The sequence below is a fragment of the Stenotrophomonas hibiscicola ATCC 19867 genome (genome assembly GCF_000382065.1).
Lineage (GTDB): Bacteria > Pseudomonadota > Gammaproteobacteria > Xanthomonadales > Xanthomonadaceae > Stenotrophomonas > Stenotrophomonas hibiscicola.
This window is the reverse complement of record NZ_KB907498.1, coordinates 462,542-688,183: the sequence shown is the minus strand read 5'-3', so window position 1 is coordinate 688,183 and position 225,642 is coordinate 462,542. Positions and strand designations below refer to the sequence as shown.

The following is a 225,642-nucleotide window of genomic DNA, read 5'->3' as shown; positions in this document are numbered from 1 at the left end:
GCTGGTGCTGCTGGGCGGACTGTCCCTGGCCCACGCACTGTCCTTCGGCCTGCTGTTCTTCGAACGCTACCAGTCCACCCGCAGCATGATGCTGCGCAACCTCGACGAGGATGTGGCAGTGAGCGTCGCGCTGCTGGAACATTTGCCTGCGGAGCAGCGTGAGGCCTGGGTGCCGCGGCTGGAGCGGCGCACCTACCGCTATCTGCTGCGCCCGGCCGCGGCCGGACCAGGGCTGCAGACCGATCGTGCACGCCAGGTCACGGCGATCATCGACGACAGCCTGCAGCACCGCTATCCGTTGCAGGCGCGCCAGGTGGCTCGCCTGCCGGAGCGGTTCGAGGTGGAACTGCGCCTGCACGACGGCACACCCTTGACCATTGAAGTCACCCCGTCGGGCCTGCCGCTGGCACGTTGGCTGCCCGCCGTGCTGCTGCTGCAGCTGGCGCTGCTGCTGGTGTGCGCGTGGCTGGCAGTGCGTCTGGCCATGCGCCCGCTGCAGCAGTTGTCGCATGCGGTGGAGCATCTGCAGCCGGGCAAGGACGGGCCTGCACTGCCTGAAGATGGCCCTGCGGAAGTAGGCGGCGCAGCAGCCGCACTCAATGCCCTGCAGGCACGCATTCGTGGCCATGTCAGTGAACGCCTGCAGATCCTGGCCGCGATCTCGCATGACCTGCAGACCCCCATCACGCGCATGAAGCTTCGGGTGGAGACCCTGCCTGAAGACAGCACCCAGCAGCGCCTGCTGGCCGACCTCGATCACCTTGGGCAGCTGGTGCGTGAGGGCGTGGCCTATGCGCGCAGCAGCCACGTTGCCGCTGGCGCGCCGGTGTCGATGGACCTGGGCGCGTTCCTCGCCAGTGTGGTCGGCGACTACGAGGACATGGGCAAGCCGGTCACTGGCGGTGCGCCCGCTGGACTGGTCGTGCAGACCTGGCCGCAGCCGCTGCGCCGCGTGGTCGGCAATCTGGTCGACAACGCATTGCGCTACGCCGGCGCCGCCGAGATCGAGGCGGGCCGCGATACGGCCGGAAGGGTGTGGATCAGCATTTCCGACCGTGGCCCCGGCATTCCCGAGGACCAGCTGCAGGCAGTGCTGGCACCGTTCCACCGGCTGGAGAGCTCGCGCAACCGCGATACCGGAGGGACCGGTCTGGGACTGGCCATCGCGGTGCAGCTGGCGCAGTCGCTGGGTGGTTCGCTGAGGTTGCACAACCGCGAGGGTGGCGGGCTGCGGGCGGAACTGCAGCTGCCGGGCTGAGTTGCCCGGCCTTGTGTTCCAGCAAGGATGCTTCTGCTTCGGCCTTGGCGGTGAGCGCTTCACCGGTCATGAAACCCAGTGCATGCACGCAGTCGACAGCCGATGACCGGCATTTCACCCCGTCCATGCCACGCTGCGCGGAACCTGCCCAACCGGGACCGAGGCTGTTGAAGGCGAACACGCAATGACTGCGGCGCGGCAGCGCTCGATGTGGGTGGCGGGCCTGTCCACGGTGGTGGAGTGGTACGACTTCACCCTGTACCTGTACTTCGCCACGGTGCTGTCGCGGGTGTTCTTCGGCGGTGGCGAGCAGGCGTTGCTGGTGACCTTGGCTGGCTTCGCGGTGTCCTACCTGATGCGTCCGCTGGGCGCGCTGTGCTTCGGCCACCTGGGCGACCGCCTGGGCCGGCGCTGGATGCTGCTGGCTTCGATGGCGTTGATGGCAGCGGCGATGCTGGCCACTGCACTGCTGCCGACAGCGGCCACGGCCGGTACGACGGCCGGCGTGCTGCTGCTGATCCTGCGCTGCGTGATGGCGTTTTCGGTGGGCGGTGAGTACACCGGGGTGGTGGCGTACCTGCTGGAAAGCGCACCGGCGCGACGACGTGGCCTGGTGACCTCGCTGGCCTCGGCCGCCAGCGAAGTGGGCGCCCTGCTGGCGGTAGCGATCTCTGCACTTACCGTCGCGCTGCTGCCCACACCGCAGCTGGACAGCTGGGGCTGGCGGATTCCGTTCTTCGTTGGGGCTGCGCTCGCGCTGGTGATCCTGGTTGCGCGTTCGGGCATGCACGAGTCGCCGGAGTTCGAGCGCCAGCGGCGCGAGGGCAGCATCCCGGCCACGCCACTTCGGCACGTGCTGCGCCACCACCCGCTGGCGGTGGCGCGCACCTTTGCGATCTCCGCCTTGGGCTCGATCACCTACTACGTGGGCATCACCTATGTACCGGCGTTCCTGCACGCACGGGGGCATGATGAAGGCGATGCGCTGTGGTTGTCGACGATCGCGGCGGTGGCGGTCATTGCGATCACGCCGCTGTGCGGCGCGTTGTCCGACCGCTTCGGACGACGGCCGATGCTGTTGGGTTTGACCGTGCTGGCAGCGCTGCTGCCGCTGTCCCTGTTCGCGTGGATGGCGCAGGCGACCGCACTGGGCATCGCGCTGGCGGCGGTAGTGCTGGCCTGCGTGGCCGGTGGCATCAGCGCGGTGGCGGCGCCGGCCACGGCCGAGCAGTTCCCCGGCGAAGGCAGGGTCAGCGGGCTGGCACTGGGGGTAACCATGGCCACTGCATTCTTCGGTGGCGCAACGCCGTGGCTGGCGCAATGGTGGGTGGAGCGCAGCGGCTGGGCAGCGGCGCCGGGCGCGATGATCGCGTTGGTGGCGGTGCTGGTGCTGCCGGTGCTGTGGACCCTGCCCGAGACGGTCCCGGGCAGGGCCAAGCGCTAGCGGGTCAGACCTTCAGGGTCTGCTCGATGTCAGCCAGCACCGCGGCCGCATCCACGCCGATGGCAATCGACTGCACCACGTGGCCGTCCCACACGCTCGGGCCGAAGGCCAGGCCTTCCAGCTTGGGAATGGTCATGCCGCGGGCAACGCCGTCGGTGGCCACGCGCACGCTGGCGCGCTCGAACTGGAACAGCTCCGGGCGGGTCAGCGCGATGCACGCGCAGCAGTCGTGCACGACCATGCCCTTGTGGCCGGCCTGCAGGTAGAAGTCGACGTAGTCCTGTGACAGTGCACGGACCAGCTCGGCGTCGGCACCGCCGATGGCGGCCAGCGTGTCCAGGCCGTCATGGTCCATTTCCACGCGGGTGGTGACGTCCAGGCCGATGGCGGTCACCGGCCAGCTGGCGGTGAACACCACGTCGGCCGCTTCGGCATCGCCCCAGATATTGGCCTCCGCAGCCGGGGTGATGTTGCCGTTGACGTGGAAGGCGCCACCCATGATCACCACGCCGCGTACCAGGCCGGCGATATCCGGCGCCTGCTGCAGGGCCAGCGCGAGGTTGGTCATGCGGCCGACCGCGACCAGGGTCACTTCGCCCGGATGGGCGCGGACCAGGTCGATGATCAGCTGGTGGGCGGGGCGGGTGTCGGCGGCCACGTCCAGTTCGGCCGGCACCGGGTAGTTGCCCAGTCCGTTGTGGCCATGGATGTGGACCGGCCAGGCTTCCGGGGTGGCTTCCGGCTGCAGCGGGCCACCGGCGCCGCGCGCGACCGGGGCGGCAAAGCCCCAGGCCTGCTTCAGGTACAGCGCGTTGTGCGTGGTTGAGTCCACCGAGGCATTGCCGAAGGTGGTGGTGACGCCGATCAGATCGATCTGGGCGTGCCTGTGCAGGTACAGCAGGGCCAAGGCGTCGTCGACGCCCGGGTCGGTATCGAAAATGACTTTCAGCATGTTCTTGTTCTTCTTCTTCCGTGTGGTGCGAGGGGCGCCGGCGGCCTGGAAGCAGGCCGGCGCGCCCCACATTGTCCCATCTTCATGACAGGCAGGGCCATTGCCGGGGCAGCAGGCCATAATGCCCCCAATCCGAGCACGGAGTCGCCGAATGCTGATCGCCGCCCTTCTGCTGGTCCTGCTGGTGCTGGGCCTGAACGCCGTGGCTACCGTGGTGATCGCCAAGCGTGATGGCCTGTCGACGGGAGGCCGGACGGTGCAGCTGCTGATGGTCTGGCTGCTTCCCCTGGTCGGGGCCATCGTGTGCCTGGCGGTCGCCACGGCCGACGGCTCCGGGATCCGGGGCGACAACAGTCTCGGCAGTGGCTACGATCATCCGGGCGGCCATTCCGGCGACAGCTACAGCCATCACAGCCACAGCAGCTTCGACTGCAGCAGCGACGGTGGCAGCGGTGACGGTGGCAGCTGCAGCGATTGAGGTCCCTGTAGCGTCGAGCCATGCTCGACTGCACTTCGCTCCAACGCCGCGACGCCTGATCGAAAAGCAGTCGAGCATGGCTCGACGCTACAGAACAGCGGTTGGCTGCGGCCGGTAGTGCCGGCCGCTGGCCGGCAACCTCATCCGCTCAACCGCCGCCTTCGGTCGGCAAGGGCGCTGGCACGTTCAACAGCCCGCCCGCTGCCACATAGGCGGCCAATGCCTGGCCCTGGCTGAGCAGATGGCGCTCCATGGTGCGTTCGGCAGCCTGCGCATCGCGGCGGCGGAAGCACTCCATCAACTCGCGGTGTTCGGCCAGCGACTGCGCCGTGCGGCCCGGGGTCAGCAGCTGGCGGCCGCGATGCATCTTCAGGATGCGGTGCAGGTCGTGGGTGATGCGGATCAGCCACGGATTGCCCGCGTAATGCTGCACGGTTTCGTGGATCAGGTAGTTGTTGCGGTAGTACTCGGCAATGTTGCCCTCGGACGCCGCCGCTTCCATCGCCGCATGCAGGGCCTCCAGTTGTTGCACGCCGGCATCGTCGATGTGCTTCACCGCCTCATGCGCGCAACGGCCTTCCAGCATGGCCATTACCGGGAACAGCTGGTTGAGGTCTTCCAGCGTCAACCGGGTGACCCGGCTGCCACGACCTGCGTCGATCTGTACCAGGCCTTCGGCGGCCAGCAGCTTCAACGCCTCGCGCAGCGGCGTGCGGCTGATGCCCAGTTCTTCGCACAGCGCGGGCTCGTCGATCCACTCGCCCGGCGGCAGCCGGTAGTCGTAGATGCGCTCGCGCACGTGGTCGGCCACCTCTTCATACAGAGGTGCGCGCTTCTTCGGTGACCGCGGGGCAGGGGCAATGGCCATGGAGGAAGTGTACCGCCAGGTTGTGCCGGCCGCTGGCCGGCAACCCATGATCGCTGGATGGCTTCATGGGATTGCCGGCCAGCGGCCGGCACTACCGTTGGGTGGTTACATCCAGCCCGGCACCACGAATACCAGCCAGGCCAGCAGCGGTCCAAGCGCCACCACCAGTCCGCTGTAGACCAGGAAGCGGCGGAACAGGGTCTCGCGTTCCTCCTTGGCTGCCGAGGCCACCACCAGTGCGCCATTGGTGGAGAACGGGCTGACATCGACGATGGTGGACGACACCGCCAGCGCGCAGATCACGCCGGCGGCGCTGAGGTGACCCTGCATCAGGAACGGCACCGCCAGCGGAATCGTGGCGCCCAGCACTGCGGCCGACGAGGCGAACGCGGAGACGATGCCGCCGACGTAGCAGACCAGCAGCGCGCCGAGCAGCGGAATGCCGATGTCGGACACGCCATTGCCGATGAAGTCCACCGCGCCGGCATGTTCCAGCACGCCGATGTAGGTCACCACGCCACAGATCAGCAGCACGGTGGACCAGCTGATGCCATCGACCGCGCCCTTCTGGCTTTGTGGCGACAGCAGCGCCAGCGCCACCGCGACGGTGATCGAGACCAGGCCGACGTTGAGGTTGTAGATCAGCGCGGCCACGCCCAGGCCGAGCAGGCCGATCAGGGTGAACAACCGTTCGCGGGTCAGGCCCACCGCATCCAGTGCCGCCGGATCATTGCTGAGCGTGCCGCCGCCTGCTGCGACCAGCGCGCCATGGCCTTCGATCGCGAACTGGCGCGACGACGCCTGCGGGCCACCGGCCATCGCCAGTTCGGCATTGCCGATCGTTCCTGCCGCGGTGATCGAGCCGCGACGCAGCAGGGCGATGCCACCGAAGGCGAAGAAGCAGATCGTCGCCATCATGAAGTTGAAGCCCAGGCTGGTCAGGAACACTGCCATCTCGGTCACTTCCAGCCCAGCCTTCTGCACCACGCCGTTGGTGATGCTGCCGTACACGCTGATGGGCGAGAAGCCGCCGGCCTGCGCACCATGGATGACCAGCAGGCCCATCATCAGCGGGTTGATGTTGTACTGCTTGGCAAAGCGCAGCGCGACCGGGCCGATGATCGCGACCGCCGCCGGGCCCAGCGCACCGAACGCGGTGAGCACCGCGGTGATCACGAACATCACCCACGGAATGGCCACGAGATGGCCACGCACCACTTTCACCGCCCAGTGCACCAGCAGGTCGATGGTGCCGTTCTTCTGCGCGATGGCGAACAGGTAGGTGATGCCGACCAGGGTCAGGAACAGATCGCCGGGAAAGCCGGCCAAAACCTCCTTGCCGCCCATGTCGACCCACAGCCCGCCGATGATGAAGGCCAGCGCAAAGGCGACCGCGCCCATGTTGATCGGCATCGCCGTGGCGACGATGAACATGATCACCAGGCCGATGATCGTTGCGATTTGTGGACTCATGCGCCCTCCCAGACACGTGGCTCACGTACAGCGCGGATGGAGACCCGCCATCCCGGGGTAAGGCGACGTACTGCGTGATGCGTGATACGTACTGCTGGAACCCGTTACTGCAGCCGCTCCAGCGCACTGCGGACCCACGCCGCGGCGCCTTCCAGGCTCTGGAACTCTTCCACCGCGCGCACTTCGCAGCACGGATAGGACGGCGCGACCATGCGCGCCAGTGCGTTGCCCGGGCCCAGCTGCAGGAACACCCGCGCGCCGCGCTCGAAGGCCTGGCGCATCACCTGCGCCCATTCGATGGTCTGCGCCAGCTGCAACGACAGCGTGTGGACCGCCGTTGCGCGATCCCGCACCGGACGCGCATCGATACCGGCCAGCAGCGGCAGGCGTGGGCCCTGCAGCGCCGAGGCATCGAGTGCGGCGGCGAACGGTGCGACAGCAGAGCGGAGCAGCGGCGTATGCGCGGGCACATGCACCGGCAGCGGGCGGATCTCCGCACCCTGCGCTCGAGCGTCATCGGCCAGCGCCTGCAGAGCGGTCTGCGTGCCGCCGACGATGAAGTGATCGCGGCCGTTGGCGATGGCCACATGTGCGCCGTGTGCATCACACAGCGGCTGCAGGGTATGGCGCTCCAGCCCCAGCACGGCCTGCATGCCTGCATCGGCAGGGCTGGCGGCATCCATCAGCCGCGCGCGCTGCGCGGCCAGGCTCAGGCAGGTGCTCGCATCAACGCTGCCGGCAACCACATGCGCCGCCAGTTCACCGATGCTGTAGCCGGCCACCAGCACCGGTGCTGGCACTGCTTCGCGAAGTCCCTGCCAGTGCGCGAGGCTGGCTGCACACAGCAGGGGCTGCGCGAGTGCATTGCCGAAGCGCGATTCGTCAGCGGCTGCCGCGAACACATCGCGTCCAAGCACTGCGCTGGCGGTCTCCAGTACGTCGCGCGCGGCCTGCAGATCGCGCACGCGGTCGAACATCGCCGTATGCTGCGCACCTTGGCCGGGGCAGAGCAGGGCAAGGCTCATGCGCCCTCCTGCAGCAGCAGGAACCAGCTGCAGGCCAGCAGGTCGGCGCTGCCACCCGGGCTCAGGCGGCGCGCGACGAAGCCCTCGCCGATGTCGTGCAGGCGTGCCTGCCAGCCAGGCGCGAAGGCACCGCCCGCCTCGATGAAGCGGCGCGCCTGCTGCTGCGCCCAGGCCAGGCCCTCTGCGCCGCCACGGTGCAGCAGGTTGAGATCGTCCACCTGCGCGACCAGCTGCATCAGGGTCTGGCACATCGCTGCATCACGCGGCAATCCACTGTGCAGGGCATGACGCAGGGTCGGTATGGCCAGCTCGCGCAGCATGGGGTAACCGGCGGCGGCCTGTTCGCGCACGCCCGGTACGCCATGCCGCAGGCGCGCGCGCTGGCCGGGGCTGGAGGCATCCAGCGGCGCCACGGCGAACGCATCCGCCCAGTGCTGTACGGCCAGGCACACCTGCGCAGCGGGCGCGGCGTGGCCCTGCTGGCGACGGCAGCGTGCGGCAGCGGCCACCAGCAGGCCCAGGCTGAAGATGGCACCGCGATGGGTATTGATGCCGGCAGTGGCACGCAGCATCGCGTGCTCGGCAGCAATGCCTTGCGCGCGCAGGATGGCGAACGGCGCGTCAGCGGCACCGGCGTCGGCAATCGCGGTGAAGAAGTGGCGCAGCGCGAACAGGCTGCGCAGGAACGTACCGGCGTCCATGTCGTCATGGCTGCCGGTATCGAAGGGGGTGACCAGCCCTGGCTTGGGCGCGCAGGCCAGTTCGGCATGCAGGCTGGTGATGGCCAAGCGGCCCAGACGCGCGCTGTCGATCGCGTTTGCATCCTGCAGCCGGGACTGGAAGACCGCGCTCACGCCGCCGCTCCGGCAGTCTCGAACAGGCGCTCGCGGACGTCCAGTGCAGCACCCTCCAGGCGCTTCACCAGCACCTGGCGGCTGTCACCGGCAAACTCGCGCCAGTTCACCGCGCCGCCATCAGGCAGGCACAGTTCACCATCGACCCGGCGGGCATGCGCGTGCTCCCAGGCGTTCAGGCGTGCGGCAAGCGCATCGGCCTGCGTACGGCTCTCAACCTGCCACAGCAGGTCGATGTCCGAGCATGCGTGCACATAGGGCAGGCCGCTGAGGTGCTGCCAGGCGAAGGCGCCGAACACGCGTGCCGGTGCAACGCTCGCCAGTGCGTGCAGGGCCCTCTGCCAGTCGGTTGGCACGCCCCGGGTGAGTACCGCGTCCAGTGCGGGCGGCAATTGCAGGCGCTGCACATCCTTCTGCGGCACGCGCAGCGCAAGGCGCAGCTTGCCTTCGCCCGGTGGCAGCGGCACGCCCAAGCGCAGGCGCGGGTCGGGGTCATCCGCGGCGCGGCGCGCCACCATGGCCGGCAGACCCTGCGCGAACCACGCTGCCAGGCGCGGTTCCTGCGCAGCCACGTCGGCCCGCCAGTCGGCGTGGGCCGACAGCCAGACCAGCATGTGGCGTGCGGGCTGATCAGGCATCGCTGCGGGCCACCGCATCTGCAACATCCGCCGCCATTGCACGACCGCCGCGCTGTGCAGCCAGCGCCGCGCGTGCATCGCCGTCGCTGGGTGTGCGCAGGGCCCGCAGCAGGTGCTGGGCAAGATCGCCATCCCACAGCGATTCCACCGCACCCATCGCCACGTAGTTGGCCACGCCCGGCGCGAACACCGGCGAGCTCTGGCTGAGTGCCTGCAGCTTCTCCAGCGGTTGCTTGGTTACCCGGGCCATCGCGCGCAGGTCCATCACCCGTACCTGTGCATCGGGCAGGGCATGGATGTGGTCGGCCATCAGGCCGAAGGACAGGAATCCGCCGCTCACCGATTCGCCGTAGACCAGGGTGACCAGGCGCGCGCCACGGCGGCGGGCCAGATCGAGAGCCTGCGCGAGATGCGCGAAGTAGCCGTTGATGCCCAGCAGCTCATCGCGGCGCGCCAGGCGCTGGCCGGCAGTGTCCGCCAGCATCACGATCGACCGCTGCGGGTGTGCGGCTGTGCTGGCAAGCACGGTCCCGGCCAGCGCCAATGCATGGTCGACGCCAACCTCGATGCGATCGGTGGTGCCGATCACGGTCACCTCGCCATCGTCGGTGGTGGCCGTACCGGTCAGTACCGAATCCTGGATGTCGATACGATGGCCACGCGGGAACAAGGCATCGAGCAGAGACTGCAGCGGTGCGCTCATGGCAGCCTCCGGGCGGCGGTGGCGGCAAGGAAGGCGTCGGTGTCCAGCAACGGCAGTCGTTCGGGTTCGGCGATGCCTTGGCGGGCCCAGATTTCCAGCCCATCGCGGCAGTCGCCCCAGGCCTGCATTCGGGCTTTCAACGCCGCATGGCGTTCCTGCAGCGCGGCCAGCGCAGCATCGGTATCCGTGCTGGTGGCATCGGGTTGCAGCGCATTGCTTGCGGCCTGCGCGAAGGCTTCGATGGCGTCGGGTACCAGCACCTGTGCCTGGTCGATCAGATAGCGGTGCTTGCCGCCGGTCACGCGCCAGACCAGTGCACGGTCGCGCGAGTCGAACTCTTCGACGCCGCGTACCGTCTCGATCACTTCCGGTCCGGACAACGACAGCCGGCCTTCCTCGGACATGATCACCGTGGTGCAGCAGCGGGCGACGATGCCCATGCCTCCGAACGCACCGTTGCCGCTGCCGATCAGCGCGATGACCGGCACGCCCGCTGCACGCGCGTCCAGGGTGGCGCGCATGATTTCGGAGATCGCAATCAGGCCCGCATTGGCTTCGTGAAGCCGCACGCCGCCGGTATCGAGCAGCAGCAGCACGCCGTCAGGGCGGGTGTGCGCCGCACGGCGCAGCAGTCCGGTCAGCTTGGCGCCATGCACTTCGCCCACGCCACCGCCCATGAACTGCCCCTGCTGCGCGGCCAGCAGTACGTGCTTGCCGCGCAGCGTGGCCTCGCCGACGACGATGCCATCGTCGAACGCGGCCGGCTGGTCCAGCTGGGCCAGGTGCGGGCTCATCATCCGCCGCGCCGGGCCAAGGAACTCGCGGAACGAGCCGGCGTCAACCAGCCCGGCGATGCGTTCGCGCGCATCGGCTTCGTAGTAGCTGTGGCGCTGTACGTGGCTCATGGCGTGCCTCCGGCCAGCAGGGTTTCGACGGCCTGGTCGAGGCGCAGGCTGACCACGGCCGGGGTCGCACCGGCGTCGTTGATCGAGACGCGCACATCGCGCAGCGGATGACGCTTTGCGAAGTCGTTGATCACCGCCTGCCAGATGCTGCCGAAGCCCTGCGCGGCGGTGATGACGCGCACCGTCATCGCGCCCTGCTGCGCCACCGGTTCCAGCAGGATTTCCAGGTTGCCCGAGGCCAGTACGCCGACCAGCACCGCATCGCGCGGAAACTGCACCGCAGTGTGTCCTTCGAATCGATAGTCGAGGGTTTCCATGCTCTGTCCTTACCAGTTGCGGAAGCGCTTGGGCGGGTCGTAGAGGCCACCGGACCAGCGCACCAGGTCCTTCACCGAGCGTGCGGCCAGCAGATCGCGGCTGGCGTCGCGCGGCGAAATACCCAGGTCGTCCGGGCGACGGATCACGCCACGGTCGCGCAGGTTCTCCACCATCGCGCGGTCGCGGCCAAGACCGACGGCGGTGTAGCCGGATACGCCGCGGATCGCCTGTTCGCGTTCCTCCGGCGTGCGGCACAGCAGCAGGTTGGCGATGCCTTCCTCGGTCAGCACATGGCTGACGTCATCGCCGTAGATCATCACCGGCGGCAAAGGCATCTGTGCGCGCTCGGCCAGGTCCCAGGCATCGAGGCGCTCGACGAAGGCCGGGGCCATGTGCTCGCGGAAGGTTTCCACCATCTGCACCACCAGCTTGCGCCCGCGTGGCATCTCGCCCGGGCGTGCGGCCTGCTGGCCGGCCTTGATCCAGGCCTCGCTGGCATGGCGGCGGCCGCGCGCGTCCGAGCCCATGTTCGGTGCGCCGCCAAAGCCGGCGATGCGGTCGCGGGTGGCAGTGGAACTGTTGCCCTGCAGGTCGATCTGCAGGGTGGAACCGATGAACATGTCGCAGGCATACAGGCCTGCGGTCTGCGAGAACGCGCGGTTGGAACGCATCGAGCCGTCGGCGCCGGTGAAAAACACGTCGCCCCGCGCGGCAATGTATTTCTCCATGCCCAGTTCCGAACCGAACGAATGCACCGATCTGACGAAGCCCGATTCGATCGCCGGAATCAGTGCCGGGTGTGGGTTCAACGCCCAGTGCTGGCAGATCTTTCCCTTCAGCCCGAGCGATTCGGCGTAGGTGGGGAGCAGCAGTTCGATGGCGGCGGTATCGAAGCCGATGCCGTGATTCAAACGATTCACGCCGTACTCGGCGTAGATGCCCTTGATGGCCATCATTGCCATCAGCACCTGGATCTCGGAGATCTGCGCAGGGTCGCGGGTGAAGAGCGGCTCGATATGGTTCGGCTTCGGCGCCTGCACCACGAAGTTGACCCAGTCCGCAGGAATATCGACGCGGGGGAGGCTGTCGACGATCTCGTTGACCTGGGCGATGACGATCCCGCCCCGGAACGCAGTGGCTTCGACGATCACCGGCGTGTCTTCGGTGTTCGGGCCAGTGTAGAGGTTGCCGTGGCGGTCGGCGGCCTGCGCGGTGACCAGCGCCACCCGTGGGGTCAGGTCGATGAAGTAGCGGCCGAACAGTTCCAGGTAGGTGTGGATGGCACCGATCTGGATGCGGCCCTCGGCGACCAGGTTGGCCAGCCGCACCGACTGGGGGCCGGAGAAGGAGAAGTCGAGCCGGGAGGCGATGCCGCGCTCGAACACATCCAGATGCGAGGGCAGTGACAGCACCGACTGCACCATGTGCAGGTCGTGCACTCGTGCCGGATCGAGGCCGGCCAGCACCTGTGCCAGGAAGTCGGCCTGCTTCTGGTTGTTGCCTTCCAGGCAGACCTTGTCGCCGGGCTCCAGCAGCGCGTGCAGCAGTTCACCCACGTCCCCGGCGGCGACCTGGTGGCCGCGCGCCCACGGCGCGGCCCGCTCCAGGCGCGCCTGGCGGCTGCGCTCCAACGTATCCCAACTCGGGTTCATCGACGGGCTTCCGACTGGCGTTGGAATAATTACGACATAATTACGGAGCGGAGTGCAACCCGCAGTGCAGCAAAAAAGGCCCGCGCGGAGGCGGGCCCATTCAGGTAGGCCACGACGGTGGGTCGTGGCGGAGGGCGTGCCGACCAACGGTCGGCACCCACCAGGCACCCACCGGTTCGCGGGTGGCTCAGAACTTCCAGCGCAGGCTGGCCGACACGAAGCGCGGTTCGCCGTAGTTGTTGTAGTCCAGATTCGCCCAGTAGGTCTTGTCCAGTGCGTTGCGCACGCTCAGCGTCGCCGTCCAGTTGTCGCTGATGCGGTAGTTGGCGTTGAACTGCACCAGCATGTAGGCCGGCTGGTTCACCGTGACCGCGCCGCCCAGCGGGTAGGCAATGTTGTAGCCCTGCACCTTGCTCTGCCACTGCAGGCCGCCGCCAACGCTCAGGCGTTCCAGCGTGCCGCGCAGCTGCAGTTGGGTGTTGAGCTGCAACAGATCCTTCGGCGGGTTGGCGTACAGCAGGTCAGTGGCCGCGCGGGTGACCTTGACGTGGGTGTAGCCGGCATTGACCGTCCAGCCCGGCAGAATCTCGCCGTTGACGTCCATCTCCCAGCCGCGCGCCTTGGTGCCGTTGACGCCGATGTAGGCCGAGGTGCCATCGCTGAGCGAACCCTCCGGCACGCCCATGTCGCGCACCGCGTAGTTGTCCTGCTTGGCCTCGAACACCGCCGCATTGGCGGTCAGGCGGCCATCGAACCACTGCGTCTTGATGCCCGCTTCCAGGTTGGAGCCCTGTACCGGCGCCAGCAGGTTCTCGTTGCGGTCCTTGTAGTTCTGTGGATTGAAGATCTCGGTGTAGCTGGCATAGGCCGACACGTTCGGGGTGATCTCGTAGACCAGGCCCACGTACGGAGTGACTTCATCGCTCACCTTGTACGCACCGCTGGTGCCGGTATAGGCGCCGGCAGCGTTGTACGAGCGGCTGAGCGTTTCCCACCGGCTCAGGCGTGCACCGGCGATCAGCGACAGCGGATCGGCCAGGTGCACGCGGGTAGCCAGATAGACGCCGCTCTGCGTGGTCTTCGCTACACGGCGTGCGCCGGTGCGGGTGTAGGTCACCTCGGAAATGTCGCCGTTCCAGGAGTACACATTGGGGATGTAGTAGCAGCGCTCACGCCCGCAGGTGGCCCAGTCGCCCGGGAAGTTCAGCGCAACGGTGTTCGTGGTCCCTTCCAGATCCGACCACTGGGCGCCGACCGTGAGGTCGTGGTCGCGGCCGAACAGCGGGAAGCTGCCGGTCAGGTAAGCATCGACATTGCGGCGGGTGTCTTTCGAATCACCGGCGGCGGCACGCAGGTAGATGCCCGATCCGGTCACCGGGTCCGGGTTGCCGGTGCCGTACAGGCGCACGTTCTGCACGTTGCCACGGGTGTAGGCGGTGTTGATCTTCAGCAGCCAGTTGTCACCGAAGCGCTGTTCCAGGTTGGCGAACGCGGTGTTGCTCTCGCGCTTCCAGTAGCTCCACTTCGGCGACAGGTTGGTCGAACGCGGCAGGTGGGCGAAGTTGCCCTGGTTGTCGAAGAACGGCACCGTGCCCCAGGTTGAACCGGTCGGGTTGTTGTCCTGGCTCTGGTAACCGAGGGTGAGGGTGGTGCTGTCGGTGACGTCGCCTTCCAGCACCGCCATGCCGGCCATCTTGTTCTCGTCGTAACGGTCGTAATACAGCCCGCGGTCGGTGTAGGCGGCGACCACGCGGCTGCGGAAACGGCCATCATCGGTCAGCGGCGCGGTCACGTCGGCTTCCATGCGGCGGAAGTCCCAGCTGCCGGCGCTGACCGCGAATGACGCGTCGAATTCCTTGCCGGGGCGCTTGCGCAGCAGGTTGACCGTGGCCGACGGCACGCCAGCGCCACTGAGCAGGCCGTTGGCGCCGCGGATCACTTCGATGCGGTCGTAGAAGGCGGTGTCGTATTCCTGGTTGGTGGACCCGCTGTAGGTGGGGATGCCGTCGACCTGGAAGTCGGTGATGGCGAAGCCACGCGCGTAGTACAGCGGACGCTGCGTGTCATAGAAGGACACGCTGACGCCGGTCACGTTGCGCATCACATCGTTGATGCTGAACAGTGATTCGTCCTGCAGGCGCTGCAGGCTGATGGCGGTGGCGGACTGCGGGGTTTCCTGCAGGGTGATCGGCAGGCGCGTAGTGCTGGCCGGCGGAGCGGACTGCTCGGCACGCACGCTGACCCGATCAAGGGTCTTGGCGTCGGCGGCGCCTTCGGCGGCGGCGAACGCGCTGGGCGCGCCCAGCACGGTCAGCGACGAAAGCAGGGCGGCCGGCAGCAGCGCGCGGCGGGGCTGGCGATTGGGGAAATTCGGGGACATGGGCGGCTCGGAGCGTGGAGGCGGGGAAGGGCGGCAGCAGTCGTCCAGTACCCGGGGCGGCGGCTTCGGGCACATCAGGTCCATCTGGGAGGGGCGCGGTCACTGCGTAGGACGCAAATGTAAATAATTCTTAACAACATTACAATTCGCGTCATCGTGCATCGGCTTTCCGGCACCAGGCATCGCCTTCTGTAGAGCCGAGCCCATGCTCGGCTGCTTTTTGCTGGAGCCGAGCATGGGCTCGGCTCTACAGCAGGGAGCCGCCCCAAAAACGAACGGCCACCCGAAGGTGGCCGTCCGTCTGCATCGAAAGGAACGTGCGGGCTTACAGCGCCTGCAGTTCCTCATTGGCGTTGCGCTTTTCCTTGGCCTGCGCAGGCACCGTGGCCGCAGCGGGCGATGCCGCGTTCGCATCCACCGGCACCTCCAGATACGGCAGGTGCAGGGTCTGGCTGGTCAGCGTACGGATCTCGTTGACCAGCGCCGGGCTGTCGTTGAGCTTGCGCCCATACGACGGCACGATCTCGCGCAGGCGGGTTTCCCAGCCGGCCTTCATCTGCTCCGGGAAGGCCTTGGCCATCAGGTCCAGCATGATCGGCGGCGAGGTCGATGCACCCGGCGAGGCGCCGAGCAGGGCCGCAATGGTGTGGTCCTTGTCGGTCACGATCTCGGTACCGAACTGCAGCACCGCGCCCTTCAGCGGATCGCGCTTGATGATCTGCACGCGCTGGCCGGCGGTGATCAGCTTCCAGTCACCCGGCTTGGCACTGGGGAAGTACTTGACCAGCTCGGCCTGGCGGTCGGCATCGTTCAGGCGTGCCTGGCCCATCAGGTACTGCACCAGGTCCAGGTTGTCCTTGCCCACTTCCAGCATCGGGCCGACGTTGTTGTGGGTGACCGAGGAATACAGGTCCCACCACGAGCCGTGCTTGAGGAACTTGGTGCTGTACAGCGCGAACGGCCCGAACAGGACCACCGGCTTGCCGTCCAGCTTGCGTGCATCCAGGTGCGGCACCGACATCGGCGGCGAACCGGTCTCGGCCATGCCGTAGGCCTTCACCCCATGGCGCGAGGTCACGTCCTGGCCCTGGAAGGCGAGGAACTGGCCACCGACCGGGAAGCCGGCATAGTCCTTCGATTCCGGAATGCCGGACATCTGCAGCAGCTTGAGCGCGGCGCCACCGGCGCCGATGAACACGAACCGGGCGTGGGTGGTGGTCTCGGTGCCGGCCTTGAGATCCTTCACCGTCACGTTCCAGCTCTTGTCAGCGTTCTGCCGCAGCGCGGTCACTTCATGGTTCAGGTGCAGGCTGAAGTTCGGGCTGCGCTGCAGGCCGGCGGTCAGCTGGCGGGTGATCACGCCGAAGTTGACGTCGGTGCCCAGCGGCATCCACGTCGCGGCGACCTTCTGCTTCGGGTCACGGCCTTCCATCAGCAGCGGGGCCCACTGTTTGATCTGCGCCGGATCCTCGGAGTACTGCATGCCGTAGAACAGCGGATTCTTGACCAGGGCCTGCTGGCGCTTGTGCAGGTAGGCGATGTTGTCATCGCCCCAGACGAAGCTCATGTGCGGCGTCGGGTTGATGAAGTCGCTGGGCTGGCTCAGCCGGCCTTCCTTCACCTGGTGCGACCAGAACTGGCGCGAGACTTCGAACGACTCGGCGATGCCGACTGCGCGCTTGGTCTCGATGCTGCCGTCGGGCAGTTCCGGGGTGTAGTTCAGTTCGGCGAAGGCCGAGTGGCCGGTGCCGGCGTTGTTCCAGCCGTCGGAGCTTTCACCGGCGACGCCGTCGAGGCGTTCGTAGACCTGGATGTTCCAGTCCGGCTGCAGTTCCTGCAGGTAGGTGGCCAGGGTGATGCTCATGATGCCGGCGCCGACCAGCACAACATCGACGGGCTTGTCGTTGCTGGCGGCGGGCACCGAGCGCTGGGTCAGCGGCCAGTACAGGAACAGCGCGGCGGCCAGCAACAGCAGCACGAGCAGGGCGAGAAGAGCCTTGCCAAATTTCTTCATGGGGGCGGGATCGTTGGCGGAGGGGAAGGGGTCAGGATGCGCGTGGGGCAGGGAAAGGGCGTGAAGAAACAACGCCTTGCAGCATCCATCCGCGATTCTAACCGGATCCGGTCCTTTTTTGATGCAACGCAGCATCCGACGTTTCGCGGCGCTGTCACATGGACGGCAGGCGACGCCCGGCGACGGTGGGATCAGACCAGCTCAAGGATCTCGTCGCCGGCCTCATCGACCCCGCCGGTCGGGCGCCAGCCCAGGCGGCGGTAGAAGCCATGCGAGCGCGAACGCGGGTCGGCGGAGCAGGCCAGGAACAGCCGCTGGTGGCCGGCATCGCGGGTCAGGCTGACCACGTCCTGCAGCAGCTGGCGGCCAATGCCGCGGCCCTCGTAGTCCGGCAGCAGGGCCAGCACCAGCACCTCGCCGCTGTCACGGTCGGCGAAGCAGTAGCCGGCCATGCGCTCGCCGTCCCAGGCGATGCGGCCGATCGAATCGCCCTGGGCGATGCCGGCCGCCCAGCTGTCCACCGTGATGCCCCGTTCCGCAAGCTGGGCCGCGCTGAAGGCGTTCTCGCGGGTGCGCCCGCGCAGGTCGATGCAGGCGGCGGCATCTTCGGGGCGGGCGTCGCGGACGAATACAGGCATGCAGGGCATCCTTGCGGTGATCGGCCGCTCAGTATCTGCATGGCGCATGGAATCGATGTGTAGGGTTGATGGAGATTGGATGGAGGCCCCGCAGCAGCAGGGGATAGGGGGGATCGGTGCCGCTGATGCCGATGTCGCCCGGCGGCGTGGCAGTGAAAGGCTTTCAGCAGGTGCTTGCACCCCGGTCAGTCACTGCCGACGGTGAAGTACTCCACGGCGAAGTAGCCGATCTGGTAAGCCAGCGTTGCCAGCACCAGGCGCAGCTGTGTGCGTTGGCTGCGCAGCCGCCAGCCGAGCACCGCCACCGCCAGCATCAGCGCGGCATGCAACGGGTATGCGGTTCCCAGCAGTTTCCAGCGGCTGCTGCCCTTGATGGCGGTATCGACCAGGTCGAGCAGGGTCAGTGCGGCAATTACGCTGAAGATCCAGCGCCGGCGCTGCATGAGATAGTTCCCGTAGTTGCCGTATTCACGCAGGTCGTCGGGAAACAGCAGCGCGCACAGCAGGAACCAGGTCGCGCAGTACACGATCACGAACAGGTAGGTTTCAAACGTCCAGCGGTGCACCTCGATGAGGCGGAACTCCCACCACCAGAAGGTCACCAGCGATATCAGCGTCCACGCCACCCAGCCCAGGTGCAGGGCCGAGCAGCCGCGGCGCTGCGGATGCTCGATGATCTGCGCCAGGCCCTTGAGCACGGTGGTGATCGACAGGCCGAGGATGATGCCCATCACCACCCGGATGTGCAGGAACAGCGGATCGGTCTGCATCGCGGCGCTCCGTGTCGGGTGCTGCGATGCTGGCACAACCGGGCGCCCCGGAACGGACCCCGGTCACGCACAGAAGAGCGGAGAAAAAAGGGACGGAGGGGATCAAGTCGTCTTTGCCCGATATGTCGTTTGGGTCTTGAACGACTTAATCCCCTCCGTCCTCTTTTCAGCGCTTGCGCCGGATCAGCGCGGAGGAGGCATCCAGCACCGCGCGGGTCAGCAGGGCCATGGTCTGCACGTCGCCCTTCCAATGCTGCCAGTACAGCGGCACGTCTTCCCACGCGCGCTGGCGCACGTAGACCAGGCGGCCGGCGTCCAGGTGCCGCTTGACCAGTGGCAGCGGGTTCATGGTCCAGCCCAGTCCGCCGAGGTTGGCCTGCACGAAGGCGCGCGTGGACGGGATCCACCAGGTCGGTGCGGTGCTGGGCAGGTCGTCGCCGGCCATGCGCCGGGCGAAGCGCGACTGCATGTCGTCCTTGCGGTTGAATACCAGCACCGGTGCCTGTGCCAGCGCCTGCGCGGTCACGCCCTTGGCGAAGTGGCGTTCGCGAAATTCGGGGGTGCACGTCGCTGCGTAGCGGATGCTGCCCAGCGCATGGATCTGGCAGCCCTGCACCGGCTCGTCCAGCGTGGTCACTGCGCCCAGCACCGTGCCCTGGCGCAGCAGCTCCACGGTGTGGTCCTGGTCTTCCACACGCAGGTCCAGGGTGGTGCCGGTGGTCTGCGCGAACTGGTAGGCGGCCTGCGGAAACCAGGTTTCCAGGCTGTCGTGGTTCACCGCCACCGGGATGCTGGCCTGGGGCAGATCCTCATCGGCCAGGCCCATCCGGTGCAGCGCATCGTGTTCGAGCAGGGCGGTCTGCTCGGCCAGCTGAACGAGCAGCTGCCCCTCGGCGGTGGCGGTGGCAGGCGTGCCGCGCTTGACCAGCAGGCGGCCGATCCGGTCCTCCAGTGCCTTGACCCGCTGCGAGATGGCCGAGGGCGTGACATTCAGCGACTGTGCGGCGCGGTCGAAGCTGCCTTCGCGGATCACCGCGGCCAAGGCGCGCAGCTGGGCATGATCGATACGCATCGAATTAAGCTCCGCTAATGTTGGTTTAGGAAGTTTAGCTCGTCTTTTTCATGTTGCGGCGCGACAATGGCGCCCGTTCCGGTGCTGTCCGCCTTCGCGAGGCACCGTCCCCCCAAGCAAGTTAAGGCAGTGAATCCCATGTTCTCGGTCATCTCCGCCAGCACCGGCCTCGGTGCCTGGTTCTCTGGTGCAGCTACCGGCATCGGCCTGTTCGCCGTGGTCGGCGCCCAGAGCGCCTTCATTCTGCGCCAGGGCATCCTGCGCAAGCACATCGTGCCGGTGGTTGCCACCTGTGCGGCCATCGATGCGATCTTCATTTTCGCCAGCGTTGCCGGCCTGCGCACGCTCACCTCGGCGCTGCCGTGGCTGACCAGCGCCGTGCTGTGGACCGGCGTGGCATTCCTGGCCTGGTACGCGATGAAGTCGGCACGCCGTGCGATCGCCGGTGGCGGCGGCATGGGCGAGGCTGACAGCGATGACGGCAGCCGCCGCGCGGTGCTGATGGCCGCAGTCGGCTTTTCGCTGATCAACCCGCACTTCTGGCTGGACATGATGGTGATCGGCTCGATCGCCGAGAACTTCGGCAACGCCCGCATGGCCTTCGCCGCCGGCGTGGTGACCGCCAGCTGCCTTTGGCTGACCGCGCAGGGACTGGGCGCACGCCTGCTGGCGCCGCTGTTCACCAAGCCCAGCACCTGGCGTGTGCTTGACGGCACCATCGCCGTGATCCTCAGCATCCTGGCCCTAACGTTGGCGGTGCGCGGGGTCCACTGACCCGGCGCATGCCCCCCGAACCCACGTCCTGACTCTCTCTCCAAGGTAGTGGTAACGACGGCACCGGCAACGGTGCCTTCGTTTTTTCTGCCGATGTGGCGCGGCAAACGGTCACGTGCCTAGAATCGTGCATCCGGACAGGGTGTCCGGTTTTCCATGGGGGAAGGATGCGCAGGATTGTGCTTGCTGTACTGCTGGGAGCGGTTGTGGGCGGAGCATCGGCGGCGACGCTGGACCTGGATCGCTATCTGCGGCAGGAGTCGTTTACCGACATCAAGATTTCACCGGGGGGCGAGTACATCGCCGCGACGGTTCCGCTGGAGGCCGGGACCGCATTGGCGATCTACCGCATTGCCGACATGAAGATGGTGGGCAGCTTCCGCCCGCCCCGCAACGATCACGCCCACACCTTCGACTGGGTCAGCAACGAGCGGCTTCTGGTCGGCATGGCACAGAAGTTCGGGGTGCTGGAGCGGCCGACGCCGACTGGCGAATTGTTCGGCATCAATGCCAATGGCAAGGGCGGCGAGCTGCTGGTGGGTTACCGGGTCGCCGACCAGAGCCTGGGTACCAACATCAAGGTCAAGCCGGCGGGCCTGGTGGCCGCGTACCTCAGTGATGAACTCAAGGACGACGACCGCAACGCACTGGTGACGGTAATCCCGCTGGTCGGCAGTTCGCATGCACAGGTCGAGCGCATGGACGTGATCACCGGTCGCCGCAATGCGGTGGCACGGGCTCCCATCCCCGATGCGGACTTCACGATCGATGAGCAGGGTGAGGTGCGTTTCGCGCGCGCTGTCGTTACCGATGGCACGCAGAAGCTCTACTACCGCACAGGCAGCAACAGCGACTGGATCCTGCTCAACGATGAATCCCTGAGCAAGCGCATCGAGCTGCCCCTCGGCTTCTCGGCCGACGGTCGCCTGGCGTACCTGCAGGTCGAGCAGGCAGACGGACCCGATGTCATTGTCAGCTGGGACCCCCAGAGCAATGAACGACGCACCGTGCTGCGCGATGAGAGCGCCGACCCGGCGCGCATCATCCGGCGCCCCGGCAGCCGCGTGCCGGTCGGGGCACTGTTCCTTGGCAGTGCGCCGCGAACGGCATTCTTCGATGATGCCTCGGACGAAGCCCGCCTTTACCGCAGCCTCGAAGCGGGCCTGGGCGGAGCGGTCTACATCACCTCCAGCACGCGCGATGGCAGGACGGTGCTGGTGGAAACCTGGTCAGGCAGCAACCCAGGCGATTTCTATCTCTATGACACGGTGGCCAAGAGTGCTCGGCACCTGATCAGCCGCAGCGACTGGATCGACCCTGCGCTGGCCGCGCAGGTGCGTCCGATCAGCCTGAAGGCGCGTGACGGGCGTCCGCTGCATGGTTTCCTTACCGTCCCGCATGGCCACGAGGCCCGTGCGCTGCCGATGGTAGTGGTGCCACACGGAGGCCCGATCGGCGTTGCCGACGATGGCACCTACGACACCGAGGCACAGATGCTGGCGGCGGCAGGCTATGCGGTGTTGCAGGTGAATTTCCGCGGATCTTCCGGCTATGGCCGGGCCCACATGCAGGCTGCGCGCAAGCAATGGGGGCTGTCGATGCAGGATGACGTCACCGATGCCACGCGGTGGGCGATCGACCAGGGCGTAGCCGACAAGAACCGCATCTGCATCTATGGGGCCAGTTACGGTGCCTATGCGGCAATGATGGGGGCGGTGCGCGAACCAGGCCTCTATCAGTGCGCGGCCGGCTACGTCGGCATCTACGATCTGCCGTTGATGTACGCCCGCGGAGATATCCAGAGTGATGAGTCAGGCCTGGCCTACCTGCGCAACTGGCTGGGATCGCCCAAGGATCTGGCAGAGCGTTCCCCGGTGAATCTGGCTGCGCAGGTACGGGTGCCGGTATTCCTGGCCGCAGGTGGCCAGGACCAGCGTGCGCCGATCGTGCACAGCGAACGCATGGAAGCGGCATTGAAGAAGGCGGGTTCGCCGGTGGAAACCCTGTACGTCAGGAACGAAGGGCATGGCTTCTATTCGCCTGCCAACCAACGCACGTACTACAGCAGGTTGCTGGCCTTCCTCTCGCGCAGCCTGGGGGGACAGGTGGCCGCGCAGGCCGCGCCTGCGGAAAAGAGCAGCGCGCCCTGAGCACGCCGGGAGCGGCGGATGATCGATCCGCCGCCCCGGATTTCGCCTGCACCGGGCTTACTTGACCCCGTGCATCATCTTCTTCAGCAGCGGCGCGGCAATGAAGGCGGCCAGCGCACAGCCCAAGCCGATCCACATCAGCAGCCAGAACAGGTGCGCATAGGCGCCGGCGGCGGCCACCATGTCCAGCGATTCGCCTTCCGGCACCTCGATCGCGGCCAGCTTGCCGAACAGCGCGGCCAGCGTCTCCGAGAAGGCGGTGGCGAGGAACCAGGTGCCCATCATCAGGCTCATCACCCGCGGCACGGCCAACTGGGTGACCGCCGACAGGCCGACCGGCGACAGGCACATCTCGCCACTGGCCAGCAGGAAGTAGGCCAGCACCAGCCACCACACACTGGCCATCTCGCCGGTAGCGCCGACCTGCTGTGCGGCCAGTGCCAGCGGCACGAACGACAGCGCGCCGATCACCAGACCCCAGGCCGATTTGACCGGCTTGCCCGGTTCCCAGCCGCGGCGGTCCATCCACGTCCACAGTGCGGCGAAGGCCGGTGCCAGCAGCACCAGGAACAGGCCACCCAGGTAGGTCAGCGAGCCTGCGGTCTGCGGGATCACCAGGCAGTCGCGCACCAGCAGCACCAGCATCAGCACGACGATGGCGGCGAAGAACGTGCGCGGCGCAGCCGAGCCCGGGCGCCGTTCCGACAGGCGCGCGCTGACCACGAAGCCGAGCGGTGCCAGCAGCAGCGAGAGAATCGACCACGGCAGCGGCGTGCCGCCGGTGATCACCAGCGAGGGCACGATGTCCTTGGTCAGCAGGCGGTCGGTGAAGGTCACCCACGAGCCGTAGGACTGCTCGTACATCGTGAAGAACACCAGCGCCATGAAGATCAGCACCATCAGCGCGATCATCTGCTGACGCTGCACCGGCGTGCATTTCGTGCCGGTGAACCAGGCGAACCAGACCAGCACGCCGCCCAGCACCACCAGCATCAGCATCAGCGCCAGGCTGATTTCACCGCCCAGCGCGAACGCGCCATTGCCGGCGGCCCACATCAGCCAGGCGACCGGCAGCACACCGAGCACCGCGCACAGGTAGATCAGCCATTCGCGCGGCAGGCCCAGCACCTTCTGTTTCAGCGCTGCCGGCTGCGGCGGTTCGGCGTGGCCCTGCAGGTATTTCTGGCCCCACAGGAACATTGCCAGGCCGGCCAGCATGCCGACGCCGGCCGCACCGAATCCATACTTCCAGCCGTAGGCCTCACCAAGGAAGCCGCACACCAGCGATGAGAACAGCGCACCGAGGTTGATGCCGGCGTAGAACAGCGAGAAGCCCGAATCGCGGCGCGGATCGTCCTTGGCGTACAGCTTGCCGACGATGGTGGAGATGTTCGGCTTGAGGAAGCCGACGCCCATGATGATCAGCGCCAGCGACAGGTAGGTCACCGCCAGTGCCGAGGTGTCGCGCACCACTTCGCCGTTCACCCGGTAGGCTGCATGGCCCTCGAAGGCCATGCCGAGGTGGCCGAGCACCAGCAGGATGCCGCCGAACAGCACCGCCCGGCGCATGCCCAGCCAGCGGTCGGCCAGCATGCCGCCGAACACCGGGATGCAGTACACCAGGCCGCCGTAGGCGCCGAGCAGGTCCAGGCCGGCCTTGTCGCCGAACAGGTGGTATTTGGTCAGGTACAGCAGCAGCAGCGCCTTCATGCCGTAGAAGGAGAAGCGCTCCCACATTTCAGTGAAGAAGCAGACGTAGACGCCCTTGGGGTGGCCCAGGAAATCGTCGGAAGCGATAGCGGTGGAATTCATCGCGGAATTATAGGCCTGTGGCCCGATCCGCTTTCAGTGGATCCACGCCATGCGTGGATTGCCGGACTGGTCTGGGCGATCACAGGTATCGCAACCACGGCAGATCGCGCCTTCGCGCTTTGAACCGCGCGAAGGCCCGCGTCGGTGGGTACAGCACCACCGCCAGCGCACAGGCCACCAGCAGCAGGCCGGTCACCGAATCCAGTGCGTACAGGTCACCGTGCGTCGGTCCCCAGATCGCCTGCGCGGCCAGGTACAGCCCCTTCAGCACATACAGGTGCAGCAGGTAGAAGAACATCGGCGCGGCGCCGATATCGGCCAGCGGGCGCAGCGCAAGCGCCAGGGGCGGCCATTCGTACAGGCGCAGCAACAGCAGGCCCACGCCCAGGGTCAGCAGCAGGAACTGCAATGACGGCGGGTACTTGGTGATGTTGAGGATGCTCAGCCAGGTGCGCAGCGTGGTGGTCTGGTACTGCCACGATGCATCCCCGTACTGGTTGGCGAACCGCAGCAGTGCGAACAGGGCCAGCGCGCCGATGCCTGCCCACAGCAGCCAGCGCTGGCGCTGCTCTGGCGCGCGCTCGCGACCGAACCACGGCCCCATCAGGTAGCCCAGTGCGATCACCCCGATCCACGGCAGCACCGGATAGGAGGTGCGCAGTCGCAGCACGCCGGCCTCGATCCAGTCGCGCTGATGCAGCACTTTCCACAGCACCGGCAGCAGGCCATTGCCCTGCAGCCGTACGTTGTCGAACACGTTGTGCCCGGCCACCACCGCGACCGCGGCCACCAGCAGGACGGGACGGGGCAGCCACAACAGGCCGGCCAGCGCGATCATGCTCAGGCCGATGGCCCAGATCACCTGCAGGTACAGCGTGTCCGGCGGCAGCTGGAAGGTCCAGGCGAAGTTCACCAGGGTCATTTCCAGCACGACCAGGAACAGGCCGCGCTTGAGCAGGAAGGCGGACGTGGCCCGGCGCGGATCCGCCTGGCGCTGGCCGTACAGCCAGGCCGAAAGACCGGTCAACAGGACGAACACGGGCGCGCACAGGTGCGCCAGCAGACGGCAGGTGAACAGCGCAGGGGAGACCGTCGCCGCGTCCATCGGGTCGCTCACCTGGTGCTGCAGGAAGAAGGTCTCGCGCACGTGGTCGAGCAACATCAACAGCATCACGGTGCCGCGCAGCTGGTCGATGGAGGCCAGGCGAGGGGAGGGGGAAGGGGGCATGCGATGCAGTAACAACAAGGTAGCATTAAGATATAACATATCATTTGCTGTGTGCCCAACCGGACTTTGCCGGGTCGGTCGATTGCCGGTCCACGTACTGGCCCATTGCGCTGCAGCACACGCCCCCATCCTTTGGCACGCTGGACTTGATCTGTCCTGAACGCTAGCGTGGCAGGGATTTTTTGCCAGCAGGGGCTTCCATGAACCACGACGCTGCGCCCAAGCAGCTCACCTTCCGCGCAGTGGCCCTGGCCATCGTGCTGGCGGTGGTGCTGTCGGCCGCAAACGCCTACCTCGGCCTGTTCGCAGGCCTGACCATCGCCACCGCCATTCCCGCCGCGGTGATTTCCATGGGCGTGCTGCGCCTGCTGGGCGGTGGCTCCATCCTTGAAAACAACATCGTGCAGACCGGCGCTTCGGCCGGTTCGTCGATCGCCGCCGGCGTGATCTTCACCATCCCCGCGCTGGTGATCATGGGCTACTGGCCGGACTTCAAGTACTGGTGGGTGCTGGGCATCGCCGGCCTCGGCGGCCTGCTGGGCGTGCTGTTCTCGGTGCCGCTGCGCCGTTCGATGATCGTCGAAGACCCGCTGCCGTTCCCGGAAGGCAAGGCGGCGGCCGAAGTGCTCAAGGCCGGCGAGAACCCGGGCCCGGGCCTGAAGATCCTCGGCCTGTCGGCGGTGATCGGCGCCTTCGTCAAGCTGGCCGCGGAAAGCGGCATGCGCCTGATTCCTGATGCCTGGGCCACCTCGGCCTATGTCGGCAGCTCCAAGGTCACCGCCTTCATCGGTACCAACCTGTCACCGGCGTTGCTGGGCGTGGGCTACATCGTCGGCCTCAACGTCGGCATCGTGGTGGTGTCCGGTTCGATCCTGACCTGGCACATCGCCATCCCGATCTACCAGGCGTTCTTCATGAACACCGATTTGGCGCTGGCCGCGTCGGTTGCCGCGGCTTCGTCCACCGAGGCGGCGTTCGCCATCTGGGGCGCGAAGATGCGCTACCTGGGTGTCGGCGCGATGCTGATCGGTGGCATCTGGACCCTGATCTCGCTGCGCAAGTCGCTGCTCAACGGCGTCAAGAGCGGCTTTGCCGCCGCCCGCAAGAGCGGTGGCCCGGTGCTGGCGCATACCGAGCGCGACCTGCCGATGAAGTGGATGCTGGTTGCCCTGGTGGCGTTCGTGCTGCCGCTGCTGGCCCTGTACCAGGCCATCGTCGGCCAGTGGCACGTGTCGATCCCGATGACCCTCATCATGATCGTCGCCGGCTTCCTGTTCGTGTCGGTCTCGGCCTACCTGGCCGGCCTGATCGGTTCGTCCAACAACCCGGTCTCGGGCATCACCATCTCCACCATCCTGTTCGCCTCGGCCGTGCTGGTCGTGCTGCTGGGCGCTGACGGCCTCAAGCCGGTCGGTGCCGGCGGGGCGCCGCTGGGCGCGGTGGCCGCGATCATGATCGGTGCGGTGGTGTGCTGTGCCGCTGCGGTCGGTGGTGACAACCTGCAGGACCTCAAGGCCGGTTACATCGTCGGTGCCACCCCGTGGAAGCAGCAGCTGATGCTGGGCATCGGTGCGTTCTCGTGCGCGCTGATCATGGCCCCGGTACTGAACCTGCTGGCCACTGCCTACGGCATCGGCGTGAAGTCCGAGCTGCACCCGAACGCGCTGGCTGCGCCGCAGGCCAACCTGATGGCCTCGGTGGCCAAGGGCCTGTTCGGAGGTGAACTGCCGTGGACCTTCATCGGCATCGGTGCTGTGGTCGGCGCTGCCATCATCGCCTTCGACAGCTGGCTGAAGTCCCGCAACGCGCGCTTCCGCGTGCCGGTGCTGGCCGCCGCCATCGGCATCTACCTGCCGCTGGAACTGATGGTGCCGATCTTCCTCGGCGGCCTGATCGCCCATCTGGTCGAGCGCTTCCACAGGGTGCGCGCCGATGACGAAGAAGGCCGCGACCGCGTGCACAAGCCGGGCGTGCTGTTTGCCGCCGGCCTGATCACCGGTGAGGCACTGATGGGCATCGCCATCGCGATTCCGATCGTGGTCAGCAGCCGCGCCGATGTGCTGGCCGTGCCGTTCCACCTGCCGGGCGCACAGTGGATCGGCCTGGCCGTGCTGTTCCTGGTCGGCTGGCTGATCTACCGCACCGGCAAGTACGCCAAGGCGTAAGGGACGGGTAGTGCCGGCCGCTGGCCGGCAATCCCGGAATCCCGTGATACCCCTGGTTGCCGGCCAGCGGCCGGCAGTACCGCAAACCCCGCTTCGGCGGGGTTTGCTGTTTATGGCGATTGCCCGCCTGCAGCCATGACCGATGGCCTTGGCAGCCCCGGCCATGCGGGCCTACCATCGGTTTTTTGCCGTCCTGCGGAGACCCCGATGAAACTGCGTCATGCCCTGCTGCCACTGAGCCTGCTGGCCGCCCTGCCCAGTGTTGCCGCTGCCCGTGGCCTGGAAGTCCGCGACATGGTGGCGATGGACCGCGTTTCCGCGCCGGTGCTGACCGCAGACGGTGGCACCGTGGTGTTCGCCAAGCGCAGCGTGGACGCCAACCTGAAGGCGTCCACCGCGCTGTTCGCGCGCAACCTGCGCACCCGCGACGCAGCGCCGCCGAAGCAGATCACCCCGGCCGGCTGGAACGTCAATTCCGCCTCGCTGTCGGCCGATGGCCAGACGGTGTATTTCCTGAGCGCCAAAAACGGCAGCCAGCAGCTGTACGCGCAGCCTATCAACGGCGGTACTCCGCGCCAGCTGACCGACTTCCCGGTCGACGTGGACAGCTACCACGTGTCGCCGCAGGACGACCGCGTGTTGTTCAGCGCCGGCGTGTTCCAGGCCTGCGCCTCGGACCTGGCCTGCACCGAGAAGAAGCTGAAGGAAAAGAAGGACGCCAAGGCCAGCGGCCAGGTATGGGATTCGCTGTTCGTGCGCCACTGGGACACCTGGAACGACGGCCGCCGCAACACCCTGTTCGTCGCTCCGCTGCCTGCGGCCAAGGCCGGTGCAGTCAAGGGCGCCTCGGCACTGAGCGCGACCATCGATGGTGATGCGCCGTCCAAGCCGTTCGGCGGCAATGATGACTTCGCGTGGTCGCCGGATGGCGCCAGCGTAGTGGCCAGCATCCGTGTGGCCGGCAAGCAGGAACCGTGGTCGACCAACTTCGATCTGTACCGCTTCGACGCCGCGGGCAAGCAGGCGCCGGTCAACCTGACCGCCTCCAACCCGGCCTGGGATGCCGGCCCGGTGTTCAGCGCCGACGGCAAGACGCTGTTCTATCGTGCGATGAAGCGCCCGGGCTTCGAGGCCGACCGCTTCGGCCTGATGGCGATGGACCTGGCCAGCGGCAAGACCCGCGAGATCGCGCCGCAGTGGGACCGTTCGGCGGGCGGCATCACCCTGTCCGCCGACGGCGCCAGCATCTACACCACCGCCGACGACCTCGGCGAGCATCCGCTGTTCCAGATCGACGTGGCCAGCGGCAAGGCCACCAAGCTGGTTGGCGACGGCAGCGTGACCTCGGTCGATGTGGCCGGCAACAGCGTGGCGATCACCCGCAACAGCCTGAAGAGCAACGACCAGGTGCTGGTCGGACTGCTGCCGGCCGCAGGCCAGCCGATCGGCGAACTGCGCGCGCTGACCCCGGCTGCTGGCGACGTACTCAAGGACGTGTCCTTCGGCGACTACGAACAGTTCGAGTTCAAGGGCTGGAACAACGACACCGTGCATGGCTACGTGGTCAAGCCGCACAACTATCAGGAAGGCAAGTCCTACCCGGTGGCGTTCCTGATCCATGGCGGCCCGCAGGGCAGCTTCGGCAATGGCTGGAGCTACCGCTGGAATCCGCAGACCTATGCGGGCCAGGGCTACGCGGTGGTGATGATCGACTTCCACGGCTCCACCGGCTACGGCCAGGCGTTCACCGATGCGATCAGCCAGCACTGGGGCGACCGCCCGCTGGAAGACCTGCAGAAGGGCTGGGATGCGGCGCTGAAGAAGTATTCCTTCCTCAACGGTGACAAGGCTTGTGCGCTGGGCGCCAGCTACGGCGGCTTCATGGTCAACTGGATCGCCGGCAACTGGAACAGCCCGTTCAAGTGCCTGGTCAACCACGACGGCGTGTTCGACCAGCGCATGATGGGCTACGCCACCGAAGAACTGTGGTTCACCGAGTGGGAGCAGGGCGGCACGCCGTACCAGAAGGCCGCGAACTACGAGAAGTTCAACCCGGTCAACCACGTGGCGGACTGGAAGAAGCCGATCCTGGTCATCCACGGCCAGCAGGACTTCCGCATCCCGGTCGAGCAGGGCCTGGCCGCGTTCACCGCCGCCCAGCGCCAGGGCATCGAATCGAAGTTCCTGTACTTCCCGGATGAAAACCACTGGGTGCTCAAGCCGAACAACAGCATCCTGTGGCACGACACCGTCAATGCCTGGCTGAAGCAGCACATCGGCAACTGATGGTGAAACAGAAGCGCCGCCCCGGAGGGCGGCGCCGCAACCCATCTGCTTTACCGGTGGGTGCCGACCGTTGGTCGGCACACCTTATCTGCCGCCAACAGCAGCCGGCCAGCGGCCGGCTCTACAAGAGCGCCTGCATGCCTTCGACTGCCCTGATCCAGAACGACATCGTCGTCTTCGGTTTGATCGCCGCCACGCTCGGCGCCGTTTTCTGGACCGCCTCGCGTGAGCAGGGCCTGTGGAAACGCTTCTACACCTTCGTGCCGGCGCTGCTGCTGTGCTACCTGATTCCCGGCATCTACAACACCGTCGGCCTGATCGACGGGCAGAACACCCGGCTCTACAACCCGATCGCACGCGACATCCTGCTGCCGGCGGCGCTGATCCTGCTGACCCTGGCGGTGGACATCAAGGGCATCCTGCGGCTGGGCCCGAAGCTGGTGCTGATGTACCTGGGGGCATCGGCCAGCATCATGCTCGGGGCGGTCGTGGCCTTCCTGCTGATGCGCGCCGTGCATCCGGAAACCGTGGCCGGTGACACCTGGGCCGGCATGGCTGCGTTGGCCGGCAGCTGGATCGGTGGTGGCGCCAACATGCTGGCGATGCGCGAAGTGTTCGACGTCAACGCGACCACATTCGGCCAGTTCGCCGTGGTCGACGTGGGTGTCGGCTATGTGTGGATGGCGGCGCTGATCTTCCTCGCCGGTCGTGCGGCGAAGATCGATGCACGCAGTGGCGCCGATACCTCGGCCATCGATGAACTGAAGGAGCGCATCGCGCGCTTCCAGGCCGAGCATGAGCGCATTCCCAGCCTCACCGATCTGATGCTGATCGTGGCCGTGGCCTTCGGTGGCGTCGGACTGGCACACGCGATCGGTGCGCCCTTGGCGGCGTGGTTCAAGGCAAATGTCAGCTGGGCCGCGCAGTTCAGCCTGGACGCACCGTTCGTGTGGGTGGTGGTGCTGTCGACCACGCTGGGCCTGAGCCTGAGTTTCACCCGCGCACGCAACCTGGAAGGCGCGGGTGCCTCGCGTCTGGGTTCGTTGCTGCTGTACTTCCTAATCGCCTGCATCGGCATGCAGATGGATCTGCTGGCGTTGCTGGACCGCCCGTGGCTGTTCCTGCTCGGCCTGATCTGGATCGCCGTGCACATCGTGCTGCTGTGGTGCCTGGGCAAGCTGCTGAAGGTGCCGTTCTTCTATTTCGCCATCGGTTCGCAGTCGAACATCGGTGGCCCGGCCTCGGCGCCGGTGGTGGCCGCCGCGTTCCATCCGGCGCTGGCGCCGGTGGGCGTGCTGCTGGGCACGATGGGCTATGCCACCGGCACCTACCTGGCCTACATCGTCGGTATTACCCTGCGCGCGCTGGCCGGGCAGGGCTGATGGGGTGGTGCCGGCCGCTGGCCGGCAACCTCATGAACCCGTGAAGCATCACCTGGTTGCCGGCCAGCGGCCGGCACTACCGAGCGTTACGCCACCGGCAACCCGCGTTCGATCAACCACGCCTTCGCGTCTTCGGCGTCCTGTTCGAACCATGCCTGTGTAGACCCCAGCCGATACGTGTACCCCCAGGCGTCCATGTCGGCCATCAACCGCGCGCTGCCAACACCCGGCAGCTGCCCGGCCAGCACGATCTGCAGGTAGCAGGTGGCATCTTCCTCGGCCACCGAGTCGGTGGCGTCGGTATGCACCTGCGCACGCCGCTCCGGCGGCAGCACGATCAGGTGGCAGGCTTCGTGCAGCATCGAATGCACGGGCGTGTCGTCGCGCACGTACACGTTGCTGGCGATGATGCCGGCCTCTGGCTCGCCCCAGTAACTGCCGGGAATCGGTTCGCCGGGCGCAACGTGGTGCAGCCGCAGGCCATGCGCGGCGAGCAGGCGCTGCGCGTCGGCGAAGGCGATGTCGCCCACGCAGGTGATGCCCACGGTGGTTGTCGTATCGGTCATGCAGGTCACGCAGCCCCGCCCATGCAGGCACGGGCGGGGCGGGGGATCAGGGTTTGTCCGGGCCTTCAGGCAGCGCCACGGAGATGTCCAGCACGTCGTGCTGGCCATCCTTCACCAGGTCGACCTTCACCGCATCGACGTCGATGTTCACGTACTTCTTGATCACTTCCAGCAACTCGCGCTGCAGCAGGGGCAGGTAGTCCGGGCCACCGCGGTGGCTGCGTTCCTGCGCGATGATGATCTGCAGGCGGTTCTTTGCGGTTTCGGCGGTGGTCTTCTTCGCTTTGAGGAAATCGAACAGGCCCATGCTTACCCTCCGAACAGCTTGCTGAAGAAGCCCTTCTTCTCCACGGTGGTGAAGCGCATCGGCCGCTCCTCGCCAAGGATGCGCGCAACGGCGTCCTCATAGGCCTGGCCGGCTGCGGATTCGACATCCAGGATGACCGGCTCGCCCTTGTTGGAGGCATTGAGCACGTCACCCGACTCGGGGATCACGCCGATCGCCTTCAGCCCCAGCACTTCCTCGACGTCGGCAATGCTGAGCATCTCGCCGGTTTCCACGCGCAGCGGGGTATAGCGGGTCAGCAGCAGGAACGCGGGCACGTTCTGCCCGGATTCGGCCTTGTGGGTCTTCGAATCCAGCAGCCCGATGATGCGGTCGGAGTCGCGCACGGAGGACACTTCCGGGTTCACCACCACCACGGCGCGGTCGGCGAAGTACATCGCCAGGAAGGCACCCTTTTCGATACCCGCCGGCGAGTCGCAGATGATGTAGTCGAAGCCGTCGGCGGCCAGGTCCTTCAGAACCTTGCCCACGCCTTCCTGGGTCAGTGCGTCCTTGTCGCGGGTCTGCGAGGCGGCCAGCACGTACAGGTTGTCGAAGCGCTTGTCCTTGATCAGGGCCTGTTTGAGGGTGGCTTCGCCGTGCACGACGTTGACGAAGTCGTACACCACGCGGCGTTCGCAGCCCATGATCAGGTCGAGGTTGCGCAGGCCGACGTCGAAGTCGATCACCGCCACCTTCTTGCCGCGCCTCGCCAGGCCACAGGCCAGGCTCGCGCTGGAAGTGGTCTTGCCCACGCCGCCCTTGCCGGAGGTGACTACGATGATTTCAGCCAAAGGACTTCTCCTGGTTCTGCATTAGTTTGGAGCTGCGTCAGTCCAGCGCAGCGATCTTGACCTGGTCCTGTTCCAGCCATACCTGCACGGCCTTGCCGCGCAGGTTGTCCGGGACATCGTCCAGTACCTTGTAGTGGCCTGCAATGGCCACCAGTTCCGCATGGAAATCACGGCAGAAGATGCGTGCCGCGGTGTTGCCCTGCGCCCCTGCCAGCGCGCGGCCGCGCAGGGTGCCGTAGATATGGATGCTGCCGTCGGCGATGACTTCGGCGCCGGCGCCGACGGTAGCCATCACGGTGAGGTCGCAGTTTTCAGCGTACAGCTGCTGGCCCGAGCGTACGTTGCCCAGCTGCATGCGGCCCGGCTGCGGTGCCGCAGCGCCGGCAACCCTGGCTGTCGGCGCGGCCGGCGCCGGCTTCGGTTCGGCGCGCGCTGCGCGGCGCGGTTCCGGAGCGGGCGGGGGCGGGGGCGGCTCGGCCTCGGCTCGCTCGTACTGGGCGCGGAACTTGGCCAGCAGCGGCAGTCCGAGCTGCTGCGAGAGCAGGTCGACCGCGCTGGTGCCATAGGCCAGCGCCACCGGCAGCACGCCGGCGCTGCGCAGGCCATCGACCAGCGCTTGCGCCGTGGCCACGTCCGGTACCTGGCTCAGGCCGCCGAAGTCGAGGATCACCGCGGCGCGGCCGAACAGCTTCGGCGCCCGGGTAACGCGTTCGCGCATTTCCTGCACGAGGCGTTCGACGTCAAGCGTACGGATGCGCAGGTTGGCGATGCCCACCTGGCCGATCTTCAGTTCACCGGCCTGTTCGTAATCGAAATTCACCGCCACGCTCAGGTCCCCGTCGGCCGCTGTGCCTGCGCCGGCAGCTGCCGGGCACGTGTCCATGCCACATCCGGCAGCTTGCCGCCGTAGGTCTCCTTCACCCACGGGTAGCTGCACAGTTCCTTGGCCAGCATGCTGGCGCGCACATCGACCTGCGGCATGGTGTTCTGGCCCAGCTCGCGGAAGCCGAAGCTGCCGTGGAAGAGCAGGGCGGCATCGGCGCCATGGTCGAGGAAGACCTCGCAGGTCATCTGCGGGTAGCGCAGCTCGGCGAAGCTCTGCGCATCGGCATAGAACGCGCGACCGACGCCACCACCACGGCGGCGGCTGGCAACCACGATGCGGTCGATATAGAAGAACGGGGCGTCCAGCTGCTGCTTGAACCAGGCAAAGTTGCTGCTGTCGTGCTGGCTGTCGCTGCCGAAGCCGATCAGGAAGCCGGCAAGGTTGCCGTCGCGCTCGGCGACGCGGAAATACTCAGCGGTTTCATAGAACAGGCGCAGGCGGGCCGCATCCAGGGGAAGGATGGCCAGGCCAGCGTTGTTGTTCAAAGCCAGGACGGAATCGAGCTCGTGCTCGCGCACGTCGCGGATGACAATCGACATTGTGACTCCGTGGGGTAACGCGGTTGGTCCGTCAGGGGACCCTGCGCACGATTATTGCATGCCCGGGGTGGGCTGCGGCATGAACAGGGGGGCGCGGATGCATGACTTCCGTGGGAGTGCGCGACGCAGGCCGGGCCCGTAGAGTGCTGGCATGTTGGGAGTCCTCAGCCATACCCGCGTTCTCCGTCTGGCCGGCCTGTTCACCTGGGTCATGGTCGGCCTTCCATTGGCGTATTCGCAGTTCGAGAACCTGCACAGCCGCAGCGATATGGGCGGCTGGGCGATCCTGCTGTTTGTCGCCTACCTGTCCTTCGGCGCGGCGTACTATTGGCTGACCCGCCTGCTGCGCAGCGACAGCGGCAGCCACACCAGCTGGCTGGACCGCGGCCTGCTGCTGCTGCTGACGGTCTCGGCGCTGGGCGTCAGTTTCCTCAGCGGCTCGGGCCTTGGCAGCATCCTGATGATGGTGGCTGCCGGCGTCATTCCGTGGATGCTTTCGGTACGCCTGTGCGTGCTGTGGCTGCTGGTCAGCCAGCTGGCGGTGGCGCCGGTCTATTACCTGCTGCTGCGCTTCCCGCTGTTCGAAGCGGTGATGCAGTCGTTGCTGTATGGCGGCTTTTCCATGTTCATCTTCGTGACCAGCCTTGTTGCGAGACAGCAGACCGAGGCCCGCGACGAACAGCGCAGGCTCAATTCAGAGCTGCGCGCCACCCGTGCCCTCCTGGCCGAGAGCGCCCGCGTCAACGAGCGCACCCGTATTTCGCGGGAGCTGCATGACCTTCTGGGGCATCAGCTGACCGCGCTGACCCTGAACCTGGAGGTGGCAGGCCACCTGGCCGAAGGCCAGGCGCTGGACCACGTGAAGCGCTCGCATGCCCTGGCCAAGCTGCTGCTGGGCAACGTGCGCGAGGTGGTCAGCCAGCTGCGCGAGACCGGTGCCATCGATCTGGCCGCGGCGCTGCGCCCGCTGACCGAGAACGTGCCCTCGCTGGACATCCAGCTGGACATCGAGGATCCACTGAACGTGGAGGACCCGCAGCGGGCCCACGTGCTGCTGCGGTGTACCCAGGAGATCATCACCAATGCGGTGCGCCATGCCGGTGCCCGCCACCTGTGGATCAAGGTGTACCGTGAAGCCCCCGACCAGGTGGTGGTGGAGGCCCGCGACGACGGCGTCGGCGCGGATACGGTCAATGTGGGCAATGGCTTGCGCGGCATGCGCGAGCGACTGCAACAATGTGGTGGCCAGCTGCAGGTCGAGACCCGGCCCGGTGAAGGCTTCCGGCTGCGGGCGACGGTACCGGCAACGGTGCTGGTGGCCGCCCTTACCAAGGTTCCTGAAGGAGTGCGTTGATGATTCGCGTCTGCCTGGTCGACGACCAAACCCTGGTGCGGCAGGGAATCCGCTCCCTGCTGGCGCTCGACGACGGCATCGAGGTGGTGGCCGAGGCCGGCGACGGCCGCCAGGCGGTGGAGCTGATACCGCAGGTGCGTCCCGACGTGGTGCTGATGGACATGCGCATGCCGGTGATGTCCGGGCTGGAGGCGCTGCAGGTGCTGTCGCGCCAGGAGCAGCTGCCGCCGACCATCATCCTCACCACCTTCGACGACGACCAGCTGGTGCTGGCCGGGCTCAAGGCCGGTGCCAAGGGCTACCTGCTCAAGGACGTGACCCTGGCGCAGCTGGTCGGTGCCATCCGCACCGTGGCCGAAGGCGGTTCGCTGGTGCAGCCGGCCGTGACCCAGCGCCTGCTGTCCGGCCTGGAGCACATGCGCAACGAGTTCGTCAGCCTGGACCGGCCGGACCCGTTGACCGACCGCGAGACCGAGATCCTGCGCCTGATGGCCAGTGGCTTCTCCAACAAGGAGATCGCCAATTCGCTGGGTGTGGCCGAAGGCACCATCAAGAACCACGTGTCCAACATCCTGTCCAAGCTGGGCGTGCGCGACCGTACGCGTGCCGTACTGAAGGCGTTCGAGCTTCAGCTGGTCTGAGGAAAACCTTTTCAGGACAATGACTTGAGGCCCAGGCATGGCCCTCGGGTGGGGTTGCCCCCTACTTCACGGGTATCGGTATGCGGTACGCTTCGAATTCTTTGTCCATACAAATACGCAGCCGGCAGGGAAACCGGTGCGCCAATCCCGATAAACAATGCCCGCGAAGCCTGCTAGGATTGGCGCTTCGCTTCAATCAACCCGGCCGTGGGATCGGCCCCGGAGACTCTCTGAATGACCCGTATTATCGAGTTCCTGATCGCCTTGGGGATCGTGGCTGGCCTGTTCGTCATCATTGGCGTATGTCTGCCGGGCGAGCGTCACATCACCGAAAGCATCGAGACCAACCGCAAGATGACGATCGTGTACGACACGGTCAGCAGCCTGCGCCGCTTCAAGGACTGGAACCCGCTGGTACTGCGCGATCCCGCCGTTGAACTGAAGCTGGCCGGCCCGGCCTCCGGCGTCGGTGCCACTCTCGACTTCACCTCCAAGGACCTGGGCACCGGTTCCTGGAAGATCACCGAAGCCGAAGAGAACAAGCGTGTTGCGATCGCCATCGATGACGCCACCAAGGGTCACGACAAGATCACCACCTTCACGCTGGAGCCGACCGGCAAGGGTGGCCGCAACGTCAAGATCACCCAGGACTACTCGGTGAAGTACGGCTTTGACCTGTTCGGCCGTTATGCAGGCCTGTATGTCAGCCGCCAGATCGGCGACGACATCAAGATGGGTCTGTCGCGCATGGCCAACATGCTGGCCACCGTCCCGAACGTGGACTACCGCACCCCGGAAGCCCCGCTGACCGATCTGGGCATCGTCGACGTGCCGGCTGAAGACCTGCTGGTCGTCAACGCCGGTAACGTGGACCGTGGTCAGGACACGATCACCAAGTCCATCAAGGACAACCAGGAGTGGATCAAGCGCGTGATGGAGGCCAATGGCCTTGAAGCCGCCGGTCCGTTCCGCATCATCACCACCGACTTCGGTCAGGAAAAGTACGCCTTCGACATCGCCCAGCCGGTGAAGAAGAAGGGTGCTGAAGGTGCCACCGCTGAAGAGCTGACCGTCAAGATCGACGGTGGCGCCCCGGTCAAGTACGTGCATGTGGCTCCGCACCGTTCGGCGCATGCCGCCTACACCGGCCACATGGCGGGTCTGGACGTGGCCCGCAACGGTCTGCGTGCCTGGGCCGTGACTTCCGGCAACGAAGTGATCGACCGTCCGTACGAAACCTGGAAGGACGGCATCGACAAGTCGTTCACCCCGGAAGGTACCTACGACATCTACTGGGCCGTCAAGTAAGCTTCGGCTGACCCATGTAGTGTTGGACACGAAAACGCGCCGCTCATTGCGGCGCGTTTTTTTTCATCTGGCGCCCGGCAAGGGCGCTGCGCAAGGAGCCCACATGTTCAATCTCGAACGTCGCGCACGTAAGCCTTCGCTGCTGGCCTGCCTGGGTGCGCTGCTGGCCGCCGCCTCGATCGGCCTGTCCGCCTATGCATCGCATGGCGTGGCTGATCCGCTGGCGCAGCAGCATCTGAACATGGCGGCGCTGTATGCGTTCGCGCACGGTGCGGTGCTGGTGGCGCTGGGGCCGCGCGCGCAGGGAGCGATCGCGCACCTTGCGCTGTACGTGCTGCTGCTGGGTGTGCTGTTGTTTTCCGGCAGCCTGGTGGGTGGTGCGCTGTGGCAGTGGCCGACACGGATGGCACCGATCGGTGGCACCAGCATGATGGCCGGATGGGTGTTGCTGGCGATCAATGCGTTGAGGCGGTAACTGAGTCGACGTTGTCGCTTCGATCCATGCAGATGCGATCTGCACCGTTCATGGGCGTTACTTTTCTTTTCGCGCGAAAAGAAAAGTAACCAAAAGAAACGCGCCGCCGGCCACGAGCCGGTGCTGCGCACCGGTCCCTGCGCTCCTCTGCCCGTCGAGGGGCGGTGCGGAGAGCAGCCGAGCATGGCTCGGCTCTACAGAATCGCAAGCACCTCTTCGCCCTCGCCGGACCTGCGGTGCTCGGCTCGCTTGAAGGCGGACCCAACAGCCGCGCGCTGATCCGTTGTAGAGGCTTCGAGCGAAGCGACCGGCTTTTGTCTTTGCTGTCTTGTTCCATCCCGCGGCCATGCGCTGACCGCTCCAGGCTTTCGCCACGAGGGGCTCAGCCGTTGGCCGGTCTCCAGCACCAGTGCCAGGGTTCGTAGACGATGCCGTGCGGGTTGTCGCGTGGGTAACTCAGATGGAAGCCATGCCCGCCGGCATGCACCTGCAGCCAGGCGAACGCTTCGGTGGCTTCGAACGATTCTTCGGCCGGCGCATCGCCAGGTGTGCCGATGTCCAGCGCGTAGCCGCTGTGGTGTTCGCTGAAACCCGGGGCGGCATTGACCTTCAGGATCTCTGCCACGCTCAAGCCGCGCGCCAGCTTCCGCTCGAAGATGCCCAACTGGTAGGCATGGCTGCGGAAGCCGGAGATGGCGTCCAGCGCAATTCCATCCTGTGCCGCGTGCAGTCGCATCCGCCGCCAGCCCTGCGCGGCGGCACGGTGCAGCCACAACGGGCGGGCGAAGCGGTCGCGGCCGGCGAAGTGCAGCAGGCAGGGTTCGGGTTCGAGCGGCAGCCCGCTGTCGCCGGCATAGCGCTGTGCATCCAGGCCAAGCTGCTGCAGGCGCTGCTGCAGGTCTGCCAGTGGCAACCACTGATCCTCCAGCACGGCGCCGAACGGACGCGCCGCTGCTGCATCCAGCAGCGCCAATGCGTCCTCCACCCCTGGCTCGCGTGCCAGGCGCGGCACCATGGCGTGAACCCCGCGCGCCAGTACCGCCGCGAGGTAGCGGCCATCGCGCTTGCGCCGCAGCACCCAGTGTGCCTGCGACAGCAGGCGTGCATCCAGGTTGCTGCGTGCACGCAGCAGGTGCGCGGGCCACAGCTCGATGGCCTCGGTGTTGATCAGCAGGGGGGCGCGTCGTTGCATCTCAGCAGCTTACTGCCGTGGCGCCGACGCGGCCACTTTGTGCAGCGCATCGAGCAGCGCCTGCGGCCGGTCCACGCTGAGCAGCAGCGTGCTGCCGTCACTGACCGGCAGGGCGAGGACACGCGCACGATCGGTGACCAGAGCGAAGCCCTTGCCGCCCCCGTGCAGGCGGAAGTGGCCGGAATAGAAGCCTGGCACTGAATAGCCATTGGTTTTGACACGGATGCCATAGCGGCGGTCACGCTGCAGGTCGACCACCTCGGCCTGGTCCAGCCGCAGCTGCGCCACCGGGACGCGGCGGCGGTACATCGTCGAGCGCACATCCAGCACGTTGTCGTCCAGTTCCACCCGGCGACGGAAGAATGCTGCGCCCAACCCGATGCCGAGTACCGCGATCACCAGCAGACTCCAGGCGGCACTGCCACCCATCCGGAACCAGGGCGGCGACAGCGCTACTTCGATCCAAGGGGCACTGGCCGGCGCCTTGTACAGCTGTGCGTACACGCACGCCACGAAGGCAGCCAGCAGCGGAAGCACGATCCAGAGCACGCGCAACGGCGAGCTCTCGGCCACTTCAAACGTCTTCGGGTCGCTGCCGCCCATGCGTCAGGCCTCCTTCTTGAACACCAGCATCGCCGGGCGCATCGGCGCCGGGATGATGATGTTGACCAGTTCCCAGCCCAGTTGGCCCTGGCGGCTGAGTTCGGCCTGGATGTCCTCGGCCTTGAGCAGGCCCATCATGGACGTCTTGACCTCGATGGTCTGGTAGCTCCAACGCTTGCTCATTCCTTGTCCTCCGACGATGGCGCGGGTTTCGGCAGGCGTCCCGCCTTGCGCAGGGCGTCGCGCAGCACGTATTCGATCTGCGCGTTGAGGCTGCGCAGTTCGTCATCAGCCCAGCGCTGCGCAGCAGCCAGGACGTCGGCATTGATGCGCAGCGGGTAGGCTTTCTTCTCACTCATGGGGGCTCCTGGCGGGGCGGTGGGGCACCCCGTTGCGAGTGTGGCTCAATACAGCGAGCCGGCATTGACGATCGGCTGGGTGCCGCGGTCCGAGCACAGCACGGTGAGCAGGTTGCTGACCATGTGCGCCTTGCGTTCCTCGTCCAGCTCAACCACGCCGTTCTTCTGCAGTTCGGCCAGGGCCATCTCGACCATGCCGACCGCACCGGCCACGATGCGCGTGCGTGCGGCGATCACCGCGTTGGCCTGCTGGCGCTGCAGCATGGCCTGGGCAATTTCAGCGGCGTAGGCCAGGTGGCTGATGCGCGCGTCGATCACCTGCACACCCGCATCGGCCAGGCGCTCGGCCAGCTCGTTCTTCAGGTGCTGGGAGATCTCGCTGGCGTGGCTTCGCAGGGCCAGCTGGCCGTCCTCGTGCTGGTCGTAGGGATAGCTGGTGGCCATCGCACGCAGCGCGGATTCGGACTGGATGTGCACGAAGCTCTCGTAGTCGTCCACGTTGTAGACCGCTTCGGAGGCGTCGACCACCTGCCAGACGATTACTGCGGCGATCTCGATCGGGCTGCCGTCCAGCTCGTTGACCTTCAGCTTGCCGCTCTCGAAGTTGCGCACGCGCTGGCTGACCCGGCGCTTGGCGTAGAAAGGGTTGTTCCAGCGCAGGCCGTTGTCCTTGACGGTACCGACGTACTTGCCGAACAGGCTCAGCACGGCCGCCTGGTTGGGCTGGATGGTGTACAGGCCGGCCAGGATGAAGACCGCGGCAGCGACCACCAGCACGCCGGCCAGCATCAGCAGCAGGTTGGGCGAGCCGGTGCTGGCCTTGGCCGCCACCCCCAGCACGAACAGCGCGCCGCCGGCCAGCGCGGCCAGCAGGGATCCGGCCAGGGTGCCGAGGCCGTTGAGGGAGGCAAGCGACTTCTCTTTCATGGCGGTACGTCCTTGAGGATTCGAAGTGAAGATATCAAAGTGATATCACTTTTCGACTACCGTTCGTCGGATGCCATGGCCCGGGTGCCCGGCCAGCTAGAATGCCCACCCGCCTTCACATCGCTGCTGGAACCGCCATGGCCAAGCTTGGAACTCCGTTGTCTCCCTCCGCCACCCGCGTGCTGCTGCTGGGCTCGGGCGAACTCGGCAAGGAGGTGGCCATCGAGCTGCAGCGGCTGGGTGTGGAGGTGATCGCCGCTGACCGTTACGCCGACGCCCCGGCGATGCAGGTCGCGCACCGCTCGCATGTGATCGACATGCTGGACGCGATGGCCCTGCGCGCGCTGATCGCCCAGGAGCAGCCGCACCTGGTAGTGCCGGAGATCGAGGCCATCCACACCGAAACCCTGGTCCAGCTGGAACAGGAGCAGGGCCTGCGGGTGATCCCGACCGCGCGTGCTGCACGCCTGACCATGGACCGCGAGGGCATCCGCCGCCTGGCCGCCGAAACCCTGGGCCTGCCGACCTCGCCGTACCGCTTCGTCGATACCGAGGCCGAGTACCGTGCTGCGGTGGCCGCCATCGGCCTGCCGTGCGTGGTCAAGCCGGTGATGTCGTCCTCGGGCAAGGGCCAGAGCACCCTGCGCAGCGAGGCGGACATCGCCCCGGCGTGGGACTACGCGCAGACCGGTGGCCGCGCCGGTGCGGGCCGCTGCATCGTCGAAGGTTTCATCGATTTCGATTACGAGATCACCCTGCTGACCGTGCGCCATGCCGGTGGCACCTCGTTCTGTGCGCCGATCGGCCATCTGCAGAAGGATGGCGACTACCGCGAAAGCTGGCAGCCGCAACCGATGTCGAGCGCGGCACTGGCGCGTGCCGAAGAGATCTCGCGCGCGATCACCGACGACCTCGGTGGCTGGGGCCTGTTCGGCGTGGAGCTGTTCGTGAAGGGCGACGAAGTGTGGTTCAGCGAAGTGTCGCCGCGCCCGCACGACACCGGCCTGGTGACGCTGGTATCGCAGGAGCTGAGCGAGTTCGCGCTGCACGCGCGCGCCATCCTCGGCCTGCCGATTCCGGTGATCCGCCAGAGCGGCCCGTCGGCCTCGTGCGCGCTGCTGGCGCACGGCGAGGGCGTGCCGTACTTCAACAACGTCGCCGCCGCCCTGCACGTGCCGGACACCACCGTGCGCCTGTTCGGCAAGCCGAGCGTGCACGGCCATCGCCGCGTGGGCGTGACCCTGGCGCGCGCGGAAACCATTGACGAAGCACGCGCCATCGCGCGTGATGCCGCCGACGCCATCGGCGTCGAACTGCGCCCGTAAGAAAGGAGCGACGACCAACGGTCGTCGCCTACCGAAACCCGGTGGGTACCGACCGTTGGTCGGTACAGATTTCCGTGCAGTCGACTAACAGTCGACTCTACCGCACATCCACCCACACCAGGTGGTGGTCGCTGCCGTCGGCGATCTTCGCCTCCGGGCTTTCATTGGCCGGCCAGAAGATGCCGCTGCCGATGTACTCGAAACCGGTCGAGGGCAGTACGTAGTCCAGGCGCATGGTGCCGGACTTCGGGCCGAAGTCGCCGGTGGCGTGGAACGGTGCGCCCTTGCGCTCGATGCCCTTGGCCGCATAGGCCAGGCTGGTCTGCTCACCGCCGACGCTGCGCGGGGTGGGGTAGCGCAGCACGCGGGCGTTTTCGATCAGCTCGACGATCGCCTCATGGCGGCCATCGCCGTCGACCGGGTCGTTGTTGAGGTCGCCCAGGATCACGAAGCGTGCGTCCTGCGCCAGGCCACCGCACTGGCCCTTGTCGTCACACAGCCACGGCTTGTCACCCTTGGAAAGGTACTCCTGCCACAGGCGCAGCTCGTCGTGGTTGCGCGCCGCGTTGCGCTTCTCCGGGCCGTCGAACACCGGCGGGGTCGGGTGCGAGACCAGCGCATGCACCACGCCGGCCGGGGTCTTCACCGGCACGTCCCAATGCGACTTCGACGACAGGCGCAGCTGCGACCACACATGGTCGTTGTAGAAGCTCTTGCCGGTGCGCGGATCGACCGGACGGATCGCGCCGGGCATCGCGCTCCACTTCAGCAGCTGGAAGCTGCGCACCTTGGCTTCGTCGATCGGGTAGCGCGACAGCACCAGCATGCCGTACTGGCCGGGGTGCAGGCCGTAGCCCCACGCGTCATTGCCACGGCTGCGGCCTTCGCCGCCGACCACGCCGTTGTTGTCCAGGTCCAGGCCGCTGGGCACGCCGGTGTTGACCGGGGCCAGATAGCGGTAGGCGAAGTGCAGCGGCTTGCCGCCGCCGGGCTGGGCGACTTCCAGGTAGCGCTTCTGGAACAGGTCGGCGGCGCGATGGGCGTCGTCGAAATCGAATTCGTTCAGCAGCACCAGATCCGGGCGCACCTGCTGCAGTACCGCGGCGATCTTGCGTGCGTGCTCGCTGTCGCCTTCCAGTTCCTTGATCAGGCCACCGGCGTCGTCGGAGTACAGCGAGGTGTTGTAGGTAGCCAGGCGCAGCGCAGTGGACGGCTTTTCGGTCATCGCGGGGGACGTGGCGAAGGCAGGGGCGGTGGCGCCGCAGAGCAGGGCCAGGGCGAGGATCAGGGGATGGCGGCGGGTCATGTTCATGGGCCGTATTGTGCACCTGGCCTGGTGTCAGCGGTTTGTCAGCGCCCGTCCAGTTCGTTGTCGAAATCGTGCCAGCGGCGGCCGTCGTACGCCTCCAGCGGATGGAAGCGGCGCTTGTAGTCCATCTTCTGGTGGCCGCGGATCCAGTAGCCCAGGTACACGTGTGGCAGGCCCTCGCGGCGCGCCCATTCAATCTGCTGCAGGATCGCGAAGGTGCCCAGCCCGCGCGCGGCGTGGTCCGGGTCGAAGAACGTGTAGACCGCCGACAGGCCGTGCTCGGTGACGTCGGTCACTGCCACCCCCAGCAGCTGGCTGGGCTGGCCGTCGTGGCCGGGCAGGCGCATCTCCATGAAGCGGGTGTGCGACCAGCTGCCGATCAGGAACTGCTCGAATTCGTGCGGGCCGTGGTCGTCCATGCCGCCATTGGCGTGGCGGTGGGTGAGGTAGCGGTGATACAGCGCGAACAGGTCGTCGCGGGCGGTGGCGGCGGTTATCCGTACCTCCAGGTCGGCATTGCGGGCGGCGCAGCGGCGCTGGCTGCGGTCCGGAGCGAAGCGCGCCACCGGGATCCGCACCGCCACGCAGGCCTGGCAGTGCGCGCAATGGGGCCGGTAGACCAGATCGCCGCTGCGGCGGAAGCCCCAGCTCAGTGCCAGCGGATAGAGCGCACCGAGGCGGCGGTCGTTCGGGTCCAGCACCAGGTCGCGTGCCACCCGGTCCGACCAGTACCCGCAGGGGTGCTCGCCGGTCTGGAAAAGTCGCAGTTCGTCGTCTCTGTCGCCATGTATCGCCATGGGCACAGCATAGCCCCAGCCTGTCGCAGTGGCGGCGACTGTCCGCCGGATGAATGGAATCGGCAGTGGCGTCAACCGAGGTCGCGCCCGGGCGTTGTTGTCCCCCGAGGGTGAAGTGATCACCCCGACGCTGTTCCCATCCCCAGGAGTGACCTCATGATCCGTACCCCCCTGCTGCTGGCCCTGCTGCTGGGCACCTCCGCTTCCGGAATCGCGCTGGCCGCCGACACCCCGGCCACGCCGGCGCAGCGCCCGGCCAAGCTGGACACCAATGGCGACGGCGTGATCGACCGCAGCGAGGCGGCTGCCAATCCGCGCCTGGCCGCGAAGTTCGACGAGCTGGACAAGAACAAGGACGGCAAGCTCTCGCGCGATGAGCTGCCGCGCTGGCAGCATGGCCGCCGTGGCCACGGCGGTGAGCGCTGGGCCAAGCTGGACGTCAACAATGACGGCCGCATCAGCCGCGACGAGGCCAAGGCCGATCCGCGCTTGGCTGCGCGCTTCGACCAGCTCGACCTCAACAAGGACGGTTACCTGGACAAGGCCGATCGCGAGCTGCGCATGAAGCAGCATCGTGATGCTTGGTTTGCCGCCGCCGACACCAACAAGGACGGCCAGCTGAGCAAGGCCGAGTTCGACGCGGCCAAGGGTCCGATGCACGGCGGCCCGCGCCACGGTGGCCCGCGTGATGGCAGCGCGCCGAAGCCGCAGCGCTGAGTTTCAATGCAGTGATTGACGACAACGCCGGCGCATCGCCGGCGTTGTCCGTTACAGCCGGCCGCTCCGCACCAGCGAATACAGCACAAGCGCGATGACCATCAGGTTCATGGCGATGATGCCGGTGCGGCCGTACATGGCCTCGTACTTCCAGTTGGTTCCGGTGAGCCCGCGCTGCAGCGAGTCACGCGCGATCATCGGCGCCATCAGCCGCTGCAGCGGTACCAGGCACTGGTAGTTGACTACGGCCAGGCCCGCGACCTGCACCAGCAGGACGGCCCAGAGCGGCGCCTGCAGCAGCACTGCCATCAGGATCGTCAGGCACCAGAGCATGCAGGTGCCGATGTTGAGATAGAGGAAACGGCGGACGTCGGCGCGCTCGGCCTCGCTGCGGGTGTACGACATCAGGAAGCGTCCACCGAAGTAGCTGCCGACCGTGCCGCCGACCACGCCACCGATGACCGCTCCCCAGCTTTCAGCCGGCATCATGTGCAGTTGCCCCAGTGCGGCGGTCAGCGAGCCCATCGCGGTACCGCCGGCGGCACTTGCGCCACCGAGGCTGAGCTTGCTGCCACCGATGCCGACACCGGTGCCGAGCAGGATTGCGGCACTGGCGGTGCCGGGCGCGGCCACCAGTACCATCGAAACCACCGCCGTAGCGAACGCGGCACTGGGTGCGCTGCTACGCGCGAACTCACCGAAGCGCTGCAGCAGGCCGTCGCGCACCAGCGCGCGGGCGCGCGACAGGCGCTTGCGCACCGCAGCGTCGCTGAGCCCGAGCAGGTCGGCCACCTGTTGCGAGCGCTGGCCCTCGCGGTAGTACAGCAGCAGCACTTCGCGGCTGTCTGCGGGCAGGGCAGAGATGATCTCCTCGGCGGCGATCTCCTCTTCCACCCGCTGCAGGCGGTCGGCAGCACCCGGGGCGGGGTCGGCGGCCATGCCCATCGCCACCTCGGCCGCCTCGCCAGTCAGCGGGCGCCCGCGCTGGGCGCGCAGCCAGTCGCGGGCCAGGTTGCGGGTGATCTGCCGCAGCCACGGCAGGAAGCTGGTCGAACTGCGCAGCTGGTGCAGCTGCTGCCAGCCCTTGACGAAGGCCTCCTGGGCGATGTCCTCGCTGGCTTGGCGGTCGCGGGTAATGGCCAGCGCGATGGCGGTGACCGTGTTCTGGCAGGCCAGCACGATGCGCCCGTAGGCGTGCTGGCAACCGCTTGCGGCGGCGGGCAGTTCGCGTTCCAGGGTCTGGTCGATCGATGCGGCGAACGTCGTCATGGCGGCAGCTCTCCTGCTGGGATTGTGTCCCATGACGGAGCCGCGCGCGAAGTGTGACCGCAGATGCTGATGCATCTTCAGTCCGCGCATTCCACCTCATCCCCGCGCCGTTGGCGCGCCCCCTTGAACAACAAGGGGGGGCCAATCCTGACGGGTTACGGTGAAGTCGCGGCCCTGCTGACAGGCCGCTGCGCTCGCCGGGCATGGCCCGGCGCTACCGCCTCTTACTTGGAGGGCTGGATGCGGACCCGCACTTCTTCCTCTGCCGGCGCGGCCTGCGGTGCCGGCTGTGCCTGCTGCGGCTGGGCCTGCGGGGCAGGGGCCGGCGCGACCGGTGCCGGGGCACCACGATGGCGCAGGCCGATGACCAACGCCACGCCAGCAATCACCACCAGCAGGGCGATGCGGATGCGCCAGGCCCAGCTGCGGCCGCCGCTGCCCGGTTCCGCCGTGTCGCGGAAGGCGAATTCGGCGGTGGGGTGGTCGCGGCGGGTAGTGTCGAGCAGGCGCGCCTCGCGCAGGATTTCGCGCGCGCGCGGCTGGTCGTCGGCACGCACGATCCATACCGCCGGATAGGCGTTGGCGTTGCCCAGGTCGGTATAGCTGAACTGGCCGCGGCGACGGGTCTTGTAGGAGCGCCCGTTGGTCACCTTGACCTCGATGCCATGCCCGCGCAGGAGCTCGGCCACGCCTTCGACGGTTTCCACGCGCTGGCTGCTGAAGATCTGGCGCATGGGTTTTACTCCTTGGCCGGCACGGCGGCCGCGGCAGCCTGGTCGGGAACCACGCGGATCAGGCCTTCCTGCGCGGTGCTGGCCACCAGCACGCCGTTGCGGGTGAAGAACTGGCCGCGGGCCAGGCCGCGCGAATCCTGCGCGCTGGGGCTGTCCAGCGAATACAGCAGCCAGTCGTCGGCACGGAACGGGCGGTGGAACCAGATCGCGTGGTCGAGCGAGGCCATCTGCACGTGCGGGTGGTAGTAGCTGATGCCGTGCGGGAACGTCGCCGTGCCCAGCAGGTGGAAGTCGGAGGCGTAGGCCAGCAGCGCCTGGTGCAGTTCGGGCGCATCGCCGACCGGTTCGCTCAGGCGCAGCCACACCTGGTGGTAGGGCGGGCGCTTGGGCGGGTTCAGTTCATCGCGCGGGTAGACGTGGCGGAACTCGAACGGGCCGCCACGCGACAGCCAGCGCTGCACCTTGATCGGCAGTCGCTCCAGCACCTCGGCCGGCAGCGGCCGGTTCGGTTCGATGTCTTCCGGCTGCGGCACCTCGGGCATCTTGTGCTGGTGCTCGGCGCCGGTCTCGGCCTGCTGGAAAGAGGCCGCGCAGAAGAAGATCACCTTGCCGTGCTGGATCGCGGTGACCCGTCGCACCGAGAAGCTGCCGCCATCGCGTGTGCGGTCCACGTCGTAGACGATCGGGTGGTCGATGTTGCCAGCGCGCAGGAAATAGGCGTGCAGTGAGTGCACGTGGCGGCCATTGTCGACCGTGGCCTGCGCTGCGGCCAGCGCCTGGCCCAGCACCTGCCCGCCGAACACGTACTTGGTGCCGATGTCGCGGCTCTGCCCGCGGAACAGGTTGTCCTCCAGCCGCTCCAGCGTGAGCAGGTCGATCAGCTCGGAGACGACGGGTTCGGGCATGTCGTTCAAGGGGGCGGCCACAGCAGTGAAGAGGCCCCGATTATACCGGTGCAGGCCAGCCCATCATCGGTAGCGCCGGCTACTTGCCCAGCCGCGCCACCAGCGCCTGCAGCGCGTTCTGTGCATCCGGGGCGAACCAGGCCTCGACGAAGCGGTCGAGCTGGATCAGGTCCGGGTGCAGCGCCTCGTGCAGGTCGGCGCGGGCGATGGCGCGGGTCAGCAGCATCGGCTGGCGCGGCTGCTTGAGCAGGTTCTGCAGCCAGGCCACGGCACGTGCCACCACCAGGTCACCCTCGGCCAGCTCATCGACCAGCCCGATCTGCAGCGCCTGTTCGGCGGGCACCAGCGAACCGGTGGTGAGCAGCACGCCGGCGCGGTGCACGCCCACCGCACGCCGCAGCAGGCGCTGGATGCCCTCCGGCGCGATCAGGCCGACCTGCACTTCGTTCAGGCCGATGGCGTACGGCCGCGACGGATCGGCGCTGCGCGCCATCACCCGGTAGTCGCAGCACAGCGCCAGCACGCAGCCACCGGCCGGCGCGTGGCCGGTGATCGCGGCCACCACCGGGATACGGCTCTCGGCCAGCGTGCGCACCGCGCCGAAGAAGGCGTTCCAGGTGTCCAGCAGCCTGTGCTTGTCATCGCCGTGCGAGAGCAGGTGCGGCACGTCCATGCCGCCGGTGAAGATGCGCTCGCTGCCCGACAGCACGATGCCGTGCGCGTCTTCGGCCATGGCCAGCTCGATGGCGTGGATCAACTGCCGGCACAGGTCGGTGTCCAGTGCGTTGACCGGCGGCCGCGCCAGGCGCAGCTCGCGGATGGGGCCGTGGTTGATCACCTCGATGAGCGTCGTCATGCTGCGGTCTCGTTGCGAAGAAGGAACCTGGGCGATGATAACCAAACCATTCGTTGGCGTACTGTGGGTTCTGTGTGCGGCCGCAGCATCGGCTTCAGCGGCCGAACCGGCCTGCGTCACGGTGGAGCAGGGCTGGGCGCGGTTGCCACCGAATCCGGCGATGCCGATGACCGCTGGTTACGGCGTGATCCACAACGGCTGCAGCAAGGCGGTGGCAATCACTGGCGCAGCCAGCAGCAGCTTCGATGATGTGTCACTGCACGAGACCACGAATGTCGATGGCGTCAGCCGGATGCGCGCGATCGAACGCCTGCCGCTGGCGCCGGGCGCGCGTGCCGAGCTCAAGCCCGGCGGCCTGCACCTGATGCTGATGCAGGGCAAGGGCGCGTTGAAGGAAGGCCAGGCGTTGCCGTTGCGGCTGCAGCTGGAAAGCGGCGGCGAAGCGAGTGCGACGTTGACCGTGCGCAAGGCTGCGCCGTAACGCGTCGCCCGTTCCGCCGGGCATGGCCCGGCGCTACCAGTGATGATCCGGCGGTCATGCCTGGGTAGCGCCGGGCCATGCCCGGCGGGATGCTACGTCCAATCGTACGAGAACAGCACCGTGCGGCTCACCGGCTCATACAGCATCACTATCGCGTCGGCGCCGGTGGCGCACCAGTTGTAGCCAGCGACTTCGGCCACTGCGAAGAACTTGTGGCCGCCGTGGCGGATGATCGCCAGTTCGGCATCATCTGGAGCATGCCGGTCGTTGGCGGCGTCGGTGAATTCCAGGGTGAAGGCGGCCGGAATATCGGCTGTTTCGATCCAGTTGCCACAGGAAATCCGTCCACCCAGCGTATCCAGGTAATCGCGCTCGCTGGGCTCGTCCTTGCCATAGCGCGAGTAGCAGGCCAGGCGGCCGTGCGTGGCATGGTAGTCACGCGCCTTGGCATAGCTCTCGCGCATCTGCGCGATGTGTTTCCGCGCGAGCTTGTCATCCACCTGATCGCCGATGAAATAGCCCTCGTTGCCGAGGAAGCGCATCTGGTTGCCGGCGGTCAGCTCGAAGGCGATCCAGTTGGTGCTGGTGAAGTCGTTGTGGTGTTCTTCGGTGGTCTCGCCGATGCAGCCGTCGTACGGCTCGATCGGGCACAGCATCGTTGCCACCTGGCCGGCCAGTTCAGGGCGCAGCACACCGAGGTCGATCTTCAGCAGCGGCAGCAGATGCTGGGCGAGCCACGCCTGGTCAGCGGGGAAGACATCGGTAGGGAAGGGGACCATGCCGGGCAGCAGGTCGCGCAGTTCAGTCTGGTGGATCATCTCAGTCCTTTGAATGGGATCGGTAGTGCCGGCCGCTGGCCGGCATGCGCGAAGCATCTGGAGGTTGCCGGCCAGCGGCCGGCACTACCTTCAGGTGGAAGCGCTGCGGATCGCCTCCGGCAGCGGTGCGCTCCTGCCGGTCTGCGTATCCATCCAGACCACCACCACGTTGCCATCCGAGTACAGCTTCGAGTCGTCCTGCTGGTCGACGATGCGGTGGCCGATGGTCACGCTGCTGTTGCCCAGGCGCTCGACGAACAGCTCGACCAGGATGTCGTTGGGCCACACGATCGGCAGGCGGTAGTTGACGTTGGTCGCGGCCACCACCGGTGCGATGCGGTCGGTCATCGACACGCCTTCCACGCCCAGCATCCAGCGCACGCGCGCTTCCTCCAGGTAGGAAATGTACTTGGCGTTGTTGACGTGGCCCATGCTGTCCATGTCACGCCAGCGCACGCTGATCGGGATGCGGGCCAGGATCTTGTGTTCGCTGCTCATCAGGCGTCCTTCTTCTTGCGGGTCGTCGCGGTCTTGCTGGTCTTGCCGGTGCTCCTGGCAGCCACCGCCTTCTTCGCCGGCTTCTCAGGCTTCAGCTTGCGTGGCGGACGGGCGTCGGGCTTGTTGGCCACCGCAGCCGGTTGCTCCGGGCGCGCGCTGGTGGAGGGCAGCATGCGGGCCAGGAACTGGCCGGTGTACGACTGCGGGCAGGCCGCCACATCCTCCGGCGTGCCGGTGACCAGGATGGTGCCACCGCGATGGCCGCCTTCCGGGCCCAGATCCACGATCCAGTCGGCGGTCTTGATCACGTCCAGGTTGTGCTCGATCACCACCACCGTGTTGCCTTCGTCGCGCAGCTTGTGCAGCACGCCCAGCAGCGCTTCGATGTCGTGGAAGTGCAGGCCGGTGGTCGGCTCGTCGAGGATGTACAGGGTGCGGCCGGTATCGCGGCGCGACAGTTCCTTGGACAGCTTCACGCGCTGGGCTTCACCACCGGACAGCGTGGTCGCGCTCTGGCCCAGCTTGATGTAGCTCAGGCCCACGTCCACCAGCGTTTCCAGCTTGCGCGCGATCGACGGCACCGGCTCGAACAGCTTCAGCGCATCCTCGACGGTCATTTCCAGCACGTCGTTGATGTTGAAGCCCTTGTAAAGGATCTCCAGCGTTTCGCGGTTGTAGCGCTTGCCGTGGCAGACATCGCAGGGCACGTACACGTCCGGCAGGAAGTGCATCTCCACCTTGATCAGGCCGTCGCCCTGGCAGGCCTCGCAGCGGCCGCCGCGCACGTTGAAGCTGAAACGGCCCGGCGAATAGCCGCGCGCACGCGCCTCCGGCACCTGTGCGAACAATTCGCGCAGCGGCGTGAACAGGCCGGTGTAGGTGGCCGGGTTCGATCGCGGGGTGCGGCCGATCGGCGACTGGTCGATGTCCACCACCTTGTCGAACAGATCCAGGCCATCAATCTCCCTGTACGGCGCAACCGGGTGCGAGGCACCGTTGATCTCGTTGGCAGCCAGCGAGAACAGGGTATCGTTGATCAGGGTCGACTTGCCCGAGCCGGACACGCCCGTCACGCAGGTCAGCAGGCCCGCCGGAATCGCCAGGTCCACGCCCTTGAGGTTGTTGCCGCTGGCACCGCGCAGGTGCAGCGTCATCTTCGGGTTCGGCGTGTGCCGGCGAGCAGGAATCTCGATCGCGCGCTTGCCGGACAGGTACTGGCCGGTCAGCGAGCGCGGGGCCTCCAGAATGTCCTGCAGGGTGCCCTGGCCGACGATCTCGCCGCCATGCACGCCCGCGCCCGGGCCGATGTCCAGCACGTAGTCGGCCAGGCGGATCGCGTCCTCGTCATGCTCGACCACGATCACCGTGTTGCCCAGGTCGCGCAGGCGGGTGAGGGTGCCCAACAGGCGTTCATTGTCGCGCTGGTGCAGGCCGATCGACGGTTCGTCGAGCACGTACATCACGCCCACCAGGCCGGCGCCGATCTGGCTGGCCAGGCGGATGCGCTGCGCCTCGCCACCGGACAGGGTGTCGGCCTTGCGTTCCAGGGTCAGGTAATCCAGGCCCACATCGACCAGGAAGCCGAGGCGCTCACCGATTTCCTTGACGATCTTCGCGGCGATCTCGCCACGCCAGCCCGGCAGGCTCAGCTCGCTGAAGAACTTCAGCGCCTCGTCGATCGGCAGCACCACCAGCTCCGGCAGTGGGCGGTCGGCCACGAACACGTTGCGTGCCGCCTTGTTCAGGCGCGCGCCGTTGCACTCCGGGCACGGGCGTTCGCTGATGTACTTGGACAGCTCCTCGCGTACCGCCGGCGATTCGGTCTCCTTGTAGCGGCGTTCGAGGTTGGGAATGATGCCTTCGAAGCGGTGCTTCCGCTGGGTGCGGCCGCCGGCTTCGGTGAAGTAGGTGAAGGTGATCGTTTCATCGCCGCTGCCGTACAGCACGGCCTGCTGCACCTTGGCTGACAGGGAGTTCCACGCAGCGTCCACGTCGAACCTGTAGTGCTTGGCCAGCGAGGCGATCAGCTGGAAGTAGTAGGCGTTGCGACGGTCCCAGCCGCGCACCGCACCGGCGGCCAGCGACAGCTCCGGATGCACCACCACCCGCGACGGATCGAAGAACTCGGCCATGCCCAGGCCATCGCAGCCGGGGCACGCACCCATCGGTGCATTGAACGAGAACAGGCGCGGTTCCAGCTCCGGCAGCGAGTAGTCGCAGACCGGGCAGGAGTACTTGGAGGAGAACAGCGTGGGCGAAGCATCGGCGCTGTCCAGGCTCTGCACCGAGGCCATGCCATCGCCCAGCTTGAGCGCCGTTTCAAAGCTCTCGGCCAGGCGCTGCTTGATGTCCTCGCGCGGGCGGAAGCGGTCGATCACCGCCTCGATGGTGTGTTTCTGGCGCAGCGCCAGCGGCGGCACCGCATCGATTTCGTGCAGCTCGCCGTCCACGCGCACACGCACGAAGCCCTGCGCGCGCAGCTGGTCGAAGACCTGTGCGTGTTCGCCCTTGCGGTCACGGATGACCGGGGCCAGCAGCATGTAGCGCTGCTCCGGGTCCAGGGTCAGCACCTGGTCGACCATCTGGCTGACCGTCTGCGCCTCCAGTGGGTAGCCGTGGTCCGGGCAGCGCGGGGTGCCCACGCGTGCGTACAGCAGGCGCAGGTAGTCGTAGATCTCGGTGATGGTGCCGACCGTCGAACGCGGGTTGTGCGAGGTCGACTTCTGCTCGATCGAGATGGCCGGGGACAGGCCTTCGATGTGGTCCAGGTCCGGCTTTTCCATCACGCTCAGGAACTGGCGCGCATAGGCCGACAGCGACTCGACGTAGCGGCGCTGGCCTTCTGCATAGATGGTGTCGAACGCCAGCGAGGACTTGCCCGAACCGGACAGGCCGGTGATCACGATCAGCTTGTCGCGGGGCAGGTCGAGGTCGAGGTTCTTCAGGTTGTGCGTCCGCGCGCCGCGGATGCGGATGAAATCCATCGCCATGGGGGATCCGGTTGTGGGGGCGTTGGCTGGGTGCCGGGCCAGCAGGGAACGGCAATCGGTCAGCCTACCGAGGTGACCAGATGGGGGCAATGGGCGACAATGCCACCCCGGCGTCTCACGTTGTGAGACCGGCCGACAGCTTTGTGTAGGGTCGGGCCATGTGCAGCGGCCTGGACCGCGAACCGTTCAGCCGTGCATGGCTCGGCCTGCAGGCCCGGGCCCGTGGGTCGTTCAGGGGTTGACTTGACCCGCGCCCGCTGATCTGCGTACAATCCCGCTCCTGTCCGCCCTCGATGGCGGCAGTTCAGACCACAATAACTACAGAGGAAGGCCTGGTCATGTACGCAGTACTGGTCACCGGCGGTAAGCAATACCGCGTGGCGCAGGGCGAAAAGCTCCGCATTGAAAAGCTCGAAGTCGAAGTCGGCAGCGAGATCAAGTTCGACAACATCCTGATGCTGGGTGACAGCGATGGCGTGAAGCTGGGCGATGCGCTGAAGGGCGCTGCCGTCACCGCCAAGGTCCTGTCCCAGGGTCGTGCTGACAAGGTGCGGATCATCAAGTTCCGTCGCCGCAAGCACCACATGAAGCGTCAGGGGCACCGTCAGTACTACACCGAAATCGAGATCACCGGCATCGCCGGCTAAGTATCAGGAGAAGCAGTCATGGCACATAAAAAGGGCGTAGGCTCCTCGCGCAACGGTCGCGACTCCAACCCGAAGTACCTGGGCGTCAAGATCTTCGGCGGCCAGGCCATCGAAGCCGGCAACATCATCGTGCGTCAGCGCGGCACCCAGTTCCACCCGGGCACCGGCGTTGGCCTGGGCCGTGACCACACCCTGTTCGCCCTCGTGGACGGCAAGGTGGAGTTCTCGGTCAAGGGCGCCAAGAAGCGCCGCACCGTCAGCATCGTCTCGGCCGACGCCTGATCCAGGCATCGCCGGCACCCGTGCCCCGGCATGGGAGTGCTGCATGAAGAGCCCCGCTTCGGCGGGGCTTTTCGTTAGAGTTGAAGCAAGACCGGCTTGGCCGGGTTACCGGCCCGCGGCCGGCATGACATTCAAGGTGGCGGCCAGCAGGCCGCGCCCATCGCAGGCATCGAAACAATGAAACTGGTAGACGAAGCAGAAATCGAAGTGTTCGCCGGCAACGGCGGCAACGGCTGCATTGGCTTCCGTCGCGAGAAGTTCATTCCGCTCGGCGGCCCGGACGGCGGCGACGGCGGTGCGGGCGGCAGCGTTTACATCCGCGCCGACGAAAACCTGAACACCCTGGTCGACTTCCGCCATGAGCGCATCTTCAAGGCGCAGCGTGGCGAGAACGGCATGGGCCGCCAGGCCTACGGCAAGGGCGGCGAAGACCTGACCATCACCGTGCCGGTCGGCACCGTGGTCATCAACGTTGCCACCGATGAAGTCATCGGCGACCTGACCCGGCACGGCGACCGCCTGCTGGTGGCCAAGGGCGGCCGCGGTGGCCTGGGCAACATGCACTTCAAGAGCTCGACCAATCGCTCGCCGCGCCAGGCGCTGCCGGGCGAGCCGGGTGAGGAGCGCACGCTGAAGCTGGAGCTGAAGCTGCTGGCCGACGTCGGCCTGCTGGGCTTCCCCAATGCCGGCAAGAGCACCCTGATCCGTGCCGTTTCGGCTGCAACGCCGAAGGTGGCCGATTACCCGTTCACCACGCTGTACCCGAACCTGGGCGTGGTGAAGGTGGAGAACCACCGCAGCTTCGTGATCGCCGACATTCCGGGCCTGATCGAAGGCGCTGCGGACGGCGCCGGCCTGGGTGCGCAGTTCCTGCGCCACCTGCAGCGCACCCGCCTGCTGCTGCACCTGGTGGACATCTCGCCGATGGAAGGCGGCGTGGAGGGGATTTCGCCGGTGGAGCAGGTGCGTGCGATCGAACGCGAGCTGGAGAAGCACGATCCGGAGCTGCTGAACAAGCCGCGCTGGCTGGTGCTGAACAAGGCTGACCTGATGTTCGAAGACGAGGCGCAGGCCGCGGCCGAGCAGATCGTCGCCGAGCTGGGCTGGAAGGAGCCGTGGTTCCTGGTCTCCGCGCTGGGCCGCGAAGGTACCTTCCCGATCATGAGCCGGATCATGGCGTTCTTCGATCGCCAGAAGGAAGGCGAGCTGGAAGCCCGCAACGCGCAGTAATGCCGTTGTGGTTCCATGCGAAAAACCCGGCTTCGGCCGGGTTTTTCATTTGGTAGTGCCGGCCGCGCGGCTCCGCGGATCGCCCGGAGCGCAGGCAACAAAAAACCCGGCCGGGGCCGGGCTTTTGCCTGCAGCCCAACCCCGAAGGGCAGGGCGGCAACGCCGGATCAGGCGGCCTTGAGGGCCTTGATGCGGTCGTTCAGGCGGCTCTTGTGGCGAGCAGCCTTGTTCTTGTGGATCAGGCCACGCGCGCTGAAGCGATCCAGGATCGGCTGGGCAACGGCGAAGGCGGCTTCGGCGCCGGCGGCATCGTTGGCGTCCAGCGCCTTGATCACTTTCTTGACAGCGGTGCGCAGCATCGAGCGCTGAGCCACGTTGCGCGCGTTGCGCACGACGGTCTGCTTGGCGCGCTTCTTGGCGGACTTGATATTGGCCACGGTGGTGGTTTCCTGAAAAATCGGTGTTATGGGAACAGCAAGCTAGCTAGTATGATGGCGTAAGAAATGCACGTCAAGTCGATTGTCAAGAGGGACGCTGAGTGAGTTCACCCAAGTTGTTGCGGGGCCTGCTGTCGTTCAGCAGCATGACCATGGTCTCGCGCGTTCTCGGACTTGTCCGGGACTTCGTGGTGACCACCACGTTCGGCACCAACGCCATCACTGATGCTTTCTGGGTCGCCTTCAGGGTACCCAATTTCCTGCGGCGTTTGTTCGCCGAGGGCTCGTTTGCCACCGCTTTCGTGCCCGTGTTCACGGAAGTGAAGGAAACCCGCAGCCACGCCGAACTGCGCGAACTGATGGCGCGCACCGCCGGCACCCTGGGCGGGGTGCTGATGCTGGTCACCGCACTGGCCCTGATCTTCGCGCCGCAGCTGGCCTCGGTCTTCTCCAGTGGCGTTGATACCGACCCGGTCAAGCAGGGCCTGCTGGTCGACCTGTTCCGCCTGACCTTCCCGTTCCTGCTGTTCGTCTCGCTGACCGCACTGGCCGGCGGTGCGCTGAACAGCTTCCAGCGCTTCGCGATGCCGGCGCTGACCCCGGTCATTCTCAACCTGTGCATGATCGCCGGTGCGCTGTGGCTGGCGCCGCGGCTGGGCGGCACGCCAGAAAAGCAGATCCTGGCGCTGGGCTGGGCGGTGCTGGCGGCCGGCATCCTGCAGTTGCTGTTCCAGCTGCCCTCGCTGAAGGGCATCAACCTGCTGACCCTGCCGCGCTGGGGCTGGAGCCATCCGGGCGTGCGCAAGGTGATGACGCTGATGGTGCCGACCCTGTTCGGTTCCTCTGTGGCGCAGATCAACCTGCTGCTGGACACGGTGATCGCGGCCAAGCTGACCGATGGCTCGCAGTCCTGGCTGTCGCTGGCCGACCGCTTCCTGGAGCTGCCGCTGGGCGTGTTCGGCGTGGCGCTGGGCACGGTGATCCTGCCGGCGCTGGCCCGCCATCACGTCAGTACCGACCGCGAGGGCTTCTCGCGCTCGTTGGACTGGGGCCTGCGCATGACCCTGCTGATCTCGGTGCCGGCCATGCTGGGCCTGCTGCTGCTGGCCGAGCCGCTGATCGCGACCATCTTCCAGCACGGCCAGTTCAGTGCCTTCGATACCCGCATGACCGCGTTGTCGGTGTACGGCCTGAGCTTCGGCCTGCCGGCATTCGCCCTGCTGAAGGTGGTACTGCCGGCTTTCTACGCCCGCCAGGACACCAAGACGCCGGTGCGCGCGGGTGTGGCCGCGCTGGTGGCCAACATGGTGTTCAACTTCGCCCTTCTGGCGGTGTTGTACCAGGTGATGGTGCCGGACGAGCTGAAGGCGCAGGGCGTGATGGCGGCCATCGGCAAGCAGCCGGGCCTGCACCTGGCGCTGGGCATTGCCAGTGCGCTGTCCAGTTACCTGAACCTGGGCCTGCTCTGGTACTGGCTGGGCAAGACCGATGTCTACCGCCGTCGGCCGGGCTGGGCTGGCTATCTGCTGCGGCTGCTGCTGGCCTGCGCGGCCATGGTCGGGGTGCTGCTGGCCCTGCTGCACTGGCTGCCAGGCTTCTCGGCGATGACTGTGTGGGAGCGGATCGGCGCCCTGGCGCTGCTGGTCGGTGGCGGTGGCGCGACCTACGCGGTTGCCATGGTGGCGATGGGCTTCCGCCCGCGCGACCTGCGTGGGCATTGATCGTGCGCCGTGACGGCTATACTTCAGGGTTACACCATTGAAGCGGCGGCCCCGGTCGGGCCGGAACGAGAGTTGATGAGCAGGCTGTTCAGAAGCGTGGAGGGCGGGGCGCTGTTCCCCAACGGAAGCGTGGTCTGTATCGGTGCATTTGACGGCCTCCACCTGGGCCATCGTGCGCTGGTGCGCCACGCGGTTGCCCGCGCGCGCGCCTTGGGCGTGGCCGCAGTGGCCGTGGCATTCGAGCCGCTGCCGCGTGAATTCTTTTCCCAGGGCACGCCGCCACCGCGGCTGACCCTGGCGCGCAGCAAGGTCGAGATCCTGCGCGAGCTCGGTGTGGATGCGATCGGACTGCTGCGTTTCGACGCGGCGATGGCAGCGATGCCGGCCGAGGATTTCGTCCACCGGCTGCTGGCCCACCGCCTGGGCGCACGCGAAGTGTGGATCGGCCCGGAGTTCTGCTTCGGCAACCGCCGCCGTGGCGACCTGGCCCTGCTGCAGAAGATGGGTGCTGCACTGGGCTTCACCGCGGGCGAGATCGAAGCGGTGGATCTGCATGGCGAGCGCATTTCCAGCACCCGCATCCGCCAGCTGCTGCAGCAGGGCGACTTCGCCCGTGCCAACGACCTGCTGGGCCGTCCATACGCGATCAGCGGCCGGGTGGTGCGCGGTCGACAGCTTGGCCGTACGCTGGGTTTCCCCACTGCCAACCTGCGTTTCCCGAAGACGCCGGCGCTGTCGGGTATCTACGCGACCTGGGTGCATGGTGTGTTCGACCAACCGTGGCCATCGGTGTCCAGCTTCGGCACGCGGCCGACGGTGGAGGGCGTGGAGCCGCTGCTGGAAGCCCACCTGTTCGATTTCCAGGGTGACCTGTACGGTCGCCACATCGACGTGGAATTCGTCGCCAAGCTGCGCGACGAAGAGAAGTTCAATGATCTGGCGGCGCTGACCGACCAGATGCACCGCGACGCCGAACAGGCGCGCGCCATCCTTTCCGAACATAGATTGCGAGCCACTGCGTGAGCCAGGACTACAAGACCACCCTGAACCTGCCAGCCACCGAATTCCCGATGCGCGGCGACCTGCCCAAGCGCGAGCCGGGCATTCTGGCGCGGTGGGAAGCGCAGGGGCTCTACCAGCAGCTGCGCGACAACGCCGCCGGCCGCCCGCTGTTCGTGCTGCACGACGGCCCCCCGTACGCCAACGGCCGCATCCACCTCGGCCACGCGGTCAACAAGATCCTGAAGGACATCATCGTCAAGTCGCGCTACCTGGCCGGCTTCGATGCGCCCTATGTGCCGGGCTGGGACTGCCATGGCCTGCCGATCGAGATCGCGGTCGAGAAGAAGTGGGGCAAGGTCGGCACCAAGCTCGACGCCGTCGAATTCCGCCAGAAGTGCCGCGAGTTCGCCGAAGAGCAGATCAACATCCAGCGCGTGGACTTCAAGCGCCTGGGCGTGACCGGTGACTGGGACAACCCGTACAAGACCCTGAGCTTCGACTTCGAAGCCAACGAGATCCGCGCGCTGTCCAAGGTCGTGGCCAACGGTCACCTGGTGCGCGGTGCCAAGCCGGTGTACTGGTGCTTCGACTGTGGCTCGGCGCTGGCCGAGGCCGAGATCGAGTACCAGGAAAAGGAATCGCCGGCGATCGACGTGGCCTACGCCGCACGCGATGCGCAGGCCATCGGCCAGGCGTTCGGCGTGAGCGTACCGGCCGACGTGGAAGTGGCCGTACCGATCTGGACCACCGCCCCGTGGACGCTGCCGGCCTCGCTGGCGGTGTCGCTGGGCGCGGAGATCCGCTACGTGCTGGCCGAAGGCCCGGCGCACAACGGCAAGCGCCGTTGGCTGGTGCTGGCTGCGGCGCTGGCCGAGCGCGCACTGCAGCGCTACGGCGTCGAGAACGTGGTGCTGCACGGTGAAACCACCGGCGCGGCGCTGGAGAACCAGCTGCTGGCGCACCCGTTCTACCCGGAGCGCGAGATCCTGGTACTCAACGGCGACCACGTCTCCGACGAGGACGGTACCGGTGCGGTGCACACCGCCCCCGGCCACGGCCAGGAAGACTTCGTGGTCAGCCAGAAGTACGGCCTGCTGGACAAGTACAACGCCGGCCAGGTGACCCCGATCGACGGTCGTGGCGTGTACCTGGAATCGACCCCGCCGGCCGGTGACGTGGTGCTGGCCGGCCAGCACCTGTGGAAGGCGCAGGAGGCCATCGTCGGCGTGCTGCGCGACAACGGTTCGCTGCTGGCGTTCCATCCGATCCGCCACAGCTACCCGCACTGCTGGCGCCACAAGACGCCGGTGGTGTTCCGCGCCACTCCGCAGTGGTTCATCTCGATGGACAAGGCCAACCTGCGCAACGATGCGCTGGCCGCCATCGACACCGTCGGCTGGTTCCCGACCTGGGGGAAGGCGCGCATCCAGAGCATGGTCGACGGCCGCCCGGACTGGACCATCTCGCGCCAGCGCACCTGGGGCGTGCCGATCGCACTGTTCACCCACCGGCAGACCGGCGAGATCCATCCGCGTTCGGTGGAGCTGATGCAGCAGGTCGCCGACCGCGTCGAAGCCGAGGGCATCGACGTGTGGTACTCGCTGGATGCCGCCGAACTGCTGGGCGCTGAAGCCGCCGACTACGAGAAGGTCACCGACATCCTCGACGTCTGGTTCGATTCGGGCGTGACCCATGAAGGCGTGCTCGCCGCGCGTGGCTTCGGCAAGCCGGCCGACCTGTACCTGGAAGGTTCCGACCAGCACCGCGGCTGGTTCCAGTCCTCGCTGCTGACCGGCGTGGCGATCGACAAGCGCGCCCCGTACAAGCAGTGCCTGACCCACGGCTTCACCGTGGATGAGCACGGCCGCAAGATGTCCAAGTCGCTGGGCAACGGCATCGAGCCGCAGGACATCATGAACAAGCTGGGCGCGGACATCCTGCGCCTGTGGATCGCCTCGGCCGACTACAGCAACGAGATGTCGCTGTCGCAGGAGATCCTGAAGCGCAATGCCGATGCCTACCGCCGACTGCGCAACACCGCACGCTTCCTGCTCGGCAACCTGGACGGCTTCGACCCGGCGCTGCACCTGCAGCCGCTCGAGCAGATGGTCGCGCTGGACCGCTGGATCGTGCATCGCGCGTGGGAGCTGCAGGAGAAGATCAAGGCGGCCTACGACGGCTATAACATGGCCGAGATCGTGCAGCTGCTGCTGAACTTCTGCAGCGTGGACCTGGGCTCGCTGTACCTGGACGTGACCAAGGATCGCCTGTACACGATGCCGACCGATTCGCACGGTCGCCGTTCGGCACAGAGCGCGATGTACCACATCGCCGAAGCGTTCACCCGCTGGGTCGCGCCGATCCTGACCTTCACCGCCGACGAGCTGTGGGGCTACCTGCCGGGCGAGCATGCTGGCCATGTGCTGTTCACCACGTGGTACGACGGCCTGACGCCGCTGCCGGCCGATGCCCAGCTCAACGCCGCCGACTTCGACCAGCTGCTGGCCGTGCGCGAACAGGTGGCCAAGGTGCTCGAGCCGATGCGGGCAAACGGCGCGATCGGTGCCGCACTGGAAGCGGAGATCACCATTGCCGCCAGCGAGGAGCAGGCCGCGCGCTGGCAGCCGCTGGCCGATGAACTGCGTTTCCTGTTCATCAGTGGCGACGTGCAGGTGCGCCCGGCGACCACCGACGAGGTGTTCGTCAGTGCCCAGCCGACCAGCAAGGCCAAGTGCGTGCGCTGCTGGCACCACCGCGCCGACGTCGGCAGCAACGCCGACCATCCGGAACTGTGCGGCCGCTGCGTGAGTAACGTGACCGGCGCCGGCGAAGTGCGGAGCTGGTTCTGATGGCCGCGCCCCGTCCGCATCCGAACGCTCTGGTCTGGCTGCTGCTGTCGGTGGCCATCATCGGCCTGGACCAGTGGTCCAAGGCCTGGGTGCTGTCCAGCCTCCCGGAGTTCCAGCCGGTGGTGGTCATCGACGGCTTCTGGAACTGGTACCGCACCTATAACACCGGCGCGGCATTCAGTTTCCTGAGCGACGCCGGTGGCTGGCAGAAGTACTTCTTCACTGCACTGGCTATCGCCATCAGCGGCCTGATGGCCTGGTGGCTGCGCGGCACCGCGCGCGGCAACTGGAAGGCCGCGGTGCCGTATGCGCTCATCATCGGCGGCGCCATCGGCAACGTGATCGACCGCCAGGTGCACGGCCACGTGGTCGACTTCATCCAGTGGTACGTGGGCAGCTACACCTGGCCCTCGTTCAACATCGCCGACTCGGCCATCGTGGTGGGTGCCATCGGCATCGCCCTGTTTGGCCTGTTCGACGGCAAGTCCGCCAAAAAGGCGGATAATGCCAATCCGAAACCGTAAGCCGGCCGCTGCCGGGAGATTGAACTGATGGATGTGCTGCTCGCCAACCCGCGTGGTTTCTGTGCCGGTGTCGATCGTGCGATCGAGATCGTCAAGCGCGCGATCGAAACGCTGGGCGCGCCCATCTACGTCCGCCATGAAGTGGTGCACAACCGCTTCGTGGTCGACGACCTGAAGCAGCGCGGCGCGATCTTCGTCGAGGAACTCGACGAAGTGCCGGACAACAACACGGTGATCTTCAGCGCCCATGGCGTGTCCCAGGCCGTGCGCCAGGAAGCCGAGCGCCGTGGCCTGAAGGTGTTCGACGCCACCTGCCCGCTGGTGACCAAGGTCCACTTCGAAGTCGCCCGCCACTGCCGTGCCGGCCGTGACGTGGTGTTGATCGGCCACGCCGGTCACCCGGAGGTGGAAGGCACCATGGGCCAGTGGAACCGCGAAGCCGGCACCGGCCAGATCTACCTGGTGGAAGACGTGGAGCAGGTTGCCACGCTGCAGATCAACCAGCCGGACAACTTCGCCTACACCACCCAGACCACGCTGTCGGTGGATGACACGCGCGGCATCATCGATGCGCTGCGCGAGCGCTTCCCGGCGATGCAGGGCCCGAAGAACGACGACATCTGCTACGCCACGCAGAACCGCCAGGACGCCGTACGCGATCTGGCCAAGCGCTGCGACCTGGTGCTGGTGGTCGGTTCGCCGAACAGCTCCAACTCCAACCGCCTGAGCGAGCTGGCCCGCCGTGAAGGCGTGGAGTCGTACCTGATCGATGGCGCGCACGAGATCGACCCGGCGTGGGTGGCGGGCAAGCAGCACATCGGCGTGACCGCTGGCGCCTCGGCGCCGCAGGTGCTGGTCGACGGCGTGCTGGCACGCCTGGCCGAGCTGGGTGCCAGTGGCGTGTCCGAGCTGGACGGCGAGCCGGAATCGATGGTGTTCGCGCTGCCGAAGGAACTGCGCCTGCGCCTGGTCGACTGACCGGAAAAGGCCTCATCCACGCCACGCGTGGATAAGCACATCCATGACCTTTGGCCATGGGGCCGGCCATCGCACAGGCCTAGCATCGGAGGATTCTCCGATGCTGGAAGTTGCCGATGAAGACCCGTGCCCTGGCGATGTCGTTGCTGTTCGCGCTGGCCGCCACGCCCGCGCTGGCGCAGGCCTCGCCATCGGGTGATGCCGCAGCCCCAGGCCTGCTGCGCATCGATGTGGATGCACGTGACCTTGCCCGTCGCATCTTCAAGGTGACCGCCACCGTGCCGGTCAAGCCCGGTCCGGTCACCCTGCTGTACCCGCAGTGGATTCCCGGCAACCATTCGCCCACCGGCCCGATCGACAAGCTGGCCGGCCTGCGTATCACCGCCAACGGCAAGCCGCTGGCCTGGCAGCGCGACCAGTACAACGTCTATGCGTTCAAGGTGGACGTGCCCGAGGGCGTCAGCGAGATCGTCGCCCACTTCGATTTCCTGTCCTCGCAGGGCGGCAGCCAGGGGCGGGTGGTGATGACCCCGGAAATGCTCAACCTGCAGTGGAACGCCAATTCGCTGTATCCGGCCGGCGTAGATGCGCGCAACCTGCAGGCGCAGGCCAGCGTGACCCTGCCCAAGGGCTGGTCGTTTGCCACGGCGCTGGAAACCGCGCGCCGCGACGGCGATACCGTGGTGTTCAAGCCGATCTCGTATGACCATCTGGTCGATTCGCCGTTGTTTGCCGGCGAGCACTACCAGCGCATCGATCTCGATCCGGGCGCGAAGGTGCCGGTGCACCTCAATGTGTTTGCCGACGAAGCCAAGTCGCTGAAGCCGACCGACGCGCAGATCACGATGCACCGCGCGCTGGTGCAGCAGGCCGACAAGCTCTATGGCGCGCGTCACTACAACCATTATGAATTCCTGCTGGCCTTGACCGATCGTCTTGGCGGCATCGGCCTGGAGCATCACCGCTCCAGCGAGAACAGCGCCGACCCGGGTTACTTCACCGAGTGGGACCGCAACGCGTGGATGCGCGATCTGCTGCCGCACGAGTACACCCATTCCTGGAACGGCAAGTACCGTCGCGGTGCCGACCTGGCCACTGCCAACTTCAACGTGCCCATGGGCGACAGCCTGCTGTGGGTGTACGAAGGGCAGACCCAGTTCTGGGGGCAGGTGCTGGCGGCACGCTCGGGGTTGTGGTCGGCTGCGCAGGCGCGCGACATGCTGGCCAATGTGGCCGCGACCTATGACCGTGGCCGCCCGGGCCTGGCCTGGCGTCCGCTGCAGGACACCACCAACGACCCGACCATCGCCCAGCGTCGCACGCTGCCGTATCGCAACTACCAGATGAGCGAAGACTACTACTCCGGCGGCCAGATGCTGTGGCTGGAAGTGGAAGGCAAGCTGCGCGAACTGAGTGGCAACCGCCGCAGCCTGGATGACTTCGCGCGCGCCTTCTTCGGCGTCGGCAATGGCGACTGGGACGTCAACCCGTACACCTTCGACGACGTGGTCGCGACCTTGAACGGCATCGCGCCGTACGACTGGGCGACGTTCCTGCGCGGGCGCCTGGACGGCCACGGCGCGTTGACCGGTGGCCTGGAGCTGGCGGGCTGGAAGCTGGTCTACCGCGATACGCCGAACGATGCCTACAAGGCGCAGGAGAAGCGCGCCAAGGCCGCATTGCTGGCGTACTCGCTGGGTGCGACGGTGCTCGACAACGGTACGGTCGGCGACGTGATCTGGGACAGCCCGGCCTTCAACGCCGGCCTGGCGCCTGGCATGAAGGTGATTGCCGTTGGCGGGCGTGAGTACAGCAGCCAGCGCTTGAAGGATGCGGTAGCTGCGGCGGCGAAGGACAAGGCGCCGATCGTGCTGCTGGTGAAGCAGTTCGATCGGATCGACACGATGAACATCGACTACCACGGTGGCCTGCAGTACCCGGTGCTGGAGCGCATTGCCGGCAAGCCTGACCGCCTTGCGGAGCTGTGGAAGCCACGATGAAGCCGCGCGCCGGCGATGGCGTGATCCTGCTGATGGCGATCCTGGCCATCGTCGGCACGTTCCTGCACGGTGACGGGCGCTGGCTGCACTGGCTGGCCAAGCCGACCACCACGCTGCTGATCGCTGCCATCGCCTGGCGGGTGCGTGATCCTGCGCAGCCGACCTACCGGCGCGCGGTGCTGGCCGGCATGCTGCTGTCGTGCGTGGGTGACATCGCGCTGATGCTGCCGATGGACGCGTTCGTACCGGGGCTGGTGGCGTTCCTGCTGGCGCATGTCTGCTACATCGTGGCCTTCCGCGATGGCCTGCGTGCCGGACGCGGCCTGCTCGCCGCCAGCGTCCTGCTGGCGACGTTCGCTGTACTCAATGTGCTTGGGCTGTGGCCGCACCTGCCTGCACCGATGCGTATGCCAGTGCTGGCGTACGTGGTGGTGCTGGCCTCGATGGCGGTGTTGGCACTGGCACGCCAGTGCCGCCGGCCACAGCCCGCTGCCGTGGAAGCCCGAAGCGCCCGTTGGGCCGCGGCAGGCGCAGTGCTGTTCGTGGCCAGCGATTCCCTGCTGGCCTGGGACCGCTTCGCCGGTGGCCTGCCGCTGGCGAGCGTGCTGGTGCTGTCCACCTACTACGGCGCGCAGTACGCCATCGCCCGCTCGGTGAAATAGAAAAAGGGGACGGAGGGGATTAAGTCGTTTACGCCACGGTGCTGTCTGCGACTTCATCCCCTCCGTCCCCTTTCTGGGGCGTTGACTATCGGTGGCTCACGTTGCCGGAACGGCCCTGAGCGTCGAACGAGAGTCGCACGGACTCGCGATCACCGGCGACTTCATCCGGCAGCCATGCCAGCTTGCCGCCCTTGCGCACGATCACATAGACGTGGCTGACGTCACCCGGTGTGCCCATCAATGCATTGCGCTGTACCTGCAGCGCCTGCGCCACACGCGGTACTGCCTCGAAATCAATGTTGGCCAGAGGCGTGCTGCTGCGCTGTAGGCTGATGGTGGGCGCGAACTGTTGTGGGTTCACTGGATTGCCCTTGCGCCATTGGCCACGCTCGAAGTGGTAGCTGTCGACGTGGGTCGGCTGCTGCGGGTCGACCAGGTCCAGGTTGATGCGGCCATCGTCGTAGAAGTGGATGCTGTGGAACACCGTCAACCGGTGCCCGGCCAGTGCAGGCATCTGTTCCAGTGCCTGGCGGGCGGCCAGCAGGTAGTCCGCATCGAACAACCGGTTGCTGCGTTCGGGAACCGGCATTGATCGCGGTTCGGGAATCGGGGCGAGCGAAGCGGGCCTCTCGCGCGATGGCGGCATGGTGATCGGCGCGGTCGCGCGGTCAGCCTGCACCGAATGCCCCAGTGTTTCGCCTATCGTCTGCAGCGCACCACCGGCAACGGCGGCGCCGGCCAGCACCAGCAGCACGGCGGAAAATACCACGGGTGTGGAAGGCGACCGCTTCATACAGCCTCCAGGCGCACATTGCTGCGGTCATCCGGGTCGTACAGCAGCGTGACCTGCTCGCGTGGAACGTTGGCCAGCTCGATCAGCGGGATGAAGCGGCGCACGCTCACCTGCTGTATGCCACCTTCGCGGTCGGTGTATTCCAGCTGGAACTCCACCTGCGGCTGTTCGTTGAGGTAGGTGCCGGTCTGGCGCACCTTCAATACCCGGGCCTCCACACCGATGCCGCGGTACTTCAGCGCGTCTCCGCGGGCATCGGCGTGCAGCAGGCGGCCGAGCAGGCGCAGGACCAGGGCGTAGCCGCACAACACCAGCGGGCACACCAGCAGTGGGTGGCCAAAGGTCAGGAAGGTCCAGCCCAGGCCCTCGCTCTGCAGCCGATAGGCCCACACATAGGCAGCGGCAACGGCTGCGATGCCGAGTGCTGCACCGATGCCGCGTCGCCACAGGCTGGCGACATTCAGTTCGGGCTGGGCACCGTCCAGTACCACGTTCGGGAACGCGCCCGGCACCCGGCTCAGGCGTGCATCGACGTGCCTGCCGACGCCGAAGCGCTGCAGTTGCGGCTTGCTGTCGACTACCAGCAGCTGTTCGCGGATCGGCGTGCCGGACAGGTTCTTGAAGGACAGCTGCAGTTTCCATTGCGCGAAGCCACGCACCTGCACGCCGGTCTGTTCAGCGTGTTCGATCAGCGCATCGCGTGGTTCGCCATCGGCGAGGATCGAGCGAACGCGATGCAGGGCGCGTGGTGGGCCGAGCAGCAGGAAATGCAGGAACGCGAACAGCAGAGAGAGCCATGCAGCGAGCGACAGTGCCAGCAGCAACAGTGCCAGCCACGGTGCACTGCGATCAGCCAGCGCCACCGGCCACGAGGTGCCGAAATAGAGAATGCAGGGGAAGGGCAACGCGAAGAACAGCAGGAACGCGCCCCAGAACCAGAGATAGGCCTTCATGGGGGGAGGTGGCAGACCGGTGGAACAGGCCGCGTAGGTTACTACGCTCAGCGGAACTGCAGGGTAAGCAGGTAGTAGCGGCCGAGCGGATCATCCAGCCCCGGCATCTGCCCGCCATTGCCGACCAGGTAGTTCACCGGTTGCGTGTCGAGCACGTTGTGCACGTCCAGCGCCGCGACGACGCGCGGGCCGAGGCGGCGTGCCAGGTGCAGGTTCAAGCGCAGCTGACGCGGATTCATGCAGTGGTTCTGTTCGGCCTGATCCTGCGGGCATTCGGCCCCCGGCAGCCAGGCACGGGTGCGACCAACCTGGTTGCCGCGCAGGGCGACGTCCCAGTTGCTGTTCTGCCATTGCGCGTTCAACACCGCAGCCAGTTCGGGTGTCACATGGCCGCGCAGGTCCACGGCGGCCCCGTGGTCACGGCGCCGACGCAGTTCCTGCTGCTTCAGCGCATCGAGTGAGAACAACCATTGGCCGTTGCTGCCGCTGTCGATGCGGTATTCGCCACGCAGGACCCAGTTGCGGGAGGTGGTGCGGCCGATGTTGTCGAACGACAGGCGCAGGCTGCTCAGGTAGCCGTCGTCATCCAGCTCCCAGGTGGTGCGATTCCACACCGCATCGCTTGGCTGCAGGGCGAGGATCTCGTTGCGCAGTTCCACGATGTTGTGGGTCAGCGACAACGAAAACGTGTCGTTGGGTGTCCATGTGGCGGCCAGCGAATGGCTGCGCGATCGCTCGGCCTTCAGTGCATCGTTCTCAACCACGTTGGCCGTGACGCTGCAGCCGCCACTGGCCGTGGCCATTGCACATTCAGGAAGGGCACTGGACACCGGAAGCGTGATCGACCCGAAGTAGCCCGGGGGGCGCCGTTGCTCGAACAGGCTCGGCGCACGGTAGCCGCGTCCGCTGGCCAGCAGGAACGACCAGTGAGGCGTCGGGGTCCAGCGCAGTCCGGCACGTGGCGAGAACGCCATGAAGCCGTCGTCGCGGTCCCAGCGTGCGGCCAGGTCCGCGCGCAGCGTGGGTGCCAGTGGCAGGCCCAGCTCGGTATAGACACCGCTGCTTTGCCGCGACAGGCGGCGTTGCTGCTGCGGCAAACCCAATGCAAGGTCGCCCTGGCTCAGCAGCGCATCCGGATGCGAGGTCCAGCGCTCATGGCGCAGGTCGATGCCGGTCGCCAGTTGCGCATTGCCCCCAGCCATCGCCATCAGCTCACGCTGCACGCCCCACCAGCCCTGCCACTGTGCAGTGCTGCCGCGGTTGCGGATGGATGGGAACAGCGCGTCCATATCGGCTGCCGGCGGCGCGTCGAAGCCGGGAATGAACCTGCGTGCCTGCGTTGCTTCAAGCAGCAGCGCCGTCCGCACCGTGCCTGCCGTGGACAAGGTGACTTCGCTGCGCTGCGCACTGATGCCGGCTTCCCAGCTGCGCCGGCCCTGGTCACGTCCGATGCCGAAGGTGACGTCCGTATCGGTGGCGCGGACCTTGGGACGCACGTTGCCGGCCTCACGCAGCACACTGTTGAAGGTGATGCCCCGCGACACCACCGCAACGGCGGTCGGGCCCAGGTCGAAGCGCTGGCGGTTGTGACTGGCCCGCACCTCGGCATAGGCATAGCGTCCCTCACCCCGTTCGTGCCGGTAGCGCAGGTAGGCCGACGCGGTATCCGAGGCCGGTTGCAGCGAACGCGGCCGGGCGCTGTCGAACCAGCAGCCGTCCTCGCGCCGCTCCAGGGGCGGCTCGCAGCGCCGCGCGGGCACGTACCAGTTGCCCAGGATCGCGCCGATCGGATACAGCGATGTTTCCGCATGCCAGTCACGCTGGTCACCGGCGACATGCTCGACACGGTGCAGATCGAGACCGGCAAACCAGCGGTCTCCGTTGCCACGCGCGCCGCCCGTGGCGGCCTGCAGGCGGTACTGGCCCGCGTCACCACGGCTGCTGAGTCCGGTCTGCAGCATGGCTTCGGGCCCATCGGCCTGGTCGCGCAGGATGATGTTGACCACGCCGGACATGGCATCGGCGCCATAGATGGCCGAGGCACCGCCGCGTACCAGTTCGATGCGGTCGACGAAGCTCAGCGGAATGCCGCCGAGGTCGGTCAGCCCACCCTGTTCCAGCGACACCATCGGATAGCGCGGCAGGCGCCGGCCATTGACCAGGAACAGCGTCGCCCGCGGTCCCATGCCATCGAGGCTGGTGGTGGCCGCTGCACCCACCGGCAGGTACTGCGAATCGCCGCCGCGCGAGGTGCTCATGGCAGGATGGCCGTTCATGCCGGGCAGGTGCCGCAGCAGGTCGAACAGGTTGCCGTAGCCACTGCGCAGGATGTCGTCACGATCAATGGTGGTGACCGGCAGCGTGGTCTGCACCGAAGAGCGCGGCAGCCGGCTGCCGGTGACGTGGATGGGAGCCAGTTCCACCTCGTGCGGCGTGTCGGCGGACCTGGGAGGCGGGCGCGGCAGACGCGGGGCGGTGAACGCTGCCGGCGGCTTGGCAGGCTCGGCATGGACCCGCCGCACGACAAAAGCACCCGAGGACGTGCGCAGGATGTTCACCGGCAGGCCGGCAACCAGTTGCTTCAGCGAAGCCCTGGCATCGCGCTGGCCACGGGTGCCATCGGTGCGCAGACCCTCCAGTTCACGTGCGTCGAACAGCAGGGCGGTGCCACTCTGCCGGGCCCATTGCTGCAGTGCCGGTACCAGTGGGCCGGCGCCCACGTCGATCGCCAGCGTGCCTGCGGGCGTGCCGGCATCGGCCATCGGTACTGCGGCAACGCCCAGGGCAAGGCATAGCAGGGCCCGGAGCAGCCCCCACTGCAGCGCACCCGGACCTGCCTTCACTGCCGGTCTCCTCAGTATGTGCGGCGCAGTTCCAGCGCGCCATCCGGACGCGTCTGGCCAGCCACGGACCACCCCAGTTCCAGCGCCGACAGCAGTTCCTGCGCATCGCCGGCACGGAAGGTACCGCTCACGGCCAGGCTGGCGATCTCAGGATCGGCGATCACCAGCGGCGTGCGGCCGTAACGGTTCATGCGTTCGACCACGATCGACAGGGGGGTGGCATCGAACACCAGTTGCCCCTGCAGCCAGCCTTCAGCGGCGGCAGTGGAGGAGAGGGCAGGACCTGGCTGGATACGGCCGGAAGGCAGAACCTGCAGCTGCTGGCCGGGCGCCAGCGTGTGCTGCGCTGCGCCGCTGCTGACTTCGACGGCACCTTCCAGCAGCGCGACCTCGACCAGGCCGTCGCGCAGGCGTTCCACCTGGAAGGTCGTGCCGATGTCGCGGATCGTACTGTCGCCGGCGCGCAGTTGCAGCGCCTTGTTCGACGGTGCGACCTGCAGTTGCAGCCGGCCCTGCTCCAGCACCAGCTCACGATGGCGCCAGCCGAAGCGGGCGCGGAGAGTGGTGCCAGCATCCAGCATGGCGACGCTGCCATCGGCCAGTGTCTGCTGCTGTGGCTGGTGCGAATCATTGGCGTAGACCTGTGGCGTCGGGTTGCCGTCGACGGCAGCCATCCAGCCGATGCCGATCGCCATGCAGACACCGGCAGCAGCGGCCACGCCCGGCAACCAGCGCCGGCGCGGCGGACGCGCCGCGCGTGCCGCAGCGGTCCGCAGCCAAGGGTCAGCCGCAAGCCCAGCGCCCTTCTGGAACAGGGTTTCGGCCTGCACCCAGGCTTTGACGTGGGCCGGATCTTCGGCCAGCCAGTCCTCGAACGCTTCGCGTTCGGCCGATGTGCAGTCCGGGGCTTCCAGGCGGGCTACCCAGGCGCTGGCGCGTTCAAACAGCTGTGCATCATCCCTGTGCGGGGTGCCACTCATTGGCCGTCCCTGTCGTTGTGCAGCGGATCCGATCCCAACTCCTGACGCAGGCCCTGCAGGGCGCGGGCGATATGTTTTTCCACGGTCTTGGCAGTAATTCCACAATGCCGCGCGATCTGCGTGTAGCTCATGCCGGTGATGCGGTTGAGCAGATAGACCTCGCGTGCGCGTTCGGGCAGCTTGAACAGGGCCTGCCGCAGCAGGGACAGCATCTGCCCCGACTCGGCCTGGCGCAATGGATCGGGCGAGGAACTGGACGGTTCGTCGCTGCCATCGTGTTCGGCCAGCGGCAGATGCGGCCGCGACAGCGGTGAGCGGCCGCGGTCTGCCAGGCGGTTGCGGGCGATACGATACAGCAGCAGGCGCAGTTCGTCCGGACCCTGTGCGCGGTAGCGGATCAGCCGCTCCATGCAGTCCTGCGCGATATCCTCCGCATCCTCAGGCCCAACCCCCCGCGTGCGCAGGAACGCGCACAGCGGTGCGCGCTCTTCGCGCACGAACGCGATGAAGGCATCCGCAGGTGCGGATAGCTCCGGAGCGCGATGGAGCAGGGGAGACGGGGTGGACAGGGCTGGCCTCGACGGTGGGTGGCGAATGCGTCGTCGAGTTTTACGCGACGATGACCGGATGGGGAAGAGTGTGCATCGATCGAATTCCCATTGTGAATGTATTCATTTTCCAGGATCCGTTCCACTGGGGGAGATCATCCCGCTGCGGCGTTGATCGCTCCATCCGCGTGTTGCGGGTGGAGAGAGAACACATGAAGTACTCGACGTTGAGCCTGGCCCTGGCCGGGCTGATGGGCGTTGCCGCCATAGCCGTGGTGGATGACGTCATGGCAACGAATTAATCACGTGCAGGGCGATCGCATCTTCCTGAGTGGAGATGTGACCTACGCCGACGCGGTGTCCCTGCCGGCATTGCTGGCCAAGGCACAGGCCGAAGGCCGACCGGTCCGTGAGGTGGTGCTGCGTACGTCCAATGGTGGCGCGTTGATCGCCGGGGAGTGGCTGCAGGGCATCATCCGCACCTCCGGGCTGAACACCATCGTGTCCGGCAATTGCATCTCGTCCTGCTCGATCATGCAGTCCGGCGGCGTCGAGCGCTATCTGGCCGGCGATCTGCCGCTCATCGACTCGGTGCAGATCCACGCAGCCAGCAGCGGCGGCAAGGTGATCTACACGCCGTCGCCGCGCATGACCCAGATCTATAGCGGCAACTACGGTGGTGGCATGGATGCCGGGCTGCTGCACAAGGCCATGTATGAAGTGGTGAAGCCGAACGGCCTGCTGGTGTTGCGCGTTCCGGCACGCGGCACCGGTCCCTCGGTCACCTTCGACCCCGATGGCAGTGGCAGCAAGCTGGAGTCGTTCCCCGGCCAGGACATCTACAGCAACAGGATCATCACCGCATACGGGTACCGCGATCCGGGCGACACCCTGAACGTCACCGCCAACGTGACCGGTGACATCAATCCCGGCTACCTGCGCACCGTACGCCAGCTGCAGGCGTTCGTCGATGATGATTTCGCGCGCTGGAATACCGACTGGCGATCCACCTACATCAATGTCGCACAGAGCATCTACACCGCATCCAGCCGCGGCCCGCAGGGCATCGGTGCGCTCTCGGTGCAGGGTTACCTCAGTGACCCGGACATCCAGGACCTGTTGCTGTCCAAGCTGCGGCTGGCTGATCTGAATGTCTCCACGCTGGACAACGCCAAGGCCAGCGATGGCTATGGTTTCACCGGAGATGTGCGCGCGCTGGACGTGGGCGGCTACCTCGATGCGACGTACGCGCGCGGCTATCTGTCGGCGGCCGTGCGCTACACCGATCTGCGGCATGACACCCGTCGCAGCATCGGCGGTATCGATGGCCTGCAGCAGCCCCTGCGCGCGAAGTACAGCAACGATGCGATCTCCGCACGTGTTGAACATGCGTTCTCGTTCACCACCGGCAAGGGCCTGGTGATCCAGCCGTTGCTGCCGGTGGTGGATTACGCGCGGACTTCGGCCACGCGCTTCAATGAAGGGGAGGGCGTCGGAGCACTGATCGGTCGCAGCGGCAGCCTGGAGAGCATCCGCGTGGGTGCGGGCCTGCAGCTGTTCAAGATGTTCGAAGGCAACAACGGCGAGCGCATCACCCCGCGCGCCCGGGTGGTCTGGCAGAAGGAGCCGGGTGATTCGCAGGCCCGTTACAGCACCGGTTTTGCTGCAGCACCGGACCTGGTGTTCGGCGCCAGCAGCCAGGCGGTGGGCGAGCAGGTGCTGGCCTGGAACCCGGGCGTGACCAGCCGCGCCAGCGAACGGTTGTCGATCATGGCCGACTATGTGGGCGAGCGCCGCGACGGGCAGATCCGGAGCGGCGTGATGCTGGGCCTGGGCTGCAGGTTCTAAGTGGCACCCGGCACCGGCGATGACGGCATCGCCGGTGCCATCCCAACGCGGGCGCTGCTGCGGTATGGTCGGTATGGCATTCCACCCAGGCCCATCCATGCAGATCGCCGTCTTCAGTGCCCGTCCCTACGACCGCCGCTTCCTTGGTGAGGCGAACCAGCGCGATGCGGCCGGGGACGGCTTTGCGTTCGTGTACTTCGATGTGGCGCTGGACGTGCACTCGGCGGCGCTGGCGCAGGATTGCGCAGCCGTATGCGTGTTCGTCAACGACCGCCTGGATGCGCCGGTGCTGCACACCCTGCATGCGGTGGGGGTGCGGGCCGTGCTGCTGCGATGCGCAGGTTTCAACAACGTGGATCTGGCCACCGCGAAAGCGCTGGACCTGTTCGTGGCGCGGGTGCCGGCCTATTCGCCCGAAGCCGTGGCCGAGCATGCATTGGCGCTGGTGATGACCCTCAACCGGCAGACCCATCGCGCCTACAACCGCGTGCGCGAGAGCAACTTCATGCTCGATGGCCTGCTCGGGCGAACCCTGCATGGCCGCACCGTCGGCATCGTGGGTACCGGCAAGATCGGCCTGGCCACTGCGCGCATCTTCAAGGGCATGGGTTGCATCGTGCTGGGGCACGATCCGTATCCGTCGCCGGCCTTTGCCGCGGTGGGCGACATGGTGGGGGTGGACGAACTGCTGGCGCGCGCCGACATCGTGTCGCTGCATTGCCCGCTGACGCCTGAGACCCAGCACCTGATCAACGACGCCTCGCTGGCGCGGATGAAGCCAGGCGCGATGCTGGTCAACACCTCGCGTGGGGCACTGGTCGATACCCATGCGGTGATCCGCGCGCTGAAGTCGCGGCGGCTCGGCCACCTGGCCATCGACGTCTACGAGCAGGAAAGCGCGCTGTTCTTCCAGGACCTTTCCGGCGAGATCATCGACGACGAGGCCTTCCAGCGCCTGATGACCTTCCCCAACGTGCTGGTGACCGGCCACCAGGGCTTCTTCACCGTGGAGGCGCTGCAGGAGATCTCGGCGATCACGCTGGGGAACCTGCGGGACTTTGCCGAGGGGCGGGTGTGTGCGAACCGGGTGTAGCGGGCTGAGCCGGGTGGATTGACCGCCGGGGCGCCCAGCCCGTAAAATCGCGGGCTCCGCCGGAATAGCTCAGTTGGTAGAGCGGCGCATTCGTAATGCGTAGGTCGCAGGTTCGACTCCTGTTTCCGGCACCAGTTGCATGAAAAGCCCCGGCCTTGGCCGGGGTTTTTTTGTGTCTGGTAGCGCCGGGCCATGCCCGGCGGAATGCGAGTTCCCAAGCAGTGCCAGCCCATGGTGGGCAGCCGCAATTTCCGAGTCTCGCGGCCTACTCGCCCCCTCCGGCTTCCCAGGCGCTTAGCTCCTCGCACAGTTCCTGACGTGGCAACCGCAGCCGGTCATTCTTGTGCTATGAATACCCAGCCTTGCTTCAAGGGTCTTTCAGGGATTGGAAGGATGCGCAGGTTCGGGGGAACTGCGGGCGGTGTGTCGACCCGCTTCAGGGGGGGTGAAGATCGAATTCGGAAGCTGGGGGCATTCGGCGCCTGGCTGTGCTGCGTGCTGCTGCTCGGCCTTGGGGTGTCGCCAGCCGCAATTGCCCAAGCGACGGTCACCTACATCCACACGGACGCGCTGGGCTCGGTCGTGGCCGAGAGCGATGCCAACGGCAACGTGATCAAGCGCTATGACTACGAGCCTTACGGTGCTGTGGTCGGTGGTCAGGTCACGGATGGCCCGGGGTATACCGGGCATGTGAGCGACTCGGCTACCGGGCTGAGCTACATGCAGCAGCGGTACATGGATCCGCAGTTGGGTGTGTTCCTGTCGGTGGATCCGGTCACGGCGTATGACCAGCCGGTTGGGCAGTTCAATCGGTATCGCTATGCAGCAGGAAATCCCTACCGATATATTGATCCAGATGGAAGGGCGGAAAGTCCCGCTTGGATGCGTTACACGATCCCTGGTCAAGCTACTTGGGATGCAGCCGTCACATCTGCAGAGCAAGGCAACTATGGCATGGCAGCAGCAGGTGGGGCGGTTGCCATCGCGGAAGGAGTGCTGGGGATCGTTACGCTCGGCCAGTCCCAGCGGCTCACTATCTCAAGCCAGCTCGTCTCCAAGGAGATTGCAGCGTTGAGCGCAGCTCGATCTGCATCGGCAGAAGCTCAGGCAAGCAAGGCGGCAGGTGGAGGCGTTACGGGGCTCGTGACAGAATCCGGTGAGGTTTTTGTTGGGGCAAGTTCGCGCGCCGGTGGGCCTGGCGGCGCCTCGAATGCCGCCATCCAGAAATCACTGGATGGGGTGGCCGACGGTATTAGATCTCCATTCCACGGTTGCTGTGGAGAAATTGATGCGATGAGCAAGGCGCTGAACTCAGGTGCAGATTTGAAGGGGGCGACGATGGCGACGGTCAGGGCAGTAGGTTCAAAAGCCGGGCAAGTCATGGAGCCCTGTACCAGTTGTGCTGCTGTGGCGAAGGACCAAGGTGTTCGCACCGTTCTTCCGGTGAAGACGCAGCCATTATAGGATGTTGCTATGAATAACGAGAAAGTCCCCTGCGCGCGAATTCGCCAGCTAATCGATAGTCTTGATGAGTTGCTTGATGTTGCTGGATTGGAGAAAAGCAATATCGCCAGGGCGAAATTTGCGATTTCATTGTGCGATCATCTTGGTGATCGCCTTGATGGGGAAAGGTTGGCTGCAGTGAGCGCGGCTAGAGACTATTGGCTGCGAGGTAAGTCCGTTGAGTACAGAAAGTGGTTCGATTTGTTCTCCTTGATGATGGACAATCAGCGGAATTTGCATTCAATTGATCGGCTGGTTTGGGGGGCGTTGGCCCAGTCCGGTGGGCTTGATGCATATACAGGTGAATATCTGGTCCTTGAGGCTTTCGATGCAGGCTTGGAGGTGGGTGGTATATCCGCGGCCATTGCCGAAGTTCTACCTGATTTTCCCGCTGGTTGAGCGTTTTCCTTCTCGTAGTTTTTTGAGAGATGCGTAGATCGTATGTTTGGCTCCTGTTTACGGCGCCAGTTGGATGAAAAGCACCGGCCTTGGTCGGGGCTTTTTTGTGCTCTGGTAGCGCCGGGCCATGCCTGGCGGAATGCGAGCTCCCCGGCACTGCCGACCCATGGCTGGCAGCCCCCACTTTCCGAATCTCGCAGCCTACTCGCCCGCCGGCTTCCTAGGCGCTTAGCGCGCGCCCTGTTCCTGACCTGGCAAACGCAGCGGTCATTCCTGCGCTATGAATACCCGGCCTTGCTCCAAGGCTCTTTCAGGGACTGGAAGGATGCGCAGGTTCGGGGGAACTGCAGGCGGTGTGTCGACCCGCTTCAGGGGATTTGAAGAACGATTTCGGAAGCTGGGGGCATTGGGCGCCTGGCTGTGCCGCGTGCTGCTCATTGGCCTTGGCCTGTCACCAGCCGCAGTGGCACAAACGACGGTCACCTACATTCACACGGACGCCTTGGGCTCGGTTGTCGCCGAGAGCGATGCCAACGGCAACGTGATCAAGCGCTATGACTACGAGCCGTACGGTGCCGTGGTGGATGGTCGGGTCATGGACGGGCCGGGGTATACCGGCCATGTGAGCGACTCGGCCACCGGGCTGAGCTACATGCAGCAGCGGTACATGGATCCGCAGTTGGGTGTGTTCCTGTCGGTGGATCCGGTCACGGCGTATGACCAGCCGGTTGGGCAGTTCAATCGGTATCGCTATGCAGCAGGAAATCCCTACAAGTTCACGGATCCGGATGGGCGGAATGCCTTGCTCGCTGCGCCGCTGGTGGTTGTACCGATCGTTATTGGCGTGACCTACTATGCAACCACGACAGCCGAGCAGCGAACGGATATCGGCAACAAGCTGGACGGGGCAGTAAAAGGCCTACTTCAGAAGTCTGAGGAATCGCCGAGACTGCCTGCATTGCAAGGTGATGGGTCAATTGCCAGAGACAAACAGTCCCCGAAAAGTGAATCGAGCGCCGGAGAACAGAAGGAAAGTGGCACGATCTATGTCGATTCCAAGGGGAACGCGATTCCTACACCGCCGGGTGGCAGAATTGAAGATCACCCGATGGTCGATTTGTTCAGGCAAAAGGGCCTGACGGTCAGCCAACTGGGGTTCGAATAGATGGCGGACACAAGCCATCAACTCATCCTGATCCTCGCGCCCAGCAACCGCATGGTCACGTTCCCGGTGTAAGCAATGCCGACGGAACCCCATGGCTTCCGATAAAACAATGAGTTGGAGTGACGTAAATCATGGAAACTGAAGCTGCGATCATTGAGATGACGAAGCTTGTAAGAGCGTTTGCGTTGGGCTCCGTTGATGCCCAGACTTTCATTGAGAAGTACTCGAATTTCTACTATTACGAATCGCTGGACGGACATGAAGCTTCAAGTGCGCTGCGCCCCGAGAGCATGACGAAGCTCGGACCCGCTATCGAGCTCCATCGCCGCGTTCAAGAAGATGTGGTGAACAAGATCTCGTTCGATGCGGGGTTTTCAACTGAAGCGATGAGGATGGCTGGGCGGCTCTCCCCGGCGGAGGCTCGGGAGCAAGCGTTGAGAATATGTGCAGATGTTGGGATTGAAGTCGTTCTGTCGGCGATCAATGTCGCATGAAGCCGTCCGGCGATCGGATCAACAAGGTTGACGTCGAAGAGCTGACCATTGGGATATTTGACTACGACAACCCGAGCTTCCTCAAGGAAATTTCACTGAACGAGGGTTCGCACGTTCGACTCGGAAGAATGGTCTTTGCTGCTGCCTTTCTAGGCCAAAGTTCGTAACTGGGAATTACTGTATCGGATCACTCTACAAGAGAAGTGATTCCTCCAGGGTCACGTCAGAGCGTAGGCGCGTGCACTTCTCGGATGAGTTTGATGCCGAGGGTATTCACTCGCACGGAGTGTTGAGGGGGTAGTGCCCTAAGAAGACTGCTCTTGTGCTACCTGAGCGAGTGTTCGATCCCAAGGCTCCCACCAAATCGTTGATGCTATCGAAGGCCGCTATTGCTGCGATGGTCAATGCTGGCGCAGCACCGCTTAGCGACATGGAACTCTCAGGTTTTCTGCCTACGCTGGTGCACCTGAGAAAAATGATTGATGAGGCAGTGTACCTTTCCGGAAATTTCTAGGGATGCTCTGAACAAATATCAAGCTGGTAGAGGCTTAGATGGCACTTACGGTCTTTCGGGTCGCTTCCGGTCACTTTCGGGAACTGCTTTTTGGACAGTTGGAACTCAGATCCCGCGCAGTGTGCCATTGGCGACGGTCCTTGCCGGTCCGCTCCGCGCGAGTAGTGCTTATCCCGTCGGTTGCTAGCCGCTTTGTTTGCTCGCGTGACTTATCGGCCGGGTTCGTAATGCGTAGGTCGCAGGTTCGACTCCTGTTTCCGGCACCAGTTGCAATGAAAAGCCCCGGCCTTTAACCGGGGCTTTTTGTTTGGCCGATTGGCGGCGCGACGCCATCAACGCCGCGCCATCCCCGCATCCTTCGCCAGCCACCACGCCAGCTGCTGGAGATAACCACCCGCTGCTCCCGCCAATGCGCCGATAAGCAGGCGTGCGAGCACTCTGGTCCCGCGGCTGGCCCGCTCGCGTACCCATGGCAGCACCGCGACCACCTGCGCACCCAGCAACAGCATCAGTACGTCCAGTCCCGACGCATCCACCAGCGGCAACAACGGCAGCAGATCCGGATTGCAGGCCAGCACGATCACCAGCGTAGCCCCAAGCACGGCCATCAGCCGGCGCCCGGCGGGCAGGGTGGTCCAGCGCAGCAGTCGTTCGATCATGCGCATGACGTTCCTCGGGTCATGCGCGAGAACCCTCGTCAGGCCCAACCGCCCGCACCGGTTGCCGCAGCACGGTCTTCAATCTCGCCGCGTCGGTCTTTCGCGGATCACTCAGGTAGATCTCATGGTGGGGGCCGGCAAAGGTGTAGCCCAGCGAAGGCATCAGCTCGTCGTGCAGATGAGCCAGGATCGGGCCTTCGTCATCGTAGGCGCCCACATGCAGGGTCTGCAGGCAGAGGCCTTCCTCAAGCCCCCTATGACGAAGGCCAGCCGGTGTCTCGCCCAGCTTCTTCGTCGCCTTGGCGATGGCGGTCTCCAGTTGCCCTGGGCTGATCCCATCCGGCGTACGGATCATCACCGTCCACGACCACTCGTCCTTGCGGCGTGCCACAAAGCTCGCCGGGTCGTCGGCGGTCCAAAGCGCTTCCAGCGGCGGCACTACGTAGTCCCGGCCCTCGGCCTTCAGCGCGAACTTCAGTGCATAGCTCACTGCATACAGCCACTGCACCGACTGCAGGTAAGCCGGGGCGGTATTCGGGTCGCCGCGGCCGTCGATCATCAGGTAGGGCAACGGTGGCACCTCCACTTGGACGAACCGGCCTGCCGGGGGCTGGTACAGCGCCCGGTCGCGCTTCTTGAAGTCGATCTTGTCCATGGCGTCCCTCCTGCCTGGAGCATCCCATGTTCCTGTCTGTCCGCGCACCTGAATCTGTTCAGGCGACTTTGCCGAGCGCGGCGGATCACCGGCCGATGCCATCGTGCGTGCGCGGTGCGACAACGTGTCGCAGCCAGAATCGGGCCTTTCCTGCGCTCGATCAATGTCAATGCCTTTCTTAAATGATGGGTAACGGCCTAAAATTGAAAGGCTGACTCGACCCCACCTGCCTGCCTGTCTTCCGGACCGGTGGGACCGGCTTTGGCCGGAACAGGCAGGGACGGGGAACGGCATTCCCTCGCAATTGGATCGACCGATGATTCCGTTGAAAACCCTTGGGCGCTGGTTGCGCCCGGGCCTGCTGCTGTCGTTGCTGGTGATGCTCACCGGCTGCGATGCCGTGGCCATCCTCAGTCCGAAGGGCCAGATCGGCCAGGATGAGAAGACCCTGCTGATCACGGCCACCGTGCTCATGCTGCTGGTCGTCATCCCGGTCATCATCATGACCCTGACCTTCGCGTGGAAGTATCGCGCCTCCAACACCAAGGCCCGCTACGAGCCGAAGTGGTCCCACTCGACGGCGATCGAGGTGGTGGTGTGGTCGATCCCGTGCATGATCGTGCTGGTGCTGGCGGTCCTGACCTGGCGCTCGTCGCACGCACTGGATCCGTACCGTCCGCTGGATTCGGACGTCAAGCCGGTCACCATCGAGGCGATCTCGCTGGACTGGAAGTGGCTGTTCATCTATCCGGAAGAGAAGGTGGCGGTCGTCAACGAAATCAAGTTCCCGGTCAACACGCCGCTGAACTTCAAGATCACGTCCGATTCGGTGATGAATGCGTTCTTCATCCCGCACCTGGGCAGCATGATCTACTCGATGGCTGCGATGGAGACCAAGCTCCACCTGATCGCCAACGAGACCGGTGAATTCCCGGGCATGTCTTCGCACTACAGCGGCGCGGGCTTCGCCAAGATGCACTTCACCGCCTACTCGGTCACCGATGCCGAATACCGCCAGTGGCTGGACCAGGTCCGCGCCGGCGAGCAGACCCTGGACAAGGCCTCGTTCAAGGCCCTGGGCGAAGCACGCAACGCCGAGTGGTATCCGGTCACCTACTTCGGCAAGACCGAAGAAGGCCTGTTCGACTGGGTCATCGCCAAGCACATGGGCGACAACAAGCATTACGGCATGAAGCACTCGCATGCCGGTGCCGCCGCTGCCGACGCCGCCACCCATGAAGCGCACGAGGGCCACGCCCCCAGTGATGCGCATGATTCCAAGGAATCGGGTGAAAACCTGGATGCCAACGAACACGAACACGCAGGCCATGCCGGCCACGCGGGTTCGGGAGAATGAACATGTTGGGAAAACTCTCTCTTGAGTCGATCCCCCACGATCCGATCGTGCTGACCACCCTGGTCGGCGCGGTGCTGGGTGGCCTGGGCGTCGTCGCCCTGATCACCAAGTTCAAGCTGTGGGGCTATCTGTGGAAGGAGTGGTTCACCTCGGTGGACCACAAGAAGATCGGCGTGATGTACCTCATCGTCGCCTTCGTCATGCTGCTGCGCGGCTTCTCCGACGCCATCATGATGCGCACCCAGCAGGCGCTCGCCGTCGGTGGCTCGGAGGGTTACCTGCCGCCGCACCACTACGACCAGATCTTCACCGCCCACGGCGTGATCATGATCTTCTTCGTGGCGATGCCGCTGATCACCGGCCTGATGAACCTGGCCGTGCCGCTGCAGATCGGTGCGCGTGACGTTGCGTTCCCGTTCGTCAACTCGCTCAGCTTCTGGCTGTTCGTGGCGGGCGCGGTGCTGATCATGCTGTCGCTGTGGATCGGTGAGTTCGCCGCCACCGGCTGGCTGGCGTTCCCGCCGTTGTCGGGTATCGAATACAGTCCAAGCGTCGGCATGGACTACTACATCTGGGGCCTGCAGGTGGCGGGTTTGGGTACCACGTTGAGTGGTATCAACTTCTTCATCACCATCCTGAAGATGCGTACCCCCAGCATGAAGCTGATGCAGATGCCGGTGTTCACCTGGACTGCCCTGGTGACCAACGTGCTGATCGTCGCCGCGTTCCCGGTGCTGACCATCACCCTGGTGCTGCTGACCCTGGACCGTTACCTGGGTACGCACTTCTTCACCAATGACGGCGGCGGCAACGCCATGCTGTACATCAACCTGATCTGGATCTGGGGTCACCCGGAGGTGTACATCCTGGTCCTGCCGGCGTTCGGTGTGTTCTCCGAAGTCATCGCGACCTTCTCGCGCAAGGCGCTGTTCGGTTACAAGGGCATGGTCTACGCCACCGCCTGCATCGGCGTGCTGTCGTTCATCGTGTGGCTGCACCACTTCTTCACCATGGGCTCGGGTGCCAACGTCAATGCCTTCTTCGGCATCACGACGATGATCATCTCGATCCCGACCGGCGTGAAGATCTTCAACTGGTTGTTCACCATGTTCCGCGGTCGCGTGCACTTCACCACCCCGGTGCTGTGGACGATCGGCTTCATGGTCACCTTCGTCATCGGCGGCATGACCGGCGTGATGCTGGCGATCCCGGCCATCGACTTCGTGCTGCACAACAGCCTGTTCCTGATCGCCCACTTCCACAACGTCATCATCGGCGGCGTGGTGTTCGGCATGTTCGCCGGCATCACTTACTGGTGGCCGAAGATGTTCGGCTTCCGCCTCAATGAGTTCTGGGGCAAGTGCGCGTTCTGGTGCTGGTTCATCGGCTTCTACGTGACCTTCATGCCGATGTACGTGCTGGGCTTCATGGGCATGACCCGTCGCCTGCAGAGCACCGTCAACCCGGCCTACGAGCCGCTGCTGCTGGTTGCTGCCTGCGGTGCGTTCATCGTCGGCGCCGGCATCCTGTGCCAGATCATCCAGGTGGCCGTGTCGATCCGCGACCGCAAGAAGACCGTGGACCTGACCGGTGACCCGTGGGATGCCCGTACGCTGGAGTGGGAAACCTCCTCGCCGCCGGCCTTCTACAACTTCGCGACCCTGCCGGACGTCACCGAGCTGGACGATTTCTGGGAACGCAAGCAGCGTGGTGAAGCCTGGCCGAAGCCGGCCAAGTACACCGACATCCACATGCCGCGCAACACCGGCACGGGCGTTGTCATCGGTGCCTTCAGCCTGGTGTTCGGCTTCGCGATGATCTGGCACATCTGGTGGCTGGCCATCGTCGGCTTCGTCGGCATGATCGCCACGTTCATCTACCGCACCTTCGACCAGGACGTGGACTACTGGGTCCCGGCCGCCGAGGTGGAACGCATCGAGAACGCACACCGCAAGCACCTGGAAGCCCAGGGCCTGGTGAAGTCGGAGCTGAAGGCATGAGCACCAATACCTCGACCCTGAGCCACGGGCACGCCGCACACGCGGCGGCCCATGGCCATGACGACCACGAGCACCACGACACCGGCGGCAACACCGTCTTCGGTTTCTGGGTGTACCTGATGAGCGACTGCCTCATCTTCGCCTCGCTGTTCGCCACCTACGTGGTGCTGGCAGGCGGTACCGATGGTGGCCCCACCGCGAAGGACCTGTTCGAGCTGCCGTTCGTGGCGTGGGAAACCGCGCTGCTGCTGACCTCGTCGCTGACCTTCGGCCTGGGCATGATTGCCATGCACCGCAAGCAGATGGGCCAGATGTACCTGTGGCTGGGCATCACCTGGCTGCTGGGCTTCGGCTTCATGTGCATGGAAGTGTGGGAGTTCCAGCATCTGATCCATCAGGGCTACGGTCCGGACCGCAGTGCCTTCCTGTCGGCGTTCTTCGCCCTGGTCGGTACCCACGGCCTGCACGTCAGCGCGGGCCTGCTGTGGCTGCTGGTGATGTTCGTGCAGCTGAAAAAGTACGGCCTGACCGCGACCAACAAGACCCGCATGGCGTGCCTGAGCCTGTTCTGGCACTTCCTGGACCTGATCTGGATCGGCGTGTTCTCCGTCGTCTACCTCAATGGAGCGCTGTAATGGCACATGACAACCATGTACACGACCACGGCACCGGCGGCGAAAGCCACGGCAGCGTGAAGTCGTACCTGATCGGCTTCGTGCTGGCGGTGGTGCTGACCGTCATCCCGTTCTGGATGGTGATGTCGGGCGATTTCTCGCGCACCGTCAACGGTGTGGTGATCGCGGTCACCGCGGTGCTGCAGATGCTGGTCCACCTGGTGTTCTTCCTGCACCTGGACCGCTCTTCGGAAAGCCGCTGGAACGTCAACGCGGCGGCCTTCACCGTCGTGGTGATCGGCATCATCGTGATCGGCACCCTGTGGGTCATGCACAACATGAACGTGCACATGATGCACTGACGTTCTCGCGACGTTGCCACGCAGAAAGGCCGCCCTCGGGCGGCCTTTCTGGTTTTCCGTTGTCCGGTAGTGCCGGCCGCTGGCCGGCAATCGCGGGAAGCCGGCCAGCGGCCGGCTTTACCCCGCCACCCGGCGCAGGAACTCCTCTGCCTCCATCGGCCGGCCCAGGTGGTAGCCCTGCAGCTGGTCGCAGCCCAGCTCGCTCAGGTACTCGCGCTGCGCCTGCGTTTCCACGCCTTCGGCCACCACCTGCAACTGGAGGGTGCGGCCCAGCGCAATGATCGACGACACGATGGCGGCATCTTCGTCGTTGCATTCCAGGTCACGAACGAACGCGCGGTCGATCTTCAGTTCGGTGGCCGGCATGCGCTTGAGGTACAGCAGGCTGGAATAGCCGGTGCCGAAGTCGTCGATGGCGATGTGCACGCCCATCGCGGTCAGGTCGTTGAGGATGGCCAGGCTGGCATCGACGTCCTTCATCGCGGTGGTCTCGGTGATCTCCAGGGTCAGCCGGGCCGGTTCGATCCGATGCCGCTGCAGTACTTCGCGCACGCTGTCCAGAAGCGCCGGCGAGGCGAACTGCAACGGCGACAGGTTCACCGCCATCGACCAGTCTGCGTGGCCGGCGTCATGCCAGGCGCGCAGCTGTGCACAGGCGCGGTCCAGCACCCAGTCGCCGATGGGGAGGATCAGTCCGCTGCGTTCGGCGATCGGAATGAACACATCCGGCGCCAGCAGCCCCAGCTCCGGGTGCTGCCAGCGCAGCAGCGCTTCGGCGCCGGTGGCCGGTGCGCCCGCGGCCGGGAATTTGGGCTGGTAATGCAGGATCAGTTCGTTGCGGGCGATGGCCTTGCGCAGGTCCTGCAGCAGGCGCAGCTGGCGATTGGCACTGAGCTGCATCGAGGGAGTGAAGAAGGTATAGCCGTTCCGCCCGGTTTCCTTGGTGTGGTACATCGCCGCATCGGCGTGCGCCATCAGTTCGCGCTCATTGCTGGCGTCGTCCGGGTACAGGGCGATGCCCAGGCTGGCGCTGACCTGGCCGCATCCAGCGTGAACGGCTCACCGGCGGCGGCAATGATGCGCTCGGCCACCACCACCGCATCGTCGGGAATATCGATGGCCAGCACGATCACGAACTCGTCGCCGCCGAGGCGGGCGAACGTGTCCTGCGGGCGCAGCAGGCCGCCGATGCGCTGCGCCACCGCCACCAGCAGGCGGTCGCCAAGCTGGTGGCCAAAGGCATCATTGACCGCCTTGAAGCCATCCAGGTCGCAGAACATCACCGCCACCGCATGATTGCGTCGCCGCGCCTTCTCGATGGCCTGCTCGATGCGGTCCTGCAGCAGCATGCGGTTGGGCAGCTGGGTCAACGGGTCGTGCAGTGCCGCCTGGATCAGCTTGTCGTTGGCGTGCGCCAGCGAATCGGCCAGCAGCCCGGTGCGCACGCGCATCTGCCGGTCGAACAGCGAGGCGACCAGGGCTATACCCAGCGTGGCCACGGTGGTGACGATCACCAGCACCGCCAGCCAGCGCGTGTCGATGCCGCCGCTGCCGACGGCGCCACAGATGCTGCCTTCGGGGAAGCGCGCCGCCGCCATGCCGGTGTAATGCATGCCGACGATGGCCAGGCCCATCACCAGCGATGCGAGCGCGCGCAGCAGCAGGGTGTTGCGCTGCTCGGCGCGCAGCCGGAAGGCGATCCACAACGCCGCACCTGCGGCACCGATGGCCACCGCAATGGAGGCGGCGAACCAGCCGGGGTGATAGTCGATGCCCGGCTGCATGCGCATCGCGGCCATGCCCAGGTAGTGCATGGTGGCAATGCCCAGGCCCATCAGTACCGCACCGGCCAGCAGCCGGCGCCACGGCAGGCTGGGGCGCGACACCAGCCACAGCGCATAGGCCGAAGCGCCGATCGAGACGGCCAGCGAGTACAGGGTGATGCCCAGGTCGTAGCCGACCGGAATCGGCAGGTCGAAGGCCAGCATGCCGATGAAATGCATCGACCAGATCCCCAGGCCCATGGCCGCCGCGCCACCCGCCAGCCACCAGCGTGCCACGCGCCCCTCGGCCGTGGCCAGGCGGCCGGCCATGTCCAGCGCCGTGTACGAAGCAAGAATGGCCACCAGCAGCGAGATGGCGACCAGGCTCTGACTGTAACTGCCAGTCATGTTGAATCCAGAGGGAGAGGGAGGGGCGCCCGCAAGGCGCACGCCCGCGACAGCTATCGGCGCGGGTGGACGGGACTTGAGCGGTCGCAGCACCTGCGACCCGGCTCGGCTATCCTGCCACGCCTGTTCCCATTGCTGGAAATCATCCGATGGCAAAAGCCCGCACCGCCTACGTCTGCAATGAATGCGGCGCCGAATTCAGCAAGTGGCAGGGGCAGTGCACCGAGTGCAACGCCTGGAACTCGTTGTCGGAGATCGTGCTGGAGAGCGCGGCGGCGGCCAAGGCGCCGGCCTCGCGGCGGGCCGGCTGGGCCGGGAAGATCGACCCGCCGAAGATCACCGCGCTGAAAGACGTGGAGCAGACCGAGCATCGCCGGGTCTCCACCGGCATCGGCGAGTTCGACCGCGTGCTGGGCGGCGGCCTGGTCGAAGGCGCGGTGGTGCTGGTGGGTGGCGACCCGGGCATCGGCAAGTCGACGCTACTGCTGCAGGCGGTGGCGAAGATGGCGGCCGAACTGCCGGTGCTCTACGTCACCGGTGAAGAGTCGCTGGCGCAGGTCGCCGGCCGCGCGCATCGCCTGGAGCTCCCGCTGGACGGCGTCAATGCGCTGGCCGAGACCGGCGTCGAGTCGATCCTGCAGCACGCGGCCAAGGCCGGCCCGCGGCTGATCGTGGCCGACTCGGTGCAGACCCTGTGGACCGAAACGCTGACCGCGGCGCCCGGCTCCGTAAGCCAGGTGCGCGAGAGCGCGGCACGGCTGGTGCGCTTTGCCAAGGAAACCGGCACTGCGGTGTTCCTGGTCGGCCACGTCACCAAGGAGGGCGGCATCGCCGGCCCGCGCGTGCTCGAGCACATGGTCGACGCGGTGCTGTATTTCGAAGGCGAGAGCGGCAGCCGCTTCCGCCTGTTGCGCGCCTTCAAGAACCGGTTTGGTGCGGTGAACGAACTGGGCGTGTTCGCGATGGGGGACAAGGGCCTGAAGGAAGTCTCCAACCCATCGGCGATCTTCCTGTCCGGCGGCAGCACCCATCAACCGGGCAGCTGCGTGATGGTCACCCGCGAGGGCACCCGGCCGCTGCTGGTGGAGGTGCAGGCGCTGGTCGATGCATCACCGCTGTCGAACCCGCGTCGTGTCGCGGTCGGCCTGGAGCAGAACCGCCTGGCGATGCTGCTGGCGGTGCTGCATCGGCACGGCGGCGTGCTGGTCGGCGACCAGGACGTGTTCGTCAACGTGGTCGGCGGCATCCGCGTGCAGGAGACCGCCGCCGACCTGCCGGTGCTGCTGGCGGTGCTGTCGTCGCTGCAGGATCGGCCGCTGGCGGAAAAGACGATTGCCTTTGGCGAGGTTGGCCTGTCCGGCGAGATCCGCCCGGTGCCCAATGGCGAGGACCGCCTGCGCGAGGCGGCCACCCATGGTTTCAAGCGCGCCATCGTGCCCAAGGCCAACGCGCCCAAGGGCGGCTCGGTGAAAGGCATGGAAGTGATCGCGGTGGAGCGGCTGTCCGAGGCTATCGACGCGGCATGATGCCAGCACTGTAGAGCCGAGCCCACGCCCGGCTGCTTTCTGTAGCGTCGAGCCATGGTCGACGGGTGGTCGAACAGCAGCCGAGCATGGCTCGACGCTACAAAGAGCGAACAGCAGCCGAGCATCGGCTCGGCTCTACACATTTCCAATGCAGCAACGGTCAGCTTCCCTGTGCTAGTTTTTCCCGCTCGACGAAGACGCCCTCTGGCGTCTTTCCGTGCCCAGGAGTAAACGATTACATGCAGGACACCGCGCTCACCACCCCCAACGCCGAGATCCGTCGCGCCGGGGTCGATCTCAATGGACTGATGACGGTGCTGGGCAAGCACCTGTATTCCACCCCGGTGGTGGCGCTGCGCGAACTGGTGCAGAACGCGCACGACTCGATCATCCGCCGCCGCATCGAACAGCCCGGCGTCGCAGTGCCGTCGCGCATCTCGGTGCAGGTCGATGCCGGTGCCGGCGTGCTGCGCATCTCCGATACCGGTGCCGGCCTGACCCGCCAGGAGATCCACGATTACCTGGCCACCGTCGGCGTCGGCTATACCCGTGGCCTGCGCCAGGGCGGCGAGGACGATGAGGGCCTGATCGGCATGTTCGGCCTCGGGTTCCTGTCGGCCTTCGTGCTGGCGCGCCGGGTCAGCGTGCGCACCACCTCGTACCAGACCCCGGACCTGGGCCATCTGTACGTGTCCAGCAATGCCGAGCAGTACACGGTAAGCGAAGTGCCGGCACGTGCGGTCGGCACCGAGGTGGAGCTGGAGCTGCATCCTGATTTCCTGCCGCTGGCCAACGAGGCGCGCCTGCACGAGGTGCTGGGCCGCTACTGCGCGCTGCTGTCCGAGCCGATCTTCATTGGCGCTGCGACCGAGGCGATCAATCCCGAGCCGCCACCGTGGCGCGATCAGGGGGATGTTGCCGTGCATCCGGTGCAGGCCCGCCGCCAGGCGCTGCAGTTCGCCGCGCGGTTCGAGCATGATTTCGAGCCGATCGTCACCGTGCCGTTGCGTGCCGATGGCAACAGCGATGCCACCGGCCTGCTGTGGGTGCAGGACGGCGCCACCTATGGCACCAGCGACAACCGCAACCTGTCGGTGTTCGTGCGCGGCATGCTGCTGGATGACGACGCGCGCGACCTGCTGCCGCCGTGGGCCGGTTTCATCGGCGGGGTGATCGAATCCTCGCGGTTGACGCCCACCGCCAGCCGCGAAGACCTGCAGCGCGATGACCAGTACCGCGCGGTGCAGCATGCACTGCTGGAGGCGCTGATCGACGGCCTGGCCGACGTCGCGAAACAGCAGCCGGAAGCCTGGCGGCGCGTGCTGACCCGCCACAACGAGGCCCTGCTGGGTGCGGCACTGTGCGATGAGCGCCTGTTCGAACTGCTGATGGAGCATGTGCGGGTGCCGACCTCGCAGGGCGACCTGCCGGCCAGCGCGTTGCCGGCGCGCGGTGCCGTGCATGTCATCCTCGACAACGGCGGTGGCTTTGAAGAGATGCTGTTCCGCGCGATGGGCGTACCGGTCGCGCATGGCCATCGCTACGCGGTGGTGCCGTTCCTGCGACGCTGGGCACAGGCCAAGGGCCTGCGCCTGGTCGAGCTGGGTACCGAGCAGGGCAACCGTGCGCTGTTCCGCAGTGATGACAGCCTCGACGAGGCGCAGCTGGCCTGGCTGCGCGAACAACTGGGTGACGGCGAACAGTTGCTGCCGGCACGCTTCAGCCCGGAGGCGCTGCCGGTGGTGGTGGTGCCCGACCGCGAGGCCGAGCTGAAGCAGCGCCTGGAAGACGACGAGAACGACAAGCGCGTATCGATGGCGGCGCTGCGCCTGGCGCGCCAGTTCACCGCGCGCATCGAATCACGCGCACCATCGCGGCTGTACCTCAACCTCGACAACCCGGCGGTGCAGGCGCTGTTGCGCGCCCAGCGCGAGGGCCATCCGCAGGCCGAGGCCGCAGCCCGCCTGCTGCGCTCGCTGAAAGTCATCGTCGCCGCGCAGGGCCGCCCGCTGGCACGCGCGAACGCTACGCCCGGCCCGGATCTCAACGGCGCCTTTACCGATATCGCCGGTGCCCTGCAGCAGATGCTGCGCTGAGCACCGCACCTTCTCATCCAGCCTTCGCTAGACAGGAGCAATTACCCCCATGGACATCTGGAACTGGGTCGAAAAGCTGCAGGGTGACCTGCGCCAGGCCGGCCAGGCGCAGAACGCGCACCTGCTGAACCGTCTCGCCGACGAGGTCAGTGAACTGCAAATCGACCGCGTCGATGCGCTGCTGCCCGAAGCGCGCGCATTGGGCAAGGCGTTGGACAACCCGTGGGTTGACGTCTATGTCGGCCACTGGGCGCTGCGCAACCGCGTCGGCAACCGCGTGGAAGGCGAAAGCGCACTCGGCGAAGCCGTAGCGCTGTTTGAACGCGCGCACCGCGAGGACACGCTGGAATGCCCGCAGTCGATCTGCGTGACCCAGGACCTGGCCGCCTGCTATGGCAACATCGATGGCCCGGGCTGGGTGCCCGAGCGCATCGAGGTCTGCGATGAAACACTGGGTCGCATCGACCCGAGCTGGGCCTGTTTCCAGTGCCTGAGCTGCGAGAAGGCCGATGCGCTGCTTGATGATGGCCGTGGCCAGGCGGCACTGGATTACCTGCAGGTGCAGGCCGATGCCGTGGAGGCCTGTGGCAAGGAAGTGTTCGACAGCTTCCCGGAGATGCAGATCAAGATCCTGCTGGGCATGGGCCGTGCCGATGAGGCACTGGCGCTGATCGAAAAGCGGGAGGCCGAAGTTGCTGCGTCCGGAGAGTACGAGCCGGCCAACTGCACGGTGCCGCGCCGCCTGTCCAAGGCCTGGGCGCTGGCCCAGCTGGGCCGCGACGAAGAGGCGCTGCAGCAGCTGGTGCCGTGGAGCGAACTGACTCCGAACTACTGGCGGCTGTGGGCAAACACCGCGGCAGCGCTCTGTCAGCGGGATCCTGCGCGCAACAGCTGGGACCTGGGCACGCGCTTCAACACGATCATCGAGCACTTCGCCCGGGTTGGTTCGCATCGCCTGCTGATCGAAGTGGCGGCGCTGAGCCTGGAGCTGGCGCTGCAGCGTGGCGCGCGCTGGGTCGCACTGCGGCAGCTGGAACTGGCCCGCACCCATCTGGCGCAGCTGCGCCAGGACCGTGGTGCCGCGGCCCTGGTGGCCGGCCTGGCCGCGCGCATCGAGGCATTGCCGGACGCCGCGCCGCTGCCGGTGCCGGCCGGCGAGCTGCTGGCATGGCTGGATGCGCAGGGCGAACAGAACCAGTCGCGCGATCCCGAGCGCGAAGCGCAGTGGTTGCTGCAGGCGCATGCCGAGCTGCCCGATGACGAGGCGCTGGCCGACATGGCCGCCTCGGCACTGAATGCCTGCGGCGCGCAGGCCGAGGCGCGGTCGCTGCTGTGGCGGTTCGTGCGCGGCCATGCGCAGCACGATGGCCCCGCGGCCTACACGCTGATGCGCTGGCTGGCCGAACAGGGCGACGACGACGGACTGCGCCAGCTGGCCGATCTCTATCGCGGCAGCGTGCCGGTGTTCGCGCACTGGTGCGAGGTGCAGCGTGCACGCCGCGTGTCCGACTGGCCGGCGCTGGAGCAGGCGGCCCGATCGCTTCTGGAGCTGTCTCCGGGCTCGCACGGCGCGCGCGGCACGCTGGCGCGTATGTACATGGAAACCGGCCGTTTCAGCGACGCCCAGGCCTGTTATGCACAGCTGGTGGAGCTGCTGGAGGAGCCCAATGCCGCGCATTGGGACCACATGAGCGCAGCCAGCGCGGCGCGCGACTGGGACGCCGTGCGCCGCTCGGCGGCGGCGCTTGGCATGGAATTGTCCAGCCAGCAGGGCGTAGTCGAAGAGCCGTGGGGCTGGGTGATCATCCGCAGCGAAGAAAACGGCGAGCCGATGGAGTACTACGCCCGTCGCAGCGGTCCGGTGACCGCGCGCATCGTCGAGAACGCGCCGTCCAACCGCGCCCAGCAGGTGGGCGACTGGGTGGTGTTCGATGCCGCGCTGGTGCATCCGGCACCCGAGGAGGAGGAAGCTCGCGAGCATTTCATCCCGACCTACTCGCAGGTGCATGTGCTGGAGCGCGGCGGCTTCGCCCGCAGCTGGATGATCGATGGCGCGCACCCGGGCGAAGAGGCCTGGAACGCCTTCGTCGAGGCGGCCGAAGCACAGGGCTGGAAGGTGTGGTCACACAGCCGACCGGACTACACCGTCACCGACCCCGATGTGGAGGAGGGGACGCTGCCGGGCCTGCTGTTCACGGTGGCCCAGCCGCAGGACCATGCACCGCTGGCACTGCACCGCTTCCTCCAGCAGCAGACCGCGACGTGGCCGCATCCGCATTGCTGGCTGCGGCTTGCCGAGGCCTGTGACCAGGACCGCCAGCCGCACCTGGACGTGATCGAGCGTTACGGGCTGTAAGTAGAGCCGAGCCTGCGCTCGGCTTATGCTGGAACGCAGCCGAGCATGGGCTCGGCTCTACAAGAGATCGCCATCACGACCAAAGGGATTGGACATGCGAAAGACAGGGATGTTGATGATTGCCGGCCTGCTGCTGGCGCCAGCAGCACAGGCTGCACCCGCCTGCCAGGAGCCTGCGGCTGTCGCCCGCGCTTTCTACGAGGCGACGACCGGCAACGGTGATCTGCTGGAGCCGCCGGCCGCGCTGGTCAGCGTGGCCTTCGGCAAGGCGCTGCGTGATGAGCGCGCCTGCCAACAGCGCGAGGAGGGCATCTGCACGATCGATTCCGATCCGTGGCTGGATGCGCAGGACGGCGACATCGAAACGCCGGTGCGCTACAGCTGGGAAGAGGCGTCGGCCACCGCCGGCCAGGTTGAGATGCGCTACTCGGTGTGGAAGAAGGCTTACCTGACCCGCCTGCCGATGGTGCGCCAGGGGCAGGGGTGCTGGCAGGTTGATGACATCCTCACCAACAGCGGTCGTTCGGTCCGGAAAATCCTGGCGCAGCCGATTCCCTGACCGGCGGCAGCGTCCGCGCATTGCGTGGCTGCCGGCCAGCGGCCGGCACTACCAGGGTGGGTGGGGGCGGCCGGTGGCCTGCAGTACCTGGGTTGGTGCCGACCGTTGGTCGGCACACGGCCTATCGCGTATGCCCGAACACCAGCTCGATCACGAACTGGCTGCCGAAGAACGCCAGCAGCAGCAACAGCATCGCCGCCAGCGTCCAGTGCACCGCCTTCATGCCGCGCCAGCCGTAGCGGCGGCGGCCGATCAGCAGCACGCCGAACACGATCCACGACAGCACGCTCAGCACGGTCTTGTGCACCAGCTTCTGCGCCAGCAGGTCATCGACGAACAGTACGCCGGTGACCAGGGTCAGGGTCAGCAGCGCGAAGCCGACGGTGATCACCCGGAACAGCAGCGACTCCAGGTCGGCCAGCGGTGGCAGCGCGCGTAGCCATGGCCGGAACTCGCGGCGGCGCAGCGCGCGCTCCTGCAGCCACAGCATGATCGCCAGCAGGGCGGCGATGCTCAGCGTGGCATAGGCCAGCAGGGCCAGCCAGGCGTGGCTGGCCAGGCGCCAGCCCAGCACCTTGCTCGGCTCGTGGCCGTAGCCGTGGTAGGCCAGCAGCAGCACGGCAGCCAGTGGGAACACCACCACGCCCAGCGCCGACATCCGCCCGCGCGCGCCGACCAGCGAGGTCAGCCAGGCCATGCCCAGGCCGACCAGCGACAGCGCGGCGAAGAAGTGCATGTCCGGCCCGCCGGTGGTACGCATCGCCACCATCACGTGGTAACCGCCATGCAGCAGCATCGCCGGCAGGGCGGGCCACAGCCAGGTGGGCGAGCCGGTGGTTTCATCGCGGCCGAGCGCGCGCACCAGCAGGGCACTGGCAGCCAGGTAGAGCAGGACGGCGATGAGAACGATTGTCATCGTTGCAGTTTCGCATACCCCTGTGATGCTGGCGACGGCCCTGTGGTCGCAGTCCGGGGCGACGGCCGGACCCGTTATACTGTCTGCCTTATTGTCCCCCGCTTTCAGACAGGTTGCGCCGCATGTTCGAGTCCCTGACCCAGCGCCTTTCCGGCACCATCGAGCGCCTGCGTGGCCGTGGCCGCCTGACCGAGGAGAACATCCGCGAGGCGACCCGTGAAGTGCGCATCGCACTGCTCGAAGCCGACGTTGCGCTGCCGGTGGTGCAGGCGCTGATCGAGCGCATCAAGGTACGCGCAGTCGGCCAGGAAGTGCTGAAGTCGCTGACCCCGGGCCAGGCCCTGATCAAGGTCGTGCGCGACGAGCTGACCGCCGTGATGGGCGCCGAAGCCAGCGACCTGAACCTCAACGTTCCCGCTCCGGCCATCATCCTGATGGCAGGCCTGCAGGGTGCCGGCAAGACCACCACGGTCGGCAAGCTGGCCAAGCACCTGAAGGAAAAGCGCAAGAAGAAGGTGATGGTGGTGTCGGCCGACGTCTACCGCCCGGCCGCGATCGAGCAGCTCAAGACCCTGGCCGAGCAGGTGGGCGTGCTGTTCTTCCCGTCCAGCGCCGACCAGAAGCCGGAAGCCATCGTGCGCGCGGCCATCGACGATGCGCGCAAGTCGTTCGTGGACGTGCTGCTGGTCGATACCGCCGGCCGCCTGGCCATCGACGAAGCGATGATGGCCGAGATCAAGGCCCTGCACGCGGCGGTGAATCCGGCTGAAACGCTGTTCGTGGTCGACGCCATGACCGGCCAGGACGCGGCCAACACCGCCAAGGCCTTCGGCGATGCGCTGCCGCTGACCGGCGTGGTGCTGACCAAGACTGACGGTGATGCCCGCGGCGGCGCCGCGCTGAGCGTGCGCTACATCACCGGCAAGCCGATCAAGTTCGTCGGTGTGAGCGAGAAGCCGGAAGGCCTGGACGTGTTCCATCCGGACCGTATCGCCAGCCGCATCCTCGACATGGGCGACGTGCTGTCGCTGGTCGAGCAGGTCGAGCAGCAGGTCGACAAGGACAAGGCGGCCAAGCTGGCCGAGAAGGTCGCCAAGGGCAAGAAGTTCGACCTGAACGACATGCGCGACCAGCTGGAGCAGATGCAGAACATGGGTGGCATCGGTGGCCTGATGGACAAGCTGCCGGGCCTGGGCAACATCCCCGATCATCTGAAGCAGCAGGTCAGCCAGGGCAAGGAAGTGCCGCGCATGATCGCCATCATCAACTCGATGACCAAGAAGGAACGGCGCAACCCGAACCTGCTCAACGGCTCGCGTCGCGCGCGCATTGCCAAGGGCTCGGGCGTGACACCGGCCGACGTCAACAAGCTGATGAAGCAGTACATGCAGATGGAAAAGATGATGAGCAAGATGGCCGGCGGTGGCATGAAGGGCATGTTGCGCAGCATGAAGGGCATGATGGGCGCCATGGGTGGCCGCGGCATGCCGTTCCGTTGATGACGGCCCGGTCGCAGTCTAATGTAGCGCCCGAGCCCACGCTCGAGCGGCGGCGCACAGTCGCCGCAGCAGGCCGTCAGGCAGCAGGCTCGACTCTTCCCCTGTCCTGCGCGCACCATGAGTGCCTGTCCAAAATGATGGGCCGTCATGCAGAGTTCCGCTGTAGCTTCCCGCGCCGAGGCGTTCTGCCGGCGCTTTGGCGTTTCCGTTCCAATCCTGCTGGCACCGATGGCCGGCGCCTGCCCGGTCCCGTTGTCGGCCGCGCTGGCCAACGCCGGCAGCATGGGCGCGATGGGCGCGGTGTTGTCCTCTTCGGCCGATATCGGTCGCTGGATGGACGAATTCCGCACCGCTTCGACCGGCCCGGCCCAGGTGAACCTGTGGGTGCCCGATCCCGCACCGACCCGTGATGTTGCCGCCGAAGCCGCCAGCCGCGCCTTCCTCGCGCAGTGGGGCCCGGACGTGCCCGCCAGTGCCGCCGACGCCACGCCCGCCGACTTCGAAGAACAGTTCGCCGCACTGCTGGCCGCGCGCCCGGCGGTCGCCTCGACCATCATGGGCGTGCTGTTGCCGCATCACGTGCAGCAGCTGAAGGACGCCGGCATCGCCTGGATCGCCTGTGCCACCACCTTGTCCGAAGCGCGCGCGGCACAGGACGCCGGTGCCGATGCGGTGGTGGCGCAGGGCGCGGAGGCCGGCGGCCATCGTGGCGCGTTCGATCCGGCGATGGCCGAGCGCCAGTTGGTCGGGTTGTTCGCACTGCTGCCGCGCCTGGCCGATCACCTGCAGATTCCGGTGATTGCCGCAGGCGGCATCGCCGACGGCCGTGGCGTCGCTGCCGCACTCACGCTGGGGGCCAGCGCCGTGCAGATCGGCACCGCCTTCCTGCGCACGCCCGAAGCGGCGATCGCTTCGGCGTGGGCTGATGGGCTGGCCGCCAGCGAACCGGAAGACACTTGGCCGACCCGTGCCTTCAGCGGTCGCCTGGGTCGTGGCCTGGCGACACCCTATGTGCGCGCCGCTGCCGCAGAAGGAGCCCCCGCGCCGCGTCCATACCCGGTGCAGCGTGGGCTGACCGCGCCGATGCGCAAGCAGGCCGCGCAGGAAAACCGCCTGGCGGCGATGCAGGCCTGGGCCGGGCAGTCGGCGTGGATGGCGCCGGCGCAGCCGGCCGCCGACGTGCTGCGCGGCATGTGGGAGCAGGCGCAGGCACTGTTGCCATGATGGTGAGCTGCAACGGCCGGGCGGCGCAGGTGGAGGATCTGCTGCCGGCGCTGGTGAACTACGGCCACTTCACTTCGCTGCAAGTGCGCGACAGCGCAGCGCAGGGCTTGGACCTTCATCTGGCGCGGCTGTCGCAGGCCACGCGCGAACTGTTCGGCAGCAAACTGGATACGGCGCAGGTGCGGGGCTGGATGGCGCAGGCGCTGCGGCAGGCCGGCCTGGCCGATGCCTCGCTGCGGGTGACGGTGTACTCGCGCCGCTTCGATTTCCGCAATCCGCTGGCGGCGGTGCCGGTGGACGTGCTGGTGGCGGTTTCAGCGCCGGTGACGCTGACCGCCTCCAAGCGTGTGCGCAGCGTGACCTGGCAGCGCGAGCTGCCGCAGCTCAAGCATGTGGGCACCTTCGGCCTGTTCGCCGAGCGCCGCGCGGCGATGGCCGAAGGATTCGACGACGTGCTGTTCGTGACCGCCGATGGCGAAGTGAGTGAAGGCAGTACCTGGAACCTGGCCGTGCACGATGGTGAACGGCTGCTCTGGCCGCAGGCGCCGGCCCTGCGCGGTACGGCTGAGGCGCTGCTGAAGCGGCACTGGCTCGATGCGCAGTTGACGCGGCCGTTGGCGCTGGCTGAACTAGGCAGTGTGAAGGCCGCTTTTGCCTGCAACGCCAGCGGCCTGTGGGCGCTGGAGGCCATCGACGGACATGTCCTGCCCGGCTCGCAGGCGCTGGCTGAACAGGGCAGGGCGGTGCTGGCGGCGGTGGCCTGGCAGCCGCTCTCCTGAACGAGGCGCGTGGTTGCCGATCGTTGGGCATAGCCGGACGCTACCTTGAAGCGTTGCAGCCGGTAGCGCCGGGCCATGCCCGGCGAATGCGTCCGCAGCGAACAACACTCAGGAGTTCCAATCAGATATGGGTACGGTCACCGAGCAGCATCGCGCGGTAGCGATGCACGCAATCAAGATCATGAGCGGTGAGGGGCGGCCCAAGGTCCAGGCCTTTCACGATGATCATCGCCTGCGTTCGGTCGATATCCTTACGACGTCCAACTCGCCGGAAGCAGGGCTGAAGTCCATCTCGTCCATCGGACTATCGGATTTTGCTTTACGTCATTCAGAGGGGCACGAGCTGGAAACCCGCGTCGAGCTGTGCGCGTGTGCGGAAGATGACACGCAGCACTGGGACAACGTGGTCGCCTCGACCGCCTTTGCAATCATGCGTGATCGTGCGGCGGCGTGGCCGGGTTGCGTGATTTCCGACATCCTGCAGGACTACTTCCCATCGACCCGGATGCCGCACGTCTATCTGGTGCTGCCCTTCTTCTGGAATGACGCAAGTTTTCCAGGGTTGGAGGTTCCGCCCGTGGCGATCAATTGGCTGCAGTGCATCGCCATCCACGAATCCGAGCGGCAACTTGTCGAGCGGATTGGCGGCGATGCATTTGACGACCTGCTGCAGCGGCACGAGGTAGATGTGCTGGACATGCATCGGGCGCCTGTCGCTGGAGCACGTTGACGTTATCGCCATGGGGACGTCGGCGGGGTAAGTCAGAAGTCGATCACATTGCTGAACAAAAGCCGCCGGGCATGGCCCGGCGCTACCGTGAGGGCCCGGCGTCATATGGGGTTGGCTAGGCCGGGCTCTGCCGCTATAATCGCCCGCTTACCTCGCCATCCTGGCGACTGGGCAATAGGAAAAACACCATGGTCAAGATCCGACTGACCCGCGGCGGCGCCAAGAAGCGTCCGTTCTACCACATCATCGTCACCGACGTGCGCAGCGCGCGCGACGGCCGCAACATCGAGCGCGTTGGCTTCTACAACCCGGTCGCCCAGGGCGCCGAGAAGCGCATCGAACTGGACCTGGCCCGTGTTGACCATTGGGTCAAGAACGGCGCCCAGCCGACCGACAAGGTCCGCAACCTGATCAAGGAAGCGACCAAGTCCCAGGCCGCTGCGGCCTGATCCTGACGGGCCACGCTTCGGCGTGGCCCTCTTGGTTGAAGCAGATGAAAGATATCGAGCGCCGCATCCTGCTGGGCAGGGTTGTCGGCGCTTTTGGTGTGCGCGGCGAGATCAAGCTCGAGTCCTGGACCGAGCCACGTTCCGCCATTTTCCGTTATCAGCCGTGGATCGTGCGCAGCCCGTCCGGCGTGGAAACCACGATAGAAGGTGTGCGTGGCCGTGACAGCGGCAAGCACCTGGTCGCCCGTTTCCCGGGCGTCGAGGACCGCGACGTGGTCGAAGCGATGCGCGGCACCGAAATCTACGTGGCCCGCAGTGCATTGCCGCCACCGAAGCCCGATGAGTACTACTGGGTGGACCTGGAAGGCCTGGACGTGACGACCACCGAGGGCGTCGCCCTGGGCCAGGTCTCGCACCTGTTCAGCACCGGCGCCAATGATGTGGTGGTGGTCCGTGGTGACCGCGAGCGGATGATCCCGTTCGTGCTGCCGGACTTCGTCAAATCGGTCGATTTCGAGGCCAATCTGGTCGTGGTCGACTGGGATCCCGAGTTCTGAGCAGACGCATGCGTTTCGACGTCATCACCCTGTTCCCCGAGTTCCTCGCCCAGTCCGCTGGATTGGGCGTGGTCGGGCGCGCGCGGGAGAAGGGGCTGTTCAGCCTGCATGGCTGGAACCCCCGTGATTACGCCGAAGGCAACTATCGCCGGGTGGACGACCGTCCGTTCGGCGGTGGCCCGGGCATGGTGATGCTGATCGAGCCGCTGCAGGCCTGCCTGCAGGCGATCCGCGATGCCGATCCAACCCCGGCGCGGGTGATCTACCTCAGCCCGCAGGGCGCGCGGTTGACCCAGGCCAAGGTGCGGGAGCTGGCGGCGCTGCCGCGCATGGTCCTGCTCTGTGGCCGCTACGAGGGCATCGACGAGCGTTTCCTGGAGGCCAATGTCGACGAGGAAATCTCCCTCGGCGACTACGTGCTGTCCGGGGGCGAGCTGGGCGCGGCGGTGATCATCGACGCCGTGGCCCGCCTGCAGGAGGGGGCCCTCAACGATGCGGAGTCGGCGGCGCAGGACAGCTTCGAGGGCGACCTCGGCCTGCTCGACTGCCCGCATTACAGCCAGCCGGCCCAGCACCCGCTGGGAGACGTGCCGGAGGTGCTGCGCTCGGGCAACCACGCAGCCATCGCCGCCTGGCGCCGCCAGCAGTCGCTGCTCCGGACTGCCCAGCGACGCCCGGACCTGCTGGATGAACAGGCGCTGGGCAAGGCCGACCGCAAACTGCTGGACCAGGCCCGCCAAGCACAGAAACCCAAGGCCAGCCCCTAGCGCAGGGCTGGCTTTATCGGCTATCATGGCCAATTCCCGCCAGCCCCGGTTGGCGCGCGCAGTACCCAAAACAAACGTGCAGCACAGTCCGGTGACTGCATGAGCCCACGTTGTCGATACGACACGCCCACCCGAACAAGAATCGGTGTAACCCATGAGCAAGCTGAACAAGTCCATCGTCGCGGAATTCGAATCCGCCCAGATCACCCGTGAACTGCCGAAGTTCAGCCAGGGCGACACCGTTGTCGTCAACGTGAAGGTGAAGGAAGGCAGCCGCGAGCGCGTGCAGGCCTACGAAGGCGTCGTCATCGCCACCAAGAACGCCGGCCTGAACTCCTCGTTCACCGTGCGCAAGATCTCGCACGGCTACGGCGTCGAGCGCGTTTTCCAGACCCACAGCGCCATCATCGACTCGGTCGAAGTGAAGCGTCGTGGTAAGGTCCGCGCCGGCAAGCTGTACTACCTGCGTGGCCTGGAAGGCAAGGCTGCCCGCATCAAGGAAGACCTGGCTGCCGCTGCTGCCGCCAAGGCTGCCCGTCTGGCCGAAAAGGCCTGATAAACAACTTCGGTTGTTGCCGCGACGGCCACCTTCGGGTGGCCGTTTGCGTTTCCGGCATTGCATCGGCCACGATCGGGTGATGAATGACGTCAATCCGCACTATCCCGTCGTGATCCAATCGGCGCTGCGCTTTCTTGATGACACGGGGCTGGCGCGCGCGCAGTCGGCGCCGCTGTTGCATCGACTGCTGTGGCGCGCAGGCATCGCACTGCCGCCGCCGATCCTGGCTGGTTTCGGTACCAATGCGCTGGTGCAGGGCCTGCTGTTCGGGCTGTTCTGGACCGCGCTGATGTGGCTGATGCTCTGGCAGGGCAGCGAGCGCCCGCTGGTGCTGTTGCTGGTGGCAGGCCTGTCGGCCGGAGCGCTGTTCGGCCTTGTGATGGCGGCGCTGATGCGCTCGCTGCGCCGCCACCGCCAGCTGCCGGAGTGGCGCCGGTTCCGCGCGCGGCAGGCGGACTGAGCCGATGGCGCACTGCGCCGTGACGCCCGGCACAGGCCGCGCTAGGCTGCAGCGTCATTCCGATGGTCGTACCGTGCGATGCCCGCCAAGCGAACCGCACCCACCGCTGTGCCCACGCTGCTCACCGGTGGCAACCCGCAGATCGCCAAGGGCGAGGGCGATGCTCCGGTGCAGGCGTACATCGCCGCAATGCCGGATTGGAAACGTCCGATCGGCGCACGGCTGGATGCCCTGATCGAACGGGCCGTACCCGGGGTGCACAAGGCGGTGAAGTGGAACTCGCCGATGTATGCGGTGGCTGCGGGCGCAGGCTGGTTTCTCAGCTTCCATTGCTTCACGCGCTACATCAAGGTGGCCTTTTTCCGCGGCGCTGCCTTGACGCCGGTGCCACCGGAGCCCTCCAGGAGCGCCGACACGCGCTACCTGCACATCCACGAATCCGGCCTGTTGGATGAAGCGCAGTTCCTGGACTGGGTGCGCCAGGCCGCTGCGCTGCCCGGCGAGCGCATGTAAGCCCGGCATTCCGTTTCCCTTCCCGACGAGAGTCCCTGATGGCCACGCATGCTCCCAACCCTGACGATGCCGGAACACCGGCGGCCGAACTGATCGATGCACGCATCGCCGCGCTGGGGGACTGGCGCGGCGAAACGCTGGCACGCGTGCGTGCATTGATCCATGAAGCGCTGCCGGACGTGCAGGAAGCCTGGAAGTGGCGCGGTACACCGGTGTGGGAGCACAACGGCATCCTGTGCACCGGCGAAACCTACAAGCAGGCAGTGAAACTGACCTTCGCCAACGGTGCCGCGCTGGCGGACCCGAAGGGCCTGTTCAACGCCAGCCTGGAGGGCAACACGCGGCGTGCGATCGACATCCATGAAGGTGCGATGCCCGATTCCGCGGCGTTGAAGGCACTGCTGCGCGCGGCGGCGGCGTTCAATGCGGCGAAGAAGAAGAAGCGCTGACCGTCTTCTGTAGAGCCGAGCCCATGCTCGGCTGACAGGCCTGTGCGGACCAACGGTCCGCACCCACCTCACCGTGGCGGGGCTGACTCCAGCGCGGCATCCGGGTCGGCCACCGGCGACGGTGGACAGGCCGGAATCTCCGACGGCGTGGCCAGTTCCTCAGCGTGCGAAGGCTTGCCGATCATCTTCGCCTTGCGCCAGCCGCCCCAGCGGTAATACGCCAGCGACAGCAGCATAGACACGAACGAGCTGACCGGGAAGCTCCACCAGATCGCGTCGGCGCCCCAGTACGGTTGCAGCAGTTCGGCAAACGGCACGCGCACGCCCCACAGCGAGCCGGCCAGGATCAGCAGCGGCGGAATCACCGCGCCGGTGGAGCGCACTACGCCGGAGATCACGAAGCTGACGCCGAAGAACAGGAACGAGCCGATCACTACGTGGTTGAGGTGGCGCGCGATGTCCAGTGCCTGGCTGGCCGGTGGCAGGAACAGCGCTAGCAGCTGGCGATCGAACACCACCAGTGGCACGATCAGCGCGCCGGTCAGCAGGAAATTGAACAGCACGCCCTGGCGTGCGGTGCCGCGTACGCGGTCCCAGCGCTGCGCACCGACGTTCTGTGCGGCCATCGACGAGCACGCGGCGCCGATCGCCATCGCCGGCATCTGCAGGTAGTTCCACAGCTGCAGCGCGGCGCCGTAACCCGCGCCGGTGTCGGTACCGTACTGGTTGACCATGGTCATCAGCAGGATCACCGACAGCGAGATCAGCACCATCTGCAGGCCCATCGGTACGCCCTTGACCACCAGCGCCTTGAGGATGGTCAGGTCGAGCTTGAACAGGCGCATGTCGGCGCGGCCCAGCCACAGCGTGTGGCGCTTGTGCCGCATGTACAGCAGCAGGCCGGCCAGCGACAGCGTCTGCGCGACCAGCGTGGCCCAGGCCGAGCCGGCAATGCCCAGCGCCGGGATCGGGCCCATGCCGAAGATCAGTACCGGGTTCAGCACGATGTCCAGTGCCACCGAGACCATCAGGAAACGGAACGGCGTGCGCGAGTCACCGGCACCGCGCAGCGCGGCGGTGAGGAAGGCGAACGCATACAGCGTCGGCATCGCCAGGAAGATGATCTGCAGGTAGGCCTCGGCCAGCGGCAGCGAGGCGGCCGGCGTGCCCATCGCCGCCAGCAGCGGATGGGCCATGAACCAGCCGGCGATGGCGATGATTACCGACAGGCCGATGAAGAAGGTGGCGCTGGTGCCGACCACGCGCCGCGCCTGCGCGATGTCGCGCGCGCCGATGGCCTGGCCGATCAGGATGGTCGAGGCCATGCCGAAGCCGAACACCGAGCCGATCAGGAAGAACATGATGTTGTTGGCGTTCGCGGTGGCGGTCAGTGCCGCCTCGCCGAGGAAGCGCCCGACCCAGACCGCATTCACCGAACCGTTCAGCGACTGCGCGATGTTGCCTGCCAGGATCGGCAGGGAAAACAGCAGGAGATTGCGGCCGATCGGGCCGGAGGTCAGGTCAATCGGCGCTTTGGCCATGGAGTGGTGATCGAATCCCGGGAGGCGCACACTAGCACCAAGCCGGTTTGCAGGATGTGGCAATGCATCAACGACTGCAGATGAAGCGGAGCGTGGCGCTGGCCTTGATCGGCGCCGCACTGGCCGCATGTTCGACAGGTGACCGGCTGGGCGATACCCAGGTGCGGCCAACCGACCGCCCCGAGTGCCTGGTCGGCAGCCAGCGCCAGGATCTTTCCGCCGGCGTACCCACCCTGATCGGGGGCAGCGGCTGCCGCACCGATCCCGACAACCCGCGTCCCCTGAACAAGCGAACGGAGTAGTCCCTGCCGATGACCGAGCTTTCCCCGCTGACGCCCAGTGTCCGCCTGGACATCTGGTTGTGGGCGGCCCGCTTCTTCAAGACCCGCAGCCTGGCCAAGCAGGCCATCGAAACCGGCAAGGTCAGCGTCGCGGGCCAGCGTCCGAAATCCTCGCGCGCGGTGCGTGTGGGTGAGCAGCTGCAGGTGGATCGCGGCGAGGAGCATTTCGAGATCCGGGTGCTCGGCCTGAGCGACCAGCGCGGGCCCGCACCGGCGGCGCAGCAGCTGTATGCCGAGAGCGAGGCCTCCAAGGCCCGTCGTGCCGAACAGCGTGCGCTGCGCATCGCCGCACGCGATGGGTTCCAACCGCCAGAGCACAAACCGGACAAGCGCGCGCGGCGGTTGATCCGCGCGTTGGGCGATATCGACGCGCTCTGACCGAACGGCGATTCCGGTGCATGGTTCCTATCGCGGCGCGAAAGGAGGCGTGAGTCACGGTGCATTCGGAAAGGGCGGGGCAGGCTGGAAGTCCACCTTCTGGAAGCCTGCCCATGCATCGCATGCTGTTGTGCCTGTCCCTGCTTGCCGCCGCGCCATTGCACGCGGCCGACATCACGTTCTGGGACACTCCGCAGCGCGGGGGCAACAGCATGAACATGTCGCCTCCGGACCGGAGCTACTTCGAGGCCCTGCGCGCGACCGGTGCGACCTGGGTACGGCTGGTACCGGACAAGTGGAAGGGGCAGGGCGGGCGTGACTTCCTGATTGGCAACGCCGACGACTACCGTAGCCTGGTTCCGGCCGACCTGGCCACGCTGCGGCGGGTGCTGGATGATGCCGACGCGGCTGGGCTGAAAGTGGTGCTGACCCCTTTGTCGTTGCCGTTGCTGCGCTGGAAGCAGCACAACGGCGACAAGGTCGATCCGCGCCTGTGGCAGTCCTTCGACAATCACGCGCCGGCCCGGCGCTTCTGGAGCGACCTCGCCACGGCATTGAAGGGCCATCCCGCACTGGCCGCCTACAACCTGATCAACGAGCCGGTTCCCGAGTATGGTGCTGGCCTGGCCGAGCATGCCTCGGCCGCGGCCATGCAGCAGTGGTACGCCGGTGTGGAAGACGGTCCACGCGATCTGCGCCGCTTCTATTCGGACCTGATCGCCAGCATCCGTGCGGTCGATGCGGACATGCCGTTGATGCTGGATGCCGGCTGGTACGCCGCTGCCGACGGTTTCAACTACTGGCCGGCGCCGCTGGCAGATTCGAAACTGCTGTACAGCGTGCACATGTATGAGCCGTATGCCGCAACCAGCGCGCCTAACCAGAAGCGCACCACGCCGTATCGCTACCCAGGCGTGGTGCCGTTTGGCGAACACAGCGAACGCTGGGATGCCGCGCGGATCCGCAGTTACCTGCAGCAGCCGATGGACTGGGCGAAGATGCACGGCGTGAGGGCCAACCGCATGGTGGTCGGCGAATTCGGCTGCATGCGGCGCTGGCCCGACTGCGGCCGCTACCTGCAGGACGTGCTGCAGGTGCTGGAGCAGGACAAGGTGCACTGGGCTTTCTACGCGTTCCGCGAGGATGGCTGGGATGGCATGGACTACGAGCTGGGCGACAGTCCGCTGCCGTGGTCGTACTGGCAGGCGCAGGAGAAGGGGAAGACCGTGGCGCCGCCGCGTTCGATGAAGGCACCGGTGTTTGCGCCGATCCTGGAGCGGTTGAAGGCGGGCAACCGGTAAGACGCCGGGCATTGCCCGGCGCGTCCCATGGAGATGCCGATCACGCCGGGCCACGCCCGGCGGCGGCATCGTTCAGCGCTTGCCACCCAGCAGGCTGCCGCCGATCTTGAGCAGATCGCCCACGCCGAGCTGGCCGTCACCGTCCTGGTCCAGCAGGCTGCCGAGCAGGCCACCGGCAAGACCGCCCTGTTGCTGCACCTGCTGCTTTTCCTGGCCCAGGGCCTGGCTGAGCGAGCCGGGATCGGCCTGGCCGCCACCGAGGCGCTGGGCAAGGAAGGCCATCACGATCGGCGCGAGGATCTGCAGCAGCTGGCTGGTGCGGCCGCTGTCGAGCTGGGTGGCCTGGGCCAGGCCGGTTTCCACCTTCTGCTGGCTGCCGCCGAAGATGTGGCCGAGGATGCCGGCGCCATCGCTGGCGGCACCGCCGCCGCCGCCACCCAGCACCGAGCCGAGCACGCTGCCCAGGTCCAGGCCACTGTGGTTGTTCTGCAAGGCGCCGAGCAGTGCCTGCGCGCCCTGCGGCTGCGAGGCGTTGTTGCCCAGCGCGCCCATCAGCACCGGCAGCGCGGCACTGATCGCGCCGGAAGCCTGGGTATCGCTGATGCCGAGCTGCTGCGACACCTGCTGCAGCGGGGCGCCCTGCAACTTGGCGAGAAGTTCATCGGTCAGGCTCATCTGCGGAATCCTTGATTGGGGTTGGGCGTGCAGAAGGTACGACGCGGACCGTTAAAACGGCGACGCCGCCTCGCAGGGAGGCGGCGTGCCGTTCACGGGGGAGGGCGATCAGAGCTCGATGTCTTCGGCGCCCGGGGTGGCGGTGGGGAAGTCCGCTTCCGGCTGGGCCGGCTTGAACGGATCCGACGGCTGGCTGGCCAGCGCCTTCAGCGCCGCGGCCACACCAGCACCGTAGGCCGGGTCGGCCTTGCTGCAGTTGTCGATGTGGCGCTGCTTGATGAAGTCCGGCGCATCGCCCAGGGCACGGGCGGTGTTGGCGAACAGGCGGTCCTTCTGTGCCTGGTTGTAGCTACGGAACAGCGCACCGGGCTGGCTGAAGTAGTCGGCGTCGTCCTCACGGAAGTTCCAGAAGTCGGCGTCGCCGCGGATCTTCATCGGCGGCTCGCGGTACTCCGGCTGCTCCTGCCACTGGCCGTAGCTGTTCGGCTCGTAGTGCGGCAGGCCGCCGTAGTTGCCGTCCACGCGCATCGCACCGTCGCGGTGGTTGCTGTGCACCGGGCAGCGCGCTGCGTTCACCGGAATCTGGTGGTGGTTCACGCCCAGGCGGTAGCGCTGCGCATCGGAGTAGGCGAACAGGCGCGCCTGCAGCATCTTGTCCGGCGACGGGCCGATGCCCGGCACCAGGTTGCTCGGTGCGAACGCTGACTGCTCCACGTCCTGGTACCAGTTGACCGGGTTGCGGTTCAGTTCGAACTGGCCCACTTCGATCAGCGGGTAGTCGCTCTTCGGCCACACCTTGGTCAGGTCGAACGGGTGCACGCGGTAGGTTTCCGCATCCAGTTCCGGCATGACTTGGATGAACAGCTTCCACTTCGGGAAGTCACCCTTCTCGATCGCGGCGAACAGGTCGCGGCCGTGGCTTTCGCGGTCATGGCCGACCAGGATCTGCGCCTGCGCGTCGGTCAGCGATTCGATGCCCTGCTGGCTGACGAAGTGGAACTTGACCCAGAAGCGCTCACTGTCGGCGTTGGTGAAGCTGTAGGTGTGCGAGCCGAAGCCGTGCATGTGGCGGAAGCTGCGCGGGATGCCGCGATCGCTCATCACCACGGTCACCTGCAGCAGGGCTTCGGGCAGCAGCGTCCAGAAATCCCAGTTGTTGCGCGCGCTGCGCAGGTTGGTGTGCGGGTCGCGCTTCACGGCCTTGTTGAGGTCGGCGAACTTGCGCGGGTCGCGCAGGAAGAACACCGGCGTGTTGTTGCCGACCAGGTCCCAGTTGCCTTCTTCGGTGTAGAACTTCAGCGCGAAGCCGCGGATGTCACGCTCGGCATCGGCGGCGCCACGCTCGCCGGCCACCGTGGTGAAGCGGGCGAACATCTCGGTCTGCTTGCCGACCTTCTCGAACAGCTTGGCGCGGGTGTACTTGCTGATGTCGTGAGTGACGGTGAAGGTACCGAACGCGCCCGAGCCCTTGGCGTGCATGCGACGCTCGGGAATGATCTCGCGGTTGAGGTTGGCCAGCTTTTCCAGCAGCCAGACGTCTTCCATCAGCAGCGGGCCGCGTGGGCCGGCGGTCTTGCTGTTCTGGTTGTCCACCACCGGCGCGCCGAAGGCCGTGGTCATCGGGGTCACCGGATCATCGCCCTGCTTCTGTTTCGGCGTGGTGCTCAGCTCGCGCTGTTGCTGGGCGCCTTCCGCAGGCGACGGCGCGGTGTGATACGGGCATTTGGGGCTGTTGTTATCGGACTGGCTCATGGCTGGCTCCTGCGGGTGAAGACGGGGTGGAACATCTTCACTCGACTTTAGCTAGCGCCAGATGAAATGAATAATCGAATGATTCGTTCAGGTTGATAGATTCTGTCAATTGAAACTCAGAATCAGATTTGCGAAATCTTTCGATGGGCCTCCTGCGAGGCAGGAGGCCAAGCGTTTGCGCTGCGGCTACAGCAGCGCTTTCAAGCGATACAACGCTTCCAGCGCCTGCTTCGGCGTCAGTTCGTCCGGATCGATGGCGGCCAGTGCTTCCTGTGCCTTGTTCGATGGCGCCGCGAACAGGCCGAACTGCTGCGGTGCATCCAATGCCTGTGGTGCCAGCTCGGCGGCATGGCTTTCACCACCGCGCTGTTCCAGCTCGGCCAGGCGACGGCGCGCCTGCGCTACGGTGGCGCGCGGCAGGCCTGCCAGGGCCGCCACCTGCAGGCCGAAGCTGCGGTTGGCCGGGCCGTCCTTCACCGCGTGCATGAACACCAGCGCCTCACCATGCTCGACCGCGTCCAGGTGCACATTGGCAATACCGCTGCGGCCGCCTTCGTGCTGCTCATCGGCCAGCGCGGTCAGCTCGAAGTAGTGGGTGGCGAACAGCGTGTAGCAGCGGTTCTGGTAGGCCAGGTGGCGGGCCACCGCATCGGCCAGCGCCAGGCCGTCGTAGGTGGACGTGCCGCGGCCGATCTCGTCCATCAGCACCAGCGAATGGGCGGTGGCGTGATGCAGGATGTAGCTGGTCTCGGCCATTTCGACCATGAAGGTGGACTGCCCGCGGGCCAGGTCATCGCCGGCGCCGATGCGGGTCAGGATGCGGTCGATCGGGCCGATCAATGCGCGGCTGGCCGGCACGAAGCTGCCGATGTGGGCCAGCAGCACGATCAGCGCGTTCTGCCGCATGTAGGTCGATTTACCGCCCATGTTCGGGCCGGTGATGACCAGCATCCGGCGGTCCGGATGCAGGTCCAGGTCGTTCGGTTCGAACGGCTGCTCGCGTACCGCCTCGACCACCGGGTGGCGGCCGCGTTCGATCTTCAGGCACGGCTCGGCCTGCAGTTCCGGCCGGGCCCAGTCCAGCGCCTGCGCGCGTTCGGCGAAGGCGGCCAGCACGTCCAGTTCGCTGAGTGCGGCGGCGCACTGCTTCAGCGGCTCCAGCTGCCTCCCGAGGGTATCCAGCAGCTGCTCGTACAGGTACTTCTCGCGCGACAGCGAACGGTCGCGCGCGGACAGCACCTTGTCCTCGAACGCCTTCAGTTCTTCGGTGATGTAGCGCTCGGCATTGGTCAGCGTCTGGCGGCGGGTGTAGTGCACCGGCGCGCGGTCGGACTGGCCCTTGCTGATCTCGATGTAGTAGCCGTGCACGCGGTTGTAGCCCACCTTCAGGGTGGGAATGCCGCTGCTTTCGCGTTCGCGCTGTTCCAGGTCCACCAGGAACTGGTCGGCGTGGGTGGACAGGCGGCGCAGCTCGTCCAGCTCCTCATCGAAGCCGTCAGCCAGCACGCCGCCGTCGCTCAGTTTCAGCGGCGGCATTTCGGCGATGGCACTGGCCAGCAGCTGCGCGCACGCATCGTGTTCACCAAGTGCGGCATGCAGGGCCTGCAGGCGCGGTGAGTCCAGCGGTGCCAGCACCTCGCGCACGGCCGGCAGCAGCCCCAGGCCGTCGCGCAGCGTGGAGAAGTCGCGCGGGCGCGCCGAGCGCAGCGCAACGCGGGTGAGGATGCGTTCCAGGTCGCCCAGGCGGCGGAACTGCTCGCGGATGTCGGCGTCCGCGCCGCGATCGATCAGGGTTTCCACCGCATGGTGGCGCTGGACCAGCACCTCGCGCAGGCGCAGCGGACGATGCAGCCAGCGGCGCAGCAGGCGCCCGCCCATCGGCGTGACCGTACTGTCGAGCACGCCCAGCAGGGTGTTGCGGGTATCCCCGTCCACGCGCGTATCCAGCTCCAGGTGGCGGCGGGTGGCGGCGTTCATCGCGATCGCCTCGCCGGCGGTTTCCATCGCGATCGAGGTCAGGTGCGGCAGGCGCTGCTTCTGGGTCTCCTCGACATAGCCGAGCAGGGCGCCCGCGGCCGCGGTCGCGCGCGGCTTGTCATCGATGCCGAAGCCGCTCAGGTCATGCAGCTTGAAAAACGCCAGCAGCTGGCGGCGGCCGCTGTCGGCGTCGAAGAGCCACGGTGCGCGGCGGCGCACCCCGGTGCGCTGGCGCAGGAACTCCGGCCAGTTCTCCTCGTCCGGCACCAGCAGCTCGGCCGGTTCCAGGCGGGCCAGTTCGGCTTCCAGAGCGTCGTCGGTTTCCACTTCGTTGACCAGGAAGCGGCCGCCGGCCAGGTCGGCCCAGGCCAGGCCATAGCCCTGCTTGCTGCGCGACAGGGCCATCAGCAGGGTGTCGCGGCGCTCATCCAGCAGCGCCTCGTCGGTGACCGTGCCGGGGGTGACGATACGCACCACCTTGCGCTCGACCAGGCCCTTGGCCAGCGCGGGATCGCCGATCTGCTCGCAGATCGCCACCGACTCGCCCAGCGCCACCAGCCGTGCCAGGTAGCCTTCGTACGCGTGCACCGGCACGCCGGCCATCGGGATCGGTGCGCCACCGGAACTGCCACGCTGGGTCAGGGTGATGTCGAGCAGGCGCGCGGCCTTGCGCGCGTCGTCGTAGAACAGCTCGTAGAAATCGCCCATGCGGAAGAACAGCAGCAGGTCCGGATACTCGGACTTGGCTGCGAAGAACTGCTTCATGAGGGGCGTGTGCTCTGCGCTGGACTTCGATGCAGACGGTTTCGCTTTTGAATCAGTGGTTTGCAAGAGAACTTCCTACGGGTTGTAGCGATCAATCCGGGTCACTTGCGGCAAGTAACGGGGTTCTTGGTTGCGCCGCGGTTGCGCTGGTCACTCAAAGAGGATCAAATCGATGTTGCGACGGACAGACGGCGGATCGACCATGGATACGGTTGTTGCGACGCAGGCAGAGGCCCCGCGTCGCCGAGGCACCAAGTTTAAGCTGACCTACCGCCAAATCTGCGAACTGAGCGTGGCCAAAGGCCCGGTCGAACGCAAGCAGGGAAGGGTGGTCATCGCCCCTCGACTGCCCGAAGACGCCGGGAAGCCTTACCGCGTCCTGGACGGCAATCAAGGTGCTCCGACGGGGTTCGGCTTCTACGTCGGCACCACCCGCACCACTTACGAAGTCGTGGTCCGAGGCCCGGCCGGAGTTCGTCGGTTCTCCCTGGGCAGCGTCACCGACATCGGACCGGAGCAAGCCTACGAGCTGGCGCGACGGAAGTTGGCGGTGGTTCGAGAAACGGGCGAGCATCCTTCGAAGGAAGAGGCCCGAGCCGAGCAGCTGGTGGAGCTAAAGGGGCTCACGCTGGCGGACTGCTTTGCGGCTTACGTTGAGGACCTGCAGAAGCGCGTTCGCAACAAGAAAGCCAAGCCCGCCAGCATCCGGGCCATCCAGGACAGCTTGGCGCGGTTTGCCCGACCGGAAGTTGGGCTGGCGGACAAGCCCATTCTTCAGCTTTTGGACAAGGACATCCACCGTGCGTTCGACGGCCTGCGGCGATCGTCCATGGTGCGCTCCAACCGGATCCCCACCCCGATGCGCCAAGCACTAGCCAACCAGTCGGATTGGGCCGCGCTCTCCACGCAACAGCTCGAAGCGTTGGGCGTGACCGGGAAGTACATCCAACGAGTCAAAGCGGCTGGTCTAGCGTCGACCGAACACGCGTTCACGGACGCGAAGAGGGCGGTCGACCTGGTGCTGAAGCGGGAACGCAAAGCGGCGGCTCAGCAGCAGCGGGAGCCGGTGCTGCGCTACAACCCGTTCCAGGTCATCCACGACGACGACATGTTGCGGGACTCGCAAGCGCTGCGCCGGCATTACGAGCGCGCGGAAGTGCGCAATCCGTTGGGGGACGAGACGCTGCCCACGGTACTGAAGGTGATCTTGGCGCGACGGGACGAGCAGGGCGGCTTGAACGCCACGGGCGCGGACTACTTGCTGCTGACCTTGCTCTGGGGCACCCGCCGCGGCGAGGCCGCTCCCCTGCGCTGGTTTGACCGGTGCTCCCCGGGCGAGCTGCGCCAGTCGGAGGTGTCCTGGGTCTGGTTGGCAGCACCGGATGAGGTCAACCCTTACACGAGGCGGGCAGGCTCTCAGGTCTACCTGTTTGACACCAAGAATGGCGAGGAGCGCTACCTGCCGGTGGCCTACTTTGCTGAAAAGATTTTGCAGCGGCGTTACGACGAACGCGCGGACGAAACCAAGCTCAAGCAAGACTTGGCGGACGCGGAGGAAGTGTTGGGCGCCGCTCGAGCCAGGCGTGCACGTCGGGATCTGCTGGACCGGCTGGAAAAAGAGGTGGAGAGGGCACGCCGCGCGCTGGCCAAAACGATGTTTGTGTTTCCCGCCCGATCGGACCGAAGCACGACGGGGCATTACTCGGACAGTAAGAGCATCGTGGCAAACGTGCGCCGGGACGCGGGGTTGCTCGATCTGCGGGCAGAGGTGGACATTGGTCTGACCCTGCACGATCTGCGCCGGACGCTTGGTCGCTACGCGGCCCTCCTGTTTGGCGAGAGTCGAATCGTGTCCCAGCTGCTCCACCATCGCACGTTGGGCCGCGGTGAAGATCGCATGGCCGCTGTCTCCGAACGTTACACCGAGCAGGAGTGGTCCAGGCTCCGCGAGGCCATGGGCCGGGTTGAAGAGCACATGGTCGCGACCAGTCCCCGTGTTTGGAACCGCTTGAAAGGGACGGACAAGCCTCGGCTCGACGAGGCCGGCGATGCCCCAGTGTCGATTTTCTCAGCAAGAAACCGGCGCGACGATAAGTAAGGAGCGACCCAATGGAATGCCAGCGTAAAGAAGAGGACTACCTGGAGCAGCGCTCTGCGGCACTGGATGCTGAACTGAACAAAGCTGCCGCAGGCTTGCCGCCTCCGACGATCAGCTCCAAGGCAGCGGCGCGTTACCTCGGGGTGCACTTCGACACGCTTGGCGAGTGGCGCCGTCGAACGCCTCCTGCAGGGCCGCCCTTTGTGAAAGGCGCCGGCCGCGCTGGAGGAGGGGCGAACGAGCACGTTCGTTACCCCTACACGGAACTTGTCGCTTGGCAGGCCTCACGCGTGGGGCGCAGTGTCAAAGAGCGTCGCTTGATCGACGAACTGGACGCGGCCCAGCAACGGGTCCGTGAGCTGGAAATCGAATTGGCCTTGCGGCAGGCGCGGGACGATGCAAGCCGGCTGCAGAGGAAGTTGGGGCGTATCGCAACGCTGGCCACGCTCGATGACGTTGCCGTGGTTTTCCATGAGTGGGCGTTGGTGGATGGCCGGGTGGCTGGGCATGTCCTGGTGGTGAGCGACGATGTGCTGAGCGGTGCACTTGAACGGGGCGATGTATGGGATGCCACAGTCGAGGTGGCCTTGCAGGCGCCCTGGGTCAACGGGGAGACGCGTGAGCCCTACCACGCCGCTTATGAAAAGGTGTTGCAGGTGGCGATGCATGAACTCTGCGAAGCCCAAGCCGCTCAGCGAGCCAGCGATCTGGAGGCGCGTTGGGCACCAGGGGATGCGATGGGTGTGCCAGTGCGGCCTTTTGCCCGAGACAAAGAAGTGTCGTGACGCGGCAGATGGGCCTGGGGGAGGCGACTAAGGGCACGTTTGACAGACAGCGCGCAGTTGGCCAAAGCCGTAGTCGTAGCGCGTAGCACCCACTTGGATAGGTGATGGTCCTTCAACCTTAGAGAGGAAGAGATATGAACGCACGCATTGCAGCCGCCATGGGCTTCGACGACCTGTACAGCGGAAATGAGGCCTTCCGTGAGCGCTTCGATGAGATGCTGGATGCGGTAAAGGCGCTGCCAGAAGGCCTGCAGGAGCGTGGGCGGTCACTGATGTATCCCCAACTGCACAACGCCTGCGTGATGGGGGATGTCGAACTGGTGACGGCGCTCTTAGCTACCGGCCTGGACTCCGATGCGTATACCTACACAGACGACGATGAGGATCAGCCTCCCTTGGTCTGGCTTGCCCGTGACACCGAGCTCGGTTTCGAGGTGAAGCGCCAGATCGCTGAGGCACTGATTGAGGCAGGGGCGAGCGTGGAAGAGGGGGCGCCCGAAGAGGAGGCCAAGAACATTGGTGGCGACGATTTCGCCAGTTTCTTGCATGCCCAGATTCTGCCTTCTGGCAAAGGTTGAAACGTCGTCATCAGCGCTTCCGCTCGCCGTCACTGCTCAGACTCACTGAGTCATGCAGGCGGAAAGAGGGGGATCGGATCAACCCCGAACCTAACCTCTAGGCCCTGCAGCAGATCGTAAACCGGACATGTGTCCTGAGTTGTAGTCCGCGAGTATAGGCGATCTATCTCTCGGGAGGTCCGGGCCTTGCTAAGATCGGTGCTGAAGATTCAGGCGCTTTCGAGTCTGTAATCAATATTCAAGGAGTGGAAAATGACCGCGACCACCGTATCGCGTGTTGCCGCCTCAGCGAGAGGCGTGATCGTTGTCTGTTTCACTGAGTGGGAAGGAGATCAACCGGTTGCCGCTCACCGCCAAGTAGGCGCTAGGTATCTCGTGATCGATGCTAATGGCCCGCCGACCGTCAGGTTCAGGGGGAATTCCCCGGCGGACGCTTGGCACTTTGTGGACTTGAACTGCAGCAAGTTCGTAGAGGCACCCGAAAAAGCCCTGTCTAAAGCGTTTTTGCAGATGGCATTTAAAGATCGAGCAAACGGCAACCCGGGCTCTGGAGATGCAGCAGGCCAATTGGCGATCATTGATCGGGCGGGCAAGAAGCGGAATAGGCAGTTCGTCCATTCCTGGGTTGTCGTGAGCAAAAATGGAACAACCGCTGAAGATGTGGGATTGACCATCCTGTTCGGTGCTGAGTCGCTCGAAACGGCGCTAGCGGCGGAACAAGATAGTACCCCCGTTGATGCGGCTCCTAAGCGTCGTCGTGGCCCTCGGCCGTGACGCCGTTGTTGCCAGCCGGATACATCTTCGGTACCCGATAAATGTTCTGATCTTGCCAACGGGGGGTTACCGAAGGCCCCCAAGAGTAGAGGTGTTCCTGCCAATGGGCGGTTGCGATGCGCACTGATTCGTCAGCCTCTGCTTTTGCATCAGCCGGGCCGACCCGTGTAAGCGCTGCCAAGTAAGACTGGGTCCAGAAGTCTTCGATTTTCATGTGTCAACTGGCTTGCAATGGAAGATGGGCCTTATTAGCAAAGCTTTGGCACAAGTCAAGTACATTTCCCCTTAGCGAGACATCACCCTTAATCACCTATTCGTTGGCCAGAAAGATGGGCCGCTCATCGCGGCGCAAATCGGCTCCATACTTGCGACGCATTTGTTGAGTGAGCTGTGCGTAGAGCACGAGCAGGAACACCGGCAGCCCGCTTAGGGCAACGAAGGGCTAAACGCGCCCACCAGGCTCAGCACCGTCGTGGTCCACCATTGTCACTAAGTGAACCTAGTGTCACCAGGCAGGAGCCACGCGCGCCCAAACCGGATACCGCGAAGCCGCCTTCTGGCTTGCGCGTCGGACCAAGACCGGCCCAAGGACGAGTCCGAAAGGTCCGAGGACCTTTTCGTGGGCTAGATTCTATCCAAAAGCATGCGATCCTGGTTCATGGCACGAAACGTGCCACCCCCCCCTAAAACTGGCTGCTGGGCGTCGCGGCAGTTGAGACGAGGTGATCTAATGGGGCCTCCAACCAAGTGGAGGTGTGACGATGAAAGACGGCATTTACCACGTGCGCTTCTCGTCGAACATGCAGGGCGTGGGTGAGGGTATCGCTGTATTCAAGGGGGAGGGCGTCAATGGTGGCGACTCTGGATACACGTATTCAGGATTTAAGCAGAGCAACGATGGCGGCTTCATGGCCAAGCTGACCATTAAGCGCTGGGATCCGGGCTCTGAATCTGTCTTTGGCGGGCTGGACCAGTTCGAGCTTGAGTTCCGGGGCAGCGCAACGGCGTCTGGCTTTAGCGCTAAGGGCAGCATTGTTGGGCGTCCCGAAGCTACTCTCGCAGTCGAGGGGCGTTTCTTGGCCCCCGCAGTTTAGGTGTCAGAAAGGAGAAGGCCCCCCATTTAGGGGGGCTTTTTGATTCTGCGAAGGCTTCTAGGCTCGGGTCTGTTGTCCGTGAAGCACGAAAAGGAACATCGGCAACCGGCTCAGCATGGCAAATGCCCCCAATGCCCATCAGGCTGAGTACCATCATGGCCCACCACTGCCACCAGGCAATCCATTGTCTCGCGCCTGGTCCACGCGGGGCTCGGCCGGATGCCGCGGTTCCGCCTTCCGGCTTGCGCTTCGGACCATGAGCGGCCCGACGACGAATCCGAAAGGTCCTGGGAAGGGCTGAAGCAGGTTGAAGAGGTCTACCTCAATGCCGTCGACCGGACCAGGCCGTAGACGGCCCCGCCCAGGACCGGCATCACCACGTGCGCCGGCACCAACGCCAGGGACAGCAAGCTGAATATCGCCCGGACTTGCTCAGGACGTGGCACCAGGTCGGCAAAGCCCATTCCGAGGAAAGCGGCCAAGTGGGCGGCTACCACGATGGCCCAGGTCACGAAGAACCCTTTCCAGAACCCACCCCGCTTAGGCGAGGGAGGGGCGTACGGTTGCCGCTCGGTTTCTTCCTGGCGTCGGTAGGCCCGGGCGTTGATCCAGTAGAGAAACCCCAACGAGGCCCAGGTGGCCAAGCCGCCCGCGATGGCGAGCCAGCCCAACGGGGCGCGCTGCTGCAGGTCGTCGAGGCCGCCGGCTAAGAACAACAGGCCGGGTGACCGAAATTTCAAGAAGATCGCTGGCAGCCGGGCGGCGAGCTGTATCCAATTCGCCACAGTCGCGGTGCCGCTTGCGCCCGGGCAAACTACCGCGGTTGCCTATTCGGGATGCGCTAAGAGGCGGTCAATGGCTTGCTTCCGCCTCCCCGGAGGGAGCGCGGCGAGCCCTTCGAGGGCTTGAGACAGCTTGGCCTGCTGGGCCTCGCTTTGAATGCCCAGTGCCAAAATCGCGTCGGCCATCGCCGGCGTCGTCGCCAGCAAGTAAGCCGGCGGCACGCCCAGTGCCTGCGCAAGCTCAAACAGTGCTTCCAGGCTCACCGTCATTGACTCGCTTTCATAGCGACTGATGCGAGCCGATGCGGTGTCTTTGTCCAGGCCCATCCTGACCCCCACTTCGCGCTGGCTGAAGCCTCGAAGGATCCTGGCTTGGCGCAGTCGCGCCGCCACGATCGCTCGCGGAGTTGTCGGCGTAGTCACAGGCTGAACGGATGCAGTGCAAGCATGCACCGATCATGACGCAAGGCCTACGTCCCGGGTAGACTCTACGTGCCACGTAAGTCTGTGGCAAGTCCATCCAAAGGAACGAGGGGCTGTATGAAGAACGGGGCAGTTCTGGCTGGCGCGCTCGCGCTGGCCGTATCGACGGGCGCCAGCGCCCAATCCACGACCGCATCGGGCCTGCTTCGTCAGATTGGAGGGGCCCTATCAGGAAAGTCCGGGTCACAGGCCAAGGTGTCCCACCCCCTGTACGCCGAACCTGCCGGGATGTACTGGGACCTGGACGAGGACACCCTTGAGGGTGCTCAGCACCTGCGCGAAGGGCTGTCTTCCACGGGGGCACAAGGGATCGACATGTGCGACATGGGCCTGTTGGCCATGGCCCATTCGTCCTATCAGTTGCCATCGGAAAAGCGGCAGTGGTGCTTGCGGCAGGCTTGGGTGGCCGCAAAGAGGACGACGGGCAGCAAAGAGGCAGAGCCGCCTGCGGCGGCGATCGAGAAGCGCTTCGGGCCTGGCTTCGACGCCCGCCTGGAGCGGTTCAAAGGGATTCGGCGGTATGCCGTTCGCCCGAACTTCAAAGCGCTGGGTGGGGTCAGCTACAACGCGGATCGAGAAGTCATGGAAGTGTTCGTGCCTATGCCGCAGATCTCGCTTGCTGGGTTGAGTGTCACGGGAAAGAACTTCGTCCCCTGGATTCGCAAGACGCCCACGGGCGTGTCCAGCCCGCCGAACGCGGGGCGCTACCGGTTGCTGATCCGGATGGACCCGGCCGAAGCGGCTAACCTCGCGCGTCAAGGCCGCTCGTTTCAAGACGACCGCGTGGTCTTCTCGGTCAATCGGGTTTGGATCGACGGCACGGAGCCCAAGATGGACGTGACCGTCGAGAAGGTGAGCCTGGGCTATCGGAACGAAACGATCGAAGTGGACGTCACTAAGAACCTAGGAGAAGGTGCATGAAGCGTGGAATGGTGGCCGCTGCAGTAGCCATTGTCGGCTTGGCCGCATGCAGCAAGGCGGACCAAGGGCCGTCGATGGAGCAGGTGGCGAAGGGTTATGAGCAGTATTTGAACGAAAACCTGGTGGCCGAGCTAGGGCAGCGCGTGGAAGTGCGTGGCTGGGAGGACTTGAACGCCGACTGCCATCCGAGCGGGCCCGAACGAACGACGTGCGTCACGGGCGGCACCCTCGATGTGATCGGTTTCCAGGGCGGTCGCCAGCTCAAGGAGAGTCCTGCACCCGTGCCGGCGCGAGCGGATCTGGTGTTTGAAAAGCGGGCAGGGCAGTGGCTGCTTGTTGATGCGCAGAAGAAGCCCTGATCGGCCCCTGTAACCCGCCCTCGGTTTCGCTCATTTGGAGGTTCCATGAATGTCCACGTTCGCTCTCACTCGACCGCGTCCAATATGCAGTGGGCCCTGCTCGCACCCGCAACGGTCCTTCTTGGAGGCGCTGGCCTGCTCGCCTTCGTAGGCGGTGCAGAAATTTCTGGAGAGCTTGGGCTTGCCTGGCAGGCTGTGGCGGCGTTCTCGGCTGGAGTCGGCGTGTTGGCGCTCCTCCTGCTGCTTTACGTGCTGAACTGGCGGGCGGCGCGCGTTCGGGCAGCCAGGGCGGTCAATCCCTTCTTGGAACCGAGGCGCGGGGGCTTTTGGAAGGGGGCACTGATGGGCACGCTGGTCGTGGTGGTCGTCCAGCTGGCGAGCATCGGTGTAGGGATCTTCTACCCTGGCCTGATCGAGTCGGAACGCAACTTCTTCGTGTCTGTCCCGCCGCTGGCGTTGGCTGCCCTCTACACCGTCTTCCCGATTGCGCCACTCATGGGCGGGCTGATCGGGCGCGTGTGGCGGGCCACCAGTCTGTAAGGCGTGCCGGCAGCTTCTGACAACCATCAAAGGGGGCAAATGCCCCTTTTCAGCGGTTCGCGAAAGATGCCGGCGGCGATGGCCACCTACTCCCTTCGATGCTCGATCAAAGCCGTCCGGCAGTTCTCGCAGGCGTCCCTGAGCCCCGATTGGGCCGCCGCGATCAATGCATCGGTGCCCATGACGGAAGCTTCGTTCCGTTCGACGATCAAGATTGGTATGGCCTCGGTGGCCTGCCGCCAATCGCTAGCTAAGCGTGGTTCTTTCTTGTTACCGCGAACGTTGCCCATCGTTGCTGCCTCCGTTGAAGATGGAAGCATCTAACCATGCGTCTGAAGCTTGGCAAGGTATACGGAGTAGCGGATCTGAAAATGTGTCAAGCCATTTGCGATCTGAGGCTTAACTGCTATCGAGCTCTCACTATCCCGTAAACTGATTCATCTCCCACTGCTAGTTTCCTTCTTCAAGCCGGTCTGTCATCCACGTTGAGTGTCGCAATGATCTCCCCGGCAACCTCAGCAGTTGCGCAGAGGAAGAAGACAGCATCCTTCTCCGCCGCCTGGGACAGGAAATGGTGGACGGTGATCAATGCGGCAGTCGTGTTCCTGACGAACACCTCGTGGCACTGCGAGAGCCGAACATGCGCAAGCTGGGCTGCGAGCGCCTGCCTGGTTGCGTGGACTTCGGCACGGTGATCGCTGTCACTTCGCCCGGGAAGACCCACTCCGCATCCGGTATAGACACATTTGTCCTTGAACCTGGTTTTCCAGACGAATTGAGGTGAGTTTAGTTCGAAGGGCGGAGCGTGGAGGGGATTGCTCTTGATCATGCAGTGGCGATGACTCTGGGCTGATCGCTTCCTGCGAGTTGCGCAAGAAGAGTCCGATGCCGTTCTTGACCGCTCAGCATTGAGCGGCGTCGGCGAGAATAGTTGCGCGAGCGTGAAGGTCCCGCGACTGAGTGACCTCTCGCTTTCGCCTTTGCTTCCTGCACACCCAGAGCACAAAGCGCGGCGTAGGCTGACGCCTTAACTCGAGGTTGTTAGGCATGCTCAATTGCTCGGTTGTCTTTGTAAGCTCAGCAGTAGAGGAGCTGACTGAAGTGCGGATTGCCGAGCTGATGGCAGCCGGCGCTGAGTTCAATGAGGCATGTGGTTCGCGCGCAGTTGTGTGCTTCGATGGAAGCCGCTTTTTCACCTACCTTGAGGGGACCGCCAGCGCGGTAGGTGCGACGATGGTCTATGTGGAGTCGCTGGACATCCACTCAGAGCTTGTGCAGCTCGCTAGAGGTGCTGTCCAAAAGCTTCGCTTCTCCGATCAGCCTCTGCTGTTCATGCGGGTGTCCACTCCCTGTTTGAAGACCTTGGTTCGAGCGGACTGGACCAACTTCTCACAGCGTTTGAAGGGCAGGTTTGAGCCCGTGACGGGCATGGAGCAGCTCGCCGAGCTCGTTGCCCGACACCGAGAGCCAGCCGAGGCCTAGTGCGCGCCGTGGGCACGTAGGAGGGCGCAACTGGGGTTCGTTTCAGGATGAGGGTTTGCTTTCAATGCGGGAGCGCTTGATGGCACCTGCGGCGAAGATCCCCGCGATAACGAGGGTGCGGTGCGGGATCTTGAGACGCGAGCAAGGACGACAACGCCGCGATTGGGCGCATAACAGGGGGCGGCTTGTCGAGCCGGGTGGCCCTAGAGCCGGTTGGTGCAGGTTATTCTGCACAACCCAGCTTCGAGCATAGAAATGCACGCCTTCCAGGATTGGACGTTCAGCGCCAATGGCAGAATCATAACCGCCAGAGTGGAGGTGGATGGAAACGGGGGTGGAACCATCACTCGGTTTGAGACTCGTCCTGGTCCCGCTCAAAGCGGCCTTTCGATCAAGGTCAGCTCTCAGCGGGAGGCGGCCACCAAGCTGGAGCAGATCCTTACTGATCTATTGGGCGCTGGCTGGTAGGGCCTGGGTCCATCAGGGATATCTGTTCGGTGAGCATCCGAAGAGACTGCTGAAAGGCAGCGGTGAAGATCGGGCCATCGAGGCCGGCATGAGTGTCCGCCGCTTCCACCAACATCAGGTCCCAGATCCGGCGCAATGATGGCGGATCACTGTGGGTGGCGATGGTCGCGCCGAGAGCGTACTCCATCGCTTTGAGGTATCCCGGATGCGCTTCTAAGTCGACCTCACATGCGTGCAGGCGTTCAGCAAGTTGCTCCAGGGTGTACGTCATAGCGGACTCGACTTGAGGATGAATACGAGAGATAGTCCATCTAGGTCATTAGGCAGACACAATGAGCATTCTCAACGTCTTGCTGAGCCCTAGCCAGCTCCTCGTTGCTGTTGACACCCTGGCAGAGGATGCCCGGACCGGCGCCCACTCCTCGGGCGCCAAAATGCTCCTGATTCCGCAGCACAATCTCGTGATGGCCGCACGCGGGTCTACGCAGTTTTTTCTTCGTGTCTACGAGCTGGCGCTTCAGGCGAGCTTCCGCGCAGATTTCACGATGGAACAGCTTTCTGCGGAGCTGGGCTTGGTGCTGGACCAACTGTGGCCGAACTACGTAAGGGCAGCTGCCGAAGCGCGCCTACCGATTGACCATCTCGGGACTGAGCTGGTTCTTGGGGGCTGGTCGCCCAGGAATGGTCGGATGATGGCAACTGCGTACGCCAAGAACGACAGCACCAGACCTACCATTGTTCAGTGCCTTGATGGCGGCTTGGCCTCGCCGGGAGAACCCTTGGCCGGCAGGCCTGAGAGCTTTGCCCCAGCCGATGTCCTCGCAGCCGGCAAAATCCAGGCCACTTGGCTTAACGCGCGGGTAGGGCGGCAGGTGGCTGGTGGTCGGCTTCTGGCGACGTTGCTGCGCGATGGGCAGGCGGTGATGCAAGATCTAGGTGCGATCTAGATCTTCGGGCACCAGCCCCGCTAGCGCCAGGATCCTGTCCTTTCTCATCTGCTCTCCCCAGAGAACCCACGCTTGGTCTACGGTCAAAATCCCCGTCACCGCGCATGCGGGACAGGTGAGCTCCACCCCCCCCACAGCATCGGTAAGGCCTTGGCCATGCGACATACGCGATTCGTCCCCACACGAGCCACACTTGGCCTGTAGGGATTCCACTCGCTCGATCGTTCCATTCAGGCGCAGCAAAGGGCGAATCCGAAGGATCCGGAAAGCGGTCGAGGGTGTCATGTGTCATACCTGAGAGGGGCTAGACACAGGGGCGAAGGATTTCGCGCCAGAGAGGAGCCAGTTGGGTCAACCTTACACCATGAACCGTTAAGAGTTTCACTCCGGCCGAAGCTCTGCGCCCCGGAGGAAGGCTCTAGAGCCTGCCCACCGGATCGATGCACGCGGATGCTTTGAGAGCGTGCCCCCAAGCGAAGCGCTGCGCCGTGTGCCTTTACGCCATGGCCTGGGTAATGCGCAATCAAATCCTGGTCTCGACCTCACGGGGTGTCAGGCAAGGCTCCCCGGGGAAGGGGGGGCTTCACGAACGCTGGTGTGTGGTCAGCTCCTGGCATTAGGCGGAAGCCACGGCATGGTGCCGGCGAGCTGATTAGAGCCGCACCCCGAGTGCGTCGAGCGTCGGAGTTGTCATCGTTCCTGTCGCTCGAATGCCGTGGGCCAATTGGAACATGCGCAGCGCCGATTGGGTTTCAGGGGTAAGCACCCCGTCGATGGCGCCCGGATCGTAGCCCTTGGAATAGAGCGCTGCCTGGACGCGCATGATGAGCAGCTTGAGCGCATCGGCGTCCCGTCCCTCCGTGACTGGCTTTTCGTAAGTGCCAGGTTCCAAGGTCAGGTTGTTCGTAGACCTCGAGTTTGCTCGGGTGGCTGGATCCAGATTCTGGGTCGGGTAGCTGTTCAAATGGCTGGCGCCACTCCCGGTGGTTCGGGAAGTTGCGGGCGCCGCCGGTTTCGCTGGCGTGGTGTAGCGGGTGGGCGGTGGGGTATAGGTCGCCGGTGGCGGGGTGTAGGAGCGATACGAGCTTCCCGACCCGGACGAATGGGAGCGATGGGAACTGTGTGATCGATGGGAGCTGTGGCTGCGGTGCCCTGCATACAGGTTGTGCCGGCCTGCATTCAACGAGGTGCTCAGGACGGTCGCGTATTTCCCGTCCAACTCGGAGAGCCTGGAAAGTTCGGACTGGCCCTTGGGCGGCTCCGTGCCCAGGGTTCCCAAGGTGGCGGCGCCGACGATCATCAGTGCGTTGGACATGATCAGGTTTCCAGGACAGGAGAGATGGACCGGCTGGTCCAAGCCGGTGTGACCCACGAGAAGAAGCCGCCGCACCGCTGTCGAACCGAGCAGGTTTCGCAGGCGGGTAGGTAGTCGTTCTTCCAAGGCGAAATGCTCTGCACGGCGTAGGGCCAAAGCGATCGGTCCAACGCGCACAAGGGCAGGTTGTAGAGCGAGACCGGGATTCCGCCCTCGGCCAGCAGCCCTACCGCTTCGGACAGGACGTCACCGTAGTCCGCTGGATCGGCCCAAAGCTCACGCTGATGGGCTTTGGCAAAGCCGATGGGCTCGATGCCCATCAGTGCGACGTGTTCGACGAAGGGCAGGTTGCGCCAGATGTAGCGGGCCAGCTGTATCAGCCGCTCGACCGTAGGTTTAACCAACACGACCCGTATCTCCACCCGCTGCTGGGCAGCTTCCAATGCGTAAAGCCCACGAAGGGTCTGAGCGAACGCCCCCTCGCTTTGCACGACGTAGTCGTGCAAGGCATAGCGGTCTCCGTAGAGCGGAATGCCCCAGCTCAGGTTAGGATGGAGGCCCGCAAATTTCGCGTGCAGGCCGGGCTCACGCATTCGGCCGTTGGACAGGATGTGCAGGTGGGTGTTGGGCAGCACGTGCGCGCATTTGGCCACCACGTCGACCAACCCGTCACCTAGCAGGGTCGGTTCCCCGCCGCTGATCGCCAGCGAAGGTTCCTCCGGATCGATGAGGTCGATCAGGTCCAGGAGGTGCCTCACCCGCCAATCGTCTTGAACGTCTCGGGGCGGCTGAGAGCACATCAGGCAGTAGCTGTTGCAGCGCTCGGTGGCGAACAACACATTGCCGGTGTCACCGCGCCGATATCGGATCGCCACCTTCTTCTGCAGGGGATTGAGCTCCACCACGTCCCCAGGCTTGCAAACACCCGGCGGACCTTCCAAGTGAACGAGAGGGGCCTTACCGGGTGAGCGCAACCCGCTCGAGGGCAAGACTGCACCCCAAGGCAGGTTTAGCAGCTCATTGCTGGCGTGGTCCGCTGGGACGTCCCGCAGGTCCAGAGCCAAGCGCTCGAAGGGAAGTGCTGATTGGGCAAACTCTGCCAGCGACACGACCTTGAGCAGGCTGGCCTTCGCCGACGGCGCCAGCTCGGCTCTGGTTTCAAGCGGCAGCATGGACGGCGTCCTCTACCGATGGCTTCGGATTGGCCCAAGAGCGCATCAACGCTTGGATGTTCCGGTCAGCCTTCTCGTATCGTTCCAGCAGAAAATCAAAGAGCCCCATGTTCCGTTGGCAGAAGTCGCTGCTGGGCCGATGGCCGATGGGATCCCCCTGGCGGGCGTAGTGCTCGATCGGATCGGCGCCGCACATCGGCACAAACGCGCAGTCGGAGCACGTGGGTAGGGCCTCGGCGACCCCGGCGTCCAGCAAGCGGGCCATGGCGGGCGAGGACAGCCATTGGCTGACCGGTTGGCTGACGTGGCCCAAGGCAAAGGCATCGTCCCCCATTGCGGCCAGCATGCGTGCCTCGTCCGACGGATAGACCCGCCCGTCGTGGTCGTAGATGACGGCGCCCAACCCGGCTCCGGAGGGCGATCGGAGATCGACGTAGCCGTGCCCGAAGGACGTGAAGAGCTGGGAGAGGAGGAGAGACGCGTAGGACTCTTCCATGGCGTAGCCGGCCAGGTTCACCGACAGCAAGTGGTCGAATGCGCGTCGGTAGAAGGCCAGGAAGTCTTCCGTGGGGTAGCCGGTGCGGCGGGCCGTCTTGGTGGCGAACCCGTAGGGGCTTAATGGACGCAAGGAGATGCTGTGGAAACCCAGCTTCCGGTATTCGTCGATGATGGCCTCAGGAACCTCGAGGCTCTGGCGGGTCAGCGTCGTCAGCGCCGAGACGCCATCGTCTCCGAGCCAACGGCGTGCGCGTTCAATCCCCTCCACAGTCCGCCGATAGCTGTCGCGGCCGGGCCGGGGGCGGTTGGCGTTGTGGAGCCATTCGGGACCGTCCAGCGAGGTGGAGAGCTTGAAGCGATGTTCGGTCAGAAACGCCAGCTGGTCGTCGGTGAGGTCATGCAGGGTGGATGCCAGCACGAAGCGCAGGGTGCGTCGGGCGCTCTGATTTCGCTCGACGATCCGCCGGGTGATGGCCTTCACTTGCTCAAAATTGAGCAGGGGCTCACCTCCTTGGAATTCGATCGTCAGTTCTTGGCTCGGCCATTCGAACAACCGTTCCACCGCCTGTTCGGCGTGCGTACCTTCCATGTCGAACGCAGTGGCGCTCGTCTCCTGCCGGGACACCTGGCAGTAATTGCATGTGTGGTGGCAGCGCAGCGACACCACGAAGATGTGGAGAGCGGGTCCACCCATCAGGTAGGACTTTCGGCTGCGAATTTGACTGAGCAGGGGCGCCAAGCTGCTTCGGTCGATCCCGGCGACGGCCAGGTGCCGGGCTTCCAAATCTGCAAAGAGGGCTGAGTTGGTCGGCAACTGGTGGGTCACCAGGCACTGAACGTCCTCCATCTTCATCAGGAGCCAGTCGCCTGCCATGGACGAGACAAAAGCACGGTGTTCGTCCCAGGGAAGGCGTCTGAACCGTAGAGGCAACAGTTCGTAGGCCGATGGGCCGGCGAAAGCCTCAGCGAGCCTAAACCTCGACATGGGGCACCGCCGGCTGTGCCTGGTTCAGTGCTGCACGAAGCAGCTCCTGCTGAAGTCCGCTCGTCTCCGCTCGCACGGCCGCTCGCAGGCGCTCGTCCAGCAAGTCTCGGGAAAACCGGGCCCAGAGGTCCTCTGGCAAATTAGAGCCGTCCAGAGACCACAAGAAAACGGTGAGGTTGGCGCCTTGCCCGCGTATCTCCACCCCAAACTTGTCGGTATAGCGATGCGCCGCGCGAGCGGTCACCTCGTCCGAATACAGTGTGCGATCAATAGTGAATTGCGAGCGTTCCATTGCCCATCCCCCTTTGATGCACGAACTGTGCTCCTGACCGGGCGCTGTTGCAAGTTCGGCAGTCGGAAGTCCCACTTGCTGCAGATTCCCTGTCTCCACAAAGAGCAGCGGTAGCTTGGGGCCTTCTTTCAAGCGCTGGACGCCCGCAGCCTATGCTCCGGAATGAAGCCAAACAAGCTTCTTTGCAGAGGATGGGCGGCCATGAGAGACATTGTCTTTCGGTCTTAATGGCGCCGATCGTGGAAGCGCGATATGCGGGCTTGACCGAGCCGATAGTGCTTACTCGCAACTACTTGGGGCAGCGACCTGCTCCTTGATGCGCAGGCAGTGATCTTTCAACGTTGGATTGAGCGCAAGTGCCGGCATTGCCGTCGCATCAGCGTGGAGTGCGAGCAGCTGGCTTTATCGGGCGAATCTGACACCCAAGTGCGGAGCCTGGTCGATATTAATCAACAATCTCCATGCCAGCCCAGCTGAGCGAATAGCCCGGGGCAGGAATGCCGCAGCGGCACAAAAGAAGGCGCCGCGCTCGTGACAGATAATCAAGAGCTCTCCAGCAATCGTGCTGAAGCGATAACTGAGCTTAGTTAGGTCGTTCTGTTCAGGCCTCGTCGCGTGGCAGCTTTCTATCGAACCTTTCTCGTGCGGATCGAAAGCTGCTGACGTTCTCTACAATCCAAGTCCAAAGAGGGACCATTCGAACCAGGAGCTCATATCCAGAGTCGGAGAGTGCATATTCGACATGGGGCACCACTTCATCGAACTCGCGACGCACTACCAGCCCATCGCGCTCCAAATGGCGAAGCGTACGGGTCAGCATGCGTTGCGTGATTCCGTGCATCCGACGGCCGATCTCTGCATGTCGAAGCTGACCATAAACGCCTAGTGTATGAATGACACCTAGCGACCAACGGCTGCCTGCATGGGCAAGGACCTCTCGACGAAGCCCATCGTCATCATCTCGAAGTCCATCGCAGACCGTCTGGGAGTACTGAAGGATGTCTTCTCTACGGAGATTGTCTGACGGCAGTATCACGCGTGTGCCCATCTTTCGCGCCAGTTCACGGGCTGGCAGTATACCGGAAAGACAAGCTGAAGTGAGTGCAGTGATGAATAATGTGAATTATGACGTTAAGTCGAGAAATATTCTTGTATTGGGAGCGGGTGAGCTCGGTATGCCGGTGCTGCGCAGTCTGGCGCGTCGTGCGAAGGAAGTTGATGGAGCAAAAATAAGTGTCCTGCTTCGCGAAAGTGCCGTCAAATCGGGCGATCCGTCCAAGCAGAAGGATATTTCAGATATTCGTAATGCGGGTATCGAAATTGTGCTGGGGGATTTGGTGGATGACTCGATCGATGAGTTGGCTTCTCTCTTCTCCCGCTACGATACTGTGATCGGCTGTGCTGGCTACGCTGCGGGCATCAACACGCCTATGAAGCTTGCCAAGGCCGCGCTCCAGTCTGGCATTCCGCGCTACTTCCCATGGCAGTTCGGGGTGGACTTCGAGGCGATCGGTCGTGGTGGTCCGCAGGATATCTTCGATGCGCAGCTGGACGTTCGCGAGTTGCTGCGGTCGCAAGACAGGACCGATTGGGTCATCATCTCGACAGGTATGTTCATGAGCTACTTGTTTGAGCCCGAGTTTGGCGTGGTTGATCTCGAGAACAGTGAGGTCCACGCGCTGGGTAGTCTTGATAATGCTGTTACGCTAACAACACCCGATGATATTGGCCGCCTAACTGCGGAGATCGTGTTCTTTGATCCAACTATTCGTAATGAGATTGTCTTCTTGGCTGGCGACACCGTCACCTATGGTGAAGTTGCGGATAAATTGGAGGCTGGTCTTGGTCGATCCTTCAAGCGTTCCGTCTGGACGGTGCCTTTCCTCTTGGAAGAGCTGAAGAACGATCCCAAGAACATGATGCGCAAATACCGGGCTGCATTCGCCATCGGCCGCGGCATGTCTTGGTCGAAGGCCGGGACATTTAATGAGCGCGAAGGCATTCCGGTCACGGACGTGTCAGCGCTGATCGCCGCTGAGCTGGGAGGTGTTAAATAGCTTGCCTGGGCTAGTCGTCGTCCTCGCTGGGCAACTGGCGGTAGAGAGGTAGTCCTTGCTAGATCTGCGGCGAGTTACTTGAGGTGCTGATCGCAGCGTCTGTTTAGTAATGCCAAGTGGTTCCACAGATTAGGTGGGAGTCATGTGTGTCCCTGAGGTCCGCTACTTGCGCTGATTCAGGAGCCGCTCAGCGCCGGATAGCCCACCTGCGATGAGCGAGCGATGCCGCTTGGCGGTTGATTTTGATAGGCGGTCGGCCTGAAGTTCACTTCATGTTGCCTCCAACACCGAGGTATCACGCCAACGCGGCCGCCCTCCGGGGCGGACCGCGGCTTTGATGACACCAGGAGAGAGCTTGTGCGTACCGAGCTCCAGTTGTAGACGGAGCTAGATTCTCCGCCACGGGCATCGAGGAGGCCGTCAAGTAGCTGGGAGTGCCGAAGGGCTCGTTCTGCTACTACTTCGACAGCAAGGAAGCCTACGACCTTGTCCATCTGAGCGATCAGCCCAAGGGGGCTAGACTGCCCCAGCGGCACTCAAAGGCGCTCTGGTCGAGCCAGGCATCCATGAACTCTCCAGCAAGCACGCTCAGTCAATAGTTGAGCCCAGAGAGATCGCTCTGTTCAAACCTCTTCGCGTGACAGCTTGCTGGCGAACGGCTCTCGTACGAATCGAAGGCTGTTGAGGATTCTCTCCAATCCAAGTCCAAAGAGGAAATAATTGAGCCAAGATTTCGTCTCTCGGGTCAGCAAGTGCATATTCGACTCGGGGTGCCAGCTCATCTAAGTAGTGACGCACTTACCAGCCCATCGCGCTCCAAATGGCGAAACCTACGGGTCAGCATGCGTTGTGTAATCCCGTGCATCCGACGTCCGATCTCTGCAGGACGAAGCCAACCATTGAAGCCGAGTTGGTTATGCGTGTGTATCCCTGCCTCCGTCCGGGAATATCCATTCAATGGGAGATGGTCAGGGGCAATGTGGACCTCTCCCCTGACAGGAGGCGCCGCCTGCCTCGAGGGGGGCATGTCCTTGCCTTCGCTGGCAACTATGGACAAGTCATGGACAAACGAAAGATACATGTTCCTGCTGATTTCGATGGCGCGCAGCTGTAAACGGGCAGGACCGACTCTTTGGATACGCAGCGCCTGTCAAGAAAGGTGGTGAACGTCGCGCAATGTCGCTTATATGGTGGTCATTGCGAAAAGTCCAGGTGGGGTGCTACTCCGCTGTGGGAGGGCTAAGGTTGTGCCGGATGGGGCCGATCACTGGCCCGCTGACGTTGTCGGCCAGGAGCCAACTCCTCCCCCATGAAAGGTGTGAATGTGAAGAATTTCTTGATGCGGTTCAGGGTCGGTACCCGCTTGAGTGCCGCCTTCGCTATCTTGATCGCGGTTGCGATGTCCATCGTTGCGTCCGGTCTTTGGACGCTGTCCCGTGCTGAGCGAAGCATGGACTCGATAGTCAAAGAGAGCATGGAGCGCATTCGACTCTCCAAATCCATGGCAAGCGCGAACATGCAGATCAGTATCTCGTTGCGTGAACTGATCATGCTGCAGGACAAGGATGTCCAGGCATCCTTGATGCGAAAGATCGCCGAGCAGCGGAAGGTGTACGACGAGGCTCGTGATGCCCTCTACGCAACCCCTGCCGACGAGGAAGGGAAGAGGATTCGTGCCGTCATCACCGAAAAGCGACTCGCAGCGCGTCGGGTCAATGACTCAGTTGTCGAGGCGGCCTCGCAGGGTGACGTAGTTCAGGCTACTAAGCTTCTCGCAGAAGGAGATGTGCTCCTCAATGAGTGGCAAGCTGCCATCTTTGCCAACGCGGAGCTTCAGGAGCGCTTGGCGGACGCAAGCTATCGTGAGGCACAAGCCGCGAGCGCCAGCGGTCGCACGATGCTTATCACAGCCGGGCTTCTCGCGATCGTGCTCAGCATCGCGTTGGCAATTGCGATCACGCGCAGTTTGACCGTTCCTTTGGAGCAAGCCACAAGAACTGCCAATGCCATTGCATTGGGGGGGCATCGAGAACTTAATCAAGGTGGAGGGACGAGACGAGACAGCAGCACTGTTGAGAAGCATGAGCGCGATGCAGGATCGCATCAAGGCTCTCATCGCTGATCAGGAGGAAATGGCCTCTGCTCAGGCCGAAGGGCGGACGTCCCATCGTATTGATAGCTCCCGTCATCCGGGTGCCTTTGGCCAGCTCGCAATTGACACCAACGCCATGGTTGAGCGCTCCAACATGCTGATCGAACAGATCGTCGACATCGCTCAGCATTACGCGATAGGGGACATGAGCGTACGGATGGAGGCTCTGCCCGGAGATCAGACCGCTATCACAGAAGCTATGGAGACCACACGAAGCAATTTGTTGGCGATCAACGAGGAGATTCGTCGTCTTGTTCAAGCCGCGGCATTGGGGGACTTTTCACAACGCGGAACTTCAGATGGCTTTAGTCACAGCTTCCGAGAGATGATTGATAACCTTAACCAGATGTTCGACGTCAGCGACCGAAGCCTTTCGAGTATCGCGAGTCTGCTGGGGGCGGTGGCTCAAGGCGATCTGACCTACCGTGTAGCCGGCCAGTTCAGTGGCGTTTTCGCCAAAATGCGTGATGCCGCGAACTCCTCCTCGGAGCAGCTTGGCAGCATCGTACGAGGCATCCAGGACGGAGCCGGAGTCATTCGGGTGTCCGCCGCGGAAGTGAGCAAGGGAAGCTCGGACCTGTCACGTCGCACGGAGCAGCAGGCGGCGAACCTGGAGGAGACGGCTGCGTCGATGGAGGAGTTGACTTCCACGGTGCGCCAGAACGCGGATCATGCCATGCAGGCTAGCAAACTCGCTTCGGATGCTGGTGAACTTGCCCTTCAGGGTGGCCGCGCTGTAGATCGGGCAATGGAAAGGATGGAAAAGGTTGAGGGGTCGTCTCAGCGTATCGCAGACATCACCGCCGTGATCGATGGGATTGCCTTCCAAACGAACATACTAGCGCTGAACGCGGCCGTGGAGGCTGCTAGGGCTGGTGACCAAGGTCGGGGGTTTGCAGTAGTTGCAAGCGAGGTCCGGACGCTGGCCCAGCGCAGCGCTGAGGCAGCGAAGGAGATCAAGCAACTCATTGATCGCTCGGTCCAGGATGTGGTCGACAGCTCGAACGAGGTCCGGCAGACGGGGGCCACCATCCATCAGGTCGTTGAGAGCGTCCAGCGCGTACGCGACATGATCACGGAGATATCCGCAGCCTCCCAAGAACAGACTGCGGGCATTGAACAGGTTAACCAGGCGGTGATGCAGATGGACGAGGTGACACAGCAGAATGCTGCATTGGTGGAAGAGGCCTCAGCAGCAGCCGGTGCCGTCGAAGACCAGGCCGATGGGCTTGCTCAGGCAGTCGCATTCTTTAAGGTAAATACTGAGTTCCGCCTCCGTTTGGTTCACGCCAGTTGAGTCCGATCCCGCCGGATAGCAATCTGTCCGGCGGGTCCTAACCCCGGAGTCAGGAATGCGCAAGTCATCCGCTAAGCGGCGATCTTTGCGATGGGCACTTCTCCGTTCAGCGCCTTTTCTTCTGGGGATAGCCGTGGTCGCGAGCACTCTGGCGGCGGCCCAGTTGGCAGTCACGCAGCGGGCTAAAGTTGAACTTGCCGACTATACGGTCGTTCTCTTGGAACACGCTCAAGATGTTGCCCGTGCCGGCGTTGATGGGTTGAACAAGGCGCTGTTGATAGATGCCGCGCCCTGTGGAGATGAGGACTTAGCCGAGCTGCGTCTCATAGCGTTTCACTCCCGCTACATTAAGGATGTTGGGAGATTGAGCAACGGGCGATTGATATGTACAGCAATATGGGGGCGCCTTCCTACGCCTGTAAAGCTTGTCGCTCCGAATCGCCTCGTTCGAGGCTATTCGCTCTGGCGGAGCGTGGCCGCCCCTGGCGATGGGCGCATCAAAGTGGACCTCGCGTCGTACGGAAACGCCATTGTGACCACGGCTCCAACGGCGTTTGAGCGAGTGGCAGTGCCCATGGAGGGGGGCGGAGCGTTGGTGGTCACGCGAGACGGCAGACACCGGTTTCAATCCTTTGGCGCAGTGCAGGAAATGTCGCTGGGCACGAACGGGGCGTTGACTCCATCTGCCGGGCACGTCGCCACACGCGCCTGCAGCAGTGAGTTCGATATCTGCGTCGTTGCCCAAGCCGCATCCGGCAGCCTATGGAACGAACCTTCTTGGACAGTTACGTCCATCCTTGCGCTGGCTCTGGCTGGAGGAGCAGGGTCAGGGGCTCTACTGAAGGTCTTCCAAGGGCGGCGGGAAGCTCTGGACCTAATGCTGACTCGCGCAATTAGGCACGGAGACATCGACTTGGTCTACCAACCACTGCGACGCTTGTCTGACCGTCAGATGATCGGTGTCGAGGTCTTGGCTCGTTGGCGGACACTGACTGGATCCGATGTTTCGCCCGACACCTTCGTACCCATGGCGGAACACCTGAAACTCGGCACTGAGCTGGCGAAGGTGGTGGTCGCGAAAAGCCTAGATGAGATTGGATGGCGCCTACGATGTGGGGACGGCTTCTACGCAAGCATCAACCTGTCTGCCCAGGACATTCTGAGCATCGGACTAAGACAGTTTCTGCTTGCGCAGACAAAGATTTATGGAGTTTCGGCATCCGCCATAGTCCTAGAGCTGACAGAGCGATCCACTGCCTCTCAGCAGCTGCTGATAGAGGCGCTGCGCGAGCTGGAGCAGGCGGGCTTCAGGGTGTACCTGGACGATTTTGGAACTGGCTACTCGAACTTCGCCTATCTGGCTGACCTTCCTCTCGCAGGGCTGAAGATGGACCGCCGGCTCACCAGAGCTGCAGGCACTCATTCTCCGGCGAGCCATGCCGTTGAAGCCATCTGCGCAATGGCTAAGGCGCTGAAGCTGCCGCTTGTAGCCGAAGGCGTTGAAACCGAGCAGCAGGCGATTGCAATGTGCCGGCTCGTTCCCGACGCCGTTGGTCAAGGCTGGCTCTTAGGAAAGCCATGCAAGGCCGGCGCATTGCCCGCAGGTGAGAAGTTTGAAGGGCGACATCTGTGAAAGTTGGGCCCAGGACAACACAGAGCGGCGCTCCTCAGAAGGCCAGCGCGCAATGGAAAGGAAAGAGTAACGAAGTGACAATGTCCGATCGACGCCAGCCCTACAAAGGCCAACCGAAGCCTCTCTATCATGCGCTCGCGCAGTCAATCACCATTGACATTGAGCGCGGGGCTCATCCAGTGGGGAGTACTTTGCCGTCCGAGAAGAATCTCATGTCAGTTCACGGCGTGAGCCGCCAAACCGTGCGCCGGGCGTTGGCATTGCTCAGGTTCCAAGGCTTGATCGCGTCTCGCCCAGGGGTTGGCTCGATGGTGCTTCCGGCGCCACAGGAGGTGGAGGCATTTCCCCCGATCATTTCTGTAGATGGCCTTCGCGAGCTTCTCCGAAGGACAGAGCTTCACCACGTATCTTTGGGCTTGATCACCGTCAATGAGCGCCTCTCGGACGTTCTGGAGTGCCGGCGTGGTATCCAGTTGTCTGAGGCTTGTTTTCTAAGAAGGCGGTCAGCTGCTTCACTGCCGGCGGGCGTTGTGCGAGTTTACCTCCATCCGGAGTATGCGGCGGCCCAGATCACCTCGCGGATAGCACGTGGGCCGATCTATCAGAATCTGGAGCGGATGTACGGCATAGCCGTGACGGAAGTTCGGCAGGACATGACGGCTACGGTTCTCGACAAGGAGACCGCCGATCTGCTTCAAGTGGCGCCAGGTGATCCCGCACTTCAAGTTGTTCGCTTCTACTACTCCACAGCCGGCAACCCTGTCGAAGTGGCTGTCAGTCACTACCCAAGCTCACGCTTTCGACAGAGTATTAGGTATCCGCTGCCCCCGGCAAGTTGGCAGGCAGGGTGAATCAAGTGTGGCGTTACGCTGCGGCCGCGGGGCGCGAGAGCGGCTCGGCCTGGAGGTCCATCCTAAGCCGCTGTCGCGATCCATGACTACTTCGTCTGATGTCGATGAGCCGGCTCAAATCCTTCTCTCGCTGGCATCTGTCCGCGGATCCTCACGAGGGCGCGGTGGTGCCTGCAAGTACTGCTCTTTTCGGTCTGACGGCAGGGCAATTTGCGGCTTCATCCATAAGTGGATGGCGCTGCTTCGAGCAACCCGCAAAGGTGGGGGAAAATTCTCCATGCGACGTCTGGAGCACTCCCTGCATGTGCGGACATGCGGCGCAGGCTGACCGTCGTCATCGGCCAGTTGGCGACGCCCCGGCGTGGTGATAAGAAGGGCTCGCCGCCTCGACGGCTCCTGGACAAACATCAATAGTTGATCAATGACTCTTTCGAACTCTGTGTACTCGGTGTCGTCTCCTTACAGCGTGAGAAGAGTGCTGTTGGTTGAGGGTGACATTGAAAGCGCCGGCATACTTGAGGCTCAACTTCGAAAGGAGGGGTTCCTCGTAGCGGTTGCTGATGACGGAGAGCATGCCTTGGAGTTGTTCGCCCATTGGCACCCTCACATAGTGCTTCTAGAGACGATGTCTTCCAGGATGGCTGGTACCGATGTGCTCGCTATGATCCGCGGAAGGGCGAGCACACCTGTGATCATGATTTCTGCGATCGACGATGAGCGGGATAGGCTCGGTGCGCTGCATTGCGGCGCAGATGATTACATCGTCAAGCCATACAGTCCGCGGGAACTCGTCGCTCGTGTTCATGTGGTGTTGCGTCGCGTTTCGCTTGGATGGGGAATGGATAGCATCCTCCGGCAGGGAAGGCTGATTGCAGATGGAGTGGCGATGAGGGCACTGGTTGAATCAGAGGCGTCTGGACCGCCGGCTGTCGTCGACTTGACCCTGACCGAGTTCAACATCGTTTATGCGCTACTGCGGTCCCCTTCCAGAGCATTCACGCGTGGAGAGCTGCTCCAAGGCGTCGCTGCCGATGATTCGTCCAGTCGGGTTGTCGACACGCATGTCCACAATATCAGGAGGAAGCTCAAGCATCATGGCATCACCGGAGTGCTGGTGACGGTTAGAGGTGTGGGATACCGCTTCAAATGACGGCCGAACAGTCGCATGGCTAGTAGAGACTCTTGTAGATATGAGTTCGCCTCTGACCGAGTGGGCCGGTCGTTGGCCTAAGCAATGCATGATGCTCAGCATGTTGCGCCAATGTCGCTCGGCCAGGCGGTGGGTTAGCCTGAGTGAAGAAGGTCCAGCGAAGACTTTGAAGCTGCTGTGCTAGAGGTGGATTCGCAATGACGCGAATCCACGGAATTTCGATTTCTGGCGAGGGCCACAAGATGGTGGTTGGTAAGCGTTACAGCGTGAAGTCACGTGGAATCATGACGTGCGGACTCATTTGATCAAGAAGTCGCTCGGCGACTTCCCGTTCTGAACCAAAGCAGCGAGCCACTTCGGTTGGCGCCCACGGCCGGACCAAGTCTCACCAGGGTTGGCCGGATTGCGGTACTTAGGGGCGACCTTGCTGCCGGCCGTCTTCTTCGGATTCCGGACTACTCGCTTGCCGGCCTTTTCCGTGGATGGACTTGAAAGCGCCCCATAGAGCTCCTCAATCGTGTAACCGTGGTCTTTAACATACTTGTTGATCTTGGCTCGCATGGCGGCAGCCTTGGGGCGAGTCAGTACTCTGGTTTGCTGTTTCTCTGCTTGAGCGATCAGCGTCTTGAGTTCTTTTGCCGAGAGGTGGCTGACATCGATTGTCATCTGTTCTATCCGAGGTGCAGAAGGGATAGCGTAGTTCGAAATCCGCCTCGATGCGAATGACGACAGCCTATGGCAACGGCACCGCGTCATTCCGCAGCGGCTTGGCCATTGGCAATAGCTTACGGGTAGAACTTTCCCGGGTCGCTCAGCTGTTTCGCGAACTGCCCCCTCTGGTAGGGCGGCAGCTCCACCGGCGGCGCGTAGCGGCTCAGAAGGTCGATTTGCTTCCTTCGGGCGAGTTCCGGCTTCTTATGGAAGTAGGCCTCATGCAGCACCGGCACTCTCTTGCTGATGCTGTGGCCCGTCAGCAAGGCAATGTCCTCGTCGGGAATTCCCTTGTGATGGAGCTCCGTGGCGATGGTGTGCCGAAAGGCGTGCAGCCCAATCCCCTTCCCGAAACCCAAGCTCTTCAGGTAGGTGCTGAACTGGTTGAGCGCCGCTTGGCTGTAGCGCTGGTTCGACTCACCCGTTTTGCGGTTCACGCCGGCGGTCAGGTGGGGGAACAATCGAGGATGGCCACACGCGCGGATATCCTCCACGAAGTCCAGAAAGCCCGCATCAAGCACTTGGGGAGGGATGGGGAGGGTTCGAATGGCAGACTTTCCTTTCAGGCGCTGACGGCTTCGGTTGCGGGTCTTGTGCGCCAAGTCGGGATCGACGGTCTTCTGGATCCGTATGCACCAGACGCCAGCCTCTTGCACTACGTCCGCTAGTTTCAGCTGAGCGATTTCGTTGATGCGCGCCCCTGTGCACAGGCCAAGGATTGGAAGCCACCAGCGGTGGGGGTACTTGCTAGCCCATGGGACATATGTCTCCAGGTCGAAGATGCGCTTGAGTTCTGCATCGTCAAAAAGGCGCTCGGGCTTGTTCGGATCCACGACCAAGTCTTTCTTGATTTCGTCGAAGGCGACCATCGGCGAGGCACCAATGGCCTTGGATTTCTCTAGCTTTTTGAAGAAGGTCGATAGGAAGCGCCGGTGTTTCTCGAGCGTGGCGGGGGCGGGCGGAGCAACGTTGAGTTGCTTTCCACGCGCGACCGCCTGGTCGTAGGTAAACCTTCGGTACTCGGGGTCGGACAGCAGACGGTCTGGGGCCCAGCGAATGAGGTCCCACAGCTTGTAGATGTGAGCGTGGTCGATGCGGGTGACTGGTATGTCCCCGCAGGTCATTAGAAGCAGCCGTAGGGTGCGAGAGGTCGCCTCGACGGTCTCTCTGGCCAGGCAGCTGTAGTCGCCGCGATTGCGGATGTAGTCGTCAATTTCTACGGAGAGCGAGCGCCCGGGTGTGCCCGCCGGCAGCGGCTCGGGATACCGGGTGCCGTTCTTCGTTGAGCGTGCGCGGCGGGTGCGCTCATAGGCGGCATTGAGAATCTCTTGGGCCTGGATCGCGGCCTCTCGGCTGGTGACGACCAGCTTTCCGATCCGAAACCTGCCGATGCGGATGTCGGACATCTCCAGCGAGCCGTTGGGGTCGTCCAGGTAGATTTGGAGGGGGCTTGGTGGGGGAGTCAACGGCATTGCGGGCTTCCATCGTTTCGATGGAGGTACAGATAAACCAGCTTCAGCAATCGTCAATGGAAATGGGTCGTTCGCGTACCGACCGTAGGCATCTATTGTGAGCGCCCATTACTGCTTCTTCAGGAAAAGAAAATTACGCAGGAACTGGATGAATTTAATGTATTAAAATCAAAGACTTGACTGGATAAAAATTATGTCGAATCGCAGTCATTACGGTACTGTTTAATTTCTACAAGCTAACAACTCCCTCTGAGATGCTAGTTTAGTTCTGTACGGCTGCTAAACGGTGCGGCCAGTTGATGGCTGAGAGATCACTTGGGAGGTGGAGCTGTGGCGCAACGACTCGGTCCATTGTTAGTGATCGCGATCCTCTTCGCGCCGCTGGGAGTCAGCGGTGGGACGCCCACTGACCCCGAGCTGCGCGGTGAGCTCCTGCGGATGAAGAATGCCGATCAGGCGGTGCGGGACCTCCCGCTGACCACCGAGGGCGAGGAGAGGGTGCTCAGTGCCGTCGATGCGGTGCACACCGCTCGGCTGAAGGCGATCGTTGCGGCCCATGGCTGGCCGACCGTGGCGCAGGTGGGCCAGGACGGGGCGGACGCGGCTTGGTTGCTTGCCCAGCATGCCGACAAGGACCCGGCGTTCCAGCGCTCTGTTGCGGAAGCCATGGAGCCCTTGGTAGCCACGGGGCGGGTCAGAGCGTTCAGTTACGTCTATCTGTGATGCATACACGATCCTGGGCGGCACCATTGGATGTTGGCTCCACGATGCGCGAGTGGCATACCTGACAATGCTGCCAGTTCCATCGCCCGCATGATCTCTTATCGGTTCCGATAGCGGCCAGATAGAACTAATGGGCAAGTTGACCCGTGTTTGTGGTCTGATAGCCTAGAGTCGCAATGCGTGCTTGAACAAGGAACTCATTTTTGGAGGGCGTGATATGAAAGAAAGTGATCAGGATTGGCTGGCGCGGGTTGCTGAAGTGCGGGAACGACTACGTGATGGAACGGAGCCTGTGATCCTATTGGAAGAGTATGAAGAGCTCCGGGCTGCGAGGAAGAAGAAGCGAGAGCTGGGAAGGCAGATTGGTGCCCCCCCGAAGCCCCTCTATTAGGTGGCCTAAATCCTTCTGGCTTTAACTGAATGATTCATGATTTCGCCTATGGAGTGGGTGTGAAAATTTATCAGGTCAGGATTACTGCGAGTGCCCAGGGGCAGCTGGATGCATGGGAGTTTGAGCATTCCCAAAAATTTGATTGGTCCGCAGCTGACGCTTACATCGATGATTTCGTCGAGGATGCTCGCACGCTATCGGACAACCCCCTGCGTGGGACGCTTGTGACGGTTGGGGGAAATGTTTTTCGACAAATTACTGGTTCGAGGACTCTGTGCCGCATCTCATATGATGTGGATGAAGATTGTGCGTATGTGGATGTTCTTGATTTTCGCCGTGCCAGTAAGTAGAAAGTATCAGTCAGTTTGAGGGTCTATTGCTGGAGTGATCTTAAGGCTGGCATTTGTCTCGTACGGATCGCCGTAGTTCCAGTCCCGGCATGTACGGATTGGTCTGATTCCTGCTTGCCCACCATTCGGTGCGAATCCATCCTTCCAGTGTTCCCTGACAGAAGCAGCGACCCCCTTAATGACCTCGAGGCAGAATGCCGCGTCAAATTGGGTCTGAGATTCAATAGCATGCACAATTCTCCAGCGCTATGGAACGCAGGGGCGTTGTGCAGACCCGGGGCGTTGGGAACCGCGCGCGGTTGAAGCCCCTGGGACGCTTGACGAGCGTCGCGCTCGAATGGGCCTGGCGCCCATGGCGGAGTATCAAGCGATGGTCTCCAGGCATTGCGAGCAGTTTGGGCGTTAAGATCGGATCAGCAGCTGCGGCGCTGCACGGGAACAGGCTGGGGTGAGGCCGGTTCTCCGGCATGGGGAGTTGAGAGCCCCGAGCAGTTCCGGTGCCCCGTCGCGGTGTTGCAGGGCGTGCGGGTCGGCAACTACGTAGCGAGGGAGATGCATGGGGGCTTTCGTGGGTCGCGCGAAGAGGTGGCTTGGGACGGCGCTCGCACTTGGCGCTTTCAGCCTGCCCGTGGGGGCGAGCAACCCGGAAGCGGCGTCGCACGCCTCGGCTGCAGCTCCGCAAGCGGTGGACATCCCCTTCGAGCGCTTCACGCTGCCCAATGGGCTGCGTGTCATTGTGCACACCGACCGGAAGGCGCCCATCGTGGCGGTCCACCTGTGGTATCAGGTGGGCTCCGGAGATGAGCCTGCCGGCCGCACCGGTTTTGCGCACCTCTTCGAGCATTTGATGTTCCGCGGCACCGAGCATTACCGCGACGCCTACTACGGGCCGCTGCAACGCGTCGGCGCCACCGACGTCAATGCCACGGTTACGCCGGAGCGCACCAACTACATGCAGGTGGTTCCATCCACGGCGCTGGACCTGGCGCTCTGGATGGAGTCCGATCGCATGGGTCATCTGCTGGGTGCCATCGATCAGAAGGCGCTGGATACCGAACGGGGCATTGTCGAGAACGAGAAGCTGCAGCGGCGTGGCGTGCCTTACGGACTCGTATGGGAGCAGCTCTCCCGGTCAAGCTACCCGCCGGGGCACCCGTACCATCATTCGACCTTCGGATCCGCACGCGATCTGCAGGCGGCCACGCTTGCCGACGTCCAGGATTGGTTCCGGACCTGGTACGGCCCAAACAACGCGGTGCTGGTGCTGTCAGGCGATGTTGGCGTTGAAGAGGCCAGGAAGAAGGTTGAGTCCTACTTCGGGCACATCCCATCTGCGCCCGACGTAGCCAGGTCTTCCGTGGACGTCGCCAACCGGGCTTCCACCACCCGGGAAACCTTGTCCGATCAGGTCCCTCAAGCGCGTGTTCACCGGACATGGAACATCGCAGCTCGTGGGACGCCGGACTTTGATCAGCTGCGGGTGTTGGCTTACATCCTGGGAGGAGGCAATGCCTCCCGGCTGGGCAAGCGCCTGGTGCACTCCGATCAACTTGCCACTGACGTGACGGCAGAGGCAGGGGGGCAGCTCGGATCTCGACTCATGATCGTCGCCAACGTGCGCGATGGTGTCGACCCGTCGGCCGTGGAAACCGCCATCGAGGTGGAGCTTCAGCGTCTGCTGAAGGATGGTCCCACCCTCGATGAGGTGCAACGTGCGCGGGCCGCGATGCGGGCCGAGTTCGTGAAGAGCATCGAGCGTAACGGTGGGATGGACGGCAAGGCAGAAGTGCTCGCCGCCTGTGAGGCATTTGAAGGCGATGCAGGCTGTTACCGGAGGTCCGCCGACGTGGTGGCATCGGCCACGCCCGACCAGCTGGTCCGCGTCGCTCGCCGCTGGCTGGGGCAGGGGGATCACATCCTGACGGTCATTCCGGGCGCCCGCGCTGCGTTCGCTGAGGAGGCCGAGCCGGCTGACGCGGTGTCCCACGCGCAAAGCCCAGGCAAAACCCATCGCGCTGCGGCACCGGGCGTGGATCGCAGCGCAGGGCCACCGTTTCCTGAAAGCTATCCGGAGTTGAGATTCCCTGCGATCGAGCGGGCGGCGCTGTCGAACGGCACCCACGTGATCCTGGCTCGACGGGAGGACGTCCCGCTTGTTCGCATGTCGTATCAATTCCCGGTGGATCCCGCGGCAACTGCGGGTCTGGCAGACATGGCGTTCAGCATGCTGGCGGAGGGGGCAGGGGATTACGATGCCTTGACGTTCGCGGCGCGCGCTGAATCGCTGGGGGCGGAGCTGGGTTCAAGTGTCGACGTGGGCAGCGGCGCGGTGACCCTGGTCGGTCTCAGAGACACGCTTGACGATTCGGTTGCGCTGTACGCGGACATGCTGCGCCGACCGCGCTTTGAGCCGGCAGCGATGGATCGCATGCGTGCCGCCAAGGTGGGGGCGCTTCGGGAGGAGGCGGCTAACCCACAGCGCTTGGCCACGAGCCTGTTTCCTGCGCTGCTGTACGGGCTCGATCATCCGTACGCCCAGGCCTTCAATGCACCGGGCACAGTGGCCTCCGTTGAGGCTTTGCGCCGCGATGACCTGGTGGAGTTCCACCGTGCCTGGATCCGGCCGGAGCGGGGCACGCTTGTCGTGGTCGGGGATACGACGCTCCACGAACTGATCCCGGTCCTTGAGAGGCATCTGGGCGACTGGCGCGGGTCGGGTGGGATCCCTGAGGTGCGCATCGACGACCGCCTGCCCGCGCAGGCGAGGCCACGGGTGTATCTGGTCGACAGCCCTGGCGCCCTGCAGGCTACCCTGGTGGCCGGGCAACTGGTCGCGCCGAGTTCAGACCCCCGGACGTTGGCCTTCGAGGTCGCCAATTCCGTCCTGGGAGGATCGCCAAGCGCGCGCCTCAACATGAATCTGCGAGAGGCCAAGGGCTGGTCCTACGGCGTGATCTCCAGTGCTGCCAATGCCCCGATAGCGCGACCCTGGCGAGTGGTGGCGCCGGTGCAGTCCGACCGCGTGGCGGAGGCCATGGCGGAGATTCACCGCGAGATTGCGGAGTACGCGTCCGGACCGGCGCCTGCCAGGCAGGACGAGGTTGCACGCTTCCGGGACAGCCAGGTGCGGCGTCTGGCGGGTGGTTTCGAGACGCGGGAGGCCGTCGCGTCGGAGATCGCAGACATCGTGCGGTTCGACCGGCCAGAGGATTGGACCACACAGCGCAGCAGCGCCCTCCGACAACTCGATCTCAACGAGGTCCGGGCCGCTGCCGCCGCGCTGGACGCCAGCAAGTTGACTTGGGTCGTGGTGGGTGACTTGTCCCGTGTCGAGGCACCCGTGCGTGCCATGGGGCTGGGCGAGGTGATCGTGATTGATTCGCAAGGCGCGCCGCTGCAACCCGGGAAAGCCCGGTCGGGCGGGAGTGGAGTGAACTAGGCTCGGCAATCGGGTCTAGATTGCTTTCAAGGACCTCAGGTAAGAAGATTTGTGTGCAATGCGTCTTAGGCGTTCCGGCAGGCGAATGGGCAGCTCTGAGGAATCAGTGGCATAGGACGCCCGGCCGGGGTGGTAGCACCACAGTTGAATTGTTTGTCCAAGGGAGGGGTATGAACAATTACTCGGTCTACTTGCTGCGTGAGGACATCAAGACGGACTACGACGCGATCGCCGTCCAAGTTGCTGGCATTCCCGTAGTCGATGGTGCGTCGCATTACGGGACACTGTTCGTGAAGCCGACGGCACCACGGGAGCCGAAGTGGTCTCCCTTGTTTACGCCCTTTGTGGATAAGAAAAAGCTTGGAAATGTCCAGTCCTCCGCAGCCGTCCTCATCGTTCCTGTGGACAAGCGCCTTTTCGCCGTTACGTTTGGCCAAGGAAGGCATCTACTAAAGCCCGAGGCTTTTGAGGAGCGGTTTGGGCTGCTCGTAACACTGAACTCCGTGCGGCAGGATGCTCTACGTAGTGTGGATAAGCGCGCCTTCGTGGATGACCAGAACAGCCGTGTGCAAACCAGTCAGGCATCTGCTGCCTTGGAATTCGGCATCGATATCGAGCGCGACCTTATTCGGGGCATCGTTGGCTATCCCGATGCGCCTGAGATGGGGCGCCGGTTGTCCGGATCGGATGCCCTCAACTTCACCAGCAAAGCGGATATACCGGAGCTGAGAAGGCAGCTGCGCCGCTATCTTCGGGCCTACTCTTCCACCGATTACAAGGAGAAGTTTCCTTGGGTTGATCAGGTTCGCCAGCTAAGGCCCAAGGGTCAACGTGCAGTCGAGCTAGATGCCCTGATGGTGGAGAAGCTAAAGATCGCCTGGAAGCAAGGTGGGCGGGTAGAGGGTTGTTGGCTTGCTATTCCGGATGTGGTGGACTGGGCCCGCATCGCAGGCTTCAAGTTCACCCGCAAGAAGAACGAAGGCATGTCTTCGGATCTCCACCTGCCTGGCCTCGTACAAGCATATCCGGATGCAGAGCCGAACATTGAGTTCTTGCGATCCCGGCAGGCATTCGCAGTGGATGAGGAGCAGTGGACCGTAGAGGACTGGCAAGTCTACCGCTGCATCCACTTTGAGCTGGAGGATGGTGGGAAATCTTACGTGCTCTCCGCAGGGAACTGGTTTGAGGTCCATGATGATTTTGCCGCAAGCATCGAAGAATTCTATGCGAACATCGCCAAGTTCCCTTTAGAGCTACCGATCTACAACCACGACGATGAGGCGGCTTACAACCAGGCCCTTGTGGACGAGAGCAATGGGGCGTGGTGTTTGATGGATCGCAAGCTTCTCAACGTGGGCGGTGTGCACGACAAAGTTGAGTTCTGCGATGTCTATGGGGCTAAGACTCTCTTGCACATAAAGCACTACGGCAGTTCCAGCGTGCTCGGTCACCTGTTCAATCAGGGATTGGTGTCAGCCGAGCTGCTTAAGTCAGACAAGAGCTTCGTGCAACTCGCCAACGAGAAGATCGATCCGGCTCATGCGCTTGATCTTCCCGTTGACGTCCCGCGTGATGTCAAGGATTACAAGGTGGTGTTCGGTGTGATAAGCCAGTCTGAAGCGCCAGGACTACATCTGCCATTTTTCGCCAAGGTTGTGCTCAAGTCTGTATGCGCGCGCATCCTCGAGCGTGGCTTTGGAGAGGTCATGCTTGCCAAGATCTCTGTCGATCAAGACAAAGTTAAGGTGAAGAAACTGCCGCCAGGTAAGAAGCCAGCGAAGCGCGGGCAAAGGATGGCACGGGGCGGCCACTGAGTCGTTTCAGCTGACAGTGTTGTCCTGTTCGGGTCTATTCGGAGTGCATTGTTGGAGGAGTGAGTATGACCAAGGGAAATCAAGCTGTGCGGAAGTCTGCCATCCCACCTGAAACGGATCTGGAGGGCCATCAATGGCCCAATGAAGTTCGTTTCACCCCGTATTGGGGTGACCTCTACTGGGGCGGGACGGAGGGGCGGCGGGTGCTCTTGCTTGGCGAGTCGCACTATCGGAGGGAGGGGACGAGCGATTCGCTAGAAGTGACCCGTCCTTTCACTCAAGACCATTTCCGAGAGATGGCCTTGCCGGTCCGGAACGGCCGTGACGGACCCTTCTTCAAGGCGCTCGATCTGATCCTCACCGGGCGGCAGGACTACCAACTCCAAGACGCCGCCGCGGCTTGGAGACGCGTGGCATTCCTGAACCTATCGCAGGCGTTCGCAGGTTCCCAAGCAAATCACCGGCCGCGAAATCAGGCGCTGCGCGACGGCGGGGACGTATTGGTTCGAGACATTCTGCCGGTGCTTCGGCCGGATGTGGTGCTGGTGCTCGGTCGCACAGCTTGGCGGTTCTTTAGTCATGGTGAACCGCGACCGGGCTTGGAGCCCTTCATCGCCCAGCAGGTGAATCGAGGGGCTGGCAAGCGACGCTACATTGAATCTCGGGAAGTCTGGTCGCTGGACTACACGGGAGGGTCCGCCCTGATGACGTGGGTCTACCATCCATCGTGGAACGTAGACACATGGCAGGATCGGGCGGGAGCGCTCCGGCACCTCATCTCATTTGCGAAACAGTGCTGATACTGTCAAGCCTCCCTGGGCAGAATGGAGGGAGGGCGGGCAACGGCAATGTCGAACGAATTAGTTTATATCGTTAGGGTATATTGACAGTCGTGGCGCGATGTTGCAGCTTTGTATGGCCGTTCCCTCTCAATGAAGGAGTCAAGTTATGTCGATTAAGCCTGGCCCGAAGCCGATAGCTCCCTCCACCGGGCAGCCGGATAAGCGTCGGCGGGATAACAAGGATACCCCCGGGAATACCCCTGGCTTGAAGCCTCACAAGCATAAGCCCGGCAAGTGACTTAAAGCGGATTGGTTGTCGGCGGCAGGGATCAAAAGAGCAGAAGTGCGACACTGGCCGACACCACTATGGCGCCGGCCTTCGTAGCTGTTGCCTGTTGTTGAAGTAATCGGTTTGGATATGCGCGGAAGCAATTGGCACTCTTGTCGTGTGGCGGCAAGCGGAGGGGCGATGTCTTCACCTGCCCTGAGAGTGCACAGCCGAGTGTTATGGTGAGGATGAAATCGCCGAAGTCCTGACAAAAGACTGCTGGTTTCTAGTTGGAATGCTCGGCGTATTGGATAGCCAAGACGATCCTGGAGTTCCAGACACCAGGGCGGCGTGCCCTGGAGTGTGGGGCATTCTGTTGGAAAGTGAAGAGCGGCATACTGCGCGCTCAGCTAACGCTCAACCCCATTGGCGGAAAAGAGGTCTTGCCGACGGGGTTGAGCAGCCTGCGTAAACGACTACTTACATCCTGCGCAGACCAGATGGCGCCATAGGCTTGAGTCCTTCAACCCACCTGTCGAAAATGAGCGCAGCAAGAACTTTATGGTTAAGCCTCTCGGATTCGCTGGGGGCGCGAACCTTGACGCTGATGTCTAGGTTGGCGCTGAGTTGCTGTTCCAGCTCAGGCAGCCGTGACGCATGCTTGCTGAGCTGCTTTTGATGAGTAGCGAGCAACACTGCTATATCAAGGTATAGCTGTTGCAGATAGATCAATCGGTCTTGCGTCGCTGCTGCCTTAATGGCGGACTTCGGCGTGGTCGCCTCGCCCCAGAAGAGGCCGCCGCCATTGATGACTTTGCTGATGTGGTCAATGAGCCATCCGCCTCCAGCGACTGCGCCCGTCGCCAGAAGGCCTCCGACAACGTCGATTATAGCTTTCTCCAGAACTTTCTTTGCCCAGGCTTTCCGTGTCTGAGCTGCATTGGCCGGGGACCCGCTGCCGGTTGCTTCGGTTGGCTTCTTAGTCTGCTTCTTCGCGGAGGTCTTGTTACTCGAAGATCTATTTTGGCCTTCTTCCGTCATTTTGCTCGTCCTTTTAATGGAAACTCTATATCGGTGGGTGGGGTTCAATAAATAATATACGAAGCAAGGCGCGATAGCCGATGCCGGCCATCTTCAGTAATCCGGTTAATTTGAATGAGACAACGAGGCTATAGCCTCATTCTGAGATGGCATCAGCCCTGGACTGGTCACAACGTGGTGGACTACCCGAACGCGCGCGCGAGCCAATCGGTAGCCCCTTCCAAGTCTAGCTTCATTGACGCGTAGGAGCGTCTCAAAAGGCGTGGAGGGAGGAGGCCGTCCCACTTCTGCGTGACCAGGTTGTTCGCAGAGTGAAGAAGCGCCTCTGGCGATGGCAATGGCATCTTTGCAACCCGCCCGAGCACCTTGATCACATCATCGAGACTCCTTGCTCCCATGGAAATTTCCACGCCCAGCCTACCTGCCTGAGAAGTGAATCCCTGAGCGTTCAAAAGGCAGGCGATGGCTTCATTTGCGGAGTCTCCCAGCCACGTCAGCAGCAAGGCGTCGCTGCCCTGGTCGAGAAGAATCTTCCCGTCGAGCCCCAATTGACGGTAGGCGTTCTGCGCCTCCTGCAGGAAGCGAGCGGCAGTTGGGTCCAGGAAGTCTGGTTTGATCTCTTGCTGATACAGCCCGCGCATCTTCTGGCGAACCTGCGTGTGGACCTGACCGCCCGTTCCATTGAAAAGAGGCGGGGTCCCGCCCTTCGCAGCGGTCACGTAGATCGTCTTTTGGGCTTCGTCGATCTGCTCTACTAGCCAAGTGCGACCGCCAAATAGAATTCGTTGGCCGACGGTCACCAGTTGGGATACGGGGAGCGTGCCCAGTGCCTTGCCGGCGGCCACGATCCGGAACTCTTCGTCGACGCTGAAAGCGGCGTAGAAGGTGTAGTGGTTGACCAACTTGTCGCCGACCGGGCCGTGGAGCAGCAAGCCGGAGCCGTCTTGAATCAGGACCTGTTCTTGGCCAAGGTGGCGAAGCAACTCTGCGAACGCGTCTTGGGACAGCCCGTGGAACGGTCCCTGATCTGCGCAGAGCAGCTGATAGGCTTGGGCTGCCTTGAGTCCGCCGTACTGGGCAATGGAGGAGAGCAACTGCTGAACCAGCGTCGATAGGTGTAGCCCGTTGACCGAAGGCGGTTCAAACCACCTCTCCAGCAGTAGCAGTACGCAAGCAGTGGACTGAACTGTGTCCAGTCGAAGCCTTGTTTTCAACGTCGACTCAGCATCGATTGCATCCTCGATAACGTAGCCTCGCAACACCGCTGGCTCTCCAGGGCGGCGTCCGGAGCGACCAAGGCGCTGGCGAAGGCTGGCCACGGAAGGTGGTGGGCCAATTTGCGCGATGCTTTTCACCGCTCCGATATCGATGCCTAGTTCCAGGGTGTTCGTGCAAATTGCGCTTGCTGGACGACCCCTTTGCTTCAGAGCCGCTTCCGTGTCCGTGCGTATCTCTTTGGACAGACTCCCATGGTGTGGCCAGAACTCTCTCGGCCGGCCGTCCCGTTCGCTCAGCAGGTTGAGGAGGTGGGTGTAGCGTTCAACCTCCCTTCGGCTATTGGGGAAGATCAGGTTGTTCGTCCCTGAAAGGACCCGGTAGAGGTGCTCGGCCAGTGCAGCGGGAGCCGCCGGATTCTCGTCGGACCCGGCGTCAGGTGCGGGTTGTTCGTAGCCCTTGATGATCAGTTGGAGATCATTTCCGGTTGATGAGGCGTTGACCAGCGCGGGGGCAGCCCCAACACCCGGGCGTAGGAAAGCCCCAGCGCTCGAAAAGTCACCCAAGGTTGCCGACAGGCCCAGGCGGGGAGTCTGCCGCCGTAACAGCACGTCGATCCGGTGCATCAACGATTGGAGCTGCTTCCCGCGCTCGCTTCCAATGAACGCATGGAGTTCGTCCACGACAACGTAGAGGAGCTTGGAGAACGCGGCGCCTACGGAGGTTCCGCGGTTGCAGAGCATCGCCTCCAAGGACTCCGGCGTGATCAGGAGCACGCCACGGGGGTGCTTAAAGAACCGCTGCTTGGTGGAGCCCGATACGTCCCCGTGCCAAGGCCACACGGGGACTTCAAGGTCCTCGCAAAGCCGCTGCAGCCGTTCAAACTGGTCGTTGATGAGCGCCTTTAGAGGGCTGATGTAGACAATCAGGCCCTCCTCGTCGGTGTTCAGAAGGTGCGTGAGCGCAGGAAGAAAAGCGGCCTCGGTTTTTCCCGAGGCGGTGCTGGCGGCGATGATCACGTCCCGGTCGGCGCTCAGGACGAGAGGAATCGCCAATTCCTGGACCTCACGCAGCGCCTCCCATTGTTCGGTCCAGAGGTAGCGCTGGATTCGAGGGTGCAGCGATTGGAAGGCGCTGGAGGCAGTCATCGTTAGAGCCTGAACGACGCCAGCTCGTCGTCCTCTTGCACGACCAATTCGCCGTCGCCCCCGTGGTCAGCTGCCACCTCGACCGATCCGATCAGGTCCTGCCAGTCCACGCCCGGGTTCTGCTCCAAGACGGCCAAGAGGTTGATAAAGGCGGTGATCGTTGTGCGCGGGGTGCGGAAGAAGTTATCGCCGATTCGATTGGCGCAATGGGTCATGAACTGGTGAATGGCTTCATCGGGCAAGAGATACTTGCCCGCGTCGCCGGCAGCGTAGACATGGCGAATCTTGGTGAGCAGGACGTAGAAGTCTTCGGCTGTCAGGCTCGACAGTCGAACGACAGGGCCGCTGAAATCCACCAACCCGTTGGTGGCAAAGGTATTCTGGGCCAGGCGGCTCTGAAGAGCTTCATAGCTGTAGACGCCGCGGCGGGTATCCATCAGGAAATCCGGGGTGCCGCCCAGAACAAAACCAAGGCCAACCGCAGTGCCCTGCAGGGAGTCGTTGAGCATGCGCAGGAGCTGTTCGTAGTTTGCATTCCGAGCCTGGGCGTTGGCCAACTTGTAGAGGTTGACCAGTTCGTCCAGGCACACCAGCAGGCCGCTATAGCCCGCCAGCCGAACAAAGCGGCCCATGAGCTTGAGCTGGTCGTAGACCGATGCGTCGTCCACGATGGTTCGGACGCCCAGCGCTGCACGCGCGTCCGTCCGGGTGGCAAATTCGCCACGCAACCAACGAATGGCATCGGACTTGAGCTGCTCGTTGCCTTGTTCGAAACCTCTCCAATAAGCGGCGATCACGTCGGCAAAGTCATAGCCGTTCACCAGTTCGCTCAGCTGCTCGAGCTTCGCGCGAATGACCTGCTCGGTGGATACGCCTTGCGACTTGGATTCGGCCACTGCGGTCGAAATGAACTTCTCTACCACCCCGGGCAGGGCGCCTCCGTCGGGCTTGGTCCGAGTGGCCAAGTTCCGCATGAGCTCCGCGTAGAGCGACCGGGCCTGCCCCCCTGAAGCATGCAACCGCCTGTCGGGATTCAGATCCGCGCTGGCCACGACGAGCTTCCGCTCCATTGCAATGGCGCGAACGAGGTTCAAGAAAAAGGTCTTGCCTGCGCCGTACTCACCCACCACCAGGCGGAAGGACGAGCCGCCATCGGCGAGCCGATCGATGTCACTGACCAGGGTTTGCACTTCACGGGCGCGCCCGACCTGGATCAAATGCTGACCGGCGCGTGGAACGACGCCGGCGCGCAGCGACTGGATCACCGCGTCGCGGTCCCTGGAACGGATTGGGCTGCTCATTGCTCGATCTTCTCAATGAATTCGGGGTTGATCTCCAACGGGTCGTCGCCGTCGGAAAATGGAATGTCGTAAGCGTCGAACGACGCATCGTTGATTTGTTCAAGCGCGCCGTCGAGCATCAGCTCCATGTCTGCCGCGCCATCTTCCAGTTCTGCACGGGTCCAGACGGGGCGCGACAGCATTAGCCTCAGCAATGCGCTGTGTGCCTGATCAAGCCCGAGCAACTGACCAGCACTCTCCACCTCGGCACTCACCGCTTCCGCCGGCGCAAGATCAGGGGGAGTCGCTTCCTCGTCGGTGAAAATGTTGGCGAGCAATGCGGAGACTTGGGCTGTGTCCCGCTGAAGAGCAGCGATCCGGTCGGGATCGAGTTGGAATGCGCCAGACGCAGCCTTGGGCAATGCGCTGGGGGCTTTGGGCGGGCGTGGGGCATGGACGTCGCTGAACACACGAGCGGGATCCACGCCCAACGCTTTGTAGACGCGCTCCAAGAACCGGACCTCCTCTGGGGAGACCATCCCGTCGACTTGGGCGAGCGTGGCCATGGACCCGGCGATGGCGTCCTTTATGTCCCCGCTGAGCGGATCCAGCTTCTTGCGCAGCGTAGGCAAGGAAAGCGGTGCCATCGCCAAGAGATCAAGGTGCGCGCGCAGACGCCGTCGGTCACCCTCGCTCAGATGCGTCCAGCTTTCGATTTCGCGTGAAAGGTGCTCAAGTTCGTGGGTGCTGAACGTGCCATCAGACTGAGCGACCGTCGAGGCGAGTTGCAGGGTCAACTGGGCCGTTTGATAGGCCTGAGCGTCGGTTCGATGGGTTTGGTCGGGAAGCAGGGGGAAGAGAACGATAGGGTCGTTCTCGCCAGGCACCCGCGCGCCTTCGAGCACATTGGGTTCCATGCCGACCTTGGACTGCTCTAGTGCTCGTGCGAGTTCCCGAATTTTGTCCTTGCCCAGGGTGGTTCCGACTGCCCCAAGCCTTTCCAATAGGTCGGTCAGCTTGATCGACAAATTGGCGGTTTGAACATCCGAAGCGACTTCGGCCAATGCGGTCCGCGTGGCCAGCGGCCAGATCTCTGACGGAAGCAGCAAGGTGCCCTCAATGGATTGGCGGGCCTCGGGGTTCTTGCCCACGAGCCGGCTGAAGGCTCCGAGGTCCTCCGTGCACTGAGAAACAAGTTCCTGCAGCGCCTTTAGGGGCGCTCGCAATGCGGTGACATCGGGAATGTCACCGAAAGTCTTGGTGCCGGCATCAGTCCGGTCCAAGGCCGGGTTAAAGGGGCGGCGTGTGAACTTCAGCTTGGTGCGGTTTTTTGGCAGCACCATTCCAGGGCCGAACGTCTCTTGATACCGCAGAGCGAAAAGGCGATCGAACTCTTCCGCACAACGCGTTGCGGCGGTTCGCAGCGGAATCTCTGGATTGAGCCGCACCCAGGCCGTGGCCAGCGCGGCGGGCACGGGGACTCGATCCAAGGAGCATTGCCCCAGGGCCAAGCGGATGTAGAAAGGCAGTTCGTAAGTTCGTTCGAACGCGGGAAGCGGCGCGTTGTAAAGCTGTTCGCCTGCTTCGGTCAGAGCCATCCAGTCGAGCAGGCTGTTGACATGACCGTGGACATTCGGAAGCACGGCGGCATAAGCAGACGACAAACGGCGGAGCATCGCCTTGATAGCGGGCCAGTCTTGCTTGGAATCCGGATCGTTCCCCGAATCCAGCAAGATGCGACGCTCCAATCCAAACAGGAACAATCGAACATACTGGATTGCGCAGCCGGGATCGGTACGGTCCGAAGCGAGCCACTTCAGATAGGCGTGGCGTTCAGCGGGTTCAAAATCTGCGTAGCCTCCCCAGTAGCGCGTCGTGGACCGGTAATCCCCGTATCGCCCAACGGCAAGAACGCCATTGACCAAGCTGGGCTCGTTCTCACGCGTGCCAGGGGTGGTCAGCCGCGGACCTGTGTAGAACAGGCCGCCCCGGATAACAATGCCCGCGATCTCGATCTCGTCCTGGGCGCCGAGCCAGCGGGTCTTGTCCCAGCCCTCGGGGGGGCGGGGTACCGTGAATTGCTTTGCCGGCGTTCCGGCGTCGATGGCCACCCGCCGGAGCTCATCGGGCAGGGAGGGAGGCGAAGCCCGCGATGGAAGCGGGGGCGGCGGCGTCATTGCACCTGCGTCGCGGGTTCCGTTCGTGTGGGGAGGGTTAGTCTGCTCCGCGGCTCTTGAGTCCGAGTGCGCTCGCCCATCTATGGTGCCCGTCAAGGTTTCTCCCGAGGCTGTGTCCGCGTTTGTGGCGAACTGGATCAGCGGCTCGACCAGCTCATCTTGCGAAGTCGCGGCCAAGCGCTGGGTCACGGCAAGTTTCGCCGCAGCGAGGTTGCCCGGGCGCGCGCGCTCAATGCGTTCCTCGTCAGGTTGGTAGGGGTAGGGGGTAGAAGGGTTTGCGGAGCCCACGGCCGTCAGCACCCGTGCGGCGGACTCGATGGCAAGGCGCATGCTCACCGCGGCTTTGGCCTCTTCCAAATTGCCAGGACGGGGCGGCGAAAGAGTCTCCGGGGGCGCTTTGCTCGGGGCCTGCGCCGCAGGCAGCGCCGAGCGCCCCTCAGAGCCGAGCGGGCGCGCATCTTCTGGCACCGCAGCGCCGACCGATCCCGAGGACGTGCCCGATTCAATATTCGCGGGTCTCGCCGGTTGGGCAGCTTCTGCGCGGGGCTGTCTCTGTGCCGCCTGCCCAGATGGAAGAGCGGATGCCTTGATCAACTCCGCCAAGGTCGGCTCTGGAGCGGGGACCGGCTTGGCGGGAGAGGGTGTCTTTTTCGGGCGCATCGCCTGCCACTTGGCCCAGAGCCAAACGGCGGCGGCCACCGCAAGGACGATCCCCAAACCGATCCAGACTTCCTTTGGCACCAATGCTATGACGACCAGGATTGCGACGATCCAGCCGCCTGCGGTTTGCTTCCTTCTCGCCATGTGGCCCCCTGCCTTTGGCGCTTCCTTTTGGGGCATTGTAGCTCGCCAACCCCACGTGAGACGCGCATAGCCAGGACGGGGCGAGGCTCTGGGATGGCCAGGATTCGCCCATTCAGTATTGGCGTCCAGGGCACTGGCGTGCCTGCCCCAAGCCTTGACGTTGATGGCCGTACGAGTGAGCTGGGATGATCAGTGGGGTGGTGAGAGCCGTGTTTCGTTCACCGCAAGCATGTGCCGCTGCAGGGCTGCGACGATCTCGTTGTCTGGCAGGTTCTGGGCCCCGGCCAGGAAAACGAGTTCGGCCACTTGTCGTCTGCGCTTGGCGTCGTCGCGGCGCTTGATGGCCTTCTCCCGGGCATCCTGCCGCTGATGCGCCAGAAGCTCCCTGGCTTGAAGCTGGGCCAGCCGATGGGTGGCCCGTTGGATCTGATCGCGGTAGTGATTGGTGGATGACATGATCTTCTCCTAGTGAAGTCTCCCTCAGTGAAGCAATGATTTCTCATCCGTCAACCTATTTATGGCGCATCGCTTTCGCACTTGATGCAATTCAGAAAATCAGAAAAGAAAGATGCAAATGCAAAGAGCGAAAAGCGCACTTAGGCATCACAAGTGATGCGTGCGCAAAGTGCTTCGCCCCTTGAACCCCAAGCCGCTTTGCGACTTGCCAACGGCAAATTCAAAGGCATAAAGAGCTCAAAGAACTGGAGCTCTCTGCATGGCGATATACCACACCCGTGTCAAAACCTTCTCCCGTGCCAAAGGCCATTCGGCCGTTGCCGCCGCCGCCTACCGCGCGGGCTTATCGCTCGTAGATGAGCGCACGGGAGCGCGGCACGACTACTCTCGCAGAGGCGGAGTGGTCGAGAGCCGCTGGGTGGTGCCTTTGAAGGCGCCAGACTGGTCGCTCGACGCCGCAAAGCTATGGCAAGCGGCCGAGGCGGCCGAGAGGCGAAAGGACGCAACCGTGGCCCGCGAGTTTGAGATCGCACTTCCGCACGAGCTCAACGGGCCGCAGCGCTCGGCCCTGACGGCGGACATAGCCCGCGCATTGGTTGATCGCTACGGCTTTGCAGTTCAAGCCAGCATCCACTCGCCGGGCAGTAACGACGGACTTAATTGGCACGTACACATCCTCGCCACGACGCGCCGCTTGGACGCCGAAGGGCTTGCGGACAAAACGCGCGAGCTCGACGGTGGACCCTCTGGGCGCAGCGAAGTGGAGTGGCTCCGAGCGATGGTGGCCCAGCTGACAAACCAGCACCTGGCCGCGGCCGAGATCGAAGTGTCGGTAGACCATCGAAGCTTGGAAGCGCAGGCGGAGGACGCGCTTGACCGGGGAGACATCGTCGCAGCAGCAATTCTGGGACGGCGCCCAACCTTCCACCTAGGCCAGCAGGCCTCAGCGTTGGAACGACGAGGCGTGGAGACCGATGTCGGAAAAGTCTTGGGCAACATCGTTGCGGACAATCAGAGATCCGCGCATCAGGCAGCAATACGGTTTGAGAAAGCAGCCACGGATACGGACCCAGCTCACGGACATGCAACGCCGCCATCGAACCGTATTGCGCTGGGGCCGAAATCGGGTACAAGCTACATCGAGGACGTAAAGGGATTCAGTCGGCGAGGAGTTTTGGCCATCCGCACTCTTCCCAATGCACCTGAACCCTCGCTGCAGTCACTGATGGAAAGGGCATGGGGACTTTGGCGTGACGTGGTGGCTGCGGGCCTTGAGGGGGCGCTTCGCTCCACACTCGTGCTTCTACGTCGCTTGGACTCGGCCATTGGCAACGGGAGCGTGGGAACAAGGGTGCGCAAGGATGTCCAGCGAGCGCTGAGAGGCTTGGCCGCGGTGAGACGACGAGCTACAGAGTGGGTGCGGCGGGTAGAGGCTGAACGACGGGCTGCATCGCTTCTGACGCGCGCGGAGCGGTCGTTGGAGGACTTCATCGAACAGCAGCCCCGGCCGACAGGCGCTGCACTGGTGGCTTGGGCCCGGCGTCGCGGACGTCGCTTGGCCGCAATCGAGCAGCGTTTGGATGCCCTGAGAAAAGCTCGTACAAAGATCGAGGACGGTCAGGAAGAGGCCTGTGCGAATCAGCTGTCAGCCGCCGTGGCAGAGTTGGAAGCCGGCAGCAGGGTAGCCCTGGATCAGTTGGGGGATCCGCTTCACGAAACGGGAGACCCCGCAAAGCTGACTGTATCCATGCCGCAGGCCACGCCTCGGCCAAGGCTTCACTGACAGCAATGAAGAGCCCCCGCTGTGGCGGGGGGCTTGGGAAGTTCAATGAAGCGTTGGCCGTTTGGTCGTTGGCGGCTTGGCCGAGGGCCTGATTCCCCGCCGATCAGCGAGCAGTTGGTCCAACGGAGCCAGATCCTCTTTTACCTCGACGCGTTCCTTGGTTGTAGGAGCGGGCCGTGGCTGAAGGTGAGGCCTGTCATGAATGAGGTCGACTGGGTTTCCGCCTGCGCGCTGGCGCAAAACCTCGGCGGCGACCTCCAAGGCCACTCGAACATCTTCTGAGCGCTCCTGCTGTGTACGCTGAGCCGCTCGTTCGATGGTGCCGCTTAAAACCAGCGCGGCGATTCGGGTTTGTGGATCAGTCATGGTTCCTCCGTCGTTGGTGTGTTCCCGTCGTCGGTCAACTGAGCATCGATGGGTTGGATCGGACTTTTTCCTGAAGAGCTGCCCAGGACGCGCTCCGCGAGCTCCAGAGCGGCTTGAATGTCTCCCAAGCGCTCTTCGCGAGGGCGATGGACGGTGGGATTGAAGCTGCCGCTCAGAAGTAGCGCGGCGATTTGGGTTCGTGGATCTAGCAATGTGCGTCCTCGGTTGGTGTGTGCTCGTAGCCAACCAGTTAAGTGAAAATTAGCAAGGGCACTCAGCAGGGAATTGCGCACACAATTGCTACTTAGTCGAAGAGAACTTGCTGGTTCGGGACCGCCCCTTGAAAGCCCGGCCGCCGTCGCACAGTCGGTCCCTCAGCACGGGCTGACTTGGCCGGCGCTAGGTGACGGTAGGCCCAACATGGCTCGCTAAAGAACTCCGCATCCGACGAGCTTTGACGGCAAGATCAGCCGCTACAGTTGCGAAGCCGATCTGACCGTCCCCTTTAACAATCCCAGACAGGACGTCTACAAGCTGCGGCTTGAATACACCTCCCAGGCAGTCAATGGACAGCACTTGGTCGAGGTCCAGGTACTTCCTGGAGATCTCATCGGCATTGGAGCGGCAATCAGCTCCAATGTTCGGACCCGAACACAAGCCATGGCTCCCGCAGCTGCGGCTCCAGTCGAAGAGTCACAGGCAATGGACGTTGATCCTGCTTATGATTCAGCGATCTCGACGAAGGTGGACGATTACCAACAGTCCAACTCGGACGAGCCGCTGGCCTATGCGGCGTCGACTGGGCCCAGCTTTGACTGTGGGAATCGCACGGCAACCCCCAGCAGCTAACGAGCGTGTATGGCCGTTGTCGGAACCTGATCGCAGCGCGTCCTACGGGGTGATCGGCATCAAGGGCGACACCGACTATCCGGTTTACGAGGAAACGCTGAGCGGCTAAGCAGTCGGCTGACCCTGCCACTGAGTCAACGATCTCTTCTAAGGGGGCTTCTAGCGATCGTTTACGGCGGAAAACGCACTCCACCAAGCCATCGCACGGTGCTTATTAGCGGAGTCTGGAAGGGTCTCTAGGAGCCTTTCGACCTCCGACAGTCTGGGATGCCCAATGGCAGCCATGCCTTTGACAAAATCGATGTCCTTGTCGCGGCCAGCACAGAGCTTGGAGATCAGCAGGTCCTCATACGAAAGCGCCATAAAGGTATCCCGTGCGACATCGCCTGATTGGTATGGGATGAGCCTATCGCGCCAACCAGGAGCTAGGATCGCTGTGGCGACTTCCACGCCATCTGCATGGTAGCCATAAGTCCGGTCAAAAATTGAGGCATCGCCGAAGTTCTTGTCGATGATGTCCGCAACGGCTTCTGACTCTCGTTGCGGTTCATCCAACAGGGCGATGTCGATTTCCCTGGAGAAGAACAAAACATCGGACGAAAAATATCTAGGATCGAGATGAGCCAAAATGGCTTGGCTGCCGATCAGTAGGAATCGGTGCTCATGCCCGGTTGCCTCATCGACTGCGCGCAGGACGTGGTCAAGCTGCTCTGGCTTCATTGTGCCTCAGCGCTCGAACTTCCCACTTGACCAAGTCAAACAATCGATTCCGCTCTTGCTCGGAAATCAAGGACAGGAAGGGGGCAGGGGAGCACGAGCGCAACACCTGGCCCTCATTGTCGTCTACAGAGGTGAGCACCTCCACGACTGCTGCTATACCTTGCTCAATGAGTTCTCGCCAGCGATGCAGGTATTGGGGCGAGCAGGCATGTTCGCCTGTTTCAAGAGCAATCTCCAAATACGTCCTGGCCGTGGCCAAAACTTCCGGGTGGTGAGGCAAGCGGCGGCCCACCTCGCGCCAAAGCACGCGAGATTGGTACCAAGACACTGGCGGGAGCCAGGTGCCCGTGGAACAATCGGCAGGGGTCAGTAGGGGGCGCATATTCATACGATAAGCCAACTGTCTTGGAGGTCAAGCTAGGTCGGAGGGTGTCTCATTTAGTGCTGAGACTGAAGGCCCTAAAACGTTGCAGCCAAAAGGTATCAGGAACACAACGGTCTGTAGGTCCTGCTTCGAAGGCGCGCCCACACTGTGTTTGAGGACGAGACGTGGATGTCCCTCTCAGTGACGCTGGATGGGCGACTAAGTCGGTTGAGCAGACGCGAAGCCGGACAGTGCTTGTCAGCTGTGAAGGCTGCGATAGAAACGCATCTTAGGTCCGTCGACGATCTCGCTCTCGGATATTCTTCACATACTTGGCATCCTTGGCGGACTCCGCGGGAAGGTTCAACAGCACGTTCGCCAAGGTTGCGATCGATTCATCGGACAAGCGGAACGACGCAGGAAGCCCACCCAAGCCTGCGTGTTGATTCTCCGCGATCCCCTCTTCAATGGCTCGAACAAAGTCAGCCACGGACGGGCGTGAGGTCTGGGACATGGCCGCCGAGCGGGGGTCATGGGAGTGCACATTGGCATTCTCTGCGTCAGTCCCAATGGCCCGAATCATTTCCGAGAGGCTTGGCCAATACTTCAGGTCGAACTGACAGAGGTTTTCCAGCCTTTCCTTCAGGAAAGACTTGTAATGCCCATTACATTCGCTGGCCCGGTCGATGACTTCGACAGGGTGATACAAGGTGTCACTGCTGAACGGTCCGCGGTTGTTTATCTGTTCCCTTTCTTCCAGTAGTTCCGCCATGTGATCCGCCAGGCCAGCAATGGCCTCATTGACTTTGTCCAAGCGCTTGCGGGCTGAACGATCGGCGATGTTCTTCTCGGGCGTCCAATGCGCTCCAGTGGCGAGCACGCAGAACTCAAGAAATACCTTCCACTCAATGCCGTCAAAACCCAGGGACCGCTCAAGTTCCTGGTAGACCGAGCGAAGTTCCAGTCCTCGGCTGAGCATATTCCGAGCCACCTCACTTTCCGAAGGAACGATGTCTTCGGCCTCGTTTCGGCGGATCTGCTCCTGTAGAAAATCTTCACATTTGAGTTGGGCGTTGTTCAAAGACACTGCGGTGCTTCCTGGCTTCAAGTGGCTCCAACGATAGGGGGCATGTCGAAACCCGTCGACATCTGAAACGCGATTTCCGATCTGGCTTTGGGATCCTGACTCTGACTGCTGCCCGCGCGGGAGGGATGAACAGGTAGTCCAGCAGCCCCGCGAGCCACCAATGTAGGGTTCGCCTTGCCCCGCCGCTGGGGGTTCCGCCCGTTCTCATGGACAGTTAAAAGAAGGCCGACTCCGGCCATGAGGAGTGTTCATGTCAATACGTAGGAAGTTCAGTGCCGAGCTCAAGCGCGGTGCGGTGGAGGAGATGAGCCAACCGGGCATCAGCTACGCCTAGGTGGCCCGGGAGTTGGAACCCGCGACAGTCTGCTGACCCGCTGGAAGCGCGAGGCGTAGAACTCGGAATCGGCCGCCTTCGATGGCAGCGGAACGCCACGTGACGAAGAGTTGACTCGAATCAAGCGCGAGTTGGCGTGGGTAAAGCAGGAACGGGGTCTTTTGCGAGAAGCGGCGGCGTTCTTTGCAAAGGGATCATCCTGAGGTATCAGGTGATCGAACGTTGCCTCAACGAGTTCCCAGTCTGACTGATGGGCCGCTGCCTTAAGGTAACGACCAGCGGCTACTACGAGTGGAGTATGCGTACCTCGAGTGCCCGGAAGGTCATAAGTGAACGGATCTAATGAGTTGGCGCCGCTCGCTGTGGTTGTTCGCAGGAAGTCCGATGCTGTTCTCGTTTGCGACGGCTTCAAGTAGCCTGTCTACTTCACAAGAAAGGGTCAACAAGGAGCTCCACTTGGCTGGACTGTCAAAGATGACTCGCGTCCCATCCGGTACGAGTAAAAGCTTTGCGTAATCGGGACGATGATACAGGTCGTCAAGATGGCGCTGAGTCTCCGCTAAGACGGCGAGCTCATACGAATGTCCGGTCCGCAGAGCTGCCATGTCGGCGTGGAACATGATGGCAGCAAGGTCGAAGCTCGTGAGCATGATGTCCTGATCCGCGTCTGCCTTGATATTCTTGATGAGTCGAATGGCTTTCTTCAAAGAACCCATGGCAACAAGGTCTCGATCTGAAACTTCCTTGATGTGCTTAAATGGGTAGTTAGTCATCGTGGCATTGTTCTTCTTGTCCAAGATGATGACCCCCCGATCATGGAATGCTCCACTACGTTGGTAATCGGCAGAGTCATACCAATGGGAAGGCACAACATCAATTGAGCGGGGAAGAGAGCCGCCTGAGATCTTGATCGCTTTGCTCCCGCGCTTATCTACTGTCGCGGCTGGAAAGGCGCTTTCGAGCTCGGATTCTTCTTGTGCGCGCAGGTCTTTAAGTTGCTGCAATGAAGTTAGGGTTGTGGGGTAGTAGGCGCCTGATGTTCCTCGCGGACCGCTGGGGTCGTAGCTCAAAAATTGCGATGAGATAAGAGTAAGAAGATCTACATCGCTGACGCCACGAATGTGCACATTGAGTGGTACGGAGCCTTGTAGGTGAAACTCAAGCGTGAACCGTTCGATGCGGTTTCCTAGCTGCTTCGCTACACGCAGGGCGGTCTCTATGCTGATGCGCGTGTAGTCTGCGTCGACTTCCTGCATCGCACCCAAAACATAGCGAGTGTTGGGCTTGCTGGTTGCTTTTGTCTCCCAGGCCTCCTGCTTCCAAATCTTCTCTATGTACTTGGCCAGCGCAGCGCTATCCTGCGCCATGAGGTTAACTCGATCTTCGCCACTGCGTCGCGCTTTCAGTGCGGCAATACGCTGATCAACGGTTCTTGCCATTACTGCCTCCGAAGTTTGAGGGTGCCCGACGAGTGGCGGCCGTCACCGTTGAAATAGTCGCCCTTGCCAGTTTTAAGATCTTTAGCAAAGACCAGTTTTGCAAACCCCCGATGCGCATTGAGCTCTGTTCGGCCGGGCTTGGGGTCGTTGCGATAGCTGTAAAGCAGAACAAATCCTTCGATGGGGTCGGAAACGAGTCCGGCAACGTCACTGTTGGACTTGGACAACCCAGCGTCGAGGTGGATGCGCACCTTGTCCCAATCTTGGGTGATCGTCATGGTTCCCTGCCAATCAACGGCCAGTGAGTCAGGACGTGGAAATGGATGGCCCTCACAGATCCAAGTTCCCGAGAGATCCGCAACCTTCAGCCACCCTGCGACGAGCGGCACACGCCACATCCAGCGGCGGAAGATCAGGTATAGAACGGTATAAACCGTGCCCGCACCAGCTAGAGAGAGGATAACGGGCGGCAGGTTTGCGCCAAGCCCAAGCCCCTTTGCGAGGTCTACGGCTTCGAGGAGCGCCCAGACCAAGATCCCTGAAACCACTGACGCGGTCCTGGCGAGATATTTTCCGATCTGCGCCCGATTGACACCGCCAAGCACCACATACTCGTGATCCATTTTGAGTCCCCTGTGTTCCATATGCGCACGATATCGGGAAATCGTCGCAAAAGGCGCGACTGGGTGCGTTTTAATTGAGGCCGATAAGAGGGGTGAGGGCGTGACCTGCGAATGAGCGGAGGTCACTTCCTTCCAGCTGTCACTGCACCTTAGCCGCTTTCCTCTGCAGTAGTAGGCGGAGGGCGAAGCTCCCCGCCTGGGATCGCCTCATCCAGGGTAATGCGGCGACAACCGATTCCAGTTGTCCACCACCCATGTGGTAACGGTTTGGCGTCCGGGTGCAGTGGACTTGAAGTGCTCTTTCAGCATCCACTCAACAATGAGACGGGTCTTGACAGGGAGGTCGACGCCATCTTTGCCGGTCAGGCTGTTGAGATAGAGCAGCATCTCATAGCCCTCATTGCGGCTGAGGTGATGGGCGTCGTCCGCTATCAGCTTAGGATTGTCGCCCTCAGAGACTCTCCAGCTGTATTCATAACGAAGTTCGGAACGCTTGATTGCAGGCATAGCATCGAGCTCCAAAAGATCCGGTTTGGATCAGGGGGGACTTGAGGCCGCCTGCAGCGGCAATCAAGGGGATGCGTCTGATGGTGTTGTCCTGGACGGCAAGCCGTCCAAGCCATCAGTGGAGAGGGAGCCTGGCCTGGATTCATTTGCCTGTTGCGGAATTGTTGCGACAGCCCTTCCTGCAACTCAACAACATTCGATTCCGTTGCTGCACAAAGGAATTTTCCCATAAGATCTCTCTGCACCCGTTCTGCTTCATCAACGGGGTATGTTCGGCGGACTTGTCTTTGGACATGGGACTCGTGAATCGGGGCGTCCGGCCGCGCCGGAGGGCGGCGGCAGCGGAGCCGGTACAGGGCCGTCCATGGTAACTGCTGGGGCGCAGGGCTGCCGCCACTGGTGGCAGGCCGGTGCGGCACGAAAAAGGGTTCAGGCCGGGACCAGGGTGATCTGCCGATGGCTGTCGAAGATCTGCATGACGATCTCGAAGTAGGTCGGGCCCTCGCCCTGTCGCACCGCCTGCAGCCGGCGGGCGATCGCCCGCGCGTTGAAGCTGCCTGGTGCGTCCAGCTTGGCCTGCAGCCACTGGCAGGTCGCCTCCACGCCCAGCGCCGAACGGCTGTGGGCGATATCGCGCCAGATCAGCGTGGCCTGCGCGTGGCCAGCCAGTGCGCCATAGCCGCCATGCAGCAGGTCGTCCAGTGCGTCCAGGCTCGGCCCGAGCTGCCATGCCTCGCCGGCCATGAACACGCGGTTGATCTCCGTGTAAAGGCTGGCGATGTCATCAATGGCGGCGCCTTCAATCTGCAGGACGAGGGTCATGCGCCGACTGTAGCGTGGTCCGCGCTGTTGGTGATGGCCCAGCACGAGAGAGCTTTGCGCGGTCGGTCCGGGCTGAATGCCATATGGCATCGCGGTGCGCCTTTGCCACAGGTCACGACGGACGTCGAAGGATGCGTAGAGGGCCAGCGACGATGCGAATCATTGCACTGGCTACGTGGTGGCTTGCTCTGCAGTGGGCGGACGCCACGCCGCCATGCATCTTCTGCATCGGTCATGGATGCCAGGGACTACTCCGGAGAAACACCGATACTGAGCGCGAGTTCATGGGGCTTTCTCGAGAAAGTATCGAACGTTCTTTCCCAGGCCAGAGGCGGAAGGAAGCGTGGCACATGCCTCTGATGGCTTCTTCGCAGCCCAAGTTAATGCTGGCTACTCGTTCTCCATGCGCCGTCACCGGCTCGCAAAATGAATAACCCGCATTCAGGTCGAATATTGGGTGGTCCGATGCACGTTTGCAATGCGCGGCTGCAGGAATTTGCCGGTGCGCGGTTTTCACAACAGCCCGCACATTTCAGGATATCTGGATCGATACAATAATATCGGCCCATAAAGTTTCCCCTGCCTGCGCCGCCATCGACCGTAGGCCATTGATCAAGGGAATTGAGATGCTCGCCTTACGCAACCTCCGAGTGGGATCCCGGCTGGGCGCCGGGTTTGGTTTGCTGCTGCTGTTCATCGTCGCCATCGTCGGCCTGGCGCTGTACGGAAATCACCTGAAGTCCACCCAGTTCGAGAAAGTGGTGGACGTCAACATGGTGAAAATGCGGTTGTTGAACGAGATGCTGGATACCAACAATGCGGTGCTGATGCAGCGCCGGCTGATGGTGATCAAGCGCGGTGAGGATTTCGACAGGGATTATCGGAAGGCGCAGGAGCTGTCGCAGGCGTACGACGCCATATGGGCCAAGTACATCAAGATTCCGCGTGATGCCACCGGCGATACGCTGGTCGCGCGGATCGACGCGGCACGCAAGGCCACCGACGCGTCCACCCGGCAACTGCATGAGCGCATGAAGGCCGGCGATTTCGACGGTGCAGCCAAGGAGCTGCTTGCCGAGCAGGGCCTGGCGACGGCCTGGAACGAGGCGATCTCCACCCTGCTGCGGCACCAGGAGGTGCTGACGGCGCGCAGCCGCGAGGACTACCGCGCGACCGAGGCGTGGACCGGCACCTTGTCGATCGTGTTCGGCGTGCTGAGCCTGATACTCGGCTCGCTGGCCGCATGGGCCATCACCCGCAGCCTGACCCGGCCGCTGGAGGGAGCCGTGAAGCTCGCCGATGGCATCGCCAACGGGCGGCTGGACAGCAGCATCGACGCCTCCGGCAACGATGAGGTGACGCAGCTGCTCAGGTCGATGCAGCGCATGCAGGCGCAATTGCAGTCTGTGATGGCGGCGCAGGGGGAACTGGCTCGCCAGCACGATGCGGGCAGCCTCAGCTATCGCATGGATGAGAGCGCCTTCCCCGGTGACTACGGGCGCATGGTGCACGAGACCAATGCGCTGGTCGGCTCGCATGTGCAGGTGCAGAACCGGTTGATCGAAGTAATGAAGCACTACGCCCGGGGCGATCTATCGGTAGACATGGATCCTCTGCCGGGCGAGAAGGCCGCGATCACCCAGGCGATGGACGAGACCAAGGCCAGCCTGTCAGCGATCAACGGTGAGATCCGCAGGCTGGCGACGGCAGCAGCGGCGGGGGACTTCAGCCTGCGCGGTGACGAGCAGCGCTTCGCTCACGATTTCCACGACATGGTGGCCGGGCTCAACCGGCTGATGCAGACCACCGACGAGAACCTGGTGCAGGTATCGAGCCTGTTGCAGTCCATCTCGCGCGGTGACCTGACCGTGCGCATGCAGGGGGACTTCCACGGCGTGTTCGCCCGGATGCGCGATGACTGCAACGCCACCGTCGACCAGCTCACGCAGATCGTCGGCCGCATCCAGGCCAGCGCGTCCAGCATCAACTTGGCGGCAGGCGAGATCGCCGCGGGCAACACCGACCTGTCGCGGCGCACCGAGCAGCAGGCGGCGAACCTGGAAGAGACTGCGGCGTCGATGGAGGAACTGACCTCCACCGTGAAGCAGAATGCCGAGCACGCACGCCAGGCCAATCAACTCGCGATCGGCGCGCACGGTGTCGCTTCGCAGGGCGGCGAGGTGGTCGGCCAGGTAGTCACCACGATGTCGGCGATCGAGGCCTCGTCGAAAAAGATCGCTGAGATCATCTCGGTCATCGATGGCATTGCTTTCCAGACCAACATCCTGGCGTTGAACGCGGCGGTGGAAGCCGCGCGAGCTGGTGAACAGGGCAGGGGCTTTGCGGTGGTGGCCAGCGAGGTGCGCACACTGGCTCAGCGCTCGGCGGGTGCGGCCAAGGAAATCAAGGGCCTGATCGAGGATTCGGTTGGCAAGGTCGCCGACGGCTCGGCGCTGGTCCGCCAGGCTGGCACCACCATGGGCGAGGTGGTGGCCTCGGTGCAGCGGGTGACCGACATCATGGCCGAGATATCTGCCGCATCGCAGGAGCAGAGCTCGGGCATTGAACAGGTCAACCAGGCGGTGGTGCAGATGGACGAGACCACGCAGCAGAACGCGGCGCTGGTGGAAGAGGCCAGCGCCGCGGCTCGTTCCATGGAGGAGCAGGCCAATCTGCTGGCCGAAGCGGTTTCGGTGTTCCGCATCAGTGCGGCAACCACGGCCGCAGCCGTGCGCCCGGTCCTGGCCGCAGTCGCGGCGAAAGTGACTCCGGTACGCCGGCCGGGGGTACTGGTACCACGCATCGAGCCGACGCTGGCTGCGAACGCGGGCGGCTGGGAAGAGTTCTAGCAACAGCGCATGCCGGCAGGGAGACGGCGCCCATCACGATCGTTGACCGTGATGGGCGCGGATTTTTTCCCTGAACGCGCGATGGCCGGCGAGGTTGGGGGCACGCCCATTTCACTTCCGGTTGCCAACCGCTGGGGGACACTGGCCCCGTACCGGAACTCAGGAGATGGCCATGAAGACCTCGACCCGATTGCTTGTGCTGGGTACCCTGCTGGCGGCCTCGTCGGTGGCCGGCGCGCAGACTTACGGCCCGCGTGATGAGGGGCGCAGGTTCAACGACGGTAGCCGCGTGGTCTGCAAGAACGTGGAAGTGCAGCGCAACTCGCGCGATCCGAACCGCATTGCCGGTACGGCAACCGGCGCGGTAATCGGCGGCCTGCTGGGCAACCAGGTGGGCGGCGGCAACGGCAAGAAGCTCGCCACCGTGGCGGGCGCCGTGGCCGGTGGTGCGGCTGGTCGCCAGATCCAGGGCAACAGCCAGCAGAAGAACGGCGACCGCGTCGTCGAGCGCCGCTGCGAACGCGTCTATCGTTGATCGGTCGCTGCCACACCTGTTCGGCCCTTCCACATCGCAATATTCGAACGCCGGCCCCGCGCCGGCGTTCGTCGTTCCGGACCCGTATCGCTGAATCTGGCGTCATGCCTATACTGCGCCGACTCAACGGATGAACGTCCAGTGAACGAATCGGCTCCAGCTCCCCAACCGGCACCGCTCGCCGGGCATGACCCGATAGCGGAAGCGACCGCCCATACCCAACGGGTGCGTGATCGCACCGATGAACTCGAGCTGTTCATTTCGGGCCTGCTGGCGTTCGCGCTGCTGGCCGTGCCGGGCTATCTGTTCGACGCCTGGGCGCGCAGCAGCCTGCACACCGAAGGTATGTACTTCCAGATGCTCTGGTTCGGTTTCAGCATCAGTGTCGGCATGTGCTATGTGCTGGCAGTCGCCTTGATCATCCACCTCACGGTGCGCGGCTACTGGATCGGGCTGATCGGCCTCCGGTCGCATTTCCCCGATGGCATTGACTGGGCGCGCCTGCCAAGAATGGGGGCGGTCACGCGCGCTTTCCTGCAGGCCCGGGACGGAGGCCTCGATGGCAGCATCGAACGGGCCGACCGGCTGGCGACGATGCTGTTCTCGACCACCCTGCTTGCCGTACAGACATTGGCGGGCACGCTGGTGTTGGCCGTCCTGACGCTCGGTGTGTCGATGGTGATCGGCGCGCTGTCAGGTGGCGCCGATCATGTCGCCATGCTCGCCCTGTGCAGCGTGCTGGCCGCACTGTTGACGCTGGCTGTTACCCCCGGGATCCTGGAAAAGATCGTGGCGCGGCGGCAGGCGCGCGGGCAGCCCCATGAGCGACCGCAGCGACTCCTGCAGGGCATGCTGGCGGCCCTGCAACGGGTTCCGCTGTTGCGCCTGATGCAGACCATGCAGCTGACCATGCAGAGCAACCTGCGCTCGCGCTCGTTCATGGCGGCCTACCTGTTCGCGGTGCTGGTAGCGATGCTGCTGGCCGCCGTGCAGGTGATGGCGTCGTTGAAGTTCTCGCTGTTCAACCGGTACCAGATCGTCACGGAAGCGGCGGTTGAGCACGGCATGCTGAGTGCGCATTACGAATCGATGCGTTCGGCGCATGACCAGCTGCTGCCGTACCCGATGATCCCGTCGGACACGATCAGCGGTGGGCAGCTTCGCGTGTTCATTCCGCATCGCCCGCAACGCGACAATCCGCTGGCGCGCCAGCATTGCACCGCACTTCCGGACGCGCACAATGAAGCCTCCGGGCAACAGGCCGCCAACGCCGCAGTGGAGTGCCTTTCCCGGCTCTGGCAGGTCAAGCTGGACGGCACCCCGGTCGACCTGCATGGCTTCGTGCCCATGGAGCGGCGCGACCTGGATATGCGTGGCCTGGTGGGGTACCTGCCTACCCGCGGCCTCGCGCCCGGACGCCATGACCTGGAACTGGTGTGGAATGCCACAGGCGGCGAGCGCGGGGGCGGACGGCGTCGCGCGTTCCGCATCCCGTTCTGGTACGCCCCGGATCCCTGAGCGTCGGCTCGAAGCGGCCATGCCGCGGCCCTTGAACAGGTTGCCTGCGACTTAATCCCCTCCGTCCCCTTTTCGGGCCAGGAGGCGCCAGGCGGCGAGGCTGCCGTAAAGCAGCAGCAGAAGGGTGAGGGTGATCAGTTCGTGGCTGACGTCGGTCAGGCGGGCATCCATCTGGTTCAGGCGCACCATCAGGTTGATGCCCGAGGTGGTGGGCAGCAGCTGTGCCAGCCAGACCAGCGGTTGCGGCGTCATCACCGCCGGCCACGACAGGTTGGCCAGGAAAAACAGCGGGATCGAGGTGGCGACGATGTACTGGAAGGCGCGCTCGCGGGTGCGGAAGAAGCTGCCGACCAACAGGCCGAAGGCCACGGTGACGGCGATGAACAAGGTGCCGCCCAGCAGCTGGCCTATCGGGTTGCCGCCGCGCGGGTAGTCCTGCGCCCAGGCAGTGAAACCGGCGTACCAGAACAGGCCGAACAGTCCGATCAGGCCGAAGCCCAACGCCATGCCGGCCAGCGTCGGCAGGTCGAAGCGCAGGCGCCGGCCCAGTGCGAGGCGGCGGCCGCCGAGCAGAACGCCGATGCCCATCAACAGCGTCTGGTGCACGATCAGCTCGGCCACCCCGGGCACGATCGCGCTGCCATAGCCTTCCTGGGTGTTGTGCAGCGGACGCTGCACAAGCGTGACCGGCAGGGCCTGGGGTGCACCCATGAAGGCGGCCTGGCCGACCACGGCATCACGCCCGAACGCACCCAGCGCGTCAGCTACGCTGCCCAGCACCCAGCTGGCGCGGCCCAGGTAGGCGCCGTTGCCAAGCAGTACCAGCTTGGCTGGATGGCCGCGCAGGATGTCGCGCTCCAGATTGGCCGGGATCACGACGATCCCCTCGGCCTGGCCGGCTTCCAGCTGCCGGCGTGCGCTGTCGACGTCCGCCGGTTGCCCGACCACGCGCGCAACGCGCAGTGCGTCGAGCTTGCGCAGCAGCTCGCGGCTGGTCGCGCTGTGGTCTTCGTCCACCACCAGCACCGGCAGGTTGCCGGCCACCTGGTGCCGGTAGGCGGCCGGATAGAAGAACGAGTACAGGATCACTGCACCGACCATCACCACGATCGCGTAGCGGTCGCACAGGACCGCCATCAGGGTCTGCCGGAGGCTGCGCCAGAGTACGCTCATGCGTCGCCCCCCGCCGGCTGTGCGGCTTCTGGGGTACGCGCAAAGGCGATCAGGCGCAGCCCGCCGATGCCCCCGGCCACCACCGTCATCAATAGCAGCGTAGCCAGCGGCCATGCCGAAACCTGCAGCGGCGAGCCGATGAACTGCTGTTGGGTCTGCAGCTTGATGTAGGCGCTCAATGGCAGCAGCTGATGCCAGATGCGGGTGAACAACGGCCCGTCCAGCACCGGGAACGTGGCGCTGGAGAACGCCAGTGCGGTGCCGATGCTGAGGCCCACCGCGGACAGTGCGGTGCCCATGTCGCGGGTGACGCCGACGAAGAACAGCGCGTAGGCGGCGGTGGCCAGGTAGAACAACGGCTGCGCGAGCAGCAGCAGAAGTACGCTGCCGGCCACGCCGTCGCCACGCAGCCATGCCAGGTAACCGATGCCGAGCGCGCCATACAGCGAGAACAGCAGGAGGTACGGCGCGACCTTGCCGGCAATCGCCGACCACGGCGTGCGGCCCAGCCAGGCGGGCAGGGTGCCATCGCGGACCTCGCGGCCGAGGCTGCCGGCCACCGCAAGTGCCAGTACCAGTGACAGCACCGCCGGGAAGATCAGCGGCAGCAGGAACAGCTCGTAGCTGCGTGCCGGGTTGTAGAGGATGTCCGACTGCACAGCGATCGGCGCCGCACGCAGCTTGCCCGGGCCGACCTGCAGGCCAATGCGCTCGCGCAGCAGGCGTGCATTCCATGCGGAAACCGCCTCGCCGATGTCGCGCGCCGCCGACTGGCCGGTGGTCATGTACGTGGCGTTGTAATAGGCGAACACCGTGCCCTGGCGGCCGCGCAGCGCTTGGCGGGTGACGTCGCGCGGCACCAGCACGATGGCGAATACATCCAGGCGGCGCAGCTGCGAACGTGCGTCTTCCATGTCCGCTGGCTGGCTGGCGACGCGTACGCCGGGACTGGCGTCGAGCATGCGCAGCAGCAGGCGGCTGTCACTGCTGTGGTCAAGGTCAACCACAGCAATCGGGATGTCGCGCATCACCGACGGCGTGAACATCCATGCCATCACTACCAGCATCAGTAGTGGCAGCAAGGTGACCAGCAGCAGGTCGGCACGGTTGCCGCGCAGCGACTGCAGCTCGCGTCGCCACGAAGCGGCGAAGCCGTTGCGGTCCGGGCTCAGTGCTGGGGCCATGCGAACAGCACGCTCATGCCGGGGCGGAAGCCCTCGATGCGGCGTACCGGGCGCACCCGCACCTCGAAGCTGCGGACGTCATAGCCGGACGACTGGCGGGTGGTACGCCAGGTTGCATAGTCACCGGCCGGATTGATGAAGTAGACCTCGAATTCGCCGTCCAGGCCGAGCGCCGGCACGCTGCCCTGCAGCTTGCTGCCGACCTTCAGGCCCTGCATCTGCGATTCGCGCAGGTTCATGGCGACCCACATGCGGTCGATGTCGACCAGGGTGAACACCGGATAGCCGGCCGGCACCAGCTCGCCCGGGTCGGCCATGCGCTTGTTGATCTCGCCCGCCACCGGCGCGCGTCCCTCCACTTCGGCACGCGCCGCGTTGACTTCGGCCACCGCGCCCTGCGCCTGCTGCACCTGGCCCTGCGCGGCGCGCTTGTCCTGCTCTCGGGCGCCGGCCAATGCCATGTCGTACTGCGCGCGGGCGGCGCGGGCCAGTTCGCGCGAACTGGTGGCCTGGGCATGCGCTTCATCGCGCTTCTGCCGGGTCATCACCCCTTCGTTGAACAGGTTCTGCACGCGCCGGTAGGTGGCTTCGGCCAGTGCCGCGCCGGCTTCGGCGCGCTTCCAGTTCGCTTCGGCGGCGCGGATGTCTTCGCTGCGCGCGCCTTCGTCGGCCTTGTCGGCCACCGCCTGCGCAGCCGCCAATGCGCCGTGCGCCTGCTGTTCCTTGGCGGCCACTTCGGGGCTGTCGAGCAGGAACAGCACCTGCCCGGGCTGCACGCGATCGCCCTCGCGCACCTTCAGCTCGGCCACGCGCGCGGTGATCTTGGCGGCCACGTTGATCGTATCCGCATCGGCCATGCCCTGGATCTGGTCGGCCGGGCTGCGCCAGGCCAGCCACAGGCCCAGCACCACCGCGACCAGGAGGACCACCAGCAGGATCGGTCCCAGCCGTCGCTTGCCGGGGGGCGTCGTCGCATCGTCGTGCAGCACGTCACTCATGGTCGATCACCTCGTCCGCACGCCGCCGGAATTCTTCGAAACGGTCCATCTGTCCACTGATCTCCAGCAACTGTGCCAGCGCAATGTCGTATTGGTAGGCGGCCTGTGCGCGCTCGACACGGGCGCCGCCCAGGCCGAGCCGCGCATCGATCACATCCAGCGAGGTGGCCTGGCCTTCGCGGAATGCCAGCTCCTGCAGGCGCAGGTTTTCCTGTGCCTGGGCGATGCTGCTGTCGAGCAGCACGAACTGCTGGCGCGCGGTTTCCAGTTCGTTCCAGGCCTTGCGCACACCCAGTGCGACCTGGTTCTCGGCCTCGCGCAGGCCGGCTTCGGCCTGGTCCTGTTGTGCACGCGCGGCGCTGATCTGCGCCGGCCGCGAGTTCGGTGACAGGAAGGTGTACTTCAGCCCGATGCCGAACGCCCAGTCCGGGTCGGTCAGCATCTCGTCGCGGCGACGGAAGTCATATTGGCCGAAGGCGAAGATCTGCGGCTTCAGCTTGGCCTGCAGCACGCGCACGCCCTGTTCGGCCTGCGCCACCATCGCGCGCAAGCGCGCGATCTGCGGCTGGCGCGCCTGCGCCGTGCGCTCGAAGCTGGTCACCGGTTCCAGCGGCACGCGCTGCACGAACAGCGGCGACACCGGCTGCACCTCGCCACCACTGCGCAGCAGCGTGGACAGCGCGGCCTTCAGCGTGGCCAGGTCATTCACCGTCTTCTGATACTCGCGCTCGGCCTTGTCGCGGGCCACGGTGGCCTGCAGGCGCTGGGCGCGGGTGGCGAAGCCCTCGCGTTCGAGCTTTTCGGCATCGGACAGGTGGCGGTTGAGGCCGTCGCGCACGTCGCGGCGCACGTCCACCGCCTGCTCGGCCAGGCGCTGGCCGAAGTAGGCCTGGGCCAGCTGCACGGTCAATGATTGGCGCTGTGCCTCGCGCTCGGCGTTGGCCTGCTCATGGGCGGCGCTGGCCGCACGTTGCGCGGCCGGGATCACGCCGCCGGTGTACAGCGGCAGCACCGCGGTCACTACCGGGCGTGTACGCCAGTCGCGCTCGGTGAACGACAGTGGCGAATCGATACCGAAGGCTTCAGCCACCGGCGCCAGCGAACCCAGTGGCAGGGTCAGGGTCTTCTGGAACTGCAGGCGGCGCACTTCGCCGGTGATCTCCGGCAGGCGCAGCAGGCGCGTGGCGTCCTGCAGGTCCTGCTTGTTGCGTACCGCTGCATCAGCGGCCGCCAGCGCATCGGAGACCTGCTCCAGGCGTTGCCGTGCCTGTTCCCAGTCCAATGCGGGGGCGTCGTTGCTGTTCTGCGCGGACGCAGCGGTTGGCAGGCAGGTCGCCAGCACCAGCGCCAGTGCGGCCTTCGCGCGGTGCATCCTTGTACGTCGGCCGATCACGCCCATGCCGTCCCAGTGGTAAAGAAGTGCGCAAACGGTAGTGCGCGCGGCGTGAAGCCCGGGTCTGCGATCATCGTTTTGTCCTCAACGAAGGGTGCCGCTGGCCGCAGTGCGCAGCGCCTGGGTGATGTGCTGCAGCGTGCTTGAGCGCACGGCGGCATGCTGCCAGTACAGCGGCACATCGAGCCAGCGGCGGGGTTCCAGGACCACCACGCGGCCAGCGCACACGGCGGGGGCGACCAGGGTTTCCGGGGCCATGCCCCAGCCGAGTCCGCACGCGGCGGCTTCGACGAAACCGGTGGAGGAGGGCAGGTAGTGTAGCGGCGGCTGCAGGCGCGCGCGGGTCAGGCGCCGCACGAAGCGCCATTGCAGTTCATCTTTGCGGTTGAACACCAGCATCGGTGCGCGCGCCAGGGCCGCGGCCTGCATGCCATCGTTGAAGTACTGGCGGGCGAAGCCGGGCGAAGCGATCGCGTGGTAACGCATGGCGCCGAGCGGGTACACGTTGCAGCCCTTCACCGGCTGGCTTTCGGCGGTGACCGCGCCGAGCACGCTGCCATCGCGCAGCAGTTGCAGGGTGTGGTCCTGGTCGTCCATGCGCAGGTCGAACAGGTAGCCATGGCGCTGGTGCAGGTCGGCGATGGCCGGCACGAACCAGGTGTCAAGCGAGTCGTCGTTGACCGCCAGGGGGATGGGCGTACGCGCAGCGTCGTTGCCACGCTCGGGCAGCAGCTCGGCCAGCGCCTCGGCTTCCAGTGCCTGCATCGGCCGTACCCGGCGCAGCAGTGCTTCCCCCGCAGCGGTCGGTCGGCAGGGTGCCTGGCGCACCACCAGTACCTGGCCGAGGCGGTCTTCCAGCGCCTTGACCCGCTGCGATAGTGCCGACGGGCTGATCGACAGGCGGTGTGCCGCGGCCTCGAAGCTGCCTTCTTCCAGCACCGCAGCGAATGCGGCCAGCTGCGGATGTACCAGGTCCATGCCGTCGCCTCTTCAGTTTTCCTGCACAGGATAAAGAAAAATCAGATTGTCTAAACAGGGCAATTGGCCGCACCCTGCGCGTCCCCTCGCTGCCTGGGCCTTCCTGATGTGGATCGCCGCCATTGCCGCCGGCCTGTTCGCGGGTGCCGGCCTGATCATCGCCATCGGCGCACAGAATGCCTTCGTGCTGCGACAAGGGTTGCAGCGTCGGCATGTCGGAACGGTGGTGGCTGCCTGTGCCGGCGCGGACATCGCGCTGATACTGGCCGGCGTCGGCGGCATGGGCGCGCTGGTGCTGCAGTGGCCGCTGCTGCTGCAGGGGCTGCGCTTCGGTGGCGCCGCGTTCCTGCTGTGGTATGGCCTGCGGGCAGGGCTGCGCGCGCGGCGCGGAGGCAGTGCACTGGCCGCGGCCGAGACGCAGGGCGGCAGCGCGCGCCAGGTGCTGCTGACCTGCCTGGCCTTCACCCTGCTCAATCCGCACGTCTACCTGGATACCGTGGTGCTGCTGGGCAGTCTGTCCACGCGCTACCCGGGTGACCTGCGCTGGGCCTTCGCCGCCGGGGCGTGTCTGGCCAGCGTGGCCTGGTTCTGTTCTCTGGGCTATGGCGCGCGCCTGTTGCAGCCAGTGTTCCGCAAGCCAGGTGCCTGGCGGGTGCTGGATGCCGCCGTGGCGGTCTTCATGTTCTGCCTGGCGACACTGTTGCTGTTGCGTCCGCTCTAGGCCGCGTCCACCGCGCACAATGGCGCTTCGCCGGGGCGCAGGGTCAGTACGCGCACACCGTTGCGGGTGACCGCCACCGTGTGCTCGAACTGCGCCGACAGCTTGCCGTCGCGGGTGTAGACCGGCCATTCGTCCGGCTGCTGGCGGATGGCCGGCTTGCCCTGGTTGAGCATCGGCTCGATGGTGAACACCATGCCTTCTTCCAGCACCCTGCCGGTGTTGGGATGGTCGTAGTGCAGGATCTGCGGTTCTTCGTGCATTTCCTGGCCGATGCCATGGCCGCAGTATTCCTTCACCACGCTGTAGCCGTGGCTGCGCGCGTGGCGGGCGATGGCGTGGCCGATATCGCCCAGGCGCGCGCCGGGGCGCACCGCAGCGATGCCTTTCCACATCGCCTGGTAGGCGGTCTGCACCAGCCTGCGCGCGGCGTAGTCGACCTCACCGACCAGGTAGGTGGTGCTGGAGTCGGCGATGTAGCCGTTCTTCTCCAGGGTGATGTCGAGGTTGACGATCTGGCCGCTGCGCAGCACGTCGGTGGTGCTGGGCACGCCGTGGCAGATGACGTTGTCGATCGAGGTATTGAGCACGTACGGGAAGCCGTACTGGCCCTTGCTGGCCGGCCGCGCCTGCAGCTCGTCGACGATCATGCGTTCTACGAAATCGTTGATCTCCATCGTGCTGCGGCCCTGCAGCGGCAGCTGGTCGAGTGCGGCGAACACCTGGGCCAGCAGGCGACCCGATTCGGCCATCAGCTCAACTTCTTCCGGCCGTTTGATGATGCCCATGGACTCAGGCCTGACCTGGCGCCAGCAGCGGCGGCTGCACCCCGGCCGCGCGCAGTTCACTGGCGACGATGTCCTGGAAACTCAGCGTCGGGTTCATTTCGCACAGCATGCCGACCCGGATCCAGAAGTTGGCCTGGGCGTTGATCGAACGGCTGGAGACAGTGCAGGCACGGCGCAACTGGTCGTGCAGGGTGTCATCGATGTTGACGATGCCCATGGGCGGTCCTGGAGGGTTCAATATACGAAGCGTATATGTTTCGTATATTCATCTCAACCCGGCGTCGTTCAGTCCACGCGTGTGGCGAAGCGCAACCGGTTGTCGTCCGGGTCGCGCAGCAGCATTTCGCGGCTGCCCCATTCGGTGTCATGCGGCGGCTGCTCGATCGGCACGTTGGCCGCGCTGAAGGCGCGGTGCAGGCTGTCAACATCGTCGACGATGAAGTACACCGCGCCGCCGACCTCACAGTCGCCGCTGTGCTCGGTGAGGAAGATCGTCTGGCCGTCGCGGGTGAGCTGGGCGAACAGTGGGAAGCCTGGTTCGAAGCGGTGTTCCCAGTCGACTACGAAACCCAGTCCCTGCACGTAGAACGGCAGGGTGGTATCGGCGTGGTGCATGCGCAGTTGCGGGATGACGGTCTGGGGCATCGCGGCGGCTCCGGGGCGGAAGTCCAGTGTAGTGCCGGCCGCTGGCCGGCATCCGCATGCGCCCGGGAACAACGAGGTTGCCGGCCAGCGGCCGGCACTACCGGAGCTACGCCGGCCAGCGGCCGGCACAACCGGACGCGGTCAGCAGGCGGTTGGCACCGAAGCCATAGCCGCCAGCAGCTCGCGGTTCACCTGCTGGTGCCGCGCCTGCCACGCGGGCAGGTCATCGACACGGATGTCGGGCTGGCCATCCAGCGAGGACAGCCAGCGCTTGAAGCGGCTGCGGTAGTGGGCCAGCGACACTTCGCCGGTGATGTCACTGCCGACCAGGCCACCGGCGCGCAGTGCTTCGATCACCACCAGCGCGTGTTCCAGCTGGAAGCGGCCCTGGTCCCAGTTGCTGCGGGCAACGTCCTCGGCGAACACATCCTTGTCGATCGACAGATAGGTCGGCTGCGGTGACGTGGCCTGCTCGGCGGCGAACGCGGCGACCAAGGCCTCGGGATGCTCGAAACGGCGGAAGGCGTGGCCCATGCCGAGGCGATGGCCCCAGCCCACGTCCACATCCATGCACCAGTAGGTCAGGCGACCGCACATCAGCGGTCGCCAGTGGTTCTCCCAGGCATGACCGAGGCCGATGTCCCTGGAGGTGACGCCGAGCACATGGATGTGCGAGATCTGCGGTAGCTTGCTGGCGGCGTTTATCCACGAGCCGCAGTGCATGCCGAACGGGAAACGCATGTTGTCCGGATGGTTGTCCAGCACGACCAGCTGGAATGGCGCCTGCCCATGCATGCGGCGCAGCAGCGGCAGGCTGAGATGGTGGAAGTCACCACTGCCGAGCATGACCGTGCCGAGCTGCGCGGGCAGCGGTGCCAGCACTTCGGCGGCGAAACGGTCCAGGGTGGCATTGCTGCAGGCGAAGCGCAGCGGGTCGTGCCACTGCGGCAGGGCCAGGATCTGCGCCCGGGGCAGCGGCAGCACGCCACCGTCCAGGTCCAGGATCAGCGGCGAACGCACCGGCATCGTTCAACCGCCTCCATCAGGTTCGCCCTGCAGGTACGGGGCCAGCCTGCGAAGGGCGGCACGCAGCAGCGGGGAACGGGCATGGATCGCATGCCGGGTGGAGGTGAAGCGCGCACCCAGTTCGGCCTTGATGCGCGAGTCGGTCCAGCCGGCCACGTAGTGGCTCAGGCCGTGCTGCAGGGCGTACTCGATGTTGTGCATCCAGCTGACCGCGTACAGGTTGTGCTCGCGTGATTGCGGGTAGGCCAGGCCGATGTACTTGTCCACCAGCTTTCCGGCGTGGATGTAGCACAGGTTCCAGCCGATCAGCAGACCCTGGTGGCGGTACAGGAACATGCGGCCCTGGCCCTGGCTGTCGGCCAGCAGGTATTGGAAGTAGGGCAGGTCGAGCTGGTCGAAATGCACCGCGCTCTGCGCGAACACGCCCAGGTACAGCGCGTACAGTTCGCCCTGCAGTTGCGGGTCGGCCAGGGCCGGATCACCGGTGGCGATGCAGTCGATCTGCAGCTCACCGCGCGAGCGCAGCTTGCGCCGGATGTTCTTGCGGCGCGAGGACGACAGGCGGCCGAGATAGCCATCGATCGAATCGAAATCGATCGCCACCCAGGCCAGTGGCATGCCTTCCAGTTCAACGAAGCCGCGCGCCAGCAATGCCTGCAGGAAGGCGCCGCTGTGCGCGTTGGCGGCATCATCCAGCAGCGGTGAATCGATGGCCAGGTCCTTGACCACCAGCAGCCGGGTATCGTCGATCGCGTGACGCGTCACGTCCTCGGCCAGCGCCTCCGGCGCCACGTGCGCCGGCAGCGGGGTGTACTCGGTGCTGGTGGCACCGACGAAACGGGTCTTCCAGGTGATCCATGGCCGCCACAGGCGCGACAGCGGCAGGCCGAGCAGCCTGCCGCGCAGTTCGTCGTCCATCGCGGTGGTCAGGTCCAGCGGCGCACGGAAGGTCGGCAGGCCACTGGGAAGGCGGCCTGCCTCGAATCCGAGCGGCGGATGGGCCAGGAAGCCCTCCAGCAGCGCGGCCGGTTCCAGCGCGGTGCTGGATGCGCGTGACGTCATCTCCATCGGCACGGGAACCGGCGGCGCACCGGCCTCAGCCCTTGGCCTTGGTCAGCGCCTGGTCGAGCAGGGTGATCGCCAGGCCGATCTCTTCGTAGCTGATGTCCAGCGACGGCGCGAAGGTGATCACGTTCTTGTACCAGCCACCCACGTCGAGCACGAGGCCCATGCGCTTGCCGTCGTGCAGCAGGTCACCGGCCAGGCCGATGTCGACCATTCGGTCCAGCAGTTCCTTGTTCGGGGTGTAGCCGTCGGCCTGGCAGATCTCGGCGCGCAGGGCCAGGCCCAGGCCGTCGACGTCGCCGATTTCCGGGTGGCGCTTCTGCAGGCCACGCAGGCCGTCTAGGAAGTAGGCGCCCTTTTCCGGCACGGTGCGCTCGTAATCCATTTCCTTGCCCAGCTTCAGCACTTCCAGGCCCAGGCGGGTGCCCAGCGGGTTGGAGTTGAAGGTGGAGTGGGTGGAGCCCGGCGGGAACACGGTCGGGTTGATCAGCTCCTCGCGCGCCCACAGGCCCGACAGCGGGTTCAGGCCATTGGTCAGCGCCTTGCCGAACACCAGCACGTCCGGGGTCACGCCGAAATGCTCGATCGACCACAGCTTGCCGGTGCGCCAGAAGCCCATCTGGATCTCATCGACCACCATCAGGATGCCGTACTTGTCCAGCACGCGCTTGAGGCCGGTGAAGAAGTTGCGCGGCGGGATGACGTAGCCGCCGGTGCCCTGGATCGGCTCGACGTAGAACGCGGCGTACTCGGCCTGGCCGACCTTGGGATCCCACACGCCGTTGTACTCGCTTTCGAACAGGCGCTCGAACTGCCACACGCAGTGGTCGGAGTACTCGTCCGGGGTCATGCCCTTCGGGCGACGGAAGGGGTACGGGAACGGGATGAACATCGCGCGCTCGCCGAAGTGGCCGTAGCGGCGGCGGTAGCGGTAGCTGGAGGTGATCGACGACGCACCCAGGGTGCGGCCGTGGTAGCCGCCCTCGAAGGCGAACATCAGGCTCTTGCCGCCGCGCGCGTTGCGCACGATCTTCAGCGAGTCCTCAATGGCCTGCGCGCCGCCGACGTTGAAGTGCACGCGGCCGTCGAGGCCGAACTTCTCGTGCATGTCCACGGCAATGGTCTTGGCCAGCTGCACGCGGGTCGGGTGCAGGTACTGGCTGGCGACCTGCGGCAGGGTGTCGATCTGGTCCTTCAGTGCATCGTTCAGTCGCTTGTTGCTGTAGCCGAAGTTGCAGGCCGAGTACCACATCTGCAGGTCGAGGTAGGGCACGCCCGCACCGTCGAACATGTAGCTGCCTTCGCCGCGCTGGAAGATCTTCGGCGGGTCGACGTAGTGGACGGTATCGCCGAAGGAGCTGTAGCGGGCTTCGTCGGCCAGCAGCTGCGCATCGGAGGCAGCCGCGTCGGCGTTCTTGTCAAAAATGTTCATGCAGTTCGGTTCCGTGAAGGACGTTCGAAAGGGAGGACGGGGGAGCGCGGCTGGAAGGGAGTGCTCAGGCGGTGGCCAGCAGCAGGGGCAGTGCGGCGGGCTGCGGGCTGGCGTCGGGGCGACGTGGCTGCAGCAGGCTGCCATCGAGCAGGCGCGGCAACAGTGCGATTGCATCGTGGAAGGTATCGATGGCGGCATGCGCGATGCCGGCCTTCGTGCAATGGGTGATCAGGCGGCGCTTGGCGAACACGAAGTCGGCGTCTTCAGAGACGCAGAAGTCCGAGCTGCCGTCGCCGATCATCAGTACGCGGGGGGCTTCGTTGGCGCGCGCCTGCGCAGCGCAGGTGCACTTGCAGGTCCCGCTGCGGCACCCTTCGGCCTGGTAGGGCGACTCCAGTTCCCAATGGTCTTCGCACCAGCGCAGGTGGTTGGCCACCACCGGCAGCGGTGGCAGACCATGGTTGGCAAGTATGCGGCGGATCGCGTAGTCCAGGCCGTCGCTGACGACGCGCAGCGGCAGGCCCAGCTGTTCGGCGCGGCAGACGAAGGCCGCGAAGCCCGGATCGATCTGCACCTGGTCCAGGTGTGCGTCGAGCGTGGCCGGGTCCAGCTTCAACAGCCGCACCTGGCCCTGCATGCATTCACGCGAGCCGATCTTTCCCGCCTTCCACTGGTCTTCCAGTTGCTGCCAGCCCGGCTGGCCGTACTTCTCCAGCAGCGCGTCGATGACATCTTCGAGGCTGATGGTGCCGTCGAAGTCACACAGGATGCTCCAGTGCATGGGCAGGTCCGTCGATGAGAGAAACGTCCGGCACGATGCCGGGGCAGGCTCAATGTAGGCAGGCCGCCTTTCGTGTTCCTTTCCTGTTGAAAGCCTGCACCGCAGGCTGGGGAAAGTGTTCAGGAATCGCGCTTGCTGAACGGGCGTAATGCCCTGGAAACCGCGGTTTCAGAGCTGCGCAGCGGCCAGCGCCCGCAGGATCTCCGCGGTTTCCTCACGGGTCTGCCAGGCGCTGTTGCCAAGGGTCAGCATGCGTGCGGCGAAGTCACGTGCATTGGGCACGTTCTCCTGCGGCACGATGCCACGCAGGTAGGCGTAGTCGGGCAGAGCATGGATGAACATGCGGCTGGCGCCGAGGCCGCGCGGCCACAATGTGTCCAGTGCGGCGTCACGCGCGCGCTGGCTGGGCAGCAGTAGCATCAGCATCGGCCAGGTGCCGCCGCTACCGGCCAGGCCATCGACCACCTCCACCGCCGGCAGTTGTGCCAGCTGCACGCGCAGCTGCAGTGCGCGCAGGCGCCCGGCCTGCAGGAACGCCGGCAGCCGCCGTGCAGCATGGGCACCGATGTTCTGCCGCCATCGGCTGACCTGGTGCTGCGGTATGTCCAGCGGGAAAACGTCACCGACCGCGTCTTCCAGATCGCCACGCTGCAGTGCGCTGCGCAGCGGATTGCCGTACACCAGCGACAGCAGCGAGGGGCGATAGCAGGCGGCAAGGCCAAGCAGCTGCACACTGCGAAGCAGCTCCCAGCGCAAGTTGAAGCGCACGTGTTCGGCGGCATGCTCGGCCAGTTCGGCGCGCAGTTCGTCATCGCGGCTGACCAGCAGGCCGCCTTCGTGCAGGCTCAGTCCCTTCCCTGCAGCGAGGCTGAAGAATCCGATATCGCCACGCAGGCCGACACTGCTGTTGCCCACCCGTGCACCCAGCGCCTGTGCGGCATCTTCGATGACCCGGGTGCCGGCGCCGCGTGCGATGTCGCAGGCCTGTTCGACATCGGCGATGCGCCCGCCCAGGTGGGTCGGCAGGATCGCCAACGTACGCGCATCGGCTAACCGTTTGAGCTGGCCGGGATCGAAGTCGAAGTGGCCGTGCCGGGTATCGCACGGCTGCACGCGCAGGCCGAGGCTGTGCACCGCGATCGGCACCAGCGGGCAGGTGTAGGCCGGCATGATCACTGTGTCGCGCTTTGGCGCACGCTTGCGCAGGGTGCGCAGCGCGATCAGCAGCGCGTGGGTACCGGAACAGGTCAGCTGCAGCGGCGGTGTGCCGAGCTGCTTGGCCAGGATCTCGCGCAGGTCGCCGCCACCGGGAAGGAAGTCGCTGGCCTGCATCGGCAGGCCAGCCGTCGGCGGCAGTTCGCGCGCGAACAGGCTCATCGCCGCGCGCTCATGGCGTGCTTGCGGCGGGGCTGTGTGGATCGTCTGCTTCGGCGCGACCGAGGCAGGCGATGCCGGCCACGATCAGGACCGCACCGACCAGGTGGTGCAGGGTCAGTGGTTCGTTCAACAGCCACGCCGACAGCAGCAGCACGCTGATCACTTCCAGGTGCGAAGCCGCGAACGCCGGACCGATCGGCGCATGCCGCAGCAGGCTCATCCAGGTGAAGAATGCCCCCACGTAGCCGAGGATGGCGCCGTACACCCACGGCTGCGACAGCACGCGCAGCAGCCACGCCGTGTTGGCCTCCACCGGCAGCGCGGCGTCGCCGGCGTATTTGAAGCACAGCTGGGCCAGTGTGTCGAAGGCCATCAGCAGCGGGAAGCCGATTACATACAGGCGCCTCATGAGCCGGCCCCCACCACCGCCACGCCCGCCGTGACCAGCAGCATGCCGGTCACCCGCAATGGCGTGAGCTTTTCGCGGAACAGGATGCGGCCGGCGATCATCAGCGCGACGATGTTGATCGAGCCAAGCAGCACGCCCTTGGACAATGGAACCAGCGACAGGAACGCAATCCAGGCGACGAACTCAAACACGTAGCAGGCGATGCCGATCCACAGCCAGGGGCGGCTGAGCATGTGTTTCCAGCGTTGCAGTCCCTCACCCTCCTGCGGATCGCTGGCGGCGGCCTTGAAGGCGAGCTGGCCACCGGTATCGAGTACCACATTGGCCAGCCACAACAGCGTGGCAAGTGCCCCCATCTCAGGCCACCGCCTTGAGCGCGCCGCTGCGTTCGCCGATCCCGGCGAAGAAGCGCGCGCTGCGGCGGATCACCTCTCGACGTTCGCGGTCGATGGTGATCATGTGGTAACTGTCCTCCAGCACCACCAGTTCCTTTGGGCCGCTGACCCGCGACATCACCAGTTCGGCATTTCCCATGCTGGCCACGTCGTCCTCGCGGGCGTGCATCACCAGGCATGGTGCGGTGACCTGGTGCAGGTGGCGGCGGGTCCAGTTGCTCAGCGCACGCATCTCGGCCAGCGCGTGCCAGGGATTGCCCGGCAGGCCGGCGGCGGCGCTGTCGCCGGACAGCATGGCGGCGCTGACCTGCGCACGGAGGCGCTCGTCGCGAAGGCCGTACGGCGGTTCTTCCATGAACATGCGGTCGCGGCCGATGTTGAAGCGTTTGAACCAAGGCAACAGGAACGAGAGGCGGGCGACGGCGGGAATGTTCCAGCCGTCGTAGCGGAACGTGGCGCCATATACGCCGACGCCGGACACCCAGTCCGGTCGTCGGGCAGCAAGTGCCAGCGACAGCACCGCGCCCATCGACAGGCCGCCCACGAACAGCTGGTCGACCTTGCCGCGCAGGGTGGCCGCCGCATCCTCCACGCCCTGGTACCACTGTTCCCAGGTGGTCGCCAGCAGGTCATCCACGCTGCCGCAATGGCCGGGCAGCTGCACGCCGTGTACGGTGAAGCCGGCGTTGTTCAGGCCCTTGCCCAGCATGCGCATTTCCGCCGGGGTACCGGTCAGGCCATGGACCAGCAGCACGCCCTGGCGGCCACCGGGGAGGAAGAAGTCGTGCGATTCGGTCACCTGGCGGCTCCGGGACGGCAGTGGGGAGGGTCAGGATCGCAAGCGCGATTTTCGCCAGCCTTTCAGCGTCCCGGCCGGGTCAGGATGCCTTCAGCAGCGGCAGCGAGATGGCGACCTTCAGTCCACCACCGGGCCGGTTGAGGAAGCTCAGGCGGCCGCCGAAGTGTTCCACCGCTTCGTGGGCGATGGCCAGGCCCAGGCCAGTCCCGCTGGCAGTGGTGCCGGGGGCGCGGAAGAAGCGCTCGCCCAATCGTGGCATCAGCTCCTCGGGTACGCCGGGTCCGTTGTCCTCCACGTACAGTTCGACGTCATTGTCATCCAGCGCATGCACGCCGACGGTGACGGTTGCACCGCGGCCGGCATAGCGCAGCGCATTGTCGATCAGGTTGTCCAGTGCCTCCTGCAGCTGGGCACCGTTGCCGAGCACGCGCAGAGGGTGGGGACTGCCGAGGTAGCCCAGGTCGATGCCGTCGCGGATCGCTTCGGGCACGCGCATGCCGACCCACTGTGGCACCCGTTCGCACAGGTCCAGTGCCTCCACGGTATCGGGCACGGTCTGCGCCCGGCTCAGCGCCAGCAGCTGGGTGCTGACCCGCGCGGTGCGCTGGTTGAGCCGGCGGATGTGCTGCAGTGCCTCGCGCACCGTGTCCGGGTCGCCATGCGCCAGTGCCTGGTCCACGTGCAGGGCCATGCCGGCCAACGGCGAGCGCAGCTGGTGCGCGGCGTCGGCGATGAAACGGTTCTGCAGGGTGATCATTTCCGCCTGGCGGGCAAACAGATCGTCGATGGTGCTGATCAGCGGCTGGATCTCCTCCGGCACGTCGGCGTCGGAGATCGGCGCCAGTTCGCCGCGGCGCTGTGCCAGGCGGGTCCTCAGCGGGGTCAGGATGCGCAGGCCATGGGTCACCCCGAACCAGACCAGTGCGGCGGTGCCCAGCGCCAGCATGGTCATCAGCGGGATGATGATCATCAGGATCTCGCGCGCGCGCTGGCGTCGTTCGGCCATGCTTTCGGCCACCGTCACCGCCAGCTGGTCCTGCGGATCGTTCATCGCACGCGTGCAGACGGTGGCCATGCGCACCGGCTGGCCGTTGAGAATGCCGTCGTACAGGGTGGGGTCCACGCCGGTGCATTCCTGCGAAGGCGCGTAGGCACTGAAATCCGCATTGCCGCTGAGTGTCCCCTGGCGGCTGCTGTCGACGTTGAAATAGCGATGGCCGTCGGGCTCGTACTCGATCAGGAAGCGCGCCTGCGGTGACAGCTCGCTGGTCACCGGCATGCCGCTCAGCATCTGCGCGAAGGAGTGCGTGTCGTCGATGAGGTTGCGGTCGTGGATGCGGTTGGAGTAGTCCAGCGCAACGTAGTAGGCCAGGATCGTATTGAAAGTGAGCAGGGCCAGCATCGGCAGCGCCAGGAAGGCAAGCAGGCGCCGGCGCAGGCTGGGCGGTCCACTGATCACGGGGCGCTGTCGTCCTGCGCGTCTTCCAGCATGTAGCCCAGCCCGCGCACGGTGCGGATGCCCATGCCGCCCGGCTGCAGCTTGCGGCGCAGGCGGTGCAGGGCGATGTCCAGGCCGTTGTCGGTGAGGTCCTGGCCCCAGTCGCACAGCGCTTCCACCAGCTGCGCACGCGATACGATGCGCTCGGCGCGAACGGCCAGCGCCGACAGCAGGCCGAACTCGCGTGCGGTCAGTTCAAGTGATTGGTCGTCGATCCAGACGCGGTGCCCGGCCAAGTCCAGGCGCAAGCGGCCGACGCGCAGGTCCGGATTACCATTGCTGGTGACCCGGCGCAGCTGTGCTCGCACGCGGGCTTCGAATTCGTCCAGTGCGAACGGCTTGACCAGGTAGTCATCGGCGCCGAGGTCGAGCACGCGTACCCGCTCGGCCAGGCCGTCACGTGCGGTCACCACCAGCACCGCCAGGCCATCGCCGCGCTGGCGCAGGCGTTGCAGCACGTCGCGGCCATCCAGTTGCGGCAGGCCCAGGTCCAGCACCAGCAGCGCGTACTGCGTCGAGCCCAGTGCAGCATCGGCGTGCGCACCGTTGTCGACGTGGTCGACCACGTGCCCCTGCCGGCGCAGCGAGGCGCACAGGCCGGAGGCGATATCCGGGTCGTCTTCAGCAATCAGAACGCGCATGCGCGAGGCTCCTGTAACGGTCAGGCCCACCGGATGGACGGGTTGGGCCTCTCGGCTGCCGAAGGGTAGCCGCAAACCGGGTGAAGGTGGAGCGCGCCGGCACCTCCCGACGCCGTCGCGCTGTCCCTCCATTCAGTCCTGCAGGCCCGGCTCACCCAGCGCCAGTGGCACCCGCGAACCATCCAGCAGGCCACGGCTGAGCTTGCCATCCTCGATGAACAGCAGTTCGCCGTTCTCGCCGTTCTTGATGCTGCTGTCGATCGCGATTACGCGGTCGCCATGGAAGCTGCTGACGTGCGGCATCGAAGTGTGGCCGACCACGATGCGGGTGAGCTGCAGGCGGTCGAGCACGGCCTGTACCCCCGCGGTGTCGAGGCGGCCATCGAAATAGCCGCGGTACCAGATCGGGCTGGTCTTGCCGTCATACAGCGGTGCCGTGGCCGGGTCGGCCTTCACTTCGGCCTTGGGCAGGCCCAGCGAGGCCTGATAGGCCGCGTTGGTGCGTGCCGGGTCCAGCGCCAGCTGCACCGCCTCGGGCGAGATGCCGCCGTGCAGGAACAGGGTATCGCCGATCTTCAGCAGCACCGGACGGGTGCGCAGCCACTGCCCGATCACCGAATCGGCACCATACAGCTGCGGGTAGCTGCGGCCCAGCAGCTGGGCGCTGCGCAGGTACTTCGGGTTGACGTAGCGCAGGTCGTCGTACAGCACCATGGTTTCGTGGTTGCCGAGCACGAAGTGCACGGCGCCACCGGCGGCGGCCGCCTGCTGCTGCAGGCCGTAGAGCAGCCAGAACGCCTCGGTCACCTGCGGGCCGCGGTCGAACACGTCGCCGGCGATGACCAGTGTGTCCTTGCCCAGCGCCCAGCGATCCTCCGCGTCGATCACGTGGTGGGCGCGCAGCAGGCGCACCAGCAGCCCGTACTGGCCATGGATGTCCGACAGCGCGACGATGCGCGGTGCAGCCGGCAGCACGGAAATCGAAGGTGCATTCGGCGCGGCCACATGTACGGTGTGCTCGTAGCCACAGCGCGGCGCGATATCGGTGCCCGCCGTGTTGATGGCCAGCGTGCGCGACTCGACCTTGTCGTCGCAGATCCACTTGGCCTGCAGCTGGTCGCCCTGGCGGAACACATAGGGGCCATCGGCCTGCACGTGGTCGGCGGGCGCGGCAACCTCGCGGGCCTGCGTGGTTGCTGTGGCGCAGGCCAGCAGCGGCAACAGCAGGGCGGTCAGCAGGGAAGGGCGACAGCGCGACATCGGCGGCATCCAGCGGCGGAAAGATCCGATGCTAACCGGCGCGGGCGTCCGTCGGTGTGCGCGAGTGGGCGGATCAGGCGCCGCGCCGGTCGTCCTTGAGCTTGCGCACGCGGGTGGCGGCGGCCTGCAGCGGCTGACCGTCGCGCCCGTGTGGCTGCATGTAGGGCAGTGGTCGCCGCGTGCTGGATTCGATCAACTGCGAATGGGTTTCACCGGCGCTGAAGCGATGGCGTTCTCCCCACTGGCGCAGCGCGACCAGCAGCGGGAACAGTTCCTGGCCGGCGTGGGTGAGCACGTATTCCTGGTAGGCCGAGCCATCGGAGGCCGGTTGCAGTTGCAGGATGCCGGCCTCGACCAGCCTGCGCAGGCGATCGCTGAGGATGTTGCGCGCCGCGCCGAGGCTGCGCTGGAAGTCGCCGAAGCGGCTGACGCCGTCGAAGGCATCGCGAATCACCAGCAGTGCCCAGCGATCACCGAGCAGGTCGGCGCTGCGGGCAACGGGGCAGGGACTGTTGGCGTGCATGCTGGGGCCTCCGAATGTGGTTGCAGTTTAAAACCAATGGCGATAGCCTGCATCAAGTTTCAAATTGCAACTACATCATGAGCGCATCGATGTCCCGCCCATTGCTGACCCTGCTCGCGGTCGCGGCCGGCGCCAGCGTGGCCAACGTCTATTACGCGCAACCGCTGCTGGATCGGCTGGCACAGGCCTTCGCACTGGACCGTGCCGTGGCGGGCGCAGTGTTGGCGGCAACCCAGGCTGGCAGCGTGCTTGCATTGCTCGGCCTGCTGCCGCTGGCCGATCGCGGTGACCGGCGGCGCCTGCTGCGGCTGCAGCTGGCGGCACTGGTGGCGGCCCTGCTGTGGCTGGCAGCGGCACGCACGACCGGTTGGCTGCTGTCGGCCATGCTGCTGGCCGGACTGCTGGGCACCGCGCTCACCCAGGGCTTGATCGCCTATACGGCAGCGATGGCTCCGGCCGCGCAGCGCGGGCGCGTGGTGGGGGTGGTGCAGGGTGGGGTGTTCATCGGGCTGCTGCTGGCGCGTGTGCTGTCCGGCACGGTGGCGGCCATTGCCGGCTGGCAAGCGGTCTATCTGCTTTCGGCAGCGCTGATGGCGGCCTTGGCCGTACTGCTGTGGCGGCGCCTGCCGGCCGTGCCGATACCCGCAGTGCCGCCGCGCTGGCGCGACCTGATCGGCTCGATGCTGGGCATGCTGCGCCGGAATCGGACGCTGCGCGAGCGCGGGCCGCTGGCATTGCTGCTGTTTGCCGGCCTCAATGTGTTCTGGGCGGCGGCACCCTTGCCGCTGTCGGCACCGCCGCTGCACTGGTCGACCGCAGCCATCGGCGCGCTCGGCCTGGCCGGGGTGGCAGGTGCATTGATGGCGTCGCGGGTCGGGCACTGGATGGACCGTGGTTTCGCGCATCGGGTCAGCCTCGGCGCGCTGTTGTTGATGCTGGTCGCGTGGTGGCCGCTGCTGGGCCTGCCGCGTTCGCTGTCCTTGCTTTTGCTGGGTGTGGTCGTGCTCGACCTCGGCGGCCAGGCACTCCATGTCTCGAACCAGGCATTGTTGCTGCGTGCACCGACAGAACAGCATGGGCGCCTGGTGGCGTTGTACATGTTGTTCTATGCAGTTGGCAGTGGGGCGGGTGCGGCTGCGGGGCCTTGGGTGCAGGCCCGGCATGGCTGGCCAGCAGTGTGCCTGTTGGGCGCCGGCATCGCGCTGCTGGCGCTGCTGTGGTGGGCAGCATGGCGGGTGGTGGCGTTCAACGCATCGGCTGGCGCGCGAACCGGTAGAGTCGACTGTCGGTAGAGTCGACTGTCAGTCGACTGCTCTTCGCCCCGCGTGCGAAAAATCCCGCGCTGCGCGCGATAGTCGACCAGCGGTCGACTCTACCTGTCCTGTCGTCATCGCTGCAGTGCACGCCGCCCCGGGGCTTCCTGCAGGTCCGCGCTGGCCACCACCACGCGGTTGCGGCCGCTGCGCTTGGCCTCGTACATCGCCGCGTCGGCACGTGCCATCAACCGTTCGTAGTCCGGATGACCATCGTGACCGGCCACGCCGATGCTGGCGGTCAGCTCCAGCACCTGGCCATTGGCTAGTGCTACCGGTGATTGTGCGATCTGCCGGCGCAGGCTCTCGGCGATCACCGAGGCCTGTGACTCGCTGGCGGCCACCAGCACCACCACGAATTCTTCGCCGCCATAGCGGAACAGGTAGTCGCTGCCCCGCGTGAGTTGGCCGAGCAGGCCGGCCACGTGCTGCAACGCGCGGTCGCCGGCATCGTGGCCGTGGCCGTCGTTGATCGCCTTGAAGTGATCCAGGTCGAGCAGCAGCAGCGAGAACGGCGTGCCGTTGCGCGTGGCCAGCTCGATTTCCCGGCGCAGCACGGTCGGCAGGAACCGGCGGTTGAGCAGGTTGGTCAGCGCATCGCTGCCGGCATCCAGTTCGCCGATGCGCTCGAACAGCAGGGTCATCAGGGTGCGGATGGCGGCCAGATCCTCGCGGATGGCCGGCAGCACCGCCAGCCGCTGCGCCGGGGCATCGTTGCTTGCCTGTTGCAGGTTCCCGTCGATGCGGGCCATCAGCTGGCCGACCTGCTGGGTTTCGCTGCTCTCGCCGAAGCTGGGGATGCCCTTGTGGGTGAACCACAGGCCGAATTCCGAGGTCGCCAGGCTGGCGCTTTCGCCGGCCTGCACGTGGCCGGCCAGTGCGTACAGCAGTGCGTTTTCCCAGTCCAGCAGCAGGGCGCGCTGGCGCTCGCGCTCGGTGCTGACGTTCTGCACCAGCGAGAACAACCGGTAGGCCGCATCGGCACGGGTGGATCGTTCGCGCGCATGGGTGTAGGCCAGGGTCATGCCTTCCATGGCGATGTCCATGATCGCGCTGAGGCAGTCGATGGCGGCGAACGCGGTGGCACTGTCGGGTGCGTCGTCGCGCAGGCGCACGAACAGCTCGTGCTTGAGCACGCGCGCGCCGCGGGTGACCAGGTCGACCGGAATGCCGACCCGGGCATGCACATCGCCGATCACCCGTTGCGAGGCCACGGCACTGGCGATCCTGTCGCGATCAGTGGTCAGCAGTTGCACCAGCCAGCGCTGCATGGCCGGCTGCAGGCGCTGCTTGACCTGGTCGTGGGACAGGAAGCGGCGTGCACGCCCGTCCTGCAGCAGCACTTCGTAAAAGCGCTGTGCCAGCACGGCTGGGGCATCGGTGGCAGCGGCCTTGAGCAGCGCGGTGGCGGCAGGGCCAGCCTGTTGCAGGCAGTGCTGCCAGGCTTCGGCCAGCGGCTGGCTGGCATCGTCCAGTTGCGGTGTTTCCACGTCGATCTCTGACTGCGTACGGCAAACCACGGGTATCGGCCGTGGCGGCGTGCGGTTGATGGCGGGTTAGCCGGCCAGTTTACGCGCGGTGCAGCGTTGCACGGTGCGCAAAGCACATCCGTGCCCCTGCGGCAATGAGTGAACGCATTTGAGAATCACTCGCATTGATGGGAGAATGTACGCACGGATCGGGCCGCAGGCGACTGCAGCGACGCTCCGCCTCCCCCTTGTCGTTGCCTCAAGCCCATTGCCAGAGGCCCCGTAGCCCTGCCAGAAGGTCCAGATCATGTCTCCTGCCGTTGTCCTCTCGCCGCGCCCGCTGGCGCTTGCCGTTGCCGCCCTGCTGGCGGGCAGCGCCCTGGCCGCCCGGGCCGAGACCGACGCCACCGATATCGACACGGTGCACGTCACCGCCTCGCAGATCGCGCGCCAGGCGCTGGGTACCTCGACCATCACCGCCGAGGACATCGCCAGGCGCCCGCCGGCCAACGACATCGCCGAACTGCTGCGCACCATGCCGGGCGTCAACCTGACCGGCAACAGCGCCTCGGGCCAGTACGGCAACAACCGCCAGATCGACCTGCGTGGCATGGGCCCGGAAAACACCCTTATCCTGGTCGACGGCAAGCGCGTCGGTGCCCGTGATGCCGTGCGCATGGGGCGCAGCGGCGAGCGCAATACCCGCGGCGATACCAACTGGGTCCCGGCGGAAATGATCGAGCGCATCGAAGTGCTGCGCGGCCCGGCGGCGGCACGCTACGGCTCCGGTGCGTCCGGCGGCGTGGTCAACATCATCACCAAGCACCCGACCGGCGATCTGACCGGTGCGGTCGACCTGTTTGGGTTGGTGCCCGAGCACAGTGCCGAAGGGGGCAGCGAGCGCGTCGGCCTGCAGCTCAGCGGGCCGATGACCGATACCCTGTCGTTCCGCCTGTACGGCAATCTCAACAGGACCGACGCCGATTCGCTGGACCTCAATCGCCGGTACGCGACGAATCCGAACGCGGTGCCGCCAGCCGGCCGCGAGGGTGTCAAGAACCGCGACGTCAACGCGCTGCTGCGCTGGGACGTGACCGCCAACCAGGTGGTGGAGTTCGAAGCCGGCACCAGCCGCCAGGGCAACATCTACGCCGGCGACCGCGCCGTCAGCACCACCGGTACCTCGACCGGCGTCGATCTGGCGGCACTGGCCGAGGGCGAAGCGGAGACCAACCGCATGTACCGCAACACCGGTGCGGTCACCCACCGCGGCCGTTGGGGTGATGTCACTTCGCGGGTGACGGCCGCAGTCGAGGCGGTCAACAACTCGCGCATCAATGAAGGCCTGGCCGGTGGCCCGGAAGGCAGCTTCAACGGCACCGACTGGTCTACCTCGCGCCTGCGCAACTACCAGCTGGATGGCGAAGTGAGCTTCCCGACCGCGCTGGGCGGCGCAGAGAACATCTGGACGCTCGGCTTTGAATACCTGGACAGCCGCCTGACCGATCCGTATTCGATGAGCCAGTCCAGCAGCAGCGGCGGCGGTATTCCAGGGTTGTCGGCCGACCGTGCGCGGGGCAAGGCCGACGCGCAGACCACGGCGGCGTTCGTGGAAGACAACATCTACCTGGGCGAGCGCTGGATCGTTACCCCGGGCCTGCGCTTCGACCACCACAGCCAGTTCGGCAACAACACCAGCCCCAGCTTCAATGCGCAGTTCCGCATCAACAGCGACTGGGTGGTGAAGGGCGGCATTGCCCGCGCGTTCAAGGCGCCGAACCTGTACCAGTCGAATCCGGACTATCTCTACTACACCCGCGGCAACGGCTGCCCCAATGCGCTGCCGAGCCTGGGCGCCGGTTGCTACATGCGCGGCAACGCGGACCTGAAGGCGGAAACCAGCCTGAACAAGGAACTGGGCATCGAGTGGGCACCGCAGAGCGGCTGGCAGGCGTCGTTGACCTACTTCCACAACGATTACAAGGACAAGATCCAGGCCGGATACACCCAGATCGGGCTGACCGCCGACACCAAGGGCCGCATCTTCCGCTGGGAGAACGCGCCGAAGGCGATCGTGCAGGGGCTGGAAGGCAACCTGGTCATTCCGCTGCTGGGCGAGCAGGGCAACCGCCTGAAGTGGAGCAACAACTTCACCTACATGGTGGAAAACGAGAACAAGACCACGCACCAGCCGTTGTCGGTGATTCCGAAGTACACGATCAACACCATGCTGGACTGGCAGGCCACCGACAGGCTGTCCGTGTTGCTGACCGGCACCTTCTACGGCAGGCAGGAACCGGCCACGACCAACATCAACAACGACCCGCGCTGCACTGGCAGCTGCGATGCATCGATCGCGCTGCAGGATCGTGGCGCGTACAACATCTGGGGCGTGAGCGCGCGCTACAAGGTGACCGAGACGGTCAGCTTCGGTTTCGGAGTGAACAATCTGGCCGACAAGCGCTTGTTCCGCGAGGCCAACAGCAGCGATGCCGGGGCGGCGACCTATAACGAGCCGGGCCGCGCATACTGGGCCAGCCTGCGCTTCGGCTTCTGACCGCAGGCGGTCGTCGGTCTGCAGCCCTCGCCGGGCCATGCCCGGCGAGGGCTCGTGTGGCCTGCAATGTTATAAACATCGTAATAGTCTCCCCCGCCGGCACCGCGTAGCCTGCACCGCATCGCAAAGGAGCTGTTGCCATGGGCCACGACCACGACCACCTGCCATCCCAGATCCGCCACGAGAAACCCCTGTGGTGGGCACTCGGCCTGACCACCACCTTCCTCGTCGTCGAAGTGGTGGGCGCGTTCTGGACCAACAGCCTGGCGCTGCTGTCCGATGCCGCGCACATGGCTACCGATGCATTGGCGCTGATGATCGCGCTGGTGGCGGTGCGGCTGAGCCGGCGCCCGCCCGACGCGCGCCGCACCTACGGCTATGCACGCCTGGAAGCGCTGGGCGCGATGATCAACGGTGCCATGCTGTTCGTGGTCGCCGCCTACATCCTGTGGGAGGCGGTCGGCCGTTTCCGCCAGCCGCAGGAGATCGCCTCCTCCGGCATGCTGGTGATTGCTGCGGCGGGCCTGGTCATCAACCTGATCTCGATGCGCCTGCTGCAGGCGGGCAGTGGCGAGAGCCTCAACGTGAAGGGCGCCTACCTGGAAGTATGGGCCGACATGCTCGGCTCGGTGGCGGTGATTGCGGGTGCGGTGCTGATCCAGTTCACCGGCTGGAAGCCGATCGATCCGATCCTGGCGGTGCTGATCGGCCTGTGGGTATTGCCGCGCACCTGGGTGCTGATGCGCGAGGCGATCAACGTGCTGCTGGAAGGCGTGCCCAAGGGCATGGACGTGGCCAAGGTGCGCGACAGCCTGTCCAGCCATGCCGCGGTAATGGACGTGCATGACCTGCACGTGTGGGCGCTGGCCTCCAGCACGCCGGCGCTGACCGCGCATGTCGTGATGCGCGACGGCACCGATGCCGATGCGCTGCGCCGTGAGCTGAGCGGGCGCCTGCACGATGACTTCGGTATCGAGCACGTGACACTGCAGATTGAAGCGGACCATTGTGGCGAAGCCTGTGGCGGGCCGGCGCCGGCCAAGGGCGGCGGACACGAGGGCCACGAGGGCCACGACCATGGCGAGGACGCGCAGGGCCATCGTGGCCACGTGCATCGTTGAATGGCATAAGAGAGACGCCGGCTGGGTGAAACCGGCTGGTCGAAATCGACGGGGCGAAACCGCCCTGGTAGAGTCGACTATTAGCCGACTGCTCTCCCGCGAGGCTGCGACGAAGCCCGCGCTGCGCGCGATAGTCAACTGACAGTAGACTCTACCCAATCGTCCCGACACGACCGCGCAGGCTGCCTCCGTCCAGAGCAGCGAAGGTCATTCGTCCCGCCGCGAGGCCAGCCGATCCGCCAGCCGGGTTGGCTCCGGAAGCCGATAGCCACGCAGGGTGTGCTGCACCCAGCCCAGCGCGGTGTCGGCACTGACCCGATGGCCACCGGCCACGAACAGCGGCTTGCAGCGCACCTTGCTGCGCAGCACCCAGCCCAGTTGCTCGTCGCCATCCAGCAGCGGTGTATGCGCACCAGCTTCGGCGCCCGGTTCGACGAACCTTCCCACCAGTTTCGATTTCGCCACGCCGATGCTCGGCAGATCGGTGACCACGCCAAGATGCGCGGCGACGCCAAGCCGGCGCGGATGGCTGATGCCGTGGCCATCGACGAACACCAGGTCCGGCGTTCGTGGCAGCAGTGCCAGTGCGGCCAGCAATGCCGGCAGCTCGCGGAAGCTGAGCAGGCCCGGGATATAGGGCATCAGTGTGGGAACCCGCGCGATCTCCTGCGCCACGGGCTGCAGCGTCTTTGCATCCAGCAGTACCGCCGCGGCGCGGGTGATGGCGCCGTTGTCTTCGAAGCCGACATCCATCCCGGCCAGCCAGCGCACGCTGCGTGGCAGGCGGTCCTGGTGCTCCACGCGGCCCGCCAGTTGCAGCTGCTGCGCACGGGCGGCAGCGACGCTGCCTTCCCAGCGCCCGGGATCGATCACCGTATTCATGGGTCACAGCATCGCACGGGCGGCGCCACGGCCCGGTGAGCGGCGGCCGGGCTACAATGGCGGCCTGCCTATCCTCGCGTTGGAGACCCTGCAGTGACCCGTAGACTCGTACTGTTGCGCCATGGCCAGAGCCAGTGGAACCTGGACAACCGCTTCACCGGCTGGGTCGATGTTGACCTGACCGAGCAGGGGCGTCGCGAAGCGGCCGCCGCCGGTCGCCTGATGCGCGAGGAAGGCCTGCAGTTCGACGTTGCGCACACCTCGGTGCTCAAGCGCGCCATCCACACCCTGCAGGGTGCGCTGGCCGAGCTGGAGCAGGACTGGCTGCCGGTGAACAAGTCCTGGCGCCTCAATGAGCGCCACTACGGCGGCCTGCAGGGCCTGGACAAGGCCGAGACCGCGGCCAAGCACGGCGAGGAGCAGGTCAAGGTGTGGCGTCGTTCGTACGACATCCCGCCGCCGCCGATGGAACTGGAAGATCCGGGCCACCCGATCCATGACCGCCGTTACGCCGGTCTGGACCGCAACGCGCTGCCGGGCACCGAGTCGCTGGCCACCACCCTGGATCGCGTGCTGCCGTACTGGCACGACGCCATCGCCCCGCAGCTGAAGGACGGCAAGACCGTGCTGGTCACCGCCCACGGCAACTCGCTGCGCGCGCTGTACAAGTACCTCAACAATGTCTCGCGCGAGGAAATCCTCGAGCTGAACATCCCGACCGGCATCCCGCTGCTGTTCGAACTGAACGATGACCTGACCGTGCAGTCGTTCCGCTACCTGGGCGACCCGGAAGCGGCGCGCAAGGCCGCCGAAGCCGTGGCCAACCAGGGCAAGGCGAAATAAGAAGCAGAAGGCCGGCGCAAGCCGGCCTTCGCTTTTGTAGAGCCGAGTCCACGCTCGGCTGCTTTGGGCTTTTGCCGCACGAAGCATGAACCCGGAACGGAGAGCAGTCGAGCATGGCTCGACTCTACAGAAGGACGCTCTGTGACCTTTGGCCGGTCCCCAACCTCACGCCCCCGGCTACCCTGTGAAATTACCCGCAGGAGAGCCTCATGAACGTCCGCAACCTGGTCCCGCTGGGCCTGACCATCGCCATCGCTGCTTCGCTGGCGGCCTGTGGCAAGAATGACGCCGCACCGGCGGCCAGCGCCGACGCCAAGCCAGCCTTCGACCTGTCGCAGATCAAGACGCCGCTGATTTCGCTCAACAGCGCTGATCTCGATCCGTCCATCTCCGCCTGTACCGACCTCAATGGCTTCGTCAACAGCAAGTGGCTGAAGGCCAACCCGGTGCCGGGTGACCAGACCACCTGGGGCAGCTTCGAGATCCTGCGTGAGCGCTCGCTGGAAGTGCAGCACGCGCTGGTCCAGCAGGCCGCCGCCAGCCAGGCCAAGGCCGGTTCGGTGGAAGCCAAGATCGGTGACATCTGGAAGACCGGCAACGACGAAGCCAAGATCGAAGCCGCCGGCCTGGCGCCGCTGCAGCCGCAGCTGGACAAGATCACTGCACTGAACGACACCGCTGCCATCACCCGGTACCTGCGCGACAGCCAGGCCGAGGGCAAGGGCGTGCTGTTCTCGCTGTTCGCCAATGCCGACTACAAGGATTCGGCCAACGTCATCGCCTACGTCGGCCAGGGCGGCCTGGGCCTGCCGGAGAAGGGCTACTACTTCGACGATGCGCAGGCCAAGATCCGCGACGCCTACGTGGCCTACATCGCACAGGTGCTGACCCTGTCCGGCGTGGACGCGGCGCAGGCCGCCGAGCAGGCCAAGGCCGTGATGGCCTTCGAAACCCGCCTGGCCAAGGCCTCGATGTCGCGCATCGAAATGCGTGACCCGGCCAAGCGCTACAACCCGCTCAGCGCCGCAGACGCCGACAAGCTGACCCCCAACTTCAGCTGGACCGCGCTGTTCGACACCCTGAAGGTGCCAGCCGCACAGAAGTTCTCGCTGGCGCAGCCGGGCTTCTTCGGTGAAATGGACAAGATGCTCGCCGATGTGCCGGCCAGTACCTGGCAGGCCTACCTGCGCTTCCACACCATCGACGATGCCTCGCCGTACCTGAGCAGCCAGTTCGAGAAGGCCAACTTCGATTTCTACGGCACCACCCTGCGTGGCCAGAAGGAAATGCAGCCGCGCTGGAAGCGCGTGCTGGAGTCGGTCAACGGTGGCATGGGTGAGGCCCTGGGCCAGCTGTACGTCGACGCCGTGTTCCCGGCCGAGTCGAAGGTGGCCATGCAGCACCTGGTGGAAAACCTGTCACAGGCGCTGAAGGCGCGGCTGGAACAGCTGCCGTGGATGGGCGAAGAAACCAAGAAGAAGGCACTGGAGAAGTGGGCCAGCTTCACCCCGAAGATCGGCTACCCGGACAAGTGGCGTGACTGGGCGGGCCTGCAGACCAACGGCGACAGCTACCTGGGCAACATGCAGGCGGCGCGTGCGTTCAACTACCGCTACATGCTGGACAAGATCGGCAAGCCGGTGGACAAGACCGAGTGGGGCATGACCCCGCAGACCGTCAACGCGTACTACAACGCCACCAAGAACGAGATCGTGTTCCCGGCGGCGATCCTGCAGGCGCCGTTCTTCGACGCCAAGGCCGATCCGGCACTGAACTACGGCGGCATCGGTGCGGTCATCGGCCACGAGATGATGCACGGCTACGACGACTCGGGCAGCCAGTTCGCCGCCAACGGCAACTTCGACAACTGGTGGACCGACGCCGACCGCAAGGCCTTCACCGAGCGTACCGACCAGCTGGTCGCACAGTTCGATGGCTATGAGTCGGTGCCGGGCGTGTTCGTGAAGGGCAAGCTGACCCTGGGCGAGAACATCGGCGACCTGGGCGGCCTGACCGTGGCCTATGACGCGCTGCAGATGGCGCTGAAGGAAGACCCGAAGGCGAATGTCGAGGTCGATGGCCACAGCCAGGACCAGCGCTTCTTCATGAACTGGGCCACGGTGTGGCGCCGCAATTTCACCGATGGTGAGCTGCGCGTCCGCCTCAACACCGATCCGCATGCGCCGGCCAACTTCCGTGCCAACGGTGCACCGTCGAACATGCCTTCGTTCGCGGCCGCCTTCCAGTGCAAGGCCGGCGATGCAATGGTGCGTGCCGACGACAAGCGCGTGGTGATCTGGTAATCGATCACCCGTGATGCGTGGAGCGAAAGGCCCGGCGAACGCCGGGCCTTTTGTCTTCCAGGCCGGCAGCGCAGCGGCGGCTGGTAGAGTCGACTGTTAGTCGACTATCGCGCGCAGCGCGGGATTTTCGCGGTCTGGACGAAGAGCAGTCGACCAACGGTCGACTCTACAGGTGCGTCGGCGGGCGCGTCAGTTCATGCCCGGCGGCGGGCAGCTACGCCAGCGCCGGTTCCCGCTCCAGCATGCGATGGAAGCGTTGCAGCACGTACGGATCCACCAGCCCGCCGGCCTGCTCGTCGATGATCCGCAATGCGGCCTCATGCTCCATCGCATTGCGATACGGGCGCACGCTGGTCATCGCATCGTAGGCATCGGCGATGGTGACGATGCGCGCACCCAGCGGGATGGATTCGCCGCGCAGCCCATCGGGGTAGCCGCTGCCATCGAAGGCCTCGTGATGGGCACGGATCAGCTGCGCGACCGGCGCGGCGTCACTGCGACCGGTCGCCAGGAAGATGTGTTCGCCGCGCACCGGATGCTCACGCATGATCGCGCGTTCCTCGTCGGTATGGCGGCGCGGGGCCAGCAGCACCTCGTCGGGAATGCCGATCTTGCCGATGTCATGGAAGCGCGCGGCCAGGCCGACCTGTGCACAGGCCTCCTGACCCAGGTCGCAGTGCGCGGCCAGGCACTGCGCGAGCAGGCCGACGCGGTCGCAGTGGTGGCGGGTGTAGGCGTCGCGCATCTGCAGCGACATCGAGAGCGCATCGATCAGGCAGGACTGCGCGTGCAGCAGGTCGGGGGCGGGTACGGCGTCAGGGAGCATGGTCATCCGCCCGCACCGGGTGGGGACCGGTGCGGGGTGTTCGGGGGGGGGGCGATCAACCCGGGGCGAGGGTGGTCAGAAGGGCGCGGGCCGCATTGAAGCGGTCTTCCGGCAACGGCAGCGGGTGCTTGATGCGCAGCTTGTCGGGCCCTTCCATGGCGTAGAGGTTCGGCTGTTTCTGGATCAGCTGGATCACCGCCATCGGGTCGATGTTCGGCTTGGACTCGAACACGATGCGGCCACCGTTCTCGCCCAGGTCCAGCTTGCGGATGCCCAGCGTGTTGGCCTTGAGCTTCAGCTCGGCGATGGCGAACAGGTGCTTGGCCGCATCCGGCAGCAGGCCGAAGCGGTCGATCATCTCCACCTGCAGCTCGCGCAGCGCATCGGTGTCGCGCGCGCTGGAAATACGCTTGTACAGGGTCAGGCGCGTGTGCACGTCCGGCAGGTAGTCTTCCGGGATCAGCGCCGGCACATGCAGCTCGACCTCGGCACCGCGCACTTCTTCACCGGCATCCAGGTCGGGCAGCTTGCCCTGCTTGATGCTGCGTACCGCGCGTTCCAGCAGCTCGGTATAGAGGCTGAAGCCGACCTCGGCCATCTGCCCGCTCTGGTCCTCGCCAAGCAGTTCACCGGCGCCGCGGATTTCCAGATCGTGCGTGGCCAGGGTGAAGCCGGCGCCCAGCTCGTCCATCGAGGCGATCGCTTCCAGGCGCTTCTCGGCGTCGGGTGTGATCGCGCGACGGTCGGGGGTGATCAGGTAGGCGTAGGCACGGTGGTGCGAACGACCGACGCGGCCGCGCAGCTGGTGCAGCTGGGCCAGGCCGAAACGGTCGGCACGGTTGATGATGATGGTGTTGGCGTTGGGGATGTCGATGCCCGATTCGATGATCGTGGTCGACAGCAGCACGTTGAAACGCTGCTTCTGGAAATCCAGCATCACCTTTTCCAGTTCGCGCTCGGGCATCTGCCCGTGGGCGATGCCGATGCGTGCCTCCGGCACCAGCTCGGACAGCTCGCGCTGCATGCGGCCGATGCTCTCCACGTCGTTGTGCAGGAAGTACAGCTGGCCACCGCGCGCGAGCTCGCGCTGGAAGGCTTCGCGCAGCAGCGCGTTGTCCCACTGGGTGATGAAGGTCTGCACCGCCAGCCGGTTCGGCGGCGGCGTGGCGATGATCGACAGGTCGCGCAGGCCGGCCATGGCCATGTTGAGCGTGCGCGGGATCGGCGTGGCGGTCAGCGTCAGCAGGTGCACGTTGGCGCGCAGCGCCTTCAGCGCCTCCTTCTGGCGCACGCCGAATCGCTGCTCCTCGTCGACGATGACCATGCCCAGGTCCTTGAACTTCACGTCCGGCTGCAGCAGGCGATGGGTGCCGACGATGACGTCGATGGTGCCGGCAGCGACCTTTTCCAGTTCGGCCTTGATTTCCTTGCTGGTCTTGAAGCGCGACAGCACCTCGACCTTCAGCGGGTAATCGGCGAAGCGGTCGCGGAAGTTGCGGTAGTGCTGTTCGGCCAGCAGCGTGGTCGGCACCAGCACGGCCACCTGCTTGCCGGCACTGGCGGCGGCGAACGCGGCGCGCACCGCCACCTCGGTCTTGCCGAAGCCGACGTCGCCGCAGACCACGCGGTCCATCGGCTGGCTGCTGGCCAGGTCGCGCAGGGTCGCATCGATCGCGGCCAGCTGGTCCGGGGTCTCCTCGAACGGGAAACCGGCCGCGAACGGCTCGTACATCGCGCGGTCGACCTGCAGTGCCAGGCCGGCACGCGCCTGGCGGCGGGCCTGGATCTCCAGCAGCTCGGCAGCAACGTCGCGTACTTTCTCGGCGGCCTTGCGCTTGGCCTTGCTCCACTGCTCGCCACCGAGCGAATGCAGCGGCGCGGTTTCCGCCGACGCACCGGAATAGCGGCTGATCAGGTGCAGCTGGGCGACCGGCACATACAGGCGGTCGCCCTTGGCATATTCGATTTCGAGGAACTCGCCGGGCATGCCGCCGACGTCCATCGCGATCAGGCCACGATAGCGGCCGACGCCATGATCCTCGTGCACGATCGGCGCGCCCTCGGTCAGTTCACCGAGGTCGCGGATGATCGCTTCCGGCTCGCGGCCGGCACGGCGCGTGCGCCGGGTGCTGCCGGCGCGCTCGGGGAACAGCTGGCGCTCGGTCAGCACCGCGATGCGCGGATCGTCCAGCGCGAAGCCATCCTCCAGCGGTGCCACCGCGATCGAGAAGCGCGCGTCGTCGGCGAGGAAGCTGGGCAGGTCGGCCACCACCGGCGGCTTCAGCTCGGCGGCCTGCAGCACTTCCAGCAGCGCCTCGCGGCGGCCGGGTGAATCGGCGGCGATCAGTACCCGGCCCGGATAATGGCCGAGGAAGGATTTCAGCGCATCGCCGGCGGGGGCTTCGCGCGCGGCCACCGGCAGCGGTGGCAGCGGCTGGTCGCCCAGCGCGTGCGCGTCGGCGATGCGCGCATGGTCAGCCGCCCACACCTCGATGCGCGGGGCATCGTTCAGGCGCTCGCGCAGCAGCTCCGGCGACAGGTACAACGCCGAAGGCGGCAGCAGCGGGCGCTCCACATCATGGCGGCGCTGCTCATAGCGGTCCGCGGTCTGCGCCCAGAATGCGGCGGACGCTTCATACGCACCGGCGCAGACCACCGGCAGGCTGCCGTCGGGCAGGTAGTCGAACAGGGTCGCGGTGCGTTCGAAAAACAGCGGCAGGTAGTACTCGACGCCGGCCGGGGCCAGCCCGGACTTCAGATCCTGGTACAGCGAACTGCGCCGGGTATCCACATCGAAACGCTCGCGCAGCGAGGCCAGCACGCGTGCGATGCTGGCCTCGTCCATCGGCACTTCGCGGCCGGGCAGCATGTGCACCGCCTCGACCTTGTCCAGCGAACGCTGGCTTTCCGGATCGAAGGCACGGATCGAGTCGATGTCCTCGTCCAGTAGTTCTACCCGCAGCGGCTCGTCGGCGCCCATCGGGAACACGTCCAGCAGGCCGCCGCGCACGGCGAAGTCGCCCGGATCCATCACCTGCGGCACGTTGCGGTAGCCGGCGCTTTCCAGGCGGCGCTTCTCGGCCTCCAGGTCCAGGCGCTGGCCGACCTTCAGGTCGAAGCTGCCACCGATCACATAGCTGCGCGGGGCCAGCTGCTGCAGCAGGGTCTGCACCGGCACGATCACCAGGCCACGCTTCAGCGTGGGCAGGCGGTGCAGGGCAGCCAAGCGCTGCGAGATGATGTCCGGATGCGGGCTGAAGCGGTCGTAGGGCAGGGTTTCCCAGTCAGGGAAGGCGACCACCGGCAGGGCCGGGTCGCCGCCAAGCAGGGTCTGCAGGTCGGCTTCAAGCTGGTTGGCACCGTGGTTGTCACGGGCGATCACCAGCAGCGGGGCGTCGTGCGCGCGCGCGGCCTGGGCCAGGTACCAGGCCAGGGCGGTCGGAGAGGCGGGGGCGCGCCACCAGGCGCGGAGCTGGCCGGCACGCGGCAGCGGCGGGGCGGGGTATGAGGTACGCGACATGGACTCCGGATTTTAGCAGAAGCCCCTGCCGGGCCCATGATCGTGACGTGAGCGGGTGTAGCGCCGGGCCAAGCCCGGCGAGCGCAGCGGTTGAATCAACGTCGCCGGGCAGGGCCCGACGCATCCGTCAGTTGTCCAGCTCCAGCACCATCCGCACCAGGCCTTCGGCACCGTTCGGATGCGGCACCGGCTTGAAGCCCAGCGAGGCGGCCAGCTGCTTCATTGGCTCGTTCTCGGCGGCAACGTCGCCGTACAGGCGGTCCAGGTACTTGCCGCGGCCCCACTTCACCAGCTTGCGCATCAGCTGCCGGCCCAGGCCCTGGCCGATCAGGAAGCGGCTGATCAGGATCGCGTACTCGGCTTCACGGGTGCCGGGGATGATCGAGGCCCGGGCAACCGCGCCGACCACCGCTTCGCCAGCGGGCAGGGACTCGGCTGCGACCAGGGTGATCTCGGTCTTGGGGTTCGGGTGGGTCAGGCGCTGGGTAGTCTCCGGCGACAGTTCGGTCACCGCCTGCAGGAAACGATCACGGATTTCTTCCGGCCCGAACAGGCTGAATGCCGCTTGCAGCGGTGCGCCATCTTCCGGGCGGATGGGGCGGATCAGCAGCTCGTGGCCGCTGGGAGCCTTGAAGATCTCATGCCAGGGCGGCATGCGGTTGCGAGTGGCCATACCGGGTGATTCCTTGGTGGTCCATCGATTGTGGCATCACCGGGGCTGCATTCCGTGAACGGAAGGCTCACGGCGGTACAGCCTCGTGAAGGCCGTTATTCGGGTGCTTTGAGCCAATCCAGGCGGGTGCTGGCACCGGGTTCGCCCAGGTGCTGGCGCAGCGCCGGCAGGGCCGGGCCGACCACCCGGTCGAACTGCCAGGGCGGGTTGAGCAGCAGCATGCCGCTGCCGTTGAGCCGCAGCGGCGAGTCGTCAGGGCGCACCAGGAACTCGATCGTCATCGCCGACTTGACCGGCAGGGCAGTGGCCTTGCGCAGGAAGTGCAGGATGGTGCGCCGCTGCTTGATCGGGAACCAGACCGCACAGGTGGCCTGCGGCCAGCGTGCCAAGGTCTCGGCCAGGGCGGCCAGGACGTTCTGGTATTCCGCGTCCTGGGCCTCGTACGGCGGGTCGATCAGGACCAGGCCACGGCCGATCTTGCTGCCGTTGAACTTCGGCGGCAGCAGCGAGCGCAGCAGGGCATAGCCATCGCCGACGCGCACGTCGACGCGGCTGTCATGGGCGAACAGGGCCTTCAGCGTGGCCGTTTCGGCCTCCTGAAGTTCACAGACCGCCATGCGGTCCTGCGCGCGCATGGCCTGTGCGCTCAACAGCGGCGAGCCCGGGTAGTTGGTCAGCGCGCCCACCGGATTGTCGGCCTGCACCGCCTTCAGGTAGCGCTCGACCACCTCGGGCAGCTTGGGCTGGGCCATCAGCCGCATGATTCCGGACTCGGCCTCCAGCGTCTTGCGGCTCTCTTCGCTGGCCAGCAGGTAGCGGCCGGCACCGCCGTGGGTATCGAGCACGAAGAACGGGCTGTCCTTGCGCTTGAAGCTGTCGATCAGGGCCAGCTGCACGATGTGCTTGAGCACATCGGCGTGGTTGCCGGCATGGAAGGCGTGGCGGTAGTTCATGGGCGGCAGTGTACGGGGCGGCGGCCGCAGCGGCTATGCTGCGCGCCATGACAGCTCCCGTTGCCCATGTCCTGGTGGTCGAGGACGAAGCCGCCATCGCCGAAACCGTGCTCTATGCGCTGCGCAGCGAAGGCTATGCCGCCAGCCACTGCCTGCTCGGCGGCGAGGCCCTGCAACGGCTGCAGGCCGGCGATATCGACGTGGTGGTGCTGGACGTGGGCCTGCCCGACCTGGGCGGTTTCGAGGTGTGCCGGCGGCTGCGCGCGCAGCCCGGGCCGGCGGCCCAGCTGCCGGTGATCTTCCTGACCGCCCGCAACGATGAAGTGGACCGCGTGCTGGGCCTGGAACTGGGCGCCGACGATTACATGACCAAGCCGTTCTCGCCGCGCGAACTCGTGGCGCGGGTGCGTGCGCGCCTGCGCCGCGCGGCACCGGTCAACGCAGGACCCAGCGCCGATGCGGGCTGGCAGGAACATGGCGCCTTTGCCATCGACCGCGAAGGTCGGCGTATCCGCTTCCGCGGCCAGGCACTGGACCTGACCCGCTACGAGTACGCGCTGCTGGAAGCGCTGCTGCAGCGCCCGGGCGCCATCCTCAGCCGTGCCCAGCTGATGGACCGTGGCTGGGACAGCAGTGCCGACAGCGCCGACCGCACCGTTGATACGCATGTAAAGACGCTGCGCGCCAAGCTGCGCGCGGCCGGTGCCAGCGAAGACCCCATCCGCACCCACCGTGGCCTTGGCTACGCGCTGGAGGTCTAGCCGATGCGCCTGGTATTGAAGCTGTTCCTCGGCTTCTTCCTGATAACCGGCATCGCCGCGTTCTTCGTGATGCGCGTGTTCGTCAACGAAGTGAAGCCCGGCGTGCGCCAGGCGATGGAATCGACCCTGGTCGATGCGGCCAACGTGCTGGCCGAGATGGCCGCCGCCGACGTCAAGGCCGGCACCATCGGCAGCGGCAGCTTCACCCGCAACCTCGCCAAGGCGCGGCAGCGTGACCTGAAAGCGATGGTCTGGCGCTTTCCCAAGCGCTCACTGGACTACCGGGTGACCATCACCGATGCCAAGGGCATCGTCATCTACGACTCGCTGGGCCGCGACCTGGGGCGCGACAACTCGCGCTGGAATGATGTCTATCGCACCCTGCGTGGCGAGTACGGTGCCCGCTCCAGCCCGGAAACGCCGGGCGAGGAAGGCAATACGGTGATGCATGTGGCGGCGCCGGTATACGACCCGGACGATGGGCGCACGCTGATCGGCGTGCTCAGCCTGGCCCAGCCCAACCGCAGCATCGATCCGTTCATCGCTGCAAGCCAACGCGCCATCATCGAGCGCGGCGCCTGGTTGATCGGATTGTCGGCGCTGGTCGGCGTGCTGGTGACGATGTGGCTCACCACGGGCCTTGGCCAGCTCAGCCGCTACGCGCGTGCGGTCAGCGCCGGCGAACCGGTGCCACCCCCGCGGCGGCGCCGCGACGAGATCGGCGACCTGGGCCAGGCACTGGAAACGATGCGCCGCAAGCTGGAGGGCAAGGCCTACGTCGAGCAGTACGTGCAGTCGCTGACGCATGAAATGAAGAGTCCGCTGGCGGCGATCCGCGGTGCCGCCGAGCTGCTGCAGGAGCCGCTGCCGGAGGCCGACCGCGTGCATTTTGCACGCAGCATCGTCGATCAGCAGGAGCGGCTGACCGAGACGATCGACAAGCTGCTGGCGCTGGCCGAAGTGGAACAGCACGGCTGGCTGCAGACCCGCGATCCGATCGCGCTGCCAACCTTGCTGGCCGATGCGGCGGCGGCCGCGCAGGTGCGTGCGCAGGCGGCCGGCGTGCAGGTGCGCATCGGCAGCGTACCCGACATGCGCGTGCAGGGTGATGCCTATCTGCTGCGGCAGGCGTTGCACAACCTGATCGACAACGCCATTGCCTTCTCACCGCCCGGCGCGGACATCGCGCTGCTGGCCGAGGTGGACGGGCAGGGCGTACGCCTGCAGGTAGCGGATCGCGGTGCCGGCATTCCCGACTACGCGCGCGAACGGGTGTTCGAACGCTTCTATTCGTTGGCCCGCCCCGGCAGTGGTCGGCGCAGTTCCGGCCTGGGCCTGCCGTTCGTGCAGGAAGTCGCGCGCCTGCACGATGGGCGCGCCAGTGCCGATGCCCGCGACGGCGGCGGTACCGTGGCCAGCCTATGGTTGCCGCTGGGTACACCAGGCCAGCGCCCCCGCCGCTGACTTCACATTCGCTTCAAATTCGCCACAAACCCCGCTCACCGTGGCGGTCCATCCTGCAGTCCTCTCCAACGAGGATGGACCATGAAATCCCTGAAGATGCTGCTGCGCTTCGCCATTGTCGGCGGCCTGATCCTGCTGCTGCTGGTTCCGCTGACGATGATCCGCAGTGTCATCAACGAACGCAGTGCGTACCGCGACGAGGCTTTCTCGCGGGTGGCCGACAGCCGCGCCGGCGCACAGCAGCTGGTGGGCCCGGTGCGGGTGGTGCCATGGGTGGAACGCAAGCAGGTTGAACTGGTCGACCCGCTGGGCGTCAAGAAGACCGAAGTGCAGGTCACCGAGGGGCACTGGCTGCAGATGCCGGCATCGCTGGAGGTGGGCGGCGAAATGCTGCCGAGCCAGCGTGAGGTGGGGCTGTTCAAGGTGCCGGTGTACAGCTGGAACGGCCAGATGAAGGCGACCTTCGCCGCAGACGATTACCCGGTGAAGGCGGGCCGCAGTTACGGCCAGCCGTATGTGGCGGTGGGGGTTTCCGATGTCCGTGGCCTGGTCGGCACGCCGAACCTGCGCGTGGATGGCAAGCAGCTGCGTTTGCTGCCGGGTGTTGGTGCGGCCGGCGAGATCGGGCGGGGCCTGCATGCACCGGTGGCCGGTTTCGATGCGGATCAGGGCGGCACGCTGGCCGCCAGCACCGTTGAACTGGAGCTGCGCCTGGATGGCAGTCGCATGCTGTCGGTGGTGCCGGTGGGCGATGACACCCACATCGCGCTGCGTTCGAGCTGGCCGCATCCGTCGTTCAGCGGAGCTTTCCTGCCCAACGAGCGCCGCGTTGATGCGCAGGGATTCGATGCGCGCTGGGCGGTGTCCTCGCTGGCCTCCGACGCACAGCGGCAGCTGCGCAATGACGGTTCGGTGGACTCGCAGGCGGTGACGGTGTCGCTGGTCGATCCGGTCGATACCTACACCCAGGCCGACCGTGCCTCGAAGTACGGCGTGCTGTTCGTGCTGCTGACCTTCCTCGGCTTCATCCTGTTCGAGCTGATCAAGTCGCTGCGCATCCACCCGCTGCAGTACCTGATGGTCGGCCTGGCGCTGGCGATCTTCTTCCTGCTGCTGATCAGCCTGTCCGAGCACATCGCGTTCTGGAAGGCCTACCTGGTTTCGGCGGTGGCCTGCATCGGCCTGCAGGCGGTGTACCTGGCCAATGTGCTGGGCCACTGGAAGCGCGGCTTCGGCTTCGCGGCGCTGCTGACCGTGCTGTACGGCGCGCTGTATGGCCTGCTGGTGTCGGAGAACAATGCGCTGCTGATGGGTTCGCTGCTGCTGTTCGTGATCCTGGCGCTGGCGATGTGGGTGACCCGTCGGGTGGACTGGTACGCGCTCGGCGCGGACCTGAAGTAAGGAGCAGGCCATGAGTTGGCGCCAGGGATTGCGGCAACGGGCACGGCAGGGTATTCCGGCCCTGTTGGAAGTGGATGCACTGCTGCAGGCACATGGCGTGCTGGCGGCCCTGCCGGGGGCACGGATCGCCCCCGGCCTGGTCCGCTTCCAGCTGGCGGCGGCGACCTGCCAAGGACTGCGGGGCAAGGGCCTGGGCTGGTTGCAGGGTGCGCGGCAGGGACGTGGCGCAGTGGCCGGACGGGTGCCGCGCTACCGGCCATGGAAGGCCGGGGCGGAAGCGCTGGCCGAAATCGGCATCGACGGCCTGCCCGATGACTGGCCCGCGCATGCGGCGGTGTACGGCTGCTGCAGCGTCGACCGGCGGCACTGGTTGTTGTTGCTGCCGGAGCGGGCGCAGTTGTGGTTGGGGTGGAGGGGGTGATCGGGTTGTTCATCCACGCATGGCGTGGATCTACTGCTGTCCATGACCGATGGGACGGTATCGGCGCGCCCCTGCTGGCTAGACTCGATGGGTTGAAGATCGAGCCGAAGGGCAGGGGTGCGATGTGTTGAAGTGGGGCGTGCTGGCCGCAGCGCTGGTGATGGGTGGCAATGCAGGGGCGCAGCAGCGCGAGACGGTGGACCTGGACATGGTCAGCCGCATCCGCCAGGAGGCCTTCCACCGGTCGCAGGTGATGGACACCTTCAGTTACCTCACCGAACGCATTGGACCGCGGTTGACCAACTCGCCGGCGATGGGCCGCGCCAATGCGTGGACCCGCGGCAAGTTCAACGAATGGAAGCTGGACAACGTCCACGACGAGGCCTTCGATGATTTCGGCCGTGGCTGGGAATTCACCTCGGCGAGCGTGGAAATGCTGGGTGACCGCGTGCAGCCGCTGCATGCGCTGCCCAAGGCCTGGACCCCCGGTACGAAGGGCCCGGTCGAAGGCGAGCTGGTGCAGGTCGACATCAAGAAGCCCGAAGACATAGAGAAGTACCGCGGCAAGCTGCGTGGCAAGATCCTCCTGCTGGGCGAGGCACGCGAATACAAGCGGGGCACCGAGCCCGATTCGCACCGCCACGACGCCACCTCGCTGGAGGGCCTGCAGGAGTTCACCCTGCCCAAGGACAAGAACGCCACCGCCGAGCGCGCCAGGCGGGTCACGGAATACCAGGAACGCCAGCAGCTGGCGGCCAAGGTCAATGCCTTCTTCGTGGAAGAGGGCGCGCTGGCCTCGATCAGCATCAGCGGCTGGGACAACGGCATCATCCGCGTTGCCGGTGGTGGTTCGCGCAAGGCCGGTGAGTCGGTGGGCATTCCCGAGCTGGCGATGATCAGCGAGCACTTCAATCCGCTGGTACGCGCGCTGGAGGCCAAGCAGACCGTGCGCCTGCGCGTGGATGTGGCCGCACGCTTCACCGACGAGGCCGACCAGCCCGGCTACAACACGCTGGCCGAGATCCGTGGCAGCAGCAAGCCCGATGAAGTGGTGATGATCGGCGCGCACCTGGATTCCTGGCACAGCGGCACCGGTGCGGCCGACAACGCCGCCGGCGTGGCGGTGATGATGGAGGCGATGCGCATCCTCAAGGCCACCGGCGCCAAGCCCAGGCGCACCATCCGCGTGGCGCTGTGGAGCGGCGAGGAGCAGGGCCTGATCGGCTCGCAGGCCTATGTGGCCAAGCACTTCGGCAAGTTCCCGGAGCCGACCGACCCGGCGCAGAAGGCGCTGCCGGCGTCGCTGCGCGAGCCGACCGGCGCACTGCAGAAGACCCGCGACTACGGCAAGTTCCAGGTCTACTTCAACATGGACAACGGCTCGGGCCGCTTCCGTGGCATCTACGCTCAGGAGAACCTGGCGGCCATGCCCATCTTCGAAGCCTGGCTGGCGCCGTTCCATGACGTGGGCGCCACCACCGTGGCCACCCGCAACACTGGCAGCACCGACCACATCAGCTTCGACCGCATCGGCCTGCCGGGCTTCCAGTTCATCCAGGACCGGCTGGACTACTTCACCAATGTCCACCACAGCCACCTGGACACCTGGGACCACGCCGAACCGGAAGACCTGAAGCAGGCCGCTGCCATCGTCGCCTCATTCGCCTACAACGCCGCGATGCGCGAGCAGCCGTTCCCGCGCAAGGTGGAACCGTAAAAGGGGACGGAGGGGATTAAGTCGCATCTCCCCTCCGTTTCCCGGTTGCAGTGCCCACGGGCTGGGCAATCGCGACTTAATCCCCTCCGTCCCCTTTTTCCGTCGGGGGCGGCGGGCTGGTAAAATCGGGGGATTCCCGTTCCTCGAGCCGTCCATGACCTGCCGCACCCGCTTCGCCCCCAGTCCCACCGGCTACCTCCACATCGGTGGTGCCCGCACCGCGCTGTACTGCTGGCTGGAGGCCCGCCACCGTGGCGGCGAGTTCGTGCTGCGCATCGAGGACACCGACCGTGAACGCAGCACCCAGGGTGCGATCGACGCCATCCTGGAGGCGATGGAGTGGCTGGGCCTGGACTATGACGAAGGCCCGATCTACCAGACCGACCGCGTTGCCCGTTACCAGGAAGTGGCCGAGCAGCTGATCGCCGAGGGCAAGGCGTACTACGCCTACGAGACCCGCGAAGAGCTGGACGCGATGCGCGAGGCTGCCATGGCCAGGCAGGAGAAGCCGCGCTACAACGGCGCTGCGCGCGATCTGGGCCTGCCCTACAGGGACGACCCGAACCGCGTCATCCGCTTCAAGAATCCGCTGGAAGGCACGGTGGTGTTCGACGACCTGATCAAGGGCCGCATCGAGATCGCCAACAGCGAGCTGGATGACATGGTGATCTTCCGCCCGGACGGCTACCCCACCTACAACTTCGCGGTGGTGGTGGACGACTGGGACATGGGAATCACCGAGGTCATCCGCGGCGACGACCACATCAACAACACCCCGCGCCAGATCAACCTGTACGAAGGCATTGGTGCGCCGGTGCCGAAGTTCGGCCACATGCCGATGATCCTGGACGAGCAGGGCGCCAAGTTGTCCAAGCGCACCGGCGCGGCCGACGTGATGCAGTACAAGGACGCCGGCTACCTGCCCGATGCGCTGCTGAGCTACCTGGCCCGTCTCGGCTGGTCGCACGGTGACCAGGAGCTGTTCAGCCGCCAGGAGCTGATCGAGCTGTTCGACGTGAAGGACTGCAACTCCAAGGCCTCGCGACTGGACATGGCCAAGCTGGGCTGGGTCAACCAGCACTTCCTGAAGACCGAGGATGTGGCCGCGATCGTGCCGCATCTGGTCTACCAGCTGCAGAAGCTGGGGCTGGACGTGGCTGCCGGACCGGCACCGGAGGACGTGGTGATCGCCCTGCGTGAACGCGTGCAGACCCTGAAGGAAATGGCCGAAAAGGCCGTGGTCTGGTACCAGCCGCTGACCGAGTACGATGACGCGGCGGTGGCCAAGCACTTCAAGGCCGGTGCCGAGGTGGCGCTGGGCAAGGCCCGCGAGCTGCTGGCAGCCCTGCCGGAATGGACCGCCGAATCGGTGGGCGTGGCCCTGCATGACGCGGCCGCAGCGCTGGAGATCGGCATGGGCAAGGTCGCCCAGCCGCTGCGCGTGGCCATCACCGGCACCCAAGTCAGCCCTGACATTTCCCATACCGTGTACCTGGCCGGCCGCGAGCAGGCCTTGAAACGCATTGATGTGGCCATCACCAAGGTAGCAACGGCCTGAGGCATCCTTGCCAGGCCCGAACCGGAGAACACGCATGCCCGCCAAGACCGCCACTGCCTGTACGGCCCCGCACCACCACGTCCACGATGCATCGGATTTTGTGGCGGTGGTCGAGCGCGTCTCGCGCGAACGCGGGCTGCGCCTGACCCCGATCCGCGCCAATGTGCTGAAGCTGATCGCCGAGGCCGGCAAGCCGGTCAAGGCCTACGAGCTGCTGGAATGGGTGCGCAACGGCAAGGGCGTGGGCGCTGATGCCCCGCCCACCGTGTACCGCGCGCTGGATTTCCTGATGGCCAATGGCTTCGTGCACAAGCTGGAGTCGGTCAATGCCTTCGTGGCCTGCCACCATCCCAGCAGCGCCGCGCATTCGGTGCCGTTCCTGATCTGCAACAGCTGCCACAGCGCGGTGGAGCTGGAAGACCGCGAAATCGTCACCCAGCTGGAGAAGCGCGCCAAGGAGCTGGGTTTCCAGCCGCAGGCGCAGACTCTGGAAGTGCACGGCCTCTGCGCGCGCTGCGCGGGCTGAGCAATGGGTCCTGGGGTCAGATCCCTTTTGCCTTGGCAAAAGGGATCTGACCCCCGTTTCATGACAAACGCTAGTCCATCGGCTTGCTTGCGGTATCCACCCGCACGATCACCGACATGCCGGGCCGCAGTTGTGCCGCCAACTTCTGGCCCTCGTTGATCGAAATCCGTACCGGCAGCCGCTGCACCACCTTGGTGAAGTTGCCGCTGGCATTGTCCGGGCGCAGCACGCTGAATTCCGAACCGGTAGCCGGCGCGATCTCCTGCACGCGGCCCCGCAGCACCTGCCCCTGGAACGCGTCCACCGAGAACGTGGCCGGCTGGCCGATCGCCATGCCCCAGGTCTGGCCTTCCTTGTAGTTGGCCACCACCCACAACGTGTCAGGTACCAAAAACAGCAGCTGCGAGCCGGCAGCGACGTACTGGCCCACGCGCACGCTGGCCTCGCTGATCTGGCCGTCGCGCGGTGCGTGGATCACCGTGTTGGCCAGATCGATGCGGGCCAGTTCCAGCTGCGCCTGCGCGCTCTCCACCTGCGCCTCCAGGCTCTTGCGCGCCACCTGGGTCGATACCAGGGTTTCCTCGGCAATGCGGATCTGCGCCTGTGACTGCTGGACGCTGGCCTGTGCCGACGCCTGGGTGGTGCGGAACTTGTCGCGGTCGTTGACTGACACCAGTTGCTGCGCGGCCAGCTCCTCGTAGCGCTTCAGCTCGTTGCGTGAGCGTTGCAGCTCCGCCTGGCCGGCCGACAACGTGGCGTGTGCGGAGGCGATCTGCGCACGGTTCTGCGCCTGCGACTGGTCCGAGTTGGCCAACGCCGCGCGTGCGCTGTCCAGCGTCGCCTGCGCCTGGGCGACGCGCTGCGCGTAGATGCGGTCATCGATGCGCAGCAGCGGCTCGCCCTGCTTCACGTGCTGGAAGTCCTTCACCAGCACTTCGGTCACGTAGCCGTTCACCTGCGGCGCCATCACCGTGATTTGCCCGCGTACATAGGCGTTGTCGGTCACCATCACGCTGCTGGTGAATGGCCACAGGTGCCAGGCGCGCAGGATCAGCGCAATGCCCAGCAGGGCGACCACCACCATCACCACTACGCTGCGCGCGCTGGGCTTGAGGTACTTCGGCGCGACCGCCGGCTCAACGGGCGTGGGCGCAGGTGCCGCGTCGGTCGGCGGCGGAGGGGTCACGTTGTCGTCGGGTCGGGGCGGGACGGGAGGCATGGCGGAGGACTCAGCGGGGCGCGGCCGGCGTGGCCGCAGCGGGGGAAGTGGGGTGGCGCTTGCGCCATTGCTTGAGCACCGCGGTGCGCAGCGACAGCAGCAGCAACCAGCACAGGAAGCCGATGGCCAGCCAACCGCTCAATGTGAACACATCATTGAATCCACGCACGTTGGCTTCGCGGCGAGTGGTCTGCGCCAGCTGCGCGCTGCCCTGCGAACTGCGCAGCACCGGGTCGGTGATCTGTGCGCTGTACAGCTGCTGCTGGATGCGCAGGCGTTGTGCCACCACCGGGTCGGCCGGGTCGAGCTGGCTGGTCAATGCGCTGGAGTACAACTGCTCGCGATGCAGCTGGAAGGTGCCCAGCACCGCCGAGCCGGCCAGGCCACCCAGCGTCTGGGTGATCGACAGCGTCACCAGGAAGGTGATCATGTGATCCACGCCCTGTTTCAACGCGGCAGAGATGCCGAGCATGATCAGCGGGCCCATGAACATACCGGCACCGACCGAGGCCAGGAACTGGCTGGCGTAGAAGTCGTGCGGCCGATCCATGCTGGTGCGGTGCTGGTCGAAGAACGCGGCGGCGCCCAGCAGCAGGATCGCCATCAGCAGCTGGGGGATCAGCCGCTTCGGGCCGAAGGTCAGCGATGCACCGGCGATGCCGGTGACCACGCCCGCCAGGATCACCACGAACAGCGGGCGCATCTGGTCAGGCCCCATGCCCAGCGTGCGCATCAGGTTGACCACGCCGTAGGACTGCTCGGTGGTGAGGAAGCGGATCAGGAACGCACCGACGATGAAGTGCAGTACCGGCAGCGTCGACAGCCAGCGGATCTGCAGCAGCGGATTGCGCCGGTAGTGCTCGATGATGAAGGCGGTGGTGGACAGCACGATCGAGGCGACCAGTGACCAGCCCAGCCATGGTGTGTTGAGCCACCAGCGGGTGTAGCCCTGCGCCAGCACGATCACCAGCAGGGCGACGGCCGGTGCGAGCAGGGCGAACGTGAGGAAGTCCAGCGGCTCGAACGCCTTCACCTGGATGCCGGGCGGCAGCTTCAACACTACCACTGCCGCGAACGCGCACAGTGCCAGCCCGGCCTCAAACGAGTAGAGCTGGTGCCACTGGCCGGTATCGACCAGGCCAGGCGACACGATCCAGGCGATCGGCACCGCCAGCTGCGAGAGGCCGACACCGACCACCAGCAGATTGCCGGTGAAGCGCCGCGGCAGCGCCTGCAGCATGTACAGCGTGCCCAAGGTCGAACAGGCCGCGCCGGCGAAGCCGCTGGCGGCTCGGGTCAGCATCGTGGTCTCGAAGCTGCCGACGAACAGGTGCAGGACCGCCAACGCCGCGTACAGGCCCAGCCCGATTTCGGCGAACAGGCGGATGCCGTATTGCTGGCGGAACTTGAAGGCCAACAGGTTGGCGGTGACGTTGACCATCGCATAGGCCGCTACCAGCCAGCTGCCCTGGGTCGGGGTCAGCGCCAGCTGGCCCTGCAGGAACGGCAGGTTGGCGGTAACCAGCGCATTGCCGAGGCCGCCGGTGATCGCCACCAGCAACGATACCAGCGCATAGGCCGCACGCCGGTACGGCGGGTGCCAGGGCATCGACGCCGAGCCGGGCATGGTCGGCTTCTCATGTTCCTCCCAATCCGGAACCGGCTTCAGATACGGCTGGACCATCAACGGGCCTCGCTGGCAGCTCCCTGGAGACCCCCACGCAACAGTTGCAGGGCGCGCCCGGCCAACTGGGCGCGCTCGTCGCGGGTCTTGCCGCGCAGGGCCGCACCCAGCATGCCCGAGATCAGTGAAATATCCGTCTTTTCCAGGTCGGCACGGCACAGTCCGGCGGCCTTGGCGCGCGCGATCGGTTCCTCCAGCAGGTCGCGCACGGTCTCGCGCGCAGCGCGCATGGACGGCACGTCCGAATCGACCGCACGCCAGTAATCGGCTAGCGCTGGCGAATCGATGATGCGCTGGGCCATGCCCTCGAACACCTCGAACAGGGCGTCGTCGCGGTCACCGAGCTGTTCGACCTGGCGCCGGATGCGGTCGACCGTGCGCTGCAGCAGCGCCTGGATCAGTGCGGTGCGGTCGGGGAAGTTGCGGTACAGGGTGGCGCGGCCCACCTGGGCACGTTCGACCACCAGGTCCAGCGGGGCGGTGACGCCATGTTGGCCGAACACATGATCGGCGGCATCGAGGATGAGGGCACGGCGGGCAGCAGCATCGGCACGTTGAGCGGTCATGGATTGATTTTCGGACAAGATTGTCCGTTTGGCGAGACAGTGAGTGACGGGATTGTCCGGTTGTTGTCGTACGCACACCTTTGTGACGGATGTGTGATGGCGTCGCATCGATATGCAGGAACCCCATGGCTCCCGGAGGGGGCAGTAGATCCACGCCATGCGTGGATGAGTATCTGGAACGGATGGGAGCTGGCTAGCGGCTCACTGATCCACCTTTCCAGTTTTCTTCCTGCTCTTGATGAAATCAATGAACCCCTTCTTATGGCCCTCAAAGACACGACGGCCGTACTTCCGGTACTGCGGTTCAAATAGTGTGTAGGCCCCATCCAGGTCTCCGGACTCGAACTGGATGGTAGCGGCGAGTTCGTCCATGTACTCGGTCGCGCCTTCGCCCTCTCCATAGATGCCTCTGGCGACCATCGCCCACGCTCTGGCCTTCTCAAACTGAGCGGTATCGCGATAGAAGACAGCTATTCCATACGATGTAATCTGGCCGTAGTCATAAGCAGACTTCGGCTCCGGAATCATGTCCCAGCTTTCAAGGAAGCAATGCTCTGCCTCCGCAATATCGCCGGCCAGCCAAGCGGTTCTGCCGCGCTTGGCAATTGCAAGGAAGCGTTCTTCCAGTTCGGCATCGAGACTCAGGGCCATGCAAATGTTTCCGCTCAGTTTGTCTATTGGATTGACACCGGGCTGAGTCTAGTCGTGTAGCAGATGGTGATGCGTCGGTAGTGCGCCGCTTCCACCAGTTCATGCCATATGCGACAAAGAAAAGGGGGCCTTTCGGCCCCCTCAGGTAATGTTTCGACGGCGTAGGCCGATCAGAAGAACGCGCGGATGCCGAATGCGACGCCACGGCCCGGCAGTGGCGAGTAGTCGCGCAGCAGCGAGGTATGCGGACGCACTTCGCGGTTGGTCAGGTTGCTGCCATCCAGGAACACCTCGTAGCTGTTGCTGGCGTTGCGGTCCCAACGATAGGCCAGGTGTGCATCGACCAAGGTGTAGCCGTCGCTCGGGGCTTCGTTCTGGGCGACATCCTTCTGGCGGCTGTAGCGCACCGCACCGACCGAGGCACGCCAGCCATCCTTCGACCAGCGCAGGTCGGCGCCGACGCGGGCCGGGGCAATACGCGGCAGGTAGCCGGTGTTGGCCAGTTCCACGTTGTAATTGTGGTTGTGGTCGCCGTGCGGCACGGCGATGTCGAGGTTGCGGCTGCCGCTGCCATCCAGCTTGGCCTTCACGTAGTCACCGAACAGGCGCAGATCCCAGTCACCGGCGCCACCCTCGAACAGGTGCACCAGCGCTTCGGCCTCGGCACCGCGGAACACCGCGTCCTGCTGGGTCCAGGCGCGGACCGGCAGGCCTTCGGTAACACCGGTGTCGGCCAGGTAGATGAAGTCCTTGAACCTGGTCTGGTAGACCGACGCGGAGAAGTCCAGGCGCTCACTGTGAGTGTGGATACCCAGTTCCACGCGCTGGCCGCGCTCGGTCTTCAGGTTGGCGTCGCCGATCTCCAGCGAACGGGTGGCGATGTGGGCGCCGGCGGCATACAGCTCCTCGTTGGTGGGTGCACGCTCGGAGCTGTCCACGCCGATACGCAGGTCAACGGCGTCGTTGAGCTTCCAGATGCCGGCGGCAGACAGGTTGGTGGCGCCGAACGTGCGGCGCCGGTAATCACCGGTCGGGTCCAGCTTGACCTGGTCGTGGCGGCCGCCCAGTTCCAGCTTCAACGGTCCGAACTGCTTTTCCTGCAGCACGAACAGGCCGATGTTCTTCGTGCCTGTATCCGGAACGAACGCCTCTTCGCCCTTGGCACCGAAATCACTGTTGCCGAACTGCAGGCCGAAGGCACCGTCCCAGCCACCGATCTGGTGCTGCACCGCTTCCAGGCGCGCTTCGATGCCACGGTTGGTGAAGCGGGTCGACGGCGTGCCGGCCTCCAGCTCCACGTGCTCGTAGTCGGTATAGGCCACGCGTGCGTTGATGTTCTTCAGGAACGAGACCGGGTCATAGATGCCGGCCTTGGTCTCGAAGCGGTTCTGCACCATGTCGATGCGCACGTCATGCTCGTCACCGCCTTCCTCTTCGTCGCCATGGTCGTGGCCGTGGTCATGGCCGTGATCGTCGCCATCGGCGTGCACGTGTGCGCCGTTGGGAATGCCGTAGTTGGTGCGGTAGGTGCTGGCCGACACGCCGAAGTAGCCGCCTTCGCCCAGCCAGGTCGCACCGACGCCACCGGCGCGGGTGCGGATCGAGCTGTTGTCGAGGCGGCCGCGACGCGGCTCTTCGCCTTCCTCGCCCGCGTGGTCATGGTCGTGGTCGTCATGGTGGTCTTCCAGGCTGTCGATCACCGCGTAGCCAGGGATACGGTAGTCGTCGCCATTGCGCACCAGGCCGTCCACATGAAGCACGACATTGCCGCTGACGCCATCGAGGCGGAACATGCCGCTGCGCTCGTTGTTCACCGAATTGCCGCGCAGTTCGGCGCGGCCGCTGAGCGGCCGCTCCGGCAGCTCCCGTGCGATGCGGCCATCGACCACGTTGACCGCACCACCGATGGCACCGCTGCCGAACAGCAGCGTGGCCGGGCCCTTCAGCACTTCGATCTGGTCGGCCAGGAACGGCTCGATGCTGGTGGCGTGGTCGGCACTGACGGTAGAGGCATCCATGTTGCCCATGCCGTTGGACAGCACGGCCACACGCGGGCCTTCCTGGCCGCGGATGATCGGGCGGCCGACGCCGGGCCCGAAGAAGGTGCTCTGTACGCCGGGCAGCTTGGCCACGGTATCGCCGAGGGTGCCGGCCTTCTGCTCGTCCAGGCGGTCACCGGCCAGAACCTCCACCGGGCGGGCCAGCGATTCGGCATCGCCCTGCAGTGGCGACGCGGTGACCTGCACCGACGACAGTTCAGTCAGGTGGCGGTCACGATGGGAATCGTCTTCGCTGGCGGCGAAGGCAACGGTCGGAAGCAGGGCGGCGAGGGCCAGGGCCAGGGAATGCGGCTTGAGCCGTGGGGTGTGGGCAGGCATGGATCGGTCCTTTGTTACAATGTATCAATCGCAGGGCGCACGAATCCCGCCGATGGGAGAGGGGGAGGGGAAACCGTGCGGTTCGGGGATGGATGTTATATTATTCCATAACGATTCGCCGACCCTGCTGGAAGTCATGTCCCTGTCCTCACGCCTGCGCCATCTGCTCGACCGTTTCGGCGCTACCGGTTCGATGCTGTGCGCGGTGCACTGCGCGGTGATTCCCGTACTGCTGGCGGCGGCGCCTTCGCTGGGCCTGTCGTTCTGGCTGGGCGATGGCGTGGAGCAGGCGCTGGTGGTGTTCGTGACCCTGCTCGGGCTGTTCAGCCTGGTATGGGGCTACCGCCGCCACGGCGCGCTGCGCGCGCTGGGCTTCCTGATTCCCGGCCTGGTGGCGTTGTGGGCCGGCGTGCTGTACGACCCGTTGCACCACAATGCGGTGCCGCACGCGGTGGTGATGACCGTCGGCGGCCTGCTGGTGGGTGTGGCCCATCTGGTCAACCTGCGCCTCAACCACGGTCACGTGCACGACGCCAGCTGCGCGCACTAGGCGCTCCATGGTAGGATTTTCGATCGTGCGCGGGGGCGCCCAGCAAGGCGGCCCCGCCGAACCCGTGTCAGTACGGGGTAACCAGATTTCACACTTGAGGAGTTGAAGACATGGGTAAGGGTGACCGCAAGACCGCCAAGGGCAAGCGCTACAACGCCAGCTACGGCAACGCCCGTTCGCACACCGCGAGCAAGGTCGCCGTAGGCGCCGCCGCCCCGGTTGCCAAGAAGACCGTGGCCAAGGCTCCGGCGAAGAAGGCTGTGGCGAAGAAGGCCGTCGCCAAGGCCTGATCCGGCCGACCGACCGGTCCAAAGAAAAACGCGGCGCCTGGCGCCGCGTTTTTTTTATGCACGTTCTTGTAGAGCCGAGCCCATGCTCGGCGCAATGCAGCCGAGCGTGGGCTCGGCTCTACAATCGGATCAGCGCAGGGTCTTCTTCAGCGTTTCCGGATTTCCGTCGTTCGGCGCGGCCGGCACCTGCAGCAGGTGCGCCAGCAGCGGGTAGACGTCGACATTGTCGAAGCCATCGATCACCAAACCCTGTCGGAATGACGGGCCGCTGGCCACGAACACGGCTCGCATGGAGGGCAGGGCATTGTCGTAGCCATGCGAGCCGCGATCCTGATGGTCGCGCTTGGCGATCTTCTCCTGGTGCAGGGCATCCCAGCCTTCATCCATGACACAGACGATGGCCGGAACCCGCGGATGCGTGCCGTAGTGCCAGCGTGCCGGCAGGTTCTCCTTCTTCCAGCACTGATAGTGCCCGTGGCGTCCGAGCAGGGCGCGTTCGGCTTCCGCTTCGCGGCCGGCGACCGGCGCAAAACCCACCGACTGGCCCTGGCTGACATTGCGCGCGATGGCCGGGTCGGCCATCGACTCGGTGGAGATCACCTGGCCGACCGGCACGCTGGCCATGCCATGGTCAGAGACCACGATCACGTTGGTGGTCGCGGCCAGGCCGCGCTGCTGCAGCCCATCGAGCACCTGGCCGACGATCTGGTCGGCGCGCACGATGGCGTCGGCATACTGCTTCGACTCGGGGCCGTAGTTGTGGCCGGCCTTGTCCACGTGTTCCATGTACAGCGTGGTGAGGCGCGGTGCATCAGCATCGGTCTGCGCCAGCCAGTCGAGCACGATGCCGGCCCGCTGTTCCAGCGGTTGCTTGCCGTCGTACACGCGCCACTTGCTGGGGCGCACGCCGCGGATTTCAGACTCACTGCCCGGCCACGCCGTGGTGGCCGAACGTACGCCAGCGTTCTCGGCACTGACCCAGATCGGTTCGCCACCCCACCAGCCGCTGGTGGTGACCGCGTCGCGGTTGCTCAGTTCGAAACGGCCCAGGGTTGCATCGTCCATGCTGTTGTTGACGATGCCGTGGTGGTCCGGACGCAGGCCGGTGACGATGGTGTAGTGGTTGGGGAAGGTCAGCGACGGATAGGACGGCGTCATCCAGCGTGCACGCACGCCGCCGTCGATCAGTCGCTGCAGGTTCGGGGTCAGGCCGCGGTCCAGCGCGTCGGCACGCAGGCCATCGATGGAGATCAGCAGCAGCTTGGGCGGCGCAGCCGCAGCGACGGGTGTGGGAACGGAGGCGGAAGGGGCGGGCGCGGTGGTGCAGGCGGCCAATGGCAGCAGCAGCGCCAGCGCGCAGGTCAGGCGTACGGAAGTCATCCGCGCATGATAGTGCGAGGTAATGACGCGCCCAAGACACGGCGCACTATTGCGCGCCGTGTCCGCGCATTTTTCCTTATCCCCGCGCCTGTCGGCGCGCCCCCTTCAACAAGAAGGGGGCTTTTCTCCAGACAGTTTACAGACGCTTCCATCCACGCATGGCGTGGATCTACCGCGTCGACCAAGGTCGACACCTACCCACCGCCGCGGGAATCTGTCGAAGGTGGGGCGGTGTGGGTGGGCAGGACCGTTGGCGCCATGGATGGCGCCAACGAGCCCCCATGGATGGGTTTACGGCGTGTCCTGCCCACCCATACCGCCCCACCCAACGCGTAGAAAATCGGAGCTGTATTGGCTCTTGACCTTGCGGTTGCCTCTGCGGGTGCCGGGCGCAGCCCGGCCAGCCCTCTCAGGCGAACAGCGGGGCCTGGCGTTGTTCCAGCCGCAGCAGCGCCGCCTTGATTTCCAGGCCGCCGCCGAAACCGGTCAGTGCGCCGTTGCTGCCGATCACGCGGTGGCAGGGCAGGATGATCGGCAGCGGGTTGCGCCCGTTGGCTGCACCGACCGCACGGGTCGCGCTGGGTTGGCCCAGGTGCTGCGCCAGCTGCAGGTAGCTCCAGGTCTGGCCGAACGGAATCAACGCCAGCGCCTGCCACACACGCAGCTGGAACGGCGTGCCGCGTGGTGCCAGCACAAGGTCGAAGCTGCTGCGTTCGCCGTGCAGGAACTGCAGCAGTTGCTCGCGCGCTTCCGGCAGCGCATCCGGTGCGTAGTGCCAGTCATCGCGCCCGCGTGCCGGATGGCGGTTCTCGGGGAAAAGCACATGTGACAGGCCACGTTCGTCACCGGCGATGGTCAACACGCCGATCGGGCTGTCGAAACGGTCGAACAACAGGGTCATGTCGGTTCTCCAACGAACGTGCCGGACAGGTGCCACAGGTGCAGCACCGCGTAGGCGCGCCACGGCCGCCACGGTTGCGAGCGCGCTTCGGTTGCACGTTCGCTCAGGCGCTGGCCCTGCGCGTGGCCGAGCACCTGCTGCAGTACAAGATCGCCGGCCGGGAACGCATCGGGCTGGCCGAGCCCGCGCAGGGCGATGTACTGCGCCGTCCACGGGCCGATGCCGGGCAGCGCGACGCAGCGCGCAACGAATTCCTCCAATGCCTGCCCGGGCGCGAAGTCGAGCTGGCCGCTGGCGCAGGCGGCCGCCAGCGCACGCACGGTGGCGGCGCGGCTGCGCGGCAGGCCGATCGATTCCAGGGGCGCTTCGGCCAGCACCTCGGGCGCCGGGAACTGGCGATCGAATTCCGATGGCATGCCCGGTAGGTGCGCGCCATAGGCGTCGACCAGGCGCCGCGCGAAGGTGGTGGCTGCGGCCACACTGACCTGCTGTCCGAGCACGGCGCGTACGCCCACCTCGAAGCCATCCCAGCCGCCGGGTACGCGCAGCCCGGGGCGTTCGGCGATACCGCGCGCCAGCAAGGGTTCTTCGCTCAGCGCGGCGTGCACCTGCTGCAGGTCCGCGTCCAGATCGAATACGCGGCGCACGCGGCGCACGATGTCCGGAATCAGACGCGGATCGACCGCGCCCAGCTGCAGGCGCAACTCCGGGCGCTTCGGGTCGGCGGTGACCCGCAGCAGGGTGGGGCGTTCGGGCGTGCCCAGCACACGCTGGTAGCTGTCTTCGCCGATCAGTTCGATGCCAGGCAGGCTGCGTTTGCGCAGGAAGGCCAACATGCGCGGGAAGTCCAGCGGCGGGCGATACACCAGGCGCAGCACCAGGCCGCCGTCATCGGCGGCCAGCGGCTGGTGCTGGCGACGCAGCGCCGTCGGTGCCATGCCGCAACCCTGCAGGAAGGCGGTGTTGAAGCGGCGCAGGCTGTTGTAGCCGGCGGCCAGCGCAACGTCGGTCACCGGCAGCGTGGTCTCGGTCAGCAGTTGCTTGGCCAGCAGCAGGCGATGGGTGGCGTGGATCTGCGCCGGCGTCGCGCCCAGGTGTTCAACGAACAGGCGCTGCAGCTGGCGCGCGCTCAGGCCGATCTTCTGCGCGAGGTCCGCGACGGGCTGCTCCTGAAGGAAGCCGCCATGGATCAGGGCGAGTGCGCGCTGCACGGTCTGCCCGGCCAATGCCTGCTGGGCCTGCGGTGCCAGTTCAGGACGGCAGCGCAGGCACGGGCGGTAGCCGGCAGCTGCGGCCGCAGCGGCGGTGGGGTAGTAGGTGATGTTGCGCGGCTTCGGTGGCGGTGCCGGGCACACCGGGCGGCAGTAGATGCCGGTGCTGCGCACGGCGGTGAAGAACACGCCGTCGAAGCGCGCGTCGCGGGCCAGGCGGGCACGGTCGCAGGCGGCGGTGTCGAGGGCGAGGGCGGTATCCATGGCGCCAGTCTAGGCGTGTGCGGCTGGAGATACTCGCCACATTCGGACATGGATGCTGAAGAGGGTTGGGCAGGGCTGCGCCCTGCACCCGCAGAGGCAACAGCAACAGCAGGCTTCCTGCGGGAGGGCGGGGTGGGGCCGGTGGCAGGGGGCGCTGCAAGCACGTCCCTGTAGCTCGGTCGCGCCATCCATGGCGCTCACGCCCCTGCCACCGGACCCACCCCGCCTTCGACAGTTCCCCGCGGCCTGCCGGAACGGCATCCCGCTCTGGGTGTCGACCTTGGTCGACACGGTAGATCCACGCCATGCGTGGATGGAGTGGTGCAAGACGCTGTAATGAAAAGGTTGGAGCCAGAGGGTCAGAAGGGGTTCAGTGCCACGCGCTGAACGGGTGCCCCGGACGGGTAGACTGTGGCTCCTGCTCACGTGAAGACTGGTTGCCCGATGTCCGCCAAACGCCGCTGGTTGCCCCTGTTGTGCCTGGCCCTGGCGGGCTGCAGCCAGCTGGAAAATCCGGGCAATGTGACTGCTGCCGACAAGGCGGCGCGGGCACCGGCCAGCGATGGCGAGAACATGGTGTCGATCAATGCGGCCGATGCACCGCCACCGCCAGCGCCGCCGCGCAGCCAGGCGGATCGGCCGTGGCCGCAGGCGCAGCTTGAGAATGGCCGTGCCTGGGTCAGCTGCAGCACGGAATATGCTGGCGATGCCGGCGACGGTGTCGAGCTGGAAGGCCTGCAGCGCGAGCAGATCACTCAGGCGCTGGCGCCGTGCGCCGAGCGCGGCCTGATGCGCGTGCGTTACGCCGGCAAGATCAATCCGGGCTTCGCCGAGATGATGTGGCGGTTGGCGGTGGTCGCCGACCAGCAGAAGATCCACAAGCGCATCCTCGATCTGGATTCCAGCGGCGGCCAGGTGGAATCGGCGATCGTTGCCGGTGACAGCATCGGTGAATCCGGCTGGACCATCTGGGTGCGCGAAGGCTCGATCTGCCACAGCGCCTGCGTGTTCGTGCTGGCCGCCGGTGACAACCGCCTGCTGTCGGGCAAGGTCGGCATCCACCGCATGATGCGGATCAGCTCCAAGGCCACCTCGCGCGCGGAACTCAACCGCGAGCTGCACGAGGTCTACGACAACGTGAAGGACTATTTGCAGCGCAATGGCGTGGCGGTGGGCGTGGCCGATCTGATGATGACCGTGCCCAACCGCAGCCTGCGCCTGCTGACTCCGGACGAGCTGCGCCAGTACGGCCTGGATGGGACCAATGCGGTGCAGGATGATCTGGAACGGATCAAGCAGATGCGTACCTGCGGCGATGATTTCGTGCAGCGCAAGGACGCGTTCCTGGTCGCCTTCGACCAGCAATGCAAGCGCGAAGGCGCCGACATGGAGTCGATCAACAGCTGCGGCCAGGCGTTGAAACAGCGCTTCGGCTTTCCCGACGCGGTGTGCCCGGACGAAAGCCCGCTGTCGGAGATCGATGTGGCGACGCTGCCCCCGGCACCGCCGGAACCGCCGATGGCCGAGCAGGCAGCCGACGATGCAGGCAAGTCTGCGGCGCAGGCCGATGCGGCGGCGGTGGAAGGCAACGCCCACGCGCGCTGACGAACCGCTCACCGCGCTGGCGTAGACTGCGGTCCTTTCCTCGAGAACCGGCGGTGTCCATGAAGCGCGCGCTCCTGCTGCTGTCCCTGCTGCCCCTGACTGCGTTGGCGCAGGCACCTGCGCCGGCCACGCCGGCACCGGCACCCGCGCGCCCGGCCCCGGCATCGCCGGCGGCTGCGAAACCGGCCACCGCCGGCGCTCCGGCATTGACCGCCGCGCAGCAGGCCCAGGTGCAGAAGCAGGACGCCGAAATGGGCGCGGCTGCGTTGAAGGCGGCGCAGCTGGTCGATGCCAACCGCGCCGGCGAACTGTGGGATGGCGCTTCGGCCGTCGCCCGTCGTGCGGTGCCGAAGGCCGCCTTCGTCAGCCAGCTGACCACCGAGCGTGCGCGCCTGGGTGCGTTGGCCGGGCGTGGCCAGCCCACCATCACCCGGGTCAAGTACAGCGCCGGTGCTGCGGTGCCGGAAGGGCTGTACATCAACGTCAGCTTCCCGACCCGTTTCGCCAACAGCGCGCAGCCGGTGCGCGAGCTGGTCTCGTTCCGTTTCGACGAAGACCAGGTGTGGCGCCTGGCCGGTTACAGCCTGCGTGCGTCGGCACCCTGAGGAGATGAGCGATGGCAACTGAACTGACAATGCTGGCCTGGTCGATCGTGCTCGGCTTCGTGTACATCTTCGCCACCTCCACCGTGGTCACCCGCGAGCGCGGGATGAAGTGGAATGCCTCGGCACGCGATGGCGATGCAAAGCCGCTCAGCCCGCTGGCCGGCCGCCTGCAGCGGGCCCAGGCCAACTTCCTGGAAACCTTCCCGTTCTTCGCCGCTGCCGCCATTGCAGTAGTCGTGTCCGGTCGCGGCAACGGCACCACGGCGCTGGCTGCGCAGGCCTACTTCTGGGCGCGTGTGGTCTATTTGCCCCTGTACGCGGCCGGCGTGCCCTACCTGCGCAGCCTGGTGTGGCTGGTGTCGCTGCTGTCGATCCTGGCGCTGGTGTTCGCGTTGTTGTGACCCGCGCCTGATCCAGATCAAGGACGGTCAGGCGCGCGGCGCTATGCTGGCCCGGACTGAATCAACGGCAGGAGACGCGCATGCGCAGGATGGACGTGGTGGTGGTCGGCGCCGGACCGGCGGGCCTGTGCTTCGCTCGGGCGCTGGCCGGCAGTGGCCTGCAGGTCGGGCTGGTCGAAGTTCAACCGCGCCAGGCGCTGGCCGAGGCCGCCTTCGATGGCCGCGAGATCGCGTTGACCCATGCCTCGCGGCAGAGCATGGAGCAGCTGGGGCTGTGGCAGCGCCTGCCGCCGGCCGAAGTCGCTGAACTGCGAGATGCCAAGGTGATGAACGGCGGTTCGCCGTTCGCGCTGACCTTCGCCAGCAGCCAGGTCGACGGCCAGCCGCTGGGCTGGCTGGTGCCCAACCATCTGATCCGCCGCGCTGCATGGAATGCCGTGCAGGACCAGGATGGTCTGGACCTGTTCGACGGGCGCAAGGTGCAGCGCGTCCAGGCCGATGCGCAGGGCCACGTGGTCAGACTCGATGACGGCAGCCAACTGCACGCCCGCCTGCTGGTCGCGGCTGACAGCCGCTTCTCCGCCACCCGCCGCATGCTTGGCATCGG

At 65.1% G+C, this 225,642-nt stretch carries 203 protein-coding genes, 1 tRNA gene and 4 pseudogenes (2 of these 208 only partly in view); 100 read left to right on the top strand and 108 right to left on the bottom strand.

Annotated elements, in window-relative coordinates:
• Positions 1 to 1,258, top strand: the 3' portion of a protein-coding gene (locus G370_RS0103370; RefSeq protein WP_019659344.1) for a sensor histidine kinase. 56 nt of this gene lie to the left of the window's left edge; 1,258 of the gene's 1,314 nt are visible here — the last part of the coding sequence; its start codon lies off the left edge, out of view; it ends in the stop codon at positions 1,256 to 1,258.
• A gap of 184 nt (positions 1,259 to 1,442) precedes the next feature.
• Positions 1,443 to 2,702, top strand: a complete 1,260-nt coding sequence (locus tag G370_RS0103365; protein ID WP_019659343.1) for an MFS transporter — start codon at positions 1,443 to 1,445, stop codon at positions 2,700 to 2,702.
• Positions 2,703 to 2,706: 4 nt separating this feature from the next.
• Here G370_RS0103365 and G370_RS0103360 read toward each other — a convergent pair whose 3' ends face one another.
• Entirely contained in the window at positions 2,707 to 3,654 is a 948-nt protein-coding gene (locus G370_RS0103360) for a nucleoside hydrolase (protein WP_026346950.1), read from the bottom strand.
• Between the two features lie 151 nt (positions 3,655 to 3,805).
• Between G370_RS0103360 and G370_RS0103355 the strand changes: the two genes are divergently transcribed.
• Complete coding sequence (locus tag G370_RS0103355; RefSeq protein WP_019659341.1) at positions 3,806 to 4,132, top strand: hypothetical protein; 327 nt, start codon at positions 3,806 to 3,808, stop codon at positions 4,130 to 4,132.
• 148 nt (positions 4,133 to 4,280) lie between these two features.
• On the opposite strand, the gene G370_RS0103350 is transcribed toward G370_RS0103355, so the two are convergent.
• The 14 genes from G370_RS0103350 to G370_RS0103285 form a co-directional block, all read right to left on the bottom strand.
• Positions 4,281 to 5,000 carry a GntR family transcriptional regulator gene (locus tag G370_RS0103350; RefSeq protein WP_019659340.1) on the bottom strand — a complete coding sequence of 240 codons (720 nt, stop codon included), beginning with the start codon at positions 4,998 to 5,000 and terminating at the stop codon, positions 4,281 to 4,283.
• A 105-nt stretch (positions 5,001 to 5,105) separates the two neighbouring features.
• The gene (locus G370_RS0103345; protein ID WP_019659339.1) at positions 5,106 to 6,473 is read right to left on the bottom strand and encodes an SLC13 family permease; all 1,368 of its coding nucleotides are present in this window, start codon (positions 6,471 to 6,473) and stop codon (positions 5,106 to 5,108) included.
• Positions 6,474 to 6,577: 104 nt separating this feature from the next.
• On the bottom strand, positions 6,578 to 7,498 hold the full coding sequence (mdcH, locus tag G370_RS0103340; protein ID WP_019659338.1) for a malonate decarboxylase subunit epsilon: 921 nt from the start codon (positions 7,496 to 7,498) through the stop codon (positions 6,578 to 6,580).
• The gene (mdcB, locus tag G370_RS0103335; RefSeq protein ID WP_019659337.1) at positions 7,495 to 8,352 is read right to left on the bottom strand and encodes a triphosphoribosyl-dephospho-CoA synthase MdcB; all 858 of its coding nucleotides are present in this window, start codon (positions 8,350 to 8,352) and stop codon (positions 7,495 to 7,497) included. The genes mdcH and mdcB overlap by 4 nt, the downstream gene beginning before the upstream one ends.
• Positions 8,349 to 8,990 (bottom strand): malonate decarboxylase holo-[acyl-carrier-protein] synthase, encoded by a 642-nt coding sequence (gene mdcG, locus G370_RS0103330; protein WP_019659336.1) that lies wholly within the window; start codon positions 8,988 to 8,990, stop codon positions 8,349 to 8,351. The genes mdcB and mdcG overlap by 4 nt, the downstream gene beginning before the upstream one ends.
• Entirely contained in the window at positions 8,983 to 9,693 is a 711-nt protein-coding gene (gene mdcE, locus G370_RS0103325; protein WP_019659335.1) for a biotin-independent malonate decarboxylase subunit gamma, read from the bottom strand. The genes mdcG and mdcE overlap by 8 nt, the downstream gene beginning before the upstream one ends.
• A complete protein-coding gene (locus tag G370_RS0103320) occupies positions 9,690 to 10,598 on the bottom strand; it encodes a biotin-independent malonate decarboxylase subunit beta (protein WP_019659334.1) in 909 nt (302 codons plus the stop codon). The genes mdcE and G370_RS0103320 overlap by 4 nt, the downstream gene beginning before the upstream one ends.
• Entirely contained in the window at positions 10,595 to 10,915 is a 321-nt protein-coding gene (gene mdcC, locus G370_RS0103315; RefSeq protein ID WP_019659333.1) for a malonate decarboxylase acyl carrier protein, read from the bottom strand. Before mdcC ends, G370_RS0103320 begins: the two co-directional genes overlap by 4 nt.
• A gap of 9 nt (positions 10,916 to 10,924) precedes the next feature.
• Entirely contained in the window at positions 10,925 to 12,568 is a 1,644-nt protein-coding gene (gene mdcA, locus G370_RS0103310) for a malonate decarboxylase subunit alpha (RefSeq protein ID WP_019659332.1), read from the bottom strand.
• Positions 12,569 to 12,755: 187 nt separating this feature from the next.
• Positions 12,756 to 14,948: a TonB-dependent siderophore receptor gene (locus G370_RS0103305; protein WP_019659331.1), complete on the bottom strand. Its 2,193-nt coding sequence runs from the start codon at positions 14,946 to 14,948 to the stop codon at positions 12,756 to 12,758.
• A 325-nt stretch (positions 14,949 to 15,273) separates the two neighbouring features.
• On the bottom strand, positions 15,274 to 16,962 hold the full coding sequence (gene mqo, locus G370_RS0103300) for a malate dehydrogenase (quinone) (protein WP_019659330.1): 1,689 nt from the start codon (positions 16,960 to 16,962) through the stop codon (positions 15,274 to 15,276).
• A 191-nt stretch (positions 16,963 to 17,153) separates the two neighbouring features.
• Complete coding sequence (locus tag G370_RS0103295) at positions 17,154 to 17,600, bottom strand: GNAT family N-acetyltransferase (protein ID WP_019659329.1); 447 nt, start codon at positions 17,598 to 17,600, stop codon at positions 17,154 to 17,156.
• Positions 17,601 to 17,785: 185 nt separating this feature from the next.
• On the bottom strand, positions 17,786 to 18,370 hold the full coding sequence (locus tag G370_RS01000000120710; protein ID WP_019659328.1) for a hypothetical protein: 585 nt from the start codon (positions 18,368 to 18,370) through the stop codon (positions 17,786 to 17,788).
• Positions 18,371 to 18,536: 166 nt separating this feature from the next.
• On the bottom strand, positions 18,537 to 19,442 hold the full coding sequence (locus G370_RS0103285; protein WP_019659327.1) for a LysR family transcriptional regulator ArgP: 906 nt from the start codon (positions 19,440 to 19,442) through the stop codon (positions 18,537 to 18,539).
• A gap of 138 nt (positions 19,443 to 19,580) precedes the next feature.
• Here G370_RS0103285 and G370_RS0103280 point away from each other — a divergent pair, with 138 nt between their 5' ends.
• Both G370_RS0103280 and G370_RS0103275 read left to right on the top strand, forming a co-directional pair.
• Positions 19,581 to 20,216, top strand: coding sequence for a LysE/ArgO family amino acid transporter (locus tag G370_RS0103280; RefSeq protein WP_019659326.1), 636 nt, complete (start codon positions 19,581 to 19,583; stop codon positions 20,214 to 20,216).
• 167 nt (positions 20,217 to 20,383) lie between these two features.
• A complete protein-coding gene (locus G370_RS0103275; RefSeq protein WP_019659325.1) occupies positions 20,384 to 22,366 on the top strand; it encodes an alpha/beta hydrolase family protein in 1,983 nt (660 codons plus the stop codon).
• 57 nt (positions 22,367 to 22,423) lie between these two features.
• On the opposite strand, the gene G370_RS0103270 is transcribed toward G370_RS0103275, so the two are convergent.
• Complete coding sequence (locus G370_RS0103270) at positions 22,424 to 24,178, bottom strand: peptide MFS transporter (protein ID WP_019659324.1); 1,755 nt, start codon at positions 24,176 to 24,178, stop codon at positions 22,424 to 22,426.
• Positions 24,179 to 24,257: 79 nt separating this feature from the next.
• The gene (locus G370_RS0103265; protein WP_019659323.1) at positions 24,258 to 25,406 is read right to left on the bottom strand and encodes an acetyltransferase domain-containing protein; all 1,149 of its coding nucleotides are present in this window, start codon (positions 25,404 to 25,406) and stop codon (positions 24,258 to 24,260) included.
• 200 nt (positions 25,407 to 25,606) lie between these two features.
• Here G370_RS0103265 and G370_RS0103260 point away from each other — a divergent pair, with 200 nt between their 5' ends.
• The 3 genes from G370_RS0103260 to G370_RS0103250 all read left to right on the top strand — a co-directional run bounded on the left by G370_RS0103260 (position 25,607) and on the right by G370_RS0103250 (position 31,239).
• Positions 25,607 to 27,571, top strand: coding sequence for an OPT family oligopeptide transporter (locus G370_RS0103260; protein WP_019659322.1), 1,965 nt, complete (start codon positions 25,607 to 25,609; stop codon positions 27,569 to 27,571).
• Between the two features lie 207 nt (positions 27,572 to 27,778).
• Positions 27,779 to 29,857, top strand: coding sequence for an alpha/beta hydrolase family protein (locus tag G370_RS0103255; RefSeq protein ID WP_019659321.1), 2,079 nt, complete (start codon positions 27,779 to 27,781; stop codon positions 29,855 to 29,857).
• Positions 29,858 to 29,994: 137 nt separating this feature from the next.
• Positions 29,995 to 31,239, top strand: coding sequence for a DUF819 family protein (locus tag G370_RS0103250; RefSeq protein ID WP_019659320.1), 1,245 nt, complete (start codon positions 29,995 to 29,997; stop codon positions 31,237 to 31,239).
• Positions 31,240 to 31,325: 86 nt separating this feature from the next.
• Here the strand turns inward: G370_RS0103250 and G370_RS0103245 are convergent, their stop codons facing one another.
• The 5 genes from G370_RS0103245 to G370_RS0103225 are packed head-to-tail and all read right to left on the bottom strand — an operon-like array spanning position 31,326 to position 34,349.
• Positions 31,326 to 31,805 carry a hypothetical protein gene (locus G370_RS0103245; protein ID WP_019659319.1) on the bottom strand — a complete coding sequence of 160 codons (480 nt, stop codon included), beginning with the start codon at positions 31,803 to 31,805 and terminating at the stop codon, positions 31,326 to 31,328.
• A gap of 46 nt (positions 31,806 to 31,851) precedes the next feature.
• A complete protein-coding gene (minE, locus tag G370_RS0103240; RefSeq protein ID WP_005408532.1) occupies positions 31,852 to 32,112 on the bottom strand; it encodes a cell division topological specificity factor MinE in 261 nt (86 codons plus the stop codon).
• A gap of 2 nt (positions 32,113 to 32,114) precedes the next feature.
• Positions 32,115 to 32,924: a septum site-determining protein MinD gene (gene minD, locus G370_RS0103235; RefSeq protein ID WP_019659318.1), complete on the bottom strand. Its 810-nt coding sequence runs from the start codon at positions 32,922 to 32,924 to the stop codon at positions 32,115 to 32,117.
• 37 nt (positions 32,925 to 32,961) lie between these two features.
• Positions 32,962 to 33,807, bottom strand: a complete 846-nt coding sequence (gene minC / locus G370_RS0103230; protein ID WP_019659317.1) for a septum site-determining protein MinC — start codon at positions 33,805 to 33,807, stop codon at positions 32,962 to 32,964.
• Positions 33,753 to 34,349, bottom strand: coding sequence for a GNAT family N-acetyltransferase (locus G370_RS0103225; protein ID WP_019659316.1), 597 nt, complete (start codon positions 34,347 to 34,349; stop codon positions 33,753 to 33,755). The genes minC and G370_RS0103225 overlap by 55 nt, the downstream gene beginning before the upstream one ends.
• 151 nt (positions 34,350 to 34,500) lie before the next feature.
• On the opposite strand from G370_RS0103225, the gene G370_RS0103220 reads away from it, so the two are divergent.
• From G370_RS0103220 to G370_RS0103205, 4 genes are all read left to right on the top strand, one after another.
• Positions 34,501 to 35,703 (top strand): sensor histidine kinase, encoded by a 1,203-nt coding sequence (locus G370_RS0103220; RefSeq protein ID WP_019659315.1) that lies wholly within the window; start codon positions 34,501 to 34,503, stop codon positions 35,701 to 35,703.
• Complete coding sequence (locus G370_RS0103215) at positions 35,703 to 36,344, top strand: response regulator (RefSeq protein WP_005408537.1); 642 nt, start codon at positions 35,703 to 35,705, stop codon at positions 36,342 to 36,344. The genes G370_RS0103220 and G370_RS0103215 overlap by 1 nt, the downstream gene beginning before the upstream one ends.
• Before the next feature lie 234 nt (positions 36,345 to 36,578).
• The gene (locus G370_RS0103210; RefSeq protein ID WP_019659314.1) at positions 36,579 to 37,652 is read left to right on the top strand and encodes a polyketide cyclase; all 1,074 of its coding nucleotides are present in this window, start codon (positions 36,579 to 36,581) and stop codon (positions 37,650 to 37,652) included.
• 103 nt (positions 37,653 to 37,755) lie between these two features.
• Positions 37,756 to 38,127, top strand: coding sequence for a DUF423 domain-containing protein (locus tag G370_RS0103205; protein WP_019659313.1), 372 nt, complete (start codon positions 37,756 to 37,758; stop codon positions 38,125 to 38,127).
• 382 nt (positions 38,128 to 38,509) lie between these two features.
• Here G370_RS0103205 and G370_RS0103200 read toward each other — a convergent pair whose 3' ends face one another.
• Genes G370_RS0103200 through G370_RS0103180 form a run of 5 tightly spaced genes read right to left on the bottom strand, consistent with a single transcriptional unit; the run spans position 38,510 to position 41,208 of the window.
• Entirely contained in the window at positions 38,510 to 39,319 is an 810-nt protein-coding gene (locus G370_RS0103200; protein ID WP_019659312.1) for a M15 family metallopeptidase, read from the bottom strand.
• Positions 39,320 to 39,328: 9 nt separating this feature from the next.
• Positions 39,329 to 39,922: a PH domain-containing protein gene (locus G370_RS0103195; protein ID WP_019659311.1), complete on the bottom strand. Its 594-nt coding sequence runs from the start codon at positions 39,920 to 39,922 to the stop codon at positions 39,329 to 39,331.
• Positions 39,923 to 39,925: 3 nt separating this feature from the next.
• A complete protein-coding gene (locus tag G370_RS0103190) occupies positions 39,926 to 40,105 on the bottom strand; it encodes a DUF4177 domain-containing protein (RefSeq protein ID WP_019659310.1) in 180 nt (59 codons plus the stop codon).
• The gene (locus G370_RS0103185; RefSeq protein ID WP_019659309.1) at positions 40,102 to 40,281 is read right to left on the bottom strand and encodes a type II toxin-antitoxin system antitoxin; all 180 of its coding nucleotides are present in this window, start codon (positions 40,279 to 40,281) and stop codon (positions 40,102 to 40,104) included. The genes G370_RS0103190 and G370_RS0103185 overlap by 4 nt, the downstream gene beginning before the upstream one ends.
• 45 nt (positions 40,282 to 40,326) lie before the next feature.
• On the bottom strand, positions 40,327 to 41,208 hold the full coding sequence (locus G370_RS0103180; RefSeq protein ID WP_019659308.1) for an SPFH domain-containing protein: 882 nt from the start codon (positions 41,206 to 41,208) through the stop codon (positions 40,327 to 40,329).
• A 137-nt stretch (positions 41,209 to 41,345) separates the two neighbouring features.
• On the opposite strand from G370_RS0103180, the gene purT reads away from it, so the two are divergent.
• The gene (gene purT, locus G370_RS0103175) at positions 41,346 to 42,533 is read left to right on the top strand and encodes a formate-dependent phosphoribosylglycinamide formyltransferase (RefSeq protein ID WP_019659307.1); all 1,188 of its coding nucleotides are present in this window, start codon (positions 41,346 to 41,348) and stop codon (positions 42,531 to 42,533) included.
• A gap of 97 nt (positions 42,534 to 42,630) precedes the next feature.
• Here purT and G370_RS0103170 read toward each other — a convergent pair whose 3' ends face one another.
• Together G370_RS0103170 and G370_RS0103165 are read right to left on the bottom strand one after the other, a co-directional pair.
• On the bottom strand, positions 42,631 to 43,845 hold the full coding sequence (locus G370_RS0103170; RefSeq protein ID WP_026346946.1) for an endonuclease/exonuclease/phosphatase family protein: 1,215 nt from the start codon (positions 43,843 to 43,845) through the stop codon (positions 42,631 to 42,633).
• A gap of 38 nt (positions 43,846 to 43,883) precedes the next feature.
• Positions 43,884 to 44,639 carry an arginyltransferase gene (locus tag G370_RS0103165; RefSeq protein WP_019659305.1) on the bottom strand — a complete coding sequence of 252 codons (756 nt, stop codon included), beginning with the start codon at positions 44,637 to 44,639 and terminating at the stop codon, positions 43,884 to 43,886.
• A gap of 156 nt (positions 44,640 to 44,795) precedes the next feature.
• Here G370_RS0103165 and G370_RS0103160 point away from each other — a divergent pair, with 156 nt between their 5' ends.
• On the top strand, positions 44,796 to 45,356 hold the full coding sequence (locus tag G370_RS0103160) for an EF-hand domain-containing protein (protein WP_019659304.1): 561 nt from the start codon (positions 44,796 to 44,798) through the stop codon (positions 45,354 to 45,356).
• A gap of 51 nt (positions 45,357 to 45,407) precedes the next feature.
• Here G370_RS0103160 and G370_RS0103155 read toward each other — a convergent pair whose 3' ends face one another.
• From G370_RS0103155 to G370_RS0103140, 4 genes are all read right to left on the bottom strand, one after another.
• Positions 45,408 to 46,625, bottom strand: a complete 1,218-nt coding sequence (locus G370_RS0103155; protein ID WP_019659303.1) for an RNA polymerase sigma factor — start codon at positions 46,623 to 46,625, stop codon at positions 45,408 to 45,410.
• A 224-nt stretch (positions 46,626 to 46,849) separates the two neighbouring features.
• Positions 46,850 to 47,359 (bottom strand): pathogenicity-like protein, encoded by a 510-nt coding sequence (locus tag G370_RS0103150; RefSeq protein ID WP_019659302.1) that lies wholly within the window; start codon positions 47,357 to 47,359, stop codon positions 46,850 to 46,852.
• A gap of 5 nt (positions 47,360 to 47,364) precedes the next feature.
• Positions 47,365 to 48,264 carry an acyl-CoA thioesterase II gene (tesB, locus tag G370_RS0103145; protein ID WP_032953622.1) on the bottom strand — a complete coding sequence of 300 codons (900 nt, stop codon included), beginning with the start codon at positions 48,262 to 48,264 and terminating at the stop codon, positions 47,365 to 47,367.
• Positions 48,265 to 48,343: 79 nt separating this feature from the next.
• Positions 48,344 to 49,120, bottom strand: a complete 777-nt coding sequence (locus G370_RS0103140; RefSeq protein WP_019659300.1) for an enoyl-CoA hydratase/isomerase family protein — start codon at positions 49,118 to 49,120, stop codon at positions 48,344 to 48,346.
• 34 nt (positions 49,121 to 49,154) lie between these two features.
• Here G370_RS0103140 and G370_RS0103135 point away from each other — a divergent pair, with 34 nt between their 5' ends.
• On the top strand, positions 49,155 to 49,601 hold the full coding sequence (locus G370_RS0103135) for a copper chaperone PCu(A)C (protein WP_019659299.1): 447 nt from the start codon (positions 49,155 to 49,157) through the stop codon (positions 49,599 to 49,601).
• Positions 49,602 to 49,693: 92 nt separating this feature from the next.
• On the opposite strand, the gene G370_RS0103130 is transcribed toward G370_RS0103135, so the two are convergent.
• From G370_RS0103130 to uvrA, 3 genes are all read right to left on the bottom strand, one after another.
• Entirely contained in the window at positions 49,694 to 50,419 is a 726-nt protein-coding gene (locus tag G370_RS0103130) for a hypothetical protein (protein ID WP_019659298.1), read from the bottom strand.
• Between the two features lie 90 nt (positions 50,420 to 50,509).
• Entirely contained in the window at positions 50,510 to 50,917 is a 408-nt protein-coding gene (locus G370_RS0103125; RefSeq protein WP_019659297.1) for an acyl-CoA thioesterase, read from the bottom strand.
• Positions 50,917 to 53,907, bottom strand: a complete 2,991-nt coding sequence (uvrA, locus tag G370_RS0103120; protein ID WP_019659296.1) for an excinuclease ABC subunit UvrA — start codon at positions 53,905 to 53,907, stop codon at positions 50,917 to 50,919. Before uvrA ends, G370_RS0103125 begins: the two co-directional genes overlap by 1 nt.
• 338 nt (positions 53,908 to 54,245) lie before the next feature.
• Here uvrA and rplU point away from each other — a divergent pair, with 338 nt between their 5' ends.
• The 3 genes from rplU to cgtA all read left to right on the top strand — a co-directional run bounded on the left by rplU (position 54,246) and on the right by cgtA (position 56,066).
• Positions 54,246 to 54,554, top strand: a complete 309-nt coding sequence (gene rplU / locus G370_RS0103115) for a 50S ribosomal protein L21 (RefSeq protein WP_005408557.1) — start codon at positions 54,246 to 54,248, stop codon at positions 54,552 to 54,554.
• 18 nt (positions 54,555 to 54,572) lie between these two features.
• Entirely contained in the window at positions 54,573 to 54,836 is a 264-nt protein-coding gene (rpmA, locus tag G370_RS0103110; protein WP_005408558.1) for a 50S ribosomal protein L27, read from the top strand.
• Positions 54,837 to 55,013: 177 nt separating this feature from the next.
• Entirely contained in the window at positions 55,014 to 56,066 is a 1,053-nt protein-coding gene (gene cgtA, locus G370_RS0103105; protein ID WP_019659295.1) for an Obg family GTPase CgtA, read from the top strand.
• A 167-nt stretch (positions 56,067 to 56,233) separates the two neighbouring features.
• On the opposite strand, the gene rpsT is transcribed toward cgtA, so the two are convergent.
• Positions 56,234 to 56,503 carry a 30S ribosomal protein S20 gene (rpsT, locus tag G370_RS0103100; RefSeq protein ID WP_005408560.1) on the bottom strand — a complete coding sequence of 90 codons (270 nt, stop codon included), beginning with the start codon at positions 56,501 to 56,503 and terminating at the stop codon, positions 56,234 to 56,236.
• Positions 56,504 to 56,619: 116 nt separating this feature from the next.
• Between rpsT and murJ the strand changes: the two genes are divergently transcribed.
• The 7 genes from murJ to G370_RS0103065 all read left to right on the top strand — a co-directional run bounded on the left by murJ (position 56,620) and on the right by G370_RS0103065 (position 66,239).
• Positions 56,620 to 58,224 carry a murein biosynthesis integral membrane protein MurJ gene (gene murJ / locus G370_RS0103095; RefSeq protein ID WP_032955127.1) on the top strand — a complete coding sequence of 535 codons (1,605 nt, stop codon included), beginning with the start codon at positions 56,620 to 56,622 and terminating at the stop codon, positions 58,222 to 58,224.
• A 75-nt stretch (positions 58,225 to 58,299) separates the two neighbouring features.
• Entirely contained in the window at positions 58,300 to 59,247 is a 948-nt protein-coding gene (locus tag G370_RS0103090) for a bifunctional riboflavin kinase/FAD synthetase (RefSeq protein ID WP_019659293.1), read from the top strand.
• Positions 59,244 to 62,075 (top strand): isoleucine--tRNA ligase, encoded by a 2,832-nt coding sequence (gene ileS / locus G370_RS0103085; protein ID WP_019659292.1) that lies wholly within the window; start codon positions 59,244 to 59,246, stop codon positions 62,073 to 62,075. Before G370_RS0103090 ends, ileS begins: the two co-directional genes overlap by 4 nt.
• Positions 62,075 to 62,599 (top strand): signal peptidase II, encoded by a 525-nt coding sequence (gene lspA / locus G370_RS0103080; RefSeq protein ID WP_014646377.1) that lies wholly within the window; start codon positions 62,075 to 62,077, stop codon positions 62,597 to 62,599. Before ileS ends, lspA begins: the two co-directional genes overlap by 1 nt.
• Positions 62,600 to 62,626: 27 nt before the next feature.
• Positions 62,627 to 63,577 (top strand): 4-hydroxy-3-methylbut-2-enyl diphosphate reductase, encoded by a 951-nt coding sequence (gene ispH / locus G370_RS0103075; protein ID WP_019659291.1) that lies wholly within the window; start codon positions 62,627 to 62,629, stop codon positions 63,575 to 63,577.
• A gap of 116 nt (positions 63,578 to 63,693) precedes the next feature.
• The gene (locus tag G370_RS0103070) at positions 63,694 to 65,577 is read left to right on the top strand and encodes a M61 family metallopeptidase (protein WP_019659290.1); all 1,884 of its coding nucleotides are present in this window, start codon (positions 63,694 to 63,696) and stop codon (positions 65,575 to 65,577) included.
• The gene (locus tag G370_RS0103065; protein WP_019659289.1) at positions 65,574 to 66,239 is read left to right on the top strand and encodes a lysoplasmalogenase; all 666 of its coding nucleotides are present in this window, start codon (positions 65,574 to 65,576) and stop codon (positions 66,237 to 66,239) included. Before G370_RS0103070 ends, G370_RS0103065 begins: the two co-directional genes overlap by 4 nt.
• Before the next feature lie 85 nt (positions 66,240 to 66,324).
• Here G370_RS0103065 and G370_RS0103060 read toward each other — a convergent pair whose 3' ends face one another.
• The 5 genes from G370_RS0103060 to G370_RS0103040 are packed head-to-tail and all read right to left on the bottom strand — an operon-like array spanning position 66,325 to position 72,359.
• The gene (locus tag G370_RS0103060; protein WP_019659288.1) at positions 66,325 to 67,032 is read right to left on the bottom strand and encodes a hypothetical protein; all 708 of its coding nucleotides are present in this window, start codon (positions 67,030 to 67,032) and stop codon (positions 66,325 to 66,327) included.
• On the bottom strand, positions 67,029 to 67,985 hold the full coding sequence (locus G370_RS0103055) for a hypothetical protein (RefSeq protein WP_019659287.1): 957 nt from the start codon (positions 67,983 to 67,985) through the stop codon (positions 67,029 to 67,031). The genes G370_RS0103060 and G370_RS0103055 overlap by 4 nt, the downstream gene beginning before the upstream one ends.
• Before the next feature lie 47 nt (positions 67,986 to 68,032).
• Positions 68,033 to 70,828, bottom strand: coding sequence for a TonB-dependent receptor plug domain-containing protein (locus G370_RS0103050; RefSeq protein ID WP_019659286.1), 2,796 nt, complete (start codon positions 70,826 to 70,828; stop codon positions 68,033 to 68,035).
• 11 nt (positions 70,829 to 70,839) lie between these two features.
• The gene (locus G370_RS0103045; protein ID WP_019659285.1) at positions 70,840 to 71,808 is read right to left on the bottom strand and encodes a FecR family protein; all 969 of its coding nucleotides are present in this window, start codon (positions 71,806 to 71,808) and stop codon (positions 70,840 to 70,842) included.
• Entirely contained in the window at positions 71,805 to 72,359 is a 555-nt protein-coding gene (locus tag G370_RS0103040) for an RNA polymerase sigma factor (protein WP_281162041.1), read from the bottom strand. The genes G370_RS0103045 and G370_RS0103040 overlap by 4 nt, the downstream gene beginning before the upstream one ends.
• Positions 72,360 to 72,568: 209 nt before the next feature.
• Between G370_RS0103040 and G370_RS01000000120705 the strand changes: the two are divergent.
• From G370_RS01000000120705 to G370_RS0103005, 7 genes and pseudogenes are all read left to right on the top strand, one after another.
• Positions 72,569 to 74,204 (top strand): annotated as a pseudogene (locus G370_RS01000000120705) (autotransporter domain-containing protein).
• A 97-nt stretch (positions 74,205 to 74,301) separates the two neighbouring features.
• Positions 74,302 to 75,297: a 2-hydroxyacid dehydrogenase gene (locus G370_RS0103030; protein WP_019659283.1), complete on the top strand. Its 996-nt coding sequence runs from the start codon at positions 74,302 to 74,304 to the stop codon at positions 75,295 to 75,297.
• A gap of 58 nt (positions 75,298 to 75,355) precedes the next feature.
• Positions 75,356 to 75,431, top strand: a tRNA-Thr gene (locus G370_RS0103025).
• 289 nt (positions 75,432 to 75,720) lie between these two features.
• Positions 75,721 to 76,761, top strand: a complete 1,041-nt coding sequence (locus tag G370_RS1000000121045; RefSeq protein ID WP_245541196.1) for an RHS repeat-associated core domain-containing protein — start codon at positions 75,721 to 75,723, stop codon at positions 76,759 to 76,761.
• A gap of 9 nt (positions 76,762 to 76,770) precedes the next feature.
• Positions 76,771 to 77,199 (top strand): hypothetical protein, encoded by a 429-nt coding sequence (locus G370_RS0103015; RefSeq protein ID WP_019659281.1) that lies wholly within the window; start codon positions 76,771 to 76,773, stop codon positions 77,197 to 77,199.
• Positions 77,200 to 77,554: 355 nt separating this feature from the next.
• A complete protein-coding gene (locus G370_RS1000000121975; protein WP_281162040.1) occupies positions 77,555 to 78,364 on the top strand; it encodes an RHS repeat domain-containing protein in 810 nt (269 codons plus the stop codon).
• A 131-nt stretch (positions 78,365 to 78,495) separates the two neighbouring features.
• Positions 78,496 to 78,858 (top strand): hypothetical protein, encoded by a 363-nt coding sequence (locus G370_RS0103005; protein WP_019659279.1) that lies wholly within the window; start codon positions 78,496 to 78,498, stop codon positions 78,856 to 78,858.
• A gap of 846 nt (positions 78,859 to 79,704) precedes the next feature.
• Here the strand turns inward: G370_RS0103005 and G370_RS0102995 are convergent.
• Positions 79,705 to 80,037: a hypothetical protein gene (locus tag G370_RS0102995; RefSeq protein WP_019659277.1), complete on the bottom strand. Its 333-nt coding sequence runs from the start codon at positions 80,035 to 80,037 to the stop codon at positions 79,705 to 79,707.
• Positions 80,038 to 80,050: 13 nt separating this feature from the next.
• Entirely contained in the window at positions 80,051 to 80,686 is a 636-nt protein-coding gene (locus G370_RS0102990; RefSeq protein ID WP_019659276.1) for a GyrI-like domain-containing protein, read from the bottom strand.
• A 316-nt stretch (positions 80,687 to 81,002) separates the two neighbouring features.
• Between G370_RS0102990 and cyoA the strand changes: the two genes are divergently transcribed.
• The 4 genes from cyoA to cyoD are packed head-to-tail and all read left to right on the top strand — an operon-like array spanning position 81,003 to position 85,019.
• The gene (cyoA, locus tag G370_RS0102985; protein WP_014646391.1) at positions 81,003 to 82,043 is read left to right on the top strand and encodes a ubiquinol oxidase subunit II; all 1,041 of its coding nucleotides are present in this window, start codon (positions 81,003 to 81,005) and stop codon (positions 82,041 to 82,043) included.
• Between the two features lie 2 nt (positions 82,044 to 82,045).
• Positions 82,046 to 84,043: a cytochrome o ubiquinol oxidase subunit I gene (cyoB, locus tag G370_RS0102980; protein ID WP_019659275.1), complete on the top strand. Its 1,998-nt coding sequence runs from the start codon at positions 82,046 to 82,048 to the stop codon at positions 84,041 to 84,043.
• A complete protein-coding gene (cyoC, locus tag G370_RS0102975; protein ID WP_019659274.1) occupies positions 84,040 to 84,678 on the top strand; it encodes a cytochrome o ubiquinol oxidase subunit III in 639 nt (212 codons plus the stop codon). Before cyoB ends, cyoC begins: the two co-directional genes overlap by 4 nt.
• A complete protein-coding gene (cyoD, locus tag G370_RS0102970) occupies positions 84,678 to 85,019 on the top strand; it encodes a cytochrome o ubiquinol oxidase subunit IV (protein WP_019659273.1) in 342 nt (113 codons plus the stop codon). The genes cyoC and cyoD overlap by 1 nt, the downstream gene beginning before the upstream one ends.
• A 117-nt stretch (positions 85,020 to 85,136) precedes the next feature.
• Here the strand turns inward: cyoD and G370_RS01000000120690 are convergent.
• Positions 85,137 to 87,190: pseudogene (locus G370_RS01000000120690) on the bottom strand (putative bifunctional diguanylate cyclase/phosphodiesterase).
• A 149-nt stretch (positions 87,191 to 87,339) separates the two neighbouring features.
• Between G370_RS01000000120690 and radA the strand changes: the two are divergent.
• From radA to G370_RS0102945, 4 genes are all read left to right on the top strand, one after another.
• Entirely contained in the window at positions 87,340 to 88,716 is a 1,377-nt protein-coding gene (gene radA, locus G370_RS0102960; RefSeq protein ID WP_019659272.1) for a DNA repair protein RadA, read from the top strand.
• A gap of 239 nt (positions 88,717 to 88,955) precedes the next feature.
• Positions 88,956 to 90,812, top strand: a complete 1,857-nt coding sequence (locus G370_RS0102955) for an ATP-binding protein (protein WP_019659271.1) — start codon at positions 88,956 to 88,958, stop codon at positions 90,810 to 90,812.
• Positions 90,813 to 90,861: 49 nt separating this feature from the next.
• A complete protein-coding gene (locus G370_RS0102950) occupies positions 90,862 to 93,168 on the top strand; it encodes a tetratricopeptide repeat protein (RefSeq protein ID WP_019659270.1) in 2,307 nt (768 codons plus the stop codon).
• Positions 93,169 to 93,262: 94 nt separating this feature from the next.
• The gene (locus tag G370_RS0102945; protein ID WP_019659269.1) at positions 93,263 to 93,727 is read left to right on the top strand and encodes a YqhG/Tai3 family protein; all 465 of its coding nucleotides are present in this window, start codon (positions 93,263 to 93,265) and stop codon (positions 93,725 to 93,727) included.
• Positions 93,728 to 93,848: 121 nt separating this feature from the next.
• Here G370_RS0102945 and G370_RS0102940 read toward each other — a convergent pair whose 3' ends face one another.
• The gene (locus tag G370_RS0102940) at positions 93,849 to 94,643 is read right to left on the bottom strand and encodes a cytochrome C assembly family protein (protein WP_019659268.1); all 795 of its coding nucleotides are present in this window, start codon (positions 94,641 to 94,643) and stop codon (positions 93,849 to 93,851) included.
• Between the two features lie 122 nt (positions 94,644 to 94,765).
• On the opposite strand from G370_RS0102940, the gene ffh reads away from it, so the two are divergent.
• The 11 genes from ffh (at position 94,766) to G370_RS0102885 (ending at position 102,629) form a co-directional block, all read left to right on the top strand.
• On the top strand, positions 94,766 to 96,142 hold the full coding sequence (gene ffh, locus G370_RS0102935) for a signal recognition particle protein (RefSeq protein ID WP_010483267.1): 1,377 nt from the start codon (positions 94,766 to 94,768) through the stop codon (positions 96,140 to 96,142).
• A gap of 147 nt (positions 96,143 to 96,289) precedes the next feature.
• Complete coding sequence (locus G370_RS0102930) at positions 96,290 to 97,366, top strand: NAD(P)H-dependent flavin oxidoreductase (RefSeq protein WP_019659267.1); 1,077 nt, start codon at positions 96,290 to 96,292, stop codon at positions 97,364 to 97,366.
• Positions 97,363 to 98,145 carry an aminotransferase class IV family protein gene (locus G370_RS0102925; RefSeq protein ID WP_019659266.1) on the top strand — a complete coding sequence of 261 codons (783 nt, stop codon included), beginning with the start codon at positions 97,363 to 97,365 and terminating at the stop codon, positions 98,143 to 98,145. Before G370_RS0102930 ends, G370_RS0102925 begins: the two co-directional genes overlap by 4 nt.
• Before the next feature lie 127 nt (positions 98,146 to 98,272).
• Complete coding sequence (locus tag G370_RS0102920) at positions 98,273 to 98,875, top strand: suppressor of fused domain protein (RefSeq protein ID WP_019659265.1); 603 nt, start codon at positions 98,273 to 98,275, stop codon at positions 98,873 to 98,875.
• A gap of 188 nt (positions 98,876 to 99,063) precedes the next feature.
• Positions 99,064 to 99,324 (top strand): 30S ribosomal protein S16, encoded by a 261-nt coding sequence (gene rpsP, locus G370_RS0102915; protein WP_005415733.1) that lies wholly within the window; start codon positions 99,064 to 99,066, stop codon positions 99,322 to 99,324.
• Between the two features lie 44 nt (positions 99,325 to 99,368).
• Positions 99,369 to 99,881, top strand: a complete 513-nt coding sequence (rimM, locus tag G370_RS0102910; protein ID WP_019659264.1) for a ribosome maturation factor RimM — start codon at positions 99,369 to 99,371, stop codon at positions 99,879 to 99,881.
• A gap of 8 nt (positions 99,882 to 99,889) precedes the next feature.
• Positions 99,890 to 100,648 carry a tRNA (guanosine(37)-N1)-methyltransferase TrmD gene (gene trmD, locus G370_RS0102905; protein WP_019659263.1) on the top strand — a complete coding sequence of 253 codons (759 nt, stop codon included), beginning with the start codon at positions 99,890 to 99,892 and terminating at the stop codon, positions 100,646 to 100,648.
• 154 nt (positions 100,649 to 100,802) lie between these two features.
• Positions 100,803 to 101,204 carry a 50S ribosomal protein L19 gene (rplS, locus tag G370_RS0102900; RefSeq protein ID WP_005408597.1) on the top strand — a complete coding sequence of 134 codons (402 nt, stop codon included), beginning with the start codon at positions 100,803 to 100,805 and terminating at the stop codon, positions 101,202 to 101,204.
• Positions 101,205 to 101,286: 82 nt separating this feature from the next.
• Positions 101,287 to 101,667: a DUF6404 family protein gene (locus G370_RS0102895; RefSeq protein WP_019659262.1), complete on the top strand. Its 381-nt coding sequence runs from the start codon at positions 101,287 to 101,289 to the stop codon at positions 101,665 to 101,667.
• Positions 101,668 to 101,745: 78 nt separating this feature from the next.
• Complete coding sequence (locus G370_RS0102890) at positions 101,746 to 102,180, top strand: DUF1801 domain-containing protein (RefSeq protein ID WP_019659261.1); 435 nt, start codon at positions 101,746 to 101,748, stop codon at positions 102,178 to 102,180.
• Positions 102,181 to 102,218: 38 nt separating this feature from the next.
• Positions 102,219 to 102,629, top strand: a complete 411-nt coding sequence (locus G370_RS0102885; protein ID WP_019659260.1) for a DUF1801 domain-containing protein — start codon at positions 102,219 to 102,221, stop codon at positions 102,627 to 102,629.
• 68 nt (positions 102,630 to 102,697) lie between these two features.
• Here the strand turns inward: G370_RS0102885 and G370_RS0102880 are convergent, their stop codons facing one another.
• The gene (locus G370_RS0102880) at positions 102,698 to 104,170 is read right to left on the bottom strand and encodes an MATE family efflux transporter (protein ID WP_019659259.1); all 1,473 of its coding nucleotides are present in this window, start codon (positions 104,168 to 104,170) and stop codon (positions 102,698 to 102,700) included.
• Between the two features lie 62 nt (positions 104,171 to 104,232).
• On the opposite strand from G370_RS0102880, the gene G370_RS0102875 reads away from it, so the two are divergent.
• From G370_RS0102875 to G370_RS0102865, 3 genes are all read left to right on the top strand, one after another.
• Positions 104,233 to 104,472 (top strand): hypothetical protein, encoded by a 240-nt coding sequence (locus G370_RS0102875; RefSeq protein WP_010483240.1) that lies wholly within the window; start codon positions 104,233 to 104,235, stop codon positions 104,470 to 104,472.
• Between the two features lie 9 nt (positions 104,473 to 104,481).
• Positions 104,482 to 104,889 (top strand): RNA-binding S4 domain-containing protein, encoded by a 408-nt coding sequence (locus G370_RS0102870; protein WP_019659258.1) that lies wholly within the window; start codon positions 104,482 to 104,484, stop codon positions 104,887 to 104,889.
• 113 nt (positions 104,890 to 105,002) lie between these two features.
• Positions 105,003 to 106,190 carry a glycoside hydrolase family 5 protein gene (locus G370_RS0102865; RefSeq protein WP_019659257.1) on the top strand — a complete coding sequence of 396 codons (1,188 nt, stop codon included), beginning with the start codon at positions 105,003 to 105,005 and terminating at the stop codon, positions 106,188 to 106,190.
• A gap of 72 nt (positions 106,191 to 106,262) precedes the next feature.
• Here the strand turns inward: G370_RS0102865 and G370_RS0102860 are convergent, their stop codons facing one another.
• The 3 genes from G370_RS0102860 to mutS all read right to left on the bottom strand — a co-directional run bounded on the left by G370_RS0102860 (position 106,263) and on the right by mutS (position 111,425).
• Positions 106,263 to 106,865: a DUF937 domain-containing protein gene (locus G370_RS0102860; RefSeq protein ID WP_019659256.1), complete on the bottom strand. Its 603-nt coding sequence runs from the start codon at positions 106,863 to 106,865 to the stop codon at positions 106,263 to 106,265.
• A 108-nt stretch (positions 106,866 to 106,973) separates the two neighbouring features.
• On the bottom strand, positions 106,974 to 108,617 hold the full coding sequence (locus tag G370_RS0102855) for a catalase (protein ID WP_010483232.1): 1,644 nt from the start codon (positions 108,615 to 108,617) through the stop codon (positions 106,974 to 106,976).
• A gap of 186 nt (positions 108,618 to 108,803) precedes the next feature.
• Positions 108,804 to 111,425: a DNA mismatch repair protein MutS gene (mutS, locus tag G370_RS0102850; RefSeq protein ID WP_019659255.1), complete on the bottom strand. Its 2,622-nt coding sequence runs from the start codon at positions 111,423 to 111,425 to the stop codon at positions 108,804 to 108,806.
• Positions 111,426 to 111,561: 136 nt separating this feature from the next.
• Here mutS and G370_RS0102845 point away from each other — a divergent pair, with 136 nt between their 5' ends.
• From G370_RS0102845 to G370_RS0102830, 5 genes are all read left to right on the top strand, one after another.
• Positions 111,562 to 113,457, top strand: a complete 1,896-nt coding sequence (locus tag G370_RS0102845; RefSeq protein ID WP_026346944.1) for a site-specific integrase — start codon at positions 111,562 to 111,564, stop codon at positions 113,455 to 113,457.
• 11 nt (positions 113,458 to 113,468) lie between these two features.
• Positions 113,469 to 114,242 (top strand): hypothetical protein, encoded by a 774-nt coding sequence (locus G370_RS0102840; protein ID WP_019659253.1) that lies wholly within the window; start codon positions 113,469 to 113,471, stop codon positions 114,240 to 114,242.
• Positions 114,243 to 114,376: 134 nt separating this feature from the next.
• On the top strand, positions 114,377 to 114,820 hold the full coding sequence (locus tag G370_RS0102835; RefSeq protein ID WP_019659252.1) for a hypothetical protein: 444 nt from the start codon (positions 114,377 to 114,379) through the stop codon (positions 114,818 to 114,820).
• Positions 114,821 to 115,072: 252 nt separating this feature from the next.
• Positions 115,073 to 115,594 carry a hypothetical protein gene (locus G370_RS1000000121545; RefSeq protein WP_154081311.1) on the top strand — a complete coding sequence of 174 codons (522 nt, stop codon included), beginning with the start codon at positions 115,073 to 115,075 and terminating at the stop codon, positions 115,592 to 115,594.
• A 761-nt stretch (positions 115,595 to 116,355) separates the two neighbouring features.
• Positions 116,356 to 116,688 (top strand): GrlR family regulatory protein, encoded by a 333-nt coding sequence (locus tag G370_RS0102830; protein ID WP_019659251.1) that lies wholly within the window; start codon positions 116,356 to 116,358, stop codon positions 116,686 to 116,688.
• A gap of 57 nt (positions 116,689 to 116,745) precedes the next feature.
• Here the strand turns inward: G370_RS0102830 and G370_RS1000000121850 are convergent.
• From G370_RS1000000121850 to G370_RS0102820, 3 genes and pseudogenes are all read right to left on the bottom strand, one after another.
• Positions 116,746 to 117,015, bottom strand: a pseudogene (locus tag G370_RS1000000121850) (hypothetical protein).
• On the bottom strand, positions 117,006 to 117,473 hold the full coding sequence (locus G370_RS01000000120685) for a hypothetical protein (RefSeq protein ID WP_154081310.1): 468 nt from the start codon (positions 117,471 to 117,473) through the stop codon (positions 117,006 to 117,008). The pseudogene G370_RS1000000121850 and the gene G370_RS01000000120685 overlap by 10 nt, the downstream one beginning before the upstream one ends.
• 42 nt (positions 117,474 to 117,515) lie before the next feature.
• The gene (locus G370_RS0102820; RefSeq protein WP_019659249.1) at positions 117,516 to 117,809 is read right to left on the bottom strand and encodes a helix-turn-helix domain-containing protein; all 294 of its coding nucleotides are present in this window, start codon (positions 117,807 to 117,809) and stop codon (positions 117,516 to 117,518) included.
• Between the two features lie 201 nt (positions 117,810 to 118,010).
• Here G370_RS0102820 and G370_RS0102815 point away from each other — a divergent pair, with 201 nt between their 5' ends.
• From G370_RS0102815 to G370_RS0102805, 3 genes are read left to right on the top strand one after another with little or no spacing between them, the layout of a single operon-like run.
• Complete coding sequence (locus G370_RS0102815) at positions 118,011 to 118,874, top strand: hypothetical protein (protein WP_019659248.1); 864 nt, start codon at positions 118,011 to 118,013, stop codon at positions 118,872 to 118,874.
• Positions 118,871 to 119,233 (top strand): hypothetical protein, encoded by a 363-nt coding sequence (locus tag G370_RS0102810; protein ID WP_026346942.1) that lies wholly within the window; start codon positions 118,871 to 118,873, stop codon positions 119,231 to 119,233. Before G370_RS0102815 ends, G370_RS0102810 begins: the two co-directional genes overlap by 4 nt.
• A gap of 45 nt (positions 119,234 to 119,278) precedes the next feature.
• Positions 119,279 to 119,773 (top strand): ABC transporter permease, encoded by a 495-nt coding sequence (locus tag G370_RS0102805; protein WP_231110266.1) that lies wholly within the window; start codon positions 119,279 to 119,281, stop codon positions 119,771 to 119,773.
• Between the two features lie 463 nt (positions 119,774 to 120,236).
• On the opposite strand, the gene G370_RS01000000120680 is transcribed toward G370_RS0102805, so the two are convergent.
• Positions 120,237 to 120,602: a hypothetical protein gene (locus tag G370_RS01000000120680; protein WP_019659244.1), complete on the bottom strand. Its 366-nt coding sequence runs from the start codon at positions 120,600 to 120,602 to the stop codon at positions 120,237 to 120,239.
• A 218-nt stretch (positions 120,603 to 120,820) separates the two neighbouring features.
• On the opposite strand from G370_RS01000000120680, the gene G370_RS0102790 reads away from it, so the two are divergent.
• A complete protein-coding gene (locus tag G370_RS0102790) occupies positions 120,821 to 121,255 on the top strand; it encodes a BLUF domain-containing protein (RefSeq protein WP_019659243.1) in 435 nt (144 codons plus the stop codon).
• A 439-nt stretch (positions 121,256 to 121,694) separates the two neighbouring features.
• Here G370_RS0102790 and G370_RS0102785 read toward each other — a convergent pair whose 3' ends face one another.
• Positions 121,695 to 121,994, bottom strand: a complete 300-nt coding sequence (locus G370_RS0102785) for a hypothetical protein (RefSeq protein ID WP_019659242.1) — start codon at positions 121,992 to 121,994, stop codon at positions 121,695 to 121,697.
• 61 nt (positions 121,995 to 122,055) lie between these two features.
• Between G370_RS0102785 and G370_RS0102780 the strand changes: the two genes are divergently transcribed.
• A complete protein-coding gene (locus G370_RS0102780; protein WP_019659241.1) occupies positions 122,056 to 122,670 on the top strand; it encodes a hypothetical protein in 615 nt (204 codons plus the stop codon).
• 652 nt (positions 122,671 to 123,322) lie between these two features.
• Here G370_RS0102780 and hxsA read toward each other — a convergent pair.
• The 5 genes from hxsA to G370_RS1000000121165 form a co-directional block, all read right to left on the bottom strand.
• Positions 123,323 to 123,985: a His-Xaa-Ser repeat protein HxsA gene (hxsA, locus tag G370_RS1000000121170; RefSeq protein ID WP_019659239.1), complete on the bottom strand. Its 663-nt coding sequence runs from the start codon at positions 123,983 to 123,985 to the stop codon at positions 123,323 to 123,325.
• Positions 123,986 to 123,987: 2 nt separating this feature from the next.
• On the bottom strand, positions 123,988 to 125,157 hold the full coding sequence (gene hxsC, locus G370_RS0102765) for a His-Xaa-Ser system radical SAM maturase HxsC (RefSeq protein WP_019659238.1): 1,170 nt from the start codon (positions 125,155 to 125,157) through the stop codon (positions 123,988 to 123,990).
• Positions 125,144 to 126,640: a His-Xaa-Ser system radical SAM maturase HxsB gene (hxsB, locus tag G370_RS0102760; RefSeq protein ID WP_019659237.1), complete on the bottom strand. Its 1,497-nt coding sequence runs from the start codon at positions 126,638 to 126,640 to the stop codon at positions 125,144 to 125,146. The genes hxsC and hxsB overlap by 14 nt, the downstream gene beginning before the upstream one ends.
• Entirely contained in the window at positions 126,627 to 126,932 is a 306-nt protein-coding gene (locus G370_RS0102755; RefSeq protein ID WP_019659236.1) for a hypothetical protein, read from the bottom strand. Before G370_RS0102755 ends, hxsB begins: the two co-directional genes overlap by 14 nt.
• A 601-nt stretch (positions 126,933 to 127,533) precedes the next feature.
• A complete protein-coding gene (locus tag G370_RS1000000121165) occupies positions 127,534 to 127,980 on the bottom strand; it encodes a winged helix-turn-helix transcriptional regulator (RefSeq protein WP_080112492.1) in 447 nt (148 codons plus the stop codon).
• Between the two features lie 61 nt (positions 127,981 to 128,041).
• Between G370_RS1000000121165 and G370_RS0102740 the strand changes: the two genes are divergently transcribed.
• A complete protein-coding gene (locus tag G370_RS0102740; protein WP_026346940.1) occupies positions 128,042 to 128,989 on the top strand; it encodes an aromatic alcohol reductase in 948 nt (315 codons plus the stop codon).
• Between the two features lie 778 nt (positions 128,990 to 129,767).
• Here G370_RS0102740 and G370_RS1000000122040 read toward each other — a convergent pair.
• Entirely contained in the window at positions 129,768 to 130,016 is a 249-nt protein-coding gene (locus tag G370_RS1000000122040) for a winged helix-turn-helix transcriptional regulator (RefSeq protein WP_367141463.1), read from the bottom strand.
• A 282-nt stretch (positions 130,017 to 130,298) separates the two neighbouring features.
• Here G370_RS1000000122040 and G370_RS1000000122075 point away from each other — a divergent pair, with 282 nt between their 5' ends.
• From G370_RS1000000122075 to G370_RS0102720, 5 genes are all read left to right on the top strand, one after another.
• Positions 130,299 to 131,111 (top strand): MCP four helix bundle domain-containing protein, encoded by an 813-nt coding sequence (locus G370_RS1000000122075; protein ID WP_050563243.1) that lies wholly within the window; start codon positions 130,299 to 130,301, stop codon positions 131,109 to 131,111.
• Positions 131,071 to 132,438: a methyl-accepting chemotaxis protein gene (locus G370_RS1000000122070; protein WP_080112491.1), complete on the top strand. Its 1,368-nt coding sequence runs from the start codon at positions 131,071 to 131,073 to the stop codon at positions 132,436 to 132,438. Before G370_RS1000000122075 ends, G370_RS1000000122070 begins: the two co-directional genes overlap by 41 nt.
• A gap of 55 nt (positions 132,439 to 132,493) precedes the next feature.
• Positions 132,494 to 134,071 (top strand): EAL domain-containing protein, encoded by a 1,578-nt coding sequence (locus G370_RS1000000121970; RefSeq protein WP_032955122.1) that lies wholly within the window; start codon positions 132,494 to 132,496, stop codon positions 134,069 to 134,071.
• An 80-nt stretch (positions 134,072 to 134,151) separates the two neighbouring features.
• Positions 134,152 to 134,922, top strand: a complete 771-nt coding sequence (locus tag G370_RS0102725; protein ID WP_019659231.1) for a GntR family transcriptional regulator — start codon at positions 134,152 to 134,154, stop codon at positions 134,920 to 134,922.
• A gap of 421 nt (positions 134,923 to 135,343) precedes the next feature.
• Complete coding sequence (locus G370_RS0102720) at positions 135,344 to 136,072, top strand: response regulator transcription factor (protein WP_019659230.1); 729 nt, start codon at positions 135,344 to 135,346, stop codon at positions 136,070 to 136,072.
• Between the two features lie 297 nt (positions 136,073 to 136,369).
• On the opposite strand, the gene G370_RS0102715 is transcribed toward G370_RS0102720, so the two are convergent.
• Entirely contained in the window at positions 136,370 to 136,738 is a 369-nt protein-coding gene (locus tag G370_RS0102715) for an H-NS histone family protein (RefSeq protein WP_019659229.1), read from the bottom strand.
• Between the two features lie 119 nt (positions 136,739 to 136,857).
• The gene (locus tag G370_RS0102710) at positions 136,858 to 138,255 is read right to left on the bottom strand and encodes a site-specific integrase (RefSeq protein ID WP_019659228.1); all 1,398 of its coding nucleotides are present in this window, start codon (positions 138,253 to 138,255) and stop codon (positions 136,858 to 136,860) included.
• Between the two features lie 357 nt (positions 138,256 to 138,612).
• Here G370_RS0102710 and G370_RS1000000121025 point away from each other — a divergent pair, with 357 nt between their 5' ends.
• The 5 genes from G370_RS1000000121025 to G370_RS0102690 all read left to right on the top strand — a co-directional run bounded on the left by G370_RS1000000121025 (position 138,613) and on the right by G370_RS0102690 (position 145,772).
• The gene (locus G370_RS1000000121025; protein WP_019659227.1) at positions 138,613 to 138,978 is read left to right on the top strand and encodes a DUF6624 domain-containing protein; all 366 of its coding nucleotides are present in this window, start codon (positions 138,613 to 138,615) and stop codon (positions 138,976 to 138,978) included.
• A gap of 420 nt (positions 138,979 to 139,398) precedes the next feature.
• The gene (locus G370_RS1000000121535) at positions 139,399 to 139,719 is read left to right on the top strand and encodes a type II toxin-antitoxin system RelE/ParE family toxin (RefSeq protein WP_143568718.1); all 321 of its coding nucleotides are present in this window, start codon (positions 139,399 to 139,401) and stop codon (positions 139,717 to 139,719) included.
• Between the two features lie 556 nt (positions 139,720 to 140,275).
• Positions 140,276 to 143,158 carry a M16 family metallopeptidase gene (locus G370_RS0102700; RefSeq protein WP_019659226.1) on the top strand — a complete coding sequence of 961 codons (2,883 nt, stop codon included), beginning with the start codon at positions 140,276 to 140,278 and terminating at the stop codon, positions 143,156 to 143,158.
• A gap of 170 nt (positions 143,159 to 143,328) precedes the next feature.
• Entirely contained in the window at positions 143,329 to 144,972 is a 1,644-nt protein-coding gene (locus tag G370_RS0102695; RefSeq protein ID WP_019659225.1) for a DUF6119 family protein, read from the top strand.
• A gap of 65 nt (positions 144,973 to 145,037) precedes the next feature.
• Complete coding sequence (locus G370_RS0102690) at positions 145,038 to 145,772, top strand: uracil-DNA glycosylase family protein (protein WP_019659224.1); 735 nt, start codon at positions 145,038 to 145,040, stop codon at positions 145,770 to 145,772.
• Between the two features lie 730 nt (positions 145,773 to 146,502).
• On the opposite strand, the gene G370_RS0102685 is transcribed toward G370_RS0102690, so the two are convergent.
• From G370_RS0102685 to G370_RS0102665, 5 genes are all read right to left on the bottom strand, one after another.
• Positions 146,503 to 147,063, bottom strand: a complete 561-nt coding sequence (locus G370_RS0102685; protein WP_019659223.1) for a hypothetical protein — start codon at positions 147,061 to 147,063, stop codon at positions 146,503 to 146,505.
• 182 nt (positions 147,064 to 147,245) lie between these two features.
• Complete coding sequence (locus G370_RS0102680) at positions 147,246 to 149,426, bottom strand: DEAD/DEAH box helicase (RefSeq protein WP_019659222.1); 2,181 nt, start codon at positions 149,424 to 149,426, stop codon at positions 147,246 to 147,248.
• A 2-nt stretch (positions 149,427 to 149,428) separates the two neighbouring features.
• Positions 149,429 to 150,727, bottom strand: coding sequence for an ATP-binding protein (locus tag G370_RS0102675; RefSeq protein ID WP_019659221.1), 1,299 nt, complete (start codon positions 150,725 to 150,727; stop codon positions 149,429 to 149,431).
• The gene (locus G370_RS0102670) at positions 150,724 to 153,687 is read right to left on the bottom strand and encodes a tellurite resistance TerB family protein (protein ID WP_019659220.1); all 2,964 of its coding nucleotides are present in this window, start codon (positions 153,685 to 153,687) and stop codon (positions 150,724 to 150,726) included. Before G370_RS0102670 ends, G370_RS0102675 begins: the two co-directional genes overlap by 4 nt.
• 189 nt (positions 153,688 to 153,876) lie before the next feature.
• On the bottom strand, positions 153,877 to 154,143 hold the full coding sequence (locus G370_RS0102665; protein ID WP_019659219.1) for a hypothetical protein: 267 nt from the start codon (positions 154,141 to 154,143) through the stop codon (positions 153,877 to 153,879).
• Between the two features lie 259 nt (positions 154,144 to 154,402).
• On the opposite strand from G370_RS0102665, the gene mobQ reads away from it, so the two are divergent.
• A complete protein-coding gene (mobQ, locus tag G370_RS0102660; protein WP_019659218.1) occupies positions 154,403 to 155,926 on the top strand; it encodes a MobQ family relaxase in 1,524 nt (507 codons plus the stop codon).
• A 45-nt stretch (positions 155,927 to 155,971) separates the two neighbouring features.
• Positions 155,972 to 156,208, top strand: a complete 237-nt coding sequence (locus tag G370_RS1000000121155; RefSeq protein ID WP_080112496.1) for a hypothetical protein — start codon at positions 155,972 to 155,974, stop codon at positions 156,206 to 156,208.
• A gap of 1,092 nt (positions 156,209 to 157,300) precedes the next feature.
• Here G370_RS1000000121155 and G370_RS1000000121020 read toward each other — a convergent pair.
• Positions 157,301 to 157,861, bottom strand: a complete 561-nt coding sequence (locus G370_RS1000000121020) for a DUF6036 family nucleotidyltransferase (protein ID WP_019659215.1) — start codon at positions 157,859 to 157,861, stop codon at positions 157,301 to 157,303.
• A gap of 653 nt (positions 157,862 to 158,514) precedes the next feature.
• A complete protein-coding gene (locus G370_RS0102640; protein WP_019659214.1) occupies positions 158,515 to 159,312 on the bottom strand; it encodes a hypothetical protein in 798 nt (265 codons plus the stop codon).
• A 250-nt stretch (positions 159,313 to 159,562) separates the two neighbouring features.
• On the opposite strand from G370_RS0102640, the pseudogene G370_RS01000000120660 reads away from it, so the two are divergent.
• Positions 159,563 to 159,986: pseudogene (locus tag G370_RS01000000120660) on the top strand (transposase); the annotation flags it as partial.
• Here the strand turns inward: G370_RS01000000120660 and G370_RS0102630 are convergent.
• From G370_RS0102630 to G370_RS0102615, 4 genes are all read right to left on the bottom strand, one after another.
• The gene (locus G370_RS0102630; protein ID WP_026346936.1) at positions 159,970 to 161,085 is read right to left on the bottom strand and encodes a nucleotidyltransferase family protein; all 1,116 of its coding nucleotides are present in this window, start codon (positions 161,083 to 161,085) and stop codon (positions 159,970 to 159,972) included. The pseudogene G370_RS01000000120660 and the gene G370_RS0102630 sit on opposite strands and share 17 nt — an antisense overlap.
• On the bottom strand, positions 161,085 to 161,708 hold the full coding sequence (locus tag G370_RS0102625) for a Cap15 family cyclic dinucleotide receptor domain-containing protein (protein ID WP_019659212.1): 624 nt from the start codon (positions 161,706 to 161,708) through the stop codon (positions 161,085 to 161,087). The genes G370_RS0102630 and G370_RS0102625 overlap by 1 nt, the downstream gene beginning before the upstream one ends.
• Before the next feature lie 207 nt (positions 161,709 to 161,915).
• Positions 161,916 to 162,215, bottom strand: coding sequence for a hypothetical protein (locus tag G370_RS1000000121150; protein ID WP_080112495.1), 300 nt, complete (start codon positions 162,213 to 162,215; stop codon positions 161,916 to 161,918).
• 429 nt (positions 162,216 to 162,644) lie between these two features.
• The gene (locus G370_RS0102615; protein WP_019659210.1) at positions 162,645 to 163,037 is read right to left on the bottom strand and encodes a barstar family protein; all 393 of its coding nucleotides are present in this window, start codon (positions 163,035 to 163,037) and stop codon (positions 162,645 to 162,647) included.
• Between the two features lie 626 nt (positions 163,038 to 163,663).
• Here G370_RS0102615 and G370_RS0102610 point away from each other — a divergent pair.
• The 3 genes from G370_RS0102610 (at position 163,664) to G370_RS0102600 (ending at position 167,939) form a co-directional block, all read left to right on the top strand.
• Positions 163,664 to 165,886, top strand: coding sequence for a methyl-accepting chemotaxis protein (locus tag G370_RS0102610; protein WP_026346935.1), 2,223 nt, complete (start codon positions 163,664 to 163,666; stop codon positions 165,884 to 165,886).
• A gap of 166 nt (positions 165,887 to 166,052) precedes the next feature.
• Positions 166,053 to 166,421: a glycine zipper 2TM domain-containing protein gene (locus tag G370_RS0102605; RefSeq protein WP_014646414.1), complete on the top strand. Its 369-nt coding sequence runs from the start codon at positions 166,053 to 166,055 to the stop codon at positions 166,419 to 166,421.
• A gap of 141 nt (positions 166,422 to 166,562) precedes the next feature.
• Positions 166,563 to 167,939, top strand: coding sequence for a hypothetical protein (locus tag G370_RS0102600; RefSeq protein ID WP_032955119.1), 1,377 nt, complete (start codon positions 166,563 to 166,565; stop codon positions 167,937 to 167,939).
• A 51-nt stretch (positions 167,940 to 167,990) separates the two neighbouring features.
• Here G370_RS0102600 and G370_RS0102595 read toward each other — a convergent pair whose 3' ends face one another.
• The 5 genes from G370_RS0102595 to G370_RS0102575 form a co-directional block, all read right to left on the bottom strand.
• Positions 167,991 to 169,112, bottom strand: a complete 1,122-nt coding sequence (locus G370_RS0102595; protein ID WP_026346933.1) for an ABC transporter permease — start codon at positions 169,110 to 169,112, stop codon at positions 167,991 to 167,993.
• Complete coding sequence (locus G370_RS0102590) at positions 169,109 to 170,296, bottom strand: ABC transporter permease (RefSeq protein ID WP_019659206.1); 1,188 nt, start codon at positions 170,294 to 170,296, stop codon at positions 169,109 to 169,111. Before G370_RS0102590 ends, G370_RS0102595 begins: the two co-directional genes overlap by 4 nt.
• Positions 170,281 to 171,294, bottom strand: coding sequence for an HlyD family secretion protein (locus G370_RS0102585; protein ID WP_019659205.1), 1,014 nt, complete (start codon positions 171,292 to 171,294; stop codon positions 170,281 to 170,283). The genes G370_RS0102590 and G370_RS0102585 overlap by 16 nt, the downstream gene beginning before the upstream one ends.
• Positions 171,287 to 172,693 (bottom strand): TolC family protein, encoded by a 1,407-nt coding sequence (locus G370_RS0102580; protein ID WP_019659204.1) that lies wholly within the window; start codon positions 172,691 to 172,693, stop codon positions 171,287 to 171,289. Before G370_RS0102580 ends, G370_RS0102585 begins: the two co-directional genes overlap by 8 nt.
• Positions 172,694 to 172,771: 78 nt before the next feature.
• On the bottom strand, positions 172,772 to 173,665 hold the full coding sequence (locus tag G370_RS0102575) for a LysR family transcriptional regulator ArgP (RefSeq protein WP_019659203.1): 894 nt from the start codon (positions 173,663 to 173,665) through the stop codon (positions 172,772 to 172,774).
• Between the two features lie 106 nt (positions 173,666 to 173,771).
• On the opposite strand from G370_RS0102575, the gene G370_RS0102570 reads away from it, so the two are divergent.
• On the top strand, positions 173,772 to 174,386 hold the full coding sequence (locus G370_RS0102570; protein WP_019659202.1) for a LysE/ArgO family amino acid transporter: 615 nt from the start codon (positions 173,772 to 173,774) through the stop codon (positions 174,384 to 174,386).
• Here the strand turns inward: G370_RS0102570 and map are convergent.
• The 15 genes from map to G370_RS0102495 all read right to left on the bottom strand — a co-directional run bounded on the left by map (position 174,383) and on the right by G370_RS0102495 (position 187,022).
• Positions 174,383 to 175,165: a type I methionyl aminopeptidase gene (gene map / locus G370_RS0102565; protein WP_026346932.1), complete on the bottom strand. Its 783-nt coding sequence runs from the start codon at positions 175,163 to 175,165 to the stop codon at positions 174,383 to 174,385. The genes G370_RS0102570 and map overlap by 4 nt on opposite strands.
• A gap of 10 nt (positions 175,166 to 175,175) precedes the next feature.
• Positions 175,176 to 175,388, bottom strand: a complete 213-nt coding sequence (locus tag G370_RS0102560) for a ParD-like family protein (protein WP_019659200.1) — start codon at positions 175,386 to 175,388, stop codon at positions 175,176 to 175,178.
• 68 nt (positions 175,389 to 175,456) lie between these two features.
• On the bottom strand, positions 175,457 to 175,816 hold the full coding sequence (locus G370_RS0102555; RefSeq protein WP_019659199.1) for a bleomycin resistance protein: 360 nt from the start codon (positions 175,814 to 175,816) through the stop codon (positions 175,457 to 175,459).
• Positions 175,817 to 175,957: 141 nt separating this feature from the next.
• A complete protein-coding gene (locus G370_RS0102550) occupies positions 175,958 to 176,842 on the bottom strand; it encodes an arginase family protein (protein WP_019659198.1) in 885 nt (294 codons plus the stop codon).
• 3 nt (positions 176,843 to 176,845) lie between these two features.
• Positions 176,846 to 177,910, bottom strand: a complete 1,065-nt coding sequence (locus G370_RS0102545; RefSeq protein WP_019659197.1) for a GNAT family N-acetyltransferase — start codon at positions 177,908 to 177,910, stop codon at positions 176,846 to 176,848.
• 28 nt (positions 177,911 to 177,938) lie between these two features.
• Positions 177,939 to 179,339, bottom strand: a complete 1,401-nt coding sequence (locus tag G370_RS0102540; RefSeq protein WP_019659196.1) for an aspartate aminotransferase family protein — start codon at positions 179,337 to 179,339, stop codon at positions 177,939 to 177,941.
• A 64-nt stretch (positions 179,340 to 179,403) separates the two neighbouring features.
• Positions 179,404 to 180,120, bottom strand: a complete 717-nt coding sequence (locus tag G370_RS0102535) for an MtnX-like HAD-IB family phosphatase (protein ID WP_019659195.1) — start codon at positions 180,118 to 180,120, stop codon at positions 179,404 to 179,406.
• A 168-nt stretch (positions 180,121 to 180,288) separates the two neighbouring features.
• Positions 180,289 to 181,497 carry a DegT/DnrJ/EryC1/StrS family aminotransferase gene (locus G370_RS0102530; protein WP_019659194.1) on the bottom strand — a complete coding sequence of 403 codons (1,209 nt, stop codon included), beginning with the start codon at positions 181,495 to 181,497 and terminating at the stop codon, positions 180,289 to 180,291.
• 10 nt (positions 181,498 to 181,507) lie between these two features.
• A complete protein-coding gene (locus tag G370_RS0102525; RefSeq protein ID WP_019659193.1) occupies positions 181,508 to 181,906 on the bottom strand; it encodes a DMT family transporter in 399 nt (132 codons plus the stop codon).
• A complete protein-coding gene (locus tag G370_RS0102520) occupies positions 181,903 to 182,262 on the bottom strand; it encodes an EamA family transporter (protein ID WP_019659192.1) in 360 nt (119 codons plus the stop codon). Before G370_RS0102520 ends, G370_RS0102525 begins: the two co-directional genes overlap by 4 nt.
• A 1-nt stretch (position 182,263) precedes the next feature.
• On the bottom strand, positions 182,264 to 183,100 hold the full coding sequence (locus G370_RS0102515; RefSeq protein ID WP_019659191.1) for an alpha/beta hydrolase: 837 nt from the start codon (positions 183,098 to 183,100) through the stop codon (positions 182,264 to 182,266).
• A 79-nt stretch (positions 183,101 to 183,179) separates the two neighbouring features.
• Positions 183,180 to 184,559, bottom strand: coding sequence for a sensor histidine kinase (locus tag G370_RS0102510; RefSeq protein ID WP_019659190.1), 1,380 nt, complete (start codon positions 184,557 to 184,559; stop codon positions 183,180 to 183,182).
• Positions 184,556 to 185,239: a response regulator gene (locus tag G370_RS0102505; protein WP_019659189.1), complete on the bottom strand. Its 684-nt coding sequence runs from the start codon at positions 185,237 to 185,239 to the stop codon at positions 184,556 to 184,558. The genes G370_RS0102510 and G370_RS0102505 overlap by 4 nt, the downstream gene beginning before the upstream one ends.
• A gap of 132 nt (positions 185,240 to 185,371) precedes the next feature.
• Entirely contained in the window at positions 185,372 to 186,499 is a 1,128-nt protein-coding gene (locus G370_RS0102500) for a metallophosphoesterase (RefSeq protein WP_019659188.1), read from the bottom strand.
• 73 nt (positions 186,500 to 186,572) lie between these two features.
• The gene (locus G370_RS0102495) at positions 186,573 to 187,022 is read right to left on the bottom strand and encodes a winged helix-turn-helix transcriptional regulator (RefSeq protein WP_019659187.1); all 450 of its coding nucleotides are present in this window, start codon (positions 187,020 to 187,022) and stop codon (positions 186,573 to 186,575) included.
• A gap of 89 nt (positions 187,023 to 187,111) precedes the next feature.
• Here G370_RS0102495 and G370_RS0102490 point away from each other — a divergent pair, with 89 nt between their 5' ends.
• Positions 187,112 to 188,314, top strand: coding sequence for an MFS transporter (locus tag G370_RS0102490; RefSeq protein WP_425423315.1), 1,203 nt, complete (start codon positions 187,112 to 187,114; stop codon positions 188,312 to 188,314).
• 95 nt (positions 188,315 to 188,409) lie between these two features.
• Here G370_RS0102490 and G370_RS0102485 read toward each other — a convergent pair whose 3' ends face one another.
• The gene (locus G370_RS0102485) at positions 188,410 to 189,825 is read right to left on the bottom strand and encodes a GGDEF domain-containing protein (protein WP_026346930.1); all 1,416 of its coding nucleotides are present in this window, start codon (positions 189,823 to 189,825) and stop codon (positions 188,410 to 188,412) included.
• A gap of 286 nt (positions 189,826 to 190,111) precedes the next feature.
• Between G370_RS0102485 and G370_RS0102480 the strand changes: the two genes are divergently transcribed.
• Both G370_RS0102480 and G370_RS0102475 read left to right on the top strand, forming a co-directional pair.
• Positions 190,112 to 192,361 (top strand): TonB-dependent siderophore receptor, encoded by a 2,250-nt coding sequence (locus tag G370_RS0102480; RefSeq protein WP_019659184.1) that lies wholly within the window; start codon positions 190,112 to 190,114, stop codon positions 192,359 to 192,361.
• A 140-nt stretch (positions 192,362 to 192,501) separates the two neighbouring features.
• The gene (locus G370_RS0102475; RefSeq protein ID WP_019659183.1) at positions 192,502 to 193,482 is read left to right on the top strand and encodes a cation diffusion facilitator family transporter; all 981 of its coding nucleotides are present in this window, start codon (positions 192,502 to 192,504) and stop codon (positions 193,480 to 193,482) included.
• A gap of 207 nt (positions 193,483 to 193,689) precedes the next feature.
• Here the strand turns inward: G370_RS0102475 and nfi are convergent, their stop codons facing one another.
• Positions 193,690 to 194,364 carry a deoxyribonuclease V gene (nfi, locus tag G370_RS0102470; RefSeq protein ID WP_019659182.1) on the bottom strand — a complete coding sequence of 225 codons (675 nt, stop codon included), beginning with the start codon at positions 194,362 to 194,364 and terminating at the stop codon, positions 193,690 to 193,692.
• A 93-nt stretch (positions 194,365 to 194,457) separates the two neighbouring features.
• Here nfi and gpmA point away from each other — a divergent pair, with 93 nt between their 5' ends.
• A complete protein-coding gene (gene gpmA, locus G370_RS0102465) occupies positions 194,458 to 195,207 on the top strand; it encodes a 2,3-diphosphoglycerate-dependent phosphoglycerate mutase (protein WP_019659181.1) in 750 nt (249 codons plus the stop codon).
• Positions 195,208 to 195,416: 209 nt separating this feature from the next.
• A complete protein-coding gene (locus G370_RS0102460) occupies positions 195,417 to 197,510 on the top strand; it encodes a M13 family metallopeptidase (RefSeq protein WP_019659180.1) in 2,094 nt (697 codons plus the stop codon).
• A gap of 214 nt (positions 197,511 to 197,724) precedes the next feature.
• On the opposite strand, the gene G370_RS0102455 is transcribed toward G370_RS0102460, so the two are convergent.
• From G370_RS0102455 to G370_RS0102440, 4 genes are all read right to left on the bottom strand, one after another.
• Positions 197,725 to 198,342, bottom strand: coding sequence for an HD-GYP domain-containing protein (locus G370_RS0102455; RefSeq protein WP_019659179.1), 618 nt, complete (start codon positions 198,340 to 198,342; stop codon positions 197,725 to 197,727).
• Between the two features lie 49 nt (positions 198,343 to 198,391).
• Entirely contained in the window at positions 198,392 to 201,856 is a 3,465-nt protein-coding gene (mfd, locus tag G370_RS0102450) for a transcription-repair coupling factor (RefSeq protein WP_019659178.1), read from the bottom strand.
• Between the two features lie 127 nt (positions 201,857 to 201,983).
• Positions 201,984 to 202,529 (bottom strand): GNAT family N-acetyltransferase, encoded by a 546-nt coding sequence (locus G370_RS0102445; protein ID WP_019659177.1) that lies wholly within the window; start codon positions 202,527 to 202,529, stop codon positions 201,984 to 201,986.
• Between the two features lie 95 nt (positions 202,530 to 202,624).
• Positions 202,625 to 203,482: a 23S rRNA (adenine(2030)-N(6))-methyltransferase RlmJ gene (locus G370_RS0102440; RefSeq protein ID WP_019659176.1), complete on the bottom strand. Its 858-nt coding sequence runs from the start codon at positions 203,480 to 203,482 to the stop codon at positions 202,625 to 202,627.
• Between the two features lie 35 nt (positions 203,483 to 203,517).
• On the opposite strand from G370_RS0102440, the gene creB reads away from it, so the two are divergent.
• From creB to G370_RS0102405, 7 genes are all read left to right on the top strand, one after another.
• Positions 203,518 to 204,243 carry a two-component system response regulator CreB gene (gene creB, locus G370_RS0102435; RefSeq protein ID WP_019659175.1) on the top strand — a complete coding sequence of 242 codons (726 nt, stop codon included), beginning with the start codon at positions 203,518 to 203,520 and terminating at the stop codon, positions 204,241 to 204,243.
• Between the two features lie 3 nt (positions 204,244 to 204,246).
• Positions 204,247 to 205,707: a two-component system sensor histidine kinase CreC gene (gene creC, locus G370_RS0102430; RefSeq protein WP_019659174.1), complete on the top strand. Its 1,461-nt coding sequence runs from the start codon at positions 204,247 to 204,249 to the stop codon at positions 205,705 to 205,707.
• 81 nt (positions 205,708 to 205,788) lie between these two features.
• On the top strand, positions 205,789 to 207,108 hold the full coding sequence (gene creD / locus G370_RS0102425) for a cell envelope integrity protein CreD (protein WP_019659173.1): 1,320 nt from the start codon (positions 205,789 to 205,791) through the stop codon (positions 207,106 to 207,108).
• A 10-nt stretch (positions 207,109 to 207,118) separates the two neighbouring features.
• Entirely contained in the window at positions 207,119 to 207,529 is a 411-nt protein-coding gene (locus G370_RS0102420) for a hypothetical protein (protein WP_019659172.1), read from the top strand.
• A 124-nt stretch (positions 207,530 to 207,653) separates the two neighbouring features.
• A complete protein-coding gene (locus G370_RS0102415) occupies positions 207,654 to 209,246 on the top strand; it encodes a M20/M25/M40 family metallo-hydrolase (protein WP_019659171.1) in 1,593 nt (530 codons plus the stop codon).
• A gap of 154 nt (positions 209,247 to 209,400) precedes the next feature.
• Positions 209,401 to 210,804 (top strand): glutamate--tRNA ligase, encoded by a 1,404-nt coding sequence (gene gltX, locus G370_RS0102410; protein WP_019659170.1) that lies wholly within the window; start codon positions 209,401 to 209,403, stop codon positions 210,802 to 210,804.
• Positions 210,805 to 210,838: 34 nt separating this feature from the next.
• Positions 210,839 to 211,330, top strand: coding sequence for a Fur family transcriptional regulator (locus G370_RS0102405; protein WP_004150412.1), 492 nt, complete (start codon positions 210,839 to 210,841; stop codon positions 211,328 to 211,330).
• A 70-nt stretch (positions 211,331 to 211,400) separates the two neighbouring features.
• On the opposite strand, the gene G370_RS0102400 is transcribed toward G370_RS0102405, so the two are convergent.
• The 5 genes from G370_RS0102400 to G370_RS0102380 form a co-directional block, all read right to left on the bottom strand.
• Positions 211,401 to 212,549, bottom strand: coding sequence for an HlyD family secretion protein (locus G370_RS0102400; protein ID WP_019659169.1), 1,149 nt, complete (start codon positions 212,547 to 212,549; stop codon positions 211,401 to 211,403).
• A gap of 10 nt (positions 212,550 to 212,559) precedes the next feature.
• Positions 212,560 to 214,233: an MFS transporter gene (locus tag G370_RS0102395; protein WP_019659168.1), complete on the bottom strand. Its 1,674-nt coding sequence runs from the start codon at positions 214,231 to 214,233 to the stop codon at positions 212,560 to 212,562.
• Positions 214,233 to 214,799 carry a TetR/AcrR family transcriptional regulator gene (locus G370_RS0102390; protein WP_019659167.1) on the bottom strand — a complete coding sequence of 189 codons (567 nt, stop codon included), beginning with the start codon at positions 214,797 to 214,799 and terminating at the stop codon, positions 214,233 to 214,235. Before G370_RS0102390 ends, G370_RS0102395 begins: the two co-directional genes overlap by 1 nt.
• A gap of 201 nt (positions 214,800 to 215,000) precedes the next feature.
• The gene (locus tag G370_RS0102385) at positions 215,001 to 215,450 is read right to left on the bottom strand and encodes a hypothetical protein (RefSeq protein ID WP_019659166.1); all 450 of its coding nucleotides are present in this window, start codon (positions 215,448 to 215,450) and stop codon (positions 215,001 to 215,003) included.
• A gap of 170 nt (positions 215,451 to 215,620) precedes the next feature.
• Complete coding sequence (locus G370_RS0102380) at positions 215,621 to 217,828, bottom strand: TonB-dependent receptor (protein ID WP_019659165.1); 2,208 nt, start codon at positions 217,826 to 217,828, stop codon at positions 215,621 to 215,623.
• A gap of 136 nt (positions 217,829 to 217,964) precedes the next feature.
• Here G370_RS0102380 and G370_RS0102375 point away from each other — a divergent pair, with 136 nt between their 5' ends.
• Positions 217,965 to 218,378, top strand: coding sequence for a MerC domain-containing protein (locus G370_RS0102375; RefSeq protein ID WP_019659164.1), 414 nt, complete (start codon positions 217,965 to 217,967; stop codon positions 218,376 to 218,378).
• Positions 218,379 to 218,488: 110 nt separating this feature from the next.
• A complete protein-coding gene (locus tag G370_RS0102370; protein WP_004150462.1) occupies positions 218,489 to 218,668 on the top strand; it encodes a 30S ribosomal protein THX in 180 nt (59 codons plus the stop codon).
• A gap of 129 nt (positions 218,669 to 218,797) precedes the next feature.
• Here the strand turns inward: G370_RS0102370 and G370_RS0102365 are convergent, their stop codons facing one another.
• The 3 genes from G370_RS0102365 to G370_RS0102355 all read right to left on the bottom strand — a co-directional run bounded on the left by G370_RS0102365 (position 218,798) and on the right by G370_RS0102355 (position 222,424).
• Entirely contained in the window at positions 218,798 to 220,048 is a 1,251-nt protein-coding gene (locus G370_RS0102365; protein WP_019659163.1) for an alkaline phosphatase family protein, read from the bottom strand.
• A 409-nt stretch (positions 220,049 to 220,457) separates the two neighbouring features.
• Positions 220,458 to 220,949, bottom strand: coding sequence for a methylated-DNA--[protein]-cysteine S-methyltransferase (locus tag G370_RS0102360; protein ID WP_019659162.1), 492 nt, complete (start codon positions 220,947 to 220,949; stop codon positions 220,458 to 220,460).
• Positions 220,946 to 222,424: a DNA-3-methyladenine glycosylase 2 gene (locus G370_RS0102355; RefSeq protein ID WP_019659161.1), complete on the bottom strand. Its 1,479-nt coding sequence runs from the start codon at positions 222,422 to 222,424 to the stop codon at positions 220,946 to 220,948. Before G370_RS0102355 ends, G370_RS0102360 begins: the two co-directional genes overlap by 4 nt.
• A gap of 444 nt (positions 222,425 to 222,868) precedes the next feature.
• On the opposite strand from G370_RS0102355, the gene G370_RS0102350 reads away from it, so the two are divergent.
• From G370_RS0102350 to ubiM, 4 genes are all read left to right on the top strand, one after another.
• Positions 222,869 to 224,029, top strand: coding sequence for a COG3904 family protein (locus G370_RS0102350; RefSeq protein ID WP_019659160.1), 1,161 nt, complete (start codon positions 222,869 to 222,871; stop codon positions 224,027 to 224,029).
• A gap of 59 nt (positions 224,030 to 224,088) precedes the next feature.
• Positions 224,089 to 224,634, top strand: coding sequence for a DUF4019 domain-containing protein (locus G370_RS0102345; protein WP_019659159.1), 546 nt, complete (start codon positions 224,089 to 224,091; stop codon positions 224,632 to 224,634).
• Between the two features lie 11 nt (positions 224,635 to 224,645).
• Entirely contained in the window at positions 224,646 to 225,035 is a 390-nt protein-coding gene (locus tag G370_RS0102340) for an MAPEG family protein (protein ID WP_019659158.1), read from the top strand.
• Positions 225,036 to 225,115: 80 nt separating this feature from the next.
• Positions 225,116 to 225,642, top strand: partial view of a 5-demethoxyubiquinol-8 5-hydroxylase UbiM gene (gene ubiM, locus G370_RS0102335; RefSeq protein ID WP_019659157.1) — the 5' portion only. 652 nt of this gene lie beyond the right edge of the window; 527 of the gene's 1,179 nt are visible here — the first part of the coding sequence; its start codon is at positions 225,116 to 225,118; its stop codon lies beyond the right edge, outside the window.

Bases quoted from the DNA above. Each gene is read 5' to 3' on its own strand.
- G370_RS0103365 (WP_019659343.1), top strand. From the start codon at position 1,443: ATGACTGCGGCGCGGCAGCGCTCGATGTGGGTGGCGGGCCTGTCCACG.
- G370_RS0103360 (WP_026346950.1), bottom strand. From the start codon at position 3,654: ATGCTGAAAGTCATTTTCGATACCGACCCGGGCGTCGACGACGCCTTG.
- G370_RS0103355 (WP_019659341.1), top strand. From the start codon at position 3,806: ATGCTGATCGCCGCCCTTCTGCTGGTCCTGCTGGTGCTGGGCCTGAAC.
- G370_RS0103350 (WP_019659340.1), bottom strand. From the start codon at position 5,000: ATGGCCATTGCCCCTGCCCCGCGGTCACCGAAGAAGCGCGCACCTCTG.
- G370_RS0103345 (WP_019659339.1), bottom strand. From the start codon at position 6,473: ATGAGTCCACAAATCGCAACGATCATCGGCCTGGTGATCATGTTCATC.
- mdcH (WP_019659338.1), bottom strand. From the start codon at position 7,498: ATGAGCCTTGCCCTGCTCTGCCCCGGCCAAGGTGCGCAGCATACGGCG.
- mdcG (WP_019659336.1), bottom strand. From the start codon at position 8,990: ATGCCTGATCAGCCCGCACGCCACATGCTGGTCTGGCTGTCGGCCCAC.
- mdcE (WP_019659335.1), bottom strand. From the start codon at position 9,693: ATGAGCGCACCGCTGCAGTCTCTGCTCGATGCCTTGTTCCCGCGTGGC.
- G370_RS0103320 (WP_019659334.1), bottom strand. From the start codon at position 10,598: ATGAGCCACGTACAGCGCCACAGCTACTACGAAGCCGATGCGCGCGAA.
- mdcC (WP_019659333.1), bottom strand. From the start codon at position 10,915: ATGGAAACCCTCGACTATCGATTCGAAGGACACACTGCGGTGCAGTTT.
- mdcA (WP_019659332.1), bottom strand. From the start codon at position 12,568: ATGAACCCGAGTTGGGATACGTTGGAGCGCAGCCGCCAGGCGCGCCTG.
- G370_RS0103305 (WP_019659331.1), bottom strand. From the start codon at position 14,948: ATGTCCCCGAATTTCCCCAATCGCCAGCCCCGCCGCGCGCTGCTGCCG.
- mqo (WP_019659330.1), bottom strand. From the start codon at position 16,962: ATGAAGAAATTTGGCAAGGCTCTTCTCGCCCTGCTCGTGCTGCTGTTG.
- G370_RS0103295 (WP_019659329.1), bottom strand. From the start codon at position 17,600: ATGCCTGTATTCGTCCGCGACGCCCGCCCCGAAGATGCCGCCGCCTGC.
- G370_RS01000000120710 (WP_019659328.1), bottom strand. From the start codon at position 18,370: ATGCAGACCGATCCGCTGTTCCTGCACATCCGGGTGGTGATGGGCATC.
- G370_RS0103285 (WP_019659327.1), bottom strand. From the start codon at position 19,442: ATGCGTATCGATCATGCCCAGCTGCGCGCCTTGGCCGCGGTGATCCGC.
- G370_RS0103280 (WP_019659326.1), top strand. From the start codon at position 19,581: ATGTTCTCGGTCATCTCCGCCAGCACCGGCCTCGGTGCCTGGTTCTCT.
- G370_RS0103275 (WP_019659325.1), top strand. From the start codon at position 20,384: ATGCGCAGGATTGTGCTTGCTGTACTGCTGGGAGCGGTTGTGGGCGGA.
- G370_RS0103270 (WP_019659324.1), bottom strand. From the start codon at position 24,178: ATGAATTCCACCGCTATCGCTTCCGACGATTTCCTGGGCCACCCCAAG.
- G370_RS0103265 (WP_019659323.1), bottom strand. From the start codon at position 25,406: ATGCCCCCTTCCCCCTCCCCTCGCCTGGCCTCCATCGACCAGCTGCGC.
- G370_RS0103260 (WP_019659322.1), top strand. From the start codon at position 25,607: ATGAACCACGACGCTGCGCCCAAGCAGCTCACCTTCCGCGCAGTGGCC.
- G370_RS0103255 (WP_019659321.1), top strand. From the start codon at position 27,779: ATGAAACTGCGTCATGCCCTGCTGCCACTGAGCCTGCTGGCCGCCCTG.
- G370_RS0103250 (WP_019659320.1), top strand. From the start codon at position 29,995: ATGCCTTCGACTGCCCTGATCCAGAACGACATCGTCGTCTTCGGTTTG.
- G370_RS0103245 (WP_019659319.1), bottom strand. From the start codon at position 31,805: ATGACCGATACGACAACCACCGTGGGCATCACCTGCGTGGGCGACATC.
- minE (WP_005408532.1), bottom strand. From the start codon at position 32,112: ATGGGCCTGTTCGATTTCCTCAAAGCGAAGAAGACCACCGCCGAAACC.
- minC (WP_019659317.1), bottom strand. From the start codon at position 33,807: ATGGACACGTGCCCGGCAGCTGCCGGCGCAGGCACAGCGGCCGACGGG.
- G370_RS0103225 (WP_019659316.1), bottom strand. From the start codon at position 34,349: ATGTCGATTGTCATCCGCGACGTGCGCGAGCACGAGCTCGATTCCGTC.
- G370_RS0103220 (WP_019659315.1), top strand. From the start codon at position 34,501: ATGTTGGGAGTCCTCAGCCATACCCGCGTTCTCCGTCTGGCCGGCCTG.
- G370_RS0103215 (WP_005408537.1), top strand. From the start codon at position 35,703: ATGATTCGCGTCTGCCTGGTCGACGACCAAACCCTGGTGCGGCAGGGA.
- G370_RS0103210 (WP_019659314.1), top strand. From the start codon at position 36,579: ATGACCCGTATTATCGAGTTCCTGATCGCCTTGGGGATCGTGGCTGGC.
- G370_RS0103205 (WP_019659313.1), top strand. From the start codon at position 37,756: ATGTTCAATCTCGAACGTCGCGCACGTAAGCCTTCGCTGCTGGCCTGC.
- G370_RS0103200 (WP_019659312.1), bottom strand. From the start codon at position 39,319: ATGCAACGACGCGCCCCCCTGCTGATCAACACCGAGGCCATCGAGCTG.
- G370_RS0103195 (WP_019659311.1), bottom strand. From the start codon at position 39,922: ATGGGCGGCAGCGACCCGAAGACGTTTGAAGTGGCCGAGAGCTCGCCG.
- G370_RS0103190 (WP_019659310.1), bottom strand. From the start codon at position 40,105: ATGAGCAAGCGTTGGAGCTACCAGACCATCGAGGTCAAGACGTCCATG.
- G370_RS0103185 (WP_019659309.1), bottom strand. From the start codon at position 40,281: ATGAGTGAGAAGAAAGCCTACCCGCTGCGCATCAATGCCGACGTCCTG.
- G370_RS0103180 (WP_019659308.1), bottom strand. From the start codon at position 41,208: ATGAAAGAGAAGTCGCTTGCCTCCCTCAACGGCCTCGGCACCCTGGCC.
- purT (WP_019659307.1), top strand. From the start codon at position 41,346: ATGGCCAAGCTTGGAACTCCGTTGTCTCCCTCCGCCACCCGCGTGCTG.
- G370_RS0103170 (WP_026346946.1), bottom strand. From the start codon at position 43,845: ATGAACATGACCCGCCGCCATCCCCTGATCCTCGCCCTGGCCCTGCTC.
- G370_RS0103165 (WP_019659305.1), bottom strand. From the start codon at position 44,639: ATGGCGATACATGGCGACAGAGACGACGAACTGCGACTTTTCCAGACC.
- G370_RS0103160 (WP_019659304.1), top strand. From the start codon at position 44,796: ATGATCCGTACCCCCCTGCTGCTGGCCCTGCTGCTGGGCACCTCCGCT.
- G370_RS0103155 (WP_019659303.1), bottom strand. From the start codon at position 46,625: ATGACGACGTTCGCCGCATCGATCGACCAGACCCTGGAACGCGAACTG.
- G370_RS0103150 (WP_019659302.1), bottom strand. From the start codon at position 47,359: ATGCGCCAGATCTTCAGCAGCCAGCGCGTGGAAACCGTCGAAGGCGTG.
- tesB (WP_032953622.1), bottom strand. From the start codon at position 48,264: ATGCCCGAACCCGTCGTCTCCGAGCTGATCGACCTGCTCACGCTGGAG.
- G370_RS0103140 (WP_019659300.1), bottom strand. From the start codon at position 49,120: ATGACGACGCTCATCGAGGTGATCAACCACGGCCCCATCCGCGAGCTG.
- G370_RS0103135 (WP_019659299.1), top strand. From the start codon at position 49,155: ATGATAACCAAACCATTCGTTGGCGTACTGTGGGTTCTGTGTGCGGCC.
- G370_RS0103130 (WP_019659298.1), bottom strand. From the start codon at position 50,419: ATGATCCACCAGACTGAACTGCGCGACCTGCTGCCCGGCATGGTCCCC.
- G370_RS0103125 (WP_019659297.1), bottom strand. From the start codon at position 50,917: ATGAGCAGCGAACACAAGATCCTGGCCCGCATCCCGATCAGCGTGCGC.
- uvrA (WP_019659296.1), bottom strand. From the start codon at position 53,907: ATGGCGATGGATTTCATCCGCATCCGCGGCGCGCGGACGCACAACCTG.
- rplU (WP_005408557.1), top strand. From the start codon at position 54,246: ATGTACGCAGTACTGGTCACCGGCGGTAAGCAATACCGCGTGGCGCAG.
- rpmA (WP_005408558.1), top strand. From the start codon at position 54,573: ATGGCACATAAAAAGGGCGTAGGCTCCTCGCGCAACGGTCGCGACTCC.
- cgtA (WP_019659295.1), top strand. From the start codon at position 55,014: ATGAAACTGGTAGACGAAGCAGAAATCGAAGTGTTCGCCGGCAACGGC.
- G370_RS0103090 (WP_019659293.1), top strand. From the start codon at position 58,300: ATGAGCAGGCTGTTCAGAAGCGTGGAGGGCGGGGCGCTGTTCCCCAAC.
- lspA (WP_014646377.1), top strand. From the start codon at position 62,075: ATGGCCGCGCCCCGTCCGCATCCGAACGCTCTGGTCTGGCTGCTGCTG.
- ispH (WP_019659291.1), top strand. From the start codon at position 62,627: ATGGATGTGCTGCTCGCCAACCCGCGTGGTTTCTGTGCCGGTGTCGAT.
- G370_RS0103070 (WP_019659290.1), top strand. From the start codon at position 63,694: ATGAAGACCCGTGCCCTGGCGATGTCGTTGCTGTTCGCGCTGGCCGCC.
- G370_RS0103065 (WP_019659289.1), top strand. From the start codon at position 65,574: ATGAAGCCGCGCGCCGGCGATGGCGTGATCCTGCTGATGGCGATCCTG.
- G370_RS0103060 (WP_019659288.1), bottom strand. From the start codon at position 67,032: ATGAAGCGGTCGCCTTCCACACCCGTGGTATTTTCCGCCGTGCTGCTG.
- G370_RS0103055 (WP_019659287.1), bottom strand. From the start codon at position 67,985: ATGAAGGCCTATCTCTGGTTCTGGGGCGCGTTCCTGCTGTTCTTCGCG.
- G370_RS0103045 (WP_019659285.1), bottom strand. From the start codon at position 71,808: ATGAGTGGCACCCCGCACAGGGATGATGCACAGCTGTTTGAACGCGCC.
- G370_RS0103030 (WP_019659283.1), top strand. From the start codon at position 74,302: ATGCAGATCGCCGTCTTCAGTGCCCGTCCCTACGACCGCCGCTTCCTT.
- G370_RS0103015 (WP_019659281.1), top strand. From the start codon at position 76,771: ATGAATAACGAGAAAGTCCCCTGCGCGCGAATTCGCCAGCTAATCGAT.
- G370_RS0103005 (WP_019659279.1), top strand. From the start codon at position 78,496: ATGGAAACTGAAGCTGCGATCATTGAGATGACGAAGCTTGTAAGAGCG.
- G370_RS0102995 (WP_019659277.1), bottom strand. From the start codon at position 80,037: ATGCGCATGATCGAACGACTGCTGCGCTGGACCACCCTGCCCGCCGGG.
- G370_RS0102990 (WP_019659276.1), bottom strand. From the start codon at position 80,686: ATGGACAAGATCGACTTCAAGAAGCGCGACCGGGCGCTGTACCAGCCC.
- cyoA (WP_014646391.1), top strand. From the start codon at position 81,003: ATGATTCCGTTGAAAACCCTTGGGCGCTGGTTGCGCCCGGGCCTGCTG.
- cyoB (WP_019659275.1), top strand. From the start codon at position 82,046: ATGTTGGGAAAACTCTCTCTTGAGTCGATCCCCCACGATCCGATCGTG.
- cyoC (WP_019659274.1), top strand. From the start codon at position 84,040: ATGAGCACCAATACCTCGACCCTGAGCCACGGGCACGCCGCACACGCG.
- cyoD (WP_019659273.1), top strand. From the start codon at position 84,678: ATGGCACATGACAACCATGTACACGACCACGGCACCGGCGGCGAAAGC.
- radA (WP_019659272.1), top strand. From the start codon at position 87,340: ATGGCAAAAGCCCGCACCGCCTACGTCTGCAATGAATGCGGCGCCGAA.
- G370_RS0102955 (WP_019659271.1), top strand. From the start codon at position 88,956: ATGCAGGACACCGCGCTCACCACCCCCAACGCCGAGATCCGTCGCGCC.
- G370_RS0102950 (WP_019659270.1), top strand. From the start codon at position 90,862: ATGGACATCTGGAACTGGGTCGAAAAGCTGCAGGGTGACCTGCGCCAG.
- G370_RS0102945 (WP_019659269.1), top strand. From the start codon at position 93,263: ATGCGAAAGACAGGGATGTTGATGATTGCCGGCCTGCTGCTGGCGCCA.
- G370_RS0102940 (WP_019659268.1), bottom strand. From the start codon at position 94,643: ATGACAATCGTTCTCATCGCCGTCCTGCTCTACCTGGCTGCCAGTGCC.
- ffh (WP_010483267.1), top strand. From the start codon at position 94,766: ATGTTCGAGTCCCTGACCCAGCGCCTTTCCGGCACCATCGAGCGCCTG.
- G370_RS0102930 (WP_019659267.1), top strand. From the start codon at position 96,290: ATGCAGAGTTCCGCTGTAGCTTCCCGCGCCGAGGCGTTCTGCCGGCGC.
- G370_RS0102925 (WP_019659266.1), top strand. From the start codon at position 97,363: ATGATGGTGAGCTGCAACGGCCGGGCGGCGCAGGTGGAGGATCTGCTG.
- G370_RS0102920 (WP_019659265.1), top strand. From the start codon at position 98,273: ATGGGTACGGTCACCGAGCAGCATCGCGCGGTAGCGATGCACGCAATC.
- rpsP (WP_005415733.1), top strand. From the start codon at position 99,064: ATGGTCAAGATCCGACTGACCCGCGGCGGCGCCAAGAAGCGTCCGTTC.
- rimM (WP_019659264.1), top strand. From the start codon at position 99,369: ATGAAAGATATCGAGCGCCGCATCCTGCTGGGCAGGGTTGTCGGCGCT.
- trmD (WP_019659263.1), top strand. From the start codon at position 99,890: ATGCGTTTCGACGTCATCACCCTGTTCCCCGAGTTCCTCGCCCAGTCC.
- rplS (WP_005408597.1), top strand. From the start codon at position 100,803: ATGAGCAAGCTGAACAAGTCCATCGTCGCGGAATTCGAATCCGCCCAG.
- G370_RS0102895 (WP_019659262.1), top strand. From the start codon at position 101,287: ATGAATGACGTCAATCCGCACTATCCCGTCGTGATCCAATCGGCGCTG.
- G370_RS0102890 (WP_019659261.1), top strand. From the start codon at position 101,746: ATGCCCGCCAAGCGAACCGCACCCACCGCTGTGCCCACGCTGCTCACC.
- G370_RS0102885 (WP_019659260.1), top strand. From the start codon at position 102,219: ATGGCCACGCATGCTCCCAACCCTGACGATGCCGGAACACCGGCGGCC.
- G370_RS0102880 (WP_019659259.1), bottom strand. From the start codon at position 104,170: ATGGCCAAAGCGCCGATTGACCTGACCTCCGGCCCGATCGGCCGCAAT.
- G370_RS0102875 (WP_010483240.1), top strand. From the start codon at position 104,233: ATGCATCAACGACTGCAGATGAAGCGGAGCGTGGCGCTGGCCTTGATC.
- G370_RS0102870 (WP_019659258.1), top strand. From the start codon at position 104,482: ATGACCGAGCTTTCCCCGCTGACGCCCAGTGTCCGCCTGGACATCTGG.
- G370_RS0102865 (WP_019659257.1), top strand. From the start codon at position 105,003: ATGCATCGCATGCTGTTGTGCCTGTCCCTGCTTGCCGCCGCGCCATTG.
- G370_RS0102860 (WP_019659256.1), bottom strand. From the start codon at position 106,865: ATGAGCCTGACCGATGAACTTCTCGCCAAGTTGCAGGGCGCCCCGCTG.
- G370_RS0102855 (WP_010483232.1), bottom strand. From the start codon at position 108,617: ATGAGCCAGTCCGATAACAACAGCCCCAAATGCCCGTATCACACCGCG.
- G370_RS0102845 (WP_026346944.1), top strand. From the start codon at position 111,562: ATGGATACGGTTGTTGCGACGCAGGCAGAGGCCCCGCGTCGCCGAGGC.
- G370_RS0102840 (WP_019659253.1), top strand. From the start codon at position 113,469: ATGGAATGCCAGCGTAAAGAAGAGGACTACCTGGAGCAGCGCTCTGCG.
- G370_RS0102835 (WP_019659252.1), top strand. From the start codon at position 114,377: ATGAACGCACGCATTGCAGCCGCCATGGGCTTCGACGACCTGTACAGC.
- G370_RS1000000121545 (WP_154081311.1), top strand. From the start codon at position 115,073: ATGACCGCGACCACCGTATCGCGTGTTGCCGCCTCAGCGAGAGGCGTG.
- G370_RS0102830 (WP_019659251.1), top strand. From the start codon at position 116,356: ATGAAAGACGGCATTTACCACGTGCGCTTCTCGTCGAACATGCAGGGC.
- G370_RS0102815 (WP_019659248.1), top strand. From the start codon at position 118,011: ATGAAGAACGGGGCAGTTCTGGCTGGCGCGCTCGCGCTGGCCGTATCG.
- G370_RS0102810 (WP_026346942.1), top strand. From the start codon at position 118,871: ATGAAGCGTGGAATGGTGGCCGCTGCAGTAGCCATTGTCGGCTTGGCC.
- G370_RS0102805 (WP_231110266.1), top strand. From the start codon at position 119,279: ATGAATGTCCACGTTCGCTCTCACTCGACCGCGTCCAATATGCAGTGG.
- G370_RS01000000120680 (WP_019659244.1), bottom strand. From the start codon at position 120,602: ATGATCAAGAGCAATCCCCTCCACGCTCCGCCCTTCGAACTAAACTCA.
- G370_RS0102790 (WP_019659243.1), top strand. From the start codon at position 120,821: ATGCTCAATTGCTCGGTTGTCTTTGTAAGCTCAGCAGTAGAGGAGCTG.
- G370_RS0102785 (WP_019659242.1), bottom strand. From the start codon at position 121,994: ATGACGTACACCCTGGAGCAACTTGCTGAACGCCTGCACGCATGTGAG.
- G370_RS0102780 (WP_019659241.1), top strand. From the start codon at position 122,056: ATGAGCATTCTCAACGTCTTGCTGAGCCCTAGCCAGCTCCTCGTTGCT.
- hxsA (WP_019659239.1), bottom strand. From the start codon at position 123,985: ATGTCCAACGCACTGATGATCGTCGGCGCCGCCACCTTGGGAACCCTG.
- hxsC (WP_019659238.1), bottom strand. From the start codon at position 125,157: ATGCTGCCGCTTGAAACCAGAGCCGAGCTGGCGCCGTCGGCGAAGGCC.
- hxsB (WP_019659237.1), bottom strand. From the start codon at position 126,640: ATGTCGAGGTTTAGGCTCGCTGAGGCTTTCGCCGGCCCATCGGCCTAC.
- G370_RS0102755 (WP_019659236.1), bottom strand. From the start codon at position 126,932: ATGGAACGCTCGCAATTCACTATTGATCGCACACTGTATTCGGACGAG.
- G370_RS1000000121165 (WP_080112492.1), bottom strand. From the start codon at position 127,980: ATGGGCACACGCGTGATACTGCCGTCAGACAATCTCCGTAGAGAAGAC.
- G370_RS0102740 (WP_026346940.1), top strand. From the start codon at position 128,042: ATGAATAATGTGAATTATGACGTTAAGTCGAGAAATATTCTTGTATTG.
- G370_RS1000000122040 (WP_367141463.1), bottom strand. From the start codon at position 130,016: ATGCCCCCCTCGAGGCAGGCGGCGCCTCCTGTCAGGGGAGAGGTCCAC.
- G370_RS1000000122075 (WP_050563243.1), top strand. From the start codon at position 130,299: ATGAAAGGTGTGAATGTGAAGAATTTCTTGATGCGGTTCAGGGTCGGT.
- G370_RS1000000122070 (WP_080112491.1), top strand. From the start codon at position 131,071: ATGAGCGCGATGCAGGATCGCATCAAGGCTCTCATCGCTGATCAGGAG.
- G370_RS1000000121970 (WP_032955122.1), top strand. From the start codon at position 132,494: ATGCGCAAGTCATCCGCTAAGCGGCGATCTTTGCGATGGGCACTTCTC.
- G370_RS0102725 (WP_019659231.1), top strand. From the start codon at position 134,152: ATGTCCGATCGACGCCAGCCCTACAAAGGCCAACCGAAGCCTCTCTAT.
- G370_RS0102720 (WP_019659230.1), top strand. From the start codon at position 135,344: ATGACTCTTTCGAACTCTGTGTACTCGGTGTCGTCTCCTTACAGCGTG.
- G370_RS0102715 (WP_019659229.1), bottom strand. From the start codon at position 136,738: ATGACAATCGATGTCAGCCACCTCTCGGCAAAAGAACTCAAGACGCTG.
- G370_RS0102710 (WP_019659228.1), bottom strand. From the start codon at position 138,255: ATGCCGTTGACTCCCCCACCAAGCCCCCTCCAAATCTACCTGGACGAC.
- G370_RS1000000121535 (WP_143568718.1), top strand. From the start codon at position 139,399: ATGATTCATGATTTCGCCTATGGAGTGGGTGTGAAAATTTATCAGGTC.
- G370_RS0102700 (WP_019659226.1), top strand. From the start codon at position 140,276: ATGGGGGCTTTCGTGGGTCGCGCGAAGAGGTGGCTTGGGACGGCGCTC.
- G370_RS0102695 (WP_019659225.1), top strand. From the start codon at position 143,329: ATGAACAATTACTCGGTCTACTTGCTGCGTGAGGACATCAAGACGGAC.
- G370_RS0102690 (WP_019659224.1), top strand. From the start codon at position 145,038: ATGACCAAGGGAAATCAAGCTGTGCGGAAGTCTGCCATCCCACCTGAA.
- G370_RS0102685 (WP_019659223.1), bottom strand. From the start codon at position 147,063: ATGACGGAAGAAGGCCAAAATAGATCTTCGAGTAACAAGACCTCCGCG.
- G370_RS0102680 (WP_019659222.1), bottom strand. From the start codon at position 149,426: ATGACTGCCTCCAGCGCCTTCCAATCGCTGCACCCTCGAATCCAGCGC.
- G370_RS0102675 (WP_019659221.1), bottom strand. From the start codon at position 150,727: ATGAGCAGCCCAATCCGTTCCAGGGACCGCGACGCGGTGATCCAGTCG.
- G370_RS0102670 (WP_019659220.1), bottom strand. From the start codon at position 153,687: ATGGCGAGAAGGAAGCAAACCGCAGGCGGCTGGATCGTCGCAATCCTG.
- G370_RS0102665 (WP_019659219.1), bottom strand. From the start codon at position 154,143: ATGTCATCCACCAATCACTACCGCGATCAGATCCAACGGGCCACCCAT.
- mobQ (WP_019659218.1), top strand. From the start codon at position 154,403: ATGGCGATATACCACACCCGTGTCAAAACCTTCTCCCGTGCCAAAGGC.
- G370_RS1000000121155 (WP_080112496.1), top strand. From the start codon at position 155,972: ATGAAGCGTTGGCCGTTTGGTCGTTGGCGGCTTGGCCGAGGGCCTGAT.
- G370_RS1000000121020 (WP_019659215.1), bottom strand. From the start codon at position 157,861: ATGAAGCCAGAGCAGCTTGACCACGTCCTGCGCGCAGTCGATGAGGCA.
- G370_RS0102630 (WP_026346936.1), bottom strand. From the start codon at position 161,085: ATGGCAAGAACCGTTGATCAGCGTATTGCCGCACTGAAAGCGCGACGC.
- G370_RS0102625 (WP_019659212.1), bottom strand. From the start codon at position 161,708: ATGGATCACGAGTATGTGGTGCTTGGCGGTGTCAATCGGGCGCAGATC.
- G370_RS1000000121150 (WP_080112495.1), bottom strand. From the start codon at position 162,215: ATGCCTGCAATCAAGCGTTCCGAACTTCGTTATGAATACAGCTGGAGA.
- G370_RS0102615 (WP_019659210.1), bottom strand. From the start codon at position 163,037: ATGACCCTCGTCCTGCAGATTGAAGGCGCCGCCATTGATGACATCGCC.
- G370_RS0102610 (WP_026346935.1), top strand. From the start codon at position 163,664: ATGCTCGCCTTACGCAACCTCCGAGTGGGATCCCGGCTGGGCGCCGGG.
- G370_RS0102605 (WP_014646414.1), top strand. From the start codon at position 166,053: ATGGCCATGAAGACCTCGACCCGATTGCTTGTGCTGGGTACCCTGCTG.
- G370_RS0102595 (WP_026346933.1), bottom strand. From the start codon at position 169,112: ATGAGCGTACTCTGGCGCAGCCTCCGGCAGACCCTGATGGCGGTCCTG.
- G370_RS0102590 (WP_019659206.1), bottom strand. From the start codon at position 170,296: ATGGCCCCAGCACTGAGCCCGGACCGCAACGGCTTCGCCGCTTCGTGG.
- G370_RS0102585 (WP_019659205.1), bottom strand. From the start codon at position 171,294: ATGAGTGACGTGCTGCACGACGATGCGACGACGCCCCCCGGCAAGCGA.
- G370_RS0102580 (WP_019659204.1), bottom strand. From the start codon at position 172,693: ATGGGCGTGATCGGCCGACGTACAAGGATGCACCGCGCGAAGGCCGCA.
- G370_RS0102575 (WP_019659203.1), bottom strand. From the start codon at position 173,665: ATGGACCTGGTACATCCGCAGCTGGCCGCATTCGCTGCGGTGCTGGAA.
- G370_RS0102570 (WP_019659202.1), top strand. From the start codon at position 173,772: ATGTGGATCGCCGCCATTGCCGCCGGCCTGTTCGCGGGTGCCGGCCTG.
- G370_RS0102560 (WP_019659200.1), bottom strand. From the start codon at position 175,388: ATGGGCATCGTCAACATCGATGACACCCTGCACGACCAGTTGCGCCGT.
- G370_RS0102555 (WP_019659199.1), bottom strand. From the start codon at position 175,816: ATGCCCCAGACCGTCATCCCGCAACTGCGCATGCACCACGCCGATACC.
- G370_RS0102550 (WP_019659198.1), bottom strand. From the start codon at position 176,842: ATGCCGGTGCGTTCGCCGCTGATCCTGGACCTGGACGGTGGCGTGCTG.
- G370_RS0102545 (WP_019659197.1), bottom strand. From the start codon at position 177,910: ATGGAGATGACGTCACGCGCATCCAGCACCGCGCTGGAACCGGCCGCG.
- G370_RS0102540 (WP_019659196.1), bottom strand. From the start codon at position 179,339: ATGAACATTTTTGACAAGAACGCCGACGCGGCTGCCTCCGATGCGCAG.
- G370_RS0102535 (WP_019659195.1), bottom strand. From the start codon at position 180,120: ATGCACTGGAGCATCCTGTGTGACTTCGACGGCACCATCAGCCTCGAA.
- G370_RS0102530 (WP_019659194.1), bottom strand. From the start codon at position 181,497: ATGAGCCTGTTCGCGCGCGAACTGCCGCCGACGGCTGGCCTGCCGATG.
- G370_RS0102525 (WP_019659193.1), bottom strand. From the start codon at position 181,906: ATGAGGCGCCTGTATGTAATCGGCTTCCCGCTGCTGATGGCCTTCGAC.
- G370_RS0102520 (WP_019659192.1), bottom strand. From the start codon at position 182,262: ATGGGGGCACTTGCCACGCTGTTGTGGCTGGCCAATGTGGTACTCGAT.
- G370_RS0102505 (WP_019659189.1), bottom strand. From the start codon at position 185,239: ATGCGCGTTCTGATTGCTGAAGACGACCCGGATATCGCCTCCGGCCTG.
- G370_RS0102500 (WP_019659188.1), bottom strand. From the start codon at position 186,499: ATGTCGCGCTGTCGCCCTTCCCTGCTGACCGCCCTGCTGTTGCCGCTG.
- G370_RS0102495 (WP_019659187.1), bottom strand. From the start codon at position 187,022: ATGCACGCCAACAGTCCCTGCCCCGTTGCCCGCAGCGCCGACCTGCTC.
- G370_RS0102490 (WP_425423315.1), top strand. From the start codon at position 187,112: ATGTCCCGCCCATTGCTGACCCTGCTCGCGGTCGCGGCCGGCGCCAGC.
- G370_RS0102480 (WP_019659184.1), top strand. From the start codon at position 190,112: ATGTCTCCTGCCGTTGTCCTCTCGCCGCGCCCGCTGGCGCTTGCCGTT.
- G370_RS0102475 (WP_019659183.1), top strand. From the start codon at position 192,502: ATGGGCCACGACCACGACCACCTGCCATCCCAGATCCGCCACGAGAAA.
- nfi (WP_019659182.1), bottom strand. From the start codon at position 194,364: ATGAATACGGTGATCGATCCCGGGCGCTGGGAAGGCAGCGTCGCTGCC.
- G370_RS0102460 (WP_019659180.1), top strand. From the start codon at position 195,417: ATGAACGTCCGCAACCTGGTCCCGCTGGGCCTGACCATCGCCATCGCT.
- G370_RS0102455 (WP_019659179.1), bottom strand. From the start codon at position 198,342: ATGACCATGCTCCCTGACGCCGTACCCGCCCCCGACCTGCTGCACGCG.
- mfd (WP_019659178.1), bottom strand. From the start codon at position 201,856: ATGTCGCGTACCTCATACCCCGCCCCGCCGCTGCCGCGTGCCGGCCAG.
- G370_RS0102445 (WP_019659177.1), bottom strand. From the start codon at position 202,529: ATGGCCACTCGCAACCGCATGCCGCCCTGGCATGAGATCTTCAAGGCT.
- G370_RS0102440 (WP_019659176.1), bottom strand. From the start codon at position 203,482: ATGAACTACCGCCACGCCTTCCATGCCGGCAACCACGCCGATGTGCTC.
- creB (WP_019659175.1), top strand. From the start codon at position 203,518: ATGCTGCGCGCCATGACAGCTCCCGTTGCCCATGTCCTGGTGGTCGAG.
- creC (WP_019659174.1), top strand. From the start codon at position 204,247: ATGCGCCTGGTATTGAAGCTGTTCCTCGGCTTCTTCCTGATAACCGGC.
- creD (WP_019659173.1), top strand. From the start codon at position 205,789: ATGAAATCCCTGAAGATGCTGCTGCGCTTCGCCATTGTCGGCGGCCTG.
- G370_RS0102420 (WP_019659172.1), top strand. From the start codon at position 207,119: ATGAGTTGGCGCCAGGGATTGCGGCAACGGGCACGGCAGGGTATTCCG.
- gltX (WP_019659170.1), top strand. From the start codon at position 209,401: ATGACCTGCCGCACCCGCTTCGCCCCCAGTCCCACCGGCTACCTCCAC.
- G370_RS0102405 (WP_004150412.1), top strand. From the start codon at position 210,839: ATGCCCGCCAAGACCGCCACTGCCTGTACGGCCCCGCACCACCACGTC.
- G370_RS0102400 (WP_019659169.1), bottom strand. From the start codon at position 212,549: ATGCCTCCCGTCCCGCCCCGACCCGACGACAACGTGACCCCTCCGCCG.
- G370_RS0102395 (WP_019659168.1), bottom strand. From the start codon at position 214,233: ATGGTCCAGCCGTATCTGAAGCCGGTTCCGGATTGGGAGGAACATGAG.
- G370_RS0102390 (WP_019659167.1), bottom strand. From the start codon at position 214,799: ATGACCGCTCAACGTGCCGATGCTGCTGCCCGCCGTGCCCTCATCCTC.
- G370_RS0102385 (WP_019659166.1), bottom strand. From the start codon at position 215,450: ATGGCCCTGAGTCTCGATGCCGAACTGGAAGAACGCTTCCTTGCAATT.
- G370_RS0102380 (WP_019659165.1), bottom strand. From the start codon at position 217,828: ATGCCTGCCCACACCCCACGGCTCAAGCCGCATTCCCTGGCCCTGGCC.
- G370_RS0102375 (WP_019659164.1), top strand. From the start codon at position 217,965: ATGTCCCTGTCCTCACGCCTGCGCCATCTGCTCGACCGTTTCGGCGCT.
- G370_RS0102370 (WP_004150462.1), top strand. From the start codon at position 218,489: ATGGGTAAGGGTGACCGCAAGACCGCCAAGGGCAAGCGCTACAACGCC.
- G370_RS0102365 (WP_019659163.1), bottom strand. From the start codon at position 220,048: ATGACTTCCGTACGCCTGACCTGCGCGCTGGCGCTGCTGCTGCCATTG.
- G370_RS0102360 (WP_019659162.1), bottom strand. From the start codon at position 220,949: ATGACCCTGTTGTTCGACCGTTTCGACAGCCCGATCGGCGTGTTGACC.
- G370_RS0102355 (WP_019659161.1), bottom strand. From the start codon at position 222,424: ATGGATACCGCCCTCGCCCTCGACACCGCCGCCTGCGACCGTGCCCGC.
- G370_RS0102350 (WP_019659160.1), top strand. From the start codon at position 222,869: ATGTCCGCCAAACGCCGCTGGTTGCCCCTGTTGTGCCTGGCCCTGGCG.
- G370_RS0102345 (WP_019659159.1), top strand. From the start codon at position 224,089: ATGAAGCGCGCGCTCCTGCTGCTGTCCCTGCTGCCCCTGACTGCGTTG.
- G370_RS0102340 (WP_019659158.1), top strand. From the start codon at position 224,646: ATGGCAACTGAACTGACAATGCTGGCCTGGTCGATCGTGCTCGGCTTC.